This window comes from Luteibacter sp. (assembly GCF_009912395.1).
Taxonomy (GTDB): Bacteria; Pseudomonadota; Gammaproteobacteria; order Xanthomonadales; family Rhodanobacteraceae; genus Luteibacter.
Map to the genome: position 1 here is coordinate 1 of NZ_WNDO01000007.1, position 194554 is coordinate 194554.

General features: G+C 65.2%; 119 protein-coding genes and 2 pseudogenes. 57 read left to right on the forward strand and 64 right to left on the reverse strand.

From position 1 onward, the window contains the following. Positions 1-93 precede the first annotated feature (93 nt). The 3 genes from GAK28_RS08665 to GAK28_RS08675 form a co-directional block, all read right to left on the reverse strand. The gene (locus GAK28_RS08665; RefSeq protein WP_291777223.1) at positions 94-786 is read right to left on the reverse strand and encodes a Mu transposase C-terminal domain-containing protein; all 693 of its coding nucleotides are present in this window, start codon (positions 784-786) and stop codon (positions 94-96) included. A 21-nt stretch (positions 787-807) separates the two neighbouring features. After that, a complete protein-coding gene (locus GAK28_RS08670) occupies positions 808-1143 on the reverse strand; it encodes a hypothetical protein (RefSeq protein WP_343161853.1) in 336 nt (111 codons plus the stop codon). Positions 1144-2196: 1053 nt separating this feature from the next. Continuing rightward, positions 2197-2400 carry a hypothetical protein gene (locus tag GAK28_RS08675; RefSeq protein WP_291777226.1) on the reverse strand — a complete coding sequence of 68 codons (204 nt, stop codon included), beginning with the start codon at positions 2398-2400 and terminating at the stop codon, positions 2197-2199. Positions 2401-2783: 383 nt separating this feature from the next. Between GAK28_RS08675 and GAK28_RS08680 the strand changes: the two genes are divergently transcribed. Together GAK28_RS08680 and GAK28_RS08685 are read left to right on the forward strand one after the other, a co-directional pair. Then, positions 2784-3338, forward strand: coding sequence for an NAD(P)/FAD-dependent oxidoreductase (locus GAK28_RS08680; RefSeq protein WP_291777229.1), 555 nt, complete (start codon positions 2784-2786; stop codon positions 3336-3338). Next, on the forward strand, positions 3335-3691 hold the full coding sequence (locus GAK28_RS08685) for an FAD-dependent oxidoreductase (RefSeq protein WP_291777232.1): 357 nt from the start codon (positions 3335-3337) through the stop codon (positions 3689-3691). Before GAK28_RS08680 ends, GAK28_RS08685 begins: the two co-directional genes overlap by 4 nt. Before the next feature lie 125 nt (positions 3692-3816). Here GAK28_RS08685 and GAK28_RS08690 read toward each other — a convergent pair whose 3' ends face one another. After that, a complete protein-coding gene (locus GAK28_RS08690) occupies positions 3817-4041 on the reverse strand; it encodes a hypothetical protein (RefSeq protein WP_291777235.1) in 225 nt (74 codons plus the stop codon). A 106-nt stretch (positions 4042-4147) separates the two neighbouring features. Further along, the gene (locus tag GAK28_RS08695; protein ID WP_291777238.1) at positions 4148-7171 is read right to left on the reverse strand and encodes a Tn3 family transposase; all 3024 of its coding nucleotides are present in this window, start codon (positions 7169-7171) and stop codon (positions 4148-4150) included. 229 nt (positions 7172-7400) lie between these two features. Between GAK28_RS08695 and GAK28_RS08700 the strand changes: the two genes are divergently transcribed. The 4 genes and pseudogenes from GAK28_RS08700 (at position 7401) to GAK28_RS08715 (ending at position 10245) form a co-directional block, all read left to right on the forward strand. Then, positions 7401-7763 carry a hypothetical protein gene (locus GAK28_RS08700; RefSeq protein WP_291777241.1) on the forward strand — a complete coding sequence of 121 codons (363 nt, stop codon included), beginning with the start codon at positions 7401-7403 and terminating at the stop codon, positions 7761-7763. Beyond that, complete coding sequence (locus GAK28_RS08705) at positions 7763-9070, forward strand: S8 family serine peptidase (RefSeq protein WP_291777243.1); 1308 nt, start codon at positions 7763-7765, stop codon at positions 9068-9070. The genes GAK28_RS08700 and GAK28_RS08705 overlap by 1 nt, the downstream gene beginning before the upstream one ends. Before the next feature lie 94 nt (positions 9071-9164). Beyond that, positions 9165-9662: a DUF4232 domain-containing protein gene (locus GAK28_RS08710; protein WP_291777246.1), complete on the forward strand. Its 498-nt coding sequence runs from the start codon at positions 9165-9167 to the stop codon at positions 9660-9662. 46 nt (positions 9663-9708) lie between these two features. Further along, positions 9709-10245: pseudogene (locus tag GAK28_RS08715) on the forward strand (YaeQ family protein). A 12-nt stretch (positions 10246-10257) separates the two neighbouring features. Here GAK28_RS08715 and fabR read toward each other — a convergent pair. After that, positions 10258-10908, reverse strand: a complete 651-nt coding sequence (fabR, locus tag GAK28_RS08720; protein WP_291777248.1) for an HTH-type transcriptional repressor FabR — start codon at positions 10906-10908, stop codon at positions 10258-10260. A gap of 92 nt (positions 10909-11000) precedes the next feature. Here fabR and GAK28_RS08725 point away from each other — a divergent pair, with 92 nt between their 5' ends. After that, on the forward strand, positions 11001-12074 hold the full coding sequence (locus tag GAK28_RS08725; RefSeq protein ID WP_291777251.1) for a ferredoxin reductase: 1074 nt from the start codon (positions 11001-11003) through the stop codon (positions 12072-12074). Positions 12075-12082: 8 nt separating this feature from the next. Then, positions 12083-13195, forward strand: coding sequence for an acyl-CoA desaturase (locus GAK28_RS08730; protein ID WP_291777255.1), 1113 nt, complete (start codon positions 12083-12085; stop codon positions 13193-13195). On the opposite strand, the gene GAK28_RS08735 is transcribed toward GAK28_RS08730, so the two are convergent. The 18 genes from GAK28_RS08735 to GAK28_RS08820 form a co-directional block, all read right to left on the reverse strand. Next, complete coding sequence (locus GAK28_RS08735) at positions 13192-13992, reverse strand: 4'-phosphopantetheinyl transferase superfamily protein (RefSeq protein WP_291777258.1); 801 nt, start codon at positions 13990-13992, stop codon at positions 13192-13194. The genes GAK28_RS08730 and GAK28_RS08735 overlap by 4 nt on opposite strands. Beyond that, complete coding sequence (locus GAK28_RS08740; RefSeq protein WP_291777261.1) at positions 13993-14433, reverse strand: hypothetical protein; 441 nt, start codon at positions 14431-14433, stop codon at positions 13993-13995. It lies immediately after the preceding gene. A gap of 3 nt (positions 14434-14436) precedes the next feature. Further along, positions 14437-21765 carry a non-ribosomal peptide synthetase gene (locus GAK28_RS08745; protein ID WP_291777264.1) on the reverse strand — a complete coding sequence of 2443 codons (7329 nt, stop codon included), beginning with the start codon at positions 21763-21765 and terminating at the stop codon, positions 14437-14439. 78 nt (positions 21766-21843) lie between these two features. Then, complete coding sequence (locus tag GAK28_RS08750) at positions 21844-22560, reverse strand: ABC transporter ATP-binding protein (protein WP_291777267.1); 717 nt, start codon at positions 22558-22560, stop codon at positions 21844-21846. Between the two features lie 74 nt (positions 22561-22634). After that, entirely contained in the window at positions 22635-23882 is a 1248-nt protein-coding gene (locus GAK28_RS08755; RefSeq protein WP_291777270.1) for an HlyD family efflux transporter periplasmic adaptor subunit, read from the reverse strand. Between the two features lie 106 nt (positions 23883-23988). Beyond that, positions 23989-27369, reverse strand: a complete 3381-nt coding sequence (locus GAK28_RS08760; RefSeq protein ID WP_291777273.1) for an amino acid adenylation domain-containing protein — start codon at positions 27367-27369, stop codon at positions 23989-23991. 36 nt (positions 27370-27405) lie between these two features. Next, positions 27406-28128: a hypothetical protein gene (locus tag GAK28_RS08765; RefSeq protein WP_291777276.1), complete on the reverse strand. Its 723-nt coding sequence runs from the start codon at positions 28126-28128 to the stop codon at positions 27406-27408. Between the two features lie 78 nt (positions 28129-28206). Further along, positions 28207-30627 carry an ABC transporter permease gene (locus tag GAK28_RS08770; RefSeq protein WP_291777279.1) on the reverse strand — a complete coding sequence of 807 codons (2421 nt, stop codon included), beginning with the start codon at positions 30625-30627 and terminating at the stop codon, positions 28207-28209. 192 nt (positions 30628-30819) lie between these two features. Next, complete coding sequence (gene fabD / locus GAK28_RS08775; protein ID WP_343161856.1) at positions 30820-31944, reverse strand: ACP S-malonyltransferase; 1125 nt, start codon at positions 31942-31944, stop codon at positions 30820-30822. A 25-nt stretch (positions 31945-31969) separates the two neighbouring features. Then, positions 31970-32224 carry an acyl carrier protein gene (locus GAK28_RS08780; protein WP_291777282.1) on the reverse strand — a complete coding sequence of 85 codons (255 nt, stop codon included), beginning with the start codon at positions 32222-32224 and terminating at the stop codon, positions 31970-31972. A gap of 19 nt (positions 32225-32243) precedes the next feature. Further along, positions 32244-33503 (reverse strand): hydroxymethylglutaryl-CoA synthase, encoded by a 1260-nt coding sequence (locus GAK28_RS08785; protein ID WP_291777542.1) that lies wholly within the window; start codon positions 33501-33503, stop codon positions 32244-32246. A 67-nt stretch (positions 33504-33570) separates the two neighbouring features. Then, entirely contained in the window at positions 33571-34293 is a 723-nt protein-coding gene (locus tag GAK28_RS08790) for an MBL fold metallo-hydrolase (RefSeq protein WP_291777285.1), read from the reverse strand. A 174-nt stretch (positions 34294-34467) separates the two neighbouring features. After that, positions 34468-36315 carry an asparagine synthase (glutamine-hydrolyzing) gene (gene asnB / locus GAK28_RS08795; protein WP_291777288.1) on the reverse strand — a complete coding sequence of 616 codons (1848 nt, stop codon included), beginning with the start codon at positions 36313-36315 and terminating at the stop codon, positions 34468-34470. Next, a complete protein-coding gene (locus GAK28_RS08800) occupies positions 36290-48754 on the reverse strand; it encodes an SDR family NAD(P)-dependent oxidoreductase (protein WP_291777291.1) in 12465 nt (4154 codons plus the stop codon). The genes asnB and GAK28_RS08800 overlap by 26 nt, the downstream gene beginning before the upstream one ends. Positions 48755-48814: 60 nt before the next feature. Then, entirely contained in the window at positions 48815-61429 is a 12615-nt protein-coding gene (locus tag GAK28_RS08805; protein ID WP_291777294.1) for a beta-ketoacyl synthase N-terminal-like domain-containing protein, read from the reverse strand. Positions 61430-61506: 77 nt separating this feature from the next. After that, positions 61507-62709: a beta-ketoacyl reductase gene (locus GAK28_RS08810; protein ID WP_291777297.1), complete on the reverse strand. Its 1203-nt coding sequence runs from the start codon at positions 62707-62709 to the stop codon at positions 61507-61509. Then, positions 62606-72091, reverse strand: a complete 9486-nt coding sequence (locus tag GAK28_RS08815) for an SDR family NAD(P)-dependent oxidoreductase (protein ID WP_291777300.1) — start codon at positions 72089-72091, stop codon at positions 62606-62608. Before GAK28_RS08815 ends, GAK28_RS08810 begins: the two co-directional genes overlap by 104 nt. A gap of 89 nt (positions 72092-72180) precedes the next feature. Beyond that, on the reverse strand, positions 72181-72501 hold the full coding sequence (locus tag GAK28_RS08820) for an acyl carrier protein (RefSeq protein WP_291777303.1): 321 nt from the start codon (positions 72499-72501) through the stop codon (positions 72181-72183). Positions 72502-72566: 65 nt separating this feature from the next. On the opposite strand from GAK28_RS08820, the gene GAK28_RS08825 reads away from it, so the two are divergent. Both GAK28_RS08825 and GAK28_RS08830 read left to right on the forward strand, forming a co-directional pair. Further along, the gene (locus GAK28_RS08825; RefSeq protein ID WP_291777305.1) at positions 72567-72794 is read left to right on the forward strand and encodes a hypothetical protein; all 228 of its coding nucleotides are present in this window, start codon (positions 72567-72569) and stop codon (positions 72792-72794) included. After that, positions 72785-74080, forward strand: coding sequence for a cytochrome P450 (locus GAK28_RS08830; RefSeq protein WP_291777308.1), 1296 nt, complete (start codon positions 72785-72787; stop codon positions 74078-74080). The genes GAK28_RS08825 and GAK28_RS08830 overlap by 10 nt, the downstream gene beginning before the upstream one ends. Before the next feature lie 10 nt (positions 74081-74090). Here GAK28_RS08830 and GAK28_RS08835 read toward each other — a convergent pair whose 3' ends face one another. The 7 genes from GAK28_RS08835 to GAK28_RS08865 form a co-directional block, all read right to left on the reverse strand. Further along, positions 74091-74876 carry an enoyl-CoA hydratase/isomerase gene (locus tag GAK28_RS08835; RefSeq protein WP_291777310.1) on the reverse strand — a complete coding sequence of 262 codons (786 nt, stop codon included), beginning with the start codon at positions 74874-74876 and terminating at the stop codon, positions 74091-74093. Continuing rightward, complete coding sequence (locus GAK28_RS08840) at positions 74873-76063, reverse strand: beta-ketoacyl synthase N-terminal-like domain-containing protein (RefSeq protein ID WP_291777312.1); 1191 nt, start codon at positions 76061-76063, stop codon at positions 74873-74875. The genes GAK28_RS08835 and GAK28_RS08840 overlap by 4 nt, the downstream gene beginning before the upstream one ends. A 116-nt stretch (positions 76064-76179) precedes the next feature. Beyond that, positions 76180-77475, reverse strand: a complete 1296-nt coding sequence (locus GAK28_RS08845; protein ID WP_291777314.1) for an ATP-binding protein — start codon at positions 77473-77475, stop codon at positions 76180-76182. A gap of 71 nt (positions 77476-77546) precedes the next feature. Beyond that, positions 77547-78905: a sigma-54 dependent transcriptional regulator gene (locus GAK28_RS08850; RefSeq protein WP_291777317.1), complete on the reverse strand. Its 1359-nt coding sequence runs from the start codon at positions 78903-78905 to the stop codon at positions 77547-77549. Positions 78906-78957: 52 nt separating this feature from the next. Beyond that, positions 78958-79905, reverse strand: coding sequence for an acyltransferase domain-containing protein (locus tag GAK28_RS08855; RefSeq protein WP_291777320.1), 948 nt, complete (start codon positions 79903-79905; stop codon positions 78958-78960). Between the two features lie 5 nt (positions 79906-79910). Continuing rightward, the gene (locus GAK28_RS08860) at positions 79911-81395 is read right to left on the reverse strand and encodes an aldehyde dehydrogenase family protein (RefSeq protein ID WP_291777322.1); all 1485 of its coding nucleotides are present in this window, start codon (positions 81393-81395) and stop codon (positions 79911-79913) included. A gap of 36 nt (positions 81396-81431) precedes the next feature. Beyond that, a complete protein-coding gene (locus GAK28_RS08865) occupies positions 81432-82844 on the reverse strand; it encodes an MATE family efflux transporter (protein WP_291777325.1) in 1413 nt (470 codons plus the stop codon). A gap of 177 nt (positions 82845-83021) precedes the next feature. On the opposite strand from GAK28_RS08865, the gene GAK28_RS08870 reads away from it, so the two are divergent. Together GAK28_RS08870 and GAK28_RS08875 are read left to right on the forward strand one after the other, a co-directional pair. Beyond that, positions 83022-83957, forward strand: coding sequence for a GlxA family transcriptional regulator (locus tag GAK28_RS08870; RefSeq protein ID WP_291777327.1), 936 nt, complete (start codon positions 83022-83024; stop codon positions 83955-83957). 93 nt (positions 83958-84050) lie between these two features. Beyond that, a complete protein-coding gene (locus tag GAK28_RS08875) occupies positions 84051-85040 on the forward strand; it encodes a VOC family protein (RefSeq protein ID WP_291777329.1) in 990 nt (329 codons plus the stop codon). Position 85041: 1 nt separating this feature from the next. Here the strand turns inward: GAK28_RS08875 and GAK28_RS08880 are convergent, their stop codons facing one another. Then, the gene (locus tag GAK28_RS08880; protein ID WP_291777332.1) at positions 85042-86175 is read right to left on the reverse strand and encodes an acyltransferase; all 1134 of its coding nucleotides are present in this window, start codon (positions 86173-86175) and stop codon (positions 85042-85044) included. Between the two features lie 229 nt (positions 86176-86404). On the opposite strand from GAK28_RS08880, the gene GAK28_RS08885 reads away from it, so the two are divergent. Continuing rightward, complete coding sequence (locus GAK28_RS08885; RefSeq protein ID WP_291777335.1) at positions 86405-87475, forward strand: hypothetical protein; 1071 nt, start codon at positions 86405-86407, stop codon at positions 87473-87475. 41 nt (positions 87476-87516) lie between these two features. On the opposite strand, the gene GAK28_RS08890 is transcribed toward GAK28_RS08885, so the two are convergent. Further along, the gene (locus tag GAK28_RS08890; protein WP_291777338.1) at positions 87517-88260 is read right to left on the reverse strand and encodes a hypothetical protein; all 744 of its coding nucleotides are present in this window, start codon (positions 88258-88260) and stop codon (positions 87517-87519) included. Positions 88261-88600: 340 nt separating this feature from the next. Between GAK28_RS08890 and GAK28_RS08895 the strand changes: the two genes are divergently transcribed. From GAK28_RS08895 to GAK28_RS08930, 8 genes are all read left to right on the forward strand, one after another. Further along, positions 88601-88912, forward strand: a complete 312-nt coding sequence (locus GAK28_RS08895; RefSeq protein ID WP_291777341.1) for an FAD-binding monooxygenase — start codon at positions 88601-88603, stop codon at positions 88910-88912. Between the two features lie 139 nt (positions 88913-89051). After that, on the forward strand, positions 89052-89366 hold the full coding sequence (locus tag GAK28_RS08900) for a RebB family R body protein (protein ID WP_166946612.1): 315 nt from the start codon (positions 89052-89054) through the stop codon (positions 89364-89366). A gap of 35 nt (positions 89367-89401) precedes the next feature. Continuing rightward, positions 89402-89902: a hypothetical protein gene (locus GAK28_RS08905; RefSeq protein ID WP_291777346.1), complete on the forward strand. Its 501-nt coding sequence runs from the start codon at positions 89402-89404 to the stop codon at positions 89900-89902. Between the two features lie 65 nt (positions 89903-89967). Beyond that, a complete protein-coding gene (locus GAK28_RS08910) occupies positions 89968-90315 on the forward strand; it encodes a hypothetical protein (protein ID WP_291777349.1) in 348 nt (115 codons plus the stop codon). After that, entirely contained in the window at positions 90312-90611 is a 300-nt protein-coding gene (locus GAK28_RS08915; RefSeq protein ID WP_291777353.1) for a hypothetical protein, read from the forward strand. The genes GAK28_RS08910 and GAK28_RS08915 overlap by 4 nt, the downstream gene beginning before the upstream one ends. Before the next feature lie 10 nt (positions 90612-90621). After that, positions 90622-90825, forward strand: a complete 204-nt coding sequence (locus tag GAK28_RS08920) for a Ras family protein (protein ID WP_291777355.1) — start codon at positions 90622-90624, stop codon at positions 90823-90825. A 3-nt stretch (positions 90826-90828) separates the two neighbouring features. Beyond that, entirely contained in the window at positions 90829-91053 is a 225-nt protein-coding gene (locus tag GAK28_RS08925; protein WP_291777360.1) for a hypothetical protein, read from the forward strand. A 4-nt stretch (positions 91054-91057) separates the two neighbouring features. Further along, entirely contained in the window at positions 91058-91759 is a 702-nt protein-coding gene (locus GAK28_RS08930) for a hypothetical protein (RefSeq protein ID WP_291777363.1), read from the forward strand. A gap of 1 nt (position 91760) precedes the next feature. Here the strand turns inward: GAK28_RS08930 and GAK28_RS08935 are convergent, their stop codons facing one another. Next, positions 91761-92204 carry a PACE efflux transporter gene (locus tag GAK28_RS08935; RefSeq protein WP_291777366.1) on the reverse strand — a complete coding sequence of 148 codons (444 nt, stop codon included), beginning with the start codon at positions 92202-92204 and terminating at the stop codon, positions 91761-91763. An 87-nt stretch (positions 92205-92291) separates the two neighbouring features. Between GAK28_RS08935 and GAK28_RS08940 the strand changes: the two genes are divergently transcribed. Beyond that, on the forward strand, positions 92292-93176 hold the full coding sequence (locus GAK28_RS08940; RefSeq protein ID WP_291777368.1) for a LysR family transcriptional regulator: 885 nt from the start codon (positions 92292-92294) through the stop codon (positions 93174-93176). Here GAK28_RS08940 and GAK28_RS08945 read toward each other — a convergent pair. Further along, entirely contained in the window at positions 93162-93533 is a 372-nt protein-coding gene (locus GAK28_RS08945; protein WP_291777371.1) for a DUF488 domain-containing protein, read from the reverse strand. The genes GAK28_RS08940 and GAK28_RS08945 overlap by 15 nt on opposite strands. Positions 93534-93794: 261 nt before the next feature. Between GAK28_RS08945 and GAK28_RS08950 the strand changes: the two genes are divergently transcribed. Beyond that, positions 93795-96179: a TonB-dependent receptor gene (locus GAK28_RS08950; RefSeq protein ID WP_291777374.1), complete on the forward strand. Its 2385-nt coding sequence runs from the start codon at positions 93795-93797 to the stop codon at positions 96177-96179. A 48-nt stretch (positions 96180-96227) separates the two neighbouring features. Here GAK28_RS08950 and GAK28_RS08955 read toward each other — a convergent pair whose 3' ends face one another. Next, positions 96228-105509 carry an autotransporter-associated beta strand repeat-containing protein gene (locus GAK28_RS08955; RefSeq protein WP_291777376.1) on the reverse strand — a complete coding sequence of 3094 codons (9282 nt, stop codon included), beginning with the start codon at positions 105507-105509 and terminating at the stop codon, positions 96228-96230. A gap of 441 nt (positions 105510-105950) precedes the next feature. Continuing rightward, positions 105951-107060 (reverse strand): glycoside hydrolase family 19 protein, encoded by a 1110-nt coding sequence (locus GAK28_RS08960; RefSeq protein ID WP_291777379.1) that lies wholly within the window; start codon positions 107058-107060, stop codon positions 105951-105953. A 442-nt stretch (positions 107061-107502) separates the two neighbouring features. Between GAK28_RS08960 and GAK28_RS08965 the strand changes: the two genes are divergently transcribed. After that, on the forward strand, positions 107503-108090 hold the full coding sequence (locus tag GAK28_RS08965) for a hypothetical protein (RefSeq protein ID WP_291777382.1): 588 nt from the start codon (positions 107503-107505) through the stop codon (positions 108088-108090). A gap of 58 nt (positions 108091-108148) precedes the next feature. On the opposite strand, the gene GAK28_RS08970 is transcribed toward GAK28_RS08965, so the two are convergent. From GAK28_RS08970 to copC, 5 genes are all read right to left on the reverse strand, one after another. Further along, entirely contained in the window at positions 108149-109495 is a 1347-nt protein-coding gene (locus GAK28_RS08970) for an amino acid permease (protein ID WP_291777385.1), read from the reverse strand. Positions 109496-109575: 80 nt separating this feature from the next. Further along, a complete protein-coding gene (locus tag GAK28_RS08975; RefSeq protein WP_291777388.1) occupies positions 109576-110385 on the reverse strand; it encodes a copper resistance protein B in 810 nt (269 codons plus the stop codon). After that, positions 110382-112154 carry a copper resistance system multicopper oxidase gene (locus GAK28_RS08980; protein ID WP_291777391.1) on the reverse strand — a complete coding sequence of 591 codons (1773 nt, stop codon included), beginning with the start codon at positions 112152-112154 and terminating at the stop codon, positions 110382-110384. The genes GAK28_RS08975 and GAK28_RS08980 overlap by 4 nt, the downstream gene beginning before the upstream one ends. A gap of 18 nt (positions 112155-112172) precedes the next feature. Then, the gene (copD, locus tag GAK28_RS08985) at positions 112173-113072 is read right to left on the reverse strand and encodes a copper homeostasis membrane protein CopD (protein ID WP_291777393.1); all 900 of its coding nucleotides are present in this window, start codon (positions 113070-113072) and stop codon (positions 112173-112175) included. 4 nt (positions 113073-113076) lie between these two features. Next, complete coding sequence (gene copC, locus GAK28_RS08990) at positions 113077-113463, reverse strand: copper homeostasis periplasmic binding protein CopC (protein WP_291777396.1); 387 nt, start codon at positions 113461-113463, stop codon at positions 113077-113079. Positions 113464-113685: 222 nt separating this feature from the next. Between copC and GAK28_RS08995 the strand changes: the two genes are divergently transcribed. Both GAK28_RS08995 and GAK28_RS09000 read left to right on the forward strand, forming a co-directional pair. After that, on the forward strand, positions 113686-114372 hold the full coding sequence (locus tag GAK28_RS08995) for a heavy metal response regulator transcription factor (RefSeq protein WP_291777399.1): 687 nt from the start codon (positions 113686-113688) through the stop codon (positions 114370-114372). Further along, positions 114372-115724 carry a heavy metal sensor histidine kinase gene (locus GAK28_RS09000; RefSeq protein WP_291777402.1) on the forward strand — a complete coding sequence of 451 codons (1353 nt, stop codon included), beginning with the start codon at positions 114372-114374 and terminating at the stop codon, positions 115722-115724. The genes GAK28_RS08995 and GAK28_RS09000 overlap by 1 nt, the downstream gene beginning before the upstream one ends. Positions 115725-115732: 8 nt before the next feature. Here GAK28_RS09000 and GAK28_RS09005 read toward each other — a convergent pair whose 3' ends face one another. From GAK28_RS09005 to GAK28_RS09015, 3 genes are read right to left on the reverse strand one after another with little or no spacing between them, the layout of a single operon-like run. After that, positions 115733-117868: a TonB-dependent receptor gene (locus GAK28_RS09005; protein ID WP_291777405.1), complete on the reverse strand. Its 2136-nt coding sequence runs from the start codon at positions 117866-117868 to the stop codon at positions 115733-115735. 32 nt (positions 117869-117900) lie between these two features. Then, on the reverse strand, positions 117901-121248 hold the full coding sequence (locus tag GAK28_RS09010) for a hypothetical protein (protein ID WP_291777408.1): 3348 nt from the start codon (positions 121246-121248) through the stop codon (positions 117901-117903). Next, positions 121245-122129: an ABC transporter ATP-binding protein gene (locus GAK28_RS09015; protein WP_291777412.1), complete on the reverse strand. Its 885-nt coding sequence runs from the start codon at positions 122127-122129 to the stop codon at positions 121245-121247. Before GAK28_RS09015 ends, GAK28_RS09010 begins: the two co-directional genes overlap by 4 nt. A 253-nt stretch (positions 122130-122382) precedes the next feature. Between GAK28_RS09015 and GAK28_RS09020 the strand changes: the two genes are divergently transcribed. From GAK28_RS09020 to GAK28_RS09115, 20 genes are all read left to right on the forward strand, one after another. After that, positions 122383-128874 (forward strand): non-ribosomal peptide synthetase, encoded by a 6492-nt coding sequence (locus GAK28_RS09020; protein ID WP_291777415.1) that lies wholly within the window; start codon positions 122383-122385, stop codon positions 128872-128874. A 47-nt stretch (positions 128875-128921) separates the two neighbouring features. Continuing rightward, positions 128922-134390 carry a non-ribosomal peptide synthetase gene (locus GAK28_RS09025; protein ID WP_291777418.1) on the forward strand — a complete coding sequence of 1823 codons (5469 nt, stop codon included), beginning with the start codon at positions 128922-128924 and terminating at the stop codon, positions 134388-134390. Further along, a complete protein-coding gene (locus GAK28_RS09030; protein ID WP_291777420.1) occupies positions 134387-136144 on the forward strand; it encodes an ABC transporter ATP-binding protein in 1758 nt (585 codons plus the stop codon). The genes GAK28_RS09025 and GAK28_RS09030 overlap by 4 nt, the downstream gene beginning before the upstream one ends. Further along, complete coding sequence (locus tag GAK28_RS09035; RefSeq protein WP_291777422.1) at positions 136144-137886, forward strand: ABC transporter ATP-binding protein; 1743 nt, start codon at positions 136144-136146, stop codon at positions 137884-137886. The genes GAK28_RS09030 and GAK28_RS09035 overlap by 1 nt, the downstream gene beginning before the upstream one ends. Then, positions 137883-138992, forward strand: coding sequence for a saccharopine dehydrogenase NADP-binding domain-containing protein (locus tag GAK28_RS09040; RefSeq protein ID WP_291777425.1), 1110 nt, complete (start codon positions 137883-137885; stop codon positions 138990-138992). Before GAK28_RS09035 ends, GAK28_RS09040 begins: the two co-directional genes overlap by 4 nt. Beyond that, positions 138989-140122: a class I SAM-dependent methyltransferase gene (locus GAK28_RS09045; protein ID WP_291777428.1), complete on the forward strand. Its 1134-nt coding sequence runs from the start codon at positions 138989-138991 to the stop codon at positions 140120-140122. Before GAK28_RS09040 ends, GAK28_RS09045 begins: the two co-directional genes overlap by 4 nt. Next, positions 140119-141543, forward strand: coding sequence for a class I SAM-dependent methyltransferase (locus GAK28_RS09050; protein WP_291777431.1), 1425 nt, complete (start codon positions 140119-140121; stop codon positions 141541-141543). Before GAK28_RS09045 ends, GAK28_RS09050 begins: the two co-directional genes overlap by 4 nt. A gap of 8 nt (positions 141544-141551) precedes the next feature. Next, complete coding sequence (locus tag GAK28_RS09055) at positions 141552-142739, forward strand: cytochrome P450 (RefSeq protein WP_291777434.1); 1188 nt, start codon at positions 141552-141554, stop codon at positions 142737-142739. Continuing rightward, entirely contained in the window at positions 142736-143851 is a 1116-nt protein-coding gene (locus tag GAK28_RS09060; protein ID WP_291777437.1) for a Gfo/Idh/MocA family oxidoreductase, read from the forward strand. Before GAK28_RS09055 ends, GAK28_RS09060 begins: the two co-directional genes overlap by 4 nt. Beyond that, positions 143848-144567, forward strand: a complete 720-nt coding sequence (locus GAK28_RS09065) for a VOC family protein (protein WP_291777441.1) — start codon at positions 143848-143850, stop codon at positions 144565-144567. The genes GAK28_RS09060 and GAK28_RS09065 overlap by 4 nt, the downstream gene beginning before the upstream one ends. Then, complete coding sequence (locus GAK28_RS09070) at positions 144557-146164, forward strand: AMP-binding protein (protein WP_291777444.1); 1608 nt, start codon at positions 144557-144559, stop codon at positions 146162-146164. The genes GAK28_RS09065 and GAK28_RS09070 overlap by 11 nt, the downstream gene beginning before the upstream one ends. Beyond that, entirely contained in the window at positions 146161-146910 is a 750-nt protein-coding gene (locus GAK28_RS09075) for an alpha/beta fold hydrolase (RefSeq protein ID WP_291777447.1), read from the forward strand. The genes GAK28_RS09070 and GAK28_RS09075 overlap by 4 nt, the downstream gene beginning before the upstream one ends. After that, on the forward strand, positions 146907-147221 hold the full coding sequence (locus GAK28_RS09080) for an isochorismate lyase (protein WP_291777450.1): 315 nt from the start codon (positions 146907-146909) through the stop codon (positions 147219-147221). The genes GAK28_RS09075 and GAK28_RS09080 overlap by 4 nt, the downstream gene beginning before the upstream one ends. Continuing rightward, a complete protein-coding gene (locus tag GAK28_RS09085; RefSeq protein ID WP_291777453.1) occupies positions 147218-148642 on the forward strand; it encodes an isochorismate synthase in 1425 nt (474 codons plus the stop codon). Before GAK28_RS09080 ends, GAK28_RS09085 begins: the two co-directional genes overlap by 4 nt. 36 nt (positions 148643-148678) lie before the next feature. Beyond that, positions 148679-150760 carry a gluconolaconase gene (locus GAK28_RS09090; RefSeq protein WP_291777456.1) on the forward strand — a complete coding sequence of 694 codons (2082 nt, stop codon included), beginning with the start codon at positions 148679-148681 and terminating at the stop codon, positions 150758-150760. Between the two features lie 17 nt (positions 150761-150777). Then, the gene (locus GAK28_RS09095) at positions 150778-151491 is read left to right on the forward strand and encodes a 4'-phosphopantetheinyl transferase superfamily protein (RefSeq protein ID WP_291777459.1); all 714 of its coding nucleotides are present in this window, start codon (positions 150778-150780) and stop codon (positions 151489-151491) included. An 81-nt stretch (positions 151492-151572) separates the two neighbouring features. Further along, positions 151573-152484 carry an NAD(P)/FAD-dependent oxidoreductase gene (locus GAK28_RS09100; protein ID WP_291777461.1) on the forward strand — a complete coding sequence of 304 codons (912 nt, stop codon included), beginning with the start codon at positions 151573-151575 and terminating at the stop codon, positions 152482-152484. 17 nt (positions 152485-152501) lie between these two features. Beyond that, positions 152502-152933 carry an Rrf2 family transcriptional regulator gene (locus tag GAK28_RS09105; protein ID WP_291777463.1) on the forward strand — a complete coding sequence of 144 codons (432 nt, stop codon included), beginning with the start codon at positions 152502-152504 and terminating at the stop codon, positions 152931-152933. 61 nt (positions 152934-152994) lie between these two features. Continuing rightward, positions 152995-156051 carry a sensor histidine kinase gene (locus GAK28_RS09110; protein ID WP_291777465.1) on the forward strand — a complete coding sequence of 1019 codons (3057 nt, stop codon included), beginning with the start codon at positions 152995-152997 and terminating at the stop codon, positions 156049-156051. Between the two features lie 1002 nt (positions 156052-157053). Further along, positions 157054-158373: a retropepsin-like aspartic protease gene (locus GAK28_RS09115; protein WP_291777467.1), complete on the forward strand. Its 1320-nt coding sequence runs from the start codon at positions 157054-157056 to the stop codon at positions 158371-158373. On the opposite strand, the gene GAK28_RS09120 is transcribed toward GAK28_RS09115, so the two are convergent. Further along, positions 158334-159224: a hypothetical protein gene (locus tag GAK28_RS09120; protein WP_291777470.1), complete on the reverse strand. Its 891-nt coding sequence runs from the start codon at positions 159222-159224 to the stop codon at positions 158334-158336. The genes GAK28_RS09115 and GAK28_RS09120 overlap by 40 nt on opposite strands. A gap of 39 nt (positions 159225-159263) precedes the next feature. Between GAK28_RS09120 and GAK28_RS09125 the strand changes: the two genes are divergently transcribed. Continuing rightward, positions 159264-159881, forward strand: a complete 618-nt coding sequence (locus GAK28_RS09125; protein ID WP_291777472.1) for a DUF2975 domain-containing protein — start codon at positions 159264-159266, stop codon at positions 159879-159881. Positions 159882-159886: 5 nt separating this feature from the next. Beyond that, positions 159887-160126 carry a helix-turn-helix transcriptional regulator gene (locus GAK28_RS09130; RefSeq protein WP_343161863.1) on the forward strand — a complete coding sequence of 80 codons (240 nt, stop codon included), beginning with the start codon at positions 159887-159889 and terminating at the stop codon, positions 160124-160126. A gap of 6 nt (positions 160127-160132) precedes the next feature. Here GAK28_RS09130 and soxR read toward each other — a convergent pair whose 3' ends face one another. Beyond that, a complete protein-coding gene (gene soxR, locus GAK28_RS09135; RefSeq protein WP_291777475.1) occupies positions 160133-160594 on the reverse strand; it encodes a redox-sensitive transcriptional activator SoxR in 462 nt (153 codons plus the stop codon). Between the two features lie 132 nt (positions 160595-160726). On the opposite strand from soxR, the gene GAK28_RS09140 reads away from it, so the two are divergent. Then, positions 160727-161875: an efflux RND transporter periplasmic adaptor subunit gene (locus tag GAK28_RS09140; protein WP_291777478.1), complete on the forward strand. Its 1149-nt coding sequence runs from the start codon at positions 160727-160729 to the stop codon at positions 161873-161875. Between the two features lie 10 nt (positions 161876-161885). Next, positions 161886-165034: pseudogene (locus tag GAK28_RS09145) on the forward strand (multidrug efflux RND transporter permease subunit). Positions 165035-165108: 74 nt separating this feature from the next. Here the strand turns inward: GAK28_RS09145 and GAK28_RS09150 are convergent. From GAK28_RS09150 to GAK28_RS09190, 9 genes are all read right to left on the reverse strand, one after another. After that, entirely contained in the window at positions 165109-166506 is a 1398-nt protein-coding gene (locus GAK28_RS09150) for a sugar porter family MFS transporter (protein ID WP_291777480.1), read from the reverse strand. Positions 166507-166564: 58 nt separating this feature from the next. Further along, entirely contained in the window at positions 166565-167200 is a 636-nt protein-coding gene (locus GAK28_RS09155) for a nucleoside/nucleotide kinase family protein (RefSeq protein WP_291777482.1), read from the reverse strand. Between the two features lie 97 nt (positions 167201-167297). Further along, positions 167298-168695 carry a 6-phospho-beta-glucosidase gene (locus GAK28_RS09160; RefSeq protein WP_291777548.1) on the reverse strand — a complete coding sequence of 466 codons (1398 nt, stop codon included), beginning with the start codon at positions 168693-168695 and terminating at the stop codon, positions 167298-167300. Then, the gene (locus GAK28_RS09165; RefSeq protein ID WP_291777485.1) at positions 168685-169614 is read right to left on the reverse strand and encodes a carbohydrate kinase family protein; all 930 of its coding nucleotides are present in this window, start codon (positions 169612-169614) and stop codon (positions 168685-168687) included. Before GAK28_RS09165 ends, GAK28_RS09160 begins: the two co-directional genes overlap by 11 nt. Further along, positions 169611-170963, reverse strand: a complete 1353-nt coding sequence (locus GAK28_RS09170) for an APC family permease (RefSeq protein ID WP_291777487.1) — start codon at positions 170961-170963, stop codon at positions 169611-169613. Before GAK28_RS09170 ends, GAK28_RS09165 begins: the two co-directional genes overlap by 4 nt. Beyond that, the gene (locus GAK28_RS09175; RefSeq protein WP_291777489.1) at positions 170960-171259 is read right to left on the reverse strand and encodes a hypothetical protein; all 300 of its coding nucleotides are present in this window, start codon (positions 171257-171259) and stop codon (positions 170960-170962) included. The genes GAK28_RS09170 and GAK28_RS09175 overlap by 4 nt, the downstream gene beginning before the upstream one ends. Continuing rightward, positions 171260-172834: a beta-galactosidase gene (locus GAK28_RS09180; protein WP_291777491.1), complete on the reverse strand. Its 1575-nt coding sequence runs from the start codon at positions 172832-172834 to the stop codon at positions 171260-171262. A 2-nt stretch (positions 172835-172836) separates the two neighbouring features. Beyond that, positions 172837-175605 (reverse strand): TonB-dependent receptor, encoded by a 2769-nt coding sequence (locus GAK28_RS09185; protein ID WP_291777493.1) that lies wholly within the window; start codon positions 175603-175605, stop codon positions 172837-172839. Positions 175606-175812: 207 nt separating this feature from the next. After that, positions 175813-175983 carry a hypothetical protein gene (locus GAK28_RS09190; RefSeq protein ID WP_291777496.1) on the reverse strand — a complete coding sequence of 57 codons (171 nt, stop codon included), beginning with the start codon at positions 175981-175983 and terminating at the stop codon, positions 175813-175815. A 436-nt stretch (positions 175984-176419) separates the two neighbouring features. Here GAK28_RS09190 and GAK28_RS09195 point away from each other — a divergent pair, with 436 nt between their 5' ends. Next, the gene (locus tag GAK28_RS09195) at positions 176420-179329 is read left to right on the forward strand and encodes a TonB-dependent receptor (RefSeq protein ID WP_291777499.1); all 2910 of its coding nucleotides are present in this window, start codon (positions 176420-176422) and stop codon (positions 179327-179329) included. Positions 179330-179513: 184 nt separating this feature from the next. On the opposite strand, the gene GAK28_RS09200 is transcribed toward GAK28_RS09195, so the two are convergent. The 5 genes from GAK28_RS09200 to GAK28_RS09220 form a co-directional block, all read right to left on the reverse strand. Then, complete coding sequence (locus tag GAK28_RS09200; RefSeq protein WP_291777502.1) at positions 179514-180398, reverse strand: siderophore-interacting protein; 885 nt, start codon at positions 180396-180398, stop codon at positions 179514-179516. Positions 180399-180561: 163 nt separating this feature from the next. Beyond that, complete coding sequence (locus GAK28_RS09205; RefSeq protein WP_291777505.1) at positions 180562-182634, reverse strand: S46 family peptidase; 2073 nt, start codon at positions 182632-182634, stop codon at positions 180562-180564. Between the two features lie 103 nt (positions 182635-182737). Then, positions 182738-183748, reverse strand: a complete 1011-nt coding sequence (locus GAK28_RS09210) for a GTP-binding protein (protein ID WP_291777507.1) — start codon at positions 183746-183748, stop codon at positions 182738-182740. Positions 183749-183765: 17 nt separating this feature from the next. Next, complete coding sequence (locus GAK28_RS09215) at positions 183766-183906, reverse strand: hypothetical protein (RefSeq protein WP_291777509.1); 141 nt, start codon at positions 183904-183906, stop codon at positions 183766-183768. Positions 183907-184098: 192 nt separating this feature from the next. Continuing rightward, the gene (locus tag GAK28_RS09220; RefSeq protein WP_291777512.1) at positions 184099-184239 is read right to left on the reverse strand and encodes a hypothetical protein; all 141 of its coding nucleotides are present in this window, start codon (positions 184237-184239) and stop codon (positions 184099-184101) included. Here GAK28_RS09220 and kdpA point away from each other — a divergent pair. From kdpA to GAK28_RS09245, 5 genes are all read left to right on the forward strand, one after another. Further along, positions 184238-185941 (forward strand): potassium-transporting ATPase subunit KdpA, encoded by a 1704-nt coding sequence (gene kdpA, locus GAK28_RS09225; protein ID WP_291777515.1) that lies wholly within the window; start codon positions 184238-184240, stop codon positions 185939-185941. The two genes, GAK28_RS09220 and kdpA, sit on opposite strands and share 2 nt — an antisense overlap. A 9-nt stretch (positions 185942-185950) precedes the next feature. Next, a complete protein-coding gene (gene kdpC / locus GAK28_RS09230; protein ID WP_291777518.1) occupies positions 185951-186544 on the forward strand; it encodes a potassium-transporting ATPase subunit KdpC in 594 nt (197 codons plus the stop codon). 13 nt (positions 186545-186557) lie between these two features. Next, on the forward strand, positions 186558-188639 hold the full coding sequence (gene kdpB, locus GAK28_RS09235; RefSeq protein WP_291777521.1) for a potassium-transporting ATPase subunit KdpB: 2082 nt from the start codon (positions 186558-186560) through the stop codon (positions 188637-188639). 83 nt (positions 188640-188722) lie between these two features. Further along, on the forward strand, positions 188723-190204 hold the full coding sequence (locus tag GAK28_RS09240) for a DUF4118 domain-containing protein (protein ID WP_291777524.1): 1482 nt from the start codon (positions 188723-188725) through the stop codon (positions 190202-190204). Beyond that, positions 190201-190899, forward strand: a complete 699-nt coding sequence (locus tag GAK28_RS09245) for a response regulator (protein ID WP_291777527.1) — start codon at positions 190201-190203, stop codon at positions 190897-190899. Before GAK28_RS09240 ends, GAK28_RS09245 begins: the two co-directional genes overlap by 4 nt. Before the next feature lie 62 nt (positions 190900-190961). Here the strand turns inward: GAK28_RS09245 and GAK28_RS09250 are convergent, their stop codons facing one another. Then, entirely contained in the window at positions 190962-192080 is a 1119-nt protein-coding gene (locus tag GAK28_RS09250; protein WP_291777531.1) for an autotransporter outer membrane beta-barrel domain-containing protein, read from the reverse strand. Further along, positions 192067-193707 carry a hypothetical protein gene (locus GAK28_RS09255; protein ID WP_291777535.1) on the reverse strand — a complete coding sequence of 547 codons (1641 nt, stop codon included), beginning with the start codon at positions 193705-193707 and terminating at the stop codon, positions 192067-192069. Before GAK28_RS09255 ends, GAK28_RS09250 begins: the two co-directional genes overlap by 14 nt. 97 nt (positions 193708-193804) lie before the next feature. On the opposite strand from GAK28_RS09255, the gene GAK28_RS09260 reads away from it, so the two are divergent. Then, the gene (locus GAK28_RS09260) at positions 193805-194269 is read left to right on the forward strand and encodes a hypothetical protein (protein ID WP_291777537.1); all 465 of its coding nucleotides are present in this window, start codon (positions 193805-193807) and stop codon (positions 194267-194269) included. 27 nt (positions 194270-194296) lie between these two features. Here the strand turns inward: GAK28_RS09260 and GAK28_RS09265 are convergent. Then, positions 194297-194554, reverse strand: a 258-nt coding sequence (locus tag GAK28_RS09265; RefSeq protein WP_291776025.1) for an IS3 family transposase, incomplete at its 5' end; no start/stop codon positions are given.

The following is a 194554-nucleotide window of genomic DNA, read 5'->3' on the forward strand; positions in this document are numbered from 1 at the left end:
TGCCTGCTGCCTGAACTCCAGGCTGAACTCCTGCCCCTTTCTGCCTGCCTTGCTCTTGGTCATCGTCCACCTCCTATTGCGATAGTTAATCGCTTATAGGGGTGTCCGTGAAACGGGGGCAAGATCAATCGGCTCCTTATTTTGCACGCGCGCACGTCGGGTCACCATTTGATTTAGGCGCTCATAACTGTCGAAGATCAGTTGCTCATCGACCATCCGTCGTCCTTCCTTACGCAGCTGCGCCCGGACTTCACGCAGTTCCCATAGACTGATGGAAGGAAATTCCACATGACGGTAAGGTACGGGGTAATAGCGCTGGGTCGTTGGGTCCAGGAAATAGACCACGCTGATATCTCTGGGATCACGCCGAACAATGAAGCGCCGGGGGCGACGTGACGTTGGGTCGGTGGAGCGGATCCAAGGGTCCAGAACCGGATCGTAATAAGAGACGCCGTCGATACGCAGGCCGTAGCTCTGGATCGCTCGCTCGAGAAGCGGCATGAAATCTAGGCGCAGCCGTTTCGGGTCAGCGACCGGCGGCGGTAGGCCGACGCCCGGCGTTACACCGTCATCCAGGACGCCCAGCTCGTACCGTTTGATCGGTGGAACGTCGATGCTGCTATGCACGCGTTGGTGATATACGTTGCAGATGTATTCGGTCAGGTAACGTTCGAGCTCGCGAAGTGTGAGTACTGCCTCGGTGTGTGGGGCATAGGCTCCACGGTCCTGCGTATTGGAGAATGTAGTTCCGGGCCGACGATGTACTTCTTGATTAAACGTCTCCATGAGTCGCTCAATATGGCCACCTCAGTTGGGGGTCTTCACCTTTCGCCACTCAACGCAAAAATGGTAAAACTGGGCAGCTCGGGTGATCATGCCCCCATGAAATTCCCTGGCGTTGTCTGCATGTACGGCGGCAGGGATCCCCCACATTGGCCAGCGTGCGGGAACGCCAATCACACTGAGCCAGCTATCCTTGTGGAGCATGGCATGGACAAGGCACATGCCTACGGTCACTTCACTGGGTTCATCCAGGGAAAGATAAAAGCCAGCGACGCATCGTGAATACACGTCAATGGCAACGGTCAGCCAGGGTCTGCCGATATGGCGCCGATAGACGTCATCGACGATCAGGACGTCCAACGGTGTGTGGTCGATCTGCCAATAGGGTCCCGGATAATCGGCGCCGGGAAAGGCGGACGGGTTGTGGCTCCCATTTCACCACCCGAAGGTCGAACTCGAGGAGCACATAAAAGTCGCGCTCAAGCGAAGATTCAAAGCGCGCAGGCTCGACGCCGGCCTGTTTCCTACTAGGCATAACGCCCGCAAGGGCGCGATGTCCTAGGCCAATTTTTCGGGCGGGAGGCAAGGCGCGTGGAAATCCAGTCGCGACGGTATGGTGGAAAGTGCAATCCGTCGCATTCACTTTGGTAAATAGTCGCTTGACTTTGGTAAGTTCATGCAGTGGCGACCCTAATCTGGGCACAAGCAGTCGCATACTCTTCGTAAACTCACAACGCGGATCACCTTCGCGCCGATCCGAGCGCGCTACCAGCCAACACTGCGGCCTAGCCACTTTCGTCCCGTGCGCGACCTGATGATGATCGTCGGCTACGTCGTCGGCGCCATGCTTCGCTTCGGGGTCCGTCGTCGGCCCGACGATCCACCGCGTTCGCCTTCAGGCGGCGGTTCTCGCCGACACATCATGGAACGCCTTCGCTAGAGGCCCGATGACGCCAGCACGGGCGCAGATCGGTCGCGTGACCGACAGGCCCGTTATAAGTCGCGTCACGTCGTACGCCGGGTTCGCGGGCAGGACGCGGAGCGCCGAGGCCGACATGTGCCTGATGAAAGGCCATGGGGACACGTCCTCCACGGCCGCCGATGGAGCTCACGCTGACGAGCCTGGCCACGCAGGCGAGCTGAGCGTTGGTGGACAGCGGGTGTTATCCGCCCGGGCACGCGAACGACCTCCAGAGCCAGCGTTGGGCTACCCGGCGTTTTGGCCGTTTGGGGGCAGCGGCGCGTAGGAATCATGGTTCAAAACACATCGCGCAATGCTATGAACCGGTGCGCCCGGGAAGTATGAAGTATTGGGCGCTGACGTTTCACGGTGTCATGCACTACGCACGGACACCGTGTTCACAGACGGATCGGAATCCTTGGGACAACGTCAGGTGGGGCGCTATGTGGGTGTCATCCGAAACCAGCACGACCCATTACGTTGCCCGGCGCCCGCCGTGTGCCGACGCCGTGCTTCGCGACCGCGCCGGGGTCGCTGGCGATGAGCTTATCGCCTCGCATCATCGCGACGCTGACACGCGATTTCCGCCCCGGGGTCTGGCGCAGGCCCAGGGCGTGGGCGTGGGCGAACGGATGGTCGATTGGCTGAATAGTCAAGCGGGGAAGCTCGAGATCCGTAGCGCGGCGCTGGCGTGCGACGCCGCCGAGTTCGCCCGGGTAGGCCCGAGAGGGCCGCCCCCCTGGTTCGCCGCGCCCCATGGCGCTCTGTGGCGCCACGACGTCACCGCGCCCAAGCCGGGTGCCGCCGGCTCGGGTGACGTGCCGGCCAGTGGTGTCACCGGGTCCATCATATGCGGTGCAAACCAGGCCCAGGCAGTGTCCTGCTCCCGGGGCGTGCACGCTCGAGCCCGCGAGGGGGCCTCCCGCCCGATCGCGCCGATAAGCCCCGCGCCAACGGCTGCTGCGCGTGCCAGGTGTGTGGGTCCGACGGGAGGCGCGCCATCACGACTGAGCGCGAGGCGCCTTACATCTTCGACTGTGTGATCGTCGGCGCGGGACCGGCCGGGCTGACCGCCGCCACGTATCTGGCCCGCTACCACCGGCAGATCCTCATCGTGGATGCGGGCCGGTCGCGCGCACGGTGGATCCCGGTCAGCCACAATTGCCCGGGCTTTCCCTTTGGCGTCGCGGGGAACCAGCTACTCGCGTACTTCCGCGCCCAAGCAGCGCATTACGGCACGCCTGTCCGCGAGGCCGAGGTGGTCGCGGTGGAGCGCGATGCCGAGCGCTTTATCTTGCACACCGCCGCCGAGGCGATCGCCGCGCGCACGGTGTTGGTGGCCAGCGGCATCGTGGACACGCTGCCGGACGCGCCCGACAGCGACGTAGCGATCGCCTCCGGCGCGCTGCGCCTGTGTGCGGTATGCGACGGCTACGAAGCGCGCGATGAGGCGATCGCGGTGCACGGCCCGATGGAGGAGGCGCTCGGTCATGCACGGTTTCTGCGCACCTTCTCCGCACGGGTGACTGTCGTCGGCCTACCCGGCGAGGTGACCACCTCCCAGCAGATCGCCGAGGGCGCGACCATCGGGTGAGCATTTCGGGGGTCCTCGACCGACTGAGCTTCACCGATGGCGCCTGTACGGTGCACACGTGCGACGGCCACTCGCAGCGTTTCGACACCATGTACCCGGTGCTCGGCTGCACCCCATCGACCGGCTTCCTGGCGGCGCTGCAACCGTCGCGCGATGAGAACGGCCAGCTGATCCCCGACGCGGCGATGGAGACGAGCGTGCCCGGACTTTTCGCCGCGGGTGACGTCGTTGTGGGTCTTAACCAGATCAGCGTCGCGGTCGGTCAGGCGGCCATCGCCGCCACGCGGATCCACCACCGCCTGCCGTGTAACCTACGCGGTGCTGCGGTGGCAACGGCGCCATCGTTTCGGTAGTCACGCCTCCCATAGCACCTGCATGCGCATGTAACTCCTGGCAGTGACGATGACCCGTATCTGGACTCGATCCCAGGCAGGGCTATGTCGACGACCAAGGGTAGCGCGCGCCCTCCCCGCCCGAGCTAGTCCGTCGCGTCCTGTACCAGCGCCTCGAGCGGTTGAAGGCCGCGCCGCATGCACGTGAGTAAGGCCATCCAGTGGTCAAGCGCCATGCCAACCTCCGTGGCCACCTCGCCAACGGCAGCCGGCGTACTGGCGACGGAGAGAGGACCACCGTTGAGAAGCGCATGTGTCATGGCGTGCAGCCGCAATATGTCTGCGCGCACGGCATCGGGATCGGCCAGCATGCTTAGACTGGCATCCCATTGGTCCACCCATCGTAGCAGCTGGGCCGTGTCGAAGGACTCACGAAGCTGCGCTAAGGCGGCCCTGGTGGAGGAGCCGGACGGCGGTCTACGCATCGGGGCTCTCCTGATGGACACCCTCGCCTGCAGAAGAGGAGCGTGCGGCCTTTGCCGCGGCCTTGAACGTGCGTTCGCGGATCCAGGGTTCGGGTGCCCGTTTCAGATCCAGCCGATAATCGCCAAACCGCTTGATACCCCCCGTGAGATAGGGCGACAAGCAGCTCACATCGCGCCCGCTGATCGCCATACCCTGGCCGTCGAGCTTCTGCAGCGCATGCATCATGTCCACCATGTTCTGAAGAATGACCGCCGAGGCGATCAAGTCGTTGTAGCGAAGCCGCTTCTGCTGTTCATCGGGATCGTTTTCGGCAATAACGTCGCCCCCGAAAGACAGAAATTTGGCGAATCCGTGGTAGGACTCAATCTTGTTGGTTTGGCTGGTGACCTCTTGCCGCAGGGCCGGGCTGGCTATCCATCGCAACAGGAACACCGTCCGATGCGCGCGCCCCAACTCCTGCGCTGCAAGAAATAGGCGATTGCGCTGACTGCTCGCACCAAGCCGTCTGAGCAACAGAGGCGAAGCAATCTTGCCGGCCTGAATGGAAATGGCGACCTGGACCAGATCCTGCCAATGGGTTTCGATGAGCGCCCAGTCGATGGCACCGTGAAAGAGCGAGTCAATATGCGTGTACCTCGTGGTTTTGTCCGGCCTATAGAAGTCGAGGTCCTTCCAATTGCGTATGCGGGGAAGCAGATTAATGCCCAGCAGGTACGTGAAGGCAAAGACCGTGGCTGACTGTCCCTGCGTGTCCGAGTACACCGTGTTGGGTTCGACCGAGAGCCGCGTCTTGAGCAAGCCATCGATCACCCAGACCGCCTCCCAAATGCCCGGCGGGATGAAGTGCCGAAAGGTCGCAATGTAGTTGTTAGCGACGTGGCGGTAGGCTACCGCCCCCATTTTCTTATAGCGAAAGTGGTAGCCCGCCAAAAGATTCTGTTCGTAGAAGTCGTACTGACTACCGTCCGCCGCCACGCTTTTGCCATCACCCCACGCGCGGGGAAGGTCCAGGCGTAGGTAGAGCTCTGCCAACTCGCGTGTCGCCGCTTCAAGCGTTTCCACCGTGATGTGGCGCCGATGGACGCGTGAAATCATATGGGGGCTGACTTCGCCCACGAAATGCCGAGCGGCCTGGTTCGGCCCGAGGTTGGAGCCCATCGCGAAGACGGTCTGCAGATAGCGCTCGGTGGCTTGCTTGATCTTCGGTTCGTTGCCGGAGATCGGTCCAAAATGCCGGGTGAAGTGGGTCCAGTGCTCAATGTTAGCCAGGATGTCCAGCAGGTTACGCGTGGGAAGCTCTCGCGTAAGGGCGCTATGCAGGGCGATCGCTGTGGCCGGAATGTCCTGGGCCTGTAGGCGGCGCAAGACCGGCTCTCCCTCCGGCCCGATCGATAGGTCCCCTTTGAGGTCGGGAAAGGCCTCATCGAGCTGGGCAGCGGTTCCGGCCAGCGAGCGCTTCAACGTGGCGACACAATCGGCGGCCGAGGCGGGAATATCCACCTTGGCGCAGAAGTCGGCCAGTCGCGCTTCGCATTGCGCCCAGGGCAGCAGGTGCTCACGGAAATCAGCAAAGGCTTCCGACCCCACCACGCAGGTGTCGCCGGACTTCAGCTCACTGGCCAGGTGCGAGAACACGCACATCTCCAAGTAACGTCGATTCACGCTCGGTACGTCGGTATCGGACTGAAGGACCAGCTTGCGCCATCGTTCCGTGCAAAAGTGGAGGTCGACCTCAACCGTGATCCAGTCGACCCGTCGATGCTCGTTGGCCAAGACCACGCCCAGGGCCTGCATCAACGATTGATTCTGTGAGGCCGACACGAACTCCAGGGTTCTGGCCAAGCGCATCAGCACCGAGCGATGGCTGGTAAAGAAACGCCAAAGCAGCGGCAAGTGGTTGGTACCGCCGGCCTGTTGGATCACGGCACAGTCTTCACGAAGTTTGGCCGTATCGCCGCCCGGCGAAAGCAACGCTCGAATACGGCGGCCAGCCGGCAGATCCTCCTTCTCCTCTAGCAGGATGGCCAAGACATCGTCGAGTCGAGCCACCAATTGTTCGGCCATGGCGCGCTGGTGGGCTTGGATCTGCAGGAGTTCGTCGCGAGCCCGCTTATGGAGGGCCGCGACCCGACGAATGAACATCTCGGCCAAGTCGTCGCGCGCCTGCACACGCATTCGGTGAATGAGCGCAAGCATGAGCGCGTAGCGTCGTTGCGGCACGGTACGACGAAGATCATCCGCATCGAGCAGGGCGGCTTGGTGAGCCAAATGGGCCAGCTTGCTCGTTGGAACATGACCTAAGGGGACGTCGACATCGCCCAGCGTATCAAGCCATGTCAGCTGATCCAGTACCGCTTCCAAATGTTTCTTGGTCGCCCGTTTCGGCAGCGCTTTGATGGCCTGAAAAGCGCTCTGGCGGCGCGCATAGTCCGTCGTAAGCAGCCCATCAAGGAAGGCACGACGCTCATCGGTCAGCGCATCGTCAATGCGCGCATACAGCTGCTCCTGCGCGCTGGCACCGGCTGCTTCGGCAATATTATCTAGGGTAGAGAAGGCTGGCAATTCGAAGCGCCGAAAGATCAGCTCTTCGATGACGGCATTGATGATGTCGACACGCCGGTCCATGACCTCCGCCGCCTCATCGGCGGCACGAACGGCAACACGTTGCGCCTCCTTGCCATAGTAGCGGTGGACATTCACATAGCCGCGCACGGCGGCGCAGTGGCGATAATGTGTCCGGGGTTGCTGATAGCTGACAGCCACCTTGGGACCAAGATTCATGACCGTGCGGATGTGCTCGACGATCACGGCAGGCACGGTATCCAGGTCGGGAAAGTGGTGCAACTGCTGAAACGTTTTGAGCAAGACCATCAAGCTCAATTGGGCGTTTCGACCGTGTGCGGAACCGGCCACCCAAGTCACTTCATCCGCGTCCGGGGTGTAGTGTCGGATCAGGTCTTTCGCTGGGATAACTCGGGGAAATCGCGGATACGCTGTACGCTCGACATTCGCCATGGCCACCATCCGGGACGAAAAGCACGAAACCTGAAGAGTATCGGACTTACAAGTCTAAATTGGTGTTAGCGGCCAGTTATCGCATTACACATTAACAATCAATGCGTTAGAGAATAAATGTCCTAATTTTGGCCCAATCCGGGCACGCCCCCTCAAGCGCCTGCTCGATCGCATCGATGTACACGATGCCGAAGTCCCCGTCGTCACGCGACAGCCCCTACGCGCGCGAATGGGCGGTTGGCTTGTTCGCGGCCTCGTCGCTGCGGTGGTCATCCAGGCCATCGGTATCGGCATCCTGAGCGTGAAGGTCCATCAGGATGGTGTCCCTCCCGCGTACCACACCTATAGCCAGGTGCCGACCTCGCCCACGCCGCCCGGCGCGATCCACGTCATTCCCGACGCGGGGATGAAGGTGTCGGAATGGAACGCGCTGGTACATGCCATGCGTCTTGAGGTCGTCGGCGGCCCCAACGACGTAGGCGCCTATACCGTGGTACCGGTCGCAGGCGCCTCTGCCCGGGCCGACGTGTTGCAACGCCTGCGCAGCGCGCAGGGTATCCGCATGGCCGAACCCGTCGCCGATATCCATTGATGCTCTATCGCCTGGCCATCGCGTTCCTCGCTCTCGCCCTGTCCGCCTGCACGGCGCAGCCTGCCGTCATGCGCACGCAGGCGGACGCCATGCCCGCCACGGATGCCGCGACGCTGGATCACGATCGCGACATCATCCTGGCCGTGGCGAATCCGATCGAACCGCCTGCCGCGCACGCGGGGTCCAGCTTCATCGGCTACGCGCCGCCGGGCAGCTATGGCGCGGGGCAGCGCGCCAACGCGATGCTGTCGGACCTGAAGCGGCAGTATGGCCTGCGCGAACGCACTGGCTGGCCGATCAAGGCGTTGGGCTTGTACTGCGTGGTGCTCGAACCACCGCCTGGCGTGACGCGCGACGCGCTGCTGAAGACACTGGCAGCCGACGACCGCGTGAAGCTTGCCCAGCCGCTCCAGGATTACACGGTCTATTCCGACACCAAGGCGGCCGAGCCTCCCGTCGCGCATGCCTATAACGATCCGTATGCCAACCTGCAGCGCGGTTTCGTCGAGACCGACGCCGCGCGCGCCCATGCGACCAGCCAGGGGCATGGCGTGCAGGTCGCCGTCATCGACACCGGCGTGGATTTCAACCATCCCGACCTGCAAGGCCGCATCGCCACGATGCACGATATGGTCGGTACCGACGATGCCGCATTCAGCCGCGACGCCCATGGCACGGAGGTCGCCGGCATCATTGCCGCCGTCGGCGACAACCATCAGGGCATCGTCGGCATCGCGCCGGCAGCGACACTCTCCGTGTACAAGGCGTGCTGGTACACGACCGACGGCAACAGCGGCGCGCATTGCAATTCGTTCACCCTGGCCAAAGCCATGGCCGCGGTGCTGGACACGGACGCGCGCATCGTCAACATGAGCCTTGGTGGCCCCGCCGATCCGCTGCTGAGCAAGCTGCTGGCCGAGCTTCTTCGCCAGGATCGCATCGTGGTGACGGCACTGCCGCCGGACGGTTCCACCAAGGGATTCCCAGATGGCGCGCAGGGCGTGATCGTCGTCCGATCGGGTTCGTCGACCCACGGACCACCCGATGTATTGAGTGCACCGGGCGGCGACATCCTCACGACGCAGCCAGGTGGCAGCTATGACTTCAGTTCGGGTTCCTCAATGGCTGCCGCTCATGTGAGCGGCATTCTCGCGCTCATGCTGTCCGTCGACCACGGCATGGATGCGGCCACGGCGCGACATCTCCTGGATACCACCAGCAAGATCACGAACGGTGCGCGACAGGTGGACGCCGCCAGCGCCCTGCAAGCGCTCCAGGGCAACAGCGGTCGCGCTTCCGTGCACTGAATCACGGCGTCATATATCTCATGGGATGTTCGTTCCTTACGCCGCGGTTCAAGCACGCGGAGAGAGGATCAGTACGCCAACCACGGGAAAGCTCATGATTACCGCCCTGCTGATCGCCCTTGCTCTGACTCCCTCATCGCCCTCCGAGACGCCGACGGCGTGCCGCGCACAGGACCTGTCGATCACGTTCGACAGCAAGGACGGCGAGTTCAACGGGATGTCGCACTCGGGCACCCTGATGTCGATCCGGCAACACGGTTCGTCCACGTGTCTCTTGCCGGGCATTCCCCAGCTTTCCTTTACCGACGCGGACGGCAAGCCACTGCCCGTCGCCCGGGTCGTGCCGCGAGGCATGCATCCCGGCCCGGTCATCGTGCCCGTCAAGCTCGCACCCGGCGCGACAGCTACCTCGGCCCTGCGCTGGGTATCCGGCGAGGTCTACGATCCCAGTCGCTGCGTCGACGCGGCACGGGTGAGCGTTGCCATCGGCAAGGAAACCGTCAAGGTGCCGTTCACCGGTCATTTCTGCGGGGTGGCCAACCAGACCATCCGATTCGAACAGCCGGTACTGCAACCCGCCGGCCATTCCTGAAGTCGTGTAGGCTTGCCGCCCGATATCGACACCCAGGCGCGGCTCCATGGCACTCAAATCGACGATCTTCAAGGCCGACCTCCAGGTCAGCGACATGGATCGGCATTACTACCAGGGTCATGCCCTGACGATCGCCCAGCATCCGTCGGAAACGGATGAGCGCATGATGGTCCGCGTGCTGGCCTTCGCCCTCAACGCCGACGAGGCGCTGGTGTTCGGCAAGGGCCTGAGTTCGGAGGACGAGCCGGACCTGTAGCGGAAGGAGCTCACCGGCGAGGTCAACCTGTGGATCGAGCTGGGGCAGCCGGACGAGCAGCGCATCCGTCGCGCCGCGGGGCGCGCCAAGCGCGTCATCGTCTACACGTATGGCGGTCGCGCCGTCGAGCCCTGGTGGAAGAAGATGGCCTCGGCCGTGGCGCGCACCAAGAACGTGTCGGTCATCGACGTCGATTCCGCCACCGTGGAAGCGCTGGCGGCGCTAACCCAGCGCACGATGCAGATCCAGTTCATGGTGCAGGACGGCTCGGCCCAGGTGATCAGCGGCGATGCCGTCGTGCCGGTCGGGCTGACGACGCTCGCCTGAGCATCGCCTATCTCAGTTCGCCACGCGCTCCAACGCGTGCGAACCGGTGATGATCATCCGCAGCATCGTCGAGATGTCCTCGATCAGCGCGGGATCGCGTTCCGGCGGCTGGTCGATGGCAATCGCGCCCATGGCGAACACCAGTCGCGTGATGGCCTTCGCCACCAGGGCGGGTTCGTACAGCGTGGCGCCATCCGCCGCCGCGAGGCGAATGAGGTCGATCCGCAGTTCGTCCTCGAAATAGGTCAGCTCGCGCTCCACCGCGTGCTTGAAGCCGTCCGACCCCACCGCCCCCTCGCGCAGCAGCACGTGCAGCAGCTTGTCGTCCGCGCGCAACTGCTCCATGAATGTCTCGACCGACACCCGGATGACGCTGCGCTCGGTGGATGTCGCGCGCTCGCGCGCCTGACCGATGATGGTGCGCAGCGAGCTGCCGGCGAGGTCGATCAGGGCGATCGACAGCTCGTCCATGTCGCGGAACTGCCGGTAGAAGCTGTTCGGCGCGATGCCGGCCTCGCGGGCCACCTCGCGCAGGCTCACGGTCGACAGGCTGCGGTTCGGGCCGATGAGCTTCAAGGTCGCGGCCAGCAGGTCGTCGCGCGAGATCCCCTGCCGCCGCGCGTGGGGCATGTCGGGGGTCGGGGACACGAGGGTGGAAGTCATAGAGGGCACCGCTGGCTGAGGCTGGATCATACCTTGGCGGACAATATACATGTGTATACACGATCGTATATGTACGCGTATAGTTCGAATCCATGAGCGCCCTGCCCACCCCCAAACCCCGCTGGCCCCTGCGCCTGGCCCGCCGCGCGGTATCCCCGGCCCTGTTCGATTTCTGGGCAACCCGGTTCAATCCCCTGTGGACCCTGGAGCAGCCCCTGGCCCGGCTGGTGTCCCGCACGTCGGCAAGTCGGGACGCCGTGACCCTCGTACTGCGCCCGAATGCCCACTGGGCCGGTATCCGTGCCGGCCAGCACGTCAGTGTGGGCGTGACGATCGGCGGTCGCCGGCTCATCCGTAGCTACAGCCCCACCGTGCTGGACGACGGCAACCTGGCGATCACGGTCAAGGCCATTCCCGGCGGCGTGGTGAGCCAGCATCTGGTGCGCGACGCCCGGATCGGTGAGGTGGTCAGTCTCGACGCCGCGTTCGGCGACATGACGCTGGACGAGGCGGACGCCCCGCTCCTGCTTCTCGCGGCCGGCAGCGGCATCACGCCCATGCGTGCCTTGCTGCGCGACTTGGCCGCGCAGGGCATGCCCGGCAACGTGGACCTGTTCTACTGGGCCCGGCATCACGACGAGTTCTGTTTCACCGGGGAACTGAAGGCCCTGGCCGCGGCGCATCCCCGGCTGCGGGTCCATTTCCTCGCCACCCGCGAGGGCGATGCGCCGGCTGCCCGCGTGGACGCGATGTCGTTCGACACGGTCACGGCGCTGCACGAACGGCGCGCCGTCGCATGCGGACCTGCCGGATTCGTGGAAGCCGCACGGTCACGCCTGCGTGGCACCGTAGCCCGCTTCGATGCCGAAGCCTTCAGTCTGCCCGCGCCGACCGCGGTCGACGAGGCGGGCGATGTCGAGGTCTACCTCACCCGCAGCGGCCGCACGCTAACGCTATCGCGCAACCAGTCGCTGCTGGAAGGCCTGGAAGCGCAGGGCGTGCGTCCCGCCCATGGTTGCCGCATGGGTATCTGCAACAGCTGCGCCTGCGAGCGCCAGTCGGGCACCACCCGCCATCTCCTCACCGGTGACCGCAGCAGCGAACCGTCGACACAGGTACGCCTGTGCGTCAGCGCGCCGGGCACCGACCTGATCCTGGATCTTTGAGAACGCGTATGAGCCATACACGCAACCGCCCCCTTTCCGCCGCCGACCTCGACGCCTTCGGTGAAGAGCTCGACGCCATCCGTGCGCGCGTCCAGGCCGACATTGGCCCGCGTGACGCCCGCTACATCCGCCGCGTCGTCGCCGGCGTGCGCTGGACCGGCGTGACCGGCCGCGCCCTCCTGTTCCTCGGTGCCTTCGTCCACGCCACGCTCGTGCCCGCGTGGATCCTCGGCACGCTGCTGCTGGCGCTGTCCAAGATCCTCGAGAACATGGAGCTTGGCCACAACGTCATGCACGGCCAGTACGACTGGATGAACGACCCCAAGCTCAACGGCAAGACCTACGAGTGGGACATCGTCGCGACTGGCGACAACTGGCGCAAAACGCATAACGTCCAGCACCACACCTATACCAACGTGCGCGGCATGGACGACGACATCGGCTACGGCCTGCTGCGCATCTTCCCCGAGCAGCGCTGGCGTCCGTTCTACCTGATGCAGCCGCTCATCGCCGTGGTCTTCGCGCTGCTGTTCCAGTGGGGCGTGGCGCTGCAGGACCTGCGCATCGGCCGCTGGTTGGCGGGTCGCATGCAACCCGGCGAACTGCGCGAGGCGTTCCGGCCCGTCATGCGGAAGGTGGGCAAGCAGGTCCTCAAGGACTACATCGTGTTCCCGCTGCTGGCTGGACCGTTCTTCCTGCCGGTGCTGCTGGGTAACGTGGTAGCCAATGGCATCCGCAACCTCTGGACCTACACCGTCATCTTCTGCGGCCACTTCACGGCCAACGCGGAGATCTTCCCCAAGGAAGTGGTGCAGAACGAATCCCGCGGCCACTGGTACCTGCGTCAGCTGCGCGGTTCGTCCAACCTCACCGGCGGCAAGCTGATGAACGTGCTGACGGGCAACCTCAGCCACCAGATCGAGCACCATTTCTATCCCGACCTGCCGGCCAACCGCTACGCCGAGATCGCCGTGGACGTGAAGCGCATCTGCGTGCGCTACGGCCAGCACTACAACACCGGCTCCATGCCCCGCCAGTTCGGCCAGGTGATATGGCGCATCCTTCGTCATGCGCTGCCGAGCCGTCCCCGCGTACTCCGTACTGGCGAGGCTATCGCCTAGGCGGGTAGCAGCAGGCGAACGGCGGCGCCCGGACTGTCGAACCACCCGTTGCCCCCGGACAAACGCGGAACGCCATATCGAAGGGTGACGCCGATTCGTGCGTCGCTCTCTTCCGTAGCGATCGCCAGGGCCATGCGATGGGCCGGAGCGACGTCCCATGCATGGAAACGCCATCGTTTCGGATTGCCCAGGGATGGGGTATGGAAGAAGTGCGCGGGCCGATGCCCTTGGGTATCGAACGAAAACATATCCAACGGCAAGCTCATGCCGCTCCCCCAGGCTTTGACGAAGGCCTCCTTTAGCGTCCATATCCCAATGAAACGGGCCAGGCGTTCCGACGGTTCCGCCGACACGACGAACCCTGCCTCAGACGCCGTGAAGAACCGCCTCGCCATCGCCTCGACGTTGCGTATCTGCGCATGGGGTTCGACGTCGATACCCAATCGGCACCCTGTTCCCACCACGCAAGCGACAAGCCCCTTTGAATTCGAAAGATTGAATTCTAGGTGATTCTCGGTGCCGCCATTTGCGATGCATGGTTTACCGTGGGCATTGGTGTCGAATCGCCATGCGTCGGGCGGCCGATCCGCGAACTCCGAAAGCATGATCCGGCAAAGGGCCCGGGTCACTAGGAACTCGGTCCTGGTGTGCTCACCGGTCAGCCTGTCGAATCGATCGCGCTCGCCGTCATCCAGCAAACCCTCGTAGCTTGATAGAAGCTTCCGCTCAAGGCTTTCGTCGATCTTGACCAGATAGACATGGACATCGTGACGGCGCAAGGTCGGCGCCGCGGCCATTTACGTTTCCGGCAAGGGTTCGACCACGGGGCGCTCGGTCACGCTGGCCCGCATCGGGTAATCGATGAACATCGTTCGATAGCTGGGCCAATAGGCCTGCAACAGCACGATGTTCAATCCGCCGACCACCGCCAATGCGTAGTACCAATGCAGATCGAAGGCGTAGAACAGGCAAAGAACTGCTGAAACAGGCGTCAGCAGCGCCGTGCCGAATGTAGGCTTGAGGTTCAGCAGCAAGCTGATGCCGCCCACGGCCTCGATCAGCTTGAGGAAAACCCAGAAGTAGATCGTATGCTGGAGGATCCCATGGAAGGAGGCGAGATTCGATTCGCCCGTCATGTAGATGCCGAAACCAAGCTCGAGCACGCCGTCCACGGCACCGAAAACGAAGATGATGCCGAGAAAGTACCGGGCGATGGTCTGGTGCCATTTCAGTCGCATGAGTCAGTCCTGTTCCTGTAGGTGAAAGATGCCGGTCTGTCGCCAATCCATGGCGATCACGCTGGCGGCCGGGTGGTCCAACATGGAGAAATGCCCCGCATCGATGTCCACGACACGGGCGGGTTCCGCCAACCACTGGCTCCATCCATAATCATGGTCGACGTCCGTACGGGCCTCCTGGGCGGCGGTATAGACGGTCACTGGGGCATGGAGGGGCAAGGGCGACGGGGCATAACGCTCATAGGCACGTCGATTGGCATCATGGACGGCCAGCAACGTCCCAAGCTGGCGCTCGCCGACATCCAGGTCGAAGGAGGCGAGCAGCGAGGCCCATTGCGACGAGGGACGCGCCACGAGATCCGCGACGGGGATGTCGATCCTTCTTCCCTGCATATGGCCGATGTGCCTGCAAAGGGTGGCAAATGTCTCCGCCTCGCTTGCCGCTCCGGTGGCGTGGCGCGCGCGGGGGAAAGCGTCGAGCAGAGCCAGGCTTTCTACCTGCTCCCCCATGTGCTGCAACAGTCGCGCGGTCTCGAAGGCGACCACGCCTCCGAAGGAATGTCCAAGCAGGCGATAGGGCCCCTCGGGCTGGATGGTCCGGATCGCGTCGACATGGATCCGTGCCGCGGATTCAACGGAATCCGCCGGCGCCGACCTCCCGTCGAGTCCCGCTGCCTGAAGCCCGAAGAGTAGTTGGTCGTTCCCTAGCGCATCCGCCAGAGAACGGAACGAAAGCACGTTGCCGCCCACGCCCGGGATAGCGAATAACGGACGGCGGCTTCCACGCCCTTGAATCGCCACCAGGACGCCGAGCCCGGTCTCCGGCATCCCGGGCCCGAGGCGCCTGGTCAGCGCACCAACGGTGGGAGCCTCGAAGAGCGCGGCAAGGGGCAACGCACACGACCAGGTACGTTCGATGCGGGCCATGAGACGAACCGCCAGCAGCGAATGTCCGCCAAGGTCGAAGAAGTCGTCACCCAGGCCGATATCGTCTTCTGCTCGACCCAGGACATCCGCCCAAATAGCGACCATGCGGCATTCGTCCTCGGTGACCGGCGCGATGCGCTCGCTCCGTCGAGCCACATCGATCTCGATGGCGGCAAGGGCGCGTCGGTCGGTCTTGCCGCTGGTGGTCGTCGGCCAGTCCGTGAGGGCGACGAAGGCGGTCGGTACCATGTAGGCCGGCAACGCCAGGGCCGCGTGCTCGCGCAGGCGATCGGACTCCGTAAGCGCCTCCGATGCCGCGCGGTAAAACGCCACCAGCCGCTTGTCCGTGCCCTGCCCCTGCACGACCACCGCCGCCTTCTCCACGCCCTCGTGGCTTTCCAGGCAAGCCTCGATCTCACCCAGCTCGATGCGCAGCCCGCGCAACTTCACCTGGGTGTCGATACGGCCCAGGTATTCGATGGTCCCATCCTCGTTCCAGCGGGCCAGGTCCCCCGAGCGATACATCCGCTCGCCGGCCGCGAACGGATCGGCCACGAAACGCTCGGCCGTCAGGTCCGGCCGGTTGAGGTAGCCACGTGCCAAGCCGTCGCCGGCAATGTACAGCTCGCCTGGGATACCGATGGGTAGTGGGCGATTGAATCCGTCCAAGATGTAGATCCGCAGGTTGTCGATCGGTACGCCGATCGGCACGTGCGTGGAGGGCAATGTCGCGCAGTCGTGCGCGGTCACGTCGATCGCTGCCTCGGTGGGGCCGTAAAGGTTGTACAGGCCAGACTGCGGAAAACGTTCGCGATAAGTGGTAGCCGACTTTCGGCCCAAGGCCTCGCCGCTACAGATCACTCGCATCACGGAATCGTGCGTTGACGCACCATTCTCCAGGAATGCCGCCAACATCGACGGCACGAAGTGCAGCGTGGTCACTCCATGGGCATCGATCGCCCGCTCCAGATAGGCCACATCGCGATGGCCCCCCGGTGTCGCCATCGCGATGGTCGCTCCGGTCATCAAGGGCCAGAAGAATTCCCAGACCGACACGTCGAAGCTGTATGGCGTCTTCTGTAGCACCACGTCCTTGCCGGACAAGGCGTAAGCCCGCTGCATCCAGCACAAGCGGTTGACCAATCCCCGATGCTCGTTGAGCACCCCCTTCGGCTGGCCGGTCGAGCCGGAGGTGTAGATCACGTAGCACAGGGTATTCGCCGTGGCCGGATCGGCCAGGACGCGATCCTGCGCACCGGCCTCGATGGCCGCCCACTCGCTGTCCAGGCAACGCAGGTCCACGCCCTCGCCCAGCAACGGCGCGATGCCGTCACGCAGGTGCGCCTGGGTCAGCACCACCGGTGCCGCGCTGTCGGCAAGCATGTAGCCCAACCGCTCGGACGGATAGTCCGGGTCCAGCGGCAGGTAGGCCGCGCCGGCCCGCACGATGCCCAGGATCGCCACCACCATCGCCAGCGAGCGTTCCGCGCACAGCCCGACGATCGTATCCGCCCCTACGCCCCGCGCCTGCAGGTAGCGAGCAAGCGTGGCGCTGCGCGCGTCCAGCTCGGCATAGGTAAGCGAGCCTTCCTCGCCCGTCACCGCCACGGCCTGCGGCGTGCGTGCCATCTGCGCCACGATGCTGTCGTGGATCCGCGCTTCGCGCGGATATGGCCACGACGTGGCGTTGAAGTCCTCCAGCACCTGCGTGCGCTCGCCCGGCGGCAGGTAGTCCAGCGTCTTCAGCGCATCGCCCGGCGCCGCCATCGCGTGCCGACCCAGCGTCGCCAGATGGCCGACCATCCGTTCGATACGCGCACGGCGGTACAACTCCGTGGCGTAGACGATCGTTCCGTGCAACCCGTCGGGGCCTTCCTCAAATTCGATCGTCAGATCGAACTTGGCAATATCGTGATCCAGACCGAAGGCTTCCACGCCATCGGGCATCGTCACCGCAGCCGTGTTCTGCAGGATGACCATCACCTGGAACAGCGGACTGATCGCACGGTTGCGCTGTGGGCGTACCGCTTCCACGATCCGTTCGAACGGTGTGTCCTGGTGTTCGTATGCATCCAGGCAGGTCCGCATCGTCGCCGCCAGCAGCGCGTCGAAACCCGCCGTCCCGTCCATCCGCGTGCGCAACGGCAGCGTGTTGACGAACATGCCCACCAGACCCTCGGTCTCCGCATGCCGCCGATTGGCGATCGGACTGCCGATGCACAAATCATCCTGGCCGCTGTAGCGGTACAGCAGTGCCTGCACCAAAGCCAGCAACGCCATGTACAGCGTCGCCCCTTGCGCTTCCGCCCGTTCGCGCAAGCCCCGGACCAGCACCGCGTCGAGTGCGAACGCCACCGAATCGCCTGCGCTGCCGCGTTCGGCCGGGCGCGGGGCATCCATCGGCAGTTCCAGCGATTCGGGCAGGCCGGCCAGTTGCCCCTGCCAGTACGCCAGCTGCCGGGCCAGGCCACCGCCCTCTTCCAGCCAGCGCCGCTGCCAGATCGCGTAGTCCGCGTACTGGATCGGCAGTGCTGCCAGGTCCGCTGACGGATCGGCCAGCAACGTGCCCAATTCGGACAACAGCACCCCGATCGACCAACCGTCGCTGACGATATGGTGCATGTTCAACATCAGCACATGGTCGTCCGTGCCCAGCGTCACCAGCAGGCAGCGCAGCAGCGGTCCTTCGGCCAGGTCGAACGGCGTCGACGCTTCCTTCAGGCACAGCCGCCGCGCTTCCTCCTCGGCTGCCGATGGCGGCAGATGTGACACATCGACCACATCGAGGCATACGTCCGCCTCAGGCAGCACCTGTTGGTGCGGATCGCCGTCGGTGGCGATGAAAATCGTCCGCAAGGTCTCATGACGCTCGACCAGGCGCCTCAACGCAAGGCGAAGCCGCGCCTCATCCATCGATCGATGTGCGCGAGCGGCGCCAGCAATGTTGTAAGCGGAACTTGCGGGATCGAGTTGATGCAGGAACCATAGGCGTTCCTGCGCAGCGCCTAGCGGACACGTAGTACCCCTCTTCACGGGAGACACGGTCCGCGGCGTATCGGCAGAGGCCTCGTCCACCCTGGCCGCCAGCTCGAGCAACCTCGTATTCGCGAAAAGGGTCCTGACGCCGATCTCGGCACCGAATCGCTGGCGGATACGGGCAAGCAAGCGCGTGGCCAACAACGAATGGCCGCCGAGTTCGAAGAATTGTCCGTGTCGACCGATGGCCTCGATCGGCACGGCAAGCAATTCGGACCAGATCTCCGCAAGGGAACGCTCGGTATCCGTTGCCGGCGGCGTACCCGCATCCTGCGAACCCGTATCGACATGCATGGACAGGAGGGCCCGCATGTCGACTTTTCCGTTAGGTGTCAGGGGCCACGTCGCCACCTCGACCCAGCCTGCGGGAACCATGTAATCAGGCAGACGCGCGCGCACGTGATCGCGAAGGGCATCCGCGCCAGACATGACCGCTCCGTCGACAGATCGATAAAAAGCCAGGAACCGCCCTCCACCGATCTCCGGCTGGGCGATCACCATCGCTTCGGCGATTGAGGCGTGGGACGACACACAGGCTTTAATCTCGGACGGCTCGATCCGGAATCCACGAATCTTGACCTGGTGGTCCGTGCGGCCGACGTATGCCAGCTGTCCATCGTCCCGCCAACGAACAATGTCCCCCGTCCGATAGAGACGGCCATCAACACTGAAGGGGTCCGGTACGAATCGCTCTGCGGTCAGATCGTCCCTTCCGAGGTATCCTCGCGCAACGCCGGCGCCACCGATATATAGCTCTCCGGGAACGCCGACGGGAACAAGCCTGCGGCGAGCGTCGAGAACATGGACCTGCGTATTGTCGATCGGGCCGCCGATGGGAATATCGCCGTCGTCCCGGATGTCGTCCGCCACCAGCCGGGTGGCCGTGCTGATGATGGTCGTCTCGGTGGGACCATACGTGTTGAACAGTTCCGCTTGCGGCATACGATCGAAGAAAGCGGATACCTTGGCTCCGTCGAGCCGTTCACCGCCGACGATGACCTTCCTCAGCGTCGGCAGGACGCATCCTGCGCCGACCAGTTCATGGAACAGCGCCGTGGGCAAGTTCAAGGTTGTGAGACCGTGCAGCGACGCCAGCGATTCGATGCCGCCCGGTGTCAGAACCTCTTCGCGCTCGGCCATGACCAAGGTGCCCCCGACGCGCAGTACGACGAGCACTTCTTCGAGGAACAGGTCGAACCCCATGCTCGACACCATGAGCTGGACGTCATCCGCCGCGATGCCGTAGTAACGCGCGGCGAAACGATTATGGTTGACCAACGAACGATGCTCGACGGCCACGCCCTTGGGCTTGCCCGTCGATCCCGATGTGAAGATCACATAAGCCAGATCGCCGACGGAAGGTCCACGGCCCAGCCGATCCAGCATGAGATCGAGGCGATCATCTCCTACCTTCGCCATGACCGCCCAGTCCGGCAAATCGACGACGACCGTCACGGCGGTGTCGCCAAGCCAAGCCAGTCCCCGCGGATCGGCGACGAGCGCCGCGGCGCCGGCATCGACCAGCACCTGATTCAGTCGTTCTGGCGGATGTCGGGGGTCGAGGGGAAGGAAGACATTTCCCGACATGAAGATCGCCAGCATGCCCGCCACCATCGCGGGTGTCCTGTCGACGCACAGGCCGACTATGGCGTTGCCGTCCAGTCCTTGCGCCTTAAGCCGCAACGCCAAGGTCGCTGCGATAAGAAGCAGATCCGAGTACGGAACATCGCCTCGCCCGCTGCGAACGGCGACAGCGGCAGGTCTCGCTCGAGCCATCTCGACGATGGCATCATGCACCCGTTCCCCGTGCGGAAGCGGCGTGTCGGTATCGTTAAACATCGCCAGCAGGCGCTGGCGATCCCGCCCTAGGTAATCGTGATCGCCGATCGGCATATCCGGGCGCGATACGAGCACATCGGCCAGGCAGGCCAGGTGCCTGGCCATCCGATCCATCCGTTCCTGCGAAAACATCGCCGTGTTGAATTCCAGGGCCACATCGATCGTGCCGCCTGTCGCCGTGAAATCGAAGCTCAGATCAAATTTGCTGACATCGCTCGGAAAACTGAACGCATCGATACCCGGGCCCATGCCCGGCAGCTCGTCCTGCATCGATACCATGACGCGAAACAGCGGCGTGGCCGCCAAGTTGCGATGCGGACGCACGGCGGCCACGATTTTCTCGAAAGGCGTGTCCTGCCGGGCATAAGCCTCCAGGCAGGTCTCGCGTACCTGCCTCAGCAGGCTACGATAGGTCGTTCCCTCGTCGAGTCGTACGCGAAGAGGCAGCGTATTGACGAACAACCCAATCAGCCGCGCCGTCTCCATGTGAGAACGGTTCGCCACCGGGGTTCCGATACAGAAATCGTCCTGGGACGAATAGCGATGCAGGAGCACGGCGACGATGCCCAGCACTCCCATGAACAACGTGGCGTCGCTCTCGCGGGCTAGCTTGAGGAGCCGTCCGCTGACCAGGCCATCCAATCCGAAGCGGATCGTACGTCCGGGTGCGCTTCCTTCCGATAGGCCCCCGCCGTCGGTGGGCATGTCAAGGGACTCGGGCATGCCCTCCAGTTGATTCCGCCAGTAGGCTAACGGCGAATCGGAGCCCTGAGGGCCGGACCAGCGGTTCCGTTGCCAGGCCGCGTAATCTGCGTACTGTATGGGCAACGGCGGAAGCGAATCGCCGCTTCCCGACAGGAATGCCGCGAGGTCCTCGATGAGCACGGGAATCGACCATCCATCCGCGACGATATGATGGAGGTTCAGCAGGATGACGTGATCGTTGTCCGCCAGGCGGATGAGCGTGGCCCGCAACAGTGGGCCCACCGCCAGGTCAAACGGCCTGGCGGCCTCCGTCGCGCAAAGATGGCGGGCTGTGTCGACACCTGTTTCCCCTGTCGTATCGCTCAGATCGTGCATCGTCACGGGAGCGTCGATGAACGAAAGCACTCGCGGACAAGGCGCTCCATCCTCACTGGGAAACACGGTACGCAGACCTTCGTGACGCTGGACGAGTTGCTCGAGGGCTCTTGAGAGGTCCAGGGGATCGACGGCCATCCGGACACGCACCGCGCCGGCGATATTGTATCCACCCGACCCCGGATCGACTTGGTCGATAAACCATAACCGCTCCTGGGCGTGACTCAGCGCGAGCGGACTAGCGCGGCCCACCCGGGAAATCATTCCATCGCGATCACCGGCTTCCCGCCTGACGATCTCGACCAGTGCGAGACGATGCGCGTTGACTGCCGCGCGAAGCTCTGCGGTCAACGCGCCCGGCGGCGCATAGCAAATGAGTTGTTCGTTCTCCAGACGCAAGCGCGCACGGCGGCCCGCGAGATCCTTCAACACCCCTGTTACCGTCGTCATACGCGTCCTGCCGCCCCTTGTTCCGGCACCTGCCTTATTCCCCCTACCGGCCACCTGGCGGCCAGGTGCCGCACGCGATCAGATCGCGGCGAGTACCGGTTGCGCGACGACGCAGTCATCCACGAGCTTGCCGTCAAACAGCGATATCTGTCGGCTCGCCTGGGCGGCCGAACGCGGATCGTGCGTCACCATGACGATGGTGCTGCCCTGACGATGCAAAGAGTCGAGTAGGTCCATGACCATCTGGGCGTTCTTCGAATCCAGGTTGCCGGTCGGTTCGTCGGCGAGCAGCACTTTCGGCTTTCCGACAAGGGCACGGGCGATGGCGATACGCTGCTGCTGGCCACCCGAAAGCGCGGCCGGATGGTGCTTCTCGCGGTGGCCCATCTCTACTTGCTCCAGAGCCTCCGTCACCATCGCCTGCCGCTGCTTCTTCGTGAGGTCGTCGCGGAAGGTCAGCGGCAACTCAACGTTCTGGAAAACGTTCATCTCGCCGATCAGGTTGAAGGCCTGGAATATGAAGCCGATCTCCTGGTTGCGAACCTTCGCGCGATCAGCCTCCGTGAGATGGGACACTTCGGTACCGTTGAGGCGATAGGACCCTTCTGTGAACGAGTTGAGCAGCCCCAGCACGGAAAGCAGCGTCGACTTGCCACAACCGGAGGGACCGGTGATCGAGACGTACTCGCCCTGGTCGATGGCGAGATGGATATTGTTGAGCGCCCAGGTTTCAAGCTCTTCGGTGTAGAAGATCTTCTTGACTGCCTGCAACTCGATCAGGTGCTGCTTGCTCATTCTGCTCTCCTGTTCCCCGGATGCCCTGGTGGATTCCGTTTGTCGATGGACCGTCATATCCGAGGTCCGCATTGTCACTTGAGCAGGATCTTTTCCTGCCCCTGCCATTCACCTGTTTCGGACGTAATGACCTGGTCACCCGTGGCGAGGCCGCCGGTAACCTGCATCAGGTCCATCGATACCTTTCCGACATGGATGGGCACGCGAGTCGCGTACTGTCCGCTCGGGTCAAGCTTGTAGACCGATACAGTCGCATCGGGCTTGACGTACGACGGCCGCCCGACATAAGTCGCGTCAGCGATACGGGTGAGGAAAATGGTGCCCTCGACGGGAAGCTGGGGGCGCGCGCCCGCTGGCAGTTTACCGTCCAGTGTGACATCCACCACGACCGTGCCATTGATCACCGAGGGATCCACGCGCGTCACCGTGCCGTCCACCAGGCCGTTGCGCGTATCCACCGACACCTTCTGCCCTGCCAGGATATCGTTGGCTTCACGCGCGGACACACGCAATTCGGCGTAGAGGTCGTCCGGGCGAGCGATACGACCGATAGGGGAACCGGGCTGGAGCTGCTGACCCACGTCAATGTTCATTTCCTGCACGACGCCATCGATACCGGCGACGATACGCAGGTTGGCGACCTGGTCGTTCGCGCGCTCCATTGCCTTCTTCAATTCATCCGAGCGGGCCTGATCAGCGTTCAGCTTCTCCTGCACGTTGATTCGGACAGCGGCCGTGCGCCGCGTTTCCATATCTACCTGCTCGCGTCCCTGGGCCGCGGTGAGCACCGTGGCGTCATGTTCGACGCGAGGAATCACGCCCGGCATCAGGCTCTGCTCTGCATCCAGGCGACGTTGCGCCCGTTCCAGTGCGAACTTCGCCTGCATGAGGGCCGCTTCCTGGTTGATCAGTGTGGCGCGAAGATCGGCACGTGATGCGTTGAGCGTGTTCACCGATCCCTTCCAGGCGGATTCGGCCTCCGCGGCGCTCGCCGTCAATTGAGGATTGCTCAGCTCGGCGAGGAGGTCCCCGTCCTTCACCGTGGCGCCGGGACGGACATTCTTGGTCAACACGCGCCCGGTGACCTGGGAAGCCAGGTATTCCACGTTTCGCGGGACCAGTTGCCCGTTGGCGTGAACCTTGACCTCCATGAGACCGTGCCGGACGGTATCGATGGACACCTTGTCGCGATCCACGCGCTGGGTGCTGAAGTCGACACTCGCGAGACCGACGCCGCAGGCGGCGACGAGCGCCACTCCCACGAGGATGACGATGGCTCGCTTGCTCAGGATTCGCTTGGGCTGGGTTCTAATGTGATCCATGGCCAACGTTACGCAATGATCATGCCAATGACACTGGCGGGATGGGACGGGCGATAAGGCGCCCTGCCGTAGCCGACGGTCCCGCGACCGGGACCATCACGTCCCATTAGCGGGAACGCTTCAGCTGGTCGATCTGGGCGGCGAGATCCCGGATCGTCACCTGCTCGAACAACGCTTTCACGGGCAATTCGACGCCGAAACGAGATCGCACCGTATAGATGAGCCGGGTGGCGATGAGAGAGTTTCCTCCGAGCTCGAAGAAATTGTCGTTAGCCCCGATCTTGGCCTCGATGGCCACGAAGCCCTGCTCCTTGAACACGCCGCTCCACAGGTCGACGAGCGCCTTCTCGGTCTCCGTCGCAGGCTCTTCATACCTCCGGCGCGATTCGATACCCACCTCGACCGCCTGTAGCGCCTTGCGATCGATCTTTCCGTTGCTGGTCACCGGCAGGGTGGCGACGCTCACGAACGCGGCGGGCACCATGTACTCGGGAAGTTCGCCCAGCAAGTGCGCTCGCAGATCCGCGGTATCCACGGAAACCACATCACCCGGCATGGAATCTCGCATGCGATAGAACGCGACCAACTGGGTGAATCCTGTCTCACCGCGCGGCACGATGGCACACGCCGCCATGCCCGGATAGGCGACCAGGCGCGCTTCGATCTCGCCGGTTTCGATACGGACACCGCCGATCTTGACCTGATGGTCGATACGCCCCAGGTATTGGATATTCCCGTCATCCAGCCATCGCGCAAGATCGCCCGTCCTGTACAGACGCGCTTGAGGCTGGAAAGGATGCGCGATGAACCGTTCCGTGGTTAGTTCAGGTCTGCGCAGATAGCCCCGGGCGAGATTCGCGCCGCCGATGTGGAGTTCGCCGGGAACGCCTGGCGGCTGGGCATGGCCATGCTCGTCCAGGATGAGTATCTGAGTGTTGTCGATAGGACGACCGATAGGAACGAAGCTGCGGTCCATGCGGGTGCAGTCGTAAGCCGTGACATCGATTGCCGCCTCGGTCGGGCCATACAGGTTATGCAGCGCCGCTTCCGTGAAGACCTCGCGATACCGGCGAGCCGATTCCGCGTCCAGCGCCTCGCCACTGCAAAAGACGAAACGAACCCCGGGGCAGGTCCCGCCGGCATGGTCCAGGAACGTCTGCAACATGGATGGCACGAAATGCAGCACCGTGATGCCGTTCTGGACGATAAAGCGCCGCATGTAAAGCGCATCAAGGTGGCCTCCCGGTTGAGCGAACACGAGCTCGGCGCCGGTCATGGGCGTCCAGAGGAATTCCCAAACCGACACATCGAAACAGTAAGGGGTCTTCTGCGCAACGGCGTCTCCCCGTCCGATGGGGTAACGCTTCTGCATCCATTGCAGCCGGTTGACCAGGGCGCGATGCTCGACCAGTACGCCCTTCGGGCGACCGGTCGAGCCGGAGGTATAGATCACGTAGCAGGTATCGGTCGCCGAAACCTCGTCGACCAACGACATGCCCTCGTCCCGTAGCCGTGCCGATTCCCGCTCCACCGTCGTCCACTCGTCATCGAGCGCCAGCATCCGGACATCCGCCGAAGGAGACAATGTCGCCAAGCGGCCCATCAGGTTCCGCTGTGTAAGGATGACCGGCGTGGCCGAATCCTCGAGCATGTAGCCGATGCGATCGTCGGGATATTCCGGATCAATGGGCATGTAGGCGCCGCCGGCACGAAGCACCGCCAGGATCGCGATCTCCATCTCGATCGATCGATCCAGGCACAGGGCCACGATCCGGCCCGGTCCCACGCCGGTATCCTGCAACCACAAGGCGAGCGCCTCGACGCGTTCTCCAAGCGTCGCGTAATCGATGGACCGGTGGCCATGCCTTACGGCCGGCGCGTCTCCCTGGCGGACTACCTGGTCCAGGAAAAAATCGTGTATGCGCTTGTCATCGGCGAACGGTGTAGCCGTATTGTTCCACTCGCGCACGACTCGATCCCGCTCGGCCAGCGTTGCCAGGGCCAGCTCGGCCAACGAGCGTTCCGGAGCGTCGCATGCCTGATCCAGCAGCCAGATATAACGATCAAAGACCGCGGAGATCACCTCGTCGGGCTGCTTTGCCGGGTCCGCTTGCAGCGTGATGCGCCAAGTGTCGTCCTCGCGAAAGACCTCCAGCGCCAGGTCGTAGTCGCCTTCGCCTTGTTGCCTGAATCCATTGAAGGAAGCGAGACCGAAACGTTGCCGGTAACCCTCGAATGCGGGATCCGCCAGGCTGCTGAACTCGTGATAGCCGAAATACAGGGCGAACGGTACCGAGGCATCCGCGCGCGCCCTGTCGAGCATCAAGGACAAGGGATAGGCGGAGTGATACACGGCGTCGACGATCGACATCTGAAGGCGCCTGGACAACGCGCCGATGGTTTCCTTGGCGTCGACCGCCGTCCTGATCGGTACGGCGTTGAAGAAGAAACCGATGTCGGCCCGATATGTCGTATCCGGCCTGACCATCACCGGCATGAGCACGGTGAGGTCAGACTGGCCACTATGCTTGCTCAGCAATGCGAGGTAGACCGCATGGAACCATGCGGTGGGCTGGATGCCCAGCGAGGCGCATGTATCGAGGATACGCCGGGCATGCCCTGTGTCCAGCGTCCGGGAATGGATAGTCGACGGGCGACCGACATCGAACGCCCCCGCATGTTCGGGAAGCAGGCGGAATATCGGGCGTTCTTTGGCGAGACACCGCTTCCAGTAGTCGCGGCTGGCCACGCCCTCGTCTGAACGAAGCATCGCATCTTCCCAGGCGACGAATCGCCCGTAATGCCCCACAGTATGGGCCGGCGGCTGCTCTCCCGACACGATCGCATCGTATGCCTCGAACAACGCAAGCAACAGGATACCGACCGATTGGCCATCGAAAATAATGTGATGGACAGCGATGAAGATGCACAGATCCCCGTCGTCCACACGGTGCAGGCTCGCCCTCACGAGGGGTTCGCGCGCCAGATCGAACGGCTGCGCGGCGACGGCCTGGAAATGACCCGCGAGCGAGCGTTCGCTTTCGATGCCCGGTGCGACGGCAAGCACGGGAGGGTTCAGGCGATCGATCCTGTGGACCGGCTCCCCCTCCAGCTCTTCGATCCTTGCCATGAGGATCGGATAACGCTGGACGATCCGATCCCAGGCAGCCACGAGACTTGCGACATCGAGTCGGCCCGCCAGGCGGGAGCAAGCCGTGATGGCGTTGCTCCGCCCCGTGTGCCAGCGCTGCAACAGGTATTGGGCACGTTGTCCAGCGGAAAGCGGAAAGCTTGACACGTCGTCGCTGACGGCATCGTCACGTGCACCAAGCAACGCGACCAGCTCGCGCTTGTGCCGGGTCAGCGAGTCGCGAAGTCCTTCGGTCATGGCCCCCTGCGGACCGCGAACCGTCAGTTTTCCTTCATCCACGCGAAGCGCTATGCCGCGCTCCGCCAGATCCGCCAGCAGCGTCGTGATCTCTTCCATTGTCCCCTCCCCAAAACCATGTCGCCCCGGACGCCCTCACTCGGCGACGATCGGGTGCCCGTCGTAAATGCTTTGCAACGTCACGCTGTCGTACTTGGGTTTCGCATAGAGGCGCGGGAGATCCTTGAATGCGCCATAAGCCGCATGCGGGGCCTCGTCGTTGAACAGGAAATACGGCAAGCCGACATCGATATCCTGCTGGAGCGTGATACGGACCTCGTCATCACCTATCGGCTCCAACGTCCACACCGCATTCATATGCGTGAGGCGATAGCAGCAATCATCGTTCGGAGCCGCATCCGGTGCAGCCGTAAACGCTACCGTGATGGGCTGTCCAGGAGCGGATTGCGTGAACTGGGTGTGCAGCAGAAATTCCCGGGGCGAGAAAGGCGACGGGAACGTCTCCTTCCACAATTGGACATAGTTCCTGGCCACCGGATCCCAGTGTTTGACCGCAACCGACTCGAAGCAATCAGGAATCCAGTCGTGACAATTTTCAAGACTACCGTCGAGATGTGCCGCGGCGGCCCGGTCCAGGCTGGTCTTCACTATGCGTTCCGCTTTCACCTTGAGCAGGGTCTCACCCGGCGTCTTGATGGTGTAGACCTTGATGCCCTTCTTGTCGATAACCAATTTTGGCTGGTTATCGCCGGAGTACTTCCATGCCACATGCGCACCGGCCGCTCCGACGAGCAGCACTGCGACGATCACAAGCAACCACTTCCCGACACGCCGGGCCAGACTCCTGCGTTTCTGCATCGTTTCCTCCCCCTTGAATGAGCGCCCGGGGCGATCCCGAGCGCTCCAAATCCTTTAGATATCGAGCACCTGCGCGGGTCATTCGTAACGCAGCGCATCCCCGGGCTCCATGACCACCGCCCGTCTCGCAGGGATGTAGGACGAGCCGAAGATCACGGCCACCATCACGAACAGAACGCCGATCGTGACTGGAACGACACCGTCCAGGGCGTTCGGCACGACGCCGGTCATGCCGGTGGTCAGGACGACGCCGACGACGCCTCCCACCAATCCGACGATGAGGTACCACATGGCCTGCCGCATAAAGCGACGAATGATGCGACCGCTGGTACTGCCAAGCGCACGCATGATCTCGATCTCCTGCGTCCGTTGCGCCACGGAACGACTGATAAGACCGAACAGTCCACTGGCGGCGAGGATCACTGTGATCAGGGCGATGCCCGTGAATCCCGGAACCATCGACTTGTAGGAATTGATGGCGACAAGGTACTCATCCAGTCGCTGGAGATTATGCAGCGGCACGTCCGGATCGACGTCAAAGGCGGCCGCACGGAGGGTGTCGCGGGTATCTCCGCGGATGCCCGGCACCTTGACGAGCAATTGGAACCCGGTAGGCGCCGCCTGCTTCAACGGTCGGTAAACGACCCCGACGCTATCGCTATACGGTCCGGCGACCGCTGAGGCGACACCGACAATCGTCAGCCACGGACCGTTCGCCTCGGGATCGATCTGGATACGCTGGCCGATCGGATCGCGGTTTGGCCAGTACTGCGTCGCCGTACGCTCGTCGACGATGGCAACCTGCTGCGTCGTCGCCACATCCGTCGCATCGAAGGCCCTGCCGGAACGGATGGCGATGCCCAGCATGTCGAAGTAGTTGGAAGACACCGTCGAGAAGGGCAGCTCGAATTTGTTCTTGTCCGTCGCCCCTGCCCTGTCCTCGATATCCGCACGCTGCATCGCAGGCGCCGTCGGACTGGCGGTCATGTATCCCACCGTGGCGCCAGGGATGCGTTGGCGTATCGATGCATCCAGCTGGTCCCAATAGCGGATCCTGTCGTCAGGCGTCGCATACCGGGCGCCGAGTGCGCTGCTGTACGTGGAGAGGAGAAGATTCTCTTCCGCCACACCGACCGGTTTCTGGAGTTCACGATTCACAGCGGAAGCGATGTTGGCGCAAATCACCAGAAGCAAAGAGGAAATCACCACTTGCACGCCAACCAGTATCGACGTCGTTCGTTGGCTACCTTTCGCAGCGGCGCCCTTGCCGGTGCCCGCCAGCGTCGCCGCAGGATCCAGGCGCGAGATGCGCCACGCGGGAATAAGCGTGCTTAGCAGCCATAGGACTGCCGCCGCGATGATCGCGACCAGAAAATCGATCGGCCTGACGAGAAGCTCATTGGGATCGCGCCCCGACGCCTGGAGACGCGAGGTGAAATCGAGCAGGCCATGAGCCCAATGAACCGCCAGCACCGCCAGCACCGCGCCAACCACCAGGCCGAACGCGATCACGAAGAACGATTGCAGGAGGCATTGCCTGAGCACACGCCAGCGCGTGGATCCCAGCGCCGTGCGCAAGGCGAGTTCACGGCTCCGCTCCATCAGCATGGCGAAGAAGATCATGCTGATGTTCAGGCCACCGAGCAGTAGCACGGCGATTGCGATGAACGTGGCCATCGCGATGACCGGGATATTGTCGTGTGTATACATCCGGTGGGCGGGAAATACGGCGACGGAGCGCTTGGCACCGAACGACTGGGGATAGTCCGCATTGACTGATGCGATCGCCTGGGAAAGGTCCTTCTCCACGGCATCCGAAGAGGCGCCGCCGGCGGCCCTTGCCACCACGGTGACCTTGGGAAGCGACGGATCCGGTGTGGCGATGACCGCCTTCTGCAGGGGCGTCCAGACTTCGAAGTCCTGGAAAGCGAAGAAATCGCGTGGCATGACGCCAGCCACCGACACCATCTTGCCGTCCATGCGGACCTGCTTGCCGACGATATTCGGGTCGCCGGCGAAGTAGGTCTGCCAAGTGTCGTAGCTCAGTATGAGCGAACTGGTCGTACCTGCTGCGGCATCGCGATCGTCGAACAGGCGTCCGAGCAACGGCTGCCGTCCGAACGCAGCCAGAAGCGACGGCTCGATGGCTGCGCCGCGCAACCTCATGCTGGCCTCGCCCTCGCTCATGATGGGCGCACGCGGGGAAAACGCACCCAGGTAATCCACGGACTTCGTCCGCTTGCGAAGCTCGTTGTAGGTGAACGGGTCCATGCGAGGCCGAAGCGACGCGGACGTATTCTCGGCGGTCTGCACGCTCAGCCAGCTCGATGAACCATCGAACGGCAAGGGCTTCAAGCCGATGTTGTAGTCGATGACGAATACGAAGAGCGACAGCCCGACGCTCAACGCCACCACCAGGATACAGAGCAGCGAGTTGCCGGGCGAGCGGACGAACAGTCGCCAGGCGTGCGCCAGGTCGAACCGCATGTTCTTTATCATCGTAGAGCTCCCTTCATGCGTGCGTGGTGGGGCATGTCCCGTGGATCCGGGCGGCGACATCGGCCGCGGACTTCACACCGTTCAGGCAAGTTCCGTGCCACGCCATGCAATGCGTTGTGGCGCCTCGTCGGACCGATATCCACCGGGACCCTGTCCCGAAACCGGGACAGCGCGTCCCGGTTTCGCTCCACGTCAGGCGACAGCGATGTCGTCCAGGTCGAAGTATCCTTCGTAGCCATCGAGATAGACTGCGGCCCTGTGCCCGAAGAGCAGTATCGCTTCGGTTCGCGTACGCAGCGGCTCCGGCGAGGTCTGCGACGATACGACCCGCGTACCCACCGGATGCTGACGGTTCCATGCCTCGACCTTTCCCGCCGCGTCCTTGCCGATGACTGCGACTGCCGGCGCCGCCGCGGGTACGGAAGGCGCTGCCTCGACGACTGCAGGCGGCACAACCTTGGCGGTCACTCCGTTGGCCCGTAGCATCTTGGTCAGCACGTCCCCATGGCCGATTTCCTCGAACGCCATCGAATCGGCTGCCTCTCCCCTGCCAACCAGGTAGGCGATCGTCGCCGCCCAACGCACCGGACTGGCAATCTGCGATGCCAGTGTCGCGGCGACCGTAGTGGCCTCGTAGGGAAGCGCACTGATATTGGCGACCACAGGTATCGCCGGATCCATGAATGTGACGCCTTCGAGGAATGCTTCGAACTCCTTTTGCGCATCGGCCATGAATGGCGTGTGGAACGCGCCGCTCGTCTTGAGCGGGAAGACCAGCACGCGTCCCTTCTGCAACAGTGGCTGGGCGGCCGCCACCTGCTCACGGTCACCCGAAATGACGATTTGCACCGGAGTGTTGAAGTTCGCCAGGTATACGCGATCCAGGCCATTCTCTCTGAGCGTCGCCTCGATTGCGGCCGGGTCGGCGTTGACCACGGCCGCCATGGCGCCACCCGAGGCTTGGCTCATCAACTCACCCCGCTTCCGTACAAGGCGAACACCCGTGGCAAAATCGAAGCATCCCGCCGCGTGCAGGGCGTTGAATTCACCAAGGCTGTGTCCCGCCAGGAAATCGGGAAGCGCGTGCCCATCGCGACGCCTAGCGAGAAACGACAAGGCGTTGACGACGAACAATGCCGGCTGGGTGAATTGCGTGTTGTCGAGTTCGCTGCGCGGATCCTCGAGGCACAATTCGCGGATCGAATATCCCAGGACGTCGTCTGCCTGCGCGACCTCGACGGCAAATGCGTCGAAAAGCGCGGCGCCGCCCATGCCCTTGGCCTGGGAACCCTGTCCCGGGAACATGTAAGTCTTCATGGAACCCCCTGTCTTCCGATGTTGTTCAGGCCGGCGTGCCGGCCTTCCTGTCGGCCAGAAGCGCCGCCAGCTCTCCCATGTTGCTGGCCTTGATCGTCTCTGCCAAAGGCATGTCTATATCCAGCGTTTCGAGTGTCATCATGACGATTTCCGATCGGTCCATCGAATTCGCGCCCAGGTCCCGAAGCGAGTCCGTGCCTGCCAGCGCGCGATCGTCTAGTGAAGGAAGCACTTCGCGTGCATGCTTGATAATGAGTTCCAGGATGTCGTCTTTGTTCATGGCATGTCCTCTTGGCGGATTACGAGACCCACTCGTATTCACGGTGGAATTCCTTGATCTCTTTCAGGAACAACGTCTCCCGGCCGTGCACCCTCCTCGCCGGCGAAACGAAGGAAGGATCCATCGACGCGTTACGGGTACCGAACTTGACCAGGTGGTTCGTCGCAAGCAGTTCGTCGTATTCCTTCATACTCAACGAATGGCGACGATTCAGCTGATCGCCTATGCCCTGGGCGCGTACGCGCTGCTGCCCCTCCCGGGTGACGATGCCGCTGAAGAATTCGGAACAGCATCCCGATCCGTAGGAAAAGCAACCGATACGACGAGGCTCGTCGAAGTCGCCGTGCTGGATGGTGCTAGCGATGGCCATGAGAGTACTGGCCCCCATCGTGTTGCCGACGCGTTGATTGAAATGCAGGCTAGGGCTCACGCGGCGATCGAAATCTTCGTCGATATCCGCCGGACGTGCCTTGGCGACCTTGCGCATGATGTTGCGATGTGCGCCCTTGACCATGCCGCCGAATGGCGTATGCATCGCCAGATACGTAAAGGTGTGGGCCAGATCGGCGCCTTCCACACGCGACTGGTACTCCATGAAGGCCTTTTCGCAGCAGTCTAGGTAAGACAGCAGGGAGAGGTCCGCATCGCCTGCTTCCTTGTCGGGTGCAGGTCGGCAGGTATCCATGACCTCGTAACCGTAATAACCGCTGGCACCGACGTCGATGCGAAAAACATGCGGCTGGTCGCTGACCAGGGCAGCCACGGCCCCCGCGCCGCTACTTGGCTCGAAGAACGACCAGTCGTCGGTGAGTCCTTCTCCACCCTCCTCGGTCATGAATCGGGAAATGTCCGTCGCGATCAACAGGACCTTGGCCCCGGGCGATACGGAGGATAGGACGAAGTTGGCGGCTGTCTGCAGACCGGCGACGCCGGAATAGCACGCGTTCTTGAGTTCGAAGAGTCGACAGTTCCGATTGAGATCGAGCAGCTTGTGGAAATACGTGCTCATCGACTTGCCAAAGTCGAAAGCCGACTCGGTGCACGTAATCACCACTTCGATTCGATCCCGCTCCTCGGGTGTCAACGCATCCACGAGGGGCTTTGCGGCGTTCACCCCATACGTGATGGGATCTTCATAAGGCAGCGCCACCGTTTTCTCCTTCATCAGGAGATTGGCGAACCTCGTCATGTCCAGCCCGCGATGCCGGGCCAGGGCTTCCACGTCGACACGAGCCGTACCGGCATAGACGTTCATCGATTCGATCCCAACCGCTCGCATGTTTCCCCCGTTTATCCAACACAAACGTCGTATCCGGCCGTGCCGATGCACGACTCGGACGTACGCATCACTGGAACGTGAAAAGCTTCGCGCGACTCTGTCCCTTTCTCAGACGGAAAGCGGCGAAGTCGTCCCTGTTGCCGAATTGCAGATAGATATTTTCGCGTTGCACCGTGGCGAACGATTGTCCCGGCGGCAGACCGAACGAGTGACCGGGATAGATCCGAGTTGTATCGTGGATCTCACGCCGTATCCGGGCAAGGCTTTCGAACATCCTGTGGGCGCCATCCAGGTCCGGGCAAATGCCACACCCTTCGGCGAACAGGACGTCGCCGGTAAATAGATCGTCGCCGATGCGGTAGCACATGCACCCGGGTGTATGCCCCGGAGTGAGCATCGGCCTGATCGTCATACCCCCGATCACAAACGGCGTTTCGTCGATGGGAACGAGTCGGGGGGCATGAAAACCGGACCAGGCGATTTCCTGGCGGGACATCCAGAGCGGGCAACCGAAGTGTTCGCCCAGCGTTGCGGCCAGGTCGACATGGTCCGGGTGCGAATGCGTGAGTAGGATTCCCTTGACATGCGCTCCAACATCGGCCACCGCGCGAAGAACAACGTGTGGTTCCCACGACGGATCGACGAGAAGAGCGGAACGCGTCGCGATATCGACCACGACATAGTTGTAATTGGCGATCGTTCCCCGTGTCGTCCTGACGATCACTACGCGTGTGCGCGCTGCCGTGGCCGATGCCACGACGGCGCAGGTCGAGTCTCCGCTCACTTCCATCCCCCTTCGCCACGCCCGTGGCGTAGCGAGATTCCCTCGCACCGGCTTACCCCCCTGCCGGCGACCTGCCCTGCCGTCCCGTAGGATCGGCGATGACGAACGCACGAAGTAGAATCAATTCGACTCGAATCGTCAATACGAAAATTGGGCAGTACGATCCTGGCTAGCATCGGGTCAGCACGCCAGTTCGACATCGTAGGTCTCGATCCAGTCCGCGACCGATAGCACCCGCTCCAGGTCGGCACGCTGGTAATGCAGCGAACGATCGGCATCTATCGGCCTTTCCACAAGCCGACGGAAGGTCCGTTCGTCGAAAAGGCCGCGTGCGGGATGTGCCACGTTGTCCAGCAGCGCCGATACCTTCGCCCGAAGCGCTCGTTCGTAGGCCGGATCCTGGGTGGACGGATAGGGGCTCTTGACGCGGTCCACGATCGACCGAGGTAGGCGATGCTGCACTGCGGCACGCAACACGCTTTTTTCCCGGCCATCGAAGGCCTTCATGTCCCAGGGAATATTGAAGACATAGTCCACCAGCGCCCTGTCGCAAAACGGTACGCGTACTTCGAGGCCGACAGCCATGCTCATGCGGTCCTTGCGATCGAGCATGAACTGGAGGAAGCGTGTCATGTGCAGATAGGCAAGTTCGCGCATGCGGGCGTCCCGCGGTGACTCGCCTTCCAGGCGAGGTACCTCGCCAAGGGCTTGCGTATAGCTGTCGGCCTGGAATTCCTTCAGGCGAAGACGTTCACGCAGTCCGTGATCCAGGATATCGCCACTATGGAACACCGAGCCCGTCATGGCGAGCCAAGGAAACATGCGCGCGTTGACGACGGCCGGATGATGGAACCAGGCGTAACCTCCGAAGATCTCGTCGGCGGACTCACCCGATAACGCGACGGTCGACTCCCGGCGAACCTCCCTGAAGAGCCGATACAGCGACGAGCACATATCGCCGGAAAGATTGAGCGGCAAATCGCTGGCCCGCATCACAACCTTGTCCAAAGATGCATCCGCCAGTTCGCTGCTTTCCAGGACGATCTCACTGTGGTTGCAGCCGACGTGGCGCACGAAATCGCGAACGAAGGGCGTATCATGCGACTTGTGCGGACCATCGTCCGCGAATCCGCCGTCCTGGCCGACGAAATCGACCGAAAACGTACGCATCGGCTGCCCTTGCGGCGCGGTCGCCTCGTGAGCGATCGCCGTGATGGCGGAGGAATCCAGTCCTCCGGAAAGCAGCGTACACAACGGGACGTCGCTCACGATCTGCCCACGGACAGACGTCTCCAGCAACTCGCCGACGCATTCCACCGTACGTTGCAGGTCGTCGTCATGCGGACGGGCCGAGAGCTTCCAGAAGTGACGCGAACGCATGCCCGTACGTTCGAAACGAAGCATCTCGCCTGGCTTTACCTCGCGTATGTCCGCGTAAGGTGTAGCCCCCGGGGTACGCGCAAGCACGAATACCTGGCGCAAACCATCCTCGTCGGTGCGTGCGCGCACGTCGGGATGCGCGAGGATCGCCTTCGGTTCCGAACCGAACACCACGCCGTTACCCAGCCGCTGGTAATAAAGCGGCTTGACGCCAAGAAAGTCCCGGGCTAGCAGGAATTGCTGGCGACCCGCGTCCCACAGAGCGAAGGCGAACATACCCTCCAGGCGCTCGAGCACTCCTTCCTGCCATTGCAGGTAGCCCTTGAGAACCACCTCGGTATCGCAACGCGTACTGAAACGATGGCCATGCGCTTCCAGTTCCGCCCGCAGTGCGGCGAAGTTGTAGATCTCCCCGTTGTAGCTGAGCGCCACGACGTTCGCGCCCCCATCCTGGTGAACCATGGGCTGCGCGCCGCCCGCGATATCGATCACGGCGAGTCGTCGATGGCCCAGCCCGACATGCTCATCCAGCCAAATACCCTGCCCGTCCGGCCCGCGGGCGGCAAGGGTCTGCGTCATCCGTTCGACGATGGCGCGCCGTTCCCTGATGTCATGATCGAAGTCAAGCCAACCCGCGATTCCGCACATCCTGCGTCTCCTCTTCCTGGCGATGGTGATGTCTTGTCGCGGCACCTCGTGCCGGCGTCGGACGGGATATATTCAATTCGATACCGCGAATCACCGCGATCGTTTCTCCGTGATCGTCGAGCAGGATCGCATCGAGCGTCGTGCCCTGGCCGTTTCCGCTGCCGCGCTCGACAAGTACGTTGCAACGATTGGGCAGGCCCCGGTGCAGACATAGCTCGGCAATGCTCCCGATCTCGTAGTCGACGGACGGATCGTCTCGATCAAGCCACGCGAGCAGTACGTCGCTCAAGGCGGAGAAGATCGCCGGCCGCATGACGAAGCGCTCCGACGACGCGTCGTTGTCGGGCAGCGCCAATCGAGCCAGGGCATGCGCTCCGCACATCCAGAGCGCTTCGATGCCCTCGATGGACGATGTCCGGCCATGCGCCCGCAGGTGGGCGACCAAGGCCGGCAGTGAAACGTCATGGGCGCGCTTTCGCAAGCGCTGCAGATCCCTGCGTGGGCCAGCGGATGTGCTTCTGGCATCACCGGGAACGAGTCGCCCTTCCGCCAGGCATTGCGATGTTTCACCCGGTCCGGTCGTAATAGTGAACCGGATGCCGTCATCGTCGGCGGCCAGAACCGTGCGAACCAAGTGGAGATCACGCTCGAACGTCAACCTGTCGGTAAAGCGGATCTCCTTCATCATGCCGACGCGATGTTCGCCCGCCAGCGTGCCGCAGGCGACCGCTATTTCCATGAGGGCGGCCGGGGCGAGCCGGGCCTGCCCCTCGTGCGAGCAGGTGAGGCCATCGCCACCGTCGAGCCTCAACCATGAATCGAACGCCGTCTGCCGCAGGGTCGATGCGTTGTACGACACCCAGGGGTGGAGACGTTCGTCATTGCGCGCCGCCACATGTGCCTCGGGATGCGGCGTGGAGGTCGAGATCCAGTGCCGGGTGGGTGCGAACGGATAGACCGGCATCCCCGGAGGCGGTGCCTCGTTTCGGCCTGTTTCGTCCGGCGCCTTCCCGGTCGGCCACGTCACGACGCTCTCACGCCACGGCTCCGCACCACCCTCCCACGCCGGCGCCGCCGGAGTCCGACCGGCTTCGCGTATCACGACGTGAACACCGGAAGGTCGATCCGCCAGCCACTCGCGCAGCTGCCGCACGATGTCGTCAGTCGACCGGCCGAAGACCGCCAGGCGCGCGGCCATCGGCTCGCGGCGCCGCAGTGCGTCGCACACGGCACTGAGCGGAGACGTCGTCGCAGGTAGCCATTCCACGAAGCTCGTCGCATAGGCACGCAGGCGCATGGCATCGGCGGCGGAAAGCAGAAATGCGTGGCCATCCGGCGCGGGGGCCTCGGCCGCACGGTGGACGACAGGGGCGCTTTCGAGCACCACGCACGCATTCACGCCGCCTGCGCCGAACGCGTTCACCAGGGCTCGGCGTGGACGATCCGCCGGTGCCCACCACGGGCCCCCGGCGTGCTGCAGAACGAGCGCGTCGCTCGGGATCGCATCGCGCGCATGCAGTGTCGGAACGAAACGTCCGTGACGCATCTGCAACAACACCTTCGCCATCGACGACATGCCGGCCGCCGCTTCGAGGTGGCCGATATTGCTTTTGACGCAGCCCAAAGACGCGGGCGCGCTCCGTCCCGCCGTGCCAGCGAAAACCTGGTCGAGCGCACGCAATTCGATGTCGTCCCCCAGAGGTGTGCCGGTGCCGTGGCCTTCCACGCAGTCGATCGTGTCGGGGTGGATGTTGCCGGCCTGTAATACCCGGCGAATCAGCGCGGCCTGGGCATTGGGATTGGGAGCCGAGTAACCGTTCCCGCGCCCCGCGTGCTCGAATCCCGTCGCCGCGACGACGCCATGGATGCGGTCTCCATCGGCAATGGCATCGTCCAGGCGCTTCAGGATCAATGTGGCGACGCCTTCACCGGGAACGAAGCCTTCGTCGCCCTCGCCGAAGCTTCGCGTGGCTCCGTGCCTGGCCAGCATGCCGCGCTGGCAAAGAGACAGGTACTTCAGGGGATGGAGGTAGAGATTGACGGCTCCCGCCACCGCCACGGCGCAATCACCGCGACGCAGACTCTCGCAGGCCAGGTGAAGGCCGACCAGCGCCGACGAGCAAGCGGTGTCCACTGGCATGCTCGGCCCTCGGAAATCGAACAGATAGGAGGTTCGATTGGCGATCGACCAGGGAAGCGACGACGGGGCCTGCATCACGCCATCTCGCCTCGCGGCGTCGGCAAGCAATGCGTACGACTGTGTGGTCGTGCCGACGAAGACCCCGACGTTGGCGCCCCTGTCGCGAGGATGCTTTCGCCGGAGCGACTGGCGCGAATAGCCCGCATCTTCGAGGGCGTGCCATACCGATTGGACAAAGATCCTTTCCTGCGGATCCATGACCGCCGCCTCGTCGTGAGCGATCCGGAAGAAGTCGGCGTCGAAATGATCGATATCGTCAACGAAACCACCGTGCCGGCAGTGGATTCGTCCGCGCGCAGCGGCATCGGGCGCATCGTCGTGCCAGGCGTCGGCATCCCATCGCGATGCGGGCACCGGGCCGATCGCTTCGCGCCCTTCCGCCAGCGTTTCCCAGAATGCGTCCAGGTCGGTGCCGCCAGGGAAACGTCCATGAATGCCGACGATGGCCACCTTTCCTTGCGTGTCATCCATCGGCGGTACCGTGCGATCAGTGACGCGCTCCGCTGCGACAGCCCGCATGGAAGGCAGCCGCGCACGCCCGGAGAGATATCCGACCAGCGACCCGACCGTCTCGTGTTCGTAGAACAAGGTCTGAGGAGCGTCGTCCACGATGTCGCGCAAGCGTGCCGTCAGGCGTCCGATCGCGATGGAATCCAGGCCCAGGGCATCGAAACGGTCCAGCGCCGCTATCGACGAAGCCGGCACGCCGATTTCCTCGCCGACGAGGCCGCGCACGAGATCGAGCAGGTTATCCGCGATGGGCACGTCTTGCGGTGCGCTTACCGGGCCCGGCATCGCCGTTCCGGAACGCAGTCGCTCGAGGTCGCCGTAGAGTGGCACCACGACCGTCTCCGCACCACGCAGCGCGGCATGGAAATGCCGCAAGCCCTCGGCGGCTGGCATCGGAACAACCCCCGTACGACGACGCAGGCGCGTCGCCTGTTCGGCGTCCAACTGCATGCCGCCCTCCTCCCACAGGGGCCACGCGATACTGAAGGTCCGCCCCCGGCGACACCCAGAAAGGCGCAGACGCTCTCGATGTTCGGCGAAGCCATCGAGGAAGCGGTTACCGTAGGCGTAATCCGCTTGCCCTGGGTTACCGTTCACACCGGCGATCGATGAGAACAAGACAAAGATGTCCAGGCCACAGTCACGCGTGGCTTCATCCAGGGAAACGGTTCCGTCGACTTTCGCCCTTGCGACATCGCGGAAGGTATCGGCGTCCTTTTGAAGCATGGCTCCGTCGCGGCGCACGCCAGCCGCATGCAATACGCCATGCAGCTCGCCGAAGCTCGAACGAATCGTGCCTACGAGGGTTTCCAACGCCGACGCATCGGCGACGTCGACGCTGACGTACTCGACCGCCCCTCCTTCGGTGGCCAGTCGATCCAGCGCCCGGCGTCCTTCGTCGTCCAGGGCCGAGCGTCCCACTAGCACGATGCGCGCCTGATAGCGCCTCATCAGGTCGCCTGCGATGATCCGGCCAAGGCCTCCCAATCCTCCCGTCACCAGATACGTGCCGCCATGTCGTAGCGGGACGGGCATGGATGCCTGACCGATGCCCGGAACGACGGACAGGATCCGCTCGTACCTGGCCCAGGTTCCGCCAACCTCACCGCGGGTGAAACGGATCTCCGCTGCCCCGGGAATGGCGGCCGCCATCTCGTCCAGAGCCAGGCACGCCAGTTCGTCGGGCATCGCACCGTGAACATCGTCGACCACGATCGCAAGGACTCGCCATGCGGGTTGTTCGAGCGACAAACTATGCAGCAGGCCGATCAACGCTTCCTGCACGGGATGCCCTTCGTCAATGACGACGGCAAGACGCATGGCCTGCCCGGCTTCGAGCAATGCGCGCAGAAGAAGGAAAAGCGATAGCGCATCGTTCCTGTCGTCGGAAGCGCGCCACAGCAATCGTTCGGGAAGCGTTCCCGCCGCGACGAGACCGCCGATCAACCCACGACAGGTTTCGATGTCGGGAGTCGCGCGCGAAACACCGACGACTCGGCACTCACCGGCCCAGGCATGCGAAGACGACTCCAGGATCGCCCCGCCAACGAGAACGTCGCCACGTACGCCATGACCGGGCCTGGAGGGAGTCGCCTCCCAGCGCCGTAGAAGCCGGCCCGACGACGCCATCGTCGGGGACGCGCCGTCGCTCGCCTCCTGGGGACCAACCCAGCATCGCTGCCGCTGGAACGGGTACGTGGGCAACGATACCCGTCGACGACGGCATCCCGCGTGCAACGGCGTCCAGTCGAGAGAGATGCCCATGACCCAGAGATGGACCAAACGACCCAGGTCGTGTCGGGCCACGAGCTGGGCAACGAAGTTACGTCCCGCCTCGCCATCCACGAGGCGTTGGGCATAGATCGGCATCTGGCTCGCATGGCCGACCGTCGTTCCATCGTCGATTTGCGAAAGAAGCGCCGCCGGTGAAGCGATCTGCATGTCGGCCCAGTGACGCAGCCGGTCGACGGCCTCGCGGACCGTCGCGACCACCATGCCCAGGCGGACATCCATGGGAGTACGTCCGGCCTGGAGAGTGAACGCGATATCGCCCAGCGCCTCGTCTCCCGCATGATCCAGGTGGGCGGCGATCTTCCGGGCGAGCTGCGCCAGGGCAATGGGGTCGCGGGCCGAGAGCACGAGCGCCACGGAGCCTTCCACGGTAGAGACGGCCGCCGTGTCACGCCATTCTTCCAAGACTACGTGCGCGTTGGCTCCCCCTGCACCGAACGAACTGACGCCGGCCCGCCGTGGTGCCGTCGGTGCGCTGCGCCAGGGCTCGAGGTGGCGCTGCACACGGAAAGGCGTGTCAGCGAAGGCAATGTTGGGATTGGGTACCTCGGCATGCAACGAGGGCACCAGTTCCCCGTGGCGCATCTGTAGCAGTACCTTGGTGACCGCGGCGATACCTGCCGCCGACTCCAGGTGCCCGATATTCGATTTTACCGAACCGATGGCGCAACCTTGCGTCGACACGCCGCGCGCAGAGAACGCTTTCGCAAGCCCGGCGATCTCGATGGGATCTCCCAATGCGGTTCCCGTGCCATGCGCCTCAATGTAGGACACGGATTCGGCCGGAATGCCGGCACGCGCGAACGCGGCCTCGATCAGCTCCGCCTGCGCTACTGGATTCGGAACGGTATAGCCGCTGGTCCTGCCGCCATGGTTCAGGGCACTCGAACGCACGATACCGTAGACATGGTCGCCATCGCGGACGGCATCCTCGAGGGGTTTCATATACACGGCATCTACGCCCTCGCCAGGCACGTAACCGTCCCCCCCGGCGCCGAAACTCCGGCAACGTCCATCGGTGGCGGCGAAACGTCCCTGGCTGAGCGTGAGGTACTTGTGCGGATGTACGCTCGCGTTGACGCCACCCGCGATGGCCGCGTCGATGTTGCCGCGACGAATCTCCTCGGCAGCGAGATGGATGGCCGTAAGCGACGACGAGCACATCGTGTCGATTGCCATGCTCGGTCCGCGCAGATCGAACAGCCATGACACCCGATTGGCGATCGACGCATAGGAAGAACTGGGGACTCCCTGTCCGGCGGACAGCGCCTGCGCGCCGTATAGCTCGTAGTGACCCCACATCACGCCAACGAAGACGCCCGTCCGACTACCGGACAGCGCGGCACGCGGATATCCGGCGTCTTCCACGGCCTGCCAGGAAGTCTCCATGAAAAGCCGCTCCTGTGGATCGAGCAAGGCAGCTTCTTTCGGCGCGATGCCAAAAAACAGCGGATCGAACCGATCGATGTCGTCGAGGAATCCACCCCACTTGCTGTACGTCGCACCGGCTTTGCCCGGGGTAGGGTCGAAGTAACGCGCGTGATCCCAGCGATCCGCAGGGACCTCACCGATGCAATCGCGGCCTTCGCGAAGATTGGTCCAGAAGCCTTCCAGGTCCGCCGCCATGGGATAGCGACCGGCAAGTCCGACGATGGCGACGTCGCGCTCACGGGCGGGGATAGGTAGCCGATGCTCCTGGAAAAACGACCGTGCCTGGAAAGGCTGCGCCGCTGCCACGGCGACAGCAGGCGCTTCCCCGCCCTTCTCCGGTGTCGACGGCCATGCCTGCGGCTTGGCTTCCAGCAAGAACGCCGCCAGGCCGCGCAGCGTCCGATGCTCGTAGAAAAGAGTCTTGGACAGCGGGCCGAACGATTTCTCCAGCTCTGCCGCAAGTCTTACCGCTAGGATCGAATCCAGCCCGTAATCCTCGAACGGCGCGGCCGCATCGATGGCGGCGGCCGGCATGCTAAGCGTGGCCGCGAGCCGTTCGCGAAGAAAAGCTTCCGCAACCTCGAGCGACGAAGACCCGGGTACCGATGGAACAATCGCCACCTCGCCCCCGGCAGCAACGGCGGATGTCGGCTTCACCCCAGCGACGGCGCGGCGCAGACGTACCGTGTCACCACCCAGGATCGCCAGATGCGGCACGTCATCGGCCAGGGCGGCGTGGAACGCATCGAGTGCCTGCGCCGTAGCGAGCGGGCGCATACCGATCGTGCGCGCGAGGTGTTCAAGATGCTTCGCTTCCGGTTGCATCCCTCCCTCCGCCCAGAGCGGCCAACCTATGGATACAGTGCGTCCGTGGCGCTCCCCTGCCGCTACGCGACGCGCGCGCTGGACGGCGAAGCCGTCCATGTAACCGTTGGCCGACGCGTAGTCGGCTTGCCCGAGGTTGCCGAACGCGCCGGCCACGGAGGAGAACAATACGAAGGCGTCTAGCTGAATGTCGCGGGTCGCATCGTCGAGATGGCGGGTACCCGTCACCTTGGGGCGAAGCAGGTCCACGAACGCATCACGCGATTTCCCGATCAACGGTGCATCGCGATGCTCACCGGCAAGATGCAGAACGCCGTCGAGCCGGCCATGCGCGGTGAGGATGGCGGATACCGCCGCACGGACCGCCTCGCCATCGGCCAGGTCGAGCTGTCGGTAAGACACGCCTTCGCCCCACCCGGCCAACGCCTCATCGAACGACACGGGCCTGGCTGCCCTGCCGGTCACCACCACGCGTGCGCCGGCTGATAACAGTTCGCGTACGATGATGCGGCCGATGCCTCCCAGGCCGCCCGTCACGAGGTAGACGCCATCCCTGCGAATGGTGACGCGCCGTTCCGTCGTGACGGTATGCTCGATCCACGTCCGTCGTTCGCCGCCACCGGAGGCATCCAGACGCACGAAGGCTCCGGAAACGGCAAACGACGGCAGGCGATCGACAGCAGCCCTATCCACCCTCGCGTCGACGAGCGCGGGCGACAGCTCCGGATGTTCGATAGCCGCGGTCGCCAGGAGTGCGCCCAGTGCCGACATGCAGGCATCGTCGACGCCGCCCAGGCAGGCCATCCGCAAGGCTGTCGAACCACCGTCGTCAGCCAGGGACTGGATCTCGCGCAGCACATCGGCGAGGAAGGCCTCTTCCGTGCCTACCATCGGCGCATCCAGCCAGGTCGTGGAAGCAGTTGCCCACGTAGACGACATCTGTGCACGTTGCGTGGAGGTCGCGCCGACGATGCACCAGTGCGTCGGATCAGTCGAAACGACCTCATGGCCGGATACCGGTTCCCAGCCAGCGACGAAGGCCACCCGGCCAGCCGCAGGTGCATCCGCGGGCATGCGGCGCACGCCCAGGCTTTCCATGCGAACGCAGGTGCGCCCCTGCCGATCGACGATATCGATATCGAAACGGCGCGATCCATCCTTGTCGTCGTCGTCGGCTGCGCAGCGTACCCACGCGAACATTTCGGCCGAACAGGGTGCCGCCACGACGACGCGCTTCACTGCGAAGGGAAGCCACGCATCCGCCGTGTCGTCCAGCAACGCGATGCACGCCTGCAAAGCGCCGTCCACCAGATCGGGAGGTATCGCCTGGGCGGGAACGGTCGTCGTGGACTGAAGTCTCGCGAGTAATTCACCGCGCCCCTTGGCGATACCGCGCACCGTCTTATGCTCGGGACCATAGATAAGCCCGAGCGCGTCAAAGCGGGCATAGAATTCTGTCGTATCGAATCGTCCGGCATCCGCTCCCGCCTCGATGGCCGCGAGATCGGTGAAATCGAGCGATCCCGCGGCGAGACGGCCCCGCATGTGGGCGTGGGATCGCACGACTCCAGCGTCGACACTCGCCATATCGATACTGACGTCGCCGCGCTCGTCCAGGCGAAGCTCGACATCCACGTCCACGTCGCTGTCGACGAAGAGCGGTTCCGGCCATGCGATGTCGTGAAGCGTCACCAGCGACGCGTTTTTCAAGGCCTGTGCCGGCATAGCCCGTTCGAGAGCCGCATGCGCCATGCCGAGCCAGGCCGCGGCAGGCATCAGTGGGCGCGATATACCATCGCGCTGCAGGCGATGTCCCCTAAGGAAGGGTTCGTCGCCACGGAACGAGGAACGGAACGCCTGGCGCCCCAGGTCCGATACGTTCTCGTGCAGTAACGGATGCAATCGCGACACGCCCGATGCCGGCGTCTCCGCCGTCGGTAACGACAGCCAGTAGCGCTCCCGGGCGAACGGATAAGTCGGCAAACCCACCTTCGGCAACACACGGCCGCCATGCAGCGCCGTCCACGGAATCTCCACCCCGCGTACCCACGCCTGCGCCACGCGCTCCAGGCGTCCCGTCGTCGCCCACCGCGACACCGCTTCACGCAGCTCCGCGTCTTCCGCAAACCAGGCCACCGACTCACGGTGCTCCTGGGCCTGGCCCACGTACAGGCCCTCGCGATCCTCGCCCGCCAGGTAACCGCGCAACGCCGACACCAACTCCTCCGCGTTCGACGCCACCACCGCCAGGCGCTCGTTCATCGCCTCGCGACCCACTTGCAACGTATACGCCACCGACGCCAGCGCACCCGCGTCGCCCGACAGGTACCCCAGCAGATCCTCCGCCCGACCACGCAGCGCCGCCTCGGTGCGGCCCGACAGCACCACCACCACCGGCCCCTCCGGCAACTGCACCGCCGAGGCCTCGTAATCCTCCACCACCATGTGCGCGTTCGATCCCCCCGCACCGAACGACGACAGGCCCGCCACTCGCGGCCCTCGGCGGCCGTCCACCACCGGAGACTCCCACGCCCGTAGCGTCTGGTTCACCGTGAACGGGCCCGCGTCGAAATCAATGTGCGGGTTCAGCCGCGACGAATGCAGCGACGGCACCACCTGACGGTGGCGCATCTGCAACAGCACCTTCGTCAGTCCCGCGATGCCTGCCGCCGCCTCGCAATGGCCGATGTTCGACTTCGCCGAACCCAGCAGGCAGAACCCACGCTCCGACGTGTGTGCACCGAACGCCCGCGACAACGCCGCGATCTCGATCGGATCGCCCAGCTTCGTGCCCGTGCCATGCGCTTCCACATAGCTCACCCGCCGCGCATCCACGCCTGCCTCGGCCAGCGCCCGGTCGATCGCCGCCGCCTGCGCCTGCGGGTTGGGCACCGTGTAACCGTTCGTCCGACCGCCGTGGTTCAGCGCGCTGCCACGGATCACACCGTGGATCACGTCACCGTCCCGCTCCGCGTCCGACAGCCGCTTGAGCACTACCGCGCCCACGCCCTCGCCCGGAATATAGCCGTCGCCGCCTTCGCCAAAACTCTGGCAGTGCCCCTCGCTGGAGATGAACTGCCCCGATGACAGCGCCAGGTACTTATTCGGGTGGATCGTCACATTCACGCCACCGGCGATCGCCGTATGCGTGCGTCCCGATCGAAGGTCCTGGCACGCCAGGTGGATCGCCGTCAGCGACGAGGAGCACATCGTGTCCACCGTCATGCTCGGACCATGCAGGTCCAGCGCGAACGACACCCGATTCGCCGTGCTGGCGAAACTGCCCGCCACACCCATTCGCCGTCCGCGCACGCTCGATTCGGCCGCGAACAGCTGGTATTCGCTGTACATCATGCCCACGTACACGCCTACGTCGCCGCCGGCACCCAGCGCCGCGCGCGTGTAGCCTGCGTCTTCCATCGCCATCCAGGCGTGCTGCAGAAACAGGCGCTCCTGCGGATCGATACGCTCGGCTTCCTTCGGCGACATGCGGAAGAAAAGCGGATCGAACTCGTCCACCCCCGCGATGAAACCGCCCCACCGGCTAAAGTGCCGTCCATCGGCGGTCCGATCCTCACTGTAGTAGTCCCGCCAGTCCCAGCGATCCGCCGGCACTTCCACCACGCAATCCACGCCGTCGCGCAGGTTGTTCCAGAACGTCGCCAGATCGGGCGACTGCGGATACCGCCCGCTCAGCCCCACGATCGCGATCGGCTCGGCCTGCATGGTTGCCGTCGAGACCGCGACCGCCCTCGATAGCCGGGAAGACCGCCGTCTGGGAGCGGGCGACGACGGCATGGCGGCTTTCGAGACAATCGCTCTGTCGTCGCTCTTGAACATCGCCGCGACAACATCGGGATGCGCCTGCGCTAGATGCGTGGCCAGCGCGACCAGGTCGCGATATTCGAACAAAAGCGTCTTGGACTGTGGGCCGAACGACGCTTCGATGCGCCGGGTAAGCTTCATCGCCACAATGGAATCGACACCGTAGTCGTCCAGCGATGCGCGCGTATCGATCCTGTCCGCGCGAAGCTTGAGTACAGCAGCGAACTCGCGCCGAAGGAAGTCGCGCAACCTGGTAAGCATATCTTCGTCAGCGGCGGCGTCCCGCAGATCCTCGGAAGACGGCGATGCACCATGCGGCACGCCAAGTACCGCGCGGGACAAGCCACCGACCAAGGCAGCGTCGAGCGCGTCAATCATCGCCCCTGGGAGCATGCCCTGACGCCAGTCGAAAGAGAACGTTGTTCCATGACGATGTCCCTTCGACATGTCAGCATGCCGCCGTGAAGCGAACGCAGCCATGTCATCCACGCTGTCCGTCGTCCGGATCGTCGCGAAGAAATCCAGCTTGTGGTCTTTCGTGCCCGCATCGATAACGGACAGATCCTCGAAACCTCCGTGGCTACGATCGCTTACGACATGCAGCACACCCCGCAACGGATAAGCCTCGTCGGCGATGAACACCGGCATATGTTCGCCAACACCTTCGATCCGCAGGTAGGCAAGGCGTTCGCCATTCGCCTCCAGCGCCTCGACTACTCGCCGATTTTCCGCAGGCTGCAAGCCGGCCAGCACCACCCGAGTGTGCCGCGTGCGCCGGAGGATGGCCTGCACGATGGATTCACCCGGCTCGTCCAGCCCATGGACGATGAGATAGGTGGCATGTTCCCGCCAGGGACACGGGGATGCTTGCGGGGATGTCGGTCGGAGTATCCTGGCAACCTCGTCCTCCGCCACAAGCGGTCGCGACGAAAGGCCCCGTAGCGAGACCAGGTAACAACCATCGTCATCGAGCAAGTCGACGTTGATATGACGTATGTCGCCGTCCGTGGATCGACCGGGCCTGACCCACGCCCATGCCTCCTTCGGTACCGCCGCGAAAACCCGGACCTGTTCCACGGCAAAAGGCAGGTGGGGTTCACCCTGGTCGACGGTCAGCGCGATCGTGGCTTGCAACGCGCCATCCAGTACTCCGGGAGGCATCGACATCCCGTCGCTTTGTCCGGAGTCGTCCTGTCGGATGAGTCGGGCCAACGCTCCCTTCGCCCCCTTCCGCAAGGAGACGACGGTGCGATGGCTCGATCCGTAGTGCAGTCCCATGGTGACGAAGCGATCGTACATGGCGACAGGGTCGATGGCCGCCTGCATCTCGCCACGCAGTTCATCGATGGAGATGGCCGCGGGCCGCTCCCCACCGAACCAGGCAGCCGAGGCCTGGCAGTGGACCTGTACATCGTCGCCTTCCCCGCTCAACATATCGATGTCGAGGTTCCCATCGTCACCAGGCGATACCGTGACCAGCAGTGACCCGGCGCCATCCACGATCAGCGGCGCGATCCAAGCGGCATGGCGGATCTCGATGAAACCACCTTGTTCTTCGCGGGGCGTCGCTCGTTCGATGGCGGCGTGAATGGCTTCGAGATAGGCCGCGGCGGGCAGCACCGGAAGCGGTCGATCAGCGAACAGCACGCGATGGTCGGCAAGAAAGGGCTCATTGCCCCGCCACGCCGACCGGAACGCCTGCCTGGACAAGTCCGATACGTTCTCATGCAACAGGGGATGAAGCGGGCGACCGCCTTGGCGCCTTTCGGAAAACTGCCGGATGAGTTCGGCAGCGTCCGTCTTGGACAGACGACGCCCCTTCCACTCGGAGACCACGAACTCGACGAAACTGACCATGCCCCTTCCTTCCCCTTCGATTCCGTTGCGATGGGATCGCTCGATGCGTCCCATCGATCGTCACAGCGTGTTGAGCAACGCGACGGCCTGCCCTGTATCCAACTCGTCCTTCTCGATCCGCTCGAGCACGTCCTCGATCCATGCCGTACCCGTCGGATTCGCGTCGCGAGATCCGGACGACGCCGATCCGGCGGAGCCGACCCAATAGCGTTCGCGAGCGAACGGATACAGAGGCAGGTCTGCGTACGCAGGACGCCCAGCCGTGTACAGCGTGATCCATGGAACATCCGCTCCCGCCTCCCAGGTAGCGGCGAGACGTTCGATATCGCCTGCCGCGATCCAGGATGCGATCGTCGCCTCGTCCGCGCGGGTCGTCGTCCGCGACCCTTCGATCGGATTGCCCAGCCAGCGCCGTGCCGCCTGCTCCAATGCCGCGAGGTCGTCGACGACGAATGCCACCCGGGAATCCATCGCATCCCTCCGGCACTGCGAGGTGAAGGCGACGGCGGGCAAGCCGGGGGCCTGCCGGCGACCCAGCCACGCCACCAGATTCTCGACGCGTCGGACGAGCCCGTCCAAATCCCGGGCGGAAAGCACCACCGCCTGCGTGGCCGGGACGTCCTGCGGCGCGACCTGGGGCTCCCGGGCGCGATATTCCTCGATCACGACATGGGCGTTCGTGCCGCTGTATCCGAAGGAATTGACGCAGGCCAGACGTGCCCGGCCGGCTTTCGCCGGCCAGGCCACGGGCGAACGGGCAATGAAGAACGGCGACGACGCGAAATCGAAATGCCTGTTTTCCCGCTCGACATGAAGCGTCGGCGGAATCGTCGCGTGACGCAGGGATAGCAGGACCTTCTGTACGCTCGCGACACCCGCCGCCGACGAGGTGTGGCCGATGTTGCTCTTCACCGAGCCGAGTGCACAGTAACCACGACGATCGGTACGCTCGCGAAACACTGTGGCGAGGGCTTCAAGTTCGATCGGGTCACCGAGCGGCGTACCCGTGCCGTGGGTCTCCACGTAGTCGATGTCGGCCGGATCGATTGCGAACCGGCGATGCACGTCCCTTTCCAGGTCGGCCTGGCTAAGGGCGCTCGGTGCCGTGATACCGTTGGTTCGACCATCCTGGTTGATGCCCGAACCCGCGATCACCCCAAGGATGCGATCGCCGTCGCGTTCCGCGTCGGCCAGCCGCTTGAGCACCAACGCTCCGACACCGTCGCCCATCACGATGCCGTCGGCACCGTCGTCGAAGGCACGGCAGCGCCCCGATGACGACAGCATGCCGGCCTGGCTGAGCGCCAGGTACGACTCCGGCGCGAGCCAGAGGCTGACGCCGCCGGACAGGGCCATGTCGACTTCGCCGCTGCGCAAGGCCTGGCACGCCAGGTGCAGCGCGACGAGCGACGACGAACACGCCGTGTCGACGGATATGGCAGGACCGTTAAGGTTCAGGTGATAGGCGATCCGCGCCGCGGCGATGGAATAGCTGTTCGCCGTCACGGGTGCCGCCCGGACCCCGCTGCGCGAGAGCAGCAAGGCATAGTCGTTCGTCGAAATACCCAGGTAGACGCCACAGCGTGAACGACTCAGCGCGCGCCCGGTGTAACCAGCATCCTCGAAGGCATGGTAGGCCTCTTGGAGGAACAGACGGTGTTGCGGGTCCATCTGCTCCGCCTCGTCGGGTGAAATCCGGAAGAACAGCGTGTCGAAGCAATCGACGTCGTCCATCGAACCCAGCCAGCGCGACATCATGCGGTCGCGAGCCTGCGGATCCGCATCGTAGAAATCGTCGATCCGCCAACGGTTCCGCGGTATCTCGCGGATGGCATCTCGGCCTTCGACTAGCTGCGTCCAGAATCCATCCAGGTCGTCCGCTCCCGCGTAACGCCCCGACATGCCGACGATGGCGATGCGGTCGGCGACTGGCGTGGTCGCCCGTTCGCGTCGCGGGCGTTGTCCGCGGAACGATCGCGCGCGCACCGACGGCGAAGAAAGCAAGGACACCGGCGGTGCCGGCGGCGATTCGGTTTCCGCGTCGACGGGAAGCAGCCCTTGCAGATGCGCAGATAGCTGGCGGATGGTGGGGTAGCTATAGATCGTCGTGGCTTCGCACTGCGTCCCGAAGTCCTCGTTGATCCGCCGGACCCACGTCACACCGCTGATCGAGTCAAGGCCGAGTTGGATGAACTCCATGTCGTCGTCGATCGGCCGGCCTTGCAGATGCAACTCGGTCGTAAGGCTTTCCCGAAGTCGATGCGCGATCGCTTCCAGTGAGCGCTTGGCGACCGTGCCGGCCGGAGCCTTGGCCATCACAGGTGCCACAGGCAATGGCGTGGTCTTGGCCAGTTGTTCGAATCGCGCCTGGATATGACGCGACGTGTCCTCGCGACCGACGAAGGTCTTGTCGTGCATGTCCAGCTCGCGGACGAAGGTGTCGTCGACCCGCTCGGCCAATCCCGCGTTCCACAGGCGCTTGAGCCCCACCAGCCGGTGCCGCGGATGCCGTGCGATTCGCGATGCCAGCGCCAACGCCGCCGGCACCACCTCCGATCGCGGCAACACCGCCTCGCCCACCCCTCGCTCGCCCAGCGCATGGCCGCTGTATTCACGTGCCGTCAGCAGGCTTTCCCGGCCCAGCGACTCACCCAGGCGCCTCGGCGCCATCAGCGTCGCCCCCGCTCCCGGCGTGAATCCGTAATCCATGTACGGGCTCACGTAACGCGATTCCTCCGCGTAGATCCCCAGGTCCGCGAACAGGCCCAGCGACCACCCCGCACCGATCCCGTGGCCCTGCATCGCCGCAATCACCGGCACCTCGCACGCCATCGGCAATCGGAAAATCGTGAAGTCCGTGAACCGAGCCTGCCCCGACTGGATCGCCAGCAAGCTCTCCCGCGTGCCGCCCGAGGCGAAGTACGTGTCGTAGCCGGTCACCACCACCGCCCGGTAACCCGCCGTCCCCGCGTGCGCGAACGCCTCTTCCACGCCACGCACCAACGCCTCGGAGAACATGTTCCGCGCGTCGCGATCGCAGAGCTCCACCAGCAGCACCCCGCCCGGCAGCGACGTCGCCTTCACCGCCGTCCCCGACAGGCGCACCCCGCCTTCCACCGGCAACGACTCGTCCGACGTCGGCCATGCCACCGCCGGCACCTGACGGCGCGCCCGCCAGGCCGCCAGCGACGACGCCGGCTGACCCGCCCATCCGCGGGCCAGCGACTGCGCACTCGCCAGCACGCCTTCCGATCCCGTCACCTGCGCTCCCCGCCAATCCCGGCCCGCACGGCTCTCGCCGTCCAGCAGGGCCCGCCGACCCGACGCCCCCAGGTGCAACGGCAGGCAGACGCCCGCCCATCCCGACAACGGCAGATCGTCCAATACGTCCGCCGCTCCGTACCAGCCTTCCGCCGCGTGCACCACTTCGTCGCAGCCCAGCATCGCCAGCCACGAACGCCCACGCGCGTCGCCACCCAGACCCGCCACCACCGGCACCGGCACCGTCGCCAGCCATGCGCACCACGACGCCACCGCCCCCGCGTCCATCCCCTCCTCGAACGGTGACGACTCGCTCCACAGCACCACCGACCCCGCGCCGCGCGCGATCGCCTCTTCCACCTGGCGGCGAACCGTCGACACCTCGCGCGCATCACAGCGCACCAGCGCCGGCGCGTCTGCCACCGATACACCCGGTGCGAACGACGGCGTCTCGTCCTGCCGCGACAGGTGCGCCTTCAACAGCCGCAGCGCCTCGACCGGCTTCTCGGCCAGCGATCCGGCCACCGCCAGCGCCTCCGACGCCACCGCCTCGGCCGCCACCACCTTGCCGCCCCAACCCGCCTGACGCCAGGCCTCGCCTCGACGCACCTGCACGTCCACCACGCCCGTACGGGCACGGACCGCCGGCGCCAGACCCCATGACGAGGCCTCCAGCCCGTAGCGACCGCTCGCGGACACCACGATCGCGTCGCACGACAACCCCAGCCACCATGCCGGTCCGATCGCGTCGCCCGGCAACGCCGCGATGGTCGGCCATCCTGAATCGCGCAGGCGAGCGGCGAGTGCGTCCCAGGCATCGCTTATGACCGAATCCGACGAATCACGCATGCCGACGATCACGCACGTCAACTCGCCAAGCGAGGAGATCGCGTGGAGCCCTGCAAGCAATGTATCCGGATGCGAAGACGACGCCACAAGACGGATCACTCCGTCGATGGGCTCATCGATGACCACTCCGTCGACGACAGGCAATACGCGCGACATCGTGGAACGTTCGCTCCTGCGATCTGCGGCCAGACCGTGGAAACCAATGGCGACCCGCCCTTGTTCGTCGATCACCTGCGCGTCGAAGCCGATCACGTCGTCATGCCCTGGCAACCGGCTCACACGAATTGTCGCACCGGAAGATACCGGTCCATGGATCCGCAACTCGTCCAGCGTCAACAGCGCATGCGATGCGTCGTATTCGCCCAGCAAACCACGTATCCACTCGGAGGACAGCACGATGCGATCATCGCCATGGCTAGACGGTTCGTGCTGCCCGACCGACAACGGGCGCACGCCCCCCTGTACCAGCAACGCTTCGTCGCCAACACGGACGATCTCGAACGCGACATCCCCTTCGACATCCTCCCAAAGCAGCACATCGAGGACGTCGTCGGCCCGCGGCACATCGAACCAGGCTACGTCGTACAAGCTCAACGGCGTCGTATCGTCCACGCCCAACGCTCGTACTGCCGCCGCCCGCGCCATCTCCAGGCAATCCCACGCCGTGATTGCCTCGACGAAACGCGAGCGGAACCGCTGGCCACGCAGGTCCGATACGTTCTCGTGCAGTAACGGATGCAATCGCGACACGCCCGATGCCGGCGTCTCCGCCGTCGGTAACGACAGCCAGTAGCGCTCCCGGGCGAACGGATAGGTCGGCAAACCCACCTTCGGCAACACACGGCCGCCATGCAGCGCCGTCCACGGAATCTCCACCCCGCGTACCCACGCCTGCGCCACGCGCTCCAGGCGTCCCGTCGTCGCCCACCGCGACACCGCTTCACGCAGCTCCGCGTCTTCCGCAAACCAGGCCACCGACTCACGGTGCTCCTGGGCCTGGCCCACGTACAGGCCCTCGCGATCCTCGCCCGCCAGGTAACCGCGCAACGCCGACACCAACTCCTCCGCGTTCGACGCCACCACCGCCAGGCGCTCGTTCATCGCCTCGCGACCCACTTGCAACGTATACGCCACCGACGCCAGCGCACCCGCGTCGCCCGACAGGTACCCCAGCAGATCCTCCGCCCGACCACGCAGCGCCGCCTCGGTGCGGCCCGACAGCACCACCACCACCGGCCCCTCCGGCAACTGCACCGCCGAGGCCTCGTAATCCTCCACCACCATGTGCGCGTTCGATCCCCCCGCACCGAACGACGACAGGCCCGCCACTCGCGGCCCTCGGCGGCCGTCCACCACCGGAGACTCCCACGCCCGTAGCGTCTGGTTCACCGTGAACGGGCCCGCGTCGAAATCAATGTGCGGGTTCAGCCGCGACGAATGCAGCGACGGCACCACCTGACGGTGGCGCATCTGCAACAGCACCTTCGTCAGTCCCGCGATGCCTGCCGCCGCCTCGCAATGGCCGATGTTCGACTTCGCCGAACCCAGCAGGCAGAACCCACGCTCCGACGTGTGTGCACCGAACGCCCGCGACAACGCCGCGATCTCGATCGGATCGCCCAGCTTCGTGCCCGTGCCATGCGCTTCCACATAGCTCACCCGCCGCGCATCCACGCCTGCCTCGGCCAGCGCCCGGCCAATCGCCGCCGCCTGCGCCTGCGGGTTGGGTATCGTGTAACCGTTCGTCCGACCGCCGTGGTTCAGCGCGCTGCCACGGATCACACCGTGGATCACGTCACCGTCCCGCTCCGCGTCTGACAGCCGCTTGAGCACCACCGCGCCCACGCCCTCGCCCGGAATATAGCCGTCGCCGCCTTCGCCAAAACTCTGGCAGTGCCCCTCGCTAGAGATGAACTGTCCAGCCGATAACATAAGGTACTTCTGAGGATGCACCGTCAGATTCACCCCGCCCGCGATCGCCATGCGTGTCCGCCCCGCACGCAAGTCCTGGCAGGCCACATGGATCGCCGTCAACGACGAGGAGCACATCGTGTCCACCGTCATGCTCGGACCATGCAGGTCAAGCACATAGGACACGCGGTTCGCGATACTGGCGACATTCCCTGCGAAGCCCATGCGCAGCGATTCGGGCGATGCGCGCAGGCCGAGCAACTGATACTCGCTGTACATGACGCCAACATAGACACCGACCTGTCCGGCGTCCTCCCCATCTCCACGCAGACTGGCACGCGTGTGACCGGCATCCTCCACGGCCATCCAGGCGTGTTGCAGGAACATCCGCTCCTGCGGATCGAGGAATCTCGCTTCACGCGGTGCGATGTGGAAGAACTGCGGATCGAATTCGTCGATCCCCTCGATGAACCCGCCCCACCGGCTGTAATGACGCCCTGCGGCGGTCCGGTCTTCACTGTAGTAGTCACGCCAGTCCCAGCGATCCGCTGGCACCTCCACCACGCAATCCACACCGTCACGCAGGTTGTTCCAGAACCCTGCGATATCGCGCGAACCCGGGTAGCGTCCGCTCATGCCGATGATCGCGATCGGTTCCGCCGTCGTCGCTCCCAAGGGACGGCCAACCGCTTGCATCTTCTTGGCCGGCGGCGGAGCCACGCGTCGCTCCGCCGGCACAGGCGTCGGCGCCCTCCGCTCCGTGGCGGCGAAGCGCTTCGCCAGTGCCTCGCCATGTGAACGGACCAGGTAGTCGCCCAGTTCGCCCAGGTTCCGATACTCGAAGAACAATGTCTTGGGCAGCGACCCGGTGGTTTTTTCCAGCGCGCCGGTAAGCGCCATCGCCAGAATCGAATCCATGCCGAATGCGTCGAACGCGGCATCTGCCGCGATACGCTGGATCGGCACCTTCATCACGCGCGCGAACTCGGCCTTAAGCCAGCTGTCCACCGCCCGGCGCAGATCATCATCGATCGTCGCTGAGACGTCGTGGGTACGGGGCAGGTTCGCGGGGTCTGCAAGGCCGGTTCCTTCGAGAGTGCGTTGTATCGCATCACGCCTCCCCGACATCACCACGGCATGCTCGATACCTTCCACAAGAATCGAGCGCAATGCGCGCCAGGCATCTTTCGTGGCCAGGGCGACCATGCCGGTCGTCTTCTGCCATTCGCGACGGGCATGGTCCTCCATACGCATGCCGCCGTCTTTCCATAGGGGCCATGCGATGGATATCGTCCGTCCATGACGTGCGCCGGTGGCAACCAGGGCATTGCGGTGAGCAGCGAAACCGTCCATGAAGCCATTGGCCGCCGCGTAGTCCGCTTGGCCTACATGCCCGAAGGCCGCGGCCGTCGACGAAAAACAGACGAAGAAATCCAACGGCAGGTGGGCCGTCGCTTCGTCAAGTGCCACCGTTCCACCGACCTTGGGTGCAAGCACGATATCCAGTTCGTCGAGCCGCTTCCCCATCAGGAATGCGTCGCGTGTCGTCCCTGCGGCGTGGAACACGCCATGCAAGGCGCCTTCACTGGCCACGAGCGATGCGATCGCCTCGGCCACTTGTCCGTTGTGGGCCAGATCCATGGTGAGATAGCCCACCCTTTCACCAAAACGCGACCGCAGGGCTGCCAGCCGTTCCGCTCGCATGCCGGACACGTCGCCTCGCCCACCCAGGACGACTCGCGCGTGCGTGCTCGCTAGGATGTCCTCCGCAAGCAAGCAGCCGATCCCGCCCAGGCCACCGGTGACGAGGTATACGCCGTGTTCGCGATACGGCGTCTCGCCTCCGGATTCGGGCACGAGTTGCCAGGCCGGCGATGTCTCCACGCCGTCCGCGCCCCATCGGGCCAGGCGGATGCCCGGCCGCCCGGCCATCTCGTCCGCCCAATCGGCGAAGGCCCTTTCCTCCAGCGAAGCCGGCGCCACCAGGACCTGCGCATGGAACCGGGGCTGCTCTCGCGACACGGAACGCAACATGGCGACGAGCCCATGCCACTGCGCAGGATTCTCCCGATCGTCCACCCTTACCTGGAACAGGCAGGGCTCGGGATCGCGCGCTTTCAGCAGCGACTGGATCGTCTCCATGCAGCTTCGGACCAAGGCGCCGAAATCGTTGGCCTCGGTACCGAGTTCAGACGCACCAGGCCATGGATGTCCCGTGGTGAAACGCTCCCTGCGTCGCCAAGACACCGCCATTGCAGCGCTATCAACGGGCTGCCACGTCGATTTCGCCAGAAGCAACGCGTGCTGCGCGACCGGTCCGACACGGCGCGTGCTGAAACCGCGCCACATGGCGACGACGATACCGTCGGCGTCGCAAAGATCGATATCGATGCGATCATCGCCTTCGGATGCGCGCCTGACCCAGGCGGCACTCGCAGTCGACGCCGAATCATCGCACCGAACCCAGGCATGATCGACGGAGAATGGCAGACGAGGCTCCGGCTGTGCGCCGCCGAGCAAGCCCAGACAGGCCTGCAGCGCCGCATCGGCCAGCGACGGATGCAAATGGTAGGCTTTTGCGTCGACCAGCATTCCGGCCGGCAGCGCGAGCTCGGCGAGTACCTCGCCCTGACCCTGTCGCAGGTCGACAAGCGCACGATGTGCCCTGCCGTATACCAGTCCGAGTCCTTCCAGACGCTCATAGAGTGAAGCGGCGGCCTCCGGTGCACCCATGCGCGCACGCAACGCACCCAGATCGATGGGCGCCGGTGCCGTCTCGTGGGACCATGCCAGGTGCCCGACGCCATGCGGCATACGGGATCCGTCGTCGCCACTGGCGATGTCGCAACGCACCTCTCCATGCTCGCCAACGGCTAACGTTGTGTGCACGGTCGAAGGTTCGCGCACGATGAGCGGTGCCAGCCAGGCGACGTTCTTCAACTGCACCGCGTGGCCTCGATCCGCCGGTGGCGTGGCCCGCTCCAGTGCGGCGCACATCATTTCCATGTAGGCGACGGCAGGCAATACGGGGGCGACGCGATCGCCAAGCTTCACGCGATGATCGGCAAGGAACGACTCGTCTCCGCGGAATGACGATGTGAACGCCGTCGTCGAAAAATCCGACATGTTGACGTGCAACATGGGATGCAGCTGTGAGGAAGATGACTCCGATGCGGCAACGCGAATGACGTCGACCCAATGTCGTTCACGGGCGAAAGCGTATCCCGGCAAGCCGGCGATGCGTGTACGTGAAGCGTGCAGGAAGCGCCAATCGACATCCACGCCCCGCGTCCACAGGGTCGCCAGTTGCGTGATATCGCCGTGAGTAGCGGCAGCGGCGATAAGTTCCTGCCCGGACGGCGTACGCCAAAGATCGAGCGTGTCGGCACTGCCAGCGATGTCGCCGTGCCAGATATCATCGCGCTTCGCACCGGCAAGCCACGCCTGAAGCGCGGCCACCAGTTCATCCCTGCTTCCGACGCGTATGGCCAGGCGATGACGAAGCGCCGCCCGACCGCATTGCCAAGTCCGGATGGCTGCCGAAAACGACGCTTCCCGGCCGTCGCGCTCAAGCCAGGCGATCACCTTTGCCACCTGGGCTCGCAGACAATCGGCACGGAAGGCGGACAACACAAACAACCACGGTCCTCGCACCTCTTCATGCCGATGTACCGCATGGTCCGACACAACCGCATGCGCGTTCGCGCCACCGGACCCGAAACTGCTGATGCCCGCCACCTTCGGCCCGTCAGGCCACGAACCGGACGCCGACTGGACGTGCAGGCCAGCGGATAACCGGATCCTTGGATTGAGCGTCCTGAAATGGGCAGTGGCGGGCACGCGACCATGGCGGAAGGCAAGCAATACCTTCAGTACACCCGCAAGCCCCGCGGCCGATTCCAGATGTCCGATCTGGCTCTTGATCGAACCGATGCCGCAATCCACATCTTCCGCGCGTTGCCCGACCATCGCGCACGCCTGACTTATCGCCTCCACTTCGATCGGATCGCCGAGCGAAGTTCCCGTGCCGTGGGCCTCCAGGTAGCGGAGCATGCCGGGCCCCACACCGGCATCACGCCATGCGGCGAGCAACAGATCGCGCTGCTTTCGCGGATTGGGCACTGTCAAACCGCTGGCAAGTCCTCCGTGATTGATCGCCGTGCCGCGAATGATGCCCTGCACCGGGTCGCCTTCGGCGATCGCTGCCGCCAATGGCTTGAGATAGAACGCAACGGCGCCTTCCGCTCGAACATAGCCATCGGCTTGGGCGTCGAAGACCTTGCACAAGCCGTCCGGCGATAACATGCCAGCCTTGTGGTAGGCCAGCGAAAGGTCGGGATGACAGATCACGTTTACGCCAGCGACCAGCGCACTGGAGCATTCACCGCGACGCAACGATTGCACTGCGGTATGCAGGGCGACCAATGACGACGAACAGGCCGTATCCAGCAAGAGGCTCGGACCGACGAAGTCGAAGAAGTAGGACACGCGATTGGCGATCACGGCCAATGAGCTGGCGACGCCCAGATGTGCCTGCACGTCCTCGCCGCACTCTTGCATGAGCCGGCTGTAGTCGCTGTTGCTGGCACCGACGAACACGCCCACATCCCGGCCAGCCAGGGAAGCCGGCACGATGCCGGCATCCTCGACGCTTTGCCACGCCAGCTCCAGGACGAGACGCTGCTGCGGATCCATTAGCCGCGCTTCGGCAGGCGAAATACGGAAGAACGCCGGATCGAACGATTCCAGGTCGGTGACGAATCCACCACGGTCGATACCGGGATATCCGTCGGCGGAAAGCCAACGCCCCCGCGACAGGGGATAAGGACCGATGGCATCGGCGCCCGAATCCAGCAAGCGCCACAGGTCGGCGGGGGATTCGATACCGCCCGGCAACCTGCAGGCGATACCCACGATCGCGATATCGCCATCGCGTCCTTCGAGCGACGACACGGGTGTTCCCGCCTCTGCGGACGCGCGCGATGAGGGCTGCGGAGCGGCCCGGGCGACGCTGGCGGCCGCACGTGCGACCGTGTTGTTTTCGAAGAAGAAGGCGCCGGGCAGAACAACGCCCAGGGCATCCTCCAGATCACGTTGCAGGGCAAGGAGCGCTGCGGAATCGACCCCCATCTCCATCAACGGCCTATCGTCGGCATAGGCCGATGCATCCGGTCCCAACCACGCGACGACCTGCTCCCCCAGCCAGCGGGCCACCGTTTCCGCCGGGGCGTCGCTCAAGGGGCCTGCTATGCCGGAGCGTCTGCCTCCCAGCCTTTCGAGGCGACTGGAAAGCTCGTATGCAACGAGGACACCATGGGTTTCGTTGATGGCGTCCTGCGGACGATAGCCGCGAACGGCGCGCACGACGTCGGCACCATGGGCGTGATGGAACGCGAGAACCGGATCCTGGCCGCTTCCGTTGCGCTGGATATAGGTGTCGAACGATTCACCGCGATGCGCGGCGTAGCGCTTGCACAATGTGACGCCGACCACGCCGGTCACCCCCTCCGTGACCGTTGCCACGCGAAGCAGGAATTCCAGGAGACGATCGCCCAGCCGCTTGTCCTGCCATCGCGGATCGACATTGATGGCAAGCAATTGCACCAGTGGGGTATCCGCACGATGCAGCGTATGTACATCGTGCGCCGTCAGCGCGTCCAGGGCCGCCGCATCGGCGATGCGCTGGCTGTAGACGCAGCCAGCGATGACCCCGTCCAACTCGATCACGAACTGCCCTGCAGCATATGTGTCGATACGTCGACGCAGCGTAACGTCGTCGCTTAGCGTGTGATCCCAGCACAGCGACTCCAACTCGAGCAGTCGCGGCACATCGGCAATGACGGCTCGACGGACGTGCGCAGCATGCGCGGTCCAGCGGTAGCATCCAACGAGGGGCGTGGCGCCCGGGCACGACACGCAGGTCGATGAATCGTAGAAGCCCTGCAAAGCCGCATCTTCGAGTGTGCGCGCGGCGGTCTGCGGCTTGTATCCCGTTGCCGCCTCCAGCATCCGGACGAGTTCGCCGAGGGGCGTGGCGCCCGCCGTATGGAACTGATAGCTCGCAGGTAACGGCTCCGCCGGGGAAGGCTCCAAACTCTCCTCGAGCGAATCGCGTGGATATATCGTCCCTGTGGCCGCGAGGCGAAGTGCGTGGGCGTCGCACCGCGCCGCGACCGGCCATGCCGACGCCACCGCGATCGCACGCAGAGCGTCGCGACAGGCCAGCATCGCACCGATACGGGGCGACAGGGCCGCAGCCGTGGCTTCGCCGGCGTTCCAGCCGACGAGCGAAAACACATGATGAATGGCTTCCTTAAGCGTCTCGGGCATCTCGCCCAGGAAGGCTTCGATATGCGAATCGCCGCTTTGCGCCAACGCGGCAAGCAGGGCCGCGGCCCAGGCGTGCGTCGATGGGTGGTCCGCATCCGTCAGGGCGGCAAGGTGCGAGGCGAGTCCAGGCGGCGCGGCAACGCCGCCGCGTACCAACGACACATCGAAGAGGGACGCCAGCGACGGTGTACCGTCGCTTGGCCAATCCCCAAGGCCAAGCCTCTCCAACAGCACTCCGGCATCGGACGGTGCCAGGCCCGCGATCAGCGCGTCCCGAAGCGGCGCCGCAAGGAATGCGACGATACAGCGACTTGGATCCAACATCCGTTATCCCCCAACCCGGGCACGCATCGTGCCCAACAGAGCCATCCCCGCCCGTGCCCGGCCCCCGCCGGCACACGTCAGAACGTCAGGCGTTCATAGCCCTCTTCCTCATCCCCTTCCCGCCACAGCACCGCGTCGAGCAGCGCCTGGACGTTCGTATCCTCGACCGGAGCCGGCCCTTCGTCGTCCAGTTCGAAGACGAGTTCGACCGTGTCATCCTCTTCTCCATTATCGCCCTCGACTTTCGAACCCTCGGGGGTCTCGGTCGAAACATCCCCAACGACCGGAAGCAGCGTCGCGACATGCATGGCGAGCCCCTCGAGCGAAGGGTGTTCGAAAATCGTTGACGGTGAAAGCGCAACGCCCAGGGCTCGGTTCAATCCGCGAAACAGATTGGCGACGCCGATCGAATCCAGGCCATATTCGCTCAGGTGGCCCTCGGGATCGATGTCTCCTGCAGGCACCAAGAGAATGTCGGCGACGACGGCCAGGATGCGCTCACGAACATCGCGCACACGGGCCTGCGACACATGGCCAGCGGCATGTGCGACAGGAACGGACCGCAACGCTCCATTGATCGTCGCACGCAGCATGCCGGCTTCGCCGAACATCACCAGCGAAGCAGCGCGGTCCTCCGCCACGCAACGGTGGAACGCCTGGAGTCCTTCGAACGACGGCAACGACTCCATGCCGGTGCGCGCCCTAATGGCGTCCTGGATCTGTGCGGACACCTTCATGCCGCCCTCGGCCCACAGCGGCCATCCGATCGAACGCCACCCCCTGGCGCCCTCAGCATGACGACGCCTGGCGTACGCGTCCATGAAGCCATTGGCCGCCGCGTAGTCGTACTGCCCAGGATTACCGAGCGTTCCGACCACGGAGGAAAACGCGACGAAGAAATCCAAGTCCAGGGATCGTGTGGCTTCGTCCAGCCACACCGTCGCCGCAACCTTCGGTGACAGCACGTTCGCGAGCGTCGATGTGTCCTTGGTGTCCAGCGAACCATCGACAGTGGTTCCCGCAACATGCAGCACGCCATCGAGTCTTCCGTGACGACGCACGATTGCGCCCATCTGCGTATCGATGGAGGTGCGGTCGCCCAGGTCGATAGTGGCCCACGATACCCTCCCGCCGACCTCGTCCGCGAGCGCGTTCCAGCGAACGCGCCTTTCCAGGCTAGGTTCCGAGCGTCCCGTAAGCACCACGTGCGCATGCTTGGTACGCGAGAGGATATCGCGCGCGAAGAGGAGCCCGAGTCCTCCCAGGCCTCCGGTGATCACGTATACGCCATGTTCGCGATACGCCGGCCTGGACTCGGCACGTCCCGAGTCGATGACAAACGCCCGCAACACCGTCCAATCGCCGCTGGCCGATACGCGGACAACGGTGGACGGCGCGTCCGTCGCCGCGCGATCCAGCCATGTCGCTATCGAGGATGCGGGCGTATCCGTCGGCACGATGACGATCTGGACGTCCAGCCCCGGTCGCTCGTATCCAACCGTGCGCGCCATGCCTTCCAGCCCTGCGGCCAGATCGGCCATCCCCCCCCTCGACCACGATCTGCACCAGGCCCGGCGTCTTGATCGCATGCACCGCGGCGAGACACGACGCTACCCATTCCGCATATGTTCCTGCGGCATCAGTCTGCAGTGCGACCGATGTTACATGCAGCGCCGCCAGCGCACCATGCCACGTATCTATCCGTCCGGCCGGAACCAGGGCATGACGACGCCCCGCATGAGCGCTCGCCCCACTGAAATCCAGTGGCGCCCACCGGGATTCGGCTATGACGGTCCCCGAACCGAGCGAGGATGAAGATGAAGCGGTCGACGACGATTCCTTCTTCGCTTCCCGTCGGAACCCGTCCACGCCGGGCAACCAGCAACGCTCGCGCGCGAACGGATAGCCCGGCAAAGGCAGGCGACGCGGAGGACGTCCGACCCAAGGCGCATGCCAGTCGACAGTGGCGCCCTCGACCCATGCCTTGGCCACATCGGCCGGAGTCGCGCCTGACGCAGGAATCGCGGCAGGCATGTCGTTCTTCACCACACCCTGCCAAACCGATGCGTCATCCCCGCCGGCCAACACGTTCCGCCATGCATCCATCAGCCCGGTACGGTCGGAGGCGACCACCGCGACACGGCTGGCCATGGCGTCGCGACCTACCTGGAGGGTGAACGCCAGGCGATCCAGGTCGATGTTCGGATCACGCGCTACGTGCTCAAGCATGCGAAGCACGTAGTCGGCGACACGTTGTCCGTCGCGGGCCGAGAGAGGGAACACCCGTTCGCGACAGGTCGCCGTGCCGCTAGCCGGCACCCGGTATTCCTCAAGCACGATATGCGCATTCGCCCCGCCGAAGCCGAACGAACTCACGCCAGCGATGCGTGGCACCTCCACGCCGTCCCGTCGGGGAGCCTTCCAGTCCGTGGTACGTCCGGCGATGTAGAACGGCGAACCCTTCAGATCGATATAAGGGTTCATCTCCTGAAAATGCACGTTCGCCGGAATGCGCCGTGCCCGCATGGCGAGCAACGCGCGAAGGATTCCCGCGATGCCCGCGGCGGTTTCGAGGTGGCCGATGTTGGTCTTGGCCGAACTCAGGCCACAGTGCGCCTCGCCCACGTCGATTCCGTGGCGACCGTAGAGTTCGCCGAAAGCCTTCTTCAGCGCCTGGATTTCTATCGGATCTCCGAGTCCGGTGCCCGTACCATGGCACTCGATGTAGCCCACCTGGGTCGGCGACACGTCGGCCTTGGTATAGGCGTCGACCAGCAGTTCGGCCTGCGCGTTGGAATTGGGCGCGGTGAGTGTCGTCACCCGACCGCCATGATTCTCCGAGGTAGCGCGGATCACGGCATAGATGTGGTCTCCTTCCGCTTCCGCGCGCGCGAGCGGCTTGATCAGGATCGCTCCCGAGCCTTCGCCCCGCACATAGCCGTCGGCCCGTTTGTCGAATGTCTTGCAGCGCCCGTCGTTGCTCAGCATGCCCGCCATGCCGAAGGATATATAGGCCCCCGGGCTCAGCATGACCTGTACACCACCGACGAGCGCCATGTCGCAACTGCCGGTATGGATGGATTCGATCGCCCGATGCAGGGCCACCAGGGAGCTGGAACACGCCGTATCGATAGGCGCGCTGGGGCCGCGGAGATTGAGCAGGAACGAGATCCGGTTGGCGAGCACGGAGTGCGAGTTGCCAGAAGCAGAGTAACCGTCCAGGTCGATATCATGACGGTTCATGACGTCGACGTAGTCGTTCGTCGCAACGCCGACGAAAAGGCCGGTACGGGTACCTGACAGGTCGGAGACCTTGTGTCCGGAATTCTCGATCGCCTTCCAGACGGTTTCAAGGAAGATCCGCTGCTGGGGGTCCATCATCTGCGCCTCGCGACGCGAGATGCCGAAGAACAGGGGGTCGAACTTGTCGACCTCGTTCATGAAGCCGCCCCACTTGGAGTTCGAACGGTTCGCTTCCTTGAACGGATCGCCGAAGTAATCCTCCCAGTTCCAGCGATCACGCGGAATCACGCTGATGAGATCGTCGCCGTTGTCGAGATGATTCCAGAAGGCGTCCAGATCGTCGGATCCCGGCATTACGCCGGCGATTCCTACGATAGCAATCGGCATATCGCGGAAGCGGTTTCCGCTGGAGCCCTGGGCGACACCTTCGGATGCACCCTGAACCGCCGTCTTGCGCCCGAAGATCGGCTCTGCGGAAACGCCGCTCGTTACAGGCACCGCGGAAACGGACATGACGGGTGCCCCGTCCGTCGCATGCACTGCCACGACTCGCGCCGCGCAATCCTGGCAGAGGTAGTCCGCGACATCGCCGATGGATGGATAATCGAAGAAGAGGACCGGCGTTACTTCCACCCCATACGCCTCGTTGATCGCGTTGGCGTATCCGGTCAGCCCGATGGAGTCGAAGCCCAAGTCGAGAAGGACGCTATCGGTCGCGATATCCTCGGCGTCCAGCTTGAGCATGTCCATCGCAATGCGGCGCAACGTGCTCCGGACAGTCGCAGCAAGCTCGTTCGCGCCGGTACCGCCATTGGCAGATTCGGTGGCGACCGGCAAGGGTCGCGCCTTGTCAGGCTTGCGGATACCCCACGCCCGTTCGATCTTCTCGCGGACGCCCTCCACCACTGCGGCCTGGACAAGGCCGCTCGCGAGCAGGTCTGCAAATGCCTGCATGGCCTGTGGCGCTGGCAACGGAGTGATTCCCAGAGTGTCCAGGAACATGCGTTCCGTGACTTCGTCCAGGCGCATGCCGCCATCGGCCCAGAGCGACCAGTTCACCGAAAGCGTACGTCCCTTCCGGCCATCTGCGACATGGGCAGCCTCGCGCATGACCGCGAAATCGTCCATGAAATGGTTGGCATAGGCGTAAGCCGTCTGGCCCGCATTGCCACCGAGCGCCGTCATGGACGAGCACAGCACGAAACAATCCAGCGGATCGTTACGCGTGGCTTCGTCCAGGAACATCGTACCGGCCACCTTCGGGGCAAGGACAGCGTCGAAGTCATCGCGAAGCGACTGCCTCAGGTATCCGTCGCGCAGGATCCCCGCCGCGTGGATCACACCATGCAGCTCGCCGAAACGCGTCCTGGCCTCGGCGACGCAACGGAACACGTCGTCCTCTCGGGACACGTCGCCACGAACATATGCGCCATCGCTTCCACGTTCGCGCCACGCAGTGAAATGCGATTCCAGTTCGGCCGGGCACGCCGAACGCCCCATGAGTACGACGCGCGCACCGTGCGTTTCGGCAAGCCACCGGCCGAAAATCAGACCCAGTCCGCCCGCGCCGCCCGTGATGAACCACGTACCCCCCGAACGGACGGGTACGGAAGACACCGAATGGCCCTCCAGGCGTGAGAGCCTGGCGATCTGCCTTACCCCTTGCGCATGGCGAATCCAGGCGGCGTCGCTCGCGGCGCTCTCCGCAAGCAGTGTCCGCGCGAGACCCGCCAAGTCGGTGCCGTCTGCATGCCATTCCACGACCGATCCGTCGATACGGGCGTTTTCAAGCTTGAGGGAACGCAGCATGCCGACAAGCGCCTGCTGCCTGGGGCAAGCCGTTGCCTCCCCCACGATGCCGTGAAGTATCCGGACAGGGCGATCAAGTCGCTTGCGCGCCAATGCCTGGTAAAGGCCGAAGACCACGTCGAGTACCGCGCTGTCCGCCGACCCGCTACCCAACGTGATCGCCACGGCGGGGACGCCGACCGCATCCAGCACCTTGTCGAGGTGGTCGGCGCGATCCAGCCTTGCGCGAAAGCCCCCATCATCCATCCGGACAAAATCGTCGCCTGCGTAGACCGGAACGACACGACCGGCATGGATCGCGACGAACGCGTCGACGCAAGCCGGGTCGACTCCCACCAAAAGCAGGGTTCCCTCGGCGCCCCCATCCGGCGGTGCGGCATCCTCCCACCCCGGTACATATACATGCGTGGTCACCCCATCGGCGACGGTCGCGGATTTATGCACGTCGCCGATCGGCACGCCCGTGGCTTCACGGATGCGAACCAGTACCTGGCCGTCCGGATCGATCAGCGTCACGTCCTTCCGGGAAACGGCGGACTTGCCGGAACGCTCGTCCACGACCTCCGTCACCCAGGTCCAGCAGGTATCGCCAGGCGCTCCGAATATCTCGACTTCGCCGATGGAGAACGGTACCAGCATGCGGGCGTCTCCCGCCGCGAGCTCGGCGGCGACGCCCGCCTGCAGTGCTCCGTCGATCAAGGAGGGGTGCAGGATCAGCTCAGACAAGTCAGCCCGACGTGCCTCAGGCAAACGGAGCAGGCCCAACGCTTCACCGTCGCCACGATAGACCTCCCGCAGCGAACGGAACGATGGCCCAAGGTCGAGTCCAAGATCGCGAAAACGAGGATAAACGTCGTCGCCCTCGGCGACCTTGCGGCACCGTTTCCTGATGGCCTCGAGATCGACATGGGATACATGCTCGCCTGGCGACGGCGCGTAACCGATGCGCCCCTGCGAATGCAGGATCTTTCGGCCGCCCTCGCCTTCGCTGTAGACCTCAAATGCCACGCCGTCCGGTCCCGGGAAAAGCTCCACCCGTGCCTCGTGGGCCACGTCGCGCACCGCGATGGGACTGACCCACAGGATGTTCCGCAAACGGCGGACCGGCATGCCGGCCGCCAGTTCACCGGCCTTACGCGCAAGTTCGAGATAGGCGACGCCAGGCAAGGTCGGTACGTCCATGACCTTGTGGTCATAGATGAAGAAATCGCGATCGTGGAACGATTTGCGGAACACTTGTCGCTCGAACGTCGACGCGTTGTCGTCGATCATCGGGTGAAGGGCTACGCTACCGCTTCCCATGCTACGGGCCGGTGCGTCGTCCGGTACCCAGTGACGCTTGTCGGCGAACGGATAGGTGGGCAACGACACGCGTCGTCCTGCCGGGGCGACGGCCAGATCCGCCCAGTCGGTCAGCAGACCGTCGGCCCACAAACGGGCGAGCTTGTTGGGATCCGCCCTGGACGCAAGCATGGCCGCGACCTCCTGCCTCTCACCGCGCGACATCAGGCGGAGCACGGGGTCGGCGGTCCTGCCATTGCCTATGGCTATACCGGAGTGCTTGCGTCCGGCGAGGTACGATTCAAGCCGTTCGATCAGCTCGCTGGTGGACGCTGCCGCCACGGCTACGCGATGCTCGAATGGCTTGCGCCCCTGCTGTAACGTGAACGCGATATCCGCCAGCGCCGTCGCGCCATGATCGCCGGACAGGAAATCCCGCAGGCGCCGCACGGCATCGTCACGCTGGGCTTCGGTGCGGGCTGAAAGCGGAAAAACCAGCGAAGACGGTGCCATCGCTTCCGCTGGCGACGGGAGCGGTACCTCGAATCGTTCGAGGACCACATGCGCGTTCGCTCCGCCTGCACCAAAAGAGCTGATGCCGGCACGCAAAGGCACACCGGGAGCGACAGGCTCCCAGGATTGGGTCACTTGCTGTATGCGAAACGGCGAACAACGAAAATCGATATGCTCGTTCGGCACCGACGAATGAAGCGATGGAACCAACTCACGGTGTCGCATCTGCAACAACACCTTGGTCACGCCAGCGACACCGGCAGCGGCCTCCAAGTGGCCGATGTTCGATTTCAAGGAGCCGACGGCACAGCTCGCTTCGGCCATGCCCGCGTCCCGGAACGCCGCGTTCAACGCCGACATCTCCAGCGGATCGCCCAGTTCGGTACCTGTACCGTGCGCCTCGATGTAGCCGATCGTGTCCGGGGCGATACCCGCGCGCTCCAGCGCCGAACGCACCAGCTGAGTCTGTGCCTTGGGATTGGGCACGACAAAACCGCTGGTACGACCGCCGTGGTTAACCGCCATGCCGCGAATGACGCCGTGGACCTGATCTCCGTCCGCCAGCGCCTGGGATAGTGGCTTGATAAACAACGCGCCTATGCCCTCGCCCGCGACATAGCCGTTCGCGCCCTGGCCAAAGCTGCGGCAAACACCATCAGGCGACAAGGCGCCTCCGGACCAGTTGATGTCCCACTTGGACTGGTGAAGGTCCAGATTCACGCCGCCGACGATGGCCGACGTGCATTCGCCATGACGGATGGCTTCGCAGGCAAGGTAGAGCGCCGTCAGGCTGGACGAGCACGCCGTGTCCACGGTCAGGCTCGGTCCTGAGAAATTCATTGCGTAGGAGACGCGATTGGCGATGCTCCAGAGGAACGAATTCGGAGCTGTCACCTGGCCGGCATGCCGTTCCTCGATGCCCAGCGCTTGATACATCGCCCAAACCGCGCCGACGAAGACGCCGACCCGGTTGCCCTGCACCGACCTCCCGATAGCCTCGGGGTAGTAGCCTGCATCCTCGAGCGCCTCCCAGGCCACCTCGACGAACAAGCGCTCCTGCGGGTCCAATCGTTCGGCGTCTTTCGGGGGAATATTGAAAAAAAGCGAATCAAAACGGTCTACATCCTCGATGAAGCCACCTCGATATCGCTTCGCCTCGCCATAGCGAAGGCGACGCTGATAGCGATCTTCGGGCAACGGCGTAACGCTATCCACGCCGGCCCGCAGGTTGGCCCATAGCTCAGAGACGTTCTTCGCTCCAGGATATCGGCCCGCCATGCCGACGATGGCGATATCGCTCATCGCTGGCCCTTTCTCCGCGGGATACGACGCATCGGAAGTGCTTTGCACGCCCACTCGATCGGCAATCGGCGGCGGTCCCATGGAGGAGTGGTCTTCGTTCCATGCGGAAAGCTCGACCTTGCGGAATCCATCCAGGGCGTATCTGGCGGAAGCGTCGCCAAACCCCTGCTTGCTGTCGACAACGCGAAGCACTGGAATGTTGGCAGGGGCGGCAAATACCGCACCTAGCGCGTGAAGGAACGCATCGGCGGTGTCGACCGACCAGCCCAGCGGAATCGCTATGCGTACCAGCGAACGAAGGCCATCGCCTCTCTGCATGCCCATGCTGTGCCGTCCCGCACGCACGCCTGCGTTCAGATACAGCCAGGCGCAAAAGGCAGAGGCCGGATCGTCCGCGCCGATGAACGGTGTGAAGCGTCCCGCGTCCACCACGACGCAATGGCCACCGGCCGGATCGGCGATAGGGATGCCATGATCCCGGCAAAGAGCGGCCAGGCGCTGGACGGTCGCCATGCGCGTATGCACGAGCACCGGAAGGTCCGCCCGCGCGTGCAAAGCGAGCGCCACGAGCTTCCTGTCAAACGCATTCAACAAAGTATCCTGCCGCTGGGCCTCGTCACGAACGCGTCGCCAGAGGGCCGCGTCACGCAAACAGACCAACCCGCCGCGATCGATACCGAAGTCCTTGGCCATACTGACGATGACGGCATCGCCACAGGCCATCCATTCGCGTACTTGCGCCCAGGTATCCGATACGTCTAGCGACTCGATATGGCGTTCGAGCCTGACATTTTCTATCACTCGCGTCGCATCGAGCACCAGAGGAATACGATGGGGGTCGATCAGCCGCCGTATCGCGCGAAGATGGTCCAGGGAAATGGACGCACCACCCGCCGCATTGTTCGCGAGTTCGACGAAAACCATGGCGACGCCTGCCGCGTCATCGGCGAGGCAGGCTGCGAGCCGTTCGAGGTCCAGGTCTGCCCTGCCGCCCTCTACGCCGTCGAGCCCTGCGAACCCGCGGACGGGAAGCTCCCGCGGCGTGAATCCGCAAGCGATCTGATGCGCGAGGTTCGTGGGAAAGACGATATTCTGCAAAACCTTGCCGCGCCGCGGGAACGCCTTGTAGAAGGCTCCCTCGGCGCTTCGTCCCGACTCGGTCGTCACGAAGGCATCGAATGGAAGAGCCTCGCGAAGCACCCCGTCAACATCCATCGGCTGCTGGAGCCGCGCATGCAGATCGCCGATTCGCTCAGCCTTCGCATCGGTACGGACCTGAGCCCAGGAGTCGGATCGCGTATCGAAGCGCACCGCGTCGTCCGGTAGGCACAGGGGATTGAATCCTGCCGCCTCCAGCGCGACCAATCGATCCGTGGCCGGCAGGCAACTCGCCGCGGCGACGACGTCCACGGCGGCGCTGCCATGATCAAGCGCAACGAAGGGCCCCAGTGGCGTGTGGTTTTCGGTATCGACGGTCTGCGATCGGGAAGGGTCGGCAATCATCATGATGATATCGATGACATTGTCCGCCCGGCCTGCGTCTGCGGGGCGACAAAGGTAGATCGTCCGGTTGAGCGGACGGAACTTGTTCTTGAACTGAAAATTGCCCTGGTCGTTGAATATCCCCTGCTTGTGCAGGTCGTCGAGGAGGGCATTCACCGCGACATCCGCGGTAGGCGACGTTTCGATGCGGCAACCGTAGGTCCCGCCAAGGCTCAGCACGTCGCATCCTTCGCTGGCGAGTTTCTCGACGATACCGACGATGGCGAACTCAAGGCCGCCTCGCGGCATGTCGTCGCCGTAGAATTCGAGATCCATGAGGTAGCCATTGTCCCGGGCGGACAGTGGCGATATCAGCACCACATTCTGCAATACGTCGTCGACGTAGGTCAGGAAAAGGCGGTGGCGAGGGTGGAGCGTGCCGGCAAGGATTTCTTCGCGTGCCGTGAGGACCAGCGGATTGACCTTCGTTTTCTTGCTACGCCATGCGTCGATCACTCGCGCGATATCGACGGCCACGGCAGGATCCGTACCGCAGACATACTCGTCCAGACGACATCGTCCCGCCTTCTGGAAGCCGCTTACCTGATACCGCAATCGGTGCATCGCTCCACCCTTGAGCCTGAACGACGCGATGTCCTGCAGCCGTTGCACCACGCCGAACGGCGTGGCGCTGAATGGCTTGCCAGCGATTTCCGGGATGGGCTCCGGCGAGAGGAAGTTGAGCACATAGCCCTTGTGCTCGCAGTGCGCAAGCAATTCCTTCGCCACGCGATCGAAAGCATCGCCCGGCCCGATGAAGGCATAGACCAGGACCACGCGGCCGTGCCGGCTGTAGCGGAAATATCCGCTGCGACTGGCGTCGATGAACACGTTCGGCGCGATATGGTCGATCCCTCGCGAGGCCGCGCCCTCGTTACGGTACTCATCGAACAGCTGCCCGGCCCAGGTCGACCAGGCGGGATCCTCATCGAGGTCGCATGCGCGCACCAACACCGGCCCGGCGAGGACCATGTCGTTTACGTGACGATCAGTCGTGCATGGAACCCCGGACGTGGCGTGAAAATCATTCACTACTCGCCCCTTCCGTTACATGCGGTGTTTCAGGTGGTAGACGACACCTGTCCTTCGGATGCCACCCACGAAGCCGCTTCCGCGTGCTCCGTCGCTAGGTAGCTGGCAAGCTCCTGGATGTTCGTGTGTTCGAACATCAGCGTCTTGGGCAGGCTGCCGAAGTCGCGCTCAAGTCGAATCAGTATCTTGAGCACGAGAAAGGAGTCGATACCGAAGTCGCGAAACGGCGTATCCGCGTCGAACGGATGATCGGCCGGATCCAAGGGAGGATCGGCCTCCTCAAATGCCTCGAGCACGACACGCTCGAGATAAGCCTCGGTAGAGGCCTGTAGCTGGTCGTTGTCCACCATCGTCCTGATCCCCTGTGTAGCGCTCGAACTCATGTACTAGTCGGCCAAACCATTGCGGCGGCCGTATGAAGAACGAAAAATCGCTTGAATCCTATGCCCCGGCGGATTATCACGCAGTGGAAAATAAGGTCAATATGCGCAACGACCACATATGTGAAGACCTGCCGGGAATGTCCATTTTAGGCACACCACCCCCAAAAGAGGGAGTAGGAATTAATCCGATTGCCAAATTCTGCGTTCCGAAAGAACATCGCGCGACCTATCGACGCAGGGAACGTGTGGAATGGATGTAGCAGTGCAGCAGCCGGTGCTACCGGACGACATCACGGCGGCTTTGCTCGATTCGCACACCTACGCGAATCTCGATCTTCTGTCGTCCACCTATGCATGGTTGCGACGCAACATGCCATTGGGAATCGCCAAGTCGCGAAACTTTGATCCCTTCTGGGTCGTCACGCGTCACGCCGACATCCTGGAGGTCAGCAAGAATAACAAGGTGTTCCACAACGGCGACCGGGCGACGATCCTCACGGATCGCTACACCGACCTCCTCGTACGGTACCTTCGCGACGGCAGCCCCCATCTGGCGCGTACGCTCGCGCACATGGACGACCCCGACCATCGCAAGTACCGGGCGTTGACGAGTAACTGGTTCACGGCCTCCAACCTCGCCCGTCGCGAAGAAGCCATTCGCGAGATTGCACGGGGCTTCATCGACCGGATGATCGCCAAGGGCAACGAATGCGACTTCGTGACGGAAGTCGCGGTGCATTACCCGTTGCACGTCATCATGCAGATTCTTGGCGTCCCCATCGAGGACGAACCCCTCATGCTTCGGCTCACCAAGCAGGTGTTCGGCAATCTCGACGAGGACCTCAATCGCTCCGGCGAAACGGTGGTTACCGCCGAGCAGGGGCTCAAGGGCCTACAGGAAGCCGTCGACGAGTTCTTCCGCTACTTCGATGTCATCACGCAGGACCGACGCAGAGAGCCCCGCGACGATCTCGCTACCGTGATCGCCCAGGGGATCGTCGACGACGCCCCTATCGGCTCCTTCGAAGCCATGTCCTACTATTCGCTGGTCTCCACCGCGGGTCACGACACCGTAAGCGCTTCGATGGCGGGGGCGTTGCTCGGCCTGGCTACGCACCCCACGCAGTTCGCTAAGCTTCGTGAAGATGCCGAACTCATTTCGCGACTCGTGGAAGAGGCCATTCGCTGGACCAGTCCGGTACGGCACTTCATGCGCACTGCCACCGAGGATTACACGCTCTCCGGTCAGGACATCCGCAAGGGTGACTGGCTCATGCTGTGCTATCTCTCAGGCAACCAGGATGAAGCGGTCTTCGAAGATCCCATGGCCTTCCGGCTGGACAGGCCGACGAACAAACATGTCGCCTTCGGCTTTGGTGGGCACATGTGCCTCGGACAACATCTCGCGCGCATGGAAATGCGAGTGTTCTTTGAAGAATTCCTGACTCGCATCAGCCACGTTGAACTCGCGGGCAAACCTCAGCACTCCAAGGCCGTCTTCGTTGGTGGCCTGAAATCGCTGCCTTTGCGCTTCACGCGAATCTGACCTTGGAATTTCATTCCCAGGGAAAAAGGCCTTCGTCGATATAACGGGTGATGGCGGCCCGGTTCGCCGGGTCTTCGAAGACATCGAGATTACCCTGGATGGCCCGCTCACGGTGTGCCTTCCAATCCGGACCAAGCCCTGTCGCATAGGTCTTGTAACGTGCGACCGCCGTTTTCGACAGCCGTGCGAGCTGGCGAAGATGCCGTCGCAACAGCATATCTCCCTGCTCGTCGATCGCGTCGGCCAAGCCCCAGGCAAGGGCCGTCGACGCATCGATCGGCTGGGTCGACAAGGTCAGGTAATGCGCACGCTGGAATCCCGTTCGCCTGACCAGGAAGGGCATGACGCATGCCGGGTAGAGGCCGAAGAGCATTTCGGACAGACTGAAGCGAGCCGTGGTGTCGGCGAGAACGATATCGCTCGCGCCAAGAAAGCCCATGCCTCCCGCGTTGACCTTGCCGCGAACGTAAGACAGCGTGACGTAAGGACCGGTGGCCATGCGCTGCCACAGGTCGAACATCGGTCCGGGTCCGGCGAAGTTTGCGTAGAACGGGTCCACCCCACGGGATAGCTCCGCGAAGTCCGCCCCGAAACAGAACGTCTCGGCGGAACCCGAAAGAACCACGACGGATGCCTCCGCTTCGCAAGCGTCCAGCGCCGCATGGCAATCCGCCACGAGCCTTGCATTGATCGCATTATTGGCCTCGGGCCGATCGAAGGCGATGTGGCATACGCCACCGTCCATGCGAACGGCAACTGCCGCGCGCTCCCCTGTCACGGTGGATATCTCGGTCATGCATGCGTCTCCCAGCAAAGCGCGGTATTGATACCGCCGAATCCCATGCTCAGGCTCAACGCCTTCCTGGCATGCGTCGTGATGGCACCACCGCGAACCCAGGGCAGGTCTGGCGCGATGGGGTTGTCGAGATTGAGGGTTGGATGCAGTTTTCCCGCCCTCAATTGCAGTAGCGTGGCGGCCACCTCGACCGCGCCGGCCGCCGTGAGACCATGACCCGTAAGCGATTTGGTGGCATTGATCGCAGCCCTGTCGACGCCGATGGAACGCAACGCCGCCACTTCGGTCTCGTCCCCGATCACTGAACCGGTGCCATGCGGATTCACATACTCGATGTCGCCGCCCTTCCAGCCGGCTCTTTCCAGGGCGTCGGCCATGGCGCGAGTCTCGCCTTCACGTGACGGATCGGGCTGCCTGTTCGCGTCCATCGCGAGCCCCCAACCTGCCAGCTTCGCATAAGAGGCAACACGCCGACGCCTGGCGGAAGTCGCCGACTCAAGGACGATGGCCGCCGAACACTCGCCGAAGATAAAGCCGTCATGAGCGGCGTCAAAAGGCCTGCAGGCCTGCTCCGGATGGCTCGCGAAACGCGTGGACCCCATCGCGCCCAATGCGCGCAGTCCCCGGCACTCCCAATGCGACAGGTCCATCAGCGCCCCTACCGCGATGCAAGCGTCCAGTTGGCCTGACTCGATCAGGTGCCACGCCTGGATGATCGCCAACTGACCGCTGGCCGACGCGCCGCCGACGGTGAGGCCCGCGCCACGTATGCCAAACCGAGCGGTGCACGCGCCGCTGAGGTCGGTATCCATGAATCCCAGGCCGTATGTGGGCCGAAGATAGTTGGCACGATCGCGGAACGCCTCATGCACCAGGACCTGTTCACGCTGCTGGACGTTGTTTCCTCCGATAACCAATCCGACACGCGTCGGCTCGATTTCATGAAGCGCCGCCTCGTCCCAGGCTTCCGCCACCACCATGAGCGCGACTCTCGCCGACAAAGACAAGGTGCGCTCATCGGCGGAAGGTATCGTGGGTAACGCCAGTTCCGCACCGATGAAACGCGTATCGCCATGTTGCCGCCCTTCACGGCGCATGATGTCGAAGAATGAGCGTCCGTCGAGCAATCCATCGAGAAACGCCTGTTTTCCGCTGCCCTGCGCCGACACGACGCCAAGCCCGGTCACCCAAGGTCCACCTGTGTCCATCCCTGCCCCTGTAGGTACGCTGCGCCTCACCCCCCCCCGGATGGGCGTACACGGGAAGCATGCACTGTGGAGGAGCGGCGGACAAGTCGCCGTCGTCAATTCCGATGCGGCAGTGGCAGGGACACGCGGGCGATGGCCCCCCGCGCATCCTCGCGGTTCGTGAGACTCACCCTTCCGCCATGTTGCGCGACGATACTGCGACAAAGCACCAGGCCAATACCGGCACCTTCCGGGCGAGTGGTGTAGAACGGCACAAAGAGGTTTTCGGGATTGGCGATGCCGGTGCCGTTGTCCACGATCTCGAATTCGCACTGACCGTCGTGGACGAAGACCCTGAGGACCACAGGGAGGCCATTTTTCGGATCGACCGCCTGTTGCGATTGCACCGCGTTGCGAAGGAGATTGATCAGGACCTGCTCAAGGTGCACCACATCGCCCAGCAGATCGGTACTCGGCATCTCGCCCTCCACGAGGACGCCATCCGCCGCGAACATGCCGGCGATCTTCTCAACCAGTCGCGATACGGGAAACAGCGCCTTGCGCGGCTCGGGAAGACGAGCGATGCGCGCATATACCGAAATGAAGGATTTCAATCCCATTGCCCTTTCCCCGATCAGGGAGAGGCCGTCACGCAGCACGTCGATCTCTCCCAGGTCAGTGGTACGAGCGAGGATCCCGTCCAGGGTCTGGCAAAGAGAGGTGATCGGCGCCAGTGAGTTGTTGACCTCATGGCTTATGACCCGAATGAGCCGTTGCCATACCCGTATTTCCTCTACCGCCAGCACCTGCTGCACATCCGCGACGAACACGATACGTGCAGGCCTGCCCTGCTGCCTGTAGCTTTGTTCTACGATACGCCAGCGCCCTTGCGCGCCAGGAAAACGGTGATCGAGCACCCGAGTTCCCGCATCTAGCCCCATCCCGGGAAACGGTGTATCGCCGTAGGATATCGTCGACGGCCCATCCGAAGGGATGCCCAGGAGCTTCATCGCCACGGGGTTGGCCAGTCGCAGACGTCCCGACGCTTCGAACACCAGGATAGCCACGTCGATCTGGTCGACCACACGATGCAGGACGCCGAGCAGTTCCTGGCTTGCGGTACGTTGCGAATCAAGGTCGCCGATCAACGCGTTGATCTGCCGGTAAAGATCACCCAGCGGACCATCTTCCCTGGCATGCACGGCACGGACGCCGTAATCCTGGGCGCGTGCGGAATCGACCAGGCTGCTCAAGGTCCTCAGGTGACGCTCCATCGCTCGGACCAGGGTCCAGCCGATACCGAGGGACCAGATCACGGAGAAGACGGCGATCCCTATCGCCATGTCTTGCGAAAGCGGCTGAAAGGCGCCGACCACGAGCGCCGCACACGCAGGTGCGAGCGCAAGCAGCATGCCTCCGAGGAGCGAGCCCGGGCGTGCCCAGGCACGCCGCCTGGGTGGCACCGATGAGAGGCCGCCTTCGATCACGACGGTTCCTGGCGACCGAGACGCCGGTAAAGCGCCGATCGACTGATGCCCAACGCCCTGGCGGCCAAGTTGGCATTTCCCTCGTGCTGGGCCAGCGTGCGACGAATGAACCAGTCCTCGACCTGCTCGAGGGAAAGGCCATCCAGTTCGCCCTGCGCGGCGCGGGACTTCGACCCGCTTAACTGCAATTCGCCCTCGCCGATGGCTTCACCCTGCGCGAGCAGCACCGAGCGCTCCACCACGTGCTGCAACTCACGAATGTTTCCGGGCCATTCGTAGTCGAGCAAGGCGCCCTCCGCACCGCCGGAAAACCCGCGGGCCGCGGACGCGTAACGTGACCGGGCCTTTTCAAGAAAAGCCCTCGCCAGCAGGAGGATGTCCTCGCGGCGTTCACGCAACGCGGGCATGCGCAGTGTGACACCATTGAGTCGATACAGCAGATCTTGTCGGAAGCTTCGTTCGGCGATCAGCGTATCAAGATCGGCGTTGGTCGCGGAAATGAATCGCACGTTGGCTTGCCGCGCGTACGAGCTACCCAGCTTTTCATACGCCCGTTCCTCCAGGAGACGAAGTATTTTCGCCTGTTGGGTCAACGGAAGGTTGGCGATTTCGTCGAGGAACAGCGTCCCCCCTTCGGCCAGTTCGATGCGACCGGTACGGTCGCTCCTCGCGTCGGTATAGGCGCCCTTCGTATGCCCGAACATTTCGCTTTCGAAGGTGGTTTCCGAGATGGCGCCCATGTTGACGGACACCAACGGCCCCTCGGCGCGAGCCGAGTGCTCGTGGATGAAGCCCGCGAGGAGACTCTTACCCGTGCCGTTTTCACCGGTGATGAGCACGGGAATATCGCTATGGGCCACTCGGCGGGCCATATCCAGAAGCCGCCCCATCGCCTCCGAGCGCCAAACCATTCGCCCCTGGTCCTGCCCCTCGCGCAGGGCGGCATTCTCAGCCTCTAGCCGGCGGGCGCGCCTGTCAGACGCACCGAGCTTCATCTGTGTCCGGATGACGCTGAGCAGGCGGGCGTTGTCCCAGGGTTTCTCGACGAAGTCGACGGCACCTTCCCGCATGGCTTCGACCGCGATACCCACGGTGCTCCAGCCGGTCATGGCTATCACGGGCAACGCCGGAGCGATGGCGCGGAGCTCCCCGATGAGGGTGAGCCCCTCCTTGCCTGATGTCGTATCGTCCTTGTAATTCAGGTCGATGAGTGCAACGTCGAACGACTGGCGCCTCACGGCGTCGAGGGCTTCTTCCGGTGAACCGCATCCATGGCTGGCGAAGCCTTCGCTCGTCAGCAAGAGCCGCAGCGCACGGACGATGCTCACGTCGTCGTCTACGATCAGGATGGTCATCGGTGTCTTTCCACGGCAGTTGCTCGCCCGCCAATATATCAGTGCGCGGCGTTCAGCAACCCGACGGAGTACGCAAGCGGCCGAGCTCGACCTCGTCCCGGCCCAGTCGGCTCAGCACGGCCTTGACGCGGCGAGGCTCAGGCAGAATGTACCGGAGGAAGGTCGCCAACGTCCCCGATGGCTCCATGTCCAGATAGAGCGAGCGCCCGCCGACACCTTCTACCGTCTCCGCCAGCCTGATGGGCTGACGCACCACGCGCCAGAAATGCGCCGTATCCACCCTAGGCAATGGAGCCGCGCGCTCACAACACAGGATCGGAATCCTGGGGACGGAAAGCTCCATCGTCGAACAATATGCAAGGAACACGTCCGCGGCTGGATCGATCCAGCGCGAGTGGAACGCATGGCGAACCGGTAGGTGTTGGAATCCGACACGCCCGGCTACCAAGCAGGCTTCGATCTCGCGCAAGCCTTCGTCCGGCGCGGCCATCACGAAATGGGTATCGAAGTTGAGCGCCGCCACCTCGCCCATCTCTGCCAGTCGCGGGATCCACTCGTCGGCGCGTGCCAGCACGGCGACCATTCCTCCGGGAGGGCAACAGGCTTCGATCGCGGCGGCCTGCTGAATCGTCGCTTCAAGTCCAGTCTCGACCGACATCGCACCGGCCACGACCGCTGCGGCAAACGCGCCCAGGCTCGTCCCGAGGACTCGCGACGGCAGGATACCCTCAGCCATGACGGCCCTCGCGACGGCATACTCAACCATGAAGATGGCAGGATGCGTCGTCGACAGGTCGTCCCATGGTGCCGCAGCGCGCGCCGGTGGGTCGTACATGGCGGAAATCACGGACTGGCCTGTGAGGTCGATCATCATCGTATCGAGTTCACGCAGCGTTTCCCGGAAAACGCGATTCGCTCCGTACAACGCATAGGCCATCATGCCGTGCTGGCTGCCTTGCCCCGCGAAGACGAACGTAATGTCGTTCTCGTCGTCGTTCACCCGAATCACAGCTTCATCGCGATCGATTTGGTTTCGGTATAGGCCTCGACGCCCGCGCGGCCGAACTCACACCCCCAGCCCGAGCCACCCCAGCCGCCAAAGGGCATATGCGGATCGATGACGTGGTATTGGTTGATCCACACCGTTCCGGCCTTCAAGGTCCGGGCCACGCTCTGGGCCTTTCTGCCATCACGCGACCAGACGGCCGCAGCCAGGCCGTAGGGTGAACCGTTGGCGCGGGCGAGCACGTCCTTCACGTCGGTGAAGCGCGAAACGCAAAGCACCGGACCGAAAATTTCCTCCCGCATCGCGACCATATCCTCCCGCACGTCGGTGAGCACGGTCGGAGCCACGTGGTATCCCGGACGATCGAGCGCCATGCCACCGCAAGCGACCTGAGCGCCATCGTCGATCGCACTGCGCACATAGCCTAGGACACGTCGGCGCTGGTTCTCCGATACCAGGGGCCCCAACTCGGTTCGCTCGTGCAAAGGCATGCCCAAGACCAGCCGAGACGCGGCCGCGACGATCCCTTCGACCACCTGGTCGTATACGCCATCCTCGATGTAAAGGCGTGATCCCGCATAGCAGACTTGGCCCGCATTGAAGAATATGGCGTGTGCCGCTCCGGCGATCGCTCTCGGAAGATCCGCGTCGGCAAAGACGATGTTCGGCGACTTGCCCCCCAGTTCCAGGGTCACCCGCTTCAAGGAATCGACGCATCGATGCGCGACCTGGCGACCGACGACACCTGAACCCGTGAACGAGACCTTGTCGACGCCCGGGTGCGCGACCAGCGCATCCCCCGTCACATTGCCGCGCCCAGGCAGGATTTGCAGCACGCCGCCGGGAATACCCGCTTCGAGCGCCAGTTCGCCCAATCGAAGCGCTGTCAGCGGCGTGAGTTCCGATGGCTTGAGGATCACCACGCATCCTGCGGCAAGAGCGGCGGACACCTTCATTACCGCCTGCAGCAGGGGAAAATTCCAGGGCACAATGGCCGCGACGACCCCGAGTGGCTGCCGAAGCGTCTGCGCCGCCACCTGGCCGCCGTGCTGGGCCAGTTCGAACGACTCCCCGTGAAGCTTGGTGGCCCAACCGGCGTTGTATCGCAGCGTGTCGATGGTGAACGGCACATCCACCATCCGAGTCGTCACGATGGGCTTGCCAACATCGAGGCTTTCCAGCGTCGCCAGTTCCAGAGCATGCCGCTCCATAAGGTCGGCCAGACGAAACAGAGCTGCCGCGCGATGCGTCGGAGACATGCCGGACCAGCGCAGGAAGGCCCGCCGCGCCGTAGTCACCGCCTCGTCCACCTCCGCCTGTCCCGCTAGGGCGACGGTGGCGATGATTCGGCCGTCGCCTGGATATTCCACCTGAATTTCGCCGCCTGACGTGTCCTGACGCCAGCGGGAGCCGATCAACGCACCGCCCACCCTGGAAAGAAACGCCTGCACCGACTCGGGAAGAATCGTGTCCTTGTCGGACACGTCTGCGAGGGTTGCGTTCATCGTGACGACCTCCGTTTAGATGGCATGGGCTTTCCAGCGTCCTCGCAGGAACAGGGTCCCGCTGCATGCCGCCAGCACGATGAAGCCGATCGTCACCCCGACATAAAGCCCGAGCGTGCCCATCTTTGCTGGGACGGCCAGCACCCACGCCAGCGGCACCTGCAACAACCAGAAGCAGGCGAAGTTGGTCCAGGCCGGTGTACCCGTGTCACCCGCGCCGTTGAACGCACCCTGCAAGCAGGTGCCGGCGGCGTAGAAAGGAAACGCACAGGCCACGATACGCATGGCGCGGGCCCCCTCGGCGACCACCTGGGGATCGGGCGACATGGCCGTCGCGACCACATGCGCGGCCGCGAAAAGAATCGCGCCCATCGCGCCGAAGACCGTCAGGTTGACGATTGCCGTAAAACGGACCGCGCTAGCCGCGCGATCGGGTTTGCCTGCGCCGAGGTTCTGTCCCACCAGGACCGCCGCGGCCCGAGCCACGCCCAGAGCGGGCATCAGGACGAACTGAGAGGCGCGCAGGGCGATCGTGCAGCCGGCAAGGGCCACGTTGCCCGAACGCGCCGCGATGGCATACAGGCCGATCGCACTGGTCGATGCCACCAGCATCTGCAGGGCCCCCGTCCAGGCGATCCTCAGGATCCGCGACATCATCGCGGGAACGGGCAGCAGGTGCTTCCAGCCGAGGCAGATGCCATGGCGAGCGCGGGCAAGATGCTGCAACTGGTACGCCACACCGATGCCACGGCTGGCGACGGTGGCTATCGCAGCCCCTGCCACACCGAAACCTTGCCAACCGCCAATGCCGAAGATCATCAGGGGCGCAAGTCCGATATTGAGGAGATTGGCCATCCACAAGGCACGCATCGGGACGCGGGCCTCGCCGGTTGCCCGCAAGGCCGCGCCACAAATGAACATCAGGATGACCGACAGGTTCCCCGCGAAAAGAATCCGTGCGAACGGCGCGCCATAAGCCGCCGTGGCGGCGTCGGCACCGATGCCCATCAGCACGTGTTCGGCCAGCAGGCAGGCCGGCAATCCGATCGCCACGGAGAGCAGGATCGCCAGCGATATGGCCTGTCCTGCGGGTACGGCGGCCGCATCGACGCGGCCCGACGCACCGACCTGGCGCGCCGCAATCGCCGAGGTGGCAATCGACAGCCCCAGCGCAAAGGCGTAGACGAAACTCATGGCCGCTTCGCCCAGGCCCACCGCCGCGATGGCAGCGACGCCAAGGCGCGCCACCCAGAAGACATCCACGACGGCGAATACGGACTCGGCGACCATTTCCATGGCCATCGGCCACGCCAGCCGACGTACCGCGACTCGAACGGGGCCCTGCGTCCCATCGACGCGACCGTCGCCACCACCCCACAAGCCGCGGAACACGATGCCCAAGCGGCCCCACCCAGACGATCCGGTCATCGGCACGGTATCTCCCCTTTTCGAGCGGCCTACCTGCCCCTCGTTCCCCGTGCCGGATGCTGCCTTATTACACCTTGATCGTCCATATCCCTCTGTCGGGAGATGCCCGGCAGCTTGACGGCCACTACGGGGCTGGGCCACTTTGCGCCTCTGGACCACGCCATGTGACGGGCCGCCATGCGACGCGATATCGCCATCGTCGTTTTCCCGGGATTCCAGTTGCTTGACGCCGCCGGCCCGGTCGCCGTCTTCGAGATGGCGGAACGGTTCCGTCCCGACAGCTATGCCATCGACGTGCTGGCTCCGGGCGGCGGTATCGTGCGCAGTTCGTCGGGCGTCTGTCTTGCCGCCGCCCCGATCGATGCGAAGCGGTTCGATACGATCATCGTGTCCGGCGGCAACCTCGCCCAGGTCGAGGCAGACCAGGCCGACATCGTGCCATGGTTGGGCGGCGACACATGGCGGCGCGTGGCCGGCGTATGCTCCGGCGCGTTCCTCCTCGCCAAGGCGGGCCTGCTCGACGGACGGCGGGCCACCACCCACTGGGCCGCAGCGGAACGCTTTCGCTCGCTCTATCCCAAGGTGCGCCTGGACGCAGACAGGATGTTCATCCGGGATGGCGATATCTGGACGTCGGCAGGTATCTCGGCGGGTATCGACCTTGCGCTGGCTCTTGTCGAGGACGACCTCGGTCCCGGCATCGCGCGACGGACGGCTCAGCAACTGGTGGTTCATCAGCGACGGCACGGCGAGCAATCGCAGTACTCGGTCATCGTGGAACAGGGTGGCCGCACTGGACGTTTCGGCGAACTGGTCGACTGGATGCGCCAACGCCTGGACGAGCCCATGACGATAGAGCGCCTCGCCGAGCGCGTCTCGATGAGTCCCCGCAACTTCGCTCGCGCGTTCGTGACAGAGATAGGCACGACGCCCGCAAAAGTCGTCGAAGGCCTGAGGCTCGAAGCTGCTCGCGTCGCGGTGGAAACCAGCCATCTACAGTTGGACCACATCGCGGCCTCCACGGGGTTCGGCGATGCGACGCGCATGCGTCGGGCCTTTGTGCGCGCCTTCGGCGTACCGCCCCAGTCCATGAGGCGAAGCGCGAGCGCCTGACTGGGCGCTGGCCGTTTTCGTCCGGAAATTGTCCTTGCCGCCGCCGGCTCGGATGCCATAAAAATCGATCACGCTCCTCAGGAGAACAAGCGCATGCGCTCGATCATGTCCGTTACGGTATGCCTGCTTTGCATGGCCGTGACATCGGCAGCGATGACCGCGCCGGCACCGGTGCCGCCCGCTACGCGTCTCGACCACATCCTGCTGTGGGGCCGAAGCATCGACGACATCACCTCAGTCATGGCGGTCAAGTTGGGTTTTCAGGTTCGCCCTGGACATGACCCTGCCGGCGTTGCGAATCGCTATATCCGGTTCGCGGACAGCAGCTTCATCGAGTTGCTGGGCATCACCCGTGCCGACCCTACCTTCGATCCGGGCATGAAGGCGGACCAGGACGCGCTCAAGGGTGGCCCCGGTTCGCGCAGCTTCGGATTCCGGGCATCCTCGCTCGATACCCTCCACACCTCGCTGACGGCCCTTGGCTATGCCGTCACGCCGTTCTTCGCAGGCCCTGACAGCCACAAGCCGGGCTGGCGACTGTTCGCCTTCGACAAGGCACCGTTGTCCAGCAATACGTTCTTCATCGACTACACCACCGGCTATGCGCCCGACCAGTTCGACCCGAGCAACGGGGATGATTACCGGGTGACGCGGAAGCACCCCAACGGGGCCGAGTCGTTGACGTCGATCTGGCTGCTTTCGGCCGACGCCGATGCCGATCGACGGCAACTGGACAGGATGGGCTTCGGCCAGGCCGTGCCGGTGACATTGCCGATCGTCGGGGCGAAGGGATTTTGCGTACCCGTTGGTCCAACCGCCCTGCTGGCCCTTCAACCCGACGGAAACGGACTCGCCGGGCAGACCCTGGCCAAGGGCGGTCCACGCATCCTCGCCGTCAGCTTCGCTGTGGCCGACCTGGGCCGGGCGCAGCGCTGGGCCGAGCGCGGCTACGAACGCAGGCTGACGACGTATGCCGGCCTATCAGGACAATCCGTGCTTGCGCCCACGCAGGACGACCTCGGCCTGTTCATCGAATTCCATGCCAGCGGTGGCAACAAGGGTCCCTGCCCAGGAAACGGATGATTCATGGCATCGGTCGTTTCGCATAACGGCGACGCAGCCCGCGATTCAGTGGATCGCCGTAGAAACGGGCGACCACCCAGGCCAGCGCGGCCGACAGCAGGATGAACACGGCGAGCATCGGCAGCTTCCATTCCGGCGTCATCTCGGCCTTCGGCCAGAGGTTTCTCTGGATGCCGAGGACCACGATATGGAACAGGTAGAGTTCGTAGCTATGCGCGCCCAGCCATGCCAACGGCCGGCCCAGGCGCCCGGCCACGTTTCCCGTCCGCAAGCCCGAGACCGCCACGAGGAACACCGCCGCCGCGATGCCCAGCTGGGTCGCGCCAAAGGCTTCGTTGCCGCCGATCCCGCGCATATAGACCCAGCCCATGGCGACGAGGGAGAGTGTCGCCAGGACACGGCGTGACGTCGGCGAAAGGACGATATCGCGTGCCGCCACCGCCGCCGCGCAACCATAGATCAGCATGTCCACGCAGGCGAGGTTGCCGTACATGAAGAGCAGCTCGTCGTCGCTGTGGATGCCACGATAGACCGGCCCGGCGACGATGCCCACGACGGCCAGGACGAACAGCGCCCATCGCGTGCGGGCGAGGATCAGCACCAGCGGATAAAGCAGGTAGAACACCTCTTCCACCGATAGCGACCAGTAGATGTTCATCGCGTAATTGAAGTAACCCACCGCCTCCATGAGGATGTTGTGCCAGAACGTCAGCACCGACAGGTTGGCGATGAGGAAAAAGCCGTCGCCCTGGGCGGGCTCGTTGGCGAAGCTCTCCCACCCCGCCAGGCCCAGCGCGGTGATGATCGCCAACGCCAGCACCACTGACGGATACAGGCGGAAGAAGCGAAGCTTGTAGAAGTGGACGATCTGGATATCGGCCAGCGAACCGTATCGACGCAGGATGTTCGAGGTGATCAGGAAGCCCGAGATCACGAAGAACACCGATACCCCGTAGTTTCCATTCAGGAAGATGGTCCGCAACGTGGGAACCGATATCCACTGCTGCAACGGACTGAACTGCAGCCGGTAGGTCAGCGAATAATGCAGCAACATCACCAGCAGGATGCAGATACCCCGCAGCATGTCGATGGCAAGGTTGCGCCCGTCCTGGCCCGTTTGCACGGCGTCGTTCATCGTCGATGGCCTCGATCCCTGGGCCGGGGACTCTAGATAGCCGCCGGGCATGCTGTCAACGCGACGTCGGCCGGCACCCTCGTCAAGGAACCGACGGAAGCCGGTTTTCCGACAACAAAGGGCGAAGGGAGTTATGGCGGTATCCTCGGGTCGAAACAAGCCAAGTAGCCGTTTCCTGGCGCCATCGCATGTCAAGGCGCTCCCTTCTCTGCGTTCACTGGAATCCATCATGCCGACAACACGCTATCGCTCGGTACTGCCCATCAGCTACATGGTGCCGACGCTCTACCCCACCGCACCCGGTGCTGTGAAACCGCTGGGCGGCGCCCCACTCATCCAGTTTGGCGACCCTGATTTGCAAGCCCGTGCACAGCGACTGGTCAATGTCCTGTACTGGACAGCGATGACCTACGCAAATCATGACGGCATGCAGGACAACGAAACGCTGAAAGTGTTCATGGCGCCGGAGTTCTATTTCCGCAAGGCATCCAACGAAGACGCACTACGCGATCGCTTCATTTCCGGCGCCGATTTCGGTTCTTACACGGAACATTCCCGCTACATGCTAGCCGAGGCGCTCTATGACGCCATCGCTAGATCCCCATTGTTCAAGGATTGGACGATCGTCGCCGGAAGCATCTGCTCCGCCCTCCCTCGCGCTACCGATGCACGCCTTAATCTGCTGAACACCGCCATCGTGTTGCGCGGGCGTCGCGCAGTGCACGATAGCAGCATCCCCTATGCATTGCTTGAAAAGCACTACATATCCACCGGCGAGAATGTTGATTCAAGATCGCATGCCGACAGGGATCCCACGACAACCTACAGCTTCCGCCTCAATCCGGACAAGGGCATGGACAACATCATCTCCTGGGACGAGATGTGTTTCGGTCTGGAGGTCTGCCTGGATCACGGCATGCAAGTGGTGAGGAATAACGTCACCACACTCAGGCAGGTCATGGGACCGACGGTCGCCGAACTTGACTTGCAACTGGTGACATCCTGCGGCATGTCGATCGTAGGCCAGGCAGTGGCCGTGAAGAACGGTGCCCTGGTCATGCTGACCGACGGCATGTCCTACGCCGACGACAATCTCCCTGAGCCTACCTTCCAGGTGGGACGCTACGATGCGGCGACTCATCAGGTGAACATGATCGGACGTGATCAGTTCGTCTTCACGGAATTGCCCAAGACATCCGATTACCAGGTATTGCAATACGCGCGGGGCCGGTATGCCGATCTATCCCGACGCCAGGGCGTATGGGTAAGCAACGATCGCCTGCCGTTGATCATCAACTGACGCCATTGAGGCGGCGAAAGCGCCCCTGAACAAGGGGCGCGCTACATCGATACCACCTCCCTTAAGGCATGGCATATCGATGCCGCCAGCTCTTCCTGCTCGCGGATACCGAACTGCACAGAGCGGTCGAAGTTTTGCGCCCAGGTAATCCGCCGCAACGAGTAGTCGACCAGGCGTATGGACGTGCGTATGCGCTCCGCATCGACTCTCATGCTGCCTTCGATGAGCCGGCGCGGGGTCCCGGGGGCCGCGTCGCCAGACGCCGCTTCCTCGCGTACGAACACGTCACCGAAGGAGGAAAACAGCTGGTTGATCAGTTCCTCGTACAGGCCGCTCGCGAACGCCTGACCCTCCGTACGCTCGGTCAGGTACCTGATGGGCTGGACGAGCAGACGATCGTCCTGCTTCACGGGCGGCTCCGGCCGCACGATGCGACGGAAGACCGGTGTCAACCGCCCCACGGGAATGCTGATCTCCACGTCGCCCGATACCGCACGCTCCGTGTAGTAGGCGGCCAGACGGTGGCGCAGTCGCCCCACCTGCACCCTGATCGCAGGATCTTCGGAGATAAAATCTTCCGGTCGCCGATCAAACACTTCGATGCCGATCGTGTATTCACTGACATTCCCCCTTCCCCCTTCCAACGCCTGATCCATGAGGTAGCGGAAAAGGCGGCGCATGCGATGCGCCTTCAGCAAGGCGTCGCTTGCCAGCAACGACGCATAGGCGGCACGTATTTCCGCATCGCAAACCGCTTCGATAACTTCGTTGTCCTTCTTCACCACGTCCCCCCGCCGGGCCTGGAATACCGCTCCGTCCTCGATGGCACGCCCCGGCCCGGAAGCTTGCCCTACCGGCGCACGGGTCTGATGGAAGGATGTCCGTCACCCGACCCGGATGCCGGCGTCAAGGAACTGGCTTCAGCCGATTTGCCGACGGCGAAGGACGGACCGGATCCCGTGCGTCTCCGACGATAACCCCGGAGTCGGTGCAGACAGGGATTGTTACCGCAACACGGCATCCGCGGTTACGGTAACGATACTTGTATCCGGCATCTACGCACCTAGGATCACTCCATCGAAACGGGCGAACGACACGCATCGCCCTTGATTCCATGGGGGACACATGGCTGGCCAACTTCCGGACGACATCGTCCAGGCAATCGCGATATCCAATGCGAAATCGATCGGCGAGCAACCCGCCATCCTGGCGAACCTCGCGCTCGCCCAGCAGATCTTCAACCAGAACATGCAGCAGCAGATCAGCCTGAGCCAGCAGCAGGCCATGAACCAGGTGCAGATGGCGGCCACCGCCAAATGCGTCGCGATGATCGAAAACGCAGGCTGCAAGAACCAGTCCTCCATCGACCAGATGGGCAAGGACATCGAAAAGATCGTCAAGGACATGGAGCGGCTCATCAAGGGCGAAGACCAGTAACGTCCGTCGCGCATTGCGCCGCCCGTCCCGTGGATTCATGCGCATTCATCGCAAGTGAATGCGCTGGATACCTCCGTCAGGAGGCTCTCATCAGGCAAGTCAGATCCATCAACCATCACCTTCCACAAGGAGAATCACTATGGCAACTCTTCCCGAAGACGTCGTGAGCGCGGTGGCGATCGGCAACCTCAAGTCCATCTCCGAACAGCCGGCCATGCTGTCCAACCTGGCCTATTCGAACACGGTGGCCAGCACCAACCTGTCGCAGCAGAACGCCGTGGCCAACCAGCAGGCTATGAACGAGCTTGGCATCTCGATCGTCGCCAAGGCCTCCAACACCATCAGCAACCTCGGCCCCCTGGAAGCCCGCTCTGCGGTCGATATTCTGACCAATAACGAGTTGGCCCAGACCATCGCCGACCTGAAGGCAACGCTGCAGGCGTTCCCCAAGTAAGTCGATAGGACGGCCGTCAATCAGGAGGGCGGAACATGCTAGATCAACAGATAGTCAGCGCGGTGGCCACCGGCAACCTCAAGGCGATCTCGGAACAGCCGGCCTTGCTGTCCAACCTGGCCTACGCGAACGTCGTGGCCACCAACAACCTGGGCCAGCAAAAGGCCGTATCGAACCAGCAGGCCGGAAACCAGGTCAACGCACCGATCGTGGCGAAAGCCGTCAATACGGTGTCCGACCTGGGTCCGATGGACAGTCGTTCCGCGGTGGATGTCCTCACCAACGACGAACTCGCCCAGACGATCGCCGATCTCAAGTCGGCGGTGGAGGCTTTCGCGGGCTCCCGTGGCGGCGGAAACTTCCTGCAGTTGCGCGATCTCAAGTTGAGGATCAACGAGCATGGACAACTGGTCATCGGTGTACCCGACGACAAGGTGCTCGATATCTTCATCCCCGGGAAATTCACCAAGGAGGAAGTGGACGTCGCCGTCGACACCGGCCGTGGCATCCTCGTCAAAGTGAAGCGCTCGAAGTAATCGCCTTGCGGCAATGACGCCGGGATGGCCGTCAGGCCATCCCGGCACTGCAGAGGATCAGACACATGGAAACGATAGACGTAGGCGTATCCATCACCGAAACCGACGGAACAGGTGGCCCCAAGGATGCGGTTTCCGTGGCCGGGGCCACCGTCGCCCAGCTTCCGGCGGCGCTGAGCGACCTCGCCTATGCCAACCAGGTCGGCAGCACCGGCATGGCGGCGCGCTCGCAAATCGCCAACCAGGATGCGATGTACCGGCTCCGGCAGATGATCCTTGCCGACGCGGTAGCGACGGTGCAGACCACATCGCCGTCGACGGCCCGGTCCAGCCTGACCGTGCTTACCTCCAACGAGCTGGCCCGCGAGATCGCCGACCTGAAGGCTTCCGTACAGGCGTTCGCCTCGCCATGAGCACCGATACGCCCCTCGACGACTACAACCGCATGCTGATCGAACAGATCACGACGCGTGCGCAACAGGGCTTCATGGCGAACCTCACCGCGCCGCAGTATGTCGTGGTACATACCGGGGTAGACAGGGTCCTGACCATCCTCTCGGCCCGCTCGCTGGCAGATGACCAACATCCTGTCTTCGGTCCGAAACCGTTCGCGGACTGCATCCACTACATCAACCAGCAACTGGTGGTCGGCCCGGGCAAACCGGCGCCGTCACCTCAGACGCCGGACGACGGCAGCCATCATCCATGAGGGTCCCGCCATGACAGACAACGAAACGATCAAGCAACTGAGGAAGGACGTCGAGGACATCGCCGAGTCGATGACCAAGGTGGCGACCAACGTCGCTCTGCTCGGTATCGACGACAACGCGGATGAGCAGATGCGCATCATCACCGAAGAAAACAACAAGGTGCTCGACCGTATCCGCAAGCTCTACAACCTGCCCCCGGCCCCGGGACGCTGATCCGTGGCGGCGACCGGCAGCATCGTCACCGGCCCGCTCGCGGCGGCCGAGGCGCTCAACGCCACGGCGATACCCAGTGCGGAGGCGGCCTATGCGTTCATGATGCAGATCCTGGGCAATGAAGCCACTCCGCTCATCTTCGGCTCGCTCGCCTTGAGCGGCACCGCCATCGTGGAAGGACTGGTCGCCTACGAAGCCGTCGCCGCGCTTGCCGGCAGGACAGGCTGACGCCATGGCCGGGACGCGATGGGCGCCCCGGCCGCTTCCCGAGCAGGTCATCGTCGTGGCGTTTCCCCGCGCGTGGAAGAAGGCTCCCTGGCCAGCCGGCGCGTCTGCGCCCGAGGGAGATTTCTTCATCGTCCAGGCCGCCAGCCAGGCGGTCTCGATCCCTCGCCTCCAGATCGAATGGCTGACGCTTCGCGCCGCCACCCCGCTGGGACCCACGATGAGCCGGATCGACTACATCGCGACGGACAACATCCAGGGACGGAGACAGCTCCGCGCGCCCGTGATCATCGAGGGGACGACTTATGAAGTCGCCTTCATCCAGCAACCCGGCGACCTTGTCCAGGACGAGCTCGTTCGCACACTGAACTGCCCGCTCAACCTCGACTGCCAGATCGCCATAGGTTTCGTGGCGGACCTTATCAAGAAGATCCCCATTCCCCCCATCCGGTATCTCGTGCTGGTGGTCGCCGCGTTGGCCGTTCTCGCACTGGGCGTGGTCATCGTGGCATTACGTCGGATGTTCGCCGGCGTTCCCGAGCCGCCGCCACTGTCCACGGACATCCACGGCATACCGATCGTCATCGTTCCCAGCCTACCCATTCGCCTTCCGTTCCCGCTTGAGGACATCCCAGCGGAAAGCCAGACCATCGACCTACAGACCCTGCGTGCCGTCTACTGGCTGGTCACGCTGGCATTGCAGCCATGAATCAGGGCGTGGAACCTTCCACGGACAGCGGCCCGCGGCTGGGCAGGCCGAAGATCCGGTCGAACGCCCAGGTGTAGAAGAAGGTGTAGATCGGAAAGAAGACCAGCAAGGCCGCCTCCATGCCTGCGGCCTTCAACAACGAAACACCCATCCACCACGAGATCAGCGGCACCAGCATGCATACCAGCGACAGCTGGAACCCTGCCGCATGCAACACGCGGCGAAGCAGGCTGCGCCCCTTGTCGGTCCGCGTCTTTTCCCAGGCCTCGAACAGGTAGTTGTAGACGATGTTCCAGGTGGCCGCCGTGGTGGAGATGACCACCGCCAGCGGCCCCGTCGTGGAGGCCTCGCTATGACCGAGGATCGCAAGGCAGGTCGCCGACACCACGACACCAATCAGCTCGTAACCCACCACATAAACCAGTTTTCGCTTGAAACCCTGCACGGCCGCATTACTCCGGATCGATTCCTTCTATTTTCAGGCAATGAAACTGATAGCAAAAGTCAACTGTCATCAGTTAATCTGATAGCCATGAAATTCTCCAGCGACAACGTCGAGCTCTTCCTCGCCGTGCTCGACCACGGCTCCTTCTCAGCTGCGGCTCGGGCCTTGGGCCGGGTTCCTTCGGCGGTAAGCATGGGCATCGCCAACATGGAGGCCGAACTGGGCCTGGTCCTCTTCGAGCGTAGCCGTCGCGACGTACGCCCCACCGCGTCGGGCGAGGCGCTGGCGCCCTACGCGCGGATGATCGCAGAGCAACTCGCGCAACTGCGGGTGCATGCCCAGGAGCTATCCCAGGGTCTGGAAAGCCGCCTGTCGATCGCCGTGACGGAAGACATCTCACCAGCCAGCTATGTACCGGCCATTTCCGAACTGGCCACGCGTTATCCCCTGCTCGACGTCGAGGTACTGAGCGCGCCGCAGGACGACGCGATGTCGATGCTTCGGAGTGAGCGGGTCAGCCTGTGCCTTGCCTTCGGTGGCCTCCAGGTCAGCCCGAAGGAAAGTTTCCAGTTCGTCGCCAACGAGCGCCTCATCGCCACCGTGGCCCCCACGCATCCGTCGCTCACGCTACGCAAGGGCCCGATCTACCTGGAAGACCTCGTGAACGTGCGCCAGGTGCTCGTCGCCAATCGCGACCTGCCGCTCAGCGATACGCGACCCATGGTTGGCGCGAACCATTGGCGAACGGACAGCCTGGGCGTCGCTCTGGCAATGGTCGAGGCCGGCATCGGCTGGGGCAACTTCCCCCAGTCGGTGGTGGAACCGTTGATCGCCACGAAACGCTTGGTCCGGCTCGATTTCAGGAACACGCGTAACGAACTGCGGCTGCCCGTGCATGTGGTCTGGCCGAAGGATCGCCCCTTGCGCAAGGCGGCACAGGCGTTGGTCGGCCTGCTTTCACCCATGCGATAACGCCGATCCATTCGCACCAAGGTATTCGGCGAGCACCAGGGCGTGATTGTGCTGCTCGTCCTTCGCCGCGTAGAGCAAGGTCACGTCGCCCGTGCGCAGGTGTGTCCGGAGGATATCCGGCGCCGATGAGGCCGCCAGTTCGGCAAGGTAGCGTTCGCGAAACACCTTCCAGTGCTCCGGACGATGACCGAACCACGTACGCAGGCCAGGGCTTGGCGCCACGTCCTTGAGCCAGAGGTCGTAGTGCGCGTCCTCCTTTTTCACGCCACGCGGCCAGAGCCTGTCCACCAGCACCCGGAATCCATCGCCCTTCGCCGGCGCCTCGTAGATCCGCTTGATGTGAACCGTGTGCGGCATGGCCCATCCTCCCTCGTGGGGCCCCCATGGTACCGGGCACCAGGGCGCTCGGCGTTTCTTGCATATCGAAGCAAACACACAGATTGCCAAATGTCCACAAATTGACACACAGCATTGGCAAGCTGCGCTGGCTGGTAGCTGTGGCGCCATAAGGACAAGAACCTCGCCATCCACCGCGTGCACCACCGAAAGGTGGTGTCGACGATGGGACGCACCCGCGACTGCCCCTGCCCTGACCCTCCGATACGCAAGGATCCATAGATGAAGCTCATCCATCGCGGACACGTCGGCTTGCTCCTGCTCGCCGCCGCCACGCCCGGTTTCGCCCTCGCCACGGATACGCCGACCGGCGATGGCGCCCCTGCTCCGACAAACGACGCCGCGCCGGCCAATGGACAGCCGGCCACCGACAAGAAGTCGACGAGCGATCTGGACACCGTCCAGGTCACCGGCAAGGCGGTGGGCTTCACCAACACGGAAATCCCCAAGGATGTGCTGAAGTTCGAGCCGCCGCTCAGCAGCGTGACCGATGCCGTGAACATGGCGCCGGGTGTGAACATCACCCAGGGTGGCGTGTTCGACAGCGACGACTACTCCACCGGCATCACGCTGCGTGGCTTCACCCAGGACCAGCTCGGCTTCACCATCGACGGACTGCCCAACGGTTCCGCAGGCTACGGTGGCGGCGCGAAGCCCAATCGCTTCCTCGATCCGGAGAACCTGTCGTCCGCCAGCGTTTCGCAAGGCACTGCGGATATCGGCTCGCCGTCGTTGCAGGCCCTGGGCGGCACGCTCAGCTACATGTCGAACGACCCGAACAAGGACGCCGGCGTCCGCGTCGACCAGTCGATCGGTCAGTGGAACGCGAAGCGCACCTTCGTCCGCTACGACACGGGTACGTTCCTGGATAACACGACGCGTGCGTATATCAGCTATTCCACCACGCACAACAACCGCTGGATCGGTCACGGCCAGCCGGACAACGGCCACACCAGCCGCGACCATGTCGACATCAAGCTGATTAGCGACGTGACCGATCGCTTGACGATCACCTCGCGCTTCTCCTGGGACAACGCCTACGAAAACAACTACAACGACGTCACCAAGGCCCAATTCCAGCAGGATCCCAACTACGATTTCCTGACGACGCGCTGGACGGGTGACCCGAACACCGACCAGCAGTACGTCAACGCCTGGAACACCAAGCGCAAGAACGGCCTGGCCGGCATCAAGTTCGACTACCAGATCGACGACGATGCGGACGTCAGCTTCTACCCGTACTACCACCTGCAGGAAGGCTACGGCGGCTGGATGCCTCCCTACCAGCTCTACGCCAGCGACGCGGCGGGCAACCTGGTCAACAACTATCCGGCCGAAGGCGCCAGCTTCGTCAATGCCTACTACCGTTCGCCGAACGGCGTGGCCCTGGCTCAGCCGAACGGCTGCGCCAATCCGTACGACGCCGGTTGCTATCCGGCCGGTTCCAATCCGATCAACAGCTTCCGCCAGAGCACCTACAAGAACAACCGCTACGGCTTCCTGCTGAGCGGCCATTGGGACATCGCGGGCAACCATTTCTACGGCGGCACCTGGTTCGAGGACCAGGACCGCAACGCGGGTCGCAAGTGGTACGCCGTGCTCGACACGGCCAAGGCCTGGAACTACGCCGGCAAGCCGTACTACCTGCAGTTCGACGACAAGCTCAAGACCGATACCCGCAAGCTGTTCCTGCAGGACAGCCTCACCTTCGGCCCGGTCGACGTGTCGCTGGGCATCAGCAAGTACCTGGTGAACATCGCCGGCAACGACCTGATCGCCGGTGACCGCTTCGCCGACAAGAGCTTCGATTCCGATGTGCTGCCGTCCGTGGGCGCGGTGTGGCACATCAATCCGACCTCGCAGGTTTACGCCAGCTACACGAAGAACTTCGCACCGCCGTCGGACAGCGTGGTGCAGGCCGCGGCCAGCGGTACCGATATCAGCACGGTGAAGCCGGAAACCTCGTCCAACATCGACCTCGGCTACCGCTACCAGACCAGCACGCTGCAGGCGAGCCTGGCGCTGTACCACGTGCGCTTTGCGAACCAGATCAACGAGATCACGCCGGACTCGCAGTACACCCGCATCAACTACACGGTGGGCACCGAGGGCACGTACATCAACGTGGGCGGCATCGAGTCCAAGGGCCTGGAAGGACTGGTCGACTGGGCCTTCGATCCGGCCTTCGACGTGTACGCATCGGCCACGCTCAACCACTCGACCTACCTGCAGACGCTTAACGGCATCATCAAAGGCAACAAGGTCACGGGTACGCCGGGCCGCATGCTGGCCGTGGGCCTGAACTACCACGCCAACGACTTCCACGCCGGCCTGTCGGCCAAGTACGTGGGCGATCGCTACGGTACGCGCGACAACACGGAAAAGATGAACCCGTACACCGTGTTCGACGCCAACGTCGGCTACCACATCGACCTGGCGGACAAGAAGACGGCCCTGCCGTGGATGAAGTCGGTCGACTTCACCCTGGCCGTCACCAACTTCACCAACAAGCGCTACCTCGCCACCCTCGGTGACGACTCCACGCCGGGCTACTACTACATCGGTGCGCCGCGCACCGTGGTACTCACCGCCTCGGCACAGTTCTGACCGAACCATCCCGGGCGAACCTCAACGGTTCGCCCGGGACATCGTGCGTCAGAAGTTCCAGCGGAAGCCGAGGTTGACCGCGTTGCTGGTCGAGTGCTTGGCGACATCCGCGTTGTAGTACACGAAGGTGCTGGCCGCCGGGGTGATGTCGAAGCTCACGCCCACACCGGCCTGCCAGTGGTTCTTCACCGGCCGCGAACCCTGCACCACGAACGAGTCGCTCGGCACGCCCGCGAAGGCGTTGTTGACCGAAACCGTATCGTCCTTGGTGTTGTGCAGGTAACGCACCACCACGATCGGGTGCAGCTTCGTACCCGCCACGCCGAGATCCACGTCGCCCACCAGTCGGGCACCCACGCCGTACTGCATGCTGGTGGCGTTGGCACGACCCACGCGCAGGTCCGCGTCGCCGGCGCCCTTCTCCGTGAACGAGTCGTACTTCACCTTCGTGTAGTACGCGCCGACGAACGGCTCCAGGTGCAGGTCCTTGCCGAGTTGGAAGCGGTAACCGCCTTCCAGGGCCGCGTTGATCGCCTTGCCGTCGTAGCTGCCCGTCGCCTGCGGCGTGAACGGTCCGACCGACACACGACGCGAGCTGTCCGCGCTCTGCCAGCCGTACGAGGCCATGCCCTCCGCCCACCACTGCTGCTGGTTGAAGTACAGGGCATGGATACCGATGGCCGCCTGGTCCACGTCCGTGTAATCACCGCGACGATCGACCTGGGTCCGGGAGTTGGCGAGGTTGGCGTGTACGCCGATGCGCAGGTCAGGCGTCACCGGCGCGTCGGCGCCGATGATTAGGCCATGGATGCGGTAATCGGTGTGCGCCACATCGGTGCTGCGATCGAAATCGCTGCTCGACGTATACGGCACCGCCCAGACCGCGGAGGTCTGCTCACCCGTGTCGCGCGCCAGGCGCAGGCGGGTGAACAGCGTGTCCTGGTACTGCGCCTGTCCACCCAGCTCCGCATTCGCGGCGGAGGCGTAGGTTTCGCCGGTGAGCGAATCGAAGGAGCGGATCACCTGGTCGGCGGTCAGGCCGCGGGTATAGCCCAGCAGCGTCGGCAGCGGATTGCCGCCGGAGGTCGCGATGGTCTGCAACGCCGAGGCCATGCGGTACTGGTTGCCGTTGAGTCCGGCGAACTGGTTGAACGGGGTGCCGCCCGTACCGGTGCCGCCACCTGCCTGGCTCAGCGTGAGGATCAGCTGGTTGCCCTGCTGCTTCACGCTCGCATTGAGGAAGGGCAGCGTGCTCTGCACCACGCTCGCATACGCGCCGGTGATGCCGCCCGTCGCATTGATGATGGTGTAGCTGGTGCTCTGTCCATAGGTGCCTGCCGACGGCAGTGTCACCAGCTGTCCACCTACGCTCGCGCTGCCGTTGACGTTGATGCTGTCGCTGGTGCCGGTCGGGGTCGTACGGACCTGGGTCGTCGAACCCGCGCCGAGGACCAGGCCACCCGTGGTGATGGTGGAACCCGCGGTGCCCGTGCCACCGGCGGCGCCCGTGGCGCCGTTGATGCCACTCGGGGCGATCGTGCCGCCGTTGACGGTCACCGTTCCGCCGATCGTGCCGCCGCCGACGAGGCCACCGCCGTTGTTCACCGTGACGGGACCGCCGAGGTTGCCGTTGACCACCAGGTTGCCGCCGACCGTCGTGCCGCCGGTGAACGTCGCGGACGTGCCGCTGGCGACCGACAGCGTGCCCGCACCGACGTTGAGGTTGGTGATGTTGTTGAACGACGCACCCGGCAGGTTGGCCTCGCCGGTACCCGTCACGTTCAACGTCGTACCCGGACCGGTGCCGTTCACCGTGCCCGTCACGCCCGGCAGGTTGCCGTAGCTGACGTTGATCGTGCTGTTACCACCCAGATTCACCGTGCCTGCCAGCGGACCGCTGGCGGTGACGTTGTTGCCCGTGCCACCGAGGCTGGCCGTGGCGCCCGCGCCGACACTGAGAGGACCGGTGTACGGATTGCTGGCGTTCAACGTCCCACCGTTGACGGTCAGGCCGCCCGTGAAGCCCGTGAGCGAGCCGCCGAGATTCAGTGTGCCGCTGCCCTGCTTCACCAGCCCGCCTGTGCCCGTCAGGTTGCCGTTGATTCCCAGATCCGCCGCACCCTGCACTGTCAGGCCATTGGCGCCGATCGCCACGTTGTTGCCTAGCGTCACCGCGGTACCCGCCTGCAGGCTCGCGCCGTTAATCGACAGGTCGCCCGTGCCCAGCGCCGTATTGCTACCCACCGTGAGCGTGCCGCCATTGACGGTGGTGCCACCGCTGTAGGTATTGTTGCCGTTGAGGGTCAGCGAGGCGTTGCCGTTCTTGATCAGGCTGCCCGTTCCGGAGATGGTGCCGCCGAGCGTCAACGCCTGGTTGCCGACCGCGGTGAGGGCCGCGTTGAGCACCACGTTGTTGGCGAGGGTCGTCGCGGCGGACGAATCCAGGGTCGATGCCGCTGCCACCGTCAGCGCGCCCGTGCCGAGCGCGGCATTGTTGCCCACCACCACGCCACCGCCATTGAGCGTGACGCCGCCGGTGAAGGTGCTTGCGCCGTTGAGGGTCTGGATACCCGTGCCGCCCTTCACCAGCCCACCGGTGCCGCCGATGCTGCCGTTGAAGGTGGCGTCGGTCGTGCCGCCCAGCGTGAGCGTGTTTCCGCCCAGCGCCACCGAGCTGCCCGCCACGCCGGCCAGCGAACCGATGGTCTGGTTCGCGCCGGCCGCCGAGATGTCGAACGTGCCCGTGCCGGCGAGATTCACCGCACCGATCGACGCCAGGCTACCGCCCGCACCGATGGCCAGCGTGCCGGCGTTGATCGTCGTGCCGCCGGTATAGGTGTTCGCACCGCCCAGGGTCAGCGTCGCCGCGCCGTCCTTGATCAGGCCGCCCGCACCGGACACGACACCGCCGATGGTCAGCGCGTTGCTGCCCAGCACGTCGAGGTTCGCACCGGCCGCAAGGCCGACGGTGTTGGCGATGGTGATCGGCGCCGTCGTATCGAGCGACGCGTTCGCATTCACCGTCAGCGCACCGCTGCCCAGCGATGTCGCATTGCCCAGCGCCAGGCCACCGCCATTGAGGGTGACGCCGCCACTGAAGGTGTTCGCGCCGTTCAGCGTCTGCACGCCCGCGCCGTTCTTCACCAGGGCGCCCGTACCGGAGATGATGCCGGCGTAGGTCGTGTTGCCGACGCCGCCGAGGGTCAGCGTGTTGCCGCCAAGCGTCACCGCGCTGCCCGCGACACCCGCCAGCGACCCGATCGACTGGCCGCTCGTCGCGCCGGAGATGTCGAAACCGGTGCCGGTGTTGGCCAGGTTCACCGCACCAGAGGAAGACAGGCTACCGCCCGCGCCGATCGCCAGGATGCCCGCGTTGATCGTCGTACCACCCGTGAACGTGTTCGTACCGGTCAGCGTCTCGGTACCCGCGCCTTGCTTGATCAGGCCACCGGTGCCGCCAATCCAACCGCTGAACGTGCCGTTCGTCGGACCGCCGACCGTAAGCGTGTTGGCACCGAGGTTGACTGTGCCTGCACCGATCAGCGTGCCGAACGTCTGGGTGCCGTTGCCGGCGGACAGATCGAACGTCGCACCCTGCAGCACGTTCACGATGCCACTGCCGGCGAGGCTCGCGCCGGCGCCGAGCGCCAGCGTGCCCGCGCTGATCGTCGTGCCACCCGTATAGGTGTTCGCGCCGTTGAGGGTGAGCGTCGCGGCGCCATCCTTGGTCAGGCTTCCGGTGCCGTCGATGTTGCCATTGAGAGTCATGGCATTGGTGCCGAGCACCGTCAGGCCCGCATTGAGCGTGATGTGGTTCGCCAGGGTCACCGGGCCACTCGAATCCAGCGTCGAGTTGCCACCCACCGTCAGCGTGCCCGTGCCAAGCGCCGCATCGTTGCCGACGACGAGGCCACCGGCGTTGAGCGTCACGCCGCCGCTGAAGGTGTTCGCACCATTGAGCGTCTGCACGCCCGCACCGTTCTTCACCAGTGCGCCGCTGCCGCCGATGGTGCCGTTGAACGTGGCATCCGTCGCACCGCCCAGCGTGAGCGAATTGCCGCCCAGCGACACGTTGCTTCCGGCGACACCCGCCAGCGAACCGATGGTCTGGCCAGCCGTCGCCCCGGAGATGTCGAAGGTGCCGGTACCCGTAAGATTCACTGCGCCCGTCGAAGCGAGGCTGCCGCCCGCGCCGATCGCCAACGTGCCCGAATTGATCGTCGTGCCACCGGTGTACGTGTTGGCACCGCCAAGGGTCACCGTCGCGGCGCCGTCTTTGATCAGGCCGCCCGCACCGGAGATCGCACCCCCAAGTGTCAGCGTGTTGCTACCAAGCAGGTCGAGATTCGCACCCGCCGCCAGGTCCACCGCATTGGTCAGGTTGAGCGCCGTGGTCGTATCCAGGGAGGCGTTGGCACCCACCGTGAGGGCGCCGGTGCCGAGCGCACCGTTGTTGCCCAGCACCAAGCCGCCTGCGTTGAGGGCCACGCCGCCGCTGAAGGCATTCGTGCCACCCAGCGTCTGGATGCCCGTGCCGTTCTTGACGAGTCCGCCGGTGCCCACGATGGCACCGTTGTACGCCGAGTTGCCGACGCCACCCAGCGTCAGCGTATTCGCACCCAGGGTCACCGTGCTGCCCACGACGCCCGCCAGGGAACCGATGGTCTGCGCGGTACCGGCGGAGATGTCAAAGCCCGTGCCCGACGCCGCGAGATTCACGGCGCCGGTCGCCGCGAGGCTACCCGTACCGCCGATCGCGAGGGTGCCAGCGTTGATCGTCGTGCCACCGGTGAAGGTGTTCGTACCGGTCAGGGTTTCGGTACCGATACCTTGCTTGATCAAACCACCCGTGCCGCCGATGGAGCCGCTGAAGATACCGTTGGTTGCGCCGCCGACCGTCAGCGAGTTCGCGCCAAGTTTCACCGTACCGTTACCGGTGAGCGTACCGAAGGTCTGCGTGCCGTTGCCCGCCGAAAGATCCAGGGTGGCGTTTGTGGCGAGATTTACCGTACCCGTGGATGCCAGGCTGGCGTTCGCGCCGAGCGCGAGCGTACCGGCGTTGATGTTGGTGCCGCCCGTGTACGAGTTGATGCCGGTGAGGGTCAGCGTGGCAGTGCCTTCCTTGGTCAGGCTGCCGTTGCCGGTCAACTGGCCGGTGAGGGTCAGCGCGTTGGTACCCAGCACGGTCAGGCCCGCGTTGAGCCCGATATTGTTGGCGAGCGTGATCGGACCGGTGCTGTCGAGCGTGCCGTTGCCGACCACGGTAAGCGCACCGACGCCCAGCGCCGCATTGTTGCCAACCGACAGGCCACCTGCATTGAAGGTGACGCCACCGCCGAAGGTGTTCGCACCACCCAGTTCCTGCACACCGGCACCGTTCTTCACCAGGCCGGCGCTGCCGGTGATCGTGCCGTCGAAGCTGCGGTTGCTCGCATCGCCGAAGGTCAGCGCGTTGCCGCCCAGGGTGAGGTTCGTACCGGCGACGCTGGACAGGTACCCGATGGTCTGGCCACCGCTCGCGCCGGAGATGTCGAAGCCGGCACCCGCGGTGCTCAGGGCCACGCCACCGCCGGCGGCAAGGCTACCGCCCGCGCCAAGCGCCAGCGTGCCTCCGCTGACGGTAGTGCCACCGGTATACGTGTTCGCACCGTTCAAGGTCAGCGTCGCGGCGCCGCTCTTAGACAGACCACCCAGGCCCGAGATCGCGCCACCGACGGTGATCGCGTTGCTACCGAGGATGCCAAGTCCCGCGCCGGCACCGAGGCTGATGGTGTTCGCCAGGGAGATCGACGCGCCGGCGTCGAGTGTCGAGTTACCCACGACGTTGAGCGTACCGGTACCCAGCGCGCCACCGTTGCCGAGCACCAGGCCACCGGCATTGAGGTTGAGGCCGCCACTGAATGCGTTCGCGCCATTGAGCGTCAGCACCGAGGCGCCATTCTTGGTCAGGCCGCCCGTACCGGATACGGTGCCACCCAGGGTGACGTTCTGGCTGCCCAGGATGTTGAGCGTGTTGCCCGCGCCGAGATTCACGTTGTTGGCAAGATTGACCGCCGCGCTCGCGTCAAGCGTGGCGTTGCCACCGACATTGAGCGAACCGGTGCCCAGCGCGCCACCATTGCCGAGCAGCACGCCACCGCCGTTGAGGTTGAGGCCGCCACTGAACGTGTTCGCGCCATTGAGCGTCAGCACCGAGGTGCCGTTCTTGACCAGGCTACCCGCGCCCGCCACCACGCCGCCGAGCGTCAGGTTCTGCGTACCGGGAAGCGTGAGGGCCGCGCCGAGATTGATGCTGTTGGCCAGGGTGAGCGCGGCGGAGCCATCGAGCGTCGCGGCACCGTTCACGTTCAACGCGCCCGTACCCAGCGCGCCGCCGTTACCCAGCAGCAGACCGCCGGCATTGAGATTGAGGCCGCCACCAAAAGTATTCACGCCGTTGAGCGTCAGCAACGATGCGCCATCCTTGGTCAGCGAACCGGCACCGGAAATCACGCCACCCAGCGTGACGTTCTGGGCGCCGAGCAGATCGAGGTTCGCGCCGAGGTTGACGTTGTTGGCGAGGTTGAGCGGTGCCGAGATGCCATCGAGCGTCGCCGCGCCGCCGACCGTCAGCGCACCCGTGCCGATCGCGCTGCTATTGCCCAGCAGCAGGCCGCCCGCATTGATGGCGAGGCCGCCGGCGAAGGTGTTGACGCCGGTCAGCGTCTGCACGCCCGTACCGTTCTTGACCAGGCCGCCGGCACCGCTGATCACGCCGCCGAAGGTCTGGTTCGTCGTGCCACCGAAGGTGAGCGTGTTGTTGCCCAGTTGGATGCCGGTGCCGACGACACCGGAGAGGTCACCGATGGTCTGGTTGCCGCTGCCGGAGATGTCCAGGTCTGCGCCGACGCCCGCGAGATTGACGGCACCGCCTGTTCCCAGGGTGCCATTGAGGCCCACCGCGACGGTGCCGGCGTTGACTGTCAGTCCACCGGTGAAGGTGTTGGCGCCATTGAGCGTCAACGTCGAGGCGCCGTTCTTGACCAGCGCGCCCGAGCCCGAGATCGCGCCACCCAAGGTCAGCGCCTGGTTGCCCAGCACATTCAGCGAGCCCGTCGAGCCGAGGTTCACGGCATTCCCCACGCTCAGCGCGGTGGAGCCGTCGAGCGTCACGGCGCCATTGACGGTGAGCGAGCCTGTACCGAGCGCGCCGCTGTTGCCGAGCAGCAAGCCGCCTGCATTGGCGACCACGCCGCCACTGAACGAATTCGGGCCGTTGAGCGTGAGCAGCGACGCGCCGTTCTTCACGACATTGCCAGTGCCGGCGATCAGTCCGTTGAAAACCAGCGGCTGGCCGCCCAGCAGGTTCAGGGAGCCGCCGGTACCGATGTTGACGTTGTTGGCGAGCGTCAAGGCCGAGGTCCCGTCCAGCGTGACCTCGCCACCGACACTCAGCGCACCGATACCGAGCGCGGTGTTGCTGCCAAGCAGCAAGCCACCGGCATTGAGCGCGACACCGCCCTGGAACGTATTGTTGCCGCTGAGCGTCTGGGTGCCCGTGCCCAGCTTCACAAGGCCACCGGTGCCCACGATCGTACCCGCGTAACTCGTGTTGCCAAGGCCGCCCAGTGTCAGCGTATGCGCGCCGAGGTTCACCGCACCGCCGAGGCCTGCCAGCGAGCCGATGGTCTGGTTCGGTGCGGCTGAGACATCGAGGCTGGTACCGACCGCGAGGGTGATCGCCCCCGTCGGCGACAGGCTCGCACCCGCACCGAGCGCCAGCGCGCCACCAGCGATGGAAAAGTTGCCGGTCAACGAGTTGGCACCGTTGAGGGTCAGCGTGCTCGCGCCGTTCTTGACGAGGTTGCCCGCGCCCGACAACGAACCGCTGAGGGTGAGCGCCTGGTTGCCGAGCAGGTTGAGGCTGCCACCCGCGTTGACGACGATGTTGTTCGCCAGGTTGAAGCCGGCGGTGGTATCCAGCGACGCGCTGCCTGCGACGGTCAGGTTGCCCGTGCCCAGGGCACCCGCGTTGCCGAGCACCAAGCCGCCTGCATTGAGGCCGACGCCGCCACTGAACAGGTTCGCGCCACCGAGCGTGACGATACCCGTGTTGTTGATCGTGAGGCCGCCGGTACCCGAGAGAATGCCTCCCAGGGCGAACGGGTTCGTACCGCCCAGCGTGAGCCGACCGGTGCCGTTGAGCGAGAAGCTGTTCGCCAGCGACAGGCCTGCCGTGGTCGCCGCGATGGCGCCACCGGCGACGTTGACCGTGCCGGAGCCGAGGCTGCCGGCATTGTTGAAATTGATCAGGCCGTCGTTGATTGTCGTATCCACGGCGCCCGTGCCGACCGTCGGCGCGCCCTGGATGTTCCAGGTGCCGCTATTGACCGTCAGGTGCTGGAAATCGATGTAGTTGCCCCACACGATCGCGGTGGGCGCGCCGCCAGTGCCCGATCCCGGTCCCGTAGGCGAGTTCTGCAGAATCAGGCGATTGTTGCCGCTGGTGCCGCCGTCGACGATGCCGGCCGCGGAGAGTTTTACGGCGATGCCCGTGATGGGCCCCGCGATACTCGTGCCCGCGTTGTTCACCGACGAACCGGATACGGCGGTGAACGTGTTACCGGTGGGCGTGTCGCCCATGTACACGGCACCGTTGATCACGCCCGCATTGATGAAGGTGTTGCCCGCGTTGGCGGTGCCTGACGAGGCGAAACCGATGCGCCCGGTGATCGTGCCGGTATTGGTGAAGTTGGTCTGGGCGCCGCCGTAGCTGAGGATCGCGGGTGCGTCCGCCGTCGTAAACAGGGTGCCGAGGCCCAGGATCGACATGTTCATCGTGCCGTTGTTCACGATGTTGGTGACGCCGCCCGTGGCGTTCTGCGTCACCAGCGCCTGGCCACCAAAGCCAAGCAGGGACAGCACGTTCACCAGGCCGTTGATCTGTCCGCCCGCCTGGTTGTTGACGTTAATCGTGTTGCCGCCCGCGGTGTTGTTGCCAAGTACCGCGCCGGCGGCCGCGAGGCTGAGGCCGCCGTTGAGCTCGGGATCAATCTTGCCCGAGTTGTTGAGGGTAATGCCGTTGCCATTGAGGGTCAGGGCGCTGCCGCCGACCAGAGGAGCGACGCTAAGCACCGCGCCGTTAACGATGTTCATCGTTACATTGTTGGTGGCGTTGGGGTAACCGTTGCGGTTCGTCGAGGCGTCGCAGGTAATGATCGTGCCGGCCTGCGTGCAATCCGCCCAAGCCGTGCCGCTCAGGGCAGGCATCGCCAGGATCGACGCGAACGCTAAATAGATACTCTTGGTGAGGGAGTTGCGACGGACGGTCTCAAGGCGACGCTTGCTCATAATTATTCCCCAGGTCCGCGTGCTGGCTTTGGCCATGTGATGGATGAATCCAAGAGACCTGCGCCGAAATCCGGGCCGCACTCCGCCGACCCTCCGTCGACATCGGGCAAGTCTCAAATAATGCTGATTTTGGATTCCCGGGGCCGAGACTAAGCCACCCCTCCAATAGCCGAATGCATAAATTTGGCAAGCCGCCTTTAAACAGCTGCTTGCAAATACATCTGTGAAAACAACTTCACACCGAAGTACGACATATTCGGCAAATCATGAAGTTACGAATGAATAAAAAAGCCACCGGCCGTCATGGCCGATGGCTTTATCGATAACGATTTGCCACGTTAAAAATCGCGACGAATGATTTGTTACGAATTATCTAAATAAATACATTTGCGGCAAGGAAAATCATTTTTCATGCCTTAAACGCAATGCGCCTAATCGGCATCAGCAACCGATGGCACCATTACCGGTAGAAACACCGAGCAGGCCCGTGTAACGAATATAGAGATTCACGCGATCCTGCATCTCATCGTGACCCACGCCGGTGGCGTTGCACTCGATGCCGCCGTTGATCGCACGGATCGTCGCGCCGAAGCCCTGCCCGCCCGAGATCGCCTGATGGGGCGTCAAGGCCGTCTGGCCGGACTGGGTCATCCAGTACCAGAGCGCGGTCTTCCATGCGACCGAGGCGTCGGTGGCCACGAGGTCCGGGTTGTGCAGCAGGTCGATGCCGAGCGCGAGGCCCGCCGAGGAGTAGTTGTAGTTCCAGCTGAGCTGGAGTGGACCACGACCGTAGTACTGGTAGCTGCCGCAGCTGCCGACCGGCTGGCAGTACGAGTTCCAGTTCGCCTGGTTCACTTCGCGGATGTAGACCAGGCCCGAGGTCTCGTGCGACGCGTTGGCGAGGAAGGCCGCCGCTTCCTGGCGTGCGACGTTGGGGTCGCTCTCCGTAGCGAACGCCGGGAACGCGGACAGCGCGCTGACCAGGCCCGCGTACGTGTAGAACGGGTTGCGGCTGGGGAACATCTGGTTGAACAGCGCCTCGCTCACCACGAAGCTGCCGCCACCGCCGGTCGATCCACCCGAGCACTGCGTCGGCTGCCAGTACCATGTGCTGATCGTCGGGTCGGTGCCGTCGCTGCCGTTCGTGCCGACGTTCATCAGCTTGTAGAAGTTTCCGTTCGGGTTGTACTTCACGATGGTGCCGAGCGGATAGTTCACGCCCGCGGCCCATACCGAGAACGAACAGGTGGCGGGTGGCGTGGCGTCGCACTGGGTCTGCTGCCAGTACCACGTGCTGATCGTCGGGTCGGTGCCATCGCTTCCGTTCGTACCGACGTTGACGACTTTGTAGAAATTGCCGTTGGCGTTGTACTTGACGACGGTACCCAGCGGATAGTTGTTACCGGGCGCCCAGGTCGTGAACGAGCAACTGGCGGCGGCCAGCGAGGGTGACGCCTGGGACTGCGGCATCGCGCGGAGCGGTGGCGATCCGATGCCAAGACATCCGGCGAGGACGACGAGCATCAAGGTGTAGAAGGTGCTGCCTTTCACGTGTGTTTCTCCCATGAGGATGAATCAGGCGAGCACGGCCTCGCGACCGGGATCGGTCATGCCGATGCCGGAGGGGCCGCAACTCTTTCGTATCCCGCTTTTTCGTCGCCATGTTCGTGGCGATCGGATCGTTCTGGGCGCCCCCGGCTTCGCCGTGGGACGAAGCCAGCCGTCATTCCCCAATGTCGAAGAAGACGCCCGAATCGCCGCCACTATAGGTGGCGCCTCCGATGCCGCCTCACGAGTATTCGGCAAGTTTGTCCGGCAACCGGGTTATGCGACGGGTATCACCGAAACGACATCCGGCCACGGAATGTCCTAGACGCGGGGATATCGCGCCAAGGTACCGGCCATGAACCAACGGGAGCGAGCGATGTCGAAGGTCCCGACTCCGCAGGGAGCATCGGGGAGATGAGGAATGGAATCTCAGGGGCAATCCGGCATGCGAGGTCCCATCGGCCGGGGCGTCGCGCTTGGCCTGGTCGTCTTCGGGCATGCTTTCCTGTTCGCCTTCCTGCTGGGATGGCAGGGCGATCCGTTGTCCTCGCCTCAACCCCTGGCCGGCGCAGTCGGCGCATCGTCCCTTGAGGTCCGATACATAGAGACTCCGCCGCCTCCACCGCCGATGCCCAGGATGGCGCGACCACCACCGTCGGTGACGACACGGGCCTCACGTTCCGCACCGACGATACCGGCACCTACCGAAAAAGCCGCCACAACCCCCGTGTCGCCCCTGATCGGCGAGCAAACACCCGCTCCGCTGCCATCGACCGGTGTTGGCGACCCTTCACTGCGCAAGGCGCTCGACGACGCGGGACATCACGCAGGCCCTTCCCTGCCCGGCTACGCGGCCGGCTCGGTAGTAGGCGGCATCCGGCTCGCACCTCCGCCTCCCAGCGTGCGCGACACGATCCGTCGGATGGGTACGTACATGGAGTGCAGCAAGCTGCGCATGAAGCGCAACCTGCCTGGAGGGACGCTGGATTACCGCGTGATGCAGGCCTACGAGACGATGGGCTGCAAGAAGTGAAACGAAGCGGGGCCAGCGACGCATCGATGCATCGCTGGCCCCGCGAGGTCCGAAAGACTCAGTCCACCGTCGGCGGCGGCTTGCGTACCAGGGTGAACAGGAACAGGCCGGCAAACAGCCCAGCCACGTAGATGAAGGCCGGGCGGAACGTGGCGTCCATCGCCAGGATGCCCGTCACCGCGACCAGGAAGAGCAACACGAACAGGTTGCCCCACGGCGCGAATGGCGCCGCGTAGGTCAGGCTGCCGAGGTCGTCCACGCTGCGACGGAAACGCAGATGCACCGCGACGAAGATCGCCCAGACCGCGACCACCGCCATCGCAATGCTGTTCATCAGCAGGCCGAACACTTCACCCGGGATGAAGTAGTTGAGCGCGATGGCCGCCGAGATCGCCAGCATGGACACCGCCACGGCATTGCCCGGAGTGTCGTAGCGGTTGAGTCGACCGAACGGCGCGGGGGCGCAACGCTCCAATGCCAGCGCGCGAAGCACGCGCGCCATGCCGAACATCAGCGAATTACAGGCCGAGAGCAGCACCGTGATCAGCACGACGCTCATGATCGCGCCCGCCGCACGCACGCCCATGCGCTCGAAGATGGCCACGATCGGGCTGCCATCGGTCGGCACCTCGCGCCACGGCACGAGGGTGACGATGAGGAAGGTCGTACCCACGTAGAACAGCAGCAGGCGGACCAGCAGGCCGTTGATCGCGCGCGGCAGGGTGCGCTCCGGGTCCACCGTTTCCGCCGCGGCGAGGCAGATCAGCTCCGTGCCGCCGAAGGCGAAGGCGGCGATCGGCAGCACCGACAGGAACCCCTGCAGGCCGGTCGGGAAGAAACCGCCCTGGGTCCAGAGGTTGTTCACGGTGGCGGTGGGCAGGCTGGTCGTCGGTCCCGCGAACAGCAGCCACACGCCGACCACCAGGAACAGGGAAAGCGCGAGGATCTTGATCAGCGCCATGCCGAATTCGACTTCGCCGAACACGCGCACGCGCAGGGTATTGATGAAGCACAGCATGAGCAGGCCGCCCAGCGCGGGAATCCACTGCGGTATGGAGGGTATCCAGCTGTGCACCAGCATGCCGACGGCGGTCAGCTCTGCCATGCAGACCATGGTGCCGCAGACCCAGTAGCCCCAGCCATGCACGAAGCCCGCGCGCGGGCCCCAGTAGCGCTTGGTGTAGCTGACGAAGGAGCCGCCACGGTTGCCGTTGAGTGCCATCTCGCCGAGGCAGCGGGCCACGATGTACATGACGATGCCGGCGACGGCATAGGCCAGAATGAGCGACGGGCCGCCGATATGGATGCCCTGACCCACGCCAAGAAAAATGCCCGAGCCCAGCGCACCGCCCAGCGCGAAATACTCGACCTGCCTTCCGGTCAGGCCCTGTGTCTTCCCCTTCACCCTCACCTCGATTCATCAGCGCCCCCGGGTCGGGAACCGGCCGATTATCCGGGTTTATGGGGTCCGGGGACACCGGGCCTTCAGAACCAGGCCTGGATGCCCGCGACAATCTGCCGGTCGAACACCGGCTGGCCCTCCGAGCGAGCCATGTCGGCCGAGCGACCGAAGCGATCGACGAAGCGGATACCGATATAAGGTGCGAATTCCCTTCGCACCTCGTAACGCAGGCGCAGGCCGAACGGGGCATCCGATAATCCGGAACCGACGCCCTGGCGGCGATCCGCCTTGCCGTAGGCGTTCACTTCGAACTCCGGCTGGAGGATCAGGCGTTGGGTCAGCAGCAGGTCGTACTCCGCCCGCAGACGGGCCGCCGTGCGGCCGCCGGCGCTCACATAGAAGGTGGCCTCGGTTTCGAACCAGTAAGGTGCAAGGCCCTGCACGCCTACGGCGGCCCAGGTCCGGTTCGGGCCGGTACCGAAGTCCTGGCGGGCACCCAGCTGGGTGTTCCAGTAGGTCGAGATCGCCCGGCTCCACAGCGCCTCCACGTCGGCCTCCTCCAGCCGGCCACCGGAACGCTCGCCCTCCGTGCGCACCCAGAGCCGGTTGATGTCGCCGCCATACCAGCCCTGCGCTTCCCATGACTGGCCGTTCGCGGCGCGCCCGTGCACCGCCTCCAGCTGGTCGAGCAGCACCATTCGCTGGGCGCCGTTGTCGTCCATGTCCATGCCGGCCATGGAACCGTAGTCGATGCCGTCCGAGTAGTCCGGACTGCGTGCGTCGGCGGGCGCCTTGCCGCCTTGCATCGCACCCATCTGCATCTCCTGGGCCTGGGTCGCGAAAGCGCTCATCGCCAGGCCGATGGTCGCCAGGTATCGACATGCCCTGCTCATGACACCACCACCTCGCGGAACATGCCCGCCTCCATGTGGTACAGCAGGTGGCAGTGATAGGCCCAGCGGCCGGGGTTGTCCGCCGTGACCGCATAGGTGATGCGCTGCGCGGGCTGCACGTTGATGGTGTGCTTGCGCACCTGGAAACCGCCATCGGGGGTTTCCAGGTCGCTGAACATGCCGTGCAGGTGGATCGGGTGGTTCATCATGGTGTCGTTCACGAGCACGACGCGTACGCGTTCGCCCTTGCGGAAATGGATGGGCCGGGCGTCCGAGAACTTCACGCCGTCGAAGGACCACATGAAGCGCTCCATGTTGCCGGTGAGGTGCAGCTCGATCTCGCGCCCCGGCTCGCGTTCGTCGGTGGCCCCGCCGACCGTGTGCAGATCGGCATAGGTGAGCACGCGGCGACCGTTGTCGCGCAGGCCGATACCCGGGTCGTCGAGGTTGGTGCGCGGCATGTCCACGTGCATGTCGACGGCCGGGGTGTACTCCGTCTTCGCGTGACGCACCACGGGTGCCGCCGCCATGCCGGCCATCGCGCCGTGATCCATCCCTGACATGTCCATGCCGGACATATCCATGCCCTCCATGCCCGCCATGTCGTGCCCCGACAACGCGCCACCGCCCATCGCGCCCATCATGTCGCGCATGTCCAGCCACAGGCGCGGGTCCACCGCCGGCACGTCCGCTTCCATGCCCGGGCGCGGCGACAAGGTGCCCCGCGTGTAGCCGCTGCGATCGATCGACTGGGCGAAGATCGTATAGGCCTTGTCCTCGGTGGGTTCGACGAGCACGTCATAGGTCTCGGCAACGGAAAGACGGAACTCATCCACGGGCACGGGCTGCACGTCCTGGCCGTCGGCGGCGATCACGGTCATCTTCAGGCCCAGAATGCGCACGTCGAAGATCGTGGACGACGAGCCGTTGATGAAGCGCAGGCGCACCTTCTCGCCCGGACGGAACAGGCCGTTCCAGTTGCCGGCGGGCGAGCGGCCATTCATCAGATAGGTGTAGGCCGCGCCGCCGACATCGCTCAGGTCCGTCGGGTTCATGCGCATGCCGTTCCACATCTTGCGCATGGCCAGCGCCTCACCCAGGCCCTTCGCTCGTACGTCGCGGAAAAAATCGACGGCTGTGGGTTTGCCATAGTTGAAGTAGTCACTCTGCTGCTTGAGCCGGCGGTAGATCGTTTCCGGATCCATGTCGGTCCAGTCGGACAGCAGCACGACGTGCTCGCGGTCGCTGGGATAGCGTTCCGGGCCAGCCGGGTCAATCACCATCGGGCCATAGACGCCGGTCTGTTCCTGGAAGCGGGTATGCGAGTGGTACCAGTACGTGCCGGACTGGCGTACCGGGAACCGATACACGAAGGTCTCGCCCGGCCCGATGCCAGCGAAACTGAGGCCCGGCACGCCATCCTGGTCGGAGGGAAGCACGAGGCCGTGCCAGTGGATGGAGGTCGACGTGGAAAGACGATTGGTCACGCGCAGCGTCGCCATCGTGCCTTCCTTGAGTCGCAGCAGCGGCCCCGGAATCCCCCCGTTGATCGTCGTCGCGATCCGCGACGCGCCGGTGTAGTTCACGGTGGACGTGCCGATCTCCAACGCGATGTCGCTACCCGCCAGCGACGCCGGGGCGGTCATTCCCGCCGACGCCCAGCCCTTGCCGGGCACGAGCAGCCCAAGTCCCGAAGCCACGCCACCGAGCGCCAGGCCGGTGACGAAGCGTCGACGCGATGGCGATGAGAGGTTGCCGGGTGAAGTCATCCTGGTTCTCCTGGTGGCTCACGCGTCAGGCGCGAGCGTACCGAGCCAGCCGACGAGCAGGAGCGCCGTCAGGCCGAGACTCATTTCAATCCAAAGGCTGCGACGCAGATGCGCGATCGCGGCATGGGTCGTGAAGGCGTCGCGCGCGGCGGCGAGCCGGGGTGCGAAGCGATAGCGATTGGCGGCCGCCAGCGCGAGCATGAGCGCGAAGACACTCAGCTTGGCCAGGAGCACCAGCCCCCAGGTGGATCGCGCGATGCCCTGTACCGTGGGTCCGGCGATGCACAGGTAGTTGACGATGCCGGTGACGACGATCGCGCCGACGATCACCGTACCGGTCGAGGCGAACGCCACGGACGCGCTGCCCAGCAACGCCGCCTCGCCGCCCTGTCGGCCGCGGGATCGGATGGCCAGGACGAGAAGCGACAGCAGCGCGCCGATCCATGCACCGGCGGCAAACAGATGGACGATGTCGGCAGGCAAGTGCAGCGCGCCCCGCCAGCCCGAATCCATGACGCCATGTCCCGACCAGGCGACGCTGGCCAGCGCGAGTGCGCCCAGTATCGTGACCGGCCATGCCCAGCGGCGCAGCATGAAAACCAGCACGAGCGATAGCATGAGCGCCGCTATCCTCGCGATGGCCGCGTAGCCGACCGCCATCTGCGAAAGAAGCGTTCGTACGATCGGCATATTCGCCGCGAATGCCGTCGTGCCCGTCATGTTCGCCACCATCGCAACGAAGGCGACGACGGACAGGAACTGACCTGCAATGATCGCGGTCGCCACGATGACGCGGAAACGGCCGTCGAGGCGATGGTCCACCGATACCAGGCGCGCCCGGAACAGGGACATGCCGAAGACCAGCATCAGGGCGGTATACAACCCGCCCCGTGCGGCGACCGTCATCCAGTCGTCCATCCCATTACTTCACGGTGAACGTCAGGCTGCCCTTCACCGCGTGGGTGTCGGTCGAGACCACATGCCAGTCGACGCGGTAATCGCCCTTGCCCAGCGGGCGGGCTGGTGTCACGACCAGCGACTTCGCATCCTCGGAGGTCACGACCTTCACATTGACCTTCATCGGTCCCATGCCCGGCATGCCGGGCATCGAGGTCATCACGACATCCGCGCCGGACATCTGCGGCATCAGGGTTTCCGAAAAGCCCAGCTCCACCGTCGCGGGGGCAGCGACGGTAGCCTTGTCGGCCGGAGTGGACACAAGCAGCTTCGGATGCGCGAAAGCGGCGGCGCTGGCGAAGAACGCCGGTACGGCGATCAGTGCGAGGGACAACGACCGGGGGAGGTTCATGGGCAAAGGCCTCGATAAGGAGTGGAGGTTGATCTGGACCCGGGTCGAGGTCGTAGAGTCGCGACCTGGCCGGGTGTCCGGATGAAGGCAGGATAGGAAACCGGCCGGAACCAATGCCTGACACGAACATGACGATACCGTAATCCAGGCATCCCAGGGCTTGCCGTAGCGTGGCTGCGGAAGTACATCGTGAGGCGAACGGAAACGGGTGACGAGGCGAGCATGCGACTACTGATCGTGGAGGACGAACCGAAGACGGGGCGTTACCTCCAGCAAGGATTGACCGAATCCGGCTTCGTCTGCGACCTGGTCGCCGACGGTGTCGACGGCCTGCACATGGCCCTGACGGGCGACTACGACCTGATCGTGCTCGATGTCGCGCTGCCCAAGCTCGATGGCTGGACCGTAGTCCAGACCTTGCGCGCATCGAAGTCCACCGTGCCCGTGCTGTTCCTCACCGCCCGGGATAGCATCCAGGACCGCGTGCGCGGCCTCGACCTCGGTGCCGACGATTACCTGGTCAAGCCCTTCGCCTTCGCCGAACTGCTGGCGCGGCTGCGCACCCTGCTACGCCGGGGCGCCTCCATCGTATCGCCGGATATCGTCTCCTTGGCGGGATTGACCATCGACCTCGTCCGTCGCCGCGCGATTCGCGACGGCAAGCGCATCGCGCTGACGGCCAAGGAGTTCGCGCTGCTCGAACTGCTCATGCGCCGGCGTGGCGAAGTGCTTCCGCGCTCGCTCATCGCCTCGCAGGTATGGGACATGAACTTCGACAGCGACACGAATGTCATCGACGTGGCCATTCGACGCCTACGCTCGAAGATCGACGATGACTTCGAACCCAAGCTCATCCGCACCGTGCGCGGCATGGGTTACGTGCTCGAAGACCCGCGAGGCGACGCCTGATGCGCAAGGTGTCGCTCACCGCCCGCCTCACGGCGTACTTCGTCCTCTCGTCCGTGGCCGTGCTGCTGGGCCTGGGTCTGGTGCTGGCGTCGGCCATGGAAGCGCATTTCGCGGAAGAGGATTTCGCGGCCCTGTCCCAGGATATGACCATCGTCCGCCATACCGTGGAGAGCACAGACGCGGCACGGCTGCCCACGCAACTCGGTGAATTCGTCGCGATGCGTCCCCACCTCGACCTGGAGGTGAGGCGCGTGGACGGTGCTGCACTCTACCGCTCGGCGGGTTTCGACACCCACGGGCAGGATATCCGCCCGGATACGCGCACGAACTGGTCCGTGGACGGCACGGTCTACCGGGGCTGGCGCGAAAACGCCTCCACCCTCGGCGGGACCACGCCGGTAACCATCACGCTCGTGATGAATACCTTCATCCACACCCACTTCCTGCATGCCTATCAACGCACGCTGGCCGTCTACATCGCCATCGCGGCGTTACTCACGGGGCTATTCGGCTGGTGGTCCGCACGGCGTGGCACCCTGCCCTTGCGCAGCATCGCGGCGAAGGCGCGCGAGGTCACGGCGAGCAACCTGCACGGTCGCATGCCCGTGGACGGCATTCCCGGCGAGGTGGCGGATCTGGCCCATACGCTCAACGGTATGCTTGACCGCCTGAAGCGCGACTTCGATCGCCTGTCCGCCTTCTCCACCGACCTGGCTCACGAGATGCGCACGCCGATCACCAACCTCATGACCAATACCGAGGTCGTGCTGGGCAAACCTCGCGCGGAGGAGGTCTATCGCGAGGCGCTGGTCTCGAACGTGGAGGAGCTTCAGCGCATGTCGCGCATGGTGTCGGACATGCTGTACCTCGCGAAGGTCGAGAACGAACTGACGCTGCCCACGCGCGAGAAGGTCGACCTGGCCGGCGAAGTCTCGGCCTTGTTCGATTTCTACGACGCCGTGGCCGAGGACGAACAGGTCGCCCTTTCCGTCCATGGCGCCGCTACGATCGACGGCGACCGCCTGATGATCCGTCGTGCGCTGGGCAACCTGCTCTCCAACGCGATACGGCACACCCCCGAAGGCGGCCATATCGATGTCAGCCTGGAGCGCCTGGGGGACTCCGTCGCGGTCCATGTCGACAACGACGGCGCCCCCATTCCCGACGCGATCCTGCCGCACGTCTTCGAGCGTTTCACGCGCCTGGACCACGAAGGCCGGCGCCCCGGCCAGGACAACGCTGGCCTGGGTCTGGCGATCACCCGGGCCATCGCCGTCGCGCACGGCGGCGACATCTTCGTGGCCCGACACGGGGAGCGCACGCGTTTCACGCTGAGCCTCCCCGCCGCCTGACGAAGGGTTCAGAAGTCCCAGCGCGCACCGACACCGAAGGTACGTCCTCGGGCCGGCATGCCCGTGGTGACCGTCGGGGTGGAATAGTTGCCGTAGAGGTCGTAGTGGGCATTGGTCAGGTTGTCGACCCACACATAGAACTCGCTCTGCCCGCTCTGCAAGCCGATGCGCATGTCCACCTTGTTGTAGCCGCGCAGGTCGAAGTGGTTCTGCGCGTCGGCCGGACGCGCGCCCACGTAGCGGTAGTTCAGCTCCACGTTGAATGCCGGATCGGGCAGGCGCCAGAACGACGCGATGTCGTGGTGGTACGAGACGCTCAGATTGCCGCTCCAGTACGGCACGTCGGGAATGCGATTGCCCGCGGCCACGTCGCCTCCGGAAACGCCAAACGCCGGGCTGGTCACCTTCGCGTCGATATAGGACACGCCGGCATCAAAACGCAGACCATGCAGCGGCTGCCAGGCGCCTTCCAGTTCCACGCCCTTGCTGCGCGTGTTCGCGTTGATCGTGCTCACCGCCATCGTGTTGAAGTCGTAGCCCAGCAGGTGGTCGTCCTTCACCTCGTTGAGGTACACCGAGCCATTGAGGCTCAGGCGGCGGTCGGCCGACTGGTACTTGATGCCCACCTCGTGGGTATCCACCCGCGCCGGACGATACGGCTGACTGTCGACAGGTTGTGTCGAATAGTCGTTGAAGCCACGGGATTTGTGGCCGCGCGCGGTCAGGACGTAAAGGTTGGTCTGGGGGCTGAGTTCATAGCTGAGCGCCACGCGTCCGGTTAGGTAGTTCTCGCCGATGCGCCGGCTGTCGGGCACGGTCAGGCCGGCGGCCGTGTAGTTGCCGTCGTAATCCTTGTGGTCGTGCGTGTAGCGCAGGCCACCGGTCACCTTCCACACGTCGCTCAGCGGAATCGTGGTTTCACCGTAGAGCGCGTAGCTGTCGGTCTTGAAGTCGCGTTGCTGGTAGTTGCCGTTGCTGCGATAAAGCGAATCGAAGCTGCGATCGGAATGCGACACGTTGACGCCGGTCACCCAGAACGTATCGGCGCCCGGCAACGACGACCAGCGCAGGTCCTGGCTGGCGACGTGTTCCTTCGAGTAGTCCGTGACGAGGTATTCCGAGGGATAGCCGTAGAGCGCGCCGTTGATGGTGCGGTCGTAGCCCTTGGTGCCACGGAAGGCGGCTTCCGTGTAGCCGGTGATGGAGGTGATCCGGCTGCTTTCGAGGTCGTGGTCCACCTCGATAGAGTTGCGACGCAGGCGCTTGTGGTTGTCATCGAACACACCTGGCGTGAAGTCCAGGCGGGCCGTGTGTCCGAACGGCCGAAGCACTTCCATGCCCGCGTAGTGCTTGGTGTTCTGCCCTTCCAGGATCATCAGCACCTGGGTATCGTCGCCCGCTTTCCACAGCACGCTGCCGCGAATGGCGAGATCCTTGGGTTCGATCATCGGCTGGCCGTCGTTCGTGTTCTTCACCCAGCTGTCGAACGAGCCGTAGCGCAGCGCCAATCGACCGGCGACCTGGTCGGACAGCGCGCCGCCGATCGCTCCCTCGGCCAGTTGCTGGCCATCCTGGCCGACCTCGGCACGGAGATAGCCCTGGGTGTCCCAGGTCGGCCGCCGGCTGGTGACGTTGATGGCGCCGGCCTCGCTATTGCGACCGAACAGCGTGCCCTGCGGGCCTTTGAGCACCTCAACGCGGTCCACGTCGAAAGTCGCCAGTGACGCATGTCGCGACGACATCGCGACACCGTCCATGTTCAGCGCCACGGAACCATCATCCATGCTGACCTGGTTGAGCGAGCCGACACCGCGAATGCGGATATTGGCGTCGTTGCCGCCACCGTAGGAGTTCACGTCCACGCCGGGTGTGCGACGCAGCACGCTCTCCACATCGGGCAGTCGCCCGTTCTCGATGGCGCTGGCATCGATCACGCTCAATCCAAAGGGAATGTCTTGCGGACGTTCGCTCGACAGACGGGCGTTGACGGTGACCGCCGACAGGTCGGCGGCCTTCTTCTTGTCATGGTCGGCATCGGCGGACGGTGCATCGTCCGCGGCGGCCTGGAAGGAAAGCGAAAGCAGCAGCGCGACCACCAGCGCCCTGGGGCGCAGGGAGGTCGGTGCGTGGGTACGACGGGTCATGAAAATCCCCTGGATGGAAAGAATCGTTCGCGTCATCGCGCAGCGGGCGACGAAGCCCGCTGCGAAGGACGTGGATAGGAAGGCAGCGCGTCGACCAGGACACCGTCGGTATCGGCCCGATCCGCCGCGGAAATCGACTTGGGCACGATGGAGGCCCCTTCGTGGACGAGCAGCAGCGCATCGATATCGCCGGGCTGCGCCACCCAGGCACCCTGTCGCCAGATCCAGCGTTGGCCGGTGACATGGCCATCGGGCGACGACGCGAGGTCGGATGCCCGGGGCGGACCGAAGGCGGCCACGCGTTCGGCCTCGCTCATCGCGTCGCCCATGGCGGTTTCCACCGGCTGGCCGGCGGCGATCCGCGCCGCGGCAGCGGCAAAAGCCTCCGGCGAGCGTCGTGAAGTCCAGCCAAGCGCGGCAAGCGGACCATAGGTGGTCGCCCAGCCCTTGGCGTCGGCCTGCGCGAGATCGCCCACGGGCGCCGCGCTGGCCGCCAGCGCGCGCACCACCTGGTCCGCACGCAAGGCCATCACCTGCCGCATCACGGCGACGCCATCGGCATCGCCGACGCAGAGCAACCCGATGGCGCCGGGTACGGCTTCGCCCCACCACGCGGCACCCTGCCCGTCGCGCAGCGCCGCGGCGTCGACCAGCAAGCCACGAGCCAGCGCCTGTGCGATATCCGCGCGACGCAGGGCCCGACCGACGCCGGTCGCGGACACGTCCCAATCGGGCGATTCCGGCAGCAACAATCGTGATCCGTCGACGCTGGCGCCGCCCAATCCATGAGGCCATTCGATCACCGTATGGACGCCGGTGGTCATGCCCAGGCGCCGCGCCACGCAACGACGCATGACACTCACATCGTCGCCGACCTCAGCCGCATCATGATCGCGTGTCGCGTCGTGACGCACCCGCATGTCGGCGACCGCCAGGTTGCGGACGGTCGGTGAATATCCCGTGGCGAACGCAAGGGGACGCGGCGGAGCGCCCGCGACGGACGAGGCCACCAGCTCATCGTCGACACGAACCGACCACTCCCATTCACCCACGGGTGCGACGGCGTCGTAGGCAACGCTGGCGCCGACCGCAGGCAGGATCACCTCGGGTGGCAGGCCTTGCGCCTTGCGGACCAGCGGCGACCGCGCGATGCGGGAAGGATCCACACCAAGACGTGGCATGGCCGATGTCGCGCGAATCCACAGCGCATCATGCCCACGCCACGCCGGCACGCCCTCGGCCGACCAACCCGGCGCACGAAGCTCCCATCGCAGGCGCACCGTATGCGTTCCCGACGCGTCGCCCAGCGGCAATCGCAGATGGTCGTCCGCGATCGTGACGGCTACCGTCCGCTCGTCCACCGTGGCGGAGACTCCCGATACATCCGCCGGCAGTTCGGCGTCGAGATTGCCGCTGTCCGACGTGACGCCATGGAGTATCCAATCGCCATGCAACTTGCCTGTCGCCGACTCCACGTAGAGGGCGGCATGACCACCGTGGACACTGTAACGCCCCGCGCTGCGCAGCCACCGACGCTCCCATTCCGCAGCCTGTCGATCCTGGACATCACGCGGCACGTAGTCGCCGCGCGCCACGAGTTCGCCATGCAAGCGCCAACCCAATCCGACCATCAGGGCCAAGCCGATGACGATGCCGACCAGCACCGGGCCGCCGAAGCGGCCGCCAGACCCTCTCGCGAAACGCCCTTCGGCACCGCGCGGCACAACCGCGGCGGCAAGCGCGGCAAGCACCACGCAAAGCCCGAGCTTGTAGCCGGCAAGCGCCGACAGGTAACCCGTCCATGGCGCCCATCCCGTCATGCCCGACAGGTGCAGATGAGCGGGAATGCCGACCTCGTACAAGGGATAGTCGACGAGGCCCAGTTCATGGTTGAGCACCAGGAAGAACGCGAGCAGCATCGAGACGGGATACGCCACGGCCGCCCGAGACCAGCAAGCGTGCACGAGCACCACCAACAGGCCGAGTTCGAGCAGGGCCGGTGCCGAGACCAGTAGCTGGTACAGCGCCGGTGTCGTCACGCTCAACGCGGACGGCTCGGCCAGTGCGGTCACGAACAGGCTCGCGACACCCGGTAGCACCGCCAATCCGACGATCACCACGACGATGGCGATAACCCGGCCAAAGGGACGCAACCACGACGGCGCGGGCGCCGCGTCCAGCATCGCGTCGAACCCCTCGACGTGGTCGCGCCGCCAAACCATGCCGGCGAGCGCCGCGACAACAAACGCCACCACGAGAAACATCGCGCTGTTGAGCAGCGGAAGCAGGAATTCCGGACGCGCCCGCATGGGGCCTTCGGCATGCCAGACGCCATGCACGAAACCACCGAGGATGCCCATCGCCAGCAGGATCGCCACGCCGATCCACAGGCCCCGGCACCGGACGATATGCGAAAGCTGCCAACCGGCTTCGCTGGCCAGAGCCCGCAGCCAGCCTGTCGACGATATCTCCACCGGTGGGAACGAGGTCGCACCGGTGGACGTACGGGACCTGGACGCGGCATGGCGCTTTCGACGCGGCGGGCGCTCGATGGCCATCCCTTCGCGCTGTACCTTGCGCAACGCCAATGCAAGCAGCACGAGCGGCAGCACGCACCACACGAAACGATTGAACAGGAACTCGGGCGTCAATGGCAGCAACGCGCTGCGCTTTTCCCCGGGTGTCCAGGTCTCGACCTTGGCCATCGCATAGGTGAACAGCGACGGATCGAGCGCCGCGGCGAGCATGGGATTGATATGGCCACCCTTCAACACCACCACCGCGAACATCCACAGCAGCATCAGCAGCGCCGACAACGCGAACGCGCCCGCGACGCTGCGCAGCTTCAGCGTCGCGAGGTAATACAGCGCGCCGATGCCCACGCCCGCAGGCAGCAGAAGCCAGAACCACGCGAAGGCCAGCGCCGCCCAGGGCGGTGCCGACACCGAGCCATGCGGCACCATCGACAGCCAGTCCAGCAACGGCGTGGCGATGAACCCCGCGATCAGCGATCCGGCCAGCAGGCCGCCCACCAGGGCCGCGCCGATGAAACGCCCCCACAGCACGGCAGGCAACGAGACGGGCATGGAAAGCGCCACTTCGTGCAGGCTCGCCTGTCGATCGCGCAAGAGCGGCTGGGCAAACACCCAGGCCCAGGCGAAGAACAGGAAGAACATGCAGCCGGTCGACATCAGGTAGACCAGGCTCGGCGCGTTGCGCGGGATATCCGCGCCGCCCATCTTCTGCACGTAGTCCGCGTTGGTGAGCGACATCAGCAGGTAGGCGGCAAGGCCGACGAACACCAGGCCCACCACGCCGCTACGCAACCCCGCGCCGAGTTCCGCCCTGGCCTCGCGCAACGCGAGGCGCAACGCGCTCATGCCGCCTCCGTCGCGCCGGCGTCCGCCAGCGCCGCGTAGTAGACATCCTCCAGGCGCGGCTCGCGCGGCATGAAGCCCGCGTCGGGTGCCTCGTCGGCAACGACGATCACGCGCGTGCCGTCCGGATGCGCCGTGAGGTGCAGGTGCGCGGCGATCGCCTCGCCCCGTGGCACGACACGCTCCCACAGGCGCCCGCAATACGGCGCCACGAGATCCGCGGGCGTGCCTTCCGCGACGATGCGGCCCCGCGCGAGGATCGCAAGACGATGGCAGAGATGTTCGATGTCCTCGACGATATGCGTCGAGAGCAACACGATGGATTCGGCCGCCACGTCGGCGAGCACGCGGTGGAACCGATTGCGTTCCGCCGGATCGAGGCCGGCCGTCGGCTCGTCGACGATCAGCAGCCGCGGCGAGCCGAGCAATGCGAGTGCGATGCCCAGGCGTCGCAGCATGCCGCCCGAATACGTGGCCGCAGGACGATCGGCCGCCTGTTCCAGGTTCACCTTCGCCAACAGCGATTCGACCTCGTCGCCGCGCGTGCGTTTCTCGGTACGGCCCTTGAGCCATGCGAAGCGATCCAGCAGATCCCTGCCCGACATGCCGGGATACGCGCCGATCTGCTGCGGCAGATAGCCGAGGCGACGACGCAGGTGATCCGGATCGGCGAGCACGTCGACTCCGTCGAGCCGGATGCTTCCGGCATCGGGCGACTGCAAGGTCGCGAGGGTGCGCATCAAGCTGCTCTTGCCGGCGCCGTTGGGGCCGAGCAGTCCGTACATGCCGGGTTGAACATGCAGGTTGACGCCGTCGAGAGCGCGTACGCCGTTGCGGTAGGTCTTGGCGAGGCCTGCGATCTCGAGGCCACTGGAAGTGGTCATGCGTAGTTCCGTCTGACGATGGATACGAAGGCTGGAGTCGATCCGTCGCATGACGCGACCGGAGTTCCCTGGCGACTGAAAAGCGGATGGATGGCGTGGTCGACGTAGCCCCTGCAAATCGCCAACTCGCTCACAAATGATAATAGTTATCATTTGTAAATGGGCAAGTGCCATGGCAGAGTTGCAGAGGATATCGCTACGGATGTTATAACGTAACTGTCACAAACAGTCATCCCTACCGGACGTCATAGACATGGACCCTCGCTCCGCCGGCCTCGCCCTGGGAAACCTTCTCGCCGAACTGCTCGACATGCCGACCGAGCGGATTCCCAACGATCGCAACCTGATCGAACTGGGTGTCGATTCCATCGCGATGATGCGGATCGCGGGCATGTTGCGGCGTCAGGGTGTCGTTGTCGGATTCGCCGAACTCGCCGCCGCGCCGACCTTCGCCGCATGGCGTGCGCTCGTCGGTGAAACCAGCGAATCCATCACGCAAAGCACGACATCGACCGCCGCGTTCGACGAAAGCGCCCCCTTCGCGATGGCACCTATGCAGCGAGCCTATTGGCTCGGTCGCGACGAAGGGCAACGCCTCGGCGGCGTCGCAGCGCATTTCTACAACGAGTTCGACGGCCAGGACATCGATCCCGTTCGGCTGGAATCCGCCGTACACCGCCTGCTCGACAGGCACGCCATGCTGCGCGCTCACGTCGTGGACGACGCGCACATGCAGATCCTGGAGCGTTCGCCGTGGCCGAGACTGGTCGTCCATGACCTGCGCGATCTCGCGCCTGACGACGCGCGCCGCGAGCTCGACGAACTGCGTACCCAACTGTCGCATCGCCAGCTCGACGTCGTCGCAGGCGAGGTCTTCGACGTGCGCCTGTCGCTGCTTCCCGATGCGATCCGGCCACGCGGCGCGCGACTGCACGTCAACCTGGACATGATCGCCGCCGATGCGTTGAGCCTGCGCCTACTGCTGGGCGACCTCGCGTCGCTGTACGCGGCCGAAGCGCTTCTGCCGATCGGCTACAGCTATGCCCGCTACCTCGCCGACCGGGCGAAGCACACGGCGGACAAGGCCGGTAAACGCGACGCCGACGAAGCCTATTGGCAGGCGCGCCTGCCGGCCATGCCTTCGGCGCCGCAGTTGCCCGCGGCGTCGATGGATACGCGCCTGGATGCGACACGCGTGGTGCGCAGGCATCGCTGGCTGGCACCGGAACGCATGCGCGTGTTCGAGCACGCGGCCCGCGAGCACGGGCTGACACCCGCCATGGCCCTGGCCGCGGTCTTCGCCGAAACGCTGACGGCCTGGAGTACCGATCCCGCCTTCTTGCTCAACCTGCCCGTCTTCGACCGCGAGCCGCTGCATCCGGATACGGCCTTGCTCGTGGGTGACTTCACCTCGTCGAACCTGCTCGCATGGGACGGCGAGACACCGGGGGCGTTCGCAACGCGCGCGCAAGCCCTCCAGCACCGCTTCCACGACGACATGCGCCATGCGGGGCGTTCCGGGCTGGACGTGCTGCGCGACCTGTCGCGCCTGCGCGGCGAACAGGTCATCGCGCCGGTCGTCTACACCAGTGCCATAGGCCTGGGCGAGCTGTTCCCGAACCACGTTCGCCAGGCCTTCGGCGATCCGGCGTGGATCATTTCGCAGGGCCCCCAGGTCTGGCTCGACGCCCAGGTCACCGAGCTCGACGGCGGCCTGCTGGTGAACATCGATGCGCGCGAGGACGCGTTCGCCGAGGGGGTCCTCGACGCGATGTTCGATGCGCACGGCGCCCTGCTCGACCGGCTGATCGACGAACCGGCGGCATGGACGACACCCGTACCGGCCATGCTGTCCGCGACGGTGAAGGCCACCCGTGAACGAGCCAACAACACCGCGCTCGCCCTTCCGCGGCAGCGGCTGCACGACGGCTTCTTCGACCATGCCTTGCGTGCACCCGATGCACCGGCCCTTCTCTGGGGCGACAACGGCCGCATGAGCTACGGCGAGCTTCGCGATGCTGCCTTGCGTCTCGCGGGCTGGCTGCGCGCCCAGGACATCGGGCCCGGACATGTCGTCGCGGCGCAGTTGCCCAAGGGACCGGACCAGGCCATCGCGGTCCTGGGCATCCTGGCAGCAGGTGCGACGTATCTTCCCATCGGCATCGACCAGCCCGATCTGCGTCGCCAGCGTATCTGCGATGCCGCAGGCGTGTCCCTGCTGCTCCGGGAGTGGCCAAAGGACGCGACACCGCTCGATGCGCCCGTGCCCGGCAACGACACCTCGTTGGCCTACGTGCTCTACACCTCCGGCTCCACCGGGGAGCCGAAGGGCGTGGAGATCCCGCACGTCGCGGCGATGAACACCATCCTCGACCTCGAACGGCGACTGGCGCTGGAGGCCCACGACCGTACCCTGGCGATCTCCGCGCTCGAATTCGACCTGTCGGTATACGATCTGTTCGCACCGTGGCACGTCGGTGGCGCCGTGGTCTGCATCGACGAAGGCATCCGTCGCGATGCCGCGGCCTGGGTCGCCCTGATGCACCGGCACGCGGTCACCATCCTCAACTGCGTGCCGGCCTTGCTCGACATGATGCTCACCGCCGCGACCACTGGCGAGGCGGGGCCGCCGCTGCGCGCCGTGTTGCTCGGCGGCGACTGGGTCACCCTGGACCTTCCTCCGCGCCTGCGACGATGGGTGCCGCGATGTCGATGCATCGCCCTGGGCGGCACGACGGAAACCGCTATCCACTCCACGTTCCGCGAGGTCGTGGATGTCGAGTCCCACTGGCGATCCGTGCCCTACGGCCTGCCGCTGGCCAATGTAAAGCTGCGCGTGGTCGACGCATCGGGGCGCGATTGCCCGGACATGGTGGAAGGCGAACTGTGGATCGGCGGCACCGGCGTGGCCCGTGGCTATCGCGGCGATCCGGTGCGCAGTGCGGCAAAGTTCGTCGAGTACGAGGGCCTGCGCTGGTATCGGACCGGTGACCGGGCGCGCTACTGGCCCGACGGCGAGGTCGAGTTCCTCGGTCGCGCCGATTTCCAGGTGAAGCTGCGCGGCCATCGCATCGAACTGGGCGAGATCGAAGCCGCCGTGTCCGCGTGGCCTGGCGTGGTGCAGGCCGTCGCGGTCGCCGGCACCCATGGACTGGGCGTGTTCGCCATCCCGGCCACGCCGATCGACGGTCCACGCATCGTGGACCTGCGCCAGGCCAGCGACGACCATCGCGACCTGGTCGATTTTCTCGCCGCGCGACTCCCCTCGGCCATGATCCCGGAGACGCTGTGCTGGCGGGATGCCCTACCCCTGACCGCCAACGGCAAGATCGATCGCCCCGCGCTCGGCCGCGAATTGGAAGCCTCGCGCTCGGTCGCCGCCGATGCGGGCGACGCACCCGTGAACGACATCGAGCGTCGCGTCGCCGAGGTGTGGTCACAGGTCCTCGGCGTCCCGGACATCGGCCGCGACCGCAACTTCTTTTCCCTGGGCGGCGATTCGCTATCGGCGACGCGGCTGATACCGTCGCTGCGCGAAGCGGGCCTGGCCGGCGCCACGCTGGGCGATCTCTTCGCCGCGCCGAGGCTGCGCGACTTCGCGGCCCGGCTTCGCCTGGGCGATGTCGAGCACGATATGCGCCCTCTCATACTCGATCCCGCGAACCGCCATGCGCCGTTCGCGCCGACCGAGGTCCAGCGTGCCTACTGGATCGGTCGCGATCCCGCCTTCGTGCTCGGTGGCGTGGGCTGCCACTTCTATCGCGAGTATGACGTGCGCGACCTGGATATCGCGCGTCTCCAGGCAGCCCTGAATACCCTGGTGGCACGCCACGACATGTTGCGCGCCGTCTTCGACGAACATGGCGATCAGCGCGTGCTCGACGAGGTGCCCACGTACGTGATCGAGGTCGTTGATGCCGGCAGCGACGCAGCCGCGCGCTTCGCGCAGCTACGTGAATCCGCCGCGCACCGCGTCTTCGATCCGACACGCTGGCCGCTGTTCCATGTGGCCGCCGTAAGCGACGGTCGCGATACGCGCCTCGCCGTCGGGCTCGACAACCTCGTCCTCGACGCATTGAGCATCCTGCGCTTCTACACCGAATGGGGCGAACTCTACGCCGGGCACGACAACGCTCCGGCACCCGCCCTTACCTTCCGCGACTACCTCGCCAACGCCACGCCGTCCGACGACATCCTGCGTACCGCGCGATGTTATTGGGACGACCGCCTGCCCGCGCTTCCTCCAGCGCCGCAGCTGCCACTGGCCTGCGATCCGGCGCAACTGGGCACGCCGCGCTTCCTCCGCCAGCAGGGCCATGTCGACGCGACGCGCTGGCGTCACATACTCCAACAAGCGTCGACCCACGGTCTCACCGCCTCCGCCGTCCTGCTCACCGCCTTCACCGAAACGCTCGCGCGCTGGAGCGCACGACCGGAACTCACGCTCAACCTCACCCTCTTCGACCGTCAGCCGATCCATCCGGACGTGCATCGGGTGATGGGCGATTTCACCTCGCTCACCCTGCTCGGCTACCAGCCACGCCCTGCCGACGACTGGATCGCGCGGGCGCGGCATGTCCAGCACGAACTCGGCCAGGCCCTCGAACATCGGGCCATCTCCAGTGTGACCCTCGTCCGCGACCTGGCGCGCCTGCACGATCGGCCCGAGCTGTCCATGCCGGTGGTGTTCACCAGCGCGCTCGGCGTGCCGGGCGGCACGGCCGCCGCCGGCCAGGGCCCGTTCCAGCGCCAGGTATGGGGACTCACCCAGACGCCGCAGGTCTGGCTCGATCACCAGGTCGTCGAGGCGGAGGGCGGCATCGCCCTTAACTGGGACCATGTCGAAGGCCTGTTCCCGCCGGGCATGGTCGAGGCCATGTTCGCGGCCTACCTGCGCATGCTGGACTGGCTTGGCGCAAGCGACTGGTCAGGAGCGCCGCCCGACCTGCTGCCGGTCGAACAGGCGGTCATGCGCCGCCGTGTCAACGCCACGGATGCGCCGCATCCCGACGAAGGCCTGCACGATGCGTTCTTCCGCATCGCCCGGGACGAGCCGTCGCGCGCGGCCCTTCGTTGGGGTGACGATCGCCAGGTCGATTACGGCACGCTCGCCGACCAGGCGCTGCGCATCGCACGATCGCTTGAACGGCAAGGTGTCGTGCCCGGCGACCTCGTCGCCATCAGCCTGCCCAAGGGCGCCGCACAGATCGCCGCCGTACTGGGTGTGCTCGCGGCGGGCGCGGCGTACCTTCCCATCGGTGTCGATCAGCCTCCCGCGCGCAGGGAACGCATTCTGCGCCGCGCCGGTGCACAGTACATCCTCGGCGCAGGCGGCATGAGCATCGACGCCGCCCTGATCCACGAGCCGCTTGCTTCACCGCGCCGCACCCATGGCGACGCGCTTGCCTACGTCATCTACACCTCGGGTTCCACCGGTGAACCCAAGGGCGTGGAGATCGCACACGCCGCCGCGCTGAACACGCTGGTCGACGTGACCCGGCGCTTCGGCATCGACGGTAACGATCGCGTACTGGCCGTCTCCGCGCTCGACTTCGATCTCTCGGTATTCGATATCTTCGCCCCGCTGGCCGTCGGCGGTTCCCTGGTGCTCGTCGACGAAGATGACCGCCGCGATGCCGCGTGCTGGCGACGCCTCGTGCGCAACCATGGCGTCACCGTGTGGAACAGCGTGCCCGCATTGCTCGACATGGCGCTGACGAACCACGCGGAAAGCGACGAGCTGGCCACGTTGCGGCTGGCGCTGCTTTCCGGCGACTGGATCGCCCTCGACCTGCCGCGCCGCCTGGTGGCGCAGGCGCCCCGATGTCGATTCGTCTCGCTCGGGGGCGCCACGGAAGCCTCGGTATGGTCGAACGTCCACGAGGTGGTGGCGCTCGATCCCGACTGGCGATCAATCCCTTACGGCGTGCCGCTGGCGAACCAGCGCTTCCGGGTGGTGGACGCGCGCGAGCGCGACTGCCCGGACTGGGTGCCCGGCGAACTGTGGATCGGCGGTGCGGGCGTCGCGCTCGGTTACCGCCATGCGCCGGAGGTCACCGCACGCCAGTTCAGCGTGCGCGATGGCATGCGCTGGTATCGCACGGGCGACCTCGGTCGCTACCGCCCCGACGGCCTGCTCGAATTCCTCGGCCGGCAGGATCACCAGGTGAAGTTGCGCGGTCACCGCATCGAGCTGGGCGAAATCGAAAGCGCCCTGCTTGCCCTGCCTGATATCGCACAGGCGGTGGCCATGGTGCTCACCACCGCCACCGGTCGCCATCTCGCTGCCGCGGTCGTCACACATAACGACGTTGACGAGACCCGATGGCGCGAAGCGCTCGCCGCGTCGCTGCCGGCACACATGCTGCCGGAGCGGATCGTTCCCTTCGACGCGCTGCCACTCACCGCCAACGGCAAGCTGGATCGGCGTGCCATCGCCGAGCGTCTTACGGAAACCCGTACCGAAGAGACCGTGGACGACGCGCCGCTGGACGACACCGAACGCGCGATCGCCACGCACTGGCAGGCCCTCTTCGGCACGGCTGCCATCGATCGCGAGGCCAGCTTCTTCGCGCTGGGTGGCGACAGCCTGCTCGCCACCCGCTTCATCGAGCGCTTGCGCACGGAAGACGGCGTGACCCTGCCGCTGCGCCGCCTGTTCGCCGCGCCCACGCTGCGCGACGTCGCCGCGATGGTCCGCGAGCTGCAACGGGCGGACGCGACGCTCGAGGAAGGCGCCCTGTGAACGCCATCCACCGCCCATCCCCCGACGACTCCCAAGGAATCCCCACCATGTCCGCCGTACAGATCATCGATGACCTGACCCGGCTCGGCGTCGAACTCTGGGCCGACGAGGGCCAGCTTCGTTTCCGTGCGCCTGCCGCCGTGCTCACCGACGCGCACAAGGACGCCCTGCGCTCGCACAAGGCCGAAATCATCGCGCTACTCGGCAAGGAGCAACCTTCGGGCATCGTCCATGACGCGACGGCACGCCACGAGCCCTTCCCCCTCACCGACGTACAGGCCGCATACCTGCTGGGCAGGCAGGAGTCCTTCGGCTACGGCGGCGTGGCCTGCCATGGCTACCTCGAAATCACCTGGCCCACCCTGTCCGCCGACGCGTTGGAAGACGCTTGGAACCATCTGGTCCAGCGCCACGACATGCTGCGGGCCGTGATCGAGCGCGACGGCTACCAGCACGTGCTGGCCGAGGTTCCCTGCGTCCGGATCGATAGCGTCGACCTGCGCGACGCCACGCCAGCGGCGGTGCAACGGCACCTCGACGACGTGCGCAGCGCCATGGACCACCGCATCTACGACACCGCCACCTGGCCGCTGTTCGAACTTCGACACACGCGTACGCCGGACGGAGACATCGTCCATTTCTCGCTCGACGCCCTCATCGCCGACTGGGCCAGCGCGGGCATCCTGTTCAACGAACTGGATGGCATCGTGGCGGGCCGCGCGCACGAGCTGGCACCGCTGGACATCGGCTTCCGCGACTACCTGCTCGCGGAACGCCAGTGGCGCGACACCGCGCGCTATCGCGAGGACCGCCGCTACTGGACCGACCGCGTCGACACTTTGCCCGCCGCACCGTCATTGCCACTCCGGCAAGGTGGCCCGGCCCGAGGACCCGCGCGTTTCCGCCGTCACTCCCTGCACCTGTCCAGCGGACGCTGGGCGACGTTCCGCGCCCATGCCGTATCCCACGGCGTCACGCCGACCTCGGGCCTGCTGGCCGTCTATGCCAGCGTCATCCGGCGATGGTCGCGCCAGCCGGCGTTCTCGCTCAACCTCACCCTGCTCAACCGCATGCCGATCCATCCCCAGGTGGATCGACTGGTCGGCGACTTCACGTCGGTCGGCATCCTCGAAGTGCAGCCCGTCACGGGCGATGTCGCCAGCCAGGCGCGAGCCCTCGGCGCACAGCTGTTCGCGGACCTGGATCACCGCCTTTTCTCCGGCGTGGAGACCGTCCGCGAGATCGCGCGACGACATGGCCGGGAAGCCGCGCTCATGCCCGTGGTCTTCACGGGTGCCATCGGCACGCAGTCGACCGAGGTACCGGCCAGCGGGAGGAAGCCCGGCTACGGCATCACGCAAACCCCGCAGGTGTTGCTCGATTGCCAGGCGGGCGACGGTCCCGATGGGCTGACGGTGCATTGGGATGTGCGCCAGAACGTCTTTCCCGACGGCATGGTCGACGACATGTTCGCGGCGTTCGAGGACACCATCGGACGACTCGCCGACGATGCCGAGGCCTGGCGTGCGCCCTGCGATATCGGGCTTCCTTCGTGGCAGCGCGAAGAGCGCGACGCGGTCAACACCACCGCCACGTCGTCGGAAGCGCGCCTGCTTCACGCCGACATCGTTGCGCAAGCGGCACGCCTTCCGGACAACATCGCCGTCATCGATGCGCATGGCAGCCTCACCTATCGCCAGCTCGTCACCCGCGCGAACGGAGTCGCGCACGTCCTGCGTGACCGTGGGCTCGTCGCCGGGGAGTGCGTCGCCGTCGCCATGGACAAGTCCTGCGAGCAGATCGTCGCGGTGCTCGGCGTCCTGCTCGCCGGCGGTGCCTACGTGCCGATCGATCCGGCGCAGCCTCGCCTGCGTCGCGAACGCATCGTCGAACAGGCCGATATCCGTTTCGCCATCACGCACAACAACGTGGACAACGGCGATTGGCCCGCGTCGCTGACCTGGCTGTCGACACGCGACGCGATCGAATCGGCCACGTCGCCAGACGCGATCGCGAACCCGGATACCCTGGCCTACGTCATCTTCACCTCGGGCTCCACCGGCGAACCCAAGGGCGTGATGATCGATCATCGCGCCGCGCTGAACACCATCGACGACATGGGCCGGCGCTTCGGCATCGGCGAAGACGACCGCGTGCTTGGCCTTGCACAGCTCGGCTTCGATCTTTCGGTCTACGACATCTTCGGCCCCCTGGGCCGCGGCGGCACGCTCGTGCTTCCCGATCCCGCGCGCGGCGCCGACCCCTCGCATTGGGCGGAGCGCGTCGCCGCGGAAGGCATCACGCTGTGGAACTCGGTGCCGGCGCAGTGGCAGATGCTCGTCCATTACCTGGACAGCGACCCGCGCCCCCTGCCGAGCCTGCGCCAGGCGTGGCTTTCCGGTGACTGGATACCCCTGAACCTGCCCGCGCAGACGCTTCGACACCTACCGAACCTGACATTGGTCGGCCTGGGCGGCGCCACCGAGGCATCGATCTGGTCGAACTACCACCGCATCGACGCCGTCGAACCGCAGTGGACGAGCATTCCCTACGGCGTGCCCCTCGCCAACCAGTTGTTCCGCGTACTGGACGATCGCATGCGCGACGTGCCGACCTGGGTGCCCGGCGATCTCTATATCGGTGGTGCGGGCCTGGCCAAGGGCTACCTCGGCGACACGGCGTTGACCGAAGCGCGCTTCGTTCGTCATCCCGATAGCGGCGAGCGTCTTTACCGCACGGGCGACCTCGCCCGCTACCTGCCCGGCGGCGAACTGGAATTCCTCGGTCGCGAGGATGGCCAGGTCAAGCTGCGCGGCCACCGCATCGAACTGGGCGAGATCGAGGCGGCACTGTGGTCGCACCCCGGCGTGTCGGCGGCGGCCGCGGTGATCGCGGAAGGCGACGGCGGTGAACGCAGTCTGCTTGGCTTCGTCGAGGCCGCCCGCCAGGCGGTCGATGCCTCCACGGAGGTCGTACCCGGTCTGGGCGGCGTGCTCCGGCACGCGGAAAAATCGGGCTATGCCTCCACGCACGCATCGCATGTGCTCGATCTCCACGACGCCGCGCACCGGTCCATGCTGCATGCCTTGTGGCGTCGCGGCGCCTGGCACGACGGCGCCGCCGCCAGCGCCGATACCCTCCTCGACGCGGCCAAGGTACACGCTCGCCACCGCTGGCTCGTCCGTCGCTGGCTCGAAAGCCTGCACGCGTCAGGGCAGCTCGATCGGGACGAGCACGACCGCTACCGTCCGTCCACGCTTCCCGACACCTTGACCGTCACCGAGTCATGGCAGCGCGTCGCCTCGGGCGCGACGCAGGCCCAGGTGCCCCTCGCGGTGATCGACTACCTGCGCGTCCACGCGACCCGTCTGGACGAACTGCTCGACGACCACTGTAATCCCTTCGAATTGCTGTTCCCGCAGGGCGGCGACGATATCGCGCTCGCGCTCTACGGCGAGGAACCGGCGTCTCGCTACAACAACCACGCGCTCGCCGCGCTGCTGCGCCAGATCGCATCGCATCGCGAGGACGGAACACCGTTGCGCATCCTGGAAATCGGTGCGGGTACCGGCGCCACGACGGCCGTGGTCGCTCCGATGCTCGACGGCCTCGACGTGGACTACCTGTTCACCGACCAGGGCACCTTCTTCCTGCCCGAGGCACGACGACGCCACGCGGCCTACCCGTGGATCCGCCACGGCCTGCTGGATATCGACCGCGACCCGCGCGAACAAGGCATCGCGCCCTCGTCGTTCGACGTGGTGGTCTGTGCGGGCGTGCTCGGCAGCGTGCACGATCCGGATGTCGCCCTGCGCCGCATCGGCGAACTGCTCGCCCCGGATGGCTGGCTCCTGTTTACCGAGCCCACCGTAGACCATCCGCACATCCTGCTGAGCCAGGGCTTCATGATGGCCCCGGCCGGCGGCGACCGCGATCGTGGTGCCAGTCCCTTCCTGTCCGCGCAACGCTGGGACGAGGCCGTGCGCGCCAGCGGCGGCGAGCCCGTGCTGCGGCTGCCCGAGGAGGGCCACGCCCTGGCACCGGGCCACATGCGCCTGTTCGCCGCGCGCTACAAGCGCGACCGCGTGGCCCTCTCCGCAACCTCGCTGCAACGCCATCTCGCGGACCGCCTGCCCGCCCACATGCTGCCATCGCAGTTGCAGGTGGTGGACCGCCTTCCGCTCACCGCCAACGGCAAGCTCGACCGCAAGGCGCTGGCGACATGGCGTGTGCGCCACGTCGCCAACGATCTCGCCCAGACGCCCACCGAAAGCGATCCGCTCGAACGGCAGCTCTGCGCCATCTGGGCCGACGCGCTCGGCGTCCCGACGCTGGGACGCGACGACAACGTCTACGACCACGGTGCGGATTCGCTGATCCTCGCCCGCGTCGCGGATCGCGTTCGCGAAGAAGTGGCCGGTGCAGACGCCCACGCCTACGACACCGTGCTGCGCCAGATGCTCAACGAACCGACGGTCGCGGCACTGGCCCGGCTGTTGCGTGGCGATGCCGCCACCACGGACGCCACCGCCACGACGGCACCAGCGAAAACAGGAACACGCGAAGGCAGCAACGCCTTGCTCGTGCCGTTCGGTGGTGGCGAAGGCGTCACCCGCGTCATGTTCCACGCCGCGCTGGGCACGCTCGACTACTTCCAGCACCTGGGCAAGGCGCTGTCCGCGCAGCAACAAGGGCCGGTGATCGGTGTCGCCGTGGCGGACACCGAACGCTACCTCGCCATCGACCCGCGCAAGCTGATCGATACCGTCGCCGACGACTACGCCCAGCGCCTGGTCGACGAAGGACATACGCGGTTCCAGCTCGTCGGCTACTGCCTGGGCGGCCTGCTCGCCACCGAGGTCGCGCGGCGCCTGCTGCAGCGCGGCCTCGATGTGGTCGATCTGTCGCTGGTGGACAGCATCCCGATGTTCATCGACACCGACGAGGAATTGGCCTTCGAGGCCATCTTCGTGCCCAACCTCAACCTCGATCCCGTGAAGGCGGTCTTCGGGCCCGAGGTGGACGATGCCGACGTGTATCGTGCCATTGAGCGCCTCATGACCGATCACGACCGGAAGGTGCCGTCGGGCGCCATGGCCGAGCTGCGAGGCGACGCGGGCATGGAGATCGTCGCGCAGGCAGCGAAGCGGCGTGCGGCGCTGTCGCAGGACGAACGCCTCGCGGGCTATGCCGCCGCAGCCGCGTCGCAGGCCGGACTGCCGGTATCCCCCGAACTGGTTCCCGCCCTTTTCCGCGTCTGCCGGCACAGCATGCGCGCGGCGCGCTTCGATCCACCGCCGTTCGTGGGCGACATGACCTTCCTGCGCTGCGAGGAACAGCAATCGTTCGGCGTGACCGGCGGCGTCGGCCATCTCGCCGCACCGTTCTGGGAAGACACCTGCCTGGGCGAATTCCGGTTGATCGACGTGCCAGGCAACCACTTCAGCGTCATCGAACCGCCGCACGTGTCGGTGGTGACGGCGCATCTCCTCGACGCGCTAAGGAGGCGTGCATGAGCGACAACGCAGGGACGCAGGCACTCGCCGCACTGCGACGCCCCGTCTCGGGACTGGTCCGCGGTGGCGTATGGATGGGCGCGATCGGCGCGCTGACCGCGCTGCTGCCCTTCGTGGGCCTCACCGAACTGGCGCGGGCGCTGCTTGTGCCCGCACCGGACGTGGGCCGCGTGGTCACGATCGCGCTGATCGTGGTCATGGGCTTGGCGCTGGGCTGGGGCTGCACGGGGTTGGCCCTGTGGCTGACCCATCTGGCGGACCACCGCCTGCAGGCCTCGCTACGACGCGCGATGGTCGAGCGACTGGGCGCGGTACCGCTGGGCTGGTATTCCGACAAGACCTCCGGCCAGGTGCGCAAGGCCGTGCAGGACGACCTGACCGACCTGCACCACCTCACCGCGCACCACGACGTGGAGCTGGCCGGCGCCATCGCCCTGCCCATCGCCGGCATCGCCTACCTGTGCTGGATCGACTGGCGCCTCGCCGTGCTGGCCGTGCTGACCTGGCCGATCTACGCGGCGGCCTACGCGTGGATGATGCGCGGCTTCGGCGACAAGATGACCCAGCTCGACGAAAGCTTCGGCAAGGTCAGCGCCGCCATCGTGGAATTCGTCCACGGTATCGCGGTGGTCAAGGCCTTCGGCCAGGGCCAGCGTGCGCACAAGGCCTACGACGACGCCGTCGGCACCTTCGGTCGGCGCTACGCCGGCTGGGTACGGCCCCTGCTGCGCCTGGAAGCGCTGACCTCCATGGCGCTCTCGGTGCCGGTTATCCTGGTGGTGAGCCTCGCGGGTGGTATCTGGATGATCGGCCGTGGCTGGATCGCCCCGCTGGACCTGTTCGCCGAAGTGCTGGTCGCCGTCGTGATACCGCAGACGCTGCAGGCGCTCAACCAGAGCATCACCGCGCAAAAACGTGCGCAGGCCGCGGCCGGGCGCATCGAAGAACTGCTGACGGTCTCCCCGCTGCCGCGCCCGGTCCATCCGGAAGAGCCGGCCGACGCCAGCGTGGTGTTCGAGGATGTCGGCTTCGCCTATGACGGCCAGAACGCCGTGCTCGACGGGGTGGACCTGGTCTGCCATCCCGGCACGCTGACGGCTCTGGTGGGTTCGTCCGGTGCCGGCAAGTCCACGCTGGCACGCCTGGTGCCGCGCTTCTACGACGTGGACAAGGGACGGGTCAGGATCGGCGGCGTCGACGTACGGCATATCGATCCGCGTCGCCTGTACCGGCACGTCGGTTTCGTGCTCCAGGACGTGCAGTTGGTCCATGGCAGCGTCGCAGACAACCTCCGTCTCGGACGCCCCGACGCCAGCGAGGCCGAGATGATCGAGGCGGCACGCGCCGCGCGGATCCACGAACGCATCGTTGCGCTGCCGCGGGGCTATGACAGCGTCGTCGGCGAAGACGCCGTGCTGTCCGGCGGCGAAGCCCAGCGTCTATCCATCGCCCGCATGCTGCTGGCCGACACGCCGATCCTCGTGCTTGACGAAGCCACGGCGCATGCCGACCCCGAGTCGGAGGCGCAGATCCAGGATGCCCTGTCCTCGCTGGCCCGCGATCGCACCGTGATCGTGATCGCCCATCGCCTCGCCAGCATCGTGTCGGCGGATCGCATCGTCGTACTCGACCAAGGACGCATCGTTCAGAACGGTCGCCACGAAGAACTCCTCGCCAGCGAGGGCCCATACCGCCGCCTGTGGCAGGCAGGCCATCCGACGCAAGACGTCGAACCCGAAAGGAAGATCTCCTGATGCTGGGCGAACTCAAGCAGGTACTCGGCCCCGCGCAGCACGGACGCCTTTATCGTTATCTCGCCTGGCTGTGCGCATGGAGCGTGCTCGAAGCGTTGACCGTGGTCTTGCTGGTGCCGCTGCTCGGTGCGTTGCTCCATGGCGACTTCGACCAGGCCTGGCGCTGGCTGCTCGCCATGGCCGGCATGACGGCGGTGACCTGCGTGGCACGGTACATCCAGTCCATGCGCGGATTCGCCCTTGCGCTGGTCATCCTCGAAACGCTGCACGGCCGCCTCGGCGACCACGTCGCGCGCCTGCCGCTGGGCTGGTTCTCGTCCGAGAAGGTCGGGCGCCTGTCGCGCAGCGCCACCTCCGGCACCATGATGGCGACGAACCTCTTCGCCCACTTGCTGGCCCCGGTGGTCTCCGGCGTCCTCGTTCCCGCCGTCATCGCGCTCGCGATGCTCTGGCTCGACTGGCGGCTGGGCGTCACCGCGCTGCTGTGTTCGCCGTTGATCTACGTCGCCCATCGCTGGGCGGCGGATGCCATCGCCCGTAACGACGATGTCGTGGATGGCGCGGCCGCCATTGCCAGCAACCGCGTCGTCGAGTTCGCGCGCAACCAGCACACCTTTTGCGCCTTCGGCCGCACGGAAGAAGGTTACGCACCGCTCGAGGCCGCCATCGACGCGCAGCGCGTCGCGGGTGGTTCGATGCTTGCGCAGACCTTCCCGCGCATCCTCGCCGGCGGCTTGTCCGTACAATTGGCGTTCGCCGTCCTCGTGGCCGTCGGCCTCTGGTCGGCGCTGCATGGTTCGATCGATCCGGTACGCCTCGTCGCCCTGCTCGCCCTCGCCGCCCGCTTCGTCGGCCCCCTGGCCGAAGCCGCCGCGCACAGCGGCCTGGTACGCATCGCGGAAAACGACCTGCGTCGCCTCGCGGACATCCTCGCCACGCCGCCGCTGCCCGAACCGGCGACGCCACGTGCGGCGACGGAGCCCGGCCTCGTGGAGTTCGATGCGGTGAGCTTCGCCTATCGCGACGGCGAACCCGTGGTCGGCGGCATCGACCTGCGTTTCCCGCCACGCAGCATGACCGCCATCGTGGGCGCCTCGGGCTCGGGCAAGAGCACGCTGCTGAAACTGGTCATGCGCTTCTTCGATGTCGGCAGCGGCCAGGTCCGCGTCGGCGGCGTAGACGTGCGCGAGCAGGACGGCGCGGCACTCATGGCGCAGCTCGCTCCCGTCATGCAGGACGTCTACCTGTTCGACGACACGCTGGAAGCCAACATCCGCATCGGCCGTCCCGATGCCAGCGACGCCGAATGGCGCGAGGCTGCACGGCTAGCAGGGGTCGAGGAGATCGCCGATCGCCTGCCGGAAGCCTGGACGACCCGCGTCGGCGAAGGCGGCAGCGCGCTCTCCGGTGGCGAACGCCAGCGCGTGTCGCTGGCCCGCGCCTTGTTGAAGAAGGCCCCCGTCGTACTGCTCGACGAGGCAACGGCCGCGCTGGACGCGGAAAACGAACGCTTCGTGCAGGAGGCCGTGGTTCGCCTGCGTCGCGATGCCACGCTCATCGTCATCGCACACCAGTTGCCCACCGTGATGGCAGCCGACCGCATCGTCGTGCTCGACGGCGGACGGATTGCCGAAAGCGGCACGCACGACGAACTGATCGCGCTCGATGGACGCTACGCCGCCTTCTGGCACGAGCGCCGTCGCGCGAAGGGCTGGCGACTCACCGCGAAGGCGGTATCGTGACGATCGATCTCGCCATCGTCGGTGCCTACGGAGACGTCGGTCGGCAGGCCGTCCGGCACTGGTTGCGCCTGCGCAACGGCACGTCCGCACGACTGCGGCTGGGTGGTCGCGACCCCGATGCCCTGCGCGGCCTCGCCGCCCCGTTACGCGACGCGGGTCACGCCATCGAAACGGCCGTGGTCGACGTGTTCGACCGACGTTCGCTCGACGCCTTCGTCGCGGACGCCCGCGTCGTGCTCAATTGCGCGGGGCCCTCGCACCGGATCCGCGATCGCGTCGCGGTCGCGACCCTGCGTGCCGGTACAGATTATGTCGACGCTGCCGGCGACGATGCGCTGGCCCAAGCGCTGCCGGCCCCGCAGGGCGATGGCCGCCGCGTGCTGCTTTCCGCCGGCATGCGCCCGGGCCTCAGCGGCCTGCTGCCCCGCTGGCTCGCGCTCGACATGCCACGACCGCGTCGTCTCACCAGCCATATCGGCGTGCTCGATCGATTCACGGTGGCCGCCGCCGGGGATTTCCTCGCCGCGGGCAGCGAGGGTGACAGCACCACGCTGGCCGCGTGGCGTGACGGCCTGCGCCAGCGGACGCTGCGTCGCCTGGACGACCAGCAGGTGCCCGGCTTCCCCGGGCCCGTTACCCTGCTGCCCTACCTCGATCGCGAGGCCGAACGGGTCGCGCGCGCCACGGGCATCCGCGAAGGCGACTGGTACAGCGCCATCGAGGACGGAAAGGTGCTGTCGGTGTTCGAACGCGCGCACACCATACCGTGCAATGAAGCGATCGCCATGCTGCGCCTGGCCAGCGCGGTCGACCTGGTCGGGCGCCAGCCCAGGGTCAGCATCACCATGCAGTTGGATAGCGACGACGACAGTCGTGGCGTGCGCGTGCAGGCGGGTGGCAACGGCAGCCTGAGCGGCGCGTTCGCAGCGGTCGCCAGTGATGCCGTCGCACGGGGCGCGACACCGGTCGGTATTCACCATGCGGCCGATGTGCTCGATCCCTCCGCGACCATCGCTTGCCTCCGTGCGCTGCATGTCTTCGACGCCTTCGTCGTCGTGGAAGGCCATCCGTCGCGTCTATGGCACGCCGAAGAGGGCGCGCTATGACGATCGACGCCACGCGGGCCCACGAGAGCGGCCTCGCCGCGCTGGCCCGGGCCTTGCCTGGGGGACTGAACGCATTGCCCGCCTGCGAGCCTGCCCTCGAACGGCTGGAGCATCGCAGCCTGTCCGCACAGATTGAGCTGCTGCGCCGGCATCGCGCCATCGATGACACATGGCGTGACACGGTATCCATCGCCGGCACGATCCACGTCGCACCACGTCATCGCTGGCTGCTCGCGCGCTGGCTGGTCGCGCTGGAAGCCTCCGGTGCGATCGAGCGCCAGGGCGACACCTGGCGCGATCGCCCCGATCATGTGTTCACGGTCGAGGGCGATCTTGCCGCGGACTACGCCGCGCTCGGCTTTCCCGAGCGGCTTGCACGGCTGCACCAGGCCATGCTCGATCGCCTCGACGCATTGCTGCGCGACGAAGTGTCGATGTCATCGTTGCTGTTTCCGGATGGCCGGATCATCGAATCCCTCGCCGCCTACCAGAGCAACCCGTTCACCGCCTACGTGAACGCGGCGTGCGGCGAAGGGTTGCGGCAATGCCCCGCGCAGGGTCCACGCCTGAGGCTCCTCGAACTGGGCGGCGGCCCCGGGCTCACGACGGCGGCCGTCCTCGACGCGCTGCAAGGACGCCCGGTCGACTATCTCTTTACCGACGTGTCGCGCCTGTTCATTCAGGCCATGGGCCTGCCCGGCGTCCGCCACGCGGTGCTCGACATCGACCGCGATTTCGACGCGCAAGGTGCACCGACAGGGAGCTTCGACGTGGTCGTGGCGGGCAACGTGCTGCACAACGCACGCGATGTCGATCGCACGCTGCGTTCGATCCATGCCGCGCTGGTCCCCGGGGGCTGGCTGGTGTTTTCCGAGGCCGTCGCCGACAACCGCATCCTGCTGACCTCGATGCAGTTCCTGCTATCGCCTGGCCCCGGCCAGACGATGGCCGGTAGCGGCGATGCCCGCGCGGCGACGGGCGAGATCTTCCTCGATGAGGCCGGCTGGTCGCAGCGGCTCGCCGCGGCAGGCTTCACCTCGCTCGCCACGCTTCCCGACCACGCGGCCGGCACGCTCCGGCGCGGCGGTCAGTACCTCTTCCTCGCCCAGGCCGCGGAGAACCATCCATGACCATCCTCGTCATCGCCGCGAGCCCCGACGCGGCATGCGACGACGTGCTCGCCCGGCATCCCGGCGCGGATGTGCATCGACTCGATGTCGCCGCAGCCGGGAAACTCCTCGTCGGCCTGGAACGCCTGCGCGCAACGCACGCGGTGCTTACCGGTGCGCAGTTCGACGCGCTGCGGAAACATCCCGCTTTCGATCTCGCCGATCTCGACGCGCTCGACACCGTCTATCTCGTCGGTGACCCAGCGACACCGAGCGGCGCTGCGCCACGCTTCGCGGTGGAAGTGCTATCGACACCCGCAGCCACCCCTGACCTATCGAACGGTGCCGTGGCGAATGACGCCGAACGCCTGCTGGCCGGCACGGATTACGCGGCGGGTATCGCCGCCGCCGAAGCGCTGTCGCATGCAGCGCTACGCAGCATGCTCGACGGTCTCGTCCGGGTGGGTGCGTTCCAGCGGTCCGGCGAAGCGCTTATCGCGAACGAGGTGCTGGAACGCGTGAACGCGCACGCCACGCAACGCAACCTGCTGCGTCGCTGGTTGCGTGTCCTCACGGCCGAAGGCCTGCTGCGTCGTGAAGGCGATACCTATCGCGTTCCGGCGGAAAGCGTCGCGGGCGAGATGGCACCGGATTGGTCGCAGGTAGAGCACCTATGGCGCGCCGCTGGCGATACGACGCAGACCCTGCGCTTCGCCCGCGACGCCTCCGCCGAGCTGCCCGCCCTGATCGACGGCCGCACGCAGGCGGTGCACCTGCTGTTTCCCGAAGGCGACACCCGCCTCGCCCGTGCGGTGTATCGGGAAAGCGTCGCCGCCCGTTACCAGCATGCCGCCGTCGCCACCTGCGTTGCCCAGATCGCGCGGAGGCGCGGCGGACAGCGCCTGCGCGTCCTGGAGGTCGGCGGCGGTACCGGCGCGACCACCGATCGCGTGCTGCCCCTGCTCGACGGATACGACGTGGATTACCTGTTCACCGACGTATCGCGCTTCTTTACCCAACAGGTAGCGCAACACCACCCCGGACTGCGCACCGGCCTCTACGACATCGACCGTTCCGCCGAGGACCAAGGCCATGTGCCCAGCTCGTTCGATGTCGTCGTCGCGGGCGGCGTGCTCAACGCCGCCCGCGACACTGACGCGTCGCTACGCTGGCTGGCCTCGCTGCTGGCCGACGATGGCTGGCTGGTGATCAGCGAGCCGACGCGCGAGGAGTATTGGGTGATGGCGTCCCAGGCGTTCATGCTCGCCGAACCCGACGACGAACGCGCCGCCAGCCAGTCCACCTTTCTCTCCCACGCGCAATGGCTCGATGCCTTGCGCGGTGCCGGACTGGAACCGGTCGTGGATCTCCCGCACCCCGACCATCCCCTCAGCCCACTCGGCCATCGCGTCTTCGCGGCGCGTCCGGCCGTCCGCACGTGAAGCCGACCATGTCCCTCCCCGCCCAGCCCCTCGCCTACCCGTTCAACGGCTTCGAAGACCTCCGGCTCGCCGACGACTATCGGCGCGCTCAGGCCCAGCCCGGACTTACCCGTATTCGCCTGCCGTTCGGCGAGCCGGCGTGGCTTGCCACGCGCTACGACGAGGTGCGCCTCGTGCTGTCCGACAAACGCTTCAGTCGCGCCGAAGCCACCCGCCGGACCGACGTGCCGCGCGCCTTCGCGCGCGTCGCAGGCGGCATCGTGATGATGGACCCGCCGGACCTCACCCGTATCCGCAAGCTCGTCACCCAGGCCTTCACCCAGCGCCAAGTCGAATCGCTCCGTCCGCACGTGCGCTCGCTGTCGCACGCGCTGATCGACCGCATGCTCGAAAAGGGTCCGTCGGCCGACCTCGTCGAGGATTACGCGCTGCCGATCCCCATCTCGGTGATCTGCGAGCTGCTCGGCGTGCCGGAAGACGACCAGGCGAAGTTCCGCGTGTGGAACGACTCGCTGCTGTCCACGGATGCCTCCGCCGCCGAACAGACGCAACGCCACCTCGGCGAACTGGCGCAGTACATCATGGGCCTGATGTCCGCCCGTCGCGCCGAACCGCGCGACGACCTGATGACGGCCCTGCTGGCCGCACACGACGACGGCGACCGCCTGAGCGCGCAGGAGATGGTACCGCTGTGCATCGCGATCCTCGTCGCCGGTTACGAAGGCACCTCGTCGCAGATCCCCAACTTCATGCACACGCTGCTGGAGCATCCGGATGCCCAGGAGCGCCTGCGACGCGAGCCTGATCTCATCGACGGAGCCGTGGAGGAACTGCTCCGCTTCGTGCCATTGGCTTCCGCCGCGATGTTCGTGCACTACGCCACCGAGGACGTGCAGGTGGGCGACACCCTGGTCCGCCAGGGCGAACCGGTGTTCGCCTCCATCGGCGCGGCGAATCACGACCCGCAGCGATTCAAGCTGCCGGAAGAACTCGACTTCGATCGCGACGCGCGCGGGCACTTCGCCTTCGGCTGCGGCATGCATGCCTGCGTGGGTGCCACGCTGGCCCGCGTCGAACTCCAGGAAGCGCTGCGCGCCCTGCTCGAACGCATGCCACCGCTACGCCTCGCGGGCCCAGTGACGTGGAAGACCCAGAGTTTCTTCCGTGGTCCGACGCACATGCCGGTGAGCTGGTGAGCGCAGTCCGCCCCCTGAACGTCGTCGTCGCCGGCACCGGCTTCGGGCGCGTCTATCTGGACGCCCTGGCCAAGGCCGATCCCGCCTTCCGCCTCACGGGCGTGCTCGCACGCGGCGGCGCTACATCGCAGGACATCGCCGCCCGCCTGGGCGTGCCGCTCCATGTCGATCCCGCCGACGTGCCCGACGATACGGACATCGTCTGCGTCGTCGTGCGCTCCGGCGCCACGGGCGGGCCCGGTAGCGAACTCGCCATGCACTTCCTGCGCCGCGGCATCCATGTGCTGCAGGAACATCCCGTCCACCACCACGAGATCGCGACCTGCCTGCATGCGGCGCGGCAAGGCGGCGCGGCCTACGCGGTGAACACGTTGCATCCCAACCTCGCGCCGGTGCGTCGTTTCCTCGCCGCCGCCACGGTGGCGCGGCAGCACCAGGTGCCGGCCTACGTCGACATCGCCTGCAACAGCCAGATGCTCTACCCGCTGCTCGACCTCGTCGGACGCGCGCTGGGTGGCCTGCGCCCCTGGTCGTTCGGTTCGCCAGCCATGGACGACACAGGGCATCCCTTCACCACCCTGCACGGCCGCCTGCACGACGTACCGCTCTGCCTGCGCGTGCAGAACGCCGTGCATCCGGACGATCCGGACAACCATTCCTTTCTGCTGGGTCAGGTCGCCATCGGTTTCGACGGCGGCGTCCTCGCGCTGCCGGAGCTGCACGGCCCGGTGCTCTGGCATGCGCGGCTGCACGCACCGCGCGCTGCCGATGGGCGCCTGACGACCTCCGGTCCCGGCACCGACCGACTCGATGTCCCCAGCACCGACATCCTCGGGCCGCCGCCCGGCGAACGCTGGCACGACGCGTTCGACGAGACCTGGCCGCGGGCCGTGCTGGTGGCGCTGCACGATCTGAAGGCATCCATCGACGATCCCGCGCTACGCCGCGCCGCCGGCACCTGGGCGATGGACGTCTCGCAGGCCTGGAACGACGCGAGCCAGCGCCTGGGCATGCCCGCCCTCATCCGCCCCGACACACCCCAGCCGATACCGCTCGATGCCCTGCGCGCAGCCGTCGATGCCATCGCCTCCACGGAGTCCATCGCCCCATGACCCATGCATGCAGCCACGTCCTCTTGTGGGTGGCCGACATCCACCAGGCCGTCGGCGACTTCCGCCGACTCGGCTTCCGGGTCGACTACGCCACCGATCCCGCGCGGGCCAAGCACGCGCACATCTGGTTCACCCAGGGCCCGGTGATCGAGTTGCTGACCACGCCCGCGAACGCGCACTGGTTCAAGTGGCCGATCGAGCTGATGGCCGGGCGCGGCGCCAGCGCGCGCATGTTGCGTTGGCCAGCCGGCGGCGAAGGCTTCTGCGATGTCGCCTTGCAGGTTCACACGCAGGACCTGGGGCTGACCGTCGATACGCTTCGCCAGGACGGCATCCCCATGGGTCGTGCGGTCCGCTGGGTGCGCACGCGTCCCGACGGACAGCGCATCCGCTTCGAGTTCGCCTATCCGCGCAACGACCGCCTGCCCTTCCTCGTGTCGCCCTACGACCCACCGCAACATCCCGCCCACGTCGACCACGCCAACGGCGCGACGGCGCTTCGACGCGTGCACATGAGCGTGCGCGATACGGATCTCGCGGCACTGCATCGCCTCATCGGCGACAACCCCGACTTCGTGCTGACGCCAGGGTCGGTCACAGCCGTGCGCGCCATCGAACTGGACGGCCTGCGCCTGCCTTGCGAATCCACGCTCAGCCACGGGGCGGACATCCGCCCGGCCGTCGACATATCCACCGGAGACACCCATGTCGCATGACTTCACGCCGTGGCCCGAAGGGCTCGCACAAGCCTACCGCGACCGCGGCTACTGGAGCGGGCTCACGCTCGACGACCTGCTGCGCGACACCGCACGCCGTCGCCACGGCCACACGGCCATCGTGGACGGCGCGCGCCGCTGGAGCTACACCGAGCTGGATCGACGCGTGGACCGGATGGCCGCGGCCATCCATGCACTCGGCTTCGAACCCGGCGACCGGGTGCTCGTGCAACTGCCCAATATCGCCGAGTTCGCACAGCTGTTCTTCGCGCTGCAACGGTGTGGCGTCATTCCCGTGCTCGCGCTGCCCGCCCATCGCGAATTCGAGATCGTCCACCTCGCCGAGCTGTCGGGCGCCCGGGCCTACGCCATCGCCGACCGTCACCAGGGCTTCGACTATCGGACACTGGCACGCACGCTGCGCGAAAAAGTGCCCTCGGTAGGTCATGTCTTCGTGGCTGGCGACGCGGAGGAATTCACCGCCTTCGCCGCGCTCGACGCGGAGCCTGTCGTGTTGCCATCGCCTTCACCGTCATCGGTCGCCGTATTGCTGCTCTCCGGCGGCACCACCGGATTGCCGAAGCTGATCCCGCGCACGCACGACGACTACCACTACAACGCGCGCGAAAGCGCCCGCGTCGCCGGGCTGGACGCGGATACGCGCTACCTCGCGGTGCTGCCCATCGCCCACAACTTCCCGCTCGCCTGCCCCGGCATCCTCGGCACGCTGCATGTCGGTGGCACCGTCGTGATGTGCGCGGACGGCAGCCCCGAGACGGCACAGGAGCTGGTGGAACGGGAACGGATCACGGATACCGCGCTGATCCCGCCGCTGGTGCTGCTGTGGCTCGAAGCACGCGCCTGGGTCGACGCGAATCTCGACAGCCTGCGCTGGTTGCAGGTGGGCGGCGCGCGCCTCAACCCGGAGGTGGCGGCGCGCATCCGGCCCACGCTGGGCTGTCGCCTGCAACAGGTCTACGGCATGGCCGAGGGCCTGCTCTGCTTCACCCGCCACGACGATACCGACGACGTGGTTGTGAATACCCAGGGCCGTCCGCTGAGCCCCGACGACGAACTGCGCATCGTCGACGAGAACGACCACGAGGTCGCGCCCGGTGGTACCGGCGAGTTGCAGGTACGCGGCCCCTACACCTTGCGCGGCTACTGGCGGGCGGAGGAATACAACCGTCGCGCGTTCACCGCCGACGGCTACTACCGCAGCGGCGATGTCGTGCGGCGGACGCCGGACGGCGACGTGGTCGTCGAGGGTCGTAACAAGGACGTCGTGAACCGTGGCGGCGAAAAGGTACCCGTCGAGGAAGTGGAAAATCTCCTCCTCTCGCATCCCGCCGTGCTCGACGTGGCCATCGTTGGCATTCCCGACGACGTGCTGGGCGAGCGCACCTGCACCTGCGTGCTTCCCCGTGGCGAGGCGCCGACGCTGCCCGCGTTGAAGGCGCACCTCAACACGCTTGGCGTGGCGGCGTTCAAGCTGCCCGACCGCCTGGTGGTCCTCGACGCCTTTCCCAGCACCAAGTTCGGCAAGGTCAACCGCCGCGCGCTGGCGAGTCAGATCCTCGAAGGCTCCACGGCGTGACCGTTACCAGCACCTCACTGCGACGTTTTCGCCACGGCCCGGGCGCGAGCGCCCGGCTGGTCTGCCTGCCCCACGCGGGCGGCAGCGCCAGCGCCTTCCGTCGATGGCGCGACCTGCTGCCCGACGATATCGACCTGCTCGCGGTGCAGTACCCCGGCCGCGAGGATCGCTACACGGATCCCTTCGCCACCGACATCGGCAAGCTCGCCGACGAACTGGTCGTCGCGCTCGCCGTCCACATGGACCGGCCCCTCCTGCTGTTCGGCCACAGCATGGGCGCGAGCATCGCGTACGAGGTCGCGCTGCGCCTGGAACGACGTGGCACACTCTGCGCCGGCCTGGTCGTCTCCGCGCATCCGCCCCCGCATCGCCAGCGCGAAAGCGACCTCTATCTCCAGGACGACGATGCGCTGGTGGCCGACGTACGCCGCCTGGCGGACCAACGCCCGTCCTTGCTCGACGATCCCGAAGCGCGATCCCTGTTCCTGCCGATGCTGCGGGCGGACTACCGCCTGATCGAGACCTATCGGCGCGCCATTCCCGTGCCGTTGCAGACCCCCATCGACATGGTGCTGCCTGTCGACGACGGCGAGATCACGCGCGACGAAGCGCTGGCATGGCAGGACCTCAGCCTCTCGCCCCTCACGCTGCACGACGTCGAGGGCGGCCACTTCTACCTGCAACGGCATCCGGAGGCGCTGATCGAGCGCCTGCTGCCACGACTCAAGCCCACGGTGACCCCATGACTGACATCAAGACTCCCGAGCAGGCCACGAGCCTCGACGATATCCGCGTCGCGATCGATGATATCGACCATCGCATCATCGAAGCTTTGGCCCTGCGCATGCGCTATGTCGAGCGCGCCTCGTATTTCAAGGCCAGCGAAGCCGACATCCCGGCGCCGGAGCGCGTGGCCGTGATGCTGCCCGAGCGCCGCCACTGGGCCGACGATGCGGGCATCGACGGCGATTTCGTGATCGAACTGTACGAACGCATCATCCCCTGGTACATCGCCCGCCAGATCGACTACTGGAGGAAGCAGCGGGGGCTCGCATGAACGCGAAGCCGCCGCGTCACGCGCTGGCGGAGGCCTTCGCGGAAGCGGTCGCGCGCGCTCGACGCAAGGGAACCGCCGTTCTCGCTTCCGTGGGTATGCCTGTCGCGATGCCGCCTTCGCTGGACTACTTCGCCCGCTGGTACGACACCTGTGGCGACGCGTTCTACTGGAAGGCTCGCGAGCCGTCGCTGACCCTTTGCGGTCACGGACGCGTCGCTACCCTGGCGGCTTCCGGTAACGGCCGTTTCGCCACACTCGCCGCGCGCTGGAAAACGTTGATCGACGATGCCGTGGTCCAGGGCGGCCATGCGCCGTTGGCCATCGGTGGCTGCCGCTTCGACAGCGAAGGCGCGCACGCCAAGCACTGGCGAGGATTCGACGGCGCCGACCTCGCCGTACCCGCCCTCGTCCTGGCCAGCGACGGCCAGACGCATCGGCTCATCGTGCAACGCATGCTCGATGCCTCCGCCGACGTGGACGCCGAGGCGGAGGCTTGCCTCGCATGGCTGGAAGTATCCGAGACGGCGCCATCCACCATGCATCCCTTGCCCGAGCCGCTGCATTCCATCGAACTGCCCTCCGCGGACTGGCGGTGCAAGGTCGAACAGGCCCTGGACGCCATCGACGACGATCGCTTCCTGAAAGTCGTACTGGCGCGCGAAGCCTGCCAGCGCCATGCGGGTCGGCTACCGGTCGCCACGCTCCTGCGACGCCTGGACGAACAGGCGAGCAATGCGCATGTGTTCGCCTTCGCCCGGGGCGACGCCTGCTTCCTCGGCGCCACGCCCGAACGCCTCGTGCGCGTCGAAGGGGGGCACCTGAAAACCCATGCGCTCGCCGATTCCATTCGCCGGGACGACGTCGAGGCGGCGGATCTCGCCCTGGCCCGTGCGCTCATCGACAGCACGAAGGATCGCCACGAGCACGAACTGGTGGTCCGTGCCATCGTGGACGCGCTTGCGCCGCATACCGTGGCGTTGAACGTACCGGCGACACCCGAGGTGAAACGCCTTCCACGCATCCAACACCTTTGTACCCCCATCCGCGGCGAACTTCGCGACGGCACCGGCATCTTCGACCTGGTCGCCGCCCTGCACCCAACGCCCGCGGTGGCGGGGCTTCCTCGCGATGACGCCATGCGACACATCCGCGCTCACGAAGGCTTCGACCGTGGCTGGTACGCGGCACCCGTCGGCTGGGTGGACGGACGGGGCGACGGCGACTTCCTGGTCGCACTGCGCTCGGCCCTGGTCCGCGATGGGGACTGCCGCATGTACGCCGGTTGCGGCATCGTACGGGGGTCGGATCCCGTGGCGGAATACACGGAGACCTGCCTGAAACTCACGCAGATGCGTGACGCGCTAGCGCACGGTGCGATACGCCACGTTCCCACCCTCCACGCGGATCCCGCCATGTCCTGAGCTATCCTTCCGGGAATCATCCGGAAGGACCCCTCGATGGTGAGGCATACCAAGTCGCTGTTGCTCGTGCTGTTCGTGCTTGCCGTCGTCGTGGCCGCCGGCTATTTCGTTGATCGCTATCGCCATGTGCCCGTCGCCGAGGTCAGGCCACCGGAATCGCCCTTGCGCGCCGGTGCGCCGGCACCGCGTTTCCGCGAGCTTCCCGCGCACCTGCACCTGTTGGCTGGCGATGGCATCGCTGGCCTGCGCGATGGCGCCGATGCGCGCTTCGCCGATCCCTGGGGTGTCGTCGTCGCGCCTGACGGTCGCGTCTTCGTGTCCGATGCCGGCGACAACGACCGTATCCGCGTGATCGATGCGCAGGGGCATGTCGCCACGTTCGCCGGTGCCGGCAGCGGCTACGCCGACGGTCCCGCGAACCTGGCGCGGTTTGATACGCCCTCGGGCCTGGCACTGGACGATGCGGGCAACCTCTACGTCGCCGACACGGGCAACGATGCGATTCGACGAATCACGCCCGATGGCAAGGTGACGACGCTGGCCGGCGGTCATGGCGCCGGCGATTTCGCCGGGCCCATCGGCGTGGCCGTGGATGCCAAAGGCGATGTCTATGTCGCCGACACCTACAACCACCGTATCCGCCGCATCGCCGCCGATGGCACCATCACCACCGTGGCGGGCAGCACACCGGGCTTCCAGGATGGCCCCGGCGCCCAGGCGCGTTTCGACACGCCGGTGGCGCGCGCCGTCGATCCGGACGGTTCACTCTGGGTCGCGGACGCACGCAACCGCGCCATCCGCCATATCGCCGCCGATGGCGCGGTCAGTACGTTCGTGCATTCCGAGCCGAAGGACCACGACGCGCCGATACGCACCCCCTTCGCCATCGTGGCCGAGAAGGACGCCATCTACGTGGCCGACGCGGCGCACGGCCAGGTATTCCGCTTCACCCACGACGGCGGCATGACCGTCGTTACCGGTGACCAGGACGGCCACGATGTGCTCTCGCGCGTGACTGGCCTGGCGCTGGCCAGCCCTGGTCTTGTGGTCAGCGACGCGACGGCCGCACGCGTGTATCGCATCGACGACACGCAAGGCCCGCTTGCCCCCACCGGCCCGTCGCCCGATGCGCCGTTGCCGCAGACGCATGGCCGCTGGCCCAGCGCGCCGCAAGACGGATGGCACGAAATCGTCGGCGTGGCTGGCGAGGTCCGCGGCAACGACAAGGGCGAAAGTCGCGACCATCTTCACCTGGGCGTGGACGTGCGCGCCGATGTCGGCGCCAGGGTGCTCGCCATCGCCGATGGCAAGGTGAGCGATCCGCTGGCGGCCTGGGGTTACGGCAAGCTGAGCGAAGGCATCGGTATTGGCGATATCGACTACATCCACACCCGCATCGGGCGCGATGCCGATGGCCGTCCACTCGATCCGAAACGCCTGCGGCTGCGCCTAGGCGACGACGGCAAGCCGGATTTCGTGGAAGTGCGTCGCGGCACGCGCTTCCATGTCGGTGACGTGCTGGGCACGGTCAACGCCATGGCGCACACCCATCTGCAACTTACCGGCAACCTCGAATCGCGCAACCCAATCGACCTGGGGTTCACCGGCTTCACTGACCATATCGCGCCGGTCATCGACAAGGTGGAACTGCGCGACACCTCGGGCAAGGCGATCAAGCGCACGCGCGATGGCTTCACGCTCGCCCGCAACGGCGGCCCTGTCGACATCGTGGTGGAAGCCTGGGACCACGTCGACGACAACCTGCCCCGTCGCAAGCTCGGCCTCTACGCCCTCGGGTACCAGCTGCTCGGCGAGGATGGCAAGCCCGTGGCCGGCTTCGAGGCGCCGAAGATGAACCTCGTCTTCGACCGCCTACCGACCGACGATGTCGCGCCCCGGATCATCTACGCGGCGGACAGTGGCGAGACGGTGCACGGCAGCGCACGCACGCGCTTCCTCTACATGGTGACGAACGTGCTGCGCAACGGCGTGGCCAGCGAAGGCCATTGGGACGTCTCCGGGCTTGCGCCGGGCAAGTACACGTTGCGCATCGTCGCGGAAGACCGTGCCGGCAACCGGGCGAAGCGCAACGCCGACGTCCCGATCGTCATCCGTTGATCGGCTAAGCTGCCGGCATGGACCACGAGCGCACGCCCTTCCACCGGCTCGGGCTGGGCACGCATCCCGTCGCCTTGCCCGAGGCCTTCGTGCTGGCCTTTGATGTCGCCACGTTCGCCGAAGACGATTTCCATCGCCACGGCGTGGCCAGGCCCACGTCCATCGTCCGCAGCGTGCCGAAGCGCCAGGCCGAATACCTTGCCGGACGACGCGCCGCCCTCGCCGCGCTACGCGAGGCCGGCAGCGACGCGACGGACCTGTCCATCGGGCCGGATCGCGCGCCCTGCTGGCCTGCCGGCTTCATCGGCAGCATCTCCCACGCCACCGGCATCGCCGCCGCCATCGCGGTTACCACCACGGCGGGCGTGAACGGCATCGGCATCGATGTGGAGCGCATCGGCGCCGCCGAACACACCGAAGCCATCCGCAGCATTGCGCTGGTCGCGCACGAGGAAGCGGTGCTGGCCTCCCTCGCCGCCGCCCGTGGCTGGCCCTACGCCCTGACCCTCGCCTTTTCGGCGAAGGAAAGCTTCTACAAGGCCACCGCCGCCACCGTCGGCCATTTCTTCGACTTCAGCGCCCTGCGTATCGACGCCTGCGATGCCCATCAGGCCACGCTCGACACACGTATCGTCGAGACCCTCGCTCCAGCGCTGCCCACCGGCCAGCGCCACGTCGTCCGCTGGGTGGAGCCCTCGCCGGGCGTCCTGCTCACGAGCTGCGCCTGGTAGGCCTTAAATTCGTAACTTCATTTGACACGAAAACGAAAGCATGATTTCGTATCTTCTGTTGTTTCAAATGGAGGATCGAACATGAGTTACGACGTGATCGTGGTGGGTGGCAGCTATGCGGGCCTGTCGGCGGCCCTGCAACTGGGCCGGGCACGCCGGCGCGTGCTGGTGCTGGACAGCGGCAAGCGGCGCAATGCCCCGGCCACCCATGCCCACGGTTTCCTGACCCGCGACGGCGAATCGCCCGCCGAGATCGCCGCCCTCGGCAAGGTGCAGTTGCTCCGCTACCCCAGTGTGACCTGGCTGGACGGCGAGGCGATCTCGGCGCATCGGATCGACGACGACGGCTTCCAGGTGGACCTGGTCGGCCAGGCCCCCGTGCACGCCCGGCGGCTGGTGCTAGCCACGGGCATCCGCGATCGCCTGCCGCCGCTGCACGGCCTGAAGGAGCGTTGGGGGCGCAGCGTTTTCCACTGTCCGTACTGCCACGGCTACGAACTGGACGGAGGCCCGATCGGCCTGCTGGCGACCACGCCGCTGGCCTTTCATCTCGCGACGCTGCTGCCTGATTGGGGCCCGACGACGCTGTTCCTGCAGGACGGCGTGGACCTCGACGAAGAGCAGCGCCGCCTCATCGTCACCCGAGGCGTGCGGCTGGAACGCACCCCAGTGGAGGGCTTTGCGGAGAGCGACGGCGCCAGTCTGCGCCTCACCGACGGCCGGACCGTAACGCTCGCCGGCCTGTTCGTGCCCACGCTGGCGGCCCAGGCAAGTCCCTTGCCCGCCGCGCTAGGCTGCGCGTTCGACGATACCCCCATGGGCGAATTCATCAGGGTGGATATGATGGGCGCCACGTCGGTCCCCGGCGTCTTCGCCGGTGGCGATGCGGCACGCCCCGGTGGCGCGCTGGCATTCGCCGTCGCCGACGGCGTCCGTGCCGGCGCCGCGGCGCACCGCTCGCTCGTTTTCGGGCTGGAGGGCGCCGCCCACTGACTCCACAGGTAGTTTCCTTGAGACACGACAGCCGCCTTTCGCGCATGCTCCACGTCCTGATCCACATGGCGGGCCAGGACGCCACGCTCACCTCCGAGCAAATCGGCCGCATGCTCGGCACCAACGCGGCTGTCGTCCGGCGGACGATGGCGGGCATGCGCAAGGCGGAACTGGTCGTCTCCGGGCGCGGTCCCGGCGGCGGCTGGCGCCTGAACCGGCCGCTGTCCGAGATCACGCTGGCCCAGGTCTACGAGGCCATCGATTCGCCTTCCCTGTTCGCCCTGGGATTCTCCAACGCCGAGCCCGAATGCCTGGTCGAGCAGGAGGTGAACCAGGCCCTGGAGCGCACGCTCGACGAGGCACGCGCGCAGTTGCTGCGTCGGTTCGCCGAGATCCGGCTCTCCGACATCATGGAAGGCTTCGAGAAGCGCGTGGCGGCCTATCGCTAAGATCACGTGCCGAAACGTCCAAGCCTCGGCGGGCCCGCTGTGGGACCATGACGGCATGAAGGTGGCTCGACCAGACGGCGAACGCGGCAGCACCCCGCGACGCGTGTCCGCGTACGTGCGTGCGCGGCTGGGCGCCCTTCTGCTCCTGCTCGCATGGCCGGTGTTCGCGCTGGACACCACGCGACCGGTAGACAGCCTCCTGCATACGGCCTTCCACCATGCCCAGGGCGCCCCCGTCGGGGTCGCCGCGATAGCGCAGACGGACGACGGGCAGATCTGGTTCAGCACCCGCGACGGCCTCTATCGCTATGACGGCTTCGATTTCACTCGCGTGGAATTGCTGCCGCAGGGCGCGGCGCAGACCTCCGCGACCTGGGCGCTGTATGCCGCTGACGGCGGCGACCTCTGGGTAGCCCTCGCCAACGGCGGCGTCGCCCGACTGACGGATGGCGCGATCACCCGTTATGGCGTGGCCTCCGGTCTCCCCGCCGGCCTGGCGATCGATGCGTTCTCCACCGATGGCGACGGCAGGCTCTGGGCCAATGGGCGTGGCGTGCTCGTGTACTTCGACAACGGCGTGTGGAAAACGCCGTCTTCCGAATGGAACGTGCCCGCCCACGTGGATGGCCTGTTCGAGGATGGTCGCGGCGATATCTGGATCGGGGCGGACGAGCGCATCTACGTGTTGCGTGCAGGACACCGGCGCTTCGAGCCGGTCGACATGCGTTTCAGCCATGGCTTCCAGTTGCTGGTTGGCGCAGATGGTCGGTTGTGGCTGTCCGACGAGCGCGGCATCACGGCCATGCCCGGGGAATGGGGGAAACCCCATGCGCGTGCGCCCGCGCGCCGGGCCAACGGCCTGGATACGCTCATCGATCGCGATGGCGCGCTCTGGACCATCGACTGCCACTCGGGGCTTTGCCGTGATCCCACCTTCGGCAAGCGCGCACCTGCGTTCCTGTCGCGCGCGGCGCTGCGGGCGCAATCGGCGGGTACGGCGCTGGGACTGTCGTCCGAGCTGACCATGACGGCGATGGTCGATCGTGAAGGCAACCTGTGGCTAGGCAGCAAGGGCGGCGTGGACCTGTTTCGCGACAGCCTGTTCGCGCGCGAGCGCTTTCCCGATCCCAATGTCTATTTCGCCCTGGCGGAAGATGGCGCCGGCAAGCTCTGGGTGGGCACGGACAACAACAGCGACACGCCCGACCGGCTCTGGCGGATCGATCGCGCCAACGTGCCGCCCACGGCGCTACCTGGTTTCCAGGCCCCCGTGTCCGCCGCGTGGACGGATCGCGATGGCACGGTCTGGCTCGGCGGTCATGGACATCTGTGGCACCTCAAGGACGGTACGCCGGTCACCGAAAGCTTCCCGGCATCGCCGACCGGCGTGCCCGGTGTCGTGCACGCCATGGCGCGCGATGCCGCGGGGCGTTTCTGGTTGGCCGTGTCGGGCCAGGGTCTCTATGTCCGCGATGCGAACGACGCCTGGCAGCCATCGTCGTCGATACCGGGCATGCCGACAGGTAGCCCATCCGCGATCTGCGCCATGGACGATGGCAGGCTGTGGTTCGGCTATCCCGATGGGGCCCTGGTCCGGCTTGCCGGGGATCGCATCGATGTCCAGGTGCATCCGGGCAAGGCGGCTGCGGGGCCGATCACCGCGCTGGCGACGGTGGGCAGTCGATTGCTGGTCGCATCCGAGCGTGCCTTCTCCGTGCTCGACGGTGGGCGGGCGGTGTTTCTTTCCACCTCGCCGGCGCATGTACTTGAAGGCGCGACCGGCATCGCGCGGGATGGACGCGGCACGTGGTGGATCAATACCGACGATGGCGTCGCGCGTGTCGGGCAGGATGCGCTGACCGACGCCATGGACGACGAGGCACGGCACCTCGACCTCGAACTGCTTACCGAAGATGACGGACTTCCCGGTGGCGCGCAGCGTGTGCGCCCCCTGCCCACCGCGCTGGCGGCGCGCGATGGCACCCTGTGGTTCGCGGCAGAGGAAGGTCTCGCGTCGCTGGACCCGGGTCGGGTCGGCGTGGCACCGTCCCCGCCGGCGGCGGTGATTCGCGAGATCGTCGCGGGCGACGTGTCGTTTCCCGTTCGCGATGCGCAGCTGGATCCGGATCATCGCGAGATCACCGTGCGTTATGCGGCGATCGCGCCCAGTCGTCCCAATGGCGTACGTTTCCGTTATCGGCTCACCCCTGGGCAGGTGCATTGGCGCACGCTCGAAGGCCAGCGCGAGTTGCGCTATACGCAGATGCATCCGGGCACGTATGTGCTCGATGTGCAGGCGTCCTACAACGGTAGGGATTGGGGCGAGCCGGCGGAGGCGACGCTCGTCGTGCTGCCAACGTTCGTCGAAGGTCCGTGGTTCAAGCTGTTGTGTGCCGTGGCGATTCTGTTGACCGGGTGGATCGTGCATCGCCTGCGGGTACGCTGGCTGACGCGGCAGTTGCGCATTCGCCTGCGCGAACGCTACGACGAGCGCGAGCGGATCGCCCGCGAGTTGCACGACACCTTGTTGCAGGGTGCGCAGGGCTTGATCCTGCGTTTCCAGACGATCGTGGATCGCCTTGCCGGCGATGATCCGGGGCGTCGCCAGCTTGAACAGGCGCTGGATCGCGCCGAGCGCCTCGTGGTCGAGGGGCGCGACCGTGTGCAGCATCTGCGCGAACGCCATGGTCATGCGGGGACGCTGGCCGAACGTCTGCAGCGTTATGCGGAGGAACTGGAGGAAGCGGGCATCCAGGTGGCGATGCATACGCGTGGCGAAGCTGCGCCGCTGGATCCGTTCGCGGAAGACGAGTTCTACTGCATCGGCCGCGAGGCGTTGCGCAACGTGCAGCGCCATGCCGATGCGGGCAGCGTCTACGTCGAGATGATCTACGGCGCGTCGCGGTTCACGCTGCTGATCAGCGACGACGGCAAGGGCATGGATGAGTCCAGTGATGCGCCGACGAGGCACTGGGGTCTTATCGGCATCAGCGAACGCGCCCATCGTATCGGTGGGCGGGCAAGCATTCGCACGAAGAAGGGCCAGGGTACGGAGCTGATGGTGGAAGCGCCGGCGGACAAGGTGTATCGACGGGGGAAGCGGCCGCGTGGTGGGTAGAGGTTGGCTGCTTTGCAGCCCGAATTTTTAGCCGCTTGCGCCGTACAGCCGCTTCGTAGGTTGGGCTCGCCTGCGGCATCGCGTTCGGCGCTCGGGCGTGGCTAGTGGAGCCGCCGGGCCGCCGCCGGGGCGCGCCGGCTCCGCCGTCCCTCGGGAAAGGTTGGCCGCTGCGCGGCCCGTGTCTTATGGCTTCGCCCCTTCGGGCTCGGGCAGGTGGTCGAGGTTCCTCGACTCGGCATCCTGCCTCGGCGAGGAATGGCGGTCATCCTAACCGCCACCGCTGCGCGGCCTTTTTCGCCCACCTACCCTCGGCTCCTCAAGTCGCGCCCCGGCGACGGCCCGACGGCTCTCCGTATGGTGAGGCACCCTTGTGGGAATCGCCGATGCGATCGGCGATGGGTGCTCGCGATCCCGTTTCACCTGTAGGAGCGCGCTTGCGCGCGATGGGTGCTCGCGGCAACCTGGCATCGCGCGCAAGCGCGCTCCTACAGGTCGCCACCTCCCAAATTACCGCGCCGTCGTTCCAGCGCACGCCGGAACCCAGCGCCTCGGTTTACCAGCACTGCGGGGGCGCTGCATCGGCTTTTGCGTAGGTAACGTACTCGCGACAACCCATCGCATCGCGCTGGGTTCCAGCGTGCGCTGGAACGACGTGGGGACGCGATCACACGTTGCCGATCACCTGGCCCGCTACGCGGGATCGCGCGCGAGCGCGCTCCTACAAAAGACGCGATGCGATAACCGGATGCATCACCGTGGGCACCGGCCTGCGCCGGTGCGACGAGCCTCGTCGTTCCGGCGCAGGCCGGAACCCACCGCCTCGGTTTGCCAGCCATGCGGTAGCGCTGCATCGGCTTTTACGTCGGTTTCGCTGGAACGACGTGAGGGGGCGTTGTGCGTTTCACCACGGATGCCCCGCGTCTACGTCTCCTTGACATACGACGCCTCCAAACGGGCAAGAATCGGCCCCCGGAGATACCCACCCGCCGAGACAGGATGCCCATGAAACCGATCGTCGCGTTGTGTGTGCTGCTGCCTTTCACCACCGTCGCCTACGCCGCGACGACGACCGACAAGGACAAACCGACGACGATCATCGATGTCGGCGAGGGATCGCCCCTCGTACAGGCAGCCGTGACGGGAGATCGCGCGGCCCTGACCGAGGCGGCGTCGGTTCCCCTGCCCGGCATGGAAGCCATCACCAAGGCCTTGCTCGCGCGCCTCGATGGCGACTTCGAGGCTTCGGGCAAGATCGCCCGGGGATGTGTCGACGAGGCGGTGCGTGGCACCGTCAACGCGCAAGTTGGCGTGCCCTGCGCGCAAATCGCGGCCTCGGATCTGTTCATGCGGGGCGACCTGCGGGGCTGGGCCCGGATGACGCATGCGGACTGGGCCAAGCTGCGGGCCCCCATGGAGAAAGAGGTTGGCCACGGCGGCATCACCACGGCTCCCGTACTCGCCGCGGAAGAAGTGATCAAAGGCATGGGAAAGGCACCGACGACGTTCGCCGTGACCAAGCGCATGGACAAGCTCGACTTCCTTCCCGCCACCGAACGAAGCACCGCGCCAGGCGCCCAGCTGATCGTGCCGGCGAAGGTCAACGGCAAGACGCTGAACATGCGCCTGGACACCGGTTCCCAGATGACCGTGCTGTCACGGGCCGACGCGGATCGGCTGGGCCTGAAGGTGCTGAACGTGAACCTGGGCATCGACGGCCAGGCAGCGACATCGAACGGCGGTAAATCGGGCATGGTCAATATCGCCCAGTTGCAGGTGGGCAACCTCGATGTCCACGAGACGAGCGTGCTGGTCGTGGATTTTTCCGAGTCCGTCCTCGGCATCGACCTGATCGGCCGGATGGCGGATCGTGTTGCGATATCCAAGACCGGCATGCGTTTCGACGCCAAGGTGACGAACGACTGCCCCTCGCCGCCGGACTACCTGCTCGACTTCAGCGGTGTCTACCAGCACCGCTTCGCGATCCAGGCGACCATCGACGGCAAGGACACCCCGGTCATGCTGGTCACCGGCGACGACGGCTACATGACCCTGAGCAGCGACGATCCCTCGCTGAGGACATCGGACGCGCATGGCCTGATGCGGACCGATACCGTGAACGGGCCGGTCATGCGCAAGTTCTACGCGGGCAAGGCGCGGCTCGAGAGCGGTGCGCGAAAGGTCGATCTGGAGACGACGATCTTCCCCGCCGATGGATCGCCCATCCCGCACATGCTCGGATCGGGCGTGTTGAACGACTTCGACATCCTGCTCGACAACAAACGTCACCGCGCCTGCCTGTTGCCGCCGACGAAGCCGGTGTGATCGTCACGCCCAAACCACCGCACGCTGAAGAACACGCCCGTGATCAGCACCGCGTTTTCCAGGGCGAACTGGAAGAGGCTCATGAACGCGGCGGGCACGGGGAACGGACCGAAGAAGCTCCACACGAGGGGAGAAACAATCCGTCCCGTCAGGAATAGGAAACACGCCATCGTGGTGACGAAGGCCGCCTTCGATGGCGATCGGCCGCCGATCGACCGGCAGAACAGGACCGCGCCCACCACCGGCTCGAGGTAGGTGGCGAACGCCGGTATCAGCACGTGCAGGCCATAAGGCTGTCCATAGACCTCGTCGTGATTCGGAAGCCCCAGGCCGTTGATCGTCTCGACCAGCGGGACGGTGACGAACGGTCGCCATACGAGTTCGGAGAACGCGGCGATCGCGAGACCGCCCAGAACGATCGCGCCAGGGCCCCGCACGTATCGCGCAACCAGACCGGCCAGGCCGCATCCCGCGATGACCGCGACGATGGTCGGCACCGCCAGCGCCAGGTAGATCGCATAGCTCGTGGTGACGACACCCTGCATGACCGCGGCGCGCAGCGTTTCCTTCACCAGCAGGAAGATCAGGGCGATCCGTAGCCAGCGGCCGAGCCAGGTGCGCTCCGGGGAGTGGCGTTCGTCGTAAAGCCAGATCGCGACGACCGCGCCCCAGGCGCTCCATTTGTTCAGGAAGGTCGCCCATGCGGGAACGAGGTGCACATCCGGGTAAGGCACTCCCAGCACCTGTTGCAACACGATATGGGTGCCGAGGCCAAGGATGCCCGCGATCGCGAGGCCTGCTGCCAGCAGCAGGGGGCGTGACACGTGGGAGGTTCTTTGGGTGAGGGTCATCGTTGAGTCCTCCCAACGCACAGCCACTGCTTGCAAATCATGAGCGTCTCCGACAGTGTGGGCCCGACGACGACTCTACAGGAGAAAGTTTACTGTTTTACAGTAAACTTTAATCACTTGACAATCATTATTGACTATAATAAAGCCAAGAAAAAGGCACGATGGCTGCGTTTCGTCATCGTGGTCGCCATGGCGGTCATCGCGCTCTACAACGTCGTTCTGGCGCTTCCCGAGCGGTTCGTTCCAAGCGGGCCGAACTTCGACTTCACGGGAAACCCCGTCATGCCGCTCGTCCACCATCCTCGCCTGTTCCTGGTCGAGAACATCCTCGTTTCACTCATCTATCTCGGCGGCCTGTACGCGCTGGTCAGGTTGATGCGCCTGTTCGAACAGGGAGAGTTCTTCAGCGCGCGGGCCGTTCGCCATCTGCGCTCGTTCGCGCTGTCGCTGCTGCTCGCGTTGATAGCGAGCGTCCTCCTTCCGCCCCTGATCCTTCTTGTGGCGCGTGCCCTCGGTCTGGACAACGTGACCTCGATCGGCATCGGCGTGGAATCCTCCGATATCTGGCAAGGGTTGATCAGTGCCGTTTTCTTCGTTGTCGCGATGATCCTCGGCGAAGCCACGCAGCTGGCCGAAGACAACCAGTGGATCGTGTGACTGCCGTGCCGATCATCATCAACCTCGACATCATGCTCGCCCGCCGCAAGGTCAAGTCGCGTGCCCTCGCCGCTTACGTGGGCATCACCGAACAGAACCTCTCGCTGCTGAAGTCCAGCAAGGTCCGGGGAATTCGCTTCGGCACGCTGGAGCGCATCTGCGAATTTCTCGAATGCCAGCCCGGCGACCTCCTGGAGTTCGTGCCGGGGGACTCAACGCAGGACGACGGCGACACGCTGGACTGACACGCCTCACTCCGCTGACATCTCTCCCGTCCAGCGTCGCGCGCCGGCCCCCGTGCCACCACCGCGGTCGCCGGGATTGGACAGGCGACATTTGTCCATCGACAGGCAACCGCAGCCGATGCATTGGTCCAGGCCGATGTTAAGTCGCTGCAGCTCGGCGATGCGCTCTTCGATGCGGGCTTTCCATACGCGCGACAGCTTTTTCCAGTCCTCGCCCGTCGGTACGTGATCGGTGGGCAGCCGCGCCAGCTGGGCGGCGATTTCTTCCAGGGTAAAGCCCACGCGCTGGGCGAACACGATGAACGCGATCCGCCGCAGTGTGGATCGCGGGTAGCGGCGATGCCCTGAATCCGCGCGGACGGAGGCGATCAAGCCCCGCGTCTCGTAGAAACGAAGGGCGGACGCCTGCACGCCGCTGCGCTGGGCCACATGGCCGATGGTCAGCAGGGGGTCGTTCTGGAAACGCATCGTTCCGTCCAAAAAGCTTGACTTAAAGTTAGCTTTAATACCTAGGCTATCCGCAAGCAACCCCATCCCAAGCCGCCGTCGACGGACTCAACCCCGTGGGCGCGTGCCCGCTTGCCAGAAGGAAACACCGCCATGCGTACGAACGCATTCCCTCCCCCGGCCTTGCGCGCCGGACTCGCCGCCACCCTGGCCGTGCTGCTCGCCGCCTGCTCGTCGCACGCCGATACCGCCCAGGCGCCGCCACCACCCGAAGTCGGCGTCGCCACCGTGGCCTCGCGCACGGTGAAGACCTGGGACGAATTCAACGGCCGCGTTTCCGCCGTGGAAACCGTATCCATCCGTCCGCGGGTCACCGGCTACATCGATCGCATCGCGTTCCGCGAGGGCGACGAGGTGAAGGCCGGCGACGTGTTGTTCGTGATCGACCCGCGCCCGTATCGCGATGCGCTTAACAGCGCGCAGGCGCAACTGGAACGCGCGCGGGCGGCGGCCACGCTCTCCCTGGCGCAGGACGAGCGCGCGCAGAAGCTCATCACGGCCCATGCCATCTCGCGCGACGAGTACGACAGCCGACATGCCGACCTCGCGCAGACAGCGGCGGATGTGCGTGCCGCGCAGGCCGCCGTCGCGACGGCCCAGCTCAATCTCGGCTTTACCGAGGTACGCGCACCAGTGGATGGTCGGGCGGGCCGCGCCATGCTGACCATGGGCAACCTCGCGCAGGCGGACCAGAGCGAACTGACCACGGTGGTGTCGCAGGACCCGGTCTTCGTCTACTTCGACTGCGACGAGCAAAGCTACCTGCGCTACATGGAAGGCGTACGCGGTGATCATGGCCAGCGGCATGGCGCCGTGCGTGTCGGGCTGGCCAACGACACGGGCTTCCCGCGCCAGGGCAAGGTGGATTTCCTGGATAACCGGGTCGATCCTGCCACCGGCACGATCCGCGCCCGCGCCGTGCTCGCCAATGCCGATCGCACGTTGACACCGGGCCTGTATGCCCGCGTGCAGATGGAAGGCACGCACGAGCTACAAGCCATGCTGATCGACGACAAGGCCGTGCTCACCGACCAGGATCGCAAGTACGTCTACGTGCTAGGCCCCGAGGACAAGGCCTTGCGCAAGGACGTGACGCTGGGGCGCCTCGTGGACGGCATGCGCGTCGTGCAATCGGGTCTGGCGACGGGCGACAAGGTGATCGTGACCGGCACCCAGAAGATCTATTTCCCGGGCATGGCGGTGAAGCCGCAGGATGCCGCCGTGGCCCAGGTCACGAAGTAAGGAGCCGGCCATGGATTTCTCCAAGTTCTTCATCGACCGGCCGATCTTCGCCGTGGTGCTCTCGATCATCATCTTCGCGATCGGCCTCATCGCCATTCCCATCCTGCCCATGGGCGAGTACCCGGAAGTGGTGCCGCCGAGCGTCGTGGTGCGCGCCACCTACCCGGGCGCGAATCCGCGCGAGATCGCCGAATCGGTCGCCGAGCCACTGGAAGAAGCGATCAACGGCGTCGAAGGCATCATGTACATGAAGTCGGTGGCCGGCTCGAACGGCAGCCTTGCCGTGACCGTCACCTTCCTGCCCGAGGTGGACGCGGACACCGCCGCCGTGCGCGTGCAGAACCGCGTGAGCCAGGCGCTGAGCCGCCTGCCGGACGAGGTGCGCCAGTACGGCGTGACCACGCAGAAGCAGTCGCCGACGCCCTTGATGTACATCGCCCTGTACTCGCCGGACAACCGCTACGACTCGCTCTACCTGCGCAACTACCTCAACCTGCACGTGAAGGACGAGCTGTCGCGCATCCCCGGCATCGGTGACGTGGGCCTGTATGGCAGCGGCGAGTACGCCATGCGCGTCTGGCTCGATCCGGGCAAGCTCGCCTCGCGCGGACTCACCGCCGCCGATGCGGTCAACGCCATCCGCGAGCAGAACGTGCAGGTCTCGGCCGGCCAGCTCGGCGCCGAACCGTCGCCGAAGAACACCGACTACCTCGTCTCGATCAACGTCCGGGGCCGCCTGCGCACCGAACAGGAGTTCGGCGATGTCGTGGTGAAAGCAGGTGACGACGGACAGATCACCCGCCTCGCCGACGTGGCGCGCGTGGAGCTGAGTTCCGGCGACTACACGCTGCGCTCGCTCAACGACCTCTCCAACAGCGCATCGGTGGGCATCTTCCTTTCGCCGGGCGCCAATGCCATCGGCGTGGCCGACGCCGTCTACGCGAAGCTCGACGAGCTGTCGAAGAGCTTCCCGCCCGGCGTGGCCTATCGCCCGGTCTGGGACCCCACCGTCTTCGTCCGCGACTCGATCAAGGCAGTGCAGCACACCTTGCTGGAAGCGGTGGTGCTCGTCGTGTTGGTGGTGATCCTGTTTCTGCAGACCTGGCGCGCGTCGATCATTCCGCTGGTCGCGGTGCCGGTGTCCGTGGTTGGCACCTTCGCGTGGCTGTACCTGCTGGGCTATTCGATCAATACCCTGACCCTGTTCGGCCTGGTGCTCGCCATCGGCATCGTCGTGGACGATGCGATCGTGGTGGTGGAGAACGTGGAGCGCAACATCGAGCAGGGCTTGAGCCCGCGCGATGCCGCGCACCAGGCGATGAAGGAAGTCTCCGGCCCCATTGTCGCCATCGCGCTGGTGCTGTGTGCCGTGTTCGTCCCAATGGCCTTCCTGTCCGGCGTCACGGGCCAGTTCTACAAGCAGTTCGCGGTGACCATCGCGATCTCCACCGTGATCTCGGCGGTGAATTCGCTCACGCTGTCCCCTGCCCTCGCCGCCAAGCTGCTGCGCGGACACGACGCGCCGAAGGACGCGCTGTCGCGCGTGCTGGATCGTGGCTTGGGCTGGCTGTTCCGTCCGTTCAATCGCTTCTTCCAGCGCAGCTCCGATCGCTACGGCGGCACGGTATCCCGATCGCTGGGTCGTCGCGGCCTGGTGTTCGGCGTGTACGCCGTACTGCTGGCGGGCACCGCCGTGCTGTTCAACCACGTGCCGGCGGGTTTCATCCCCACGCAGGACAAGCTCTACCTGTTCGCTGGCGCCAAGCTGCCGGAAGGCGCCTCTTTGTCGCGCACCGACGCCGTGACCCGTCGCATGGTCGAGCTATCGCATGAGGTGGAGGGCGTGGACACCCTCGCCGCCTTCCCGGGGCTCAACGCCCTGCAACAGACCAACACGCCCAACCTGCCGCCTCGTACGTGATCCTGAAGCCCTTCGCCGAGCGCCATCGCGGCGCGGCGCAGATCAGTGCCGAGCTCAACGGCAAGTTCGCCTCGATCAAAGATGGCTACGCCTACGCCCTCATGCCGCCGCCCATCCAGGGCCTCGGCAACGGCTCGGGCTATTCGCTCTACCTGGAGGATCGCGGCGGCCTGGGCTATGGCGCTCTGCAGAATGCGCTCGACGCGTTCCGCGCGGAAATCTCCCGCACGCCAGGCATGGGTTTCCCGGTCAGCTCCTACCAGGCGAACATCCCGCAGCTGGAAGTGAAGGTGGATCGCGTGAAGGCGAAGGCGCAGGGCGTGGCGCTCACCGACCTGTTCAACACCTTGCAAACCTATCTCGGCTCGGTCTACGTCAACGACTTCAACCTGTTCGGTCGCGTATACCGTGTCATGGCCCAGGCGGACACCGAGCATCGCCAGACGGTCGAGGACATCGGCAATCTCTACACCCGCAACAACCGGGGCCAGATGGTGCCGGTCGGTTCGATGGTCACCGCCACGTCCACCTACGGCCCCGATCCGGTCATCCGCTACAACGGCTACCCAGCCGCCGACCTCATCGGCAACGCCGATCCGCGCGTACTCTCGTCCGGGCAGACGCTGGCGAAGTTGCAGGAGATCGCCGACCGCGTGCTACCGCGCGGGATCAAGATGGAGTGGAGCGACCTGAGCTATCAGCAGGTCAGCCAGAGCAACGCGGCGGTGATCGTCTTCCCGCTGGCCGTGATGCTCGTGTTCCTGGTGCTCGCCGCGCTCTACGAGAGCTGGACGCTGCCGCTGGCGGTGATCCTGATCGTGCCGGTGTGCATGTTCGCGTCACTGGTGGGCGTGTGGTTGTCCGGCGGCGACAACAACGTGTTCGTGCAGGTGGGCCTGGTGGTGTTGATGGGCCTGGCCTGCAAGAACGCGATCCTCATCGTCGAGTTTGCCCGCGAGCTGGAGATCCAGGGCATGGAGACGATACCGGCGGCGCTGGAGGCCTGTCGTTTGCGCCTGCGCCCGATCGTGATGACCTCAGTGGCCTTCATCGCCGGCTCCGTGCCCCTGCTGCTCGGCCACGGTGCCGGCAGCGAGGTCCGCGCCGCGACGGGCATCACCGTATTCTCCGGCATGCTGGGCGTGACCGTGTTCGGTCTGTTTCTGACGCCAGTGTTCTACGTGGTGCTCCGCCGGTTCGGCCGCCATCCCGCCTGGAAGCACGAAAAACCAGACTGACGTCCCTTGTAGGAGCGCGCTTGCGCGCGATCGCGCGCAAGCGCGCTCCTACAAGGCGGGGAACGGCACAGATCTCACCCGTTTTTCTGGAACGGATAAAACCGATTCTCACGCAGCTCGTGCTCGATCCGCTCCAGGCTCTTGCCCTTGGTCTCCGGCACCAGGTAATAGACGAACACCAGCGCCACCAGGGAAATTCCCGCATACAGCCAGAACGTGCGCGACGCGCCCAGCGACGTCACCAGCGACAACGTGGTGAGGGTCACGATCAGGTCGAAGAACCAATGGCTGAAGGCACCCAGGCTCGCGCCCTTGCCGCGCACGAACAGCGGATACACCTCGGCGTTGACCAGCCAGATGCACACGCCGAAACCGCCGCAGTTGAGCATCATGTATGCGGCCAGGCAGGCCACCACCAGCCAGCGGCTGAAATCGGTGGTCGGCCCCTGGCCCTGGAACAGGTAGCCCATGATCACTAGGGCGACAATGGAGCCGGGGATCATCCACAGCAGGTACGTCCGACGACCGATGCGATCGACAAGGAAGCTACCGATCACCGTCATGATCACCACCAGCACGGTACTCGCGCCGGTACCGAGCACGGCCGCCTCGTCGGAGAACCCCGCCTTGGTAAGGATCGTCGGCGCGTAGTAGATCAGCGCATTGTTGCCAGTGATCTGCGAAAACATGGAGATACCCGCACCGACGATGACCGCCGGCCGCACCCACGGCCGGGCGAGGTCGCGCCAGCTGCCCGATGTTTCGTCGCCCGTGACCGATTCGATATCGCGCACTTCGGCCTCGGCCACCGCCATGTCGCCACGAATGCGCCCGAGCACGCCCAGCGCCTCCTCACGACGACCGCGGACGACCAGCCAGCGCGGGCTCTCGGGCAGCACCAGCATGCCGGCCAGCAGGATCAGAGCGGGCACGACGCCCAGGCCAAACATCCAGCGCCAGTGGTCGCCCAGGACGAAGCCGGTGAAGTACGCCACGGTGATGCCAAACACCACCATGAACTGGAACAGCACCACCATCTTGCCGCGGTGGCGTGCCGGCGCGACCTCCGCGATGTAGACCGGAATGATCTGCGTCGAGCTGCCCGCCGACAGGCCGAGCAGGAAGCGGGACGCGATCAGGGCGCCCACGCTGGGCGACATCGCGGAAGCGATCGAGCCCAGGCCAAACAGCACGCCGACGAAGATCACCATGCGGCGACGGCCGAAGCGGTCCGACAACGGGCCGGTACCAAGGCAACCGAACAGCGCGCCGAGGATGATGGCGCCGGTCACCAGCTGTTTCGTGGTGTCGTCGAGGGCGAACTGTCGCCCCAGGCCGAGCAGCGCGACACCGATCACACCCGTGTCGTAGCCGAACAACAGGCCACCCAGCGCGGCCACCACGGCGATACCTACGACCAGCCCCGTCGATTGGCTGCCGCTTTCTACGGCGGCCTCACTTACCGATTGCATGCGTGCCTCCAGGAAGGATGTAACGGCCCTCGCCCCCGCGAAAGCTGATGGGTCGGCGTCATGCCGTCTCGCCGAGGCTTACCCGCACGCGCAGGTCGGCGCGATGGGCGGTGGCCTGGATGCGTCGTGCGTTGGGTTCGTCGGTGTGTTCGATCCAGTCCAGCGCGTCCTGCCGGCTGCGACCGTAGCGCATGTGGCGTTCGAGCAGCTGCGCCTTGCGCTGCGCATCGTCGACCTCCACCCACCAGGTCTCGTCGAGCAGGTCGCGCACGCCGCGCCAAGGCGTATCGTCGAACAGCAGGTAATTGCCCTCGGTGATCACCACGCGCACATCGGCGGGCACGGCGATCTCGCCCGCGATGGGCTCCTCGATCTCGCGATGGAACGCGGGTGCGTAGATGGTTTCACCCGATACCGGTTCGCGCAGGCGACGGAGCAGCGCGAGGTAACCGTAGGCGTCGAAAGTATCGGGAGCGCCCTTGCGCCCTGCCCGGCCCAGGCGGCCCAGTTCGGCGTTGGCGAGGTGGTAGCCGTCCATCGGCACGTTGACGGCGATATCACCCAGGTGCGCCAGCAGCTGCGCGGAGAGCGTGGACTTGCCGGCCCCGGGAGAGCCGACGATGCCGAGCAGGATGCGGGGTTTGCCGGTGGCGAGCAGCCCGTCGAGGCGGGCCAGGGTCTGGTTGTCGATCATGGGCACACGGATCGGGAGTACCGACGCACCATAGCCGCGCGGATGTAAGAAAGGCGCGAAGGCCGTCGCAGGATGACAACGGCCTTCGCATGCCTGTTCAACGGTGCGTCGGTCCGTGGCAGAGGCATTCGCCATCGTCGTCGGCGTGACCCAGCAGCGACTGCAACAAGCTCTCCGTCGGCGTCCACTCGCCGATGGCGGGATGGATCAGCATCGCCTTGCGGGCTTCCAGACGCTCGTTGTGCAGCACCGACCGAATCGCCGCGCGCTCATAGGCCTTCACCGAACGGACCAGACCATTGACGGCGTCGGGCAGCGGTGCGACCGGGCGCGGCACGATCGAATCCAGGCCGATATCGGACGCGATCTCCACGATGTCGTTCTCGGGAAGGTCGGGAATGGCACCGCGATTGCGCGTGTTCACCACGATGCGTGCGGGTTTGGCACCCGTAAGCGCGCTCATCACGTCGATGGCGATGCGGTGGTAGCCGGTGGCGACGCGGAACGGGTCGCCTTGCAGGCTCACGCCCTGGTCGAAGGCCGAACCGCCCTCGGCTTCCAGCTTCATGTACGAGCCCGAGCGCTGGTTGAGGTAGGCGGCGTAGATGTCCACGGCGGCATCGCCATCGCCCGCGTCGAGGCGACCCTTGAGCGCCGTCAGCAGTTCGTCGTTGAGGCGCTGGATCTCGGCGCCACGGCTGCCGCCCTGCTTGCGCTGGTTCTGCAACGCGCGCGAGCGCTCGTAGTAGAAGAACAGGTACTCGGTGGGAATGAGCCGCAACGTGCGGATCATGTGGAAGTCGAACAGCGGCGCGAGGTAGAGCTGGCGAAGCAGGCTGTCGTCGTCGAGCAAGGTGTCGATCACCTCCTTGCCACGCACCTTGACGCTACGCACCCAGCCCAGGTGGTTGAGGCCGACGTAATCGCATTCCACGTCGTGCGCCGGCTCGCCCAGCGCGCGGGCGATGTTGTGGAACAGCTCGGTCGGCGTATCGCAGATGCCCACGATCTTCGCCTTGCTATGGTCGCTCACCGCCTGGGTGATCAGACCCGCCGGGTTGGTGAAGTTCACCAGCCAGGCGTCCGGGGCGAGGCGTTCCACCAGGCGCGCCTGCTCGATGGCCACGGGAATGGTCCGCAGACCCATGGCGATGCCCGCCGGGCCGGTGGTCTCCTGGCCGGGATATCCGTGTTCGATCGCCGTGCGCTCGTCGGCCGCGCGACCGGCGATGCCGCCGATGCGGATGCTGTTGAGCACGAAATCCGCGCCTTCGATGGTGTCTTCCAGCGAGGTCGCGCCACGCAGGCGAAGGTTGCCGCCGAAACGCGAGACCACCGCCTTGCCCAGGTCCACCATGATCTTCAGGCGGGCCGGGTCCGGGTCGTACAACACCATTTCCGACGCGCCAAGATCCTCGACCGCCTCGTTGACACCGAACACCACCAATGGCGAGCGGACACCGCCGCCGCCGATCAATGCGATCTTACGATACATACGTTTGTTCACGTAACGTCCTCAATTGGGAAGAATCAGGTAGCCCGCTCAGCGCACCCGCGACGGTCGTGCACAGCGCGCCGGCAATACAGGCGCGCTCGACGCAACGATCCAGCGGTTCGTCGTCCAGCAAGGCATCGATGAGTCCGGCGTCGAACGCGTCGCCTGCGCCGGTGGTATCCAGGGCGTCGACACCGGGCGCAGGGACCCTGCGCACGCCTTCGCCGTCGATCAGCAGCGCGCCCTCGTCGCCGAGTTTCAGCACGCCGCGGGTAAGGCCTTCCGCCCATGCCCAGGCGGCATAGGCTTCAGGATCGTCCTCGCCACAGATCAGCGCGGCCTCCTTGCGGTTCGGCAGCAGCAGGTCCACCTCGCGACAGGTCGGAAGGTTTTCCAGGTCGGTCAGCCATTCCGGCGTGTAGCCCACGTCCAGCGACGTGGTGCAGCCTGCCTGGCGCAGGCGCGGCAGGATCGATGCGGCCAGCGCGCGCGGCAGCGGCATGGCGAAATGCACATGGCGCGCGGCCATGAGGTCGGCGAGCACGGCCGGCACCTCCAGCAACTCGACCAGGCCGCGATTGGCGCCGTGCCAACTGAAGAACGAACGGTCTTCGCGCATCGACACGCTCACCGTGGTGCCCGTGCCTTCGGCGCCGAGGCGGATACCGCCCATGCCGACGCCATATTCCGACAGCCGCCCTTCGAACCAATCGAAGTCGGCGTCGCCGATCAGGCCCACCAGGTGCACGCGCCGGCCCAGCCGCGCGAGCCCGCAGGCGGTGTTGACGCTGCCACCGCCGAGTTCACGCATGTAGCGTTGCGCGAACACTTCTTCACCGGGCGCGGGCCAGCGTGCGAAGCCGCCGAAGATATGGTCGGCGTAGATCTCGCCGACCACGGCGACGTCCCATGTTGTCATTCGTTGCGGAAGGGCCATGACCGCGTACTCCGAGCCTGCCAAAGGAAAATGAGGGTGCCGACGACCACCGCGCCCACGGCGACGGACATCGCCCGCCAGCCGCTGGTCGCGACGAGGTAGAGCCAGCCGATCACGCTGATCACGATCGGCAGCGGGTACAGCGGCATGCGGAAGACGTCGGCGTCCGGTCGGCGGCGCCGCAGCGCCACCACCGCGAAACACTGGGCGATGTACTGGAACAGGATCTGCACCACCATCAGCATGGCGATGAGGCTTTCCAGCGAGAGGAAGCAGGCCGCCGCCGAAGCGACGCCCACCACCACGAGCGAGACAGTGGGAAAGCCATCGCGCGGATGCAGTTTCGCGAACGACGGGAAGAACTGGCCGTCCACCGCCGCCGCATAAGGCACGCGCGAATAGCCCAGCAACACGACCAGCGCGGATCCCCAGCTCGCCAGCAAGATCAGGCAAACCGCGATCGTGCCGCCCGTGGAGCCGTGGATCGCCTGCATGAAGTCGGCCACCACCACCTTCGAATGCGCCGCCTGCTCCCACGGCAGCACGCCCAGGATGGACAGGTTGAGGCCGAGGTACAGCAACGCCACCAGCGGGATCGACAGCAGCACGGCAAGCGGGATCGTGCGGCGCGGGTTGCGTACTTCACCACCCAGCATGCACACGTTGTTGTAGCCGCCGTAGTCGTACACCGCGATCAGCGCCACGGCGCCCAGGCCGAGCCAGAAGCCGTGCGAGTCGTCGTTGCGGGCATGGAGGAAGTGTTCCGCCGTGGCCGCGTCGAAGTGCGCGATGCCGCTGCCGACGATCCACACGCAGGCTATGGCCACGATGACCGTGATGCCCAGCGACAGGCGCTGGATGTCGCCCACCTTGCGGTAGAGCACCGCCGTGTTGACCAGGCAAAGCCCAGCCGCCACGACCACCCTGCCCGTCTCGCCCAGCGACGGCACGAGGTAGCCGAAGTACTGCGCGAAACCCACCGCCGCCGAACCGATGGAGAGCGGTGCCGTCAGCAGCGTCTGCCACAGGTAGAGGAAGCCAAACAGGCGCCCCATGCGCTCGCGTCCATAGGCCTCGCGCAGGTAATGGTAGGGGCCGCCGGACTCGGGGATCGTGGAACCCAGCTCCGCCCAGACCATGCCATCGCACAGGCAAAGCAATGCGCCCGCGATCCAGCCGATGAACACCGACGGCCCCGCCAGCGCGGACAACGCGAGCGGAATGGTCACGAACGGACCGATGCCGATCATGTTCAGCACGTTGGCCGACAACCCGCCCCACAGCCCAATGGCGCGCGGTGGCGTGGAGCGTGTGTGCGCGACGTCCCTCATGCGTTCTCCCGATGCAGGTGCGCGGCGGCGCGGATGCGGCCGGCGACGTGGCGATGCAGGTCGAGCACCATCACCTCGTTGTCGCCCGCCTTCAGCCAGGGGCCGGGGCAATACAGCCGCTGCTGCGGCCCAATGCGCCAGTAGCGACCGAGCAGTCGGCCGTTGACCCAGAGATAGCCCTTGTCCCAGTCGGCCATGTCCACATAGACATCGCCGGGGCTGTCCACGTGGAGGTTGCCCTTGAAGAACACGCCTCCGCGCGTCGGCGTGCCGTCGAGGGGACGCAGATGCGCCATCTACGGACCGTCGAGCGGCAACGGCCAGGCCTCGAAACCATCGAGCGCCTTGTCGTCGAGCGATACCGGGCCGGTCAGGCCCTTGTGGTCGCCGACACGCGGGCCGAAGTTGATATGCCCGAAGGTGTCGACCAGGATGTCGAGGCGACGCGCTTCATGCGTCGCATCCGGCAGGGCCAGCGTCGTCTTCGATGACACCGTTGGGTGCTCCACGCGCGACACCACGCCGATCTCCCTGCCATCGACATACACCACCGCGTAGTCGCGGGCAGCCTCCAGGGTCAGCGCGGCACCGGCGGGAATCGTCTTGCGCCAGAGCACGAGGCCCTGATCCTGGCCGAACAGGATTTCGTTCGATACCGGATGCGGCACGTTCACCGCGGCGGGCAGGTTGTCCCACAGTGATGCGAACGGTTCGAGCGAGGTTTCCGCGAACGTCGTCGTGGGCGGCGAGGCAGGCAGTTCCGACGGCTTACGCCCGGTGACCGATGCGATCACGTCGCGCAGGCGGTGGTATTGGGCCGTCGGCTGCCCCGTCTCGTCGATCGGCGCGCCATAGTCGTAGCTGGTGACCACCGGCTGGAACTGCGAGCCGTCATCTTCCGCGTTGGAGCCCGCGGTGAGGCCGAAATTCGTGCCGCCGTGGACAACGTAAAGGTTGAACGAATAGCCCGCCTTCATCACGCTGCGCAGCGTGTCGACATAGTCTTTCGACGCGAAACCCGGTTCGCCCCAATGGGTGAGCCACCCCGGATACCCTTCGCCGACCCAGACCGGTGCCTCGTGGGCAAACAGGTGGCCTTTCTCCAGAATCGGGACCTCGGCGCCGTCCAGTCCCAGCGCCGCGCCAGGCGGATAGGCCTTGCGCCGTAGCAGGTCCTTCCAGCCATCGGAGACCGAGAACGGACCGTCGACGCCGTTCTGTCGCCAGATGTCTTCCAGGTCCGTCAGGTAGGCGATGTCATCGCCCTGCATCGAGTATTCGTTCTCGACCTGGATCATCAGCACCGGGCCGCCGTTCTTCGCCATCAACGGTCGCACCTTCGGGGCGATGGTCGCGATGTAGCGGCGCACCGCCGCCATGTAGACCGAATCGTCGCGTGTGCGCAGTCGCACGTCGGGATCTCGCAGCAACCACGCCGGCAGGCCGCCCAACGTCCATTCGCCGCAGACATAGGGACCGGGCCGCAGGTACACCCACACACCCTCTTCCTGGCACAGCCGCGCAAACGCCGCGAAATCGCGATTGTCGCTGTCCAGGTCGAAGACACCCGGCTCGTGCTCCAGGTGGTTCCACATCACATAGATGGCGATGGTGTTCAAACCCATTGCCTTTGCCATGCGGATGCGGTGCCGCCAGTGCTCGCGCGGGATGCGTGCGGGATGCATCTCGCCGCTATGGATATCGAACGGCTTGCCGTCGAGCAGGAACCGGCGCTGGCCGAACGAAAACGCGTGGGGTCGTCCGTCGGGTATCGGAAACGGCGCCGCCGAGGATGGCGACGACGCCCATCCACGCCCCGCGAAGGCAAGCGGGGCGAGGACCGACACGACGAGGAAGTCGCGCCGGCGCATGGTCAGAACGAGTACTTGACGGTGAACAGCGTGGTCATGCCGGCATCGACGATGTCGGAGTTGACCAGGCTGCTCTTGCCGATATGCGACCAGTACGAGTACTGCTTGGTGAGGTTGGAGATCTGCAGGTCGAATTGCAGACCGTTCTCCATCGCATAACCGGCATGCAGGTCGACGCGACGGGTCGGGCGGATCCACAGGTCATCCCACGGCTGCCCCTGGTTGAGGAAGTCGTAGGTGGACAGGTAGGAGCCCACGTAGTGGTAGCTGAGGTTGAACGAGAAACCATACTTCTCGTAGAACAGCTCGGCGTTGGCCATCGTCTTCGGCGCGGCCTGCAAGCGCTCGTTGCCGAAGCCCGGGCGGCCCAGGTCCACGCTGGAGTTCTGGCGCGTGGCGTTGAGGCTGAAGCCCAGGCCGTCCAGCGGGGTCGGCAGGTCCTGGAACTTCTGGCGCAGGGTCATTTCCAGACCCATCACCTTGCCGTCGCCGCCGTTGGTCGGCGTCTTGATCAACACCGTGCCGGCACCCTGGGTGTTCGGGTTGGCCTGGCCGCCGCCGCTGTCGTAGATGTAGTCCTGAAGTTTCTTGTAGAAGCCCGAGAACGAGAAGTAGCCGCCGCGATCGGTCGTCCACTCGGCCGCGAGGTCGAGGTTGGTGGCCTTGATCGGGTTGAGGTTCGGGTTGCCCTGGGTGATGGTGGTCACGCCGTTGGACACGTTGATCTGCGAACCGCCACCCAGCTGCACGAAGGCCGGACGGGTATAGCTCTGCCACAGGCCGAGGCGATACACCGAGTTCGACGTGGGCCGGTAGTTGACGAACAGGCTGCCCAGCGGCTCGTTGTACACCGTGTGGTTATTGCTGAAGTAGCCCGGCAGTTCGTTGCCGTTGGCGTCCTGCGGGGTGGTCCAGAAGGTGTTGCGGATCGTGGTGTGCTCGAAGCGCACGCCCGGGATGATCTCGACGTCGCCGCGCACGATGGTCGCCGTGGCATAGGCCGCGGTGACGGCCTCGGTGCCGCGCATCGTGTTGCAGTTGAAGTTGTTGACGTAGAGCTGGCTACAGGTATCCAGGTCCGAATCGACCAGGTTCTGGTTGATCAGGTTCTCCACCGCCGAACGGCTCACCTTCGGGGTGCGCCACGGGTACTTGCCCGGGAAGATCGACGAGTAGTAGCCGTCGAAGATACCCAGGTCGCCCAGCGTGGTGGTGCCGTCGTTGATGCCGGCCGTCGACCAGTCGCGGTTGCTGAACTTGCGCGAGCTGTCGCTGTACTTCACGCCGAACTTGATCGCCTGGACCGGGCCGTCTTCGAAGTCGTAGCGCAGGTCCAACTTGGCGCCACCGCGCTTCTGGCCCGAACGGATACGGGTGATCTCGCCGTAGTCGTTCGCATACATGTTCTGGATGTTGTTCACCGAGTTCAGCAGGCCCGGCGTGAGCTGCGGATACGGGAAGTGGCTGCCGCCGTAGCCCATCAACGAGGGCTGGTTGTAGGCGAAGTTGTTCTGCGAGTACTTGTCCTCGCGACCGTCGATTTCCACGTGGTTCGGACGATCGTTGTCGCCGAAGCTCCAGAACACATTCGGCGAGATGGTCCAGCCGCCGGCCGTCTTGTCCGCGCCGAACTGGAAGGTCGCCAGGTCGGCGCGTTCCGGGTTGGTCTCGAACCAGAAGCGGTTGGCGATGCGGCCGATGTTCGGTGTGTACACGCCCGGCGTGCCCGACGGCACATAGGTGACGTTACCCGGCAGCAGCTGGGTGTACGTGGTGTTCTGGTCGGTCAGCGCATAGGCGTAGGTCATCTTCGCGTACGCGCGCAACGTGGGGTCCACGTTCCAGTCGAACGACACGTTGCCGCCGTAGCGACGCTCGAAGCCGGCCGCGATACCTGCGTTGCCGCCGATGCTGGTCAGGTTGCGCGCCGGATCGTAGCCCGGCGCGTTCTTGCCGTCGGCGGTGGCATGCAGGAAGGCCCAGGAGCCGTCGTTGGATGCGCTTTCCGCCGCACCGATCTCGCTGTTGGCGATGTTGCGGTAGTCGTAGTAGCCACTGACGTAGAGGCCGAACTGCTTTTCGTCGCCGAACTTGGTCTGGAATTCGCCGGCCAGGCCGCCACCCAGGCCGCTGTCGCCGTAGTCGCGCGCGCGGCTTTCAACGCGGCCGCTGGCCGTGACGCTGCCGCTGAAGTCCTTCTTGAAATCGAAGGCGCTGGGGGTGCGGAAATCGATGGTGCCACCGATGGCATCGCCGTCCATCTCGGCCGTGGAGGTCTTGTTGAGCACGATCGTCTGCAAGCCTGACGGCGGCAGCAGGCTGAGCTGCACGCTGCGGCTGTACGGCATGCCCTGGGCGACGTTGGCGCCGTTGATCAGGTTGACGTTGTATTCCGACGGCAGGCCACGCACGGAGGCAAACATGCCCTCGCCGCGCGCCGCGCCGTCGATGCCACCGAAGTAGCCCGTACCGGTCGTGGTCACGTTCACGCCGGACATCAGGCCCAGCGCCTCGGCCACGTTGTGGACCGCCGTGTGTTGCAGGTCGGCCGCCGACAGCACGTCCACCGTATTGGTGGAATCCATGCGCATGTTGGTCGCGTCGTAGCGGTTCGCCACCACGCTCATGGCCTTCATCTGCACGGCCTTGTCTTTCTGCGCCGGCTGGTCGTCCTTCTTGGCGGGATCCGGTGCCGGCGCCGTCTGCGCATGCGCCTGCATGCCCAGTCCCAGCGCGGTACACACCGCGATCACCACCGCCCTCTTCGTCATAGCGTTCTTATCGCGCACAGCCAAACCCTCACCCCGAAAGTGTCGTCGAATCGACGCGCACACGGCCCCTACGCCGCGCTTGCGCGTTCCACTGACCAGCGGGATCCGGGATTGCGCGGATACGGCTCGCCGGCCACGCAGTCGATACCTGCGCGGTCCGGGGCCGTCCGATGCAAGGACGTGCCGATCAGTTGATGAACTGGAAAATCAGACGAGGGACGTGGGCGGGGAATAGCCGGCCAGGGACTTGCCGCGGGCGCGCAGGGCGCTCAGCTTGGCGCGAGCGAGAATGGGCAGGCCGCAAGCCATGACATGCACGAGCGGAACCCGCGCCTGTGCGCAGCCAGCGATATCGCTATTGGATGGGGCACGAAGCATGAAGCTGTCCCGAGGATCGCGGCTGCTAGAAAACCGGCCATGCCCCAAGCATGACCGGAGAAACACGCGGATGGACGTCCAATTCGAGGGGACGAGCCATGGCGTGGATAAAGATATACCGCAGCGCCGATACACCGGTCAACGGACAATTTTGCTGTATTTTTTCCTTGCTGCACAGCAGCATGGACGTTTCCAAGCACGTATTAACTTGCCGAAAAGCGACCTATGTCACACCACGACGGCCTTCACGCGGCCTTCGCGAGACACTGTCCGCGGACACTTTTGAATCGTGGAAAACATCGATAACCCACTTCGGGCTGAATGAATCGCACGAATCTGCTGCGATGCAGGATGACAGACGCATGTCACTCCCTCATCCTGCCGCCGCCGACGCAATGGGGAGCGCGGCCAATGTCCATCAAACGCAGGGATAACGATGAATCGTCGCCATCAGACGCGGTCCGGCACCGCGCCCGTTCTTCGTATGCGTCCGCTCGTCACCGCCTGCTTCGTCGCGTGCCTGACCATGGCCGGTACCGCGAACGCGCAGGATTCGGAAGCCGACACGAAGAAACCCGCCACGAACGACAAGGCCGCGAAAGACAAGGCCGCCAAAGACAGGCGCCCGGCGAATCCGGACAGCGCAAGCAACCTCGACGCGGTGGTGGTCACGGGCATCCAGGCCAGCATCCAGAATGCGCTGAAGGCCAAGCAGAACTCCAACAACATCATCGAGGCGATTTCCGCCGAGGACATCGGCAAGCTGCCTGACAGCAGCATCGCCGAAAGCCTCGCACGCGTCTCCGGCCTCGCTACCCAGCGCGTGGACGGCCGGGCCAACCAGATTTCCATCCGTGGCCTTTCGCCGGATTTCGCCGGCACCACGCTCAATGGTCGCGAGCAGGCCACCATCGGTGAAAACCGCGGCGTCGACTTCGATCAGTACCCTTCCGAATTGATCAGCGGCGCGGCGATCTACAAGACGCCCGACGCCAGCCTCATCGGCCAGGGCCTGTCCGGCACCGTCGATCTGCACACGATCCGTCCGCTGGACCTGCCCAAGCGTGCCATCGCCGCCAACCTGCGCGGCGAGACCACCAGCAACGGCAACCTCAACCATGGCAGCGGCGTCGGCGACATGGGGCACCGTGCGAGCTTCTCGTACATCGACCAGTATTTCGACCATACGCTGGGCGTGGCCGTGGGTCTGGCACAGCTGGATTCGCCCATCCAGGAAAAGCAGTCGCAGGCCTGGTGGTGGGGCATGAACAACGGCCCGGGAAGTGCCGAGGATGTGTGGCACTCGCCGCATACCGTGGGCTTGCCGAACAACGTGATTGCTCAGGAAGGCATGCAGGTCCGTGCAAAATCGGAAAACCAGGTGCGCAATGGCCTGATGACGGTGATCGAGTGGGCGCCGGACGACCACTACCATTCCACGCTCGACCTGTACTACTCCACGTTCAACGAGAAGACCTACCTCAACGGTGCGCAGTGGTCGAGCAGCCCTGACGACCATATCGCCTACTCCAATCTCGGCATCACGCCGTCGCAGCCCTACCCCATCGTCACCAGCGGCCACATGGAAGGCCTGTTGCCGATGCTTCAGAACGACTACAGCCGTGAACACGACAAGCTGTTCTCCGTGGGCTGGAACAACCAGTACGACTTCGGCAATGGATGGGTGGTAACGGCCGACCTCTCCTACTCCAGCGCGAAGCGACGTCTGCACGATGCCTATCTCTTCGCAGGCCTTCCGGGGCAGCAGACGGCATCGGCGGATTTCGCCACCAAGATCGGCTACGACTTCCCGCGTTTCTACCCGGGCGTGGATTTGTCCGATCCCTCGATCGTCCAGTTCACCGACCCCAAGGCCTATGGCTACGACGGTCGCGAAGAGCAGGACCGCCAGCGCGACACCATCAAGGCCTTCCGCTTCGAGGTAAGCCACCCGGTCGGCTGGATCTTCAGCGATGTCAATATCGGCGTGAACTACTCCGAGCGGAAGAAGGACAAGCAGGCGGATGTATGGCTTGCCTACCTGACGGGCAACGGCAGCACGAACAGCACCTACCAGCCGGGCATGGGTGCACCAATCGATCCGGATACGTTCAGCGGTATCACCGACCTGGGCTACGCCGGCATCGGGCCGATCCTGAACTACGATGTGTTGCGTGCGCTGTACAGCAATAAGTTCTACCTCGTCGACCGTAATCGCGAGGGCGACTGGAGCCGCAACTACACGGTGCGCGAACGCGTGCCCGTGGCCTACGTGAAGTTCAACATTGACACCCACCTAGGCGACGTGCCCCTGCGCGGCAATGTCGGCGTGCAGGTGGTGCGTACCGACCAGTCGTCGCAGGCGTTGCAGACCAATGGCGATACGCTTGTGGGTCGGCTCTCGTCCGGCACCAAGTACACCAAGGTGCTGCCCAGCCTGAACCTCTCCGCCGAAATCGCCGATAAGCAGTACCTGCGCTTCGGCTTCGCCAAGACACTGGCCCGTGGACGCATCGACGATGAGAAGGTCGCGAGCTCGGCCAGCGTGGATCGTGTCGAGCAAGGCCCCGCCGCCGGACAGGTGCTCTGGTCAGGCAGCGGCGGCAACGCAAAGTTGAAGCCGTATGTCGCCGTGGGTACCGACCTGTCCTGGGAAAAATACTTCGGCACGTCGAGCTATGTCGCGGCGGCGGTGTTCAACAAGAATCTGCTGAACTACATCTATAACGAGACGACGCTCGATTACGACTTCTCGGGATACATCAACGACACGCCGTCGCTGGTGCCGACCAGCACACGGGGTTCGTTCACCCGTCCGCAGAACGGCACCGGTGGTCGGATGCAGGGCCTGGAGTTGTCCGGTGCCCTGGAAGGTGCTCTCGTGTCGCGGGCACTGGATGGCTTCGGCGTGCAGGCGAACTTCTCGCTGACCAACAGCAACCTGCCGGTCAGCGCCGTGTCCTCGATTCCAGGCGGCCCGTCCACCCTGCCCGGCCTGTCGCGCAAGGTGGCGAACCTGGCGTTCTATTACGAGAAGTACGGCTGGTCGGTGCGTATCGCCGAGCGTTATCGCTCGTCGTTCACGGGCGAGACGATTCCGCTGTTCGACCAGTTGGGGTACACCAAGGTACTGGCCGACAAGCAGACGGATTTCCAGCTGGGCTATGCGTTCGAGCATGGGCCGTGGAACGGGTTGTCCCTGCTGTTGCAGGTGAACAACCTGACCAATACGCCGGTGAAGACCGAGCAGATCGCCGGCCTGCCGAACGGTGTGAAGGTCGCCAGGCCGCTGGAATACGACACCTTCGGCCGCACGATCATGTTCGGGGTGAACTACAAGCTATGACTGGCCGGCTGCCGCCGGGTCGCGAGCAAGCTCGCTCCTACAAAAAACGGGTGTCTGACCATCACGCCAGCCCTTGTAGGAGCGCGCTTGCGCGCGATCCGGCGGCAGCCGGCCCGTTCGCGGCATGCCGGCTAACGCCGGATCGCGCGCAAGCTCGCTCCTACAACAGCAGCAGAGGCCGGGATCAATCCAGCGATCGGCCTTTGCGCCAGTAGCCCATCAGGTTCATCGCCTTGCGGTCCACGCCGCGTTCGTTGACCAGGTGGCGGCGAATATCAAGAACGGCCGCCGCTTCGCCCGCGATCCAGGCGTAGAACGTGGTTTCGCCACCGCTGGCCTGTTCCCAAAGGATGTCGTTGTCCACATCCACGTCGGGCAACGCGTCGTTCTGCCCGGAGGTGGGCAACGGGATGCCACGCAAGGCTTCGAGCAACCGCTGCCCGTAATCCTGACCGCCATCGCGCGGCAGCCAGTGCACCGACAAGCCTTCCAGCGGCGACAACGGCACCGCATCCGCTTCGGTCGGCACCTCGATCAAGGCGTCGATTCGCGGTCGTGCCGACGACGCGGCGATGTGGTCGACAATGGACGCCACTGCGGGCAGCGCGCTCTCGTCGGCCAGGATCAACACGCGATCGACACCTTCCGGCGGATGCCACTCATAGCCGCGCGGATCGTCCAGTGCGGCCTCCGTCGGCGCGTACAACACCATCGGATCGCCCTCACCCGCTTCCAGCGCCCAGCGCGATGCGGGTCCGATACTGCCATGCACGGCGAAGTCGATATCGACCTCCGTCTCCCCGCTGCGCAACGCTCGGATCGTATAGGTACGCATGGCGGGCTTCGCCACGTCGTCAAGCGCACGGAACTGCGCGATCCAGTCGGAACCACGCGGTATTTCGGGCTTTTGCCCCGCTATTTCGGGAAAGAACATCTTGATGCGCTGGTCCGGGCCGGGGAACGTCATCCCGCCGACGTCTTCACCTGTGAAGACAAAACGCACCATCGAAGGACTCAACACGACGCGGCGCTTCACCACCACGTCGAAGAAACGATAACTGTCAGCCATGACCACTCCAGACAAACGCACCCGGATCGGGGCGCCAGGGAAGTGGCTGCGTCGACCGGCATGCGGCGCGTGGCTGGGTGGAAAGTCTGCGCCCCTCGAACGGGGATCGCAAGTCGCGCAAGGTGAATCGAGGCGTGCGCCAGGCGCACGCCTCGACATGTCGTCACTGCTTGCCTTCGAGTTCCTTCGCCAGTTCGGGCAGGTGATACACCTTCCGCACCGATTCCAGCAACGCCGCCGAATCCACGGCGACGGCACGATTCACGCTGCTGTCGAAGGTGAAGTCGCCACCCAGCGAATGGATGTTGCCATCGAAGATCAGGCCGATCGCATGACCGTCGCGATCGATGACCGGGCTACCCGAATTGCCGCCGATGATGTCGTTATCGGTAACGAAGTCGAACGGCGTGGAAAGATCCAGCGACGCCTTCGCCTTCAACCAGCTATCCGGCAGGCGGAACGGATCGGCACCCGTCGCGCGGGTATAGGCCCCCGCGAAATCCGTAAAAGGCGCCACGTCCTTACCCTTCTCCTTCCAGCCGACCACCTTGCCGAAGCTCAGGCGCGGCGTGAACGTGGCGTCCGGGTAGTTCGACGTCCCATCACGTGCGAAACGCGCCTTGGCAATGGCTTCCTCGGCCTTCGAGGTCGGTGCCAGCACTTCGTCTTCGTAACGCTTGCGCACGGCGCGTGCTTCGGGATCGATCGACCGCGCAAGCACGATCATCGGATCGGTCGACGCGGCGATGGCCTTCGCACCACCGTCCCACAGCGCCTTGCGTGCCGCTGGATCGCCGAGCTTCGTGCCCTTGACCAGCGAGTCCGCGAACTGCGCGGGCGAGCGCGTGCCCAGCACCTGCTTCACGAACAGGTCGTCCGCGCCGAGGGTCTGGCGCATCTTCTCCAGCGACCAGCTCATCAGCGTGGTCTCGAACGCCGGATACACCGGCGCGGTGGAGGCGACCTGCTGTTCCAGTGCGGGCAGGTTCGCGTCGCGATATTCCGGCAGGCGCTCGCCATCGGGCTTGGCACGCTCGGCCGCCGCGCGCACCAGCGTACGGGCCTGCATGAACAACTGGCCGCCGATATCGAAGCCGCGACCATTCTCGATCACGTTGAAGCGATCGCGGAGATCACGCCCTTTCACCTGGGCCTTTTCAAGATCCGCCCACGGGTCGCCGAACGACTCGCGCCGACCGGCATCCGAAACGATCCACTGGCGAAGCGACGCGTCGGCCTGCTGCTTCGATTGCTCGAAACGCTTGTCCGTCAGCGTGTCCAGCCAGCCGTGATAGACCTTCAGCGAGTTGTCCAGGCCGAACAGCAGGTCCTGCGCCTGCTTGGCCTGCTCGTCGCCGCGGCGACCGTATTCCCACAGCACGCCGCGCAGTTCGGAGATGAAGGCCACCGACGGCACCAGCTTGTGATCGCGCATATCCTCCAGTTGCACCCACGGCACCGCGCGCTGGGTCGAACCGGGATTGCCCACCACGAAGGTCATGTCCCCCGCTTTGGGCCCCTTCGGCGAGAACGGCAGGTAGTCCGGCGTCTTCGCCGGCTTGCCGTCCACATAGGCGCGGAAGAAGGTCACGTCGAGGTCGTAGCGCGGAAAATTGAAGTTGTCCGGGTCGCCGCCAAAAAAGGCGATGGACTGTTCCGGTGCGAACACCAGGCGCACGTCCTGGAAGCGACGGTACTTGTACAGCGCATAGCGGCCGCCGTTGTAGAGCTTCACCACATCGCAGCGCCACGCCTTCGCGTCGCCGGCCACGCAGCCCTTCTCGATATCGCTTTCGACGGCGCGCTCGGCCTTGATCCGCTCGGCGCCGTCCTTCTTGGCCAGCGCACCGAGCACCTTGTCGGTGACATCGGTGAGCGTGTCCAGCTGGTTGAGTTCTACCTCCGGGCACTTGGGCTCGTCTTCGCGCTTCGCGGCGGCGAAGCCGTTTTCCATGTAATTGCCCTTGGTCGACAGCTGCGACAGGCAGGTATTGGCGCAGTGGTGGTTGGTCATCACGAGGCCGTCAGGCGACACGAAGGAACCCGAGCACCCCTCGGCCAGGCGCACCGTCGCCTTCTGCACGCGGGCGATCCACGCCGCGTCGGGCGCGAAGCCGTAGCGCTCCTTCATCTGCTGCAATGGCAGGTGGTCCAGGGTCCACATGCCTTCGTCGGCAAACGCCGCCGGTGCGACCACCAGCAGCGCGCCCAACACCGTTCCCTTCAGGTAGCGCATCGTCGTCTGACCTCATGAACGCGGCCGCCGGGATGGCGACCAGAAACGTTACTAAGTAACATAACTGTCCAGACAGGGAGCCTGCGGGAAGTCATGGTACGCCTCAGGCGGCCTTGAGCCCCGGAAAGATCAGGGTGGCGGCTTCCAACAGCGCGGCGACCTCGGGCCGGGCCAGCGCATGGCCGATCAGCACCAACCGAGTGCCGGTCGGGCCCGCTGGCATACGCTCCGCGGGATAGGCCACGCCCTGCACCGCATGCACGACGCGCGGGGCGTCGTCGCCGATCACCTGGACGATGCCCTTGAGGCGCAGCAGCGAAGGGCCGGCCGTCGCCAGCAACAAGTCGAGCCAGCCGGCGAAGGCTTCTTCGTCGACCGGGGTGTCGAGCGTGATGGAACGCGTCGGCATGGTCGTATGACGACCTTCCGCCTCGTGTTCTGGCTGGACCAGGCGCCAGGACACGGGTCGAAACGCGAAGGGATCGTCGGTGACAGGGTCGACGAGGGAAGCCAACGGGTTGGTTTCCCGTACCCATGCTTCGACGCAGGATGCCTTGCCGTCGTCCACGCGGTCGCGCTTGCTGAGCACAAGGCGGTCGGCCGCCTCCACCTGGCTCGTCACCTCTGGCTGGGTAAGACACAGGTCGAGCGCGTTCTCCGCGTCCACCACGGTAACCACGCCGGCCAGGCGGTAATGCGCCGCCACGCGATGGTCGCGATGCAGGGTGCGCGTAATGCTGCCCGGTGTCGCCAGCCCCGTGGTTTCCACCACCACCCTACCGAACTGCCGCTGCCCGTTGCGGGAGAACCGCCAGATCGCATCGGCCAGCGTCCGCCCGAGATCGCCGTTGAGCGAACAGCAGACACAGCCGCCGGCCAGCTCCACCACGCCATCGTCGTGGGCATGCACCATCAGGGCGTGATCGAGCCCGACATCGCCGAATTCGTTGACCACGACCAGCGTCGCGGGATCGTCCTCGCGCGCGAGCACGCGATTGAGCAGGGTCGTCTTGCCACTGCCCAGGAAGCCGGTGAGCACGAAGACGGGCACGCGGTCGTCGAGCGAGGGGGGAATGCGTACGGTGCCGGGGGTGAGGGAGCCTTCGGGGTTCATGGCCCGATGTTACATTATTACGATTGCGCATTCGCCTGATCGTCGGGTTCCGAACAGGCCCAGCACGGGATGCTGACCTGGCAGCAGACTTCCTCGTCGACATAGGTCACCACGCCCAGTCCCTGGCAGATGGGGCACGGTTCGTCAGTGGTCGGCATGGCCTGTCCTCGCGATCTTGATACGGCCTTTATACGCCGGTCGCGCATCTGCGTACCGTCTTGAAGGGGCGACTCCTACGCTGCTCGCATCCTCACAGCGGAGTACCTCCATGCGCTTCCCATCCACCGCGACCGCCGCGCCATGAGCTGGCTCGGCGGTCTTCTTCTCGTCGCGCTGTTCGCCTACCTGGGCTACGCGCTGATCAAGCCCGAGCGGTTCTGACCGCTCTTATCGGGGATGTTATGAACGACATCGTCTTTCTCGCGGTGGCGGCGATCTTCTTCGTCGTGACCGCCCTGTTCGTCGTCGCGCTGGATCGGATCTGAAGCCATGTCCGTCAATCTCGTCCAGTTCGCCCTCGTGCTCGCCGCCATGGCCGCCCTCGTGGTGGTCGCCGGCCGCTGGCTCACCCACGTGCTGACGGACAAGGCGCATGCCCTGCCTGAACGCCTCACCTATCGCCTGCTCGGCGTCGATGCCGACAGCGGCATGGACTGGAAGCGCTACGGCGTCGCCCTGGTACTTAGCAACGCCGCCATGATGCTGCTCGGCTACCTGCTGCTGCGCGTGCAATCCCTGCTGCCCTTCGACGCATTGCAGCGCCCATCGCAGACACCCGACCTCGCCTTCAACACGGCGGCGTCGTTCATCACCAACACCAACTGGCAGTCCTATTCGGGCGAATCCAGCCTGTCCAACTTCTCGCAGATGGCGGTCATCACCTTCCTGATGACGGTGAGCGTGGCCTCCGGCGTCGCCGGTTGCGCGGCCTTCATCCGTGGCCTCGCCCAGCGCGAAGCCCGCGACGTGGGCAATTACTGGGTGGATTTCACCCGCGTCACCTGGCGCGTGCTGCTGCCGATCTGCCTGCTGCTCTCGCTGGTGTACGTCTGGCAGGGCATGCCGCAGACGCTGGCCAGCAGCGTCGACGCGACTACGTTGGAAGGCACCGTGCAGCACATCGTCACCGGCCCGGTCGCGAGCCTGGAGGCGATCAAGCACATCGGCACCAACGGCGGTGGCTTCTTCGGCATGAACGCCGCGCATCCGTTCGAGAACCCCACGCCACTGACGAACACGCTGCACATGCTCGCGATGTTCCTCGTGCCCTCGGCGCTCACCTATGCCTTCGGCCGTATGCTGTCGCGTCGCCGCCAAGGCTGGGCCTTCCTTGCCGCCTTCGTGGTGATGTTCGTGGGTTTCCTGTCCGTGGTGTACACCGCCGAGCAACACGGAAACCCTGCCTTCGCCACCATGGGCATCGACCAGCAGGCCGGCGCCATGCAGGCCGGCGGCAACATGGAAGGCAAGGAAACGCGTTTCGGCATCGCCCAGACCAGCGCCTTCGTCGCCGTGACCACGGCCGCCACCACGGGCTCGGTGGACGCGATGCACGACTCGCTCACGCCGCTGGGCGGCCTCGTGCCGCTGTCGCTGATGATGCTCAACGATGTGTTCGGCGGCGTCGGTGTCGGCTTCATCAACCTCGTGGCCTACGCGATCCTCACGGTGTTCCTCGTCGGCATGATGATCGGCCGCACGCCCGAGTTCCTGGGCAAGAAGATCGAGGCGCGCGAGATCAAGTACGTGATGATCGCCGTGCTCGCCCATCCGTTCTGCATCCTCGGCTTCACCGCGCTCGCCGCCGTCTGGCCCGACGCACCAGCCAGTCTGGCGAACATGGGGCCGCACGGTTTCAGCGAGCTGATCTACGCCTACACCTCGGGTACCGCCAACAACGGTTCCGCCTTCGCCGGCCTCAACGCCAACACGCCGTTCTTCAACACCACGATCGGCCTGGCGATGCTGTTCGGTCGCTACTTCACGCTGCTGCCCATGCTCGCCGTGGCCGGTTCGCTGGCGATCAAGCGCAACGTACCTGAAAGCCAGGGCACGCTGCCCACCGCGACGCCGCTGTTCACCGGCCTGCTGATCTTCGTGATCCTCGTCGTCGGTGGCCTGACCTTCCTTCCCGCCCTCGCCCTGGGGCCGATCGTCGAGCACCTCGCGATGCTCGTCGGCCAAACCTTCTGAGGCCATGCCATGACTTCCCCACTCGTTCGTCCCGTCCTCGTCTCCGCCGTGCTGTTCATGGCGGTGACCGGGCTCGGCTATCCCCTGGCCAGCACGGCGCTGGCCAAGGCGTTCTTTCCGCGCCAGGCCGCCGGCAGCGTCGTCATGCGTGGTGACACGCCGGTCGGCTCCGCCCTGATCGGCCAGGACTTCCACCAGCCGGGTTACTTCCACCCGCGTCCCAGCGTCACCGGCAACACGTCGTACGACGCGGCGTCGAGTGGTGCGAGCAACCTGGGGCCGACCAGCGCCAAGCTGCTCGACGCCGTGCGCCAACGCGCCGACGCATACCGCCACGAGAACGGCCTGCTGGCTGGCGCGCCGGTCCCCGTGGACGCCGTGACGGCGTCGGCGTCGGGGCTCGATCCCGACATCACGCTCGCCAACGCGCATGCCCAGGCCCAGCGTGTCGCCACGTCCCGCCACCTGCCCCTGCCGCGCGTCGTCGCCCTCATCGATGCGCAGGCACAAGGCCGCCAGCTCGGCTTGCTCGGCGAGCCGCGCGTCAATGTCCTCGCCCTCAACCTCGCCCTCGACGCTTCGGCGTCGGCGGGCAAGCCGTGATCCGGAGATGCCCATGACCACCCCGCATCCCACCGTGCCCGACGACGTCGCCACGCGCCCCGCCGTGGCCTCGCCCGGCGCGCTCGACATCGCCATCGCCGCGTTCGCCAAGCTGGCGCCGGCGACGCAGTGGAAGAACCCCGTGATGTTCGTCGTGTACCTCGGCAGCATCCTCACCACCGTGCTTGGCATACAGGCCTTGCGTGGACACGCCGACGCTCCCGCCGGCTTCGTCTTCGCCATCGCCGCATGGCTGTGGTTCACCGTGCTGTTCGCCAACGCCGCCGAGGCGCTGGCCGAAGGGCGTGGCAAGGCCCAGGCCGAAGCGCTGCGTGCGGCGAAGAAACGCGTGCATGCCCGTGTGCTGCGCGAACCGCGCTACGACAGCACCTGGCACATCGTGCCCAGCGATGAGATCGTGGCCGGCACCTATGTGCTGGTCGAAGCCGGCGACACCATTCCCGCCGATGGCGAAGTGGTGGAAGGCGTGGCCTCGGTCGACGAATCCGCCATCACCGGCGAGTCCGCGCCCGTGGTCCGCGAATCCGGTGGCGACTTCTCCTCGGTGACCGGTGGCACGCGCGTGCTGTCGGACTGGATCATCGTGCGCGTCACGGCCAATCCGGGCGAAGCCTTCCTCGATCGCATGATCGCCATGGTGGAAGGCGCCCGTCGCGGCAAGACGCCGAACGAGGTCGCACTCACCATCCTGCTCGTGGCGCTCACCGCGATCTTTCTCGCGGTCTGCGCGAGCCTGCTGCCGTTCTCGTCGCTGAGCGTGCTGCTGAGCGGTCATGGCCAGGTCGTCGGCCTTACCGTGCTCGTGGCCCTGCTGGTCTGTCTGATCCCGACCACCATCGGCGCCCTGCTCTCGGCCATCGGCATCGCGGGCATGAGCCGCATGCTGAAAAACAACGTCATCGCCATCTCGGGTCGCGCCATCGAGGCGGCCGGCGACGTAGACGTGCTGCTGCTGGACAAGACCGGCACCATCACCCTCGGCAACCGCCAGGCGCATGCCTTCCTGCCCGCCGTGGGCGTGGACGAAGCCACGCTCGCCGATGCCGCGCAGTACGCATCGCTGGCCGACGAAACCCCGGAAGGCCGTTCCATTGTCATCCTCGCCAAGCAGCGCTTCGACCTGCGCGGTCGCGAACTCAACGGCGGCGTGGCCATGCCGTTCAGCGCCCGCACGCGCATGAGCGGCGTGGATCTCGGTGAACGGATCATCCGCAAGGGCGCCGCCTCGGCCATCCGCGCCCATGTGGAAGCCCTCGGCGGCGCCTTCCCCGTGGATGTCGAGCGCACCGTGGAATCCGTGGCCCGTCGTGGCGCGACGCCGCTGGTGGTATCCGACGGGCGCCAGGTGCTCGGTGTCGTGGAACTGAAGGACATCGTCAAGGACGGCATCAAGGAGCAGTTCGCCCGCCTGCGTCGCATGGGCATCGCCACGGTGATGATCACCGGCGACAACCGCCTCACCGCCGCCGCCATCGCCGCCGAAGCAGGCGTGGACGACTTCCTCGCCGAAGCTACCCCGGAAGACAAGCTTGCCCTGATTCGTCGCTACCAGGGCGAGGGACGCCTGGTGGCGATGACCGGCGACGGCACCAACGACGCCCCCGCGCTCGCCCAGGCCGACGTGGCCGTGGCGATGAACACCGGCACGCAGGCGGCCAAGGAAGCCGGCAACATGGTCGACCTGGACTCCAACCCGACCAAGCTGCTGCGCGTGGTCGAGGTGGGCAAGCAGATGATCATGACGCGCGGCGCGCTCACCACCTTCAGCGTGGCGAACGACCTGGCCAAGTACTTCGCCATCGTGCCGGCCGCCTTCGTCGCCACCTACCCGTCGCTGGATGCGCTGAACGTGATGCGCCTGCACTCGCCAGCCTCGGCGATCCTCTCGGCGGTGATCTTCAACGCCCTGATCATCGTGGCGCTGATCCCGCTGGCCTTGCGCGGCGTGCGCTACCGGCCGGCACCCGCCCAGAGCCTGCTGGTACGCAACCTGCTGATCTATGGCGTGGGCGGGCTCATCGCCCCGTTCATCGGCATCAAGCTCATCGACCTGCTGCTCACGCCCCTGATGTGAGGACGCTCACGCTCCTGTCGATACCTGCGCCTGCCCAGGCGCAGGTATCATCGCCGGCCAGTCCCGTCCACGCGTGGCCCCCGATGATCCAGCGCCCCGATCCGGCGCGGCGGCGCCCCTTCCGCTTTCGCGTCCTGCCCTACGCCCTGGCCGCCTGCGCGGTCAGCACGGGCATCGCCGCGCTGCTGCTGCGGGTGTTCGACCTGTCCAACGTGGTGATGCTGTTCCTGCTCACCGTGGTGCTGGTGGCCCTGCGCTGGGGGCGCGCGGCCGGTGCCATCGCGGCGCTGGCCAGTGTGGCGAGCTTCGACTTCTTCTTCGTGCCGCCGGTGTGGTCCTTCCACGTCTCCGACACCCAGTACCTTTTCACCTTCGTGCTGATGCTGGTCGTCGCGCTGGTCACCGGCCAGCTCGCCGCCCGTCTGCGCGAGGAGGCGGTGACTGCCACGGCCGGTGAGCGCCGGGCCAGCGCCCTCGCCGCCGTGGCCAGCGACCTGGCCGGCGCGATCCGCGATGAAGACATCGCGAGAGTTTGCGTCACGCGTATCGGCCCCTTGCTGGGCGGCACGGTCACCCTGTTGCTACCCGGTGACGACGAACGCATCGGCACGCGTGCCGGCGGCGACGCGGCCATCGCGCAATGGGTGCTGGAACAGGGCCGCGCCGCCGGGCGGGACACCGACACCCTGCCCGCCAACGACGCCACCTACCTGCCCCTGGTCACGCCGTTGCGCACGCGTGGCGTGCTGGTGCTACACCGCGCCGATCCCACACCACTGGATACCGATCGCATCGCCCTGCTCGATGCCTGCCGCGCACTGGTCGCCCTTGCGCTGGAACGCGTGCATTTTGTCGAGGTCGCTCATGACACCATGCTGCGCATGGAAGGCGAAAAACTGCGCAACGCCCTGCTCGCTGCGGTATCCCACGACCTGCGGACACCACTGACCGCCATCCGCGGCATGGCCGGTACGCTGCCCGAAGACGAGGTCGCGCGCGCCATCGCCGCGCAGGCCGACCGCATGCAGCGCCAGGTCGGCAACCTGCTCGACACGGCGCGACTGCAAGGCGAAGGCGTGCGGCTGGACCGCCAATGGCACGCGCTCGACGAAGTGCTCGGCGCCGCGCTGTCCGCCGTGCCGATGGGCCGCCGCCAGATCCTGATCGAACTCGCCCCCACCCTGCCGCTGGTGGAACTCGACGCCGGCCTGTTCGAACGCGTGCTGGCGAACCTGCTGGACAACGCCGCCAAGTACACCCCGGACGACACCACCGTGTGGATCCGCGCCGACCGCATCGGCGCCATGCTGCACGTATGGGTGGAAGACGATGGCCCGGGGTTCCCGGAAGGCATCAACGCGGGCGGCCTGTTCGCCGATTTCACCCGGGGAATCACCGAGTCGACGGTACCCGGCGTCGGGCTGGGCCTCGCGCTCTGCCGACGTATCGTGGAGGCGCACGGCGGCACTATCGTCGCCTCGCGACGCGCGCCGCGCGGCGCACGCTTCGAAATCCGTCTCGCCGCGGGCGATCCCCCCACGATCGACCTTGAGGACCTCGCATGACCCGTCCACGCATCCTTGTCATCGAGGACGAGAGCGACATCCGTCGTTTCCTGCGCCTCGCGCTGGAGCGCGAAGACATGCAGGTGTACGAATCCGAGGACGCGTTCAGGGGTCGCATCGACGCGGCCAGTCGTCAGCCCGACCTCATCGTGCTCGACCTCGGCCTGCCCGATGATGACGGCAAGGCCGTGATCCGCGATGTACGCGGCTGGTCGTCCGCACCCATCATCGTGCTGTCCGCACGCGACAGTGAAACCGAAAAGGTAGCCGCGCTGGAAGCCGGCGCCGACGATTACCTGGTAAAGCCCTTCGGCGTACCGGAGCTAGTCGCCCGTGTACGTGCGCAGCTGCGCCGTGCAAGCCTTGCTGGCGACAAGGGCAACACGGGTTCGCGCATCCGTTTCGGCGAGATCGGCGTGGACCTCGCCACGCATGAGGTGCTCCGCCGCGGCGAGACCGTACACCTCACGCCCATCGAGTTCCGCCTGCTCGCCGCGCTGGTGCGCGGACAAGGCAAAGTACTCACGCACAAGCAGCTGCTGCTCGATGTCTGGGGGCCGGGTTATGCGAATCGTCCGCACTACGTCCGCGTCTACATGGCCAACCTGCGACAGAAGCTGGAAGACGAACCGGCACGACCCAAGCATCTGATGACCGAGCTCCAGGTGGGCTATCGCCTCGCTGGCATCGATTGACCTGCACAAAAAAAAGGGTGCCGGATCACCGGCACCCTCAAAGCGTAAACCGACGTCCCAACTCAGAACGTCACGCGAATCCCCGCATTACCGGACCACCCACGCATACCGTAGCTACCCACGTAATGCTGGTAGTTGCCCTCACCATAAAGTTGCACATGGGGCGTGAGCTGGCTGGTCAAACCTGCGGCCACACGCACCGCATTACCCGTGCGTCCCGTGGCGAACTGGTTGCTCACGTTCCAAGCCTCGCTGGTCAGGTCCGGCGTAGACGTGCCGTTCACCGTATGAGTGAGGTCCACGCGCACATACGGCGCAAGCTTCGGATTGATGAAGCGGCTTAGCAACGCGCCAACCGTGGCACTGGTCTGCGTACCCGAGCCCAGCTTCACGTCCAGCCCGTCCGCATCCGCGAAATCGCGGAACGACACGTTCTGGCGCAGCAACTGGAATCGCGGCTCTACGGTCCACTCGCCACCCACGGCGAAAGGCATGCCGGTTTCCACGGACATGACCCAGCTCGATGCATGCACCCGGGCCATGTCCTTGCCCAGGTCGTCGGTACCCACGTCGCCAACGAAGCGACGACCGGTCACCACGCCGTCCACCCACCAGCCGCTGCCGTGCTGCCAGGTCAGCCAGCCGCTGAAGCCGTTGGCGGTGAGCTTGCTCGAACTATGGCCATCCACGGCACGCGGCGTCAGGCGCGTCGTGCCATGGTCGAAGGCCCAGCCTGCACGCAGCAGGCTATTGTCGCCCACCACGTTTAGGATGCTCGCACCGACCTGGAACGCATTGTTCTGCTGGTCGAAGTCGTAGCCATAGTTCGTGAACGAGCGATTGGCCGCATAGCGCGATTGCCCACCGATGTAACGGGCGAATACCTCGCCACCCAACGGATCGCTGGCCGTACCGCTGCGGATATCACCCAGGCGCTGGCGCAGGCCGCCAAACTGGTCGTTGTAGTTAAACAGGCTGAGACCCAGCGTCAGGTACGCAGGCACCTGCGAGGCCACCTGTTCGCGTTCTTCCGGCGGATTCACGGGCGGAACGACCGGTGGAACCACGGGCGGCTCGGGATCTACCGGCGGCTCGGGATCCGTCGGGCCGCAGCCATCCTTCGTGCAGCTGACGGTATGCACGCGATAGTCCCAGAACGAGGCGGGATTACCCGGCAGCACGCTCTGCGAGGGATCGCTCTCCCCGGGCGCAAAGGCGGTCAGGCCGAGCTTGAAGCCACCGTAGTTGTCCGAACCACGGCCCAGGGCGAACGCATCGCTTCGCGAAGTGCCCCCCCACCTGCACCAGCGAGATACCTTCGTTGGCGTCCGGACGATCGTTACCGTTGGTGTCCGTGTTCGCCCCAGCGCCCGACGCGGCGATGTTGATGTACGTGGTGCCTGTCGTGGTCACGTTCCCCTGAACCAGCAGGCGATCCGTGGCTTGCGCCGAAAGCGGGCCGCCTTCGTTCATCACCGTATTGAGCGTGACGGAACCACCCGTACCGGCGAAATCGCCACGCACAAGCAGGTTGGAATGATCCTCGCCACGCGCGGCGAAATTGATGGCACCGCCATTGAGCGTCAGGCTGCTTACGTCCGAGTCACCGGTAACGTTCCACGTTGTCGCGGTATCCGCCACGGTCGCAGCGATATCGCCAGTCATGACGCCCTGCATCGTCGATCCGTTGCGTAGCGCCATCGTTGCCGAAGAACCGGTCGCCACCTTCAGGTCGCCCAGGACATGGCTCGCATCGACATCGATCGTAGCCTGCGCGCCCAGCCCCAGTTCGAACGCGGTACCGTTGCCGCCACTGACGCTCGCGCCGTTGCGTAGCGAGATGGTAGCCGTGCTGGTGGAGGATGCATTCCTGCGCTGCACCAGGACGCCGCTTCCCGTCACTCCGGTGAGGGTCGCGTTGTCGAGGATGAGCGTGCGCCCTCCATCCGGGACACCGGGAACCGTCAGCGTCATGATCTGCGCGCCGTTCGCTTGCCCCGTCACGACGCTGCCGTCGCGAAACGTCGCCGTCCCACTGAACAAGCCGATGCCCATGCCATTGGCTGCTGTCCCGGTCACTTGGGATCCGGCAACGTCCAGCACGGAATTCGCTGACAGCGACGCGCCATACGCTGCACCCTCGATGGTGCTGTTATTGATCGTGGCGAGCGAGGCCTCTCCTGCTCCCACGCCGGAGCCCGTGCCGGCCAGGACGACGCCGCGACTACCGCTGGCCGTCGCCGACACCGTCGCGTCGCGAATATCCACCCGGCTGCCATTGCTGGCCTGGATACCGAATTGTCCCGTAGGGGCGAGCACCGAACTCGCATACAGGTTGATATAGGCATGCGTGGCGTCGACGCTACCAATGCGCGAGCCATTGACGACATTCAAGGTACCGTCGACCTGGACGGTCCAGTTCTCCGGTAGCGTTTGTCCGTCGATGGTACGACTGCCGCCCGCTGGGACGTCTCCGGCCAGGGCCATGTCGCCATAGGCGATGCCGCTAGCGGCGAGCGTGGCGAGCATGATTCCTTTCATATTCGGCAACGAATGATTAAGCATGATGAAATTCCTCCGGTGTGGCACCCATGACCACGCGTCTGCGTCCTTGCACGTCGACCCGGCCCGCAGCGTGAGCGCGAACGAGGCATTGATATCGATGATGTGGAATTTCAGCACATTCCGGCGTAGGTGCCTATGCGGCCTAGTCCTAAAAATGGAAAAAATCCATTCATTGGCAAAATCAATCTGTTCCAAATCGCTCGTGCAGGCAAGTGCGTCCGGAAACGGACGGCCTTCATTCAATATCGGACACCAGCACTTACAACCAATGGACGATATTCGTAGGAAAAGCACTGGGCGTAACGTGTGGAGACGGAAGCCCACCAAGGAGTGATTCGAAATGGATACGTTGACGGATCGTAAAAAGACACGCAATGCGGTGAGCAACAAGAAGCGCGGCAAGACCCGGCATACCGTTGCCTGGAGCCCCGACACTTATGACTCCACGTTCAACAAGCCCCTTCCCCCCGGTCCAGGTGAGCCTGCGCCCCAGTCAGGCATTTTCGACCTCAATCTGAATGTTCCCGTGATCGTGACGGACGTGGGAGCCCGACAAACCATTCCCGTCAGCCTCCTCGATGACCCCATCGAAGTGACGACCGCGTTGTGGGTTGAGGCAATGGGTGGCGATGGCGCAGGTATCGGCGATACCTACCTACTCCGGCTTGAGTGGGAGCCGATCGATGCCAGGGGGCATGTCAAGGCGCGGCAGTCGAAGACTGTCGATCGAATTCTCATTGAAAGTGAAGGCGACCTGGTTGATCCGATCGTCATGCATATTCCCCCGGAAGAACTCGAGGACTGATCTTGCCCCTGATTTACGGACACCTATCTAAGCGACATTGGCCAGCTCGTACTGCTCTGGGCTGAGGTAGCCCAGGGTCGAGTGCAGCCGGATCCGATTGTAGTCAACCTCAATGTAGTCAAACACATGAGCCTTGGCCTGCTCCCGTGTGGCGAGGTGTTCACCATGGATGGCCTCGACCTTCAGACTGTGGTTCCAACTCTCCATTGCTGCGTTGTCGTAGCAGTTGCCTCTGGCACTCATGCTGGCGATCAAAGCGTATTGCTCCAACAGGGCGCGGTGCTC

Bases quoted from the DNA above. Each gene is read 5' to 3' on its own strand.
- GAK28_RS08665 (WP_291777223.1), bottom strand. From the start codon at position 786: ATGGAGACGTTTAATCAAGAAGTACATCGTCGGCCCGGAACTACATTC.
- GAK28_RS08690 (WP_291777235.1), bottom strand. From the start codon at position 4,041: ATGCTGGCCGATCCCGATGCCGTGCGCGCAGACATATTGCGGCTGCAC.
- GAK28_RS08695 (WP_291777238.1), bottom strand. From the start codon at position 7,171: ATGGCGAATGTCGAGCGTACAGCGTATCCGCGATTTCCCCGAGTTATC.
- GAK28_RS08700 (WP_291777241.1), top strand. From the start codon at position 7,401: ATGGGCGGTTGGCTTGTTCGCGGCCTCGTCGCTGCGGTGGTCATCCAG.
- GAK28_RS08705 (WP_291777243.1), top strand. From the start codon at position 7,763: ATGCTCTATCGCCTGGCCATCGCGTTCCTCGCTCTCGCCCTGTCCGCC.
- GAK28_RS08710 (WP_291777246.1), top strand. From the start codon at position 9,165: ATGATTACCGCCCTGCTGATCGCCCTTGCTCTGACTCCCTCATCGCCC.
- fabR (WP_291777248.1), bottom strand. From the start codon at position 10,908: ATGACTTCCACCCTCGTGTCCCCGACCCCCGACATGCCCCACGCGCGG.
- GAK28_RS08725 (WP_291777251.1), top strand. From the start codon at position 11,001: ATGAGCGCCCTGCCCACCCCCAAACCCCGCTGGCCCCTGCGCCTGGCC.
- GAK28_RS08730 (WP_291777255.1), top strand. From the start codon at position 12,083: ATGAGCCATACACGCAACCGCCCCCTTTCCGCCGCCGACCTCGACGCC.
- GAK28_RS08735 (WP_291777258.1), bottom strand. From the start codon at position 13,992: ATGGCCGCGGCGCCGACCTTGCGCCGTCACGATGTCCATGTCTATCTG.
- GAK28_RS08740 (WP_291777261.1), bottom strand. From the start codon at position 14,433: ATGCGACTGAAATGGCACCAGACCATCGCCCGGTACTTTCTCGGCATC.
- GAK28_RS08745 (WP_291777264.1), bottom strand. From the start codon at position 21,765: ATGACGACGGTAACAGGGGTGTTGAAGGATCTCGCGGGCCGCCGTGCG.
- GAK28_RS08750 (WP_291777267.1), bottom strand. From the start codon at position 22,560: ATGAGCAAGCAGCACCTGATCGAGTTGCAGGCAGTCAAGAAGATCTTC.
- GAK28_RS08755 (WP_291777270.1), bottom strand. From the start codon at position 23,882: ATGGATCACATTAGAACCCAGCCCAAGCGAATCCTGAGCAAGCGAGCC.
- GAK28_RS08760 (WP_291777273.1), bottom strand. From the start codon at position 27,369: ATGGAAGAGATCACGACGCTGCTGGCGGATCTGGCGGAGCGCGGCATA.
- GAK28_RS08765 (WP_291777276.1), bottom strand. From the start codon at position 28,128: ATGCAGAAACGCAGGAGTCTGGCCCGGCGTGTCGGGAAGTGGTTGCTT.
- GAK28_RS08770 (WP_291777279.1), bottom strand. From the start codon at position 30,627: ATGATAAAGAACATGCGGTTCGACCTGGCGCACGCCTGGCGACTGTTC.
- fabD (WP_343161856.1), bottom strand. From the start codon at position 31,944: ATGAAGACTTACATGTTCCCGGGACAGGGTTCCCAGGCCAAGGGCATG.
- GAK28_RS08780 (WP_291777282.1), bottom strand. From the start codon at position 32,224: ATGAACAAAGACGACATCCTGGAACTCATTATCAAGCATGCACGCGAA.
- GAK28_RS08785 (WP_291777542.1), bottom strand. From the start codon at position 33,503: ATGCGAGCGGTTGGGATCGAATCGATGAACGTCTATGCCGGTACGGCT.
- GAK28_RS08790 (WP_291777285.1), bottom strand. From the start codon at position 34,293: ATGGAAGTGAGCGGAGACTCGACCTGCGCCGTCGTGGCATCGGCCACG.
- asnB (WP_291777288.1), bottom strand. From the start codon at position 36,315: ATGTGCGGAATCGCGGGTTGGCTTGACTTCGATCATGACATCAGGGAA.
- GAK28_RS08800 (WP_291777291.1), bottom strand. From the start codon at position 48,754: ATGGTCAGTTTCGTCGAGTTCGTGGTCTCCGAGTGGAAGGGGCGTCGT.
- GAK28_RS08805 (WP_291777294.1), bottom strand. From the start codon at position 61,429: ATGTTGGATCCAAGTCGCTGTATCGTCGCATTCCTTGCGGCGCCGCTT.
- GAK28_RS08815 (WP_291777300.1), bottom strand. From the start codon at position 72,091: ATGGTCCTCGCCGGGCCGGTGTTGGTGCGCGCATGCGACCTCGATGAG.
- GAK28_RS08820 (WP_291777303.1), bottom strand. From the start codon at position 72,501: ATGGTGGACAACGACCAGCTACAGGCCTCTACCGAGGCTTATCTCGAG.
- GAK28_RS08825 (WP_291777305.1), top strand. From the start codon at position 72,567: ATGAAGAACGAAAAATCGCTTGAATCCTATGCCCCGGCGGATTATCAC.
- GAK28_RS08830 (WP_291777308.1), top strand. From the start codon at position 72,785: ATGGATGTAGCAGTGCAGCAGCCGGTGCTACCGGACGACATCACGGCG.
- GAK28_RS08835 (WP_291777310.1), bottom strand. From the start codon at position 74,876: ATGACCGAGATATCCACCGTGACAGGGGAGCGCGCGGCAGTTGCCGTT.
- GAK28_RS08845 (WP_291777314.1), bottom strand. From the start codon at position 77,475: ATGCTGCTTGCGCTCGCACCTGCGTGTGCGGCGCTCGTGGTCGGCGCC.
- GAK28_RS08850 (WP_291777317.1), bottom strand. From the start codon at position 78,905: ATGACCATCCTGATCGTAGACGACGACGTGAGCATCGTCCGTGCGCTG.
- GAK28_RS08865 (WP_291777325.1), bottom strand. From the start codon at position 82,844: ATGACCGGATCGTCTGGGTGGGGCCGCTTGGGCATCGTGTTCCGCGGC.
- GAK28_RS08870 (WP_291777327.1), top strand. From the start codon at position 83,022: ATGCGACGCGATATCGCCATCGTCGTTTTCCCGGGATTCCAGTTGCTT.
- GAK28_RS08875 (WP_291777329.1), top strand. From the start codon at position 84,051: ATGCGCTCGATCATGTCCGTTACGGTATGCCTGCTTTGCATGGCCGTG.
- GAK28_RS08880 (WP_291777332.1), bottom strand. From the start codon at position 86,175: ATGAACGACGCCGTGCAAACGGGCCAGGACGGGCGCAACCTTGCCATC.
- GAK28_RS08885 (WP_291777335.1), top strand. From the start codon at position 86,405: ATGCCGACAACACGCTATCGCTCGGTACTGCCCATCAGCTACATGGTG.
- GAK28_RS08895 (WP_291777341.1), top strand. From the start codon at position 88,601: ATGGCTGGCCAACTTCCGGACGACATCGTCCAGGCAATCGCGATATCC.
- GAK28_RS08900 (WP_166946612.1), top strand. From the start codon at position 89,052: ATGGCAACTCTTCCCGAAGACGTCGTGAGCGCGGTGGCGATCGGCAAC.
- GAK28_RS08905 (WP_291777346.1), top strand. From the start codon at position 89,402: ATGCTAGATCAACAGATAGTCAGCGCGGTGGCCACCGGCAACCTCAAG.
- GAK28_RS08910 (WP_291777349.1), top strand. From the start codon at position 89,968: ATGGAAACGATAGACGTAGGCGTATCCATCACCGAAACCGACGGAACA.
- GAK28_RS08915 (WP_291777353.1), top strand. From the start codon at position 90,312: ATGAGCACCGATACGCCCCTCGACGACTACAACCGCATGCTGATCGAA.
- GAK28_RS08920 (WP_291777355.1), top strand. From the start codon at position 90,622: ATGACAGACAACGAAACGATCAAGCAACTGAGGAAGGACGTCGAGGAC.
- GAK28_RS08930 (WP_291777363.1), top strand. From the start codon at position 91,058: ATGGCCGGGACGCGATGGGCGCCCCGGCCGCTTCCCGAGCAGGTCATC.
- GAK28_RS08940 (WP_291777368.1), top strand. From the start codon at position 92,292: ATGAAATTCTCCAGCGACAACGTCGAGCTCTTCCTCGCCGTGCTCGAC.
- GAK28_RS08945 (WP_291777371.1), bottom strand. From the start codon at position 93,533: ATGCCGCACACGGTTCACATCAAGCGGATCTACGAGGCGCCGGCGAAG.
- GAK28_RS08950 (WP_291777374.1), top strand. From the start codon at position 93,795: ATGAAGCTCATCCATCGCGGACACGTCGGCTTGCTCCTGCTCGCCGCC.
- GAK28_RS08955 (WP_291777376.1), bottom strand. From the start codon at position 105,509: ATGAGCAAGCGTCGCCTTGAGACCGTCCGTCGCAACTCCCTCACCAAG.
- GAK28_RS08965 (WP_291777382.1), top strand. From the start codon at position 107,503: ATGCGAGGTCCCATCGGCCGGGGCGTCGCGCTTGGCCTGGTCGTCTTC.
- GAK28_RS08975 (WP_291777388.1), bottom strand. From the start codon at position 110,385: ATGAGCAGGGCATGTCGATACCTGGCGACCATCGGCCTGGCGATGAGC.
- GAK28_RS08980 (WP_291777391.1), bottom strand. From the start codon at position 112,154: ATGACTTCACCCGGCAACCTCTCATCGCCATCGCGTCGACGCTTCGTC.
- copD (WP_291777393.1), bottom strand. From the start codon at position 113,072: ATGGACGACTGGATGACGGTCGCCGCACGGGGCGGGTTGTATACCGCC.
- copC (WP_291777396.1), bottom strand. From the start codon at position 113,463: ATGAACCTCCCCCGGTCGTTGTCCCTCGCACTGATCGCCGTACCGGCG.
- GAK28_RS08995 (WP_291777399.1), top strand. From the start codon at position 113,686: ATGCGACTACTGATCGTGGAGGACGAACCGAAGACGGGGCGTTACCTC.
- GAK28_RS09000 (WP_291777402.1), top strand. From the start codon at position 114,372: ATGCGCAAGGTGTCGCTCACCGCCCGCCTCACGGCGTACTTCGTCCTC.
- GAK28_RS09005 (WP_291777405.1), bottom strand. From the start codon at position 117,868: ATGACCCGTCGTACCCACGCACCGACCTCCCTGCGCCCCAGGGCGCTG.
- GAK28_RS09010 (WP_291777408.1), bottom strand. From the start codon at position 121,248: ATGAGCGCGTTGCGCCTCGCGTTGCGCGAGGCCAGGGCGGAACTCGGC.
- GAK28_RS09015 (WP_291777412.1), bottom strand. From the start codon at position 122,129: ATGACCACTTCCAGTGGCCTCGAGATCGCAGGCCTCGCCAAGACCTAC.
- GAK28_RS09020 (WP_291777415.1), top strand. From the start codon at position 122,383: ATGGACCCTCGCTCCGCCGGCCTCGCCCTGGGAAACCTTCTCGCCGAA.
- GAK28_RS09025 (WP_291777418.1), top strand. From the start codon at position 128,922: ATGTCCGCCGTACAGATCATCGATGACCTGACCCGGCTCGGCGTCGAA.
- GAK28_RS09030 (WP_291777420.1), top strand. From the start codon at position 134,387: ATGAGCGACAACGCAGGGACGCAGGCACTCGCCGCACTGCGACGCCCC.
- GAK28_RS09035 (WP_291777422.1), top strand. From the start codon at position 136,144: ATGCTGGGCGAACTCAAGCAGGTACTCGGCCCCGCGCAGCACGGACGC.
- GAK28_RS09045 (WP_291777428.1), top strand. From the start codon at position 138,989: ATGACGATCGACGCCACGCGGGCCCACGAGAGCGGCCTCGCCGCGCTG.
- GAK28_RS09050 (WP_291777431.1), top strand. From the start codon at position 140,119: ATGACCATCCTCGTCATCGCCGCGAGCCCCGACGCGGCATGCGACGAC.
- GAK28_RS09055 (WP_291777434.1), top strand. From the start codon at position 141,552: ATGTCCCTCCCCGCCCAGCCCCTCGCCTACCCGTTCAACGGCTTCGAA.
- GAK28_RS09065 (WP_291777441.1), top strand. From the start codon at position 143,848: ATGACCCATGCATGCAGCCACGTCCTCTTGTGGGTGGCCGACATCCAC.
- GAK28_RS09070 (WP_291777444.1), top strand. From the start codon at position 144,557: ATGTCGCATGACTTCACGCCGTGGCCCGAAGGGCTCGCACAAGCCTAC.
- GAK28_RS09080 (WP_291777450.1), top strand. From the start codon at position 146,907: ATGACTGACATCAAGACTCCCGAGCAGGCCACGAGCCTCGACGATATC.
- GAK28_RS09085 (WP_291777453.1), top strand. From the start codon at position 147,218: ATGAACGCGAAGCCGCCGCGTCACGCGCTGGCGGAGGCCTTCGCGGAA.
- GAK28_RS09090 (WP_291777456.1), top strand. From the start codon at position 148,679: ATGGTGAGGCATACCAAGTCGCTGTTGCTCGTGCTGTTCGTGCTTGCC.
- GAK28_RS09095 (WP_291777459.1), top strand. From the start codon at position 150,778: ATGGACCACGAGCGCACGCCCTTCCACCGGCTCGGGCTGGGCACGCAT.
- GAK28_RS09100 (WP_291777461.1), top strand. From the start codon at position 151,573: ATGAGTTACGACGTGATCGTGGTGGGTGGCAGCTATGCGGGCCTGTCG.
- GAK28_RS09115 (WP_291777467.1), top strand. From the start codon at position 157,054: ATGAAACCGATCGTCGCGTTGTGTGTGCTGCTGCCTTTCACCACCGTC.
- GAK28_RS09120 (WP_291777470.1), bottom strand. From the start codon at position 159,224: ATGACCCTCACCCAAAGAACCTCCCACGTGTCACGCCCCCTGCTGCTG.
- GAK28_RS09125 (WP_291777472.1), top strand. From the start codon at position 159,264: ATGAGCGTCTCCGACAGTGTGGGCCCGACGACGACTCTACAGGAGAAA.
- soxR (WP_291777475.1), bottom strand. From the start codon at position 160,594: ATGCGTTTCCAGAACGACCCCCTGCTGACCATCGGCCATGTGGCCCAG.
- GAK28_RS09140 (WP_291777478.1), top strand. From the start codon at position 160,727: ATGCGTACGAACGCATTCCCTCCCCCGGCCTTGCGCGCCGGACTCGCC.
- GAK28_RS09150 (WP_291777480.1), bottom strand. From the start codon at position 166,506: ATGCAATCGGTAAGTGAGGCCGCCGTAGAAAGCGGCAGCCAATCGACG.
- GAK28_RS09155 (WP_291777482.1), bottom strand. From the start codon at position 167,200: ATGATCGACAACCAGACCCTGGCCCGCCTCGACGGGCTGCTCGCCACC.
- GAK28_RS09160 (WP_291777548.1), bottom strand. From the start codon at position 168,695: ATGTATCGTAAGATCGCATTGATCGGCGGCGGCGGTGTCCGCTCGCCA.
- GAK28_RS09165 (WP_291777485.1), bottom strand. From the start codon at position 169,614: ATGACAACATGGGACGTCGCCGTGGTCGGCGAGATCTACGCCGACCAT.
- GAK28_RS09170 (WP_291777487.1), bottom strand. From the start codon at position 170,963: ATGAGGGACGTCGCGCACACACGCTCCACGCCACCGCGCGCCATTGGG.
- GAK28_RS09175 (WP_291777489.1), bottom strand. From the start codon at position 171,259: ATGGCGCATCTGCGTCCCCTCGACGGCACGCCGACGCGCGGAGGCGTG.
- GAK28_RS09180 (WP_291777491.1), bottom strand. From the start codon at position 172,834: ATGCGCCGGCGCGACTTCCTCGTCGTGTCGGTCCTCGCCCCGCTTGCC.
- GAK28_RS09185 (WP_291777493.1), bottom strand. From the start codon at position 175,605: ATGACGAAGAGGGCGGTGGTGATCGCGGTGTGTACCGCGCTGGGACTG.
- GAK28_RS09190 (WP_291777496.1), bottom strand. From the start codon at position 175,983: ATGCTTCGTGCCCCATCCAATAGCGATATCGCTGGCTGCGCACAGGCG.
- GAK28_RS09195 (WP_291777499.1), top strand. From the start codon at position 176,420: ATGAATCGTCGCCATCAGACGCGGTCCGGCACCGCGCCCGTTCTTCGT.
- GAK28_RS09200 (WP_291777502.1), bottom strand. From the start codon at position 180,398: ATGGCTGACAGTTATCGTTTCTTCGACGTGGTGGTGAAGCGCCGCGTC.
- GAK28_RS09205 (WP_291777505.1), bottom strand. From the start codon at position 182,634: ATGCGCTACCTGAAGGGAACGGTGTTGGGCGCGCTGCTGGTGGTCGCA.
- GAK28_RS09210 (WP_291777507.1), bottom strand. From the start codon at position 183,748: ATGAACCCCGAAGGCTCCCTCACCCCCGGCACCGTACGCATTCCCCCC.
- GAK28_RS09215 (WP_291777509.1), bottom strand. From the start codon at position 183,906: ATGCCGACCACTGACGAACCGTGCCCCATCTGCCAGGGACTGGGCGTG.
- kdpA (WP_291777515.1), top strand. From the start codon at position 184,238: ATGTCCGTCAATCTCGTCCAGTTCGCCCTCGTGCTCGCCGCCATGGCC.
- GAK28_RS09220 (WP_291777512.1), bottom strand. From the start codon at position 184,239: ATGGCTTCAGATCCGATCCAGCGCGACGACGAACAGGGCGGTCACGAC.
- kdpC (WP_291777518.1), top strand. From the start codon at position 185,951: ATGACTTCCCCACTCGTTCGTCCCGTCCTCGTCTCCGCCGTGCTGTTC.
- kdpB (WP_291777521.1), top strand. From the start codon at position 186,558: ATGACCACCCCGCATCCCACCGTGCCCGACGACGTCGCCACGCGCCCC.
- GAK28_RS09240 (WP_291777524.1), top strand. From the start codon at position 188,723: ATGATCCAGCGCCCCGATCCGGCGCGGCGGCGCCCCTTCCGCTTTCGC.
- GAK28_RS09245 (WP_291777527.1), top strand. From the start codon at position 190,201: ATGACCCGTCCACGCATCCTTGTCATCGAGGACGAGAGCGACATCCGT.
- GAK28_RS09260 (WP_291777537.1), top strand. From the start codon at position 193,805: ATGGATACGTTGACGGATCGTAAAAAGACACGCAATGCGGTGAGCAAC.